This window comes from Burkholderia sp. Bp8992 (assembly GCF_003853705.1).
GTDB lineage: Bacteria > Pseudomonadota > Gammaproteobacteria > Burkholderiales > Burkholderiaceae > Burkholderia.
On record NZ_QTQI01000019.1, the window covers coordinates 1 to 163,780 of the forward strand.

Genomic DNA, 163,780 nt, shown 5'->3' on the forward strand with positions numbered 1-163,780 from the left:
CGGCCGTCGCGATGCGGCTATGCTCGCCCAACAGTTGCAAATGATTCTCCATTCGGTGTGCTGAATTTACCGCTTACACTCGTCTCTTCGATGCCATCAGTTGCCGCAACGCGTGCCCACCCGACTATCCGAGAACGGCACGCCGAACACTGGCAATCTGGCGAACAGTGATGCAATCCCGCGAGGTGGCATCGGTGAACAATGGCCGACGTTGTATCAGCCGATTTTGACAACCCGCTCGTCTCCGGTGACCCCGCCCTCGGAATTCGAAGTTTCACGCAACTTGTCCAGCACTTCCTGATAACTCTCATGCAGTGCCGGCCAGTCCACGCCAGGCTCAAGTGCCGCTGGATCAAGCCGACCAGAAGTCACAGCAAGGCGCACTGCCGGATGGCAGTGTCCGACTTTGGCCAACCAGCCAGCACATGCGAATTCCTCCCCTTGCCGTGATTGATGACACGCAAACATACTAGCGCCAAAATCCGGTCCCATGCCCCGGTGATCAGGGCACGTATCAGCCAGCTTTTCGGCTAGGTCGAGATCGAAGTTTGGAATATCTGCCGCGCCCGCGGCACGACGCCAGGGGCACGATGCACATGGTTTGCCAGGTGTTTTCATAATCCGGCGGCTTCGTCATAAACGACCGCTACATCGATGGCATACGCCGACACCACGCGTGGGCACTTCACCAGAACCAATTCCTGAGCCTTTGCTTCTTGCTCGCGCCTCGGTCGGCTACAGTCGTTCCACATGTCTTGCCCTAGTTTTGCACTCGCGGAAATCATCGCTCGCCCTCCTATCGCACTGTGCCGTTCTGGCAGTGCCCACACCACATGCCTTTGCTCGCATTGCACAATGCTGGGCGGCCACAATACTGGCAACGGATCGAGATTGCTCCGAGATACATAGATAGCATTTCCTCGCTCAAAACCGGATCGTGTCAACCGGTACGTCAATCCCATGATGCATCAGGACTGCTTCACGGAAGGCACGCCATTCCTCAGTACCAGCCGCCTCGTGCGTGCAATGCAGGCACTGGTCCGCGCCGGCCAACTGCTCGGTTACGGTCCGATGTACGTCTACGCCAAAACGCTTGCTGAATCGCCCGACACATGACCCATCATGACCTGTCACCCATACGGTGTCGCCAGCCGTCGAGACGTCAATGGTGTAAATCTGTTCCATCAGTTCCGCTTCCTTAAGCGAGTTCGTACTTATCGAGCAGTTCGAGTTTTCGCATCTCTTTGCGACGTCGCTCTTGCCGCGACTCCTCGGTCGGAATGATGTCGCGCTTGGCAGCCAGCGTCGCGTCGTAGCGTTCGATTTCCGCCACGAGAGTTACGAGTTCCCTAAGTTCCGCTCGAGCTCTGGTGAACATATCATTTCCTTTCTCAGTGTATTGGCCGTCGGCACGATTATTTGATCAACTGCATCCCCGCGACCTTCGAGGCCGACACGTCGAAAGTAGCCGTGTACTCGCACTCGGCTACATGCCCCGAACGCTCGATCAAGCAGTCCGCGAAATCCGCCTTTGAAGATGCTAAAACTCGAAGTGCCTTACGTACCGTGTCAGCACTTTCGACGACCAGTTCTCTGGTCCCGATCATTGATTCGACGATGTCCTTCATCTGCTCTCGTTCGACACCGTAGCAGCGCCCAAGTACCCAGACGACCTCGATTAATGCGACTTGCGAAACATATCCCGGCCGCTCGGGCGACAGGGACTCCATCAGTGCCGTCGCCTTCTTCGACTGAATCTCGTCGTCTTGCGCGAAGTAGCGGACTAGCACGTTTGTATCCAGTCCGATCATCGCGCTGATGCCCCCTGCTCGGCGATGGCCTGATTCATGTCGTCAATCGACACCGGTTTCGCGGGCTTCTTCACAATGCCCTTAAGGGCCTCGAGCGAGCGCGTGGCCGGATAGATCTCGTACCGGCCTGTCGCCTCGTTGAAGCTGAATTCGATCCGGTCGCCGGCCTCCAAACCAAGCTGATTGCGCACGGCCACTGGAATCGTGATCTGGCCCTTTGAAGTAATAGTTGCGGCTGTCATGGTGACACCTCCCCATTCCTTACTTTATGGTAAGGAAAAGCAAAAAGCAAGAGTAGCCTCCAGCCGCATCGCACCACCAATGTACCTCCCGCTGCTCGCCAAGCTCACAGCTTTGACTCCAGTGCTGCATTGGGGCCGTTGACAAAGGCGGCTTTCGGATTGCCGCCGTCTTGAGTCATTGTGCGGGCGAGGGTCGGCTACAACGAACCGGTTGGACGGTCTGACGTTCATCGTGGATAAGCGTCAGATTGTCAGTACGGTGTGACGGCGGCGTCCGACGCACCCGACCGCCTACCTCGCCGGATTCGGCGTGTCTCGTTCGAAGGTAATGATGGACCGCGTGGTGGCGGGCCAGTTCGGCATCTGCCGCCATGGAGTCAGCACCTCCAGACGGTCGCCGGAGACGCGGAGCTCCCGGCACCGCATCGTGCCGATCCATTTGGGATTCCAGGCGGCCTCGACCTTGGTACACCATTGGCTGCCTTCGATTCGCTCCATTCCCTTAAGAGTTGAAGTCTCCACAAAATCCGGGGCGGTTCAGGTCAGGGGTATTCAGGCTCATGATCGTGGCTATTGAGCCGCCCGGCGGGGCGGCGCCTTACTGGCGATCGAGCATCATCGCCCGATGGGCCCCGCTGGAGTTGGCGATTTAGTTACTTCGCCAACGGTACTGCACCCGGGCCGGCCAAAAATCCGAAATTCATCGTTCAATGGCAATGGCCGGATACGCTGTTTGACTACCCCTTTAAAGCAGCAGCCGTGATACCCCCAACGGTAGATGACCACCAATCAAAGCCTTTACCTGAGAAAGCCAAGAACGAACCTCCAAGAAATACAGCAAAGACCACGACCATACGGGCCGGCCTGAAATTGAATGTGAGACCAACCAGCCTGACGGCCATCACGCTTCCAGTAATCCGAGCCATACTTTCCGCGCACTGGAAAACTGCCATCAACGCATTCGAAAGCAAGACACCCACAATCGCGGCCGTTCCAACGATGTTCTCGAACACTACGCGATGTCCGTATTCCGATAGGCCGTTCCAAAAGTCACGCGCCTGCATATGAGTTGCCATCTGAATAACGTGCCCGTCCAATCGCCCATAACCGAAGTTGAGCAAGCTCAAAACGATGATCGTAACAACAGGGTTGATAAACAATTTGACCATATCCCCCATGTTCCCTCTTCAGTGCGAAGTCGCCAGAGAAATCCGATGACAAGAGGCAGGATGGGCAAACTCGACAGAAGCGCAGCCTTCGTAAGGACGTCATAGATTCCATCGATGTGTCGCACGTACAGCCAGCACATGATGACCGATACCACGGCTGCGAGGACGGCAATCTCTCCACCCGCGCCCCCGCCACCGCCACTACCACCCGATCCGCCAGACCCTCCATTATTGTTAATCCGCGTGTTATTAGTAACGCTGATAGTGCGGTTACCATTTCCGACAACATTCCCATTTCCCACGATGTCAACATTTACGTGTTTCATACGTTATCCTTATTAATATGTCGATTTAAGTTCACAAAATTCAGAGTGTCGTCTCGCCCACGGCCATGAGAAGCCTGCGTGCCGTTAAGGCATCGGCAGCCCGGCACCGAGCCGTACCGAATCAGGCCGCGTATGCCCGAATATCGAGCACGTCGTACCGAATGTCGAAACCGGCTATGCAATCGCTGACGTACCGATGCACTCGCCAATCCCAACCTTCGGGCCCGCCGCCGCCGATGAGCATCAATGGGCGTGCAAGCTCTGCCTCTCGATGTCGGGCGATGCCGCGTAGTGTTCGCCTGTCGAGCCAACTCATATGTGGCCTTCCATCAGGGTGCGTATGCCAGTCTCCCAGATAAACCGCGCGTCCCGATGATGCCTCGAAAATATCGTCGAGCCGATGGCACTGCCAGTCATGATCGGGGTGAAATCGCTGGCGCTTGTGCCGGGCGGCCGGTCCTGGTCCGATAATGTGCTGAACAACCGGCTCATTGTTACTGGCGACATATCCAACTAGGATGCCCCCCGTTTCGAGCGGATACGCGCGGCGAGCCTCATCAAGCATCTCGTCGAGCGCGGGCGCGTCAATCCAAAGCTGGCTCATACCCGCGAGCTGCAGACCAGACAGTCCTGTCTCGCAGCCAAAACATAAGTCGTCCAATCAGGCGCAATTGACATCCCTTCTCTCTGGATATCGGCAACCGCGACGTCCCACGAAAAGTCTGGATATCCGTCATGCGCTCCCGAACATAGAGTCGCGACCGCCAAACGGCTGGCGAGGTTGGCGATCGCATCACTATCGATCCCTGCACCAATGAACGTGGGTTGGGAGCACCCGCCGGGCTGGATTTCATCTGTACCGGCATCTGCCGGCAGTCGGATCGTCTTATCCTCGAGACCGCGAAGAAAACAATGCCAACAGCCGTTCGAACTGCCCGCCCTGATTCGACCGACGATGCCGCCTGCAGCGCCGTGCGTCGTCGTCAGCCAAACATACGGCTTCCCGAGCTCACGAGCGAGATCTGCCAGGAAGTGACTTACCCGGTGATTCGCGGCTGCGTCAATGACGATATCTGCCTCGGTCGCCAGCTGCCGGAGGATCGCATATTCAGAAACGCGATTGTCTCCGGAGGGCACTCCGATGCGAAGATTACAGCCACGCACGGTCGTGTATGGATACTCATTGCCGATGTGCAACGCCAGAGCGGTCGTCTTCTGGAGCCCTGCGTACTGCCATCCCAACGCCCACCGCACCGTATTTCCGACCTGCAAGTTATCGCAATCGACGAGTTCAAGCCGGCCGATTCCTGCCCTTGCCAGTTGGAGACAGACGGGCGATCCCAAGCTGCCTAGCCCAACAATCAACGCGGCCTTGTCGCGCATCGGTGTCAAAAATGGCGCGCGCCGCAGCCAAGCTTGCTGGCCTCCCCAATCCGCTCGCACAAAGTCCACGCGAAAGACAGCCGGACGCGATCGCTTTGCTTCTCGCGTCACACGTACGGACAAGAATATCCAGTCATCCGCGGAGTGCCGCCAGGACACTTCGTCGGGATAAACCACACCGACTACGATGACGTCGCCCCGCTTCGCAGACGAAAGCATTTTCCCCAGTTCAGGAAGCTTAGCTTCTATCTGGCGGAATACATCTTGCGCGGCGGTCTCGAAGGAACTGACCTCCGGCCTTTTCTCCAGCCTCAGCCAAAAACCGTTCGAACGGACTGCGAAGGCCGGTATCTTCGCCGCGAAAGTCACGAGTGGCTTGTTGTGCATGTCGCTTATCGACGCAACGACGCCATTGACGAAACACCGATCTGACCATCCGGGCGGCGCAGCACGAAGCAGTAGGTTAAGCCGCCCTGCTGACACCTCCGCCGGCGGGGTTTCGTCCGGAACGACGACCGCACATTCCACCGCATACGGCAAGAACGACGACAAAGGCTCGCCAACATGATCCTCTGCTTTCGCGATGGCCTCAGCAGCTGCGCTACTGTTGTTAACTTCCAAAATCGCTGGCAACTGCTCCTGAATCAGCGTCGCCAGCGAATCGTGCCCGGGACGCCACTCCTCTCCCTCTCGCGCCAAAAGGCAGAGATTTTGCCCAAGAGGGTGCTGGTGGCGCTGAAACTGACCGGGATCCGTCGTCACCGCTGGCACGAAGTATGGATACATATCCGGGTAACTGGCCGTGAGTGCCAGCACCCCATCTCCGTGCGGCACGTCAACATGTACCACCAGCTGCCCCGCCTCCATCGCAGCGGCGTCAATCGACCAACGATATCCCAGTCGCTCCAGCGCCTCCTTCTCCCTGGAGAACGCAGCCGGATAGCGGTCCCACCAGGCTTTCATGATTAACCCACCGGCCGATGACCAGGAGGCTTCGGCGCACCGGATCCCGGGTCCGGCCGCCCCGGCGGGTTCGGCGGTGGTTGGTGGCCATGATCATGATGGCCGGGATGCGCGTGGTCACCATGGTGGCCATGCTTGGAACCGTCTTCATGGCCGCGCTGTTCGTGCGCGCCCTTCTGGTCATGCTCGCTCATAGTCGCTTTTCCTGATAGATCGCCGGCAGCATCTGTCGATGCTGATCGGCCGCCATCCACGGCCGATGGAACTATTCTATCGGCGCGCGCAGAAAATACAACTACTTTTTATGACCACATATTTTAAGCGATGACATAAAATCAATCTTGGCCTACAATGTGGTGCGGAGGACTACCTTATATGAACCTGCCCCGAGACACCCAGCGCGAGCGGCTGTACTACATCGAATTTCTGGCCCTATTTTCTGGACAAGTGAGCAGGAAGGACCTGACTTTCCGGTTCGGGATTAGCGAACCTGCTGCAACCAAGGACCTATCGCTCTACGCAGAGTTAGCCCCTTCGGTGCTGAGATACGACCTGCGCCGGAAATGCTACGTTTTTGACGGCGGACAGCCATACTTCGAACACAACGTCGAGCAGGCCCTGCATGCGTTAGCGGGCGACGGCGCTGTCGATTTCGATCCTTCGAGAACAAAGCGAATCCCTGGTTGGGTAAGCACAAGCATCAAGCGTCAGGTTCCGCTGGAAATCGCTGCGACTCTCACCCGCGCTATCGATCAGCAACAGTTTGTTATTGCTGAGTACACCTCACTAACGACTGGATCTCACTCCCGAAAACTCTCACCGTTGGCTCTCGTGAATGACGGCCTACGCTGGCACATTCGGTGTTTCGACCACGAAAAGGAAGAGTTTCGGGATTTCGGGCTCACTCGATTCACGAGTGTCGAGGAACGTGGCAGTTCCGATGTCGACTTGTCAAAAGATCGTGACTGGAACACCGAAATAATGTTGCGTCTTACCCCACATCCCCAGGCCCTTCACCCGGAAACGACATATGCTGACTATGACATGAAAGACGGCGCCAAGACTGTCACGCTCCGTGCTTGCCTAGTGGGATATTTTTTGCGTCATTGGCATGTTGACTACTCCCCAAACGCATCCGGCAACCCGCGCGCGCAACAGCTCTATCTCGCGAATCGGAGTGAAGTGATTGACGCCGGTACTCCGGCATGGGCGCTGCAACCTTAGGTGACTAGGTCGGAGCAGTTGTGAAGAATGACGCGACGTCTTCATCACCGGTAACGTAATCGCCCTTTCGGAGGCACGATGCGCTCTTGATACAATGATGTGATCAGCTCGATCTTGCTGGCTCGCCGTCGGTCCAGCAGGGAACATGCGGACGTCCCGGTACGCCGAGAAAGCACGAGATCATCGTCTACCCAGACGCTAACGAACACTAGCCAATCAAAGATGCAAGATATCGAATTCTATCGCGCAAACGAAAAACCATACGGCGTTTTCAGTAACCTGTATAAACGCGCAATCGTATTTGAAGGCATCGAGTATCCCACGTCAGAACACGCCTATCAGGCGGGCAAAGCCAGAAAGGACTCAGTTCGCGATTGGCTCATGGCTGCGCCCTCACCCTCGCTGCTTGCGATGGCGGCGCATGGACTGTATGTGTGGGACGTTCACCCTGACTGGTCCAAAACCAAATTCGCCAGGATGAAACAGGTACTGCATGCCAAATTCACCCAGCACCAGGACTTGCAGGAGATTCTGCTTTCGACAGGCGACGCAAGACTGGTAGAAACCGCAACGGTTGACAATGCGGTCAATCGGCTTTGGGGACAGGTGAACGGTGTCGGGAAAAATATGCTGGGGGTCTTGCTGATGGAGGTCCGCTCAGAAATCAGGGCATCGCTTGTCAAACCGTCCCGGGCAAAGACAAAGCCCGCCCTCTCCCGCCGGAAATCAAACCGGGAAAAGCTCACAGCATAACTTCGCGGGCTTTCGCGGCGGGATATGCAGTCCAACGCCGGAGTACGATGACCTGCCGACCGCCTGCGCGGATTCATAAGCATCGCGCCAATCTCCGGCTTCCCAGATTGCATCTGGGTCACGGGCTTCCATCAGATCAGCCAAGGCCAGCAACTTGTCTCTTACCTCATATCGGGCCAACCCACGTGCCCCTGAATGCATGCAGTTCAGGGCGGCCAGTGCCTGACCGAACCGAAGAGACGCTGCAAGCGTTGGTGTGTTCAATTCTCGCGATGAACGGCCCCCGTATAACGCGTAAAGCAAACCGGCAGTACACCAGTCACCCGCTCCGGCCGTGTCAGCCACACGCGGGACACTGAACGCCGTCAGCGTCCGCCAACTCCCCTGCGGCATGTCGGACGCCACCCTGAAGCGAAGTCCCTGTGCGCCCAGTGTCTGAATAACCACCTCAACATCCGAGCAGTCAAACGCCGCCAGTTCCGTGATTCGTTCGTCCGCGTACTTCAGGATGTGACACGCATCGATCGCCCGCTGAAAATCCGCCGTTCTGACAGCAACGGCGGATGGCTCGAACACGACTAACGCCCCCCGACTACGGTAGTTCTCCGCCAGATTAAGCGACCAGTCAGTGACGCGATCAAAGTAGAAAACATCCGGCCGTTCGATCTGCCGCAGCACCGTATGGCAGTACGCGTCCCCAGCCTCGGACGCAAACCCCCGCTTCTGTCCACAAAAGGGGCACGAGAAACTGAATCTGTGGGTACATTCGTGATCGCCGGGCCACTGGTAGACAACCGGCGTATGTGCATGGTCTTCGTGCCTGATGAACCGGGTATCCGCCCGAAGAACCTCGAACTCACGGCGGATGCGCCTGCCGGCAACATCATCCCCGAGCCTCGCGACCGGGGCGCTCGACCAGCCAAGGAATGCGAGAATAGCCAGGACATTCCCTGCCGAGCCGCCCAATTCGGCCCGCACGCTGGTCCTATCCTCGCCCAGGAGGACATCCAGCGCCAGCAGACCTGTCCCCACGACGTGTGGTCGCGTGTCAGACCTTTCCGGCAAGCTCAATCGAATCGTCATAGGGAACCCCAGCAAGCCAAACGTGCCACAAGTGGTTGGGCTTTTGAACAGTCAGCCCTGCGGGAGGTGCTGAGGCAGTAGTATACCCGATCGTCTCTACATACAGCATCGGGAGGTCCAGGTCGATCGCAGCCAGCAGCATTCCCAAACTGCCCATGCGCCAGCCGTTCGGCGAAAGCACCGTGATCGCTGTCTGCTTGGTCGCCTGAAATACCTCCTTGCGCGCGGAGTCCATCCTCGAAATCGACTGAAAGACATCCATCGGGTCCGATTCGTGCGCGTAGATGATGTTCAGATGACTGCTCTCCCAGTCGCCAAGGAGGAGATCTCCAAACTCGAAGAGCAGATCGTCTCCGCGCCGGGGACGCGCCGACGGAAAAGGTACAATCGGACAGACTTCCGCCACCGGAGCGTTTGCCGATAGTGCCTGAAACATGATGCTCATCTGAGGTAGTGAGCTCTCTGCCAGTTGCGGCACCCACAGCTTCAGGTTGTCAGCGCTGACATCAAGCCCCATAGTTCCCTGAAATCCGTGCATCCACTCGGCACGGTCATTGGATTCCGACTCCAGCCTGATCTCACGATGATCGTTTGTCGCCATCAGAACGTGAACGTTTGCTCCAGACTGCATGCTGCGCTCAATGGCCTGCTTGACGAGGGGAAAGCATATCCCGCGCGACATTCCTGTCGCGTCGATGACGACGTCAGCGTAATCGCCTTCGTACCAGTTGTCCGCTGCACGGGCAGCGACGCGCCCGCCGACCGTCGCACCGTCGTCGGCCACGATGCGCACGTCCTCGAACCGGAGCTGCTCCCGCGGTATTGTTCGCTCGAGGTACGCAACATGGCTGGCGCCAATGTCATTCAACGTCTTCGAGCTATCGCGCCGTCTTTCCACCATAAAGCGGAAATCAACGCATTTTGCCGCGGCCAGCTCAGTCGCAAAATAGAGGCTGCTCGTCTCAATCCCGACGGTCCCGATAAATAGCACGCGCCTTGAGTTCATCAGGTGTTCCGACAGAAAGGGAAGCACGTCGGCGTCGCTCTGGGCGTAGCACCTGTCGCGGGAAAAACGATTCATTCACTGATACTCGCAATAAGCTCCGACAAGTGGCCCTCACAAAAGCCACCACGCCCAAACGTCAGTCCGTGCTTCAGGATCGGAAGTCCACCCAGTTGAAACAGGCACCATGTCCGTCGTTTGCATTCATAGTTCTCAGTGAGAGAAAGCGCGTTATAGGCAAGCGCGTAGTGCAAAACAACCACTAGATTGCCCCCATCCTTCTGGAAACGATCCATTTCGGACTGAGGTATCCCGAACGCATTGGCACCGTCATCCAGCGGTGCGTTCGGTTCAAGAGTGCGGCCCCTGCAGCGGGACGCGATGAATTCGACAAGCCGGCGTACTGCATCACTGTGCGGGAAATTCCAGCGTTCGATCGTCGAAGCCGCCTGCCGGACCAGGATTTCATTTTGAACCTTCGCCTCCAGTCGAGGCTCTCGCCCGCGCACAATTCTAGTTTCCACGTTGTCCACCAATGCACCCGCCAGCTGGATAAATTGCTCGATATTCTCGCTACTCGCATCGACCAAACGATCAAACCCGTAGTAGAAAGGCTTACCATAGTCATGGAGTAACTGGAGGTTGGCACCAGCAATCAACGAGGCGTTCACTGAACGTGACGCTACCGGCTCATCCGGTCGCAACTCAAGCTCCTCGGGTTCCGAAGAAAATAGCTCTGTCTGAGGGGTACGACGAGACTCGCGGTGTATCAAGATCCGGAGCAGCGCCTGCCGGGTATCATCCGGTAGTTCAGCAGGAATCCATGACCGGATGAGATCAACACGATTTGCGGCAAACCCACTCTCATCGATCACCCTCTTGACCGCAGCAGTCAGTTGCCGCATGTCCGCGGACTGCAATACAGGATCCTTCGTCGACAGACAGTCCTCAAGACGGATCGACTGCCTGCGCAACGTGGGCATCTGTTCGATATACCGCTTTGATATGTCCTTGACCGTCGCCTTAAACGCGCGCTTGTCCGATGCACCTTTCTGCATGAGCTTGAGCACCCAGTCGCGGTCCCGTGTACTACCCGCGGCACTGACAGACGCCCCCTCAGGATCCGACGTCAACGCACGCCGGAAGACATCGTGGCCAATCGCATCGACGCGCGTGACCAGCCATCTGGCAACCTTCAGCTCCCGCCCCTGCAGCCACTGCTCAACATCCGCGAACTGTTCAGGATGCAATTCATGTGCATCATCGACAATTGACAGCGGCCTCATGGTGATTTCGCCGCCGTCAACCCCCGCGATGGCCGGTATGCGAATCGCTTCGATGATCGAAAAGGCCTCATAGGAACTTTGCGGGCCGATCTCGGCCAATTGGTGCTCCGCGGGTGGCACCAGGGCAGTGACGATCCGAAATATCCGTGCCTCGACTGACCGCGCGTAGTCTCGAAAGGCAAGCGTATCTTCGGCGCGAATAAGCCTCGCCTGAACCTCAAATTGCTCACGCGCAACTATCTTGACCTGCGAAAGATCCGCACCGGCCCCCTCAATCTTTCTCAACCATCCAAGTACTGAGCGAACCTGGATCAAGGACCGCAGAAGAGCGGACTTCACCTTGGCCGAATACGGCAACTCCCAGATATCCCGCATATCGGGCGTTGTTGCGAGTCGAAAAGCCAGTATTCGCGGCCGAAGATCCTCAATGACCAGACACTCAGTCAAGGCACGTGTTACGTCCTTGTGGTCTGTACTGGGCAACGACCTCAACAAGGCGACAACGGTGTCGAGTTCGATCAGTCGCGCAATCGTGGTCTTGCCGCTACCCGGTGTTCCGACCACAATGACGAGTCTGTCAAAGAACGATGCGGCGTTGCTTTCAAAGAACCGTCTGAGCGGCTCCGGGCTGAGAATAGATAGTAGCGCGCCTGGCGCATCAAAATATTCCGTGGCGCGTTTCTTGAACGGATTATCCATGGTCAGCGTGTCGCTTTTTTCGGGAGAACAGTGGTCTCATCTGATGCGAGGGCGGTACGCGGTCAGGTCCGGATGTCGCCCATAGAATCGCGACCGAGTTGTTGGGCGCATTGTGATAAAGCACGACAGGAAGTCCGCACTGTCGATATCCGTACCAGACATTCTTCCCGAGATGCACGTCCTGAATCGAAGGGTCATAGCAGTCTTTAAGCAACTTGACCAGATCCGCGGGGCCGTCATCGTCAATCACAATGTCGTTGCTAAGCACGGCAGAAAACGTCGATTCAAACCGGAATGCTCCGGTTAGCGCCCGGAACCGTCCAATGGCATCGTCCACAGTTCCCGTCGCACGGCTGGAGCCCAGGTAGTGGTGAACGTGGATACAGCAATCCACGGTAAGCGATGTACCGAGCCGCCCCTTGTTCTGTTCGCAGAAGACAGGGATCTTCCCCTTCCATTCACCCTTATCGTTCTGCCGGATCAGCGTGGCACCCGACGCGGTGAAATCATCGATCAGACAGACGCGTTCAAATAATGCGTCCTCGTCGCAGAAGCCCAGTTTGTCCAGACGCTCACGCAATGCCTCGTTCAACTTCTTCCACTTCTCGTTTGATATCTCGCTGGCAGCGACAACCTGCTCCGTGGAAACACGCCCTTCGTTATCCCGGCGGAAAATATCGATTTTTGCTCCGTCGCTCAACCCGACGTAAAGCGTCCGGATTCCGATCAATTCGAGGCGACGTTCAGCCGACTTGTTGCCCCATGTTCTATACAGGGGTACACCCAAATGAGTTGCCACTTCGGTGCGCATGCAACGCAGAAGCACCGGCATTGTCAGATTCACCAGATGGTGCATCTCGCCCTGACTGATAAATACAAGCCGCCGTCGAAGAAAGGAATAGGCCGTCGTGCGATCCTTGCTAGTGAACTGCCCAAGCCAGGCAAGAAGGTTGACATAGAAACGCGCTCCAGGACTATAGCCCTGGTAGTGGTCATATTTAGCGCCGACCATCAGCCGCAACCATGCAAATTCTTCCGTTGCCCGGGTCTCGTCCCACTCCATCAGGTCTGCCAGGAGGCGCATGGCAAGTTGTGCCTTCATTTTGCAAACCCCGGCACTGTCAAAATTGCACGAACATGTTCGATAAACTCCGGCGCGAACCGCAACGCCCCTCCGTCGACCACAAGCGCTTTGAGGTAAAATCGCGTGCCCTGTGCGCCAATAAGGCCTTGAGGCAGAAAATTCCAGCAGGCATCCCTTGCAATTGAGACGCCACCTACACTGAGACCCAGGCCCGCATTGAGAAATTCGTAATCGTTACCCTCGATGTCACCCGAATCTCCAAGCCTGAGAATTTCGTCCTCGCGATCACAACCAACGGTCGCGGCAATGGACGAAACGACCTTGTCCTTACCTGCAGATTCGGTGACCACGTCTATCGAGTGACCTGAATAAAAAATTCGCCACCCGTCATACCCTTTGGCGTGGAGCCATTGGCGCACGTATGCCCCAACGCGGCACTTCGCCGAATGATCACGAATGCGGAGGCTCAACTGCCCTTCACCGATTTTCGGCGACGACTTCAACGCACCGAGCAGGGTTGACTCAGTCAACCACTCAGTCAACTCGACGAACCTCGGGTCAGGCTTACCCTGCACCGGCGGTGCCTCGGCGAGACCCGATACAACCGACCCACTATAAAAACCGATCGTGATCCACTTCCACAGCTCTTCACCAAGCTTGGTCCGCAGATCGCCATGCAGCGAATCGCCTCGACCTGTTGCAAAGCCGATCGGAAATCCGGCACCTGCGATACGCCCTATTTCCGATAGCAGGCAGGCATCAAGCCCATCAAACCGGAGGTCCGTATTGCAGAACGTTCCATCGAAATCACATACCAGTGCACGGAATCTCGCCCGCTCAAGCCGGTCGGCGAACGCAACGCCTGCCTGCCTGAATGTTTCGTAGGTCGCGCGGGGCGCATCCACGTTTCGTACTTTACGGACCAGAGCTGGGGGCCACCCAGCTCGTCCACGAACGGCCTCACGTACATCCGACGCGTGCAATGCCCGCCCGAACTCCGGAACATCGGGTTGCCCTGGATCAATCCCGCGGCGTTGGGAAAGGATATCGGTTAGCAGGATTGCATCAATCACGCTCACTATTTCCGCGAGTGCGTGTTCTCCTGGCAGGTCGAGCCGAACGACAGGCACATCTGCGGGAAACGTCCCTATCGTCGCCCGCGCCAGTATCCGGTCTCGAGGTGACTCGAATGACACAAAGCACGGCGCGAGTTCCCGATTGGCCAGTTGCAGGTGACGACCGTGTGCGAACTGCCGGTAATCAACTTTCTGGACCACACCGATCGCCGATTCGGCAATTTTTGATTCGATATCGATCGCGCCAGCTATGCCATCCCTGCCATAAAGCACGCAAATTTGACGGCCGCCAGTGACCGCGTCCTCGAGTCCCTGTTCCGCAATCTGGCGGCGACGCCGCTGAAGCCACTGCTCGTCGATTTGCTCAAGGTATCGATCCAAGCCATCAATCGCGTATCCGCGAGCGATCAGGATCATGGTCGCGATCAGGGAATTGGTCGCAAGATATCCATCTTTTCCCCACGGAGCGGCGAAAGCGGCAACCGTCGCGCCCGACGCCCGAAGCCTGTCCGCCAGCGGGCTTTCCGGTGCCAAGGTCAGAGCAAACCCAGGAATCTCCAGCGTCAGCATGTGCCGGCCGGCAGCGAGAACATCCTTGTTCTTGCCTTCGGCCGACACCAGAACGACTGCGCAGTCCTCTGGCCTGGTCTCATGCGCGAAAAGGTCGACCGGGGTTGACTGACGCGAGATCCGACCGAACTCCGATTCATGAAGTTGGGCAAGAAAAGCCGCCGACGTCGACGACCCCCCCGAACCGACCGCAAGCAGACTTCGCCCCGAATTGCCAGCGATAACGCGAGCCAAAAGGACAACGTTTTGCTCAAGCGCCCAACGTATTGCGCTCGGCAGGTATGCAATTTCCTCGGCGAACTGCTTTCCCATCCCCGGTAGTCTCTCGGATTCTCGTTTATCTGCTGTCTTTGAACCGCTTACGTAGGGCCACTACATTAACATTAAATCGCGGTCTCAACATGGAAGTAAAACGATCCTTGCGCCTGCTTCCAGCGGCGGACCAACAGTGGAAGCGAGATTGGTTATCCTTTTGCGTTCGGCTAAGGCAGCCGCGATGGAACATCGCTCCGCGCTTTGCAACTTGCTGCGCAGTGCTCCAAGCGCGGGAACAACCGATAGGACTGTACGCCCTTTCGCCGCAAATGTGAGCCGTACCTGAAAAGATCGCACACGAACCTATGGGACGCCTCCCGGCGCTAACGCACCGGGACCGGGCTTTCGCGCTGCGCGCCGAGCTGCGTTCCGCGTCTCACCCCTGTCGGGCATCAATCCCTAGCGCAACCGTCAACCCCATTCATCTTCGAGTTCAGCGTGGCCTGTACGGCTACGCTGCTGCGCGGCGCCCGTGCCTGGTCAACCCGAGGCACGGCATGCACCCGACTCCCAGGTTCCCGCCCTTGACCCGCGACCGTAGCCGATCGCGGGCAGGCATCAAGGGGCGCGGGACCGTGTTGCCCGCACCCCTCCCTCGCCTTTTTCCTTGACACCTGCCCGCGATCGGCTCCTCCAGTCGCACGGGCGGGAACCCGGGAGCCTGGCGGCAGCAAAGCCAACCCCGAGTTCCACCGGAAGGTGTCCAGCCACAACGGCAAGGCACGCCTTCTCGCCCGGTTCAGGTCCTCAACCTTGACCGGAGAAAATCATGCAACTCGCTTCCTCATTCCACTACAGCGCCCCGATGCTGCGCGCGGATTCGCCGCTTTCGGATGATCAGATTCGCCTCGTTGCCCCCTCAATCTTCGCGGACGGCAAGCACGAAAGCCGTTCCGAGCGCTATACCTACATTCCCACCATCGATGTGCTGCGCGGCCTGCGCAACGAAGGCTTTCAACCATTCATGATCTGTCAGACCCGCGTACGTGACACTGGCAAGCGCGAATTCACCAAGCACATGCTCCGGCTGCGCCATGCCGACCAAATCACCGGCGAGGAAGCCGACGAAATCGTGCTGCTGAACTCTCATGACGGCACCAGCAGTTACCAGATGCTCGCCGGCACATTCCGCTTTGTCTGCCAGAACGGCATGGTTGCAGGCGAGAACATCGCCGATATCCGCGTACCCCACAAAGGCAACGTGGTGCAGAACGTGATCAACGGTGCGTTCGACGTGCTCGACGGGTTCGAGCTGATCCGAGAACAGAAAGACGGCATGCGCTCGGTAACGCTCGACCGCGACGAACAGCACGCATTCGCCCGCTCCGCGCTCGCGCTGCGGTATGACCGGACCGACGCCGAAGCCCCGGCTCCCATCTGCGAAAGCCAGCTACTCGCCCCGCGCCGTTTCGAGGATCGCCGCGACGATCTCTGGACTGTCTTTAACCGGGTGCAGGAGAACCTGACCAAGGGTGGCCTGCATGGCCGCTCCCGCTCGGGCCGCGCGATGTCTACACGCCCCATTACCGGTATCGACCAGAACGTGAAGCTCAACCGCGCGCTGTGGATGCTCGCGGACGCGATGCGGCAGATGAAGGCGTAACGACTGCTACGGGCGGCGCATCCGCGTCGCCCTGCTGTTCGGTTTTGCGCCATGACGCCAGTCGGGTCACGTCCTGACGCATCCGCACCTTACTGGCCCGGCATCTTCCTTCCTACTATCAGGAGTCGATCATGCAAGCCCAATCTGTTGAAACCGTCACATCTGACGCCGCCGAATCCTCCGCCGTGCTCGAAACCGACTTCGGCAACGAGCAGCCGGTCGTGACGGTGCCGTATTCCAGCCTGCAACGTTCACCGTTGAACGTGCGCACGAAACTACCATCCGGCATCGCTGGACTGGCAACCAACATCCGCGCCAAAGGACTACTGCAAGACCTCGTAGTCCATGAAATCAAAAGGACACGCGGAAAGCACCGCAAATATGGCGTGTGCGCAGGTCAGCGACGCGAAGCCGCTCTCGATCTGCTGTTCGAACAGAAGCACATCGCCGCCGACTATCCGGTACCGGTGCGCATCGTCAGCGAAGGCGAAGCGCTCGCCATATCGCTGATCGAGAACAGCGAGCGGGAAGGACTCGACCCGTTCGACGTGCTGCGCGCGTATCGAATGCTGGCCGACGAAGGTCGCAGCGTCGATTACATCGCCGCGCTCTTTTCAGCGTCGCCTATTACCGTCAAACGGCGCATGAAGCTCGCCAACGTGTCGCCCAAGCTACTGGCGCTGCTGCGCGAGGACGCAATCACGCTCGACCAGCTTGCCGCACTCGCGCTCGCAGACGATCACGACACGCAGGAGCATCTGTGGTTCGATGCCAACGAGTGGCAACGTCAACCGCACTATCTGCGGCAGGCAATCACCCGAGCTGAGATCGATGCGAGCCGAAGTCGCCTCGTGCGCTTCGTCGGCCTCGACGCCTACGAGGCAGCAGGCGGCTATGTGCGCCGGGACCTCTTCAGCGACGACGAGCACGCGGGCTATATTGCCGATGCCGACCTGCTGCAGAACCTTGCCGCACAAAAACTCGACGCGGCAGCCGAGACGATCCGCGCGGAAGGCTGGGGTTGGACGGAAACGCGTGCCGAACGGGACGTGTTGGAGCTGAACCGTTACGGCAGACTGCACCCGGCCCAGCGCCCCTACACCGACGAAGAACAACGCGAACTAGACGCACTCATCGCGCAGCGGACCGAACTGGGCAACAAGCTCGATGCACTGGCCGATGACGACGAGGACGCCTATGACGAAGCCGAACGCCTCGACGCCGAAAGCGATCAGGTGGAAGCCGCAATCGGCGCGCTCGAAACCCGTGCCATCGTATGGGACGCAGCGCAGATAGCAGAAGCCGGTGCGTTTGTGATCGTCGGCCCGCAGGGTGAACTGGTGATCGAGCGCGGTCTCGTGCGGCGCGAGGACAGCGCGGCACTCGATGCGGCAGGCGCGACCATAACTGGCACGCCCGAGGCAAATGCGCCGGACACGGCAGACGCACCGGCCAAGATCAAGTGCGGTGGACTAGACTAAATCTGACAGTGGTTGGTTTTTCATGCTGGCGCGCATTGGCGCGAAGGGCGTAGCCCGTAGCGGCAATGCGCGCCGCGAACAGCAAGGAGTCCACCATGACTCAGGAGCAGAAGGTAATTCGTGCCAAGGTCGGCATACTCGAGTTGGCCCGGCAGCTCGGCAACGTCAGCCAGGCCTGTCGCGTGATGGGTTACTCGCGCGACAGCTTCTACCGATTTAAGGAACTGTACGATCGAGGCGGTGAAGCTGCGCTGCAGGAGATTTCCCACCACCGGCCGCTGCTCAAGAACCGCGTGGATCCGCAGGTCGAGGCCGCCGTTGTCGAACTGGCCCTCGAATTGCCAGCCTACGGTCAGGTGCGAATCGCCAACGAGGTCCTCAAACGGCATGCTCTGTCCGTCTCGCCCCAAGGCGTCCGTAGCATCTGGTTGCGCCACGATCTGGAGACCATGCCGAAGCGCCTGAAGGCCTTAGAAGCCAAGTCCGCCCAGGAGGGGTTGGTGCTGACCGAGGCGCAGCTCGTCGCGCTCGAACGCGCCAAGCATGAGAAGGAAGTGCATGGCGAATTCGAATCCGAATGTCCGGGCTACTGCGGCGCGCAGGATACGTTCTATGTCGGCAGCCTCAAGGGCGTCGGCCGTGTCTACCAGCAAACTTTCGTCGATACCTACTCGAAGGTGGCGTTCGCCAAGCTCTACGATCGCAAGACACCCTTGCCGGCGGCGGACCTGCTCAACGATCGCGTTGTCCCGTTCTTCGACGGCTTCGGCATTCCGCTGCTACGCGTGCTGACAGACCGCGGCACCGAATACTGCGGCAACCCCGAGCATCACGAATACGAGCTGTATCTGGCCTTGGAAGACATCGACCACACCCGAACAAAGGCCAAGTCGCCGCAAACCAACGGGATCGTCGAACGGCTGCACAAGACCATGCTCAACGAGTTCTATCGCATCGTCTTCCGCAAGAAGATTTACGACTCGATCGCCACCTTGCAGACGGACCTTGATGCGTGGCTCGACCAGTACAACAATGAACGAGAGCATCAGGGGCGCTGGTGTTACGGCAAGACGCCGATGCGCACTTTCCTCGATTCGCTCGATCTCGCCAAGGAGAAACTCATCCCCCATTGATGACTCGTTCTTTGTCGGCCCGACTACCTGTCAGATCAAGTCCCGGCTAATACAGATCAAGCCAGTCCACAGCGCGACGCTCTGCCAACGGCTCACAGCCCATCGCACCGCCGCCCTCCATGCGGAACTCGTCGTGCAGCCCGCCGTGGCACTCGCGGCCCTGTTGCAGCATCTGGTTCCGCAGGCGCTTCCGGAGCACTACGGCCACGGCTTCACGCCGCACTATCTGGCACTGTCCGGCAACAACAATCACGATGACCTGCTGCGCGCGGCGGACGACCTCCCCGTCAGCCCGGCCTGGAACTCTATCGAGACGCAGCGCACACGCTGGATCGCAGAACTGCCAGCAAGCCAAGCCGATCTGCTGCCATGGTTGCTCAGGCAGGACGCGTACACGACCTTGCTCGACCTACTCGCGTTTTGCACAGGAACCGTGCTCGATGGTATTGCAACCTCCGAAGCGCCACACGCGATCAACGCACTGGCCGATGCACTGAATCTTGATATGGCCCGGTACTGGACACCAACGCGCACCGCGTACTTCGACCATGTCAGTAAGGCGCGCATCGCGGAAGTCGTGTCCGGTGCGGTTTCTCCCAAGGTCGCGGCGGACCTCGCGAAGATGAAAAAGAGCGACGCTGCAGCGGCGGCGGAACTGCGCCTCGCGAAGGTCGCATGGCTCCCGGAAATCCTCACCGATCGCGAGATTCCGGCATCGCCCTCATGGGCTGTCCACGGCGACGACGCGGATGACAACGACGGCGAGGACGTCGATGCAGATGAGAACGGCGGAAATGACCACAACCCCGTCAACCACACGCCTCACGACGCCGAGCCGTCTACCGGAACCGCCGAACAGCCGCCGTGGCCTTTCCCGACCACCGAATCGGTAACCGCTGCGCAAACTGACCCGGACGTCGCGTAACTGTTGATCCTCATCCAGTGACGCGATCCAGCAGACGGCAGCTCACTTCAGGGCCTGCCGTCTGCTGACCTGCTCTGCGCCGCTTGGCTAACCGTACCCGACGGGTGGTGCCCTGACCGCCCGTCCACCCAACCACTCGCGACCAGCACCATCAAGCAGAGGACCGTTGCACTTGCCAACCATAGACACCGCATCGCACGTACAAAACGTCGTTCCATAGCCGTCGTCATCGTGTCCATCCGCGCCGCCGCCGTGTCCACCACTTTCTCGAACCGCCCGGTCGTCTCATCCAGCCGCTCACGCTGTTCGCGCCCCGAAATTGCCGCCGCACCGATCATTCGATTGCCGGTCGAGCGCACAATCTGACTGGTCAGCCGTGCGCTGAACGCCGTCAGTGCGGCCTCATTGAGATTTGCCAACGCTTCCCGGTACCGCGCCTCATGTTCCTGAATCAGGTTCTCCGCCACCGTGATCGTCGCCTTGCACCGTTCAAGCGCGCTGCGGTGTTGTTGCATCAAAGCCTCGTTCGCGCCACCAATTTCCCGCCGAGCCGCTTCGAGACTGCCCTCGCTCGCCCATCGAATACGCTCCGGCATTGCCTCATACAGGCGCGCGTAGTATTCGAGCACCGCGATGATGGACCAGAGCGCGTCGTTGTCCTGGAGATTCAGGATGCCCGATACCCGGCGCATCCGGGCCAGACTCGTGTCGTCCGGGACCTCGCCGGATATCTCCTGAAACAGGCGAATCAGTGGCTCGACTGGCCGCCTACGGCTCATCATTGGTCCCGGCGTTATCAATCACGGTCGAGAAGGTCATGTCGCACAGCACTCGCCAGCGCAGCAGTTCTGCCCGCTCGCCGATGTGCATCGTCTCCGACGCAACGCGAATCGACATCCGCTGACTACGCAGTTCGTCCGCGACACGATCCGCCAGATCCGGGAAGTCGAGTGTGCGTCCCCGTGCTTCGATCGTTTTGCGTAATTGCGACGCCTGATACAGCGTGAACTTGTCCGGCGTGCCGAAATGACCGTTGCGCACGACATGGATCGTCGCCTGGGGAAATGTCGGACTGAACGCGCGCAGTAATTCCAAACTATCGCGCTGCCGGTTGATTACCCACAGCACGGTGAGTTCGCGCCGCAGTTCGCTGAGCGTACTGGCAAGTGTCGCGCCAAAACGGGTAATGCCCGTTTGGCTGCGCGCCGCCGTGTTGACAACAATGGCTGCGTCCCGGCGTTCATCACAGAAATTGACCAGGCCGATCCAGCCTTCGGCTTCGTCCAAACTGTAGGCGACGCACGGTACCTCGTCCTGAATCGCTTTCATCACGTCGGGATTGGACGTATCGGTTTCGACCAGTGCGACAGGAAAATCACGGCGCTGGAGGTAGTCGACCAGCGCGAGCGAGACAAAGCTCTTGCCCACACCGCCCTTGCTGCCGCCCACCAGATAGATTGGATAAGTCGTCGCCATATGCACCCTCTACAGGTTCTCGGTGTCCGGCGCTATCTCGAACGAGAACGCGTCCTGAATCACCATGCCCCCCGAATTGGTCGTCGCCCTTCGACTATCCTTTCGGTCTCGATTCTCTTTTTGATCGAGAGTCAGCGGTCTCGTTTGCCTCGACTTCTTGATTCGTGGTGACGCTGCAGCCTGACCCGGCGGCGCGGCTCTTTCCACATGCCCGACCTTGTGATCTTTCGCTACGCGCCGCATCGCGTAGCGCAAAGTGCTGGCGCTGATGTCGACGCCCTCTTCCGCCAGTTCCTGAACGATTTCTTCGAATGTGTAGCCCTTCTGTTGCGCGCCGCTTATCTGCGGCCGCATTGCGTTCACTGCCTCACGCACCGTGACGTGATGCTCGTGCGCAGGCTTTGGGGGCAGCGCGTCGAGACGGCGAGCTCCCGCGTCCCATTGCGCTTGGGTAAAGTGCTTTACGACCGGCATGATCCGCCTCGACACACTGCCTGGATGCCATCTTGCTGATGGCAAGGACGACCGTCAATGCCCGAAAACAAGCCGACCTTCGCGCATCGGACCGCATGGGAACGGGCCGGAATTGAACGGCATCACAAAATATTTTTCGTCGGCGCGCTAAGGCAACACCAACTCGCTATCGACCATGCCTTAAGTAGCAAACGACGATTGGATCCGGATGAATCCGATCATGTGAGCAATGCTCGAGGAGCAAACCTCCGTATTCGACCGATGCGACTTACTCCGCATCCGCGTGGCCACTTACTGGCTGAGTTCGCGCTCGCACTGATCCGACCACGCTTTCCATCAATCGTTTTTGTTGCACTGTGCATGACGGCCCCGATCGCTCATGTCGCTCACAACACTCGTTTTTCGCACGTCACCTGGCCAAAGGATTGACATTACGCAACCCGTTCCTTCCGCTTTTTTTGATTACATGCGGATCGTCTTGTTGCGCGAGGCGCGCCCCTTCCTTCGCGCTGTGATCGCGTCTTTTTGCTGCCACGGCTCCATCTTTCTGCATGACCACACCACATCGTGCGTGGTAATTGACGAACGGCAAGATGAAAGAACAAAAGACAAGGGACGGCAGGATAGGCTTGCGCCGGTTTTTGGCACCATTGCAATGCTCCTCGGAAAATCAAGTCCGATCTCACGTCCAAAGTGTTTTCTAGATCAACGACTGCAGCGTGCACTACCAAGCACTCCGATGTTGTCCACATTCGTCCATTTCTTCGTTCATCGCGAGAACCTTAGCTCTCAAGCACGCGGAGATTTGCTGAACAACGACCTTCTGAAATTTACGAAGTCGAGATTGTTCATCCACGGTCTAGCCGTCTATATTGGAAGGAAGGGCAGTCGACACATCACATTTCGCTGTAGAGCTGTTCATTTCGACAAAGGAGGCGGCCTGATCGGGCGCCACATTCTGGAGGAATGTTCCGTGGGATTTCTTAAAATTGCGGTCGTCTTTGGCACAGTCATCGCGATTGCAAAGAGCATCCAGCTTTTTAGTCGTCACTCGCGATGCCAGTACGGTTACAGTTTCTTCACGGCACGTGGATTTTGGCTTGCCGCAGTCGGTATTAATCTCACATGGTGGGGATACATCGGATGGGGAACCGCACTACTGCATCACGAACCGACTTGGGCCGGTCTCGTCCTCATCGCAATGGGACTTGCGGTAGTTATCCGGTTGATCTACGAAAACGTCAAGAACACGGCACCCATATACGGTGTTCCCGGGTCGATTCTGCAGCTAGTGCTGTTTTTCCCGGTGGCAGTCTACGGCATTCCGCTTCTCGCGATCACGTTCCTGTTTCTGCTTGTCGTGACATTCAAGGCTGGACCAGCGTGGTTTTCCGATCGGGAATGAACCCAACGCTGTGACCATCAACGCTCCACATCCTGCCCGGCGCCGTCCGAACGCTCTACGGTACCTGGCACCTGACGATCCGGCATCTCGCGCCTGTCATCCGGCGCACGCCCTACCATTGGTCGATCTCGTTGCACGGGCATGGACCCAACGAAGTACGCCATTTCAACGGCCATCGCGCGATCCTCACGCACACTCGACCTCGCCATTGCGTAGGCAATTTCTCGCCAGGCGGTAAATATGCCACCTTGCGCGACCCATACTGCATCGCGCTGAGCATCGGTCGGCATTGATTTCCAGTACCTCGGCGTTTCTCCACGCGCGACCACATGGACGACAGACTGCTTCGGATAGCGCTGCGTCACGCCGCGCACACGCCGAGGCGTCGCATTCGCCTCGACACCGTGCTCACGCAGTTTTTCCGCAAAACGCTCACGCCATCGCTGAAGATCCTTATGACGCGGATTCAGGCGATGTCCATCCGGACCACGTACCTGCACGCTCAGATGCACATGCGGATGCGCTTCGTCATCGTGCGCGGCGAAAACGTATGCCCTGCCGTCGCCGAACTCAAGTGCCGCGAAATCTCGCGCCGCATCGCGCACCGCTTTCCGATCCGTTCCTGGTGGCATCGACAGCAGGATGTTAAAAGTCTCCCGGCGCGTGCTGGTCTCGGGGATACCCCACCCACCGAGTTGCCAGGTCTTCGCGAGATCATTCAGCGCATCCTTGCCTTCAATACGGTCACCGTTCTGATCTTCCAGTTCGATCCTGCCGTTACGAGAGATATAGCGCAGATGTCGACGTACGGCTCCCATGCCCTGCGCACTCGCCGCCTTGTTGGTGATCTTGACCATGACTTCCGGCGTGCGCCTGAGCGTGCGAGCGACCTGCGCACGCATGCGAGCGGCAGCGTTGCGAATATCCACATGTGAGAGTCGCGACGCTTGCGCATGTCGTAGCGGATCCTGAAACAGGCGATCGCCCCAGTTCACGAGCATCGCGTCGATGTAGATTTTCGGGTATGGCATGTCAGCGGCTCCAGCGATCGAGGTTCGCGCGCATAATCGCGGCCACCGTACGCAGGTGTTCGTCAACGCGCTTTCGCAATTCCGCCCATTCAGACATCAAATCTCGACGCACAAGCTCGGTTTCGTCGGCACGTGCAAGTTGTCCCAACAAACGGCCAATCTCAGCAAGTCGCTGGTTTGATACGGACAGCGCACTCAATTCTGGCTCGCCCAATTGCGGTTCCCGGCTCAATTGCGCCCGAACCAGCGAGACTATCCAGCGATTACTGCGCAGACCCATTGCTGCAGCGCACCGCTCGACCGCGTTCAGCTCCGCGCTGGTCAGTCGGATTTCGATGCGATGACGCGGCTCCCCAACGATCGGTAGAGGTAAGCGACATATGGTCGTGCCGGATTCGCCGTCCGCATCGCCGCCGATAGCCGTTGCGATCAACTGACGCACGCCCTCGCCCGCCGTCAAACCTCGGCGAGCGCACCAGTCGTCCCAACGCAACCTGATTGCCCCAAGTTCGACGCACAAACGCTCGCGCACGACCACGATTCACCTCAGCGAGAGGGTGATGATCGCGACGGCTCAGCTGGCGTGAGCTCGAGTTCGCGGGCAGGCGTGCGTTCGGGAGCCTGCTGCTTGCGACGATTCCGGCCCGATGGCGCGCTCGGATCGAATACCTTCGGCGTCGGGACCGGAATGCTCTCGTGCTGGAACGCCGCCAGCATGCGTTCAGCGTGCTGCCGCACGCGGGTAACGGAGCGCTCGCTGAAACCCTGTTCGCGCATGGCGGCCGTCAGCACGGCTACATGCAATGCCCGTTCGCTACTTAAATGGCGCGCATCGTGACTGCCGTGCGGCACTGTTTCGTCGACTGGAGCACCGAATGAATCTGTAGATCGGGCTTGGTCATCCCGTGAATAGTTCGGCTTCTGCGAGACTGCAACGTCATGGCCCCGCTGCACAATCTCTACCTGCCAGGTATTGCGATGCACGACCTTCTCGTCTTCTCCGATCACCCTTCCTTCGTCATCCAGGATCGGCATTCGCACGGTGACGAGACGTTTGCCGAGATTTTCGAGTATCACCTGCTGTCCGATCTCGGCATTCGCCTCGCGCACCGCACGCTCGAGATCCACACCCCACACGACTTGATCAACGCCCGCCACATCGCGAAACACGACGTAGTACGAGTCGCTGCGCGCTGGATTGTGCTGATACGGGGCGCCACCATGCTCACGCAGTTCTCCAACGTATCGCCGCGGGATATCGGCTTCGTCGTTTGCCGCACTCTGGCTGCCTTCATGAATAGACGGTTCCGATGCCGACACACGGACCGATGTGGATGATGAGTTAGGGTCGCCATTCGTGCCTACGTCGACTCGGGGCGCGCTTGAAACCATAGCCGGATTATCTGCGCGAGCCGGCCCACTCTCGGCAGTTGCCACCCCGACTTGCGCAACCACTTCGATGCGATTGTCCAGCCGCGCCTGCCGCGCATCTGTCAGACGCGCCAGATCTGCTGCTTTCGGCTCGTAGCCGCTCACTTCAATGCCACGCAGCGTGCCCTGCAACCACGCCTCGCTACGAAACACCTCATGGCCCGACACACGAATGCGCCGCCACGATTTCGCGTGCACCATGTCAATCATCGATTCGACCACATCCGGCCGGTTGTGCTCGGTGACGAGGTATGGCCCTAAATCTTCGAACGCGAGTTGATACGGCGCGTCCTTCAGGAAATACTGATTGCCCGCGCGCAAGTAACGCTTGCGTATGCGTTCGGGCGGTTGGTCGAGCGGCACACCGAACAGATCCATGTCGGCCGGCGTCCCGCTCGGTGACCGAGTCCCGGCCTTCTGCGGCGTGGTCGCATCATCACGGATGGCCCGCTCCCGCAATTTCGCCCGAGCGGCATCGAACTCACGTCGGCGCCGAGCCGATACGGCAGCTATTGCAGCCGATTCCAGCCTGCCCCGGCGTTCGTCCGACGCAGCCGGCCCGTCACTGTTGGCCGGCAAATCCTGTTCGATCACGTTGATAACCGGCTCGGCTTCGTCCGCGGATGTTCTCAGAGCCATGTGGCACCTCGCATTCCAGAGATCGGCGTGGTATGTCGGCGCGATGCCGGTATGCCTTATCGGTCAGGCATTAAACCGGCTTCGCGAGACGCTTCCTGTTCCCGCGACTTTTCCAGTGCGGCCGCACGCGCTTCACGGATGCGCGTCCAGGACCTCGCCTGCAACTGATCGAGCATCGCCTCCAGATTGGGGCTGTAATTCAACTCGCGTGCCGACTTCTTCAGCGAACCCACCATACGTTCCAGCAGATCGCGCGCCCGGTCCCACGGATAAACCTTCGCCTGGTCGCCGTCATAACCCACTTGCAACTCGGATCCGTTCAACCGGGCGTTTTCATCCATCCATTTCAGACGGTCGGACACAAACGTCATCCGATCTTTGCGATGGAACACGACACTGCGCGTCGCGACCTGCTGGATCAGATAGTGTTCCGTGTTGAACACCTCACCCCGATAGGGGCCGCCGTTTTCGCGTGGCGTGCCCAGTCTCAGGGGTGAGCCAAACCGATGCTCGGCCAGCGCCCTGACCTCGTTCGGAACGTCACCGACGCCAAACAGCGGCTCGCCGATTGGCGGACGCGTCGACGCAAATCGAGGCGGATCGGCAGCCGATGGCGCCGCAACGGGCAGCGTGTCAGGCAGAGCATCCACCGAGCGTGATGCCGAGCCGGATGCACGGTCCGTTGCCGGCACATCCGGCGTCGCCTGTTTCGGTGCACCGCGCTTTGAGGACCGGCGACGCGACGTACCGTCATCATCTGCCAACAGCTTTTCCTTGACGTTGCTCATCTTCCCGCCCTCCTCATACTCATTGACATCAACCAAGGTGAAACCGGATTCGGTGCATATTTCCGATCGACCATCTGCCCTTACAACAGAGCGGACCATGGCGCGCAGGTATTCGCCGACCGCTTCAGATCCGCTCAGCACCACCATGTCGCTGAAGTCGTTCGGCACCATGCCGTGGATGCGCGCATCTGCGGCGAATCGTGGCCAAACCAGATGCGCCCTCGCATCTTCCGCCGCACACCGAGCCTGCGCCTCGCCACTACCCAGTTCACCTAGCACGATCAGGTCCGCGGCGGGATACTGTTCACGCAACCTCTGCGCCACCAGCCCGAGGTTCCCGCTGGACAGTGCCGCCGTTGCGAACCAGCCTGTGGCTCTCGAAGCCGCCAATGCCGTCGCCATACCCTCCGCGATCAGAACCTGCGACGGAGCGCTGGCCGGAACCCATCTCGGCTCCGTCGTCCAATAACCTCCTCGCTTCGCGCCGCCAGCCAGGGACGATTTGCGCCCGTGTTCGTCGATCAGTTCGAGCGTCGAGATCGATCCGTTCCAGACAGGCACGATCAAAACACGTCCACTCAGCGGCACGTCCTCGCTGGCCGGCAGGTAGCCAAGCAGCGCACGCAGTTCAAGTGCATCGAGCTCGCGCAACGTGTATGCAGGGTCAAGGTGCTTACGTACAAGATAGGGATGCGCCGGGCCGACTGGCCTCGCCCACTGCCAGATCGATGCGGCCTCGTGAGCAACCGCTGCGTGACGTGCTTGCCGTTGAGCCTCCTCCCGTGCGCGCTGAGCCAATACCTCGGGCGACGCCGCCAGTACGGCGGTCACGCGATCCGGATAATTCGCCCGCTTCAGATCGAAGCCGTGCTGACGCGCCTGCCAGAAAAGCGTCGCGAGCGTCTTGCCACCTGATGCACTGGCCGAGCGCCATGTGGTCCGGGCCGCTTGCGCGTTGTAGTTGGCTGCCGTGCGGCTCCATGCGTCCCAGATTTCAAAGCCTTCGTCACCGAAGCCCTGCTTGAGCGCAAACGCCATATCGACCCAGGTCTCGTAGTCGTCGGCCGGAATCACGGCAAGCGCTGCACGTGCGCGGTCTGCGTCATTCACATAGGGTGTCGTCATTGCCGGGCTCCCGCAACTGGCGGACCGCTCGCGGTTGCCTGGCGCGCAGGTTCAACAAAGTCGAGCTCAGCCACATCAAGATCATTCACGCTCAGGCAACGTCGCGCCTGCTCAACCTTACTGACTGGCATGCCCAGCAGCATGAAATGCCGCTCCACGTAGGCCACAGCCTCCTCCTCGCTGATGTCTGCGAGGTTCGGCGGCAGATCACGCGGATTCCACGCCTGCAATACTTCCAGGTACTCGTGCGGAAGATGGATGAGCCCCGCACCCTCCGGGTCGAGCTCATCAGGATGCAGGTCACGCAACCGGCGCTCGACCACCGCAGAGAAATGCGCCATGTTCAGGGCGGGCACGGACGGCGCGGGCACGACGCGGGAGGCGAACTCGGGATCGCGCCAATAGCAAATCTTGTCGGCCAAAATCGGCTTGGTGTTTTCGAGCAAGATGATTTCCTTATCTCGCTCCAGTTCCTTCAACTCCTGCGGCAACAGCAACGGCCGGCGCTGTTCGGATACGCTTTCGCTTGAACCACCCCGCCCGCCGAAGAATGCGTTGGGGCGGCTCACGCTGCGCGACTGGTCGGTGAACGTACCGAGCATTTCCGAGTATTCGTTCGCGTCCTTCTGCTCGCGCGGTGCATAGAGGATCTGCATCGCGTGGTTCGTGATGATGGTACGCGCATCGGATCGCCCGTAAACGGATTCGAATTGCGCGATCGATTGCACGATCGACAGCACGCGCAGGTTGAAGCCTGGCAAATAGGCAATCGCGCGCGGAAGAATGTGGATCTTTCCGATTGCTGTCATCTCATCGAACAAAAGCAGGCACTGGAACTTGAGTGTCGGATCGGCTTCGGGCAGTTGCTTCGTGTTCAGGTTGATAATCTGCGAAAAGAGCAGGTTCACGATCAAGGCCGCTTCCGACAGATGGTCGGGCGTGACACCGATATAGATGGAAATACGTCGGCGCCGCAGATCCCGCGGATCAAAATCGCTCACGCTCGTTGCTGCGTCGACAATCGGGTTGGCCCAGATCGTCAGCGGCGCATTGAAGGTCGCCAACACGCTCGCCAGCACCTTGTCGTCATTGGACAGGAAGCGATTCAGTGCATCCACGCATTGTTGCGAGAGCAAGCCACGATGCCGGACCAGCGCTCGCTGCAAATAGGTTTTGACCGGCATGCCATTGCCCGACGATTGCCGCAGCACTTCGCCCATCGTGACGGGAAAATCGGGAGTCGACGCATCCTTGCCAGCCCGGTGCGCATCGCGCCATTCGCACAGCAGAAGCACGATGCCGAGGAACAAGTTTCGCGCCTGATCTTTCCAGAAATCGTCGTTGCCGCCTGGTGGATACAGTGCATAGCCGATCGCGAGAATGTCGCCCACCCGGAACAAGCCATCGGAGATTGCCGACAGCGGGTTGTAGCGATGTGTCCGGCCATCTTCGGCAAACGGATTGAACAGATACACCTCCTGCCCATTCGCGCGGCGGAAGCCGGCTGTGGCCGCATAGTTTTCCTGCTTGATGTCGAGCACTACCACCGAATCTGGAAAGGTGAGCAGATTCGGGATCACTACGCCGACACCCTTGCCTGAGCGGGCAGGAGCAGCAAGCAGCACAAACTGCTGACCTGCAAACCGCAGATAGCGGCCGCGCCATACCCCCACGACAATCGCAGGGGACGGATTGAGGTGGGCGTGCGTCGTCATAGCAGCCCCGCCTGCCGGATTTCCGATTCATTCGCAAAGCGCGCACTGCCATACAAGCGGCGTCGACGCGAGCTCGCCCATAGCGCATGAACGCCTAATGCCGGACCACCCAAGGACCCGAGCACAGCAAACAGCGCCGATCCCACCAGCTTGCGCCCGACGTTCGGCATCATTCCGTCTCGCCACATCAGCACCGCATCGAGCCAACCCCACAGTCCCGCGTGCAGCGGATTAATGCGCAGGCTGGCATAGAAGAGGAATGACGCGAGCCAGAGCGACGCTGCCAGTCCAGCCACCAAGCAAGCTAGCGTGGCCAACGTCACTACAGCTATCCGAATATGCTGGCGCAAAGGAGAAGACGGATGATCCATGGCCGCCGCCTATACAAACGCGGTGCGTGCCTTACGCACCGGATCGAACCAGACTTCGGTTATGCCCCAGCGCCGCCCGGTCTGTTTACCCTCTACGTCGAACACCGGGCGTGATTCCATATGCGCGACGACATCGACTGTCAGGAACAGCAACCTCTTGAGTGCGGCATCGTCCCAGGCGACGGCCTCCGGATGTTCCTTTGCCATCAGCGCGAATCGCTCGATCGCGACGGTCACATTGGGCGCGTGATAGCTCGTGATCGACCCTGCATGTCCTGTCGTCAGAAGCTTCAGGAAGTCGTAAGCTTCAGCACCACGCAGTTCGGCCAACAGCACGCGATCCGGACGCATACGCATCGCGCTTGCAATCAGGTCCGCTGGTGTCACCTGCGCGTGACCATGCCCGCCCTTGCTGTATAGAAGATGCACGCAGTTCTCGATGTGCCGGATGAATAGCTCCCGGACGTCCTCGATCGTCACGATCCGCTCGGTCGCAGGAATCGAGCGGCACAGGGTCTTCATGAAGCTGGTCTTGCCTGACCCCGTATTGCCAACCACTGCGATGTTGAGCCTGCCCGTGACAGTGCGCTCGAAGAATGCGCCCCAATCATGCTCTTCCAGGCACTGGACGAGCTTCCGGTCTTCGGCGCGCAAGGACGGCAGCGCTGAATCGAGTCCGTCCGGCCTGCGCCATACCGTATCGTCGAACAATCCCTCGTCGCGACATGCGTCGAGCGTCTTTTCGTCTGGGGACGGACGGCGAATCGTGACCGACACCGTCCGCGCCGGCACGACCGGCGGAACCACGATCTGGATACGCGCGTCGTCCGGCAACAGCGCCGACAGAATCGGATACTGCGACGATACTTCCTGATTGGTCAGGGTGGCTACCGACACCGCGAATGACATCAGCCGGTCGAAATCGAGATCCGCGTAGTCGTGGCCGTGCCAACCGACCGAGTTCTCGGTCAAAACGCGCTGCGGCCGATTGATCACCAGTTCAGTCACGTCGGGATCGTCGAGCAGCGGCGCGAACGGTCGCATCAGTTCGCGCACGGATGCGTCGTCGGGTAACCGAGCGAGCACCGAGTCGCGCGACGCATCTAACTGGGGCGAGTGAATCATCATTGCGTGCCCTCCGGCTGCAGGACATACACCGACCCGAAGTCGAGATCGCGCGCAATCACGATCGTGAACTCCGCGCCCTGGTTCTGGGTGAGCGTCGGTGGGATACCGATCGTGCTGTCGAGCACGCGCGTGGCCATGTCGTTGCCCTGCTGTTGCGTGCTCTGGAACACCACCGATCCGTTGGCGTTGCCGCCGCGCGTCGACAGATAGCCGATCGCGTCCTGGGTAACGCCCAACAGCATTGCGGCACCAATGCGTTGGCTCCAATGGTTGTCCACGTCGCCGTCGATGCCCATGCGGCCGAGTGCGTCGGCCGCCGGCGAATCGATCTCGACCGTGACACCGTTGGGTGTCTTGATACGGGCCGACAGCACGAATACCCGCTTCTGTCCCGGAGACATGTTCGAGCGATACTGGCTGTTGATCTGCGAACCCCGTTCAATCAGCACGACGTGGCCGTCGTCGGAATACACGTTCTTGGTCACCGTGCAGGTCGACACGCCAGCCTCGGTTGAATCAAACGCCGTATCGCCCGCGCAGTCGATTTTGGCGCCCTGCGCAAGCATCAGACTCCGATTGCCGAGCGTCCCGGCCTGAACACGCGGTGTCACGGTCGGCATCAGCGCCTGGGCGAGCCCGCCCCCCATCTGCCCCGGATCTCGCGCTGACGCGCCTGCGCCGCCGCTTACGCCGGCGGCAAGCGGGAAAGGTGCACTACCCGACCCCGGCACGCCTGGCGCCACGCCCGCGAGTTCCTGCCCACCGCCCGTTGCCAGCAGCGGCGCATCGTAGTAGCTGCGGGGTGTCGCAGCGTGTGCAATACGAGCAGGTGTGACCACGCCCGCACTCGATGCGGGGCGCACGGCAACTGCGCTTGCTGGTACCGTGGCCGAGGCTGCGCTACCGACCGACGACGCGGGCAGATCGTTGAACATGCGCCCCTGGGAAGACGTACCCGCCATCGAATCGCGCCGCGCCTTCGCCTCGGCATCGTGCCGCGCGAGAAATCCGTGCACGGTCCAAACGGCACCCACACCGACGATCAGCACGATTACCACGGGCGTCAGCCACCAAGCGCGCGGACGTGCACCTCGGTATTGCCCCAACGCTGGCATACCGCGATCAGCGGAAGCATTAGATGCGCCCGCGTTCTGGCCACCTTCAGACCGACGGTCAGAGCCATCGTCGGGTTCAATCACGTTGTGCGGGGTATCGTCATTCATCTCGATGGCTCCGCAGAATGCGCGTCACCCCGTTGACCGTCGTGCCGTCATGAGCCGGCACGCCGTCGATGTCGTAAGCGTCATTCCAAATTCCAACGACCTCCCGGGCGAGCCGCAGCACGAATCGCTTCGCCACTTCGTGCACGACTATCGTGTCACCGTCGATGTGCTTGTCGACCACGCTTTCCGTACCGTCGTCAGCCACCCGGAAAATCGCCGGCATGCGTCGGTTGTTCGGGATACGCAGATACGTAAAACGTCCGTCGTCCCATGCGGCAGTCGGCGCGATGTCGTCGGAGTTCGGCATCACCTGCATCGAATACCGTGAGTTGCGCACGGCCGCCGGCTGTGCCAGGCGCTCCGCAACCAACTCGACATCTGATTCCCCTGACGCCCGCTTCGCCAACTCGTCCGGATAGACGAAAGTCACGCGATACATCACGCGGTCATTGCCGAACTTCGACTTCAGCGGAAGCACCACGAGATCAAAGCTGTAGCTGTGCCGGTCGGTGCGAATTTCGAGATTCGAATCGTGGGCGGCAAGCTGCGGTTTCAGGTACACATCGTGATCGCCCTTGTTCGCCACCACCTGCCAGCCGTCTCGATCTCCAGGCGCGACCACCTGAATGTGCTCGTGGGAACCCAGCGCGATGTGCGTCGCAAAGCCGCGTTGAGCCTCCACACGCACCACCTCATCGGCTCGATAGATCACCTGGCGAACGCGCGAGTCGCCGTTCCAACCGGGCAGATCAACCGCCCTCGCGCCCCCCACGAGTAACAGACTCGCCAGCGCGATGCCGAACGGACGCACTCTCATGGTGTGCCTCCTACTGCCGACGCCGACGGCGTATATTCCGCATCCCGGCTATAGGCTGTGACCTTGAAGCCGAACGGGTTGGCGATTGCCACGCTCTCACGCGTGAACACGGGCGGCCGGTAGGTATAAGCCAGCGTGATCACGAAACGCTGGGTTGGCTCGGCATGGGCCTCGCCATTCTTGAACGACGTCCGTTCGACGTGCACGACTGCACGACCGGGTTCGTCGGGCGGCAGCGTGACCGAGAGAATCCGGATGCGCCGCTCGACACCAGCCCCCAACTGCCGATCCAGTGCATCGGGACCGCTGTAGATGCCACGGTAATCGCGAGCAACGACGTCATCGCTCATCGTGAGCACGCTGTCGTAGTCCATCTGCAGCAGTCCCCAGTCATAGCGCTCGCGTGCGCGCACATAAGTCTCGACCCAGTGCTTGTCCTGGATTTCCTTCGTATGCACGTGGCGGGCGTCGAGCACGTCGATCACCTGGGATTCGCCCGTCAGGCGATCGACCTCGATGGGCAAAGGCACTACGCGATAGAACGGCACCATCACTGCGAGTGCTACCGTGCTCAGCACGGCAATACCAACTGCAGCGTAAGCGACGTGCCATGCACGACGCTCGGAGCACTCCTGCAGGTGTGTCAGCGACGCCTCGATGTCAAGCACGCGGCCATAACTGTGCGAGCTCATGAGCGATCTCCAGCATCCGGCAACGCAGGCTGGTCCGGAGCAGCCGGCACGGTCGTTGGCACGTCAGGCACGTCTGGGACACGATTGACCGGCACGCGGTGCAGGCCGTCCGGCAATACGGGCTTGGGTGGCCCACTGCTGCAGGCGGCAAGACTCCAGGCGAGGCACCCGGCGAACGTCAGCGAGCTCAGTGTGGACATGGTGTCGCCTCAGTTTCCGAATGACGCGGGCACCATCTGGTCCTGGAGCCGGTTGGTCTTACCCGCTCGGCTCAGCACCAGTTCACTTTGCTGCTCGGCTACGAGCTTGTCCTCCGTCTCGGCCAGCATGCGAAAGAGCTGCAGTTTGGTCATCTCGTTGCCGACCGCGGTGGATTCGGCCTGAATGCGAGCCTGCAACTCCGCAACGCCCTTCGGGTCCTGCGTCGCGTTGATCTGTTGCGCGAGACTCTGGATCTGGTCCAGCTCCTGCAGCTCGGTCTGGTATGCCTGCAGACCGAACGCCTTGTCCTGGTAGGGCTTGTTGAGCGTGCGCCGACACACCTGCTGATCCACCCCGGTCTGGTCCTCGCAGTCGTAGATCCGGTTGGCCGAGCGCAATGCCTGCGCACTGCCCGTCAGGCCCGCGTAGCCGCCGTTCTGGATCGCGGTATAGACGCTCTGCCAGTTCGACGGCAACGAGTTGGCGACGACCGGATTGCTCAGAAGCGCGCCGAAACCGCGCGTGCCGATCGTCGATTGGTAGATGTGCATTTCTTGCTGCACTTGCTGCTTGAGTTGGCCCACGGTGGCAATGGCCTGCACGACGCTCTGCGCGTCGTAAACCGGGATCCCTTGCGCGTGAGCGCCGATGCACCGCACCGCACACACGAATGCGACAGTGATCCATTTGCTTCGTCCGTTCATGGTCATTCCCTCCTGGTCAGCTGTCCTGCTGGCCCAAATTCGCGCGTGCAGCGCGCTGGTAAGCTGGGGTCCCGCCGCCGCTTGACCCAGATCTCCCGCCCGAACCCGTCCGATCACGAATTTCGCCACCGGAGGGCGGGCCTCGTCCGTTACGGCTGAACGCCCGCCCAATCGCCGTGACGAGGCTTCGCGATGCCATGCCGGCCACAAACGCGCCGAAACCCGACAGAGTGGCGCCGCCAGACAAACCCGCTGCAACCGAAGGCAACTGCCAACCGACCATCGCGAGGAACATCCCGGTCGCAAAGAGCCCAATCGCGGCCGCCGCTGCAGCGGCATCGTCTAGGGAGGCGGAAACGGCTTGCATCAGGGCTGACGAATCGGCACCGGGTGAACCGTCCGTCACGTGGAACGAAGTGAGATCGGCCGAAAACGCCGTGAGCGCCATACCAAGGAAGGCAGCAACCAGAACCTGTAGCAACGCGTAATTGGCAACCTTCGCGGTCCACGCTTCGAAAAATCGCGCTGTGGGCGCAAACGCGGCGCACGCGATGAAGATCGGGCCCAGTCCGAGCACGAGATCGAGCAGCATCCTTGCCATCACGACCTCGAAGGCCAGCACGATCAAAAAGATGGACCCGCCGAGCGCAGCAATGAGGCCGCAGAGGAAATCCCCAATCGCGGCGGCCAGACCGCTCGGACTGATTCCCTCATGCGTCGCCTTGTTGAAGTAGGCGTCCATCACGAGGTCGACCTGTTGGTCGTAGCAGTCGAGTGTCTGGTAAATGCTGGTCGCGGCGCCCTGTCCCGTCACGGTGCTGCCGTTGGCCGACCCGCATCCCGGGTTGCCCCCGCCCGTCGTGTTCGCCGCGTTCTGGATGGTCTGGGCCAGCCCAGCCGTCGCGCCGTTGACGGCTGTGACAACCTGCTGCTGGTAGATCCCGGCGCTCAGCGCGAACGCCAGCGTGATCGACACTTTCAGCCCTCGCCAGGCAAAGGCCGGCACCGCCTCGTGGGCTTCGCCGCGCACCACCGCGAGACCATAGGCCAGCACCCAGATCGTGACGCCCGTGGTCACGACCGGCACGAGCGCTCCGGAAAGCGCCGACGATACGGTCGTCACGTAGGTCGACATGCCGTTTTCGAGGGTGCCCCCCACGGCAGTAAAGAGGCCGCTCATCCCGCACCTCCCGGCCCGGGCGTCGGGGACAAGCGCGAGCTCGCCTGAGCCGCCCGGCGCGTCGCTAGTCGCTCATGAAAAACGGGCAGCCAGTCTTTGGGCATATCTCCGACTTCGGCACGGATCGCATCGAGCAGCTCGACGTTATCGGTCGTGCCGGACAGGACATCGAGCACATCACCAAGCCCTGCGAGATCGAGTCGGCCGATCGCGGAGCGATGGCCCTGCTTGACGAGGAACAAGCGGCTGCTCTCGCCCAGGTTGCGCACGATATTGAATTCGGCTTCGGTCAGCTTGAAGCCATGCACGTAGTCGTCGTAGTCGGCACGCGGATTCGGCAGGAAGAAAAACGTCGCGCTCTGCTCGATCAGCGCACTGGCGATTTCGCTTCGCAATACGTCGGCCGGCGACTGGGTATCAAAAATCCCCAGCCCGTTCTGCTTGCGGATCGTTTTCTGCTTGTTCTTCGCAAAATCCGTGAAGACTGGGTCCCCGAGCCGCTTCCAGAACTCGGTCATCACATAGATGAAGCGTCGGCCGTCGATCAGGTTTTCGGTCCGATGCAGCAGGTACATCGTCACGGGTGTCGACACCTCGGGATCGTCCAGCAGCTCGGTGTCGTCGAAACCAAACAGTTTCGCGTGCGCCAGATCGATACGGTCCGCCGGATTATCGAGTACCCACCCCAGACGTCCGCCCGCACACCATTTGGCCAGCCGCGCATGCAAGCTGTTTTCGCCCACGTTCGGTAGGAGCTGCCGTACCATCGACAAACGGCGCAGGGACTTGTCCATACGCGTGACCTCTCGCACAGCACGTGAGATGTCGAGTTCGTCCTTTGCAGACAATGGCTCGCCGACGTCAACGAGTTTGCGCACGAGGCGCTCCCAGAAATCGATCACCGGCTCATCCGGTGCCATCTGGAACGGATTAAGCCCGGTGGGCTCGCCGCGGCGGAACACGGTATAGGTGCCGCCCATCGCACGGATCGCGATCTCCGTGCCGCGATCCTTGTCGAACAGCACCGCCGTAAGGTCATACTTGGTCGCCATCGCGAGCAAGAACAGCTCAAGTACCGTCTTGCCCGCTCCTGCCCGGCCTATGATCTGCGTGTTGGCGAGTGCCTTCTCGTCGAGTGAGTCCTGCTTATCCGGTGTCGCGTGGAAGTTCAGATAAAGCGGCTGGCCGCTGGGTGTCTTGACGATCGTGATTGCCTCGCCCCACGGATTGCCTTCGCGCTTGCCGGTCGCGAAGTTGTGCAGGCTTGCCAAACCGCAAAAATTGCGCGATGTGAGCTTCGCTTCGCGCGGCCGGTAGCGCCAGTTGGCCGGTAGTTGCGCAAACCAGGCCGCATCGGCCACGAGATCGATCAATGCCGTCTGGAACCCGGCGTCGGCCAGCTGCGTTCGTGCCTTCGCGATGCTGCGAGACACGTCATTCAGCGAGTCACCGAGCACCGCCAGCGAATAGTGATACTCGCCAAGAACGAAATTCCCGTTGATCAGATCATCGAGCGCGCGGTCGATCGCGTCGACCTGGGACAGGGCAACGTCCTCACCGGCAATAAGCTGATTGCGCTGCCGCTCCAACGCCTCCTTCGCCGTGGGTTTATCCAGAATCGTGAAGCTCTGCGTCTCGATATATTCGAAGTCGCCGTACAGCAGGCCATTGAGCATGCCCGGTTCGGTGTCTTCCGGATAATCCTTGAGGTCCAGCATCGCCGCGAACCGCGTTGCCGTCGGCATGCGAATCTCGATTTTCTCGGCCCCAACAAAGAGCCGCGAAATCGGCAGCGCCTCGCGAATCGTGCCGGCTGGCACGGGCTCAGGTTCCCAGACTCCGTTGACCAGATAGCCGAGCAGTTCCAGCGCTGACGAATAGCGGCGCGAAGTGGCCACGATGGGACTCGGCCGGCGATAGACACCGAGCGCGACCGGTTCGTAGGGTTTCAGGCTCGATTCGACCTGGGCCGCGAGCTCCGACATCATCTTCAGTGCGTCGAGTTGATCGCGCCGGATATCGTCGCGCGTGCGACGTGCCGCACGGCTGAAGACACGTCCGAGGCGGGTGCGGTTTGGCCGATAGACCACCGTCAGATACAACTCGTTGGCCATCATCCGGTATCCCGCAAAACTCGCGTAGTAGCGTGTCGCCAGTTCCTCGCAGAAGCGGTTGTCGTACTGCGTCGAGAATCGGTCCGACACCCGTCGGCGCAGACGATGCGACCACAGCGCCACATGGCCGCCCGCCAGTCCGCGCACAAATTGGTTGAATCCTTCGTGTCGCGCAAGGATGTCGGCGGGATCGGCTGCCTCGAACGCAATGCCGGCGATCTTCCAGATTTGCAGGTAGTCGCCTTCTCGCGTCTTGATGACGTGGTCGGTCACATGCGTCGAGTACGGGATATAGCCGGCAAGCGGCACTTCCCGGCTCGCGACGGATCCGACGTGCGATTGGCGCGCCATGTCATGCCCTCCTCTTCAGGCGCACCGGCACATAGGCGTGTGCGCCCCAGAAGCGGCGATTGACCTGACGCAACGCCACGCGGGCGCGTCGCGCGTGCTGCGCAAGCCGTTGATCGTCGTGGCGCGTCGTCACCCGCATCGCGACGAACACCGGAATCATCAAAACGAGGATCGCGACACCCAGCACAGGGCTGGCCAGCAGTGCCCAGATTGCGGGGATCAGCATGCCGCCGCCGACCATCAGGAAGGGCACCAGCGGCACCCCCCAAAGCATCGCGGGACGCGTGCAGCCTTTGAAGACGGGATCCTTGAGAGAATGCATGGTTAGTTGCCCCCGGATCAGCTCGAAGGAATCAACATGCCGGCGATGACGGTCGCGCAACCGACGAATAGACCGCCGATAAACACGTTCGCGATATCACCGAACCGGGCGTGCTGGAACATCATCCGAAAGCCAGCCCAGATAATCGAAATCGAACAAATCACGCCCCCGACACTCAGCAACGTCGTCTGAATCGTGTTGAGCAGCGTATTGACCTGTGATAGTTGCGCGCGGGCCGGGGCCGTGAACATCAGGGCCGAAGTGGCAAGAATGATTGCCAGTTCCGCCTTTCGGTCAGACAGAAATCGCATCGTCCGTTCGACGAATATCGATGATTTATATCGTATTCCTAAGCACATGATCGACTCCCTTCCGATACATCTCAATCTAATTCGTCAATGTCGAGTTAGAACACCACTGCACTACTGTCCGGTTTAAGAGGCTCCTCGGTAACGGGCGAAGCGGCGTTTATCACATCACGATCCCGCCGCAATAGCTGCCGAACCGCAGGTTCTGAGCGACGGGCACGAATCGACACTGCAGAACCGATCGGTACGACCGGAATGGGTGCAATCGCCGGAACAGACGAATTCGAGGAAGCTAGCGCCGCTGCGCTCTCCACGACACGCTGGACGTAGCCCGTCTGGTAGCCGGTCGAGAAATTGCCGCTCGCATAGCAGGACAGGCTCGCGCGTAATGCGGCCTGTACATCAGCCTGATAATCGGTCCCTGCGTGGAGCTTTCGGGTCGCCACCGCCGCTGTAAAACAGCGCTGCAGAATGGCTGCACCAGCAGCTAGGTTGCGACATGGCTCGAATGCGTTCTCGGCGGTCAGGCCATAGGCCAGCCAGTTCGCGCGATTCACCTGCGCGAGCCCGACACTGAAATTCCAGCCGCCTGCCTCCAGCGCGCGTACCGTCGCGACCGCTTCGGCCAAATTCGATGGCTGTCGACGCAGCCGCCCGTGAACGACGCCGATCGCGTAGGGATTGAATCCTGATTCGGTGCGCACGATCGCCGCCATCGTGGCCGGGGCGATCTGCGGCGCGCAGTCGTGCACGAGCGACAGAAAATCGAATGGCATTATCGATCCCCCTCTCCTGGGCGAACGACCTGCTGCAGGAGATGCACTGCCGACGTCGCGGAATAATGGGCGGAATGTATATTGTTACGTGCCGCTCCGTTCAGCGTGCCAGCCGTAGCAAGATCACAGGTTGGAAAAGGATCGCCGTCTCGCAGAGCGGCCCACAATCTCTCGATTGGCGGTACGCATTCGGCGTACTGCTCCGGGCCACCGGGGTTAGACAGACACAACATCACCTGACAACCCCAATCGTCCGCTCGTGCGACATCGGGCCACGCCATCGACGTTCCAAGCACGACCGCAAGCGACACCACACCACGCCACACGTTTTGTCGCACATCCGGAATCAACGCGGAATTATGCATGGCATGCCTCGGCCATTTCCGAAGGCAATGCCGCATCATTTGCAGAATCGAGTCGCCGTGCGAGCACGTCGAAACACGCGCTCATGGCCTGCCATTCGCGATTGGCCGCCAGACCGACTGGAATGAGATCCAGGACCGAGGTCCCATTCGCCTGCGCCTGCGAAATGGCGTCAATCCGGGGGAGCAATAGATGGCCGCTTGGGCTCTGATCATGTGGAACCAGCCAGGTGGCCACGCACGCCTCGAACGGCTTGAATCGGGCTTGCTGCCGCGGAGTCATCTCGACGCAGTTGGGCACGATACCGATAAAGCACAGCGACGGATTGAGCCGGGCTCGGACATTGCGCACGCCATTGCTGCCATTGACGAAATCGGCGACCTGCTCAAGCGTGTCCGGCGACAACAGAACGGGACTAATCAGCGCGTCGGCGAGCGCAGCCGCACAAATGGCACGCGCGTCAGGCCACGGCGGGCTATCGATCAAACAGACGTCAAACAACGGAGCGACCCGGGTCAACAGGTGTCGCAAGTTGGCGTAGAAATGCACGCCAGCCGGATCGGCTCGATACGCAATGCCGGCAACGGCGTCCGCCGCAAGCACGCAAATGCACGGTTCTGCCACATCAGATAGTCGGTCGGACCGAATATCGAGCGCCGCACGCTTCATCGAGCGTGCACGGGCGCCACGTGTAAGCGAAATGGCACTACACGCCGGCTCGGCCAGATCAAGCACCAACACCCGATATCCGCGTACAAGACGAAGATAATGGGCAAACTGACACACCACTGTCGTTCTGCCTGTACCACCATGGCCCGAAGCCACAAGAAGCGATTTCATGGTCGTCACTCTTCGGATGGGGCTCCGAGCAGCGACGTGCTTTGATGAAAGTGAGAGAATCCCGGCACGAGGAAGGATCCCGACGAGTTCAACGTGCATTCTTGAGAGCACGCCAGAAAACAGAAAAGCCTGCGATTACAGGCTTTCTCACGAACGCTACGGCACACTACGCCATCACACAGACGTCAATGCTGCGGGGCCGCTAACGCGTACTCGGTCGTGCTGTGCACGTTGACCGGATCAGATTGTTGGCTTCACTGTAGGTCAGCTGCCACGTCGATTCAAGGGCCGACATGCGTCGACGAGATGAGACGATATCTCTATCGTGCCGTGAAGCTCCTCGCTGTTCCTATATTTATTTCGTGTTCGGGGTGAACTCGATATTGTCCGCGGCGGACCTACACGAGGCGAGTGCGACTCACGCCGCACGAGCGGCCGTACTATGGAAGTCACCGAACATTCATTCCTCGAATGTCACTGTTTGGTCTCGCCTTCTGCAAGGGCGCGGGCAAGCGCGGACCGTGCCGCATGGAGTTCCAGATCAAAATGCTGACGTGGATGGCGGGCAATCTTCAGCCGTCGACACACGACTTCTCGACTCGCATGCCAGAGATAGACCATGCGCAGAATATCCCGATTTCGGGGCGGCAGTGTTCGCCATGCTCGGGTCACATATTCGGCATCAACGGGATCATGGGCACCACGATTCGACTGCCCCCAGTTGCGAAGACGCTCATCGAGCGACGGCGGCGGCTTATCGTTTTTCACCGCTGCCGTCCTGCTCTTCAGGTTCGCGCGCCTGCGAAGCGCGATATCGCGCAGGATCTGCCAAGAACTGTTCGATATCGGCCGCCCGCCACCCTACCATTCGTCCGCCAAGCGCAATGGCACGAGGAAACGTTCCGTCTTGCATGCGCTTGTAGATCGTCGACCTCGATAGACCGGTGCACTGCTCGACCTGTCGTCGGCGCAAGATTGTCCGCGTTCCGTCACCATTCCAAGACATGATTCGCCCTCCATACCCGGCACGAACGTGGCCGGACGTGAAGAGCATTCAAGCAGCGAAAATGACGATGGACCAAACCCGTCGTATCGACGGGACATCCCGTCGGTTCAGCGCGGCATCTCGGTGGAATTCGCGGATGGTATGAAGGAGGCCCGCGCGCCCAAAGCGCAGTGCGAGGTCATCGCGAGTAGATGCAGCCCTCGCGGCGGCCGACTTCGTAACTTCGCCATAGGCAGGGAAGGTGATCTCTGGGTGCTTTACGGGAGACTGGTCGGTTTCACGACGCCACGTTTAGCGTTGCAATGGGTGACGCGAGCTGTCCCGCCATCAATCGTTGGAGGTTTTCCCAGGCTGCGCAGTACCGGTGCATCGGCACGGCCGCCAACTGATCGTCATGAACGACCAGGATCTGCTCGATCATGGACTGCTCGCGACCAAGCAACAGCCAAGCCGCGCCCTGCTCCGCGCGTGCAATGCATGCTTCCAAAGCGGCTTCGGCTTGCCGGTACATACTCAAATCCGCGCCTGTGTCGGTCTCGCTGCGCATATAGAACGCGAGGTAGACGACTCGTAACAGACAACTGATTTGCTCTTCTCCCCCATGACCGGCCCGCACAGCGGCCAGCGCCATATGATTTTCGAGGGACAGCGCACGGACCTTCGCGGTCGGCAATGGCAAGAGGTCACCTTTCGTAAGCGGCTTGCGACCCGGGCGTCGGACTTTCTGCAAAACCATGAGGCATGAAGTACCCGTGATGATGTTGAGACATGATACCGCGCGCCTCACATCCAGCCGAATGCATCCTGGTCTCCACCCCAAGCAATCGCTGCACTGAAGGCCGGACACCCGATCCGGCCGTGTTCTACCCTAACGAGGTCGTACTCTCAGAATTTGACCCGCATCCCGGCACCCGCGCTATTGCCCGTCGACACACCTGTGATCGTGTCATAACGCCAAGCTGCATACACATCGGTTCGCTTCGACAGCGGGTAGTCGTAACCCAACGCGACCGTCGACCAACGGATATGATCGCCTACCGACGGTCGTCGCCGTGTTCCCGCCCACGACAGCAGTACGCTTCCTAACCCTATCCGAGCACTTGCCCCGAGCTGTACCGTATCGTCCGTGACGTGATTGTTGTTGTCCACACGTTCGTACTGTGCGAACAACTTAACCGCACGCAACCGATACGCGCCACCGGCCATCCAGGCGGTCTGCGCGGTTGCGCCGTTGAGAAACAGCGATGCCGTGTGTAGACTCTGCACGGCGGCCGTCGCGGAAAACGGGCCCGCGAAGTACAACACGTTCGCGCTATAGTTGGCCTGCCCTGCATGGCCGGCGACGCCGGCGTTGCTGTAAAGCAGACTTCCCGACAGACCGGCCACCTCGGGTGTCTGATAAAGGAGCGAATTGTCGATCGCAGTATCGCTCTGGAGTGACGCAGCACCCATGGCCGAGCCAAGGAAACTATGCACGACGATCGGCGAGAAGACAAACGAATTGCCGAACGGATTGAACAGCAGCGTCGACACGAACAGCGGCGCGGTATTGCGCCCCAGCGTCAACTCCCCGAAATGGCCGCTCAGACCAACGAAGGCATTTCGCCCGAAAAATGACTGTCCGGGAAACGAACCGGCCTGACCGCCGTTGATACGATAAAAGCTCTCGAGCGTGAAGACGGCCTTCATGCCACCGCCCAGATCCTCCGTACCGGACATCCCCCAATACGAAGTCGTCATCCCGCCAGAACCGACTTGCCACGCGTTGCCGGCTGCACCGGCAGGATGAACTTCGCCAACGAATGCGTCGGCCAGCCCATAGAGCGAGACCGATGATTGCGCATGTGCGATCCCCGCACAGGTTGACATGCCTAACACCACAACCCACTTCCCTGCGTTACCCCCAAATTTCCTTAACTGCATGATGTCTCCTTCGTCCTTGTGATTGTCTGTGCGTGTCGTGGTGTCTTGACGTCGCCCTTGTTCAAACCGGACGTACCCGCGCGAGCGGCCGACCGCTGTCGGCCAGCGCGATTGCCACCACGATCTCGTTCGACGCTGGCGCATCGGCGAGCGTGAGCGATACCGCGTCGAAGTGGTCGAAGCTCCACATGTCGGTGGTGCAGTGCAACGGAATGTCCAGGCATGTGCCTGGCGCACCGCGCTTGGTCACCGACGGGATCAACGACGTGGCGCCAGGCAAGCTCTCACGCATGGCCTTGCCCATGCGGGGATGCAAAAGCGCCGCGGCACACTCGAGCGGTACCGCGCTGCCTACGAGCGCGGCCTTGCCATAGGCCTGAATTGCCGACGGCGCGACATCCAGCGCCCATCGCGCCCGTCCGGTCAGCAACGTGCCCAGCTCAGCGCCGAACTCATAGAGCGGCTCGAGCGCCGCGCGTGTCGGGTCCGCGCGCCAGTCGTCGAATTGGAGCACTGCCGCCACCACGACCTGCCGATGCGGCGGGTCGACCGGCACTTGCAGTTCGGCGCGCCGTTCAAGGAGTTGGACGACGATTTTGGTAATGGGAGGATTCATGTCCGCACCTCCGCGCCCTCCGTCTGGCCCTGCATTGCTTCTGTCGGAACCGGAAACGGACCGCGTGCGGATTCGTACGCACGTGCCACACGCAACACCAGCGCATCGCCGCCCGGTGGCCCGACGATCTGTAGGCCCGTCGGCAATCCACCTGGCAAACCACACGGCACACTCGCCGCCGGCAACCCAGTCTGGTTGCACCACGACGTCAACGGCGGTGCCATGCGCGAGCGCTCGGGCCGCCCCTCCGCGAGCGGTGGGGCGCAGTGGAATGTCGGCGTGACCAGCAGGTCGTAGTCTTCAAAGAACGCAGCCATCGCGACCGTGAGTGCGTGGCGCGCCTGAAGCGCATCGACAAAGGTCGATGTGAGGACGCTATCGCCCGCCTCGGCCAGCGCACACACATCCGGATCGAGCTTCGGCCGCGCAGCGGGATGAAGCTGCCGGACCCTTTGTGCAAAGAACACGGCCCACTGAATGGCGTGTATGCGGCTCTCCAGATAGCCGTCAAGCGGCTTCACGTCCGTTTCCTCGACCTGTGCCCCGAGTGCCTCGAACAGGCCCACCGCATGACGGATGCTCAGGGCGATGTCGGGCTCAACCTGTACGCCCGCAGGTGCCGGACAGTAGGCGATGCGCAAACCGGCGATGCCATCATCCAGACCGATGCGCAGATCGGGACAAGCAGAAACCAGTCTTCGCGCATCGCTCTGGCGGGCCATCACGGTCAGCATCAGCGTCGCGTCGCTTACGCAGCGCGCGATCGGCCCAAGCGTCGATAGGTGCGTCCAACTCACCGCCGCGCCGGCTGGCACCAGGTTGAACGACGGTTTCATTCCGACCACCCCGCTCCAGCAAGCTGGGACGCGGATTGAGCCGCCGCCGTCGGTGGCCAGCGACAACGGTCCCATGCCGAGCGCAACCGCAACAGCTGATCCACCGCTGCTCCCGCCGGACGTGAGACGCCGGTCCCACGGGTTACGGGTAATGCCGGTGATCGGGCTGTCCGTGACGATCTTGTTGCCAAACTCCGAGGTCGTGGTCTTGCCGAACAGCAGCGCGCCGCCTTGTCGCAGTCGCGCGACCGCGGGTGCGTCATCGGCCTCCGGCGCACTGGGTGACGTGAGCGATCCGTATCGGGTAGGCAGTCCGCGCACGGCGATGAGGTCCTTGACCGAGACCGGCACGCCATCCAACAATCCACACGGCTCCCCCCGCATCCAGCGTCGCTCCGACTCGCGCGCGGCGGCCAGCGCGCTGTCCTCGTCGAGGCTGCACACCCCGTTGACAAAGGGATTGAAGTGCGCAACCCGGTCCAGCACCGCGCAGATAACTTCGACGGGCGAGAACGTGCGACGCCGGTAGCCGGCCATTAGCTGCTCGGCATTCATTCCCAGTACGTCATTCATATGCAATCCTTAGCAATTGAGATAAATTAGAACGCGCTCGATTCCCTCATGCCTATCCCTCACACTGCGGTGGAATCGGTCCGGCCGAGTCCAACACCGCGAAACTATTGTCCGCCAGTGCCCTGCCGATAAGGGTTTGGCACAACACATGGTCACCGTCCTGGCTCACGCCCGCCTTACCACGCGGCAGGTTCAACGAAACACCCGGCATCGCGACTTTCACGCGGGCCACGTCGACGCTGCCGGCCGCCTTGACAGCCGCGGCAAACAGGCGAAGTCCCGCATACGTGCACTCACCGTGCGGTAGCACCACGGCCAACTGCCCTAATCGAGGGTCGTGTGGCCCTGCTTCATGCGCCGTGTAGCGCGCGAGAAAATCCCGGTTCTCTGGGTTGTCGACGCTCATGAAATACGAGGACACGCCGATGATCCCGGTCGACGCGCCGGTGGTTGCAATCGACAGCGACTCGTGTGCAATGTCAGTCACCAGTTGCGGTTTCATGCCGAACGAGCGGTACTGTTTGACGAAGGTGACCGGGTCGTCGCCGATGCTGTGCCAGACGATCTGTGGGCGCTGGCTGGCGATCTGCTGCAGCACCGCACCATAATCGCGCGTGCCGAACGGCAACCAATACACGTTGAGAAACTGCCCGCCGTAACGCTTCACCGCTGCCTGCAGTCTGGGGACCAGCACCTTGCGGTTGCTGCCGATGTCCGAGACTACCGCGCACACCGTGCGACCACCCTGACGCATCAGCCAATCGATCAGTGGGTCGATGCGTTGGTTGACAGTCAGGCCCGTAGTGAACAGATTCGGATCGCAGCGCCCCTCGTCGAAGTTCGGGTAGATCACGAGCCGGCCAGCGGACTTGGCGGCCTGCAACGCTGCTTCGCGCTCTGACGGTAGCACCATGCCAGTCAGGACCGCGACCTCATCGCGCATCAACAGTTGCCTGGCCTTCTGCAGCGTCACAGCGGTGGACATCTGGGTATCCTCGACGCTCAGTTGCAACGGGCGTCCCAGCAATCCACCGGCGGCGTTGATTTCGTCGACGGCCAACTGCGCGCAGTTGCGGTTGGTCTCACCCACGCGGGTGAGCGGACCGCTCAGCGGTGCAAGCAAGCCAATCTTGAGCGGCGTGGTGGCCCGTACCAACGATGGCATAGCGGACGTGGTGAGTGCGCCGACGGCACTGAATAGCGCGGTTCGGGTAAAGGCACGGCGGTTCATCATGTTCTTCATTGGGTGGAGCTCAGGTTGGAATGCGTCGAATGTGGTGAAGAGATTGAAGACGTGTCAGACTCGGCGGCCGGCGACAGGTATTGCGCCAACGGATGAGCCCCTGCGGCACCGCTTCGCGGCTCGATGCGGCCGGCATGGGCAAGTCGCCCGTTCTTGAGCACGATGCAGCGCTGTGCGCTGCGCAGCACGAGATCGAGGTTCTGCTCGACCAGGAGCACGGCGAGCTGCGATCGGCGGCACAACGTTGGGATGACCTCGCCGATCAGTTCGACCAGATTCGGCTGCACACCGTCGGACGGTTCGTCCAGCACCAGCAGTTTCGGCCGACCGCACAGCGCGCGGGCAATCGCGAGCACCTGTTGCTCACCGCCGGACAGCGTGCCTCCGTGCTGCGAGAGTCTGGACTTGAGAATAGGGAAATATTCGAACACCTCGTCGAGAATCGCCCCACCACCCGCAGCCTGCGTGCCCATCATGAGGTTCTCGCGCACGGTCAGCTTGGGAAAAATCCAGCGCCCCTGAGGTACCAATCCGATGCCGCGTCGGGCAATCACATGGGTGCGCAAGCCGTTGATAGATTGCCCCTGAAACCGCACGTCGCCCGTCACGCGTGGCAGCAAGCCCATGATCGCTTTGACCAGGGTCGTCTTGCCCGCACCATTACAGCCGAGCACGCCAACAACTTCGTTTGGCCCGACGTCGAGGTCGAGTTGATGCAGCACCGCGACGTCGCCATATCCGGCAGACAGATTCTCAATGTGTAGCATGACCCGCTCCCTGACCGAGATAGATGCGCCGGATTTCTTCATCGCGCGCGATGTCCGCATAGGAGCCTCGCCGAACGATCTGGCCGCGATGCATGACCCATGTCTCGCACTGCAGCGCCTCGACAAAGCTCAGGTCGTGCTCGATCGCGAGTACCGCGCAGCGCTCGCGCAGCCGGTGAATCAGGCGCACGAGCCGTTGCGCATCGGCGGCCGACAGGCCGGCGGCCGGTTCATCGAGCAAGAGCAACGCGGGTTGGCACATCATCGCCATACCGATTTCCAGCCATTGGCGTTCACCATGCGGCAGGGTCATCGCACATAAGTTGGCCTGGTCCGACAGTCCTATCTCGTCCAGAATGGCGTCCGGGTTCGGCATCGGCATGTCCCGGTACGACGCAACACCGAGGCCTGCGACGACGAGGTTCTCGCGCACGCTCATTGAAAGAAATGTGTTCGTGCCTTGGAACTTGCGAACCACGCCGCGTCGGCAGAATTGGTGCATCGGCCGCCCCGTCATGCGCACACCGGCGAGATACAACTCTCCGGCCCCCGGCGCGATCGCACCGGACAACAGCCCGACCAAAGTGCTCTTGCCAGCGCCGTTCGGGCCAATCACGCACAGCAGGTCGCGCGAGTCAATCGACACATCGACGTTGTCGACCGCATGAATGCCGCCGAACGCGCGCTGCAACCCTTCACCCTTTATCAGCGGCGTATCCATTACCGGCCTCCTTCCACGCGTTCGGCACGATGTAAGGGGCTACGTCCCCGTCGAATTCGCTCGATCCGACGTGCCCCGGCGATCAAGCCCCCGAGTCGTACGCCGTTGGGCAGGAACAGCACGCAGCAGAGGAACAATGCGCCGAGCAGAAGCGGCCATCCGTCAGTGGTTGCGCTCGATACCGTTTGTTTGAGCAGCGTCAACCCGACGGCGGCGAGCACCGGACCACCGAGCGTGCCTTTACCGCCGATCGCCACCCATAGAATGACTTCGGTGGCCAGCACCGGCGAAAACACATCGGGCGCCACTACCCCCGAACAGGCGGCCATCAACGATCCTGCGATAGCGGCAAGTCCGGCCGATGCAACGAACACCAGCAAAAGGTGCCCGGACGTGTGATAGCCGCACGCCTTTGCGCGCCATTCGTTCGTCGCGATCGCGGTCAGGACTTTGCCGTACCGGCTGCGGCATACGAACCAGGTCGCGACGAGCAGCACGGCAAGCACCGTCACGACCGTGTACCAGGACCCGCGCGGTCCGCTCAAATCGAGCGTCTGCCCGACCGGTGAGAAGGACAATCCCGGAATGCCGAGGAGGCCCGTATCACCGCCCGTGACCGACTGCCAGCTTGTCGCCAATTGCTGGACGACAATCAGCACGGCCATGCTGATAATGGCGAAAAAGTGCAACCGCACACCGGCGAACAACAGGAAATAGCCCAACACGGCTGCGACGACCACGGCACAGACCAGTCCAACGATCACTCCGACGGCGGACGTCTGTCCATATTGCATGGTAGCGATTGCGAAACCGTACGCGCCGAGCCCGAAGAAAGTCGTGTGTCCGAGCGTGAGCACACCGGCCCTGCCCCACAACAGGTCGTAGCTCAGTGCCAGCAGTCCCATGATCAGCGCATCCCGCACGGTCAAAAGCAAATAGCTCCCTAGGCAAAACGGCAAGACCAATGCGGCCGCAACAATCGCGGCGCCGATTGCCATCGGAGAGATGTCTTCGATACCGATCGCTGGCTGAAACAGCCAGCGGCGCGCACTCGCAAGAAGTTGTCGGAGCATGATTCAACCTTTACCGTGGAGCTGATGGGCGGCGCTGAAACCGGGCAACAGGCCTTGTGGCCGAAAACGGATCAGAACGATGGACAGGACCAGCACGATCGCCGAGGCGAGTGACGGATCCACGCGATAGCTGAGCAGCGTTTCAGCCGTGCCGACGAAGGCGCTGCCTAGCAGACTGCCGGCGATCGAACCGATACCGCCCAACACGATCACGAAGAACGCCTTGGCCAGATAAGCGACGCCAAGGTGGGACTCCACCGATATCATCGGTGCGACAAGTACGCCGGCCAGCGATGCGAGTGCGGCACCGCCACAGAACGCCAGCCGGTTCAGCCGTCGCGTGTCGATACCGACCGCCTCTGCCATCGCTGGGTGCTGGATCACAGCACGCAACTGAGTTCCGAAGCGCGTACAGGCGAATAGCAGCCAGCAACCGGTCGTCACCGTCGCTGCAACGCCAATCACGAACAGCCGATACGCCGGATAGCTGCCCCCCGGCACGGGAATCGCCCCATCTATAGGCGCGTACACCAACATCGGATGTGTGCCGAAAATCAGTTCAAGGGCTTTCTGGACGATCAAGCTGATCGCGTACGTCGCCAGCAATGTGTCGAGCGGACGGTCGTAGAGCAGTCGGATCACGAGGCGCTCAAGGAACCACCCGAGCACCGCACCAACCACCGGCGCCACAAACAACGCGAGCCAGAACGCATGCGGCCCGCCCAACGATTGCGCCACTGCTAACGTGTAGGCCCCGATCGTCACCCATTCCGCGTGTGCGAGGTTCACGATGTCCATCAAACCGAAGATGATCGCGAGACCCAGCGCGACTAGCGCGAGGATGCTCACGTAGCTGAGGATGTTCAAGATTGTCGCCATCGTCAAAAGTCCGTCATGTCATGTCCGCCATGCCAATCCCGTCCAACTCGAGAAACTGCGGAGTCTCGTTTCACCAAGCGGAGAAGTCATCACTTCGCCGCCATCAGGCTAAGCAATTCTTAGTTTTTAGGCTAAGAGATACTTAGTAAAAATCCTGCAATAACTAAAGAAACTCTTAGGATGCCTCGGCCCTCATCGACATCCTCTGCTTTCCCCAAGCGCCTGAAACAGGCCCGTCTGCACTCGCGCCTCACCCAGGAGCAACTTGGGATCGCAGCGGGTATCGACGAATTCTCCGCAAGCGCGCGCGTGAACCAATACGAAAGCGGAAAGCACACACCGAAGCTGCAGATCGGCCAACGGCTGGCCAGTGCACTGCAGGTTCCGACCAGTTACCTTTACGAAGAAGACGACCTGCTCGCTAGCCTTCTCGCAACTGCTGCAAGGTTGCCTCGCGAAAAGAGAAAGGCCCTCCTCAAGAGCGCTGAAGCGTTGACGCAGACTATCGGCCTGACCTCCAAGACCAAGTAATTTTTAGCCTGCAGACTAAGAGTTACTTAGTAAAAACGGCACGCCTTTCCCGGACACTCCGTGAATGTCCAGCGATGCCACCTCTCCCTCCGTGTTTCCCAAGCGCCTGAAACAGGCTCGATTACGCTCGGGCCTTACACAGGAACAGCTCGGCATTCAGGCGGGCATCGACGAATTTTCCGCCAGCGCCCGCGTCAACCAGTACGAAAAGGGCAAACATACGCCCACGCTTCAAACCAGCCAACGTCTGGCGCGCGCGATGCTCGTTCCCACCAGTTTCCTCTATGAGGAAGACGACCTGCTCGCAAACCTTCTTGCCATCGCCGGCCGACTGAGCAAGGAAAAGAAGAGAGCACTCATTGCGAGTGCGGAAGCACTCGCGCAGGAATAGCGCTCAAAGTCGCTCCTCACCGGGCGCATCGCAGCACCCTCGGTGTCGGCAACGACACCACATACCCTCCCAATACGCCCCCAGTTCTCTCGAGCAAACGACGCGTCGCCGATTTCGGTGACTGGACACCTTGCGCCCCGAAATACGCGGCATGTCACGAATTCTGCGTCTCCGCTGCGGATAACGCTTGGCGCATCACCTATTTATTATCATTAAATCTACGCTCGTCACGGTCACTCGTCAACGTGCCTCATCCAAGCGTTTACCCGGCAAATCTCCCTCTAACATGATGCCCCGCAGCTTGACAAACGCGGCCGGTCACGCCTACCGTTGATTTATTATAATTAATTGGAGGATGGCATGGAAATCGACCTGTGTGAACTGACTGCGTGGGAACTTAGCGGGCTGTATGCGAACGGACGGACGTCGCCCGTCGATGTGATGAAGACCATCTTGGAACGGATCCAGTCATTGGATCCGACGGTCAACGCATTCTGCCAAGTCGCCGATGAGGCTCTCGAATTGGCGCGGGCGTCCGAGGCGCGCTGGCAACGTGGCGCGCCCCTCAGCCAACTCGACGGCGTCCCGGTCAGCATCAAGGACAATATCGCCGTTGCCGGACTCCCCACGCGATACGGGTCGCGGGCAACGATGCCTGAAGCCGCCGCATCGGACAGTCCCAGCGTGGCGCGCCTACGTGAGGCGGGGGCAATCTGCTTTGGCAAAACGACCATGCCGGATTTCGCACACAAGATCGTCACCGACAGTCCCCTCACCGGCACCACGCGCAATCCATGGGACCGCTCGCGTACGCCGGGTGGCAGCAGCGGAGGTGCGGCCGTCGCCGTTGCGCTCGGAATGGGCCCGGTGGCCATCGGCACGGACGGCGGCGGATCCATTCGCATCCCAGCCTCCTTCACCGGCGTCTTCGGATTCAAGCCCAGTTTTGGGCGAGTACCCCACGCACCTCGCGGTCCCTTCGGTCTGCTCAGTCATGTCGGCCCGATGACACGTTGCGTCGAGGATGCCGCGCAGATCCTAACGATCATCACCCGCCCGGACAGCCGCGACTGGTACGCTTTACCGTTCGAGGGAGCAGACTATGCGCGCGGGCTGTCATGCCTTCCCGTTCCGGGCGGCATTCGTATTGCGTGCAGTCCCACGCTCGGATTGCCTGTCATCGCCGAGGCTGAAATCCACGATGCCGTGGTACGAACTGCAGCGATGTTTCGCGAACTTGGAGCACTCGTTCACGTCGCCGATCCGCCTGGCGTCGCGCAGTGCAATGCGGTCCACACAACACTTTGGCGTGCATGCTGCCGTCAGCTCACGGACGGCATGACCGACAGGTGGGCCGAACTCGACCCGTCGCTGCAGGCATACGCGCAATCCGGCAACGGCATCTCGCGGGGGGAGCTATTGGGCGCGCTGATCGAACGTGGAGAGTTGGGCGCCGCCGTCAATGCGTTTTTCGAGCGGCACGATCTCCTCATCTGCCCGGTATATCCCGACGTGGCCCCGTCACTTGCCGAAGTGAGTTCAAGCACAGCCTTGTTTCCGCATTTCACGGCATGGTGCAATCAGCTGGGACTGCCGGCGGCAAGCCTCTATGCCGGGATGACTGCCACGCGCCTGCCCGTCGGCATCCAGATTGTAGGCAGTCGCCATGCCGATGCGTTGGTGTTGTGGGCGAGTCATATGCTCGAACGCGCATTTGGGCGCGCCCCGTTCGCCGAGCTGACACGCGAGCTCTTCGCCTCCGCGGCCGGCGCAACCCCTGCCTAATGAGCTAAGAGCAGAAGTCGACCGGATCCGGTCTGAATGCTTTAGCCGGCATCACGATCGGAATCCAGGTCCAACTCTGAATCCAGCACCAGCTTCTGCTGCAGCGCAGCGTGCACTGTGCGCAGCTGCGAATGTGCTTCGTCCATGTGCGCCGTCATGAGCTGCGCGACCGCGTCGGCATCCCGACGTCGCGCGGCGTCCAGTATCGCGCGGTGCGCGGCAACCGTGTGCCGCCCGAATGCCTGATAGTCCTGCTGCGTCACGTTCCCCGCCACGATCACGAGCGTGTGCAGCATCTGGTTGATGATCTGGCATAGGCTACGCAGAAACGCATTCGGATGTGCTGCAGCCAGTACATCGTGGAAATGGATATCCTCGTGTCGCTGGTCGAGCGCCTCGGCGTGACGTGCTTCGAACGGCTCGCAGACGGACACACTGCGCTCGAGCGCATCGAAGTCCGCGTCGCTCAGATGGGGAACCGCACCCGCCGCCACCATGGGTTCCAGCGTGCGGCGTACCGCATAAATGTCCTCAAGCGTGATGCTCTCGAAAAACAGATAGTTCTGCAGCGACTGGAATGCTCGGGCCAGTGGTACGCGCGTAATCGTCGCGCCGCCATCCGGCCCGGTACTCAGTCTCACGAGCCCTTGCATCTCCAGCGCCTTGAGCGCATCGCGCATCGAACCCCGGCTGACGTTGAACATCTGCTGAAGCTCGGCCTCCTTGTTCAAGCGCTTTCCTGGCCGTGCCTGCCCGTCGTTAATCCAACGCTTGATCTGCTCGGCCACTTGGTCGCCGCGCTTGATTGCGCGCGAACCTCGTTTATCCGGCTGCGCCGGCGACATCTTCTTTTCGGTTGTCGGTTTTCGCCCTGCCATATCGGTCACGTCCGTCGTTGGCCATTCACTGCTGTATCCCGGCGCCATTATCAGGCATCCGCGCCCGACACGGCCAGATTTCCAACTCCATACAAGGCTCCCTCCCAACGTTAGGAGTAGCCGGGATGGTGACCAGGACCTACGCTGCAATCCGAACACCATACGCCGAGTACCCATCAATTCCCTGCATGTCGGTCACTCGATGTCGGTTGCCATCAGGAGAAATCCCTCATGTCACAGTCGGTGAAGTCGTCTCAGATGCAATCCACGCTTGCGACCATCCGGGCCAAGCTCTCGGCCGACGGGCTGGAACTGGATCAGCTTGCTGCGCGCATGCGTTTGCACGGCCCCGAAGCCGACCGGACACGGCAGATTCCGGATGCAGTTTGTGCACCCTCGGACGTAACTGCGCTGAACTTGAATCTCGTTCCGGCCGCGTACGGCGGTTGCATAGACGTGCAATCACTGATGTCGCGCACCACACTCATGGAATATCTCGGGTACGCCGACGCGGCGCTAGCGCTCGCGCTGCCCGGCCCTGGCCTTGCAATGCCGCCCGTCCTCGCACTCGGCAGCGGCGAGCAACAGATCCGCTTCTTCAAACGATTTCGCAGCGACATACCGCGCTGGGGTGCGTTTGCCATTACGGAGCCCGACTGCGGCTCGGATGCGACCGCGATGCGGACCACCGCTCGCAAGACGGCACGCGGCTGGGTGCTGAACGGTACCAAGTGCTTCATCACCAACGGCGCACGCGCGGACGACGTGATCACGTTCGCCACCATCAATCGGCACGCTGGTCGTTTCGGCGTTCGAGCGTTCCACGTCGATCGCAATATCCCGGGCTTCTCTGTCGATCGCATCGAGAAAATGGTCGGCCTGCGCGCGAGTCAGCTTGCGGTCCTCTCTTACACCGATTGCGAAGTACCTGACGACGCGCTTCTCAGACGCAGTGACGAAAAGCCCCTCAACGACGCGTTTTCGGGCGCACAACACGCATGGGACTACTTCCGCCCCCTACTTTCCGCGGTCATGGTCGGCGCATGTCGACGAGTACGCGACGATCTCGCGGCCTACTTCGAAGCCGGCGGGCATCCTGTGAATCAACGCCAGCGCACTGCCGATGTGAACAACGCCTTGCTCGATATCGATCGGCAAATCACTACAGCGCAGTTGCTCTGCCGGCACGCCGCGTGGAAAACCGATCAAGGCATCGCAACTTCCACGGATTCGTCAATGGCCAAGGCGTATGCGTCACAAGTAGCCGCCCGCGTCACCCGAGCGGCGATCGATCTCGTCGGTCTCGATGGTATCGCTGCCTTTCCCTCGCTTGACCAAAGCTATCGCGATGCGAAGGCTTTCGACATCATGGAAGGCACCGGGGACCTGCAGCGGCTCATGATCGCTCGCTCCGCACTCCGCTCGACCTCACTTCCCTGGGAGGCCATCTCTCCCGCGTCGCACCGCTGCTCAGAAGCGCATCCATCCTGAACCCGTCCGAAATTCGCACTGGAGATCGTTCATGGCACCCAACCCCGCTTCCCCCAGCTCCGCTAGCGTGTCCGAGACAGTCAAAACCTGCTTGCTATCGGTACTTGGCAGCACCCTGAGCACCGATCTCATCGTAGACGACACCAACCTCTTCGATGTCGGCGTGGATTCAATGAATATGACGGACTTGCTGCTGCAACTCGAACAGCGCTTCGGCTTCACGCTGGCCCCCGAGGATCTGTCCGCCGATCTGTTCCTGCGTTTCGGCAATCTCGTCTCGTTCGTCGAATCCCATGCGTCCTTCGACTAACTTCACTGGCGCCGAGCCGCGCATTGTCGCCACGGCACGATATATCCCGCGGCACGATGTCCCGGCCGATGCAGATATCGAACCATTCATGGTTTCGGGTGGGTCCGCACGAGAGGACGTGATGCAAGCCGTGTATGCCGATACGCTCCGGTGGCGCGACAGTGGTGCCCCATTCGGCGTGGCCGGTATTCCGTTGCCGCAAGCATCACGGGCTACTGATAACCGTGTCGCTGTGGAATCCAACCAGACATTGTCCGACATGGCACTTGCCACAGTGCGAACGCTGCTTGACTCGTCGCCTCAGGTCGACGCATCCACACCCGATCAAATCATCGTATGCACAACGAGCTTTGAGCATGATCTGGCATTGTCGTGTGCTTGCCGTCTCCACAGCGAACTTGGATCAAGCCGAGCACCGCTGGCGGTCGGCCAACTGCAAGGCGTGTCGTTCCTGATGGCGCTGGAGATTGCCGTGGCGATGATGGCCGCTGACATTCGACTGAAGACCGTCGTGATTGTCGCCGCGGAACGCTGGCGCCGGCCGTTCTCTCGTCGGATCGGCGCAATGATCGACATGGGTGACGGGGCCGCGGCCGTACTGATCGCGAGAAACCCCGGCCCGGGATGGCGCGTGAGCGGGCTCACCGTACGGACGCCCGGAATCCCACCGCTCGCAAGTGAGCGCGAACCCGTCTACACATTGACGCTCACGGACGTCATTAGCGAGACTTGCTCAGGCGCGGATTTGCAACCTGCGAATGTCGACTGGGTCCTTCCAGCGCCAATCGACACTCGACTGGCTCGCGAAATCAATACGCGTTGCGGACTGCGGCCCGAACGGGTCTGCCACATACGTATGGACGCGCCTGGCCATTTCTGCGCCGCCGACACGCCTGCACGGCTCGACGCGCTGCTGCGGTCGATCAACCCTAGCAAGGGACAACATGCCCTCGTTTGGTCCGCCGGCTTCCAAGGACAGGCCGGTTGCGCTCTCCTTGAATATCGTGGAGGTGGATCATGATCGTGTCGCAACGGCCTAGCTCGCTTGCACTGGCTGGCATCGCATTCAGTCTGCCGGATCGAACTGTGGATGCACATCGCTGGGCGGAGCGATGTGGTCAGCCGTCGATTCGCGCGCGCGCACTGATCGAAAACGGCGTAACGCAGTTCCACGACGCGGCTGGCGAATCGCCCGTGACGCTCGCCGTTGACGCCATATCGTCCCTGCTACGCGACACCCGAATAGCGCATGAAACGATCGATGCGCTCGTGTACACACACACGATTCAGAGCAGCGTTATCGCACCGCCTGCCAGTACTACGCAACAGATCCAGTTCCAACTGAATCTGAACCGCGCGCTCGCATTTTCAGTCACGCAGCAGCACTGCGTCTCGCCAATGGCCGCGATCCGTGTGTTGCAGGCGCTCGCCATGCGACGGCCCTCCATCCGGCGCGCAATTGTGGTCTGCGCCGATGTGATCGGATCCCACTGCGACCGACTGCGAGCAATTCGGGATCTTGCCCTCCATAGTGACGGTGCTTGTGCGCTATTGCTCGAACGAGACGGTCATCGAAACGCCATTGCGGGCCTGCACGTGTACGCAGACGGACGATCCTTCCGCGGCACCGACGAGGATCTGCAGCCGGTTCCCGACGACCGGTACTACTGGTCTGCATTCACGACCATGCGGGCCGCCATTCAACAAGCAGGCATCACGACACGCGAGATTACGCACGTACTGCCTCATCACGCCAATCTTCCGGGTTGGTTCAGGCTGATGACAATGCTTTCCATTCCTCGTGAGCGGCTCTTCACGGCGAACTTCGCGTCAATCGGTCACGTCTTTGGCGCGGACCCCTTCATTAACTTCCAGACATGTTCGAACCGGGAACCGGGCGGCTGGTCGCTGCTGTTCTCGTGTGGCCTCGCTGGCTGCTTCGGTGCCATGGTGGTCCGCCACTGATCACCTGAACGATTTCCTTTCAACGCTCGACATTCGATCCGGATACCATCATGAGAAACGTCCTCGACCTCGTGCAAGCCGCTGCAAACCGCACACCTGACGCGGAAGCTCTCGTCTGCGGTTCCGCCCGAGTAACCTATCAGGACCTGACTCACCGCTCGCGAAGCATGGGCAATGCGCTCTCCGCGCTTGGATTCACGGCCGGCGCGCGCATTGCGATCTATCTGGACAAACGTATCGAAACCGTCGTGTCGATGCTTGGTGCAGCTGCCGCGCAATGCGTGTTCGTTCCTATCAATCCGCTCCTCAAACCCCAGCAGGTTGCTCACATCCTGCTCGACTCCGGTGCCGATTGCCTGATTACCAGCGCGCTGCGCGCGCGGGTCCTTGACGAACATGGTCTTACCGGCGTTTCCAACACTATCATTGTGGACGATGCAGGCTCCGCAAGCCGACATCTCCGATCAACAACGCACGTTCAAAGCTGGCCCGAGTCCGCAAGCGGAAATCGCACGGAACGGGATAGTGAAAATCCACCACGATCACCAGCGCCAGCCAATGTCGACACGGATCTGGCCGCCATCCTGTACACCTCAGGCTCGACCGGACTGCCAAAAGGCGTCATGCTAAGCCACCGCAACCTGCTCGAGGGTGCCTGGAGCGTTGCCCATTATCTGAACCACGCCTCATCCGATCGAATCCTCGCGGCCCTGCCGCTCAGTTTCGATGCTGGCCTGAGCCAGCTCACATCCACATGGGCCGTGGGGGCCACGGCCGTGCTCATCAACTATCTTGCACCGCAAGACGTCATTGATGCGTGCGCGAGCGAACGTATTACAGCAATCACGGGTGTGCCGCCCTTATGGATGCAACTGGCCCGTGCGGCTTGGCCCGAAACGGCACGCCGAAAGCTGCGCTACTTTGCGAATACCGGCGGCAAGCTGCCGGCGCCCGTCTTGCAGCAACTCCGAGCATTGTTTCCACAGGCCAAACCCTATCTAATGTATGGCCTGACCGAGGCATTTCGCTCCACGTTTCTCGACCCCTCAGAGGTCGATCGTCGCCCCGACTCCATCGGGAAAGCCGTCCCTAACGCCCGAATTCTGGTCGTTCGCGATGATGGCTCGCCTTGTGGACCAGACGAAACCGGAGAACTCGTCCATGTTGGAGCCTGCGTCACGCTCGGTTATTGGAATGACGCGACGCGCACAGCCCAGCGCTATCGCCCTTCGCCCGAGCTGAAACCCGGTGGCGCGCCGCGAGATCGTGCTGTCTGGTCAGGTGATCTGGTACGGCGAGATGCAGAAGGATTCCTGTACTTCGTCGCGCGCAACGACGCCCAAATCAAGAGTTCTGGTTATCGCATCAGCCCGGAAGAGATCGAAGAAGTCGTTCACGACAGCGGTCTTGTCACGGAAGCGCTTGCCCTAGGCATCCCTGACGATGAACTTGGTGAAGCGATCGTCCTGTTGGTCGTGCCGGTCGCCAATGGCTTCGATGCTCAAGTGCTTCAGGCCTGGTGTGTGGAACATCTGCCGCGCTACATGGTGCCGCAGCGCATCGTGGTTCGCGACACAGTTTCGCGCAACCCCAACGGGAAATTCGATCGAGCCGCATTGCGCGCCGCCTTCTCCAATCCGGACGCCGCCGCCGAAGTGAGCCAATCATGAACGGACTGTTTGGCGAGCGCGATGGCATCCTCACCGTCGGCGGCGTTGAAATCAATCGCCTGGCCGATCGCGCAGGGCGCACACCGTTCTTCGCCTATGATCGCGCAATGCTCGACGCGCGTGTATGCACGCTGCGCGATACGCTGCCAGCCGGTATCGACCTCCATTACTCGATCAAGGCCAACCCAATGCCCGCGGTCGTCCATCACCTCGCGCCACAGATGGATGGGTTCGACGTGGCATCGGCCAACGAGATGGCACTTGCGCTGAATGCGGGCATGCCCGCAGAACTGATCGGCTTCGCAGGCCCAGGCAAGAGCCGCGACGACTTGCGTCGCGCCGTCGCGAGCGGTGTCAACATACACCTCGAATCGATCACCCAGTTGCACCTCGTGACAGCACTCGGCTGGGAGCTCGGCGTGCAGCCGAAGGTCGCCATTCGAGTCAACCCGGACTTTCACGTCAATCACAGCGGCATGCGCATGGGCGGCGGCGCCACCCCTTTTGGGCTCGACGCGGAGCGGGTACCCGCGTTATTGCGCGAGCTCGATGCGAGAGAAGTGAAGCTGGCCGGTTTTCATATTTTCTGGGGGTCCCAGTGCCTGCACGCCCCGACCGTCATCGAGGCTCAACGGAAAAGCGCGGATCTCGTCGTGAGATTGGCCGCAGGCCTCTCGCCCATACCGCAATACGTGAACTTCGGAGGTGGTTTCGGCATCCCCTATTTCGCAGGGGAAATGCCAATCGACCTCGCTGCGGTCACCGATGCCATGGATGATTGGCTCGGCCTGTTCCGCAGCCGTTTGCCGGACACGCGCGCGGTCCTGGAATTTGGACGCTATTTGGTCGGGGAAGCCGGCATCTATGTCTGCCGCGTCATCGATCGCAAGGTATCCCGCGATCGAACATTCCTGATCACCGATGGCGGACTGCATCACCATCTGGCTGCATCCGGTAACTTCGGGCAGGTCCTGCGTCGCAATTTTCCGGTGGCCATCGCGAATCGCCAGACACAAGCCCCAACGGAGCGCTGCGACATTGTCGGATGCCTGTGCACGCCACTTGATCGGATCGCCGACGACGTGCTGCTTCCCGAGGCTCGCATTGGAGACTTTGTGGTCGTCTTCCAATCGGGTGCGTATGGACGCTCGGCCAGCCCTAGGGACTTTCTCGGCCACCCTGATGCGATCGAGATGCTCGTCTGACCACCCTCGTTCTTTGTGGAGGATTGTGATGTTCTCCCCTGATTCCTTCCCGCCGGGGCCAGCTCCGGCGCCTTGGACACTGACCGATGATCAACGCAACCTCTATATCGCGAGCCAACGCTTCGCGCGCGACCGACTGGAGCCCTTGCTAGCCAGTTCACCCAGCGTAGCAGCGTGGCAAGAAACCGTCAGACTCGCAGCCGCAACACTTGATCTTGGAGCAATGGTTTTACCCGAGGAATCCGGCGGCCTGGGAATCGACCGTCACGGCCTGGCACTTGTTGTCGAAGCGCTCGCCGCCGGACCGCTTGAGCGTGCGTTGGAGTTGACGCTGACAGCACCCGCGCTCATGGTGCTCCGGACACACAATGCGCTCGGTTCGGTTCTGGCTCGGCCTGTTCAAGCGTATTTCGATGGCACAGCAGCGATCGCATTGTCCGTGCCCGGCATAGATAACGCAACGATATGGCAACTCGGTCCACTGGGCCGCACGGCGCCCCTCACCATGCGGTTAGATGACAAGCGTCGCCTCCTCCTCACCGAGCGCCCACGTGATCACCGATCCTCGAGATCGACAGGCATCGCCACGCTCGGCGCCCTCGTGTTGGAGCAATTGCATTCCGACGAAGCCGCGGCCGAAACGCTGCTCGCCGTGATTACGCGAGCCGACAGCGATGGCGCTCCTCCCGCGCAAACGTACCTGACGGAAATCGGCCTCTATCTCGCTGTGCTCCTGACGGGTGCCATGCAACATAGCATCCGGTTCGCGTTCGATTACGCGGCGACTCGGCAAGCGTTCCGAAAGCCGTTGTCAAACCATCAACTCGTCGCGGCGCGATTGTCCGACATGCTGATCGCCACCCATGGCAGCCACCTGTTTTTGCAGGCTGTCAGTACGGCTCGCCCGTCGGCGCCGGTCTCGCTGGTCCGTCAGTTACTGCGACACGTCGCGGCGGAGTCTGTCAGCGTCAGTCGCGAATTCGTGCAGCTTTGCGGCGGCCATGGTTATGTCGAAGGTCTCCCGCCGGCAGCCCGCTTCCAGACGGGCCACTGGCTTGCCTTCCTGCTGCAGCGCATCGACACAGCACTCGGCTGGCTCGCGGAGCCGCGGGTCGCGAATGAGGAGGTCGACGGATGAGTGGTTGCGCCCCTACGGATGGCACGCTTCAGCCCTCGGTGGACAATGCTGCAACGCATGTAACGTCCGCCACGTGCTGGTTACGCGAACCAGGGCCGAATGACATCGACGACATCGTCGCGTGGCTCGCGCAGCCGACCATCAGTCGGTGGTTCGACTTCGGGCTCGGCCGCCAAGCCCTGCCCGCATTGGCGGTACAAGCGATGGTCTATAGCAGACAGCATCGAATACGCGTGTTCGGTTCGGCTGGCTATCCGGTGCCGAGCGGTGTGGTCGCCGTTAGTGATGTCACGCATCGCTTCGCGACGGGCTCATTCTGGATCCTTCGCGACCGGTTGCGGCCCGCCTGCGTCAATATGGCTTACAACGCCGCCACGCACCTCCTTCATGAAGCGTTCGTCCGTGACCGGCTGCGGTGCATCACTGCATGGGCTGTCGACTGCAATGTTCCGTCGCAACGTCTGCTCGCGCGGTTGGGTTTTCGTCTGATCGGACTGCAACGAGACTGTCATCTCGTCGATGGCACGCGCGTCGGGCGGCTCCTTTACGACCTGCTGCCCGAGGACCTCGCACTACCACGCGCACCATGAATACACCCGTGATCACGGCACTTGCCAGCTATGTGCCGCGCACAGTCGCGGTACATCGTGAGTGCGGAATCGAGCCGACGCTCGGTGCTCCGATTCGGTCCGGTTGGCACGCCTGGGTCGCGTCGTGGAAAGCAGATTACGCCCCCCACCCCACAAAGAAAGCGGCTGCAGCCAGAAGCGCTGCAGTCAACGCACCGCCGGACGAATTTCATTGTGTGCCAGTTGAGCGCGATACCGATCTATCCGGGCTCGCCGCGAAAGTGGCGCAGACAATATGTGCGGGGCGGCCAGTCGACGCAGCGCCGATCGATATTGCAATGTTCTGTCACAGTAGCCTCAACGAGCATGTGTCCACAACGACCGCTGGACGCTTGCGCGCAGTAATCGGCACGCCCTGCTTCCCGTTCTCCGTCTCCCAACAGCAGGGGGCCTCCACGTTCACGGCGCTGCAGCTGGCGAGTGATCTGCTGATTGCGGAACCCGAAATCCACACCATCTTGATCGTCGCTGCAGAAAAGTGGTGTCCGCCGTTCTCGCGATGGACGGATCAGGGAATCGTGCAGGGCGACGCAGCCGGTGCCATCCTGGTGGAACGCACCAGACCCACGTCTTGCGGACTGGTGGTGATCGACGCACGCGCCAGCCGCCTCCACCGGTTCGCGACACCCGCCCCACTCTCAAGCCTAGATATCCGCACAGATTGGGTTCCGGCGCTGCAATCGACGATCGACGCGATACTGCGCCGGCACGAGCTTCAACCGAACGACATTGGCACCGTCGTAGGAGCACGAATAGATCGGCAACTTGATGAAGCTATTTGCCGACATCTCAGTCGCCGCGTCATTGAATTTTCCGACCGCCACCGCGCCCATCTAGGCGCAGCCGAACCTATCGTGCGGCTCGCCGATGCACTCCAATCTCACGGCCTGTCAGTGTGCGATCGAATCCTGATGTGGGGCATCGGCCTGGGCGGCTTCGCCGGTTGCGCACTGTTCGAATCGCATGGCAGGCCGCTCTTATATCTCAATCCGCCATGAGCGCCTCTATCGGGATCGTCCATACCGCTTACTATCTGCCTGAGCCAGCCGTGGACGTCCGCAGCTGGGCGCAACAAACGAAGCAGTCCGCCGAGACCGTCAAATCCCTCGAAAATGCTGGGGTGCGCTTGTTCTATGACGCGCGGGGACAGACCGCGCTTTCGCTCGCCGCGAACGCCATCCAATCGCTCGTTCGTGCGACCCAACTTGCTCCCGACACGATCGACTTTCTCGTCTACGTTCATACGCTTCAGGGGAGCGTCGCCCCACCACCGCTATCCTTGCCGCACCTGCTATGCGAACACTTTGGTTTCGAGCAGGCGGATGCATTCTCGTTTGCACAACAGCACTGCGCCTCATCACTGGGCGCGCTACGGATCATTCGCGCGATGTTTATCGCCCGTCCGGCCATCAACCGCGGTCTGCTGGTCGGCGCGGACGTCATGCCCCTCGCAAGCGACCGGTTGATAGCCGGGGCCGGATTGCTCAGCGACGGCGCGTGTGCCGTGCTCGTCGAACGCAATGCCTCGATCAATCGATTGGTCTCGTTGGCCTTTCACGCGAGTGGAGAAGGTTGGCGCGGCACACTGGGAGAAGATGAATCGCGTTTCGCAGCTCAGTACTTCTTGGCGGCCCGTCGACTCGCGACGCAAACGAGCGCTGTGGCGAATGTGCCCCTAGCCGAGATTCGGCGCATCTTGCCTTCCCACCTTGATCTGCCAACCTGGCGTCGAACTGTCGCATCGCTTGGTCTTCCACCACGATGCCTGTTTACTGACAACTTTGCTCGCGTCGCACATGTGACGGTCAGCGATCCATTCATCAATCTCGTCGACTGCGATGATCTGGTTTCCGGTAAGCCTTTCCTGCTATGCGCCCGCGGAGTGGGAGGATTTTCCGCGGCGGCACTCTTCGTTCGCTAATACGATCGTTGAATTCCGGAAATTTTGCCGATGGCGCGGCACACGATCGCCAAATATGTCGCAATATCGCTCCTGTTCCGGACAGCGGTCTTTAAAAATTAAACCCTGCATTAAATTATTACAATCTATTGGACGTTCCGATCCCAACCATTAGACTTTAAATTTGCTATGCGCCCACCGTCTATCTCGACGTAACCTCCGACGCCCGCCCACCGCATAGCGGGTGCACGGGCAATCAGCGCCCCACTACCATACCAATTTCCGGAGTCGCTGACCCTGTGCTGGCGCCCTGATCCAGCACTCCTCTTGAATGCCACTAGGCAATAAGCGAGGTAGAAGTCATGAGAACGCGATTTCGGCATCGTACAAGCAAAAAAACGTCCAAGCCACCACCATGGAATGTCACATTAGCCACGCGAATGGCACCAATCCTGTCTCTCTTTACCGATGCAACGGATATTTCTTCGCTTTCCGACTTGCTTGGCAATGCGGTGCTTCCATTGGGGTTTCCATGTTACGCCGTCACGCGGATCGCCCTAACATGCATCCGCTCCAGACCCAGCATCTCAATGGAGGCAATTTGCTCACATTATCCCAACAATTGGGTGCAGCACTATCTACAGCACAACTATGGCGTCGTCGATCCGGTACATCGAGCGGCTTTTACCTCCTCCGGACCTTATCGCTGGGGTGACATTGCCGATCTGAACCAAAATGAGCGGCATGTACTTGTGGAAGCATGCGACGCCGGACTCAAAAACGGGCTGAGCATTCCAATTCGTGAGGTCGGGGGCAGTGTTTTGCTCATCAATCTGTCAGGACCGTCATCCCGTATCAATGCAGGGACGAGCCGGCAGCTCGCGAGCGTAATCAGCAATCTATTTCGCTTGGAGCTGGATCGGTTCGCTCCTCCCCATCCAAAGGCATTGGTTGAGCTTTCTCCACGCCAGCGCCAATGTCTTTCGTGGGTCGCGCAAGGTAAAACATCGTCGGATATCTGCATGATTCTCGAAATATCCCGCCATACCGTCGAATATCATATCGCTGAAGCAATGAAGGTTCTGAACGTGAATAGCAGAATAGCAGCCGCCGTCATTGCCTCCAATTACGGCCTACTTGATTAGATCTCTTATTTTCATTCAAAGCTTTCCGTGTGTAAGCGCGCCGCCGGCGTGTTTTAACCATACCCCACGCCTCTCGAATCCCATATATTGATAATTCCTGACTAGCCAGAGATCTTCAATCTCGAACGGATAATGCGCGGCCAATATTCATTTTCGCCACCCTCCCTACCTAACTAGTTCCGGTTGTTGCTTCCACTTGATACGGTGGCGCCCATCGATAAACGATGGAGAACGCAAATGCCACTCATTATCGCGGGTAGGTTGTGCGACTTGCCGCTTGAACTTCGTGATGGACTCGGTGCGTTCCGGTACGACGTGTTCGTGCGCCGCCTCGGCTGGACGCTCCCCGATGTTAAGGAAAATGAAACCATGGAATGGGATCACTTCGATGGCGAAAACACCATTCAGGTTGTTGAACTCACTTCCGAAGGACAGATATGTGGTTGCGCACGTCTGATGCCAACTACCGCCCCGTACCTGCTCCGAGAACTACTTCTTCGTTCGTCGGAACTCGATTTTCCCTCCTCACCGACCGTATGGGAGCTATCGCGGTTCGCCGGTTCGGGCATGCAACTGTTTCCCTATGTCATGGCCGTCGCGGCGTCCCTCGGCGCGATCCGCATCATTGGTGTCGTCACCCAGGCAATCGCACGACTGTATCGCCGCTTTGGCCTCGATCTTCAGTACGTGGGACCTCATCCGGAGACTGCTACCTCTCCGTTCGTGGCCTGTGCCATTGATCTCACGGCCGTCGCGTTCGCCAACCTTGGAACCGACCTCGAGAGCCTCCGATCATCAATCACGTGGCATCGATCGCTCACGTCGAACGTTCCTGGCTCGCCGAGGACCGTGCCACGCGTTGCTCATTGCACGGCAGACGTGCAATAGATCCCGCCCCGGCCGGGACCGTCGCGCTCCGCGGGAATTGGTGCGCTCGACTTCCAAGACCACAATTAGGATGGGGATCGCCGGCGGTGATGCCGGTTATCCGCGTCCTTTACCCAATCCGGCCGGATGGCGGACGCATAGGCCTGACCTGTGCGCGAACCTTCGCCGCTTGCCTGTGCGCGCAGTCCGAGACGTTCGTCAATTGCATGGGCGATAGTCGAAGATTTTGGCAGGCGACCGTCATCGCAGTCGGCCCAAAACACATGCATTGCATCAAACAACACCGACAGGATCGCGGTCAGGTAAGGCAGCCGAACGATCACACCGCCTCCAATTGAACCGCCGTCAACTGGACCGTGGGGCTCGCTTGACACGTCGGCCGGCATATCGATCCGTAGCGCATCGAGTTCACGCTGCAATCGCTCTTCAACGCAATAGTGCGCGGTCGCCGAGTTCGCCAGAGCCTTGCCAAGCTCACTCAGCTTCTCGTCCTTCAGTTGAATACATCTTGTGAGACGACGAATCTGCGCTTCGGCGCGTTGCAAACGAATCTTCAAAGCCTCGCAATCGCAGGCCGGCGCCAAGCATGCGTTTGAATCAATAGATCGCCAAACACTATCGCGTTGCTCCATAGCAGACCTCGCCTCGAACGTGGCGATATGTAATCCACACACCACGAGAAATCGGACCACCGATGCACCGATCTGACCGGACCGGCCGAAATCGGTGCGTCTTTTTTCGTTCCTTCAGGCAGCAGTGTCAACTGCGAAGATTGGGGGGACACCAATCAGCAATCAGCGCGTCTGCCTAGTTTGAGCTCTATCAAAAACACGAAACATCGAACCACAACATCGGCGCAGACTTGGTCTGTCAGTTGCACGAGATCACGCGCATCCTCAAAAAAATAACGCGGCTTGTCTGAAGTTTTGCGCTTTGGTTTACCTTCTCGATCACAAAATAGATATCCTCATTGTGCCGCCAACGCAATCCAATATCGAAGCCCCGTGCCCTGGCGGATCAGAGCGGTTGACTGTACGTGGTGCTCGACGTGCAACCACCCGCCAATTCGCTGATGATCGACGGCAATTTGCATACCCAAACGCCATAGTCCGATGTACGGCTTCGATTCACAACCAAATTCGCGGCCTCGGAGGTGATAAATGATCGACTCCTGGTCCAAACGATGAGAGAATTGTGCAATCGTTCTGATTGGACTGCCAACAATGGCATGCCGCAGACATGATGCGTCGCGCCGAATTGGACGCCTCGAAGCGACCATTTCAATACTGTTTCTTTTAACCACGTGGAGTGAAGAATGGCCACCTATCAAGAGTTGAAAGCCAAGGCTGATGCACTGCTCGTGCAGGCGGAAGAAGCTCGGCAGGCCGAACTAGAGACCGTGCTCGAAGAAGTTCGCGCCCGTATTCAAGAGTATGGTCTCACGCCGGAACAGGTCTTCGGCCGTAAGCGCACACGTAGCGCGAATGGTAGCCAGCCCGCGACGCCGAAGTATCAGGATCCGAAAACCGGCAAGACGTGGAGCGGGCGTGGCCGCGAACCGTCATGGATCAAGGGTAAGAAACGTGATCGCTTCTTGATCGCTGAATGATCACCGCAGCGTAGCGATCGGTAGCCCTACGGACACTCTCTGGGCTTGCAGTTTCACGCTGCAGGCCCATTGAATCTGTATCAAGCCACGCCGGCCCAAGCGATTCAGATCCGCCTTAGCTGCCCCGATCTTGGAGACACTCCGCGCTCCTTTGGAATCCGTGCCGTTCGTCTCCGCGGCGACTAAATTTCACACATAGCGGTGATACCGCCAGATGTCGATGAATTCGGCCTGCATTGCATCAGGATCAAACGACATACCGACGACACAGCCTGTAGTGGTCTAATGAATCCGGACACTGATTTAGGCGAGAATGGTCGCCATGAAGAGGTGTCTGATGAGCAAGCAACGACGTACGTTTTCCCCGGAGTTCAAACAGCAAGCCGCCTGTCTGGTGCTCGACCAGGGTTATAGCCATATGGAAGCAAGCCGCTCGGTCGGCGTCGGCGAGACGGTGCTGCGCCGCTGCGTGCAGCAACTTCAGATGGAACGCCAGGGCGTCACGCCGCAGGGCAAGGCAATCACGCCGGATCAACAGCGTATTCAGGAACTCGAGGCGCGTATCGAACGCCTCGAGCGTGAGAAGGCCATTTTAAAAAAGGCTACCGCGCTCTTGATGTCGGAAGGCATCGAACGTACGAAGTAATTGATCAGATTGGCGCAAGCGAATCGGTCGAGCTGATCTGCGCGGTATTCGACGTGTCGCGGTCCTGCCTGTATGCACACCGAGGGCGAGCCCGACGCGTTGATGCCGAGCGCATGGCACTGCGTAGCCGGGTACACGAGCTGTTCATCGAGAGTCGAAGCTCTGCTGGCAGTCGCAGCATCATGGGCATGATACGCGAGGAAGGTACGGCGATTGGCCGCTTCAAGGTCAGCCGCTTGATGGAAGAACTCGGGTTGATCTGCAAGCAGCCGGGCGGCCATGCCTACAAGCAGGCCACGGTCGAGCGGATCGATATCCCGAACCATCTCAATCGCGAATTCGAGGTTGGTACGCCGAATCAGGTGTGGTGTGGTGACATCACGTATGTCTGGGCGCAGGGCCGTTGGCATTATCTGGCCGTAGTACTCGACCTGTTCACGCGTCGGGTTGTTGGCTGGGCATTCTCGACACGCCCTGATGCCGATCTGGTCGTGCAGGCGTTGGAGATGGCCTATGAGCAACGTGGTCGACCACAAGGCTTGCTGTTTCACTCGGATCAAGGCGGCCAATATGCAAGCCGGAAATTCCGTCAGCGCCTCTGGCGTTATCGGATACGGCAGAGCATGAGCCGTCGAGGAAATTGTTGGGATAACTCCCCGATGGAGAGGCTGTTCCGCAGCTTCAAGATCGAATGGCTACCGTCAGTGGGCTACATGTCGGCGCAGGAGGCACACCGGGACATCAGCCACTACCTGATGCACCGGTACAACTGGATACGGCCGCATCAGTTCAATGACGGACTGGCGCCGGCAGTTGCGGAAGAAAAACTTAACGCAGTGTCCGGGATTAGTTGACCACTACAAGAAGACGCCAATCGCTCGAGCTGGGTGGCGGTGGGCTCCTGGTGACGTGCTATCGCATCAACCAGAAAGAAAAAGCGACGGGACAGATCGGATGTCGAGGGGCGGCGAAATCGCGCCGTCAGCGGATCGGGAATTGCACTAGGACCGGCCATCTTTTCTCCGTTTGCTTAAAAAGAGCCGGCACCCAAACGAAATACTAGATATAGTGTCGACCAGGCTGATTCACCCCAAGTGTAGTGCCATTTTTACGTAACACCAATCCAACTAGACACGAGCATCAGTCTTTTTTGTAACAAGTCCACACGCAATCGTTTGCGCGTGGTAGCAAGTGTTTTTTTGTGCGGAGCAGCACCGGAAGCTTCCATGTCCTGATTGATCTTTGCTTCACCGAGCGAACAAAAATCCAGTCCATTTGCGGAACAGGGGCTAAACGTCAGTGAGGCGAATAAGCTGGGATCGGAATAAAAATGAGGCCGCTGACGATGTCCGACAAGCTGAACAGGATGGCACCGAGCATAGCGGTAGATCCCAAGACATTCCCGGCGCGAAGATAGCGATCTCGCCATCCGAACTAGCCGACCTCTCGCGCCATGGCGCAGCTATCGTGCTGTGCATATTGGAGCACGTGCCGGCGTCGCATACGCTGCCCTGCGTAACGGTCGACTTCGCGGCGGCCGGTGCGGCTGCGCGGCTTCGTCGATGCGCTCGCGGCGCGCGGCCATGCCGAACGTGCGGTCACGACGGTGTCGACGCACGATTCGATCGAGGGCGGCTACGACGCCACTATGGCACTGCTGCACGCGCATCCGAATCTCACTGCACTGTTCGCGACCAACGACCTGATGGCGATCGGCGCGCTGCAGGCGGCGGCCGACCTGGGCCGGCGCGTGCCTGACGACCTCTCGGTCATCGGCATGACGGATATCCAGCTCGCGCACCAGTTCCGTCCCGCGCTGACGACGGTCCGGTTCCCGACGCCGCTGATCGCCGCGCATGCGATTGCCATGGCGCTCGAGATGATCGAGGGAGAACCGCCAAGCGAAAGCACGCGTGTGTGCGGCACACCGGAACTCGTGGTCAGGGAATCAACGGCCGTCGCACCGACGCGCCGCAAGGCGACATCGGCGCGACGCTCGAATTGAAGCTGTCGCGCCGGGCCCGTTCAGACTCTTCAGCCCATCGAGCGGTAGCCCGAGCAATCGGCGCTCACGTCGCGACCACCGCTGCTACAACCTGCCAGCGATCGATCCGGGCAGCTATGCCCGAAGCGCAATGAACCGAGGCACGGAAATCACGGTCGGGTGACGCCTTTCCCGGATCGCCCGATTCGACTCGTGATCATGCTCTTTTGACAGGCGGCTTACGGCGTTCGCGCACCAGTACCGTTCCCTGTCGCGCACCTCGAGTCGTCTCTTTAATATACGACATCATATTTCTAAGGCGTAATTTTCACCTCTGCCCCTCGTGTTCAGCGCCAGTCTCGTTCTCTACAAGACAAGCCCGGAAATTCTTCAAGTTTCAACTATACGTCAGTTATACAAGAAGATTACGGAATCCTTTTCATAGGGTAGTCACGTACGCGAAATTCGCATGTTCCGCGTATCATCATGACGACATATGACAATAGATGTCATACCACCATTGCCGTATCGACATCATCTAACAACCAGGATGGAGACAGCCGTGACCGCACCCGACTGCAACGGAAAACCCGACGACCTCAAGCAGAACACGGCGCACCGGGTTACCAGACGACATTTCCTCGGGTACTACGGTGTCATGATGGGCAGCGCCCTGCTCGGTGCGTGCGGTGGCGGCATCGACACGCCAGCCCCGACCGACACCCGCTCGCCGGGCGGCACCACCACGCCGACCGATCCGATCTGGGGGCCCAACGGCTCGGCAACCAACATCATCTCCTCGCTGAACGGAATCACGCAGTCGGCCTTCCGGGCCACGGATTTCCAGGTCGAGGCCTATGGCGCACAGCCCTGCTCCGTCATCGCCCAGACGAGCCCCTACACCGACGCGACCAAGTCGCCGCTGAGCCCCGGCGCGGGCGCGACCCAAGGTGCTGGCGCGTTCGATTCGCGTCCCGCCTTCCTGGCGGCGATCAGCGCATGCGCGGCGGCCGGCGGCGGCCGTGTCGTGGTACCAGCGGGAGCCTGGTATTGCGCCGGGCCGATCGTACTGCAGAGTAACGTCAACTTTCACCTTAGCGCGAACTGCACGATCTTCTTCAGCCCCAACCCGGCCGACTACGCCAAGGACGGCCCAATCAATTGCGGCGCGAACGGCAACCTCTTCTACAGTCGCTGGCAGGCCAACGACTGCCTGAATTTCGGTGCGCCCGTCTATGCGCGCAATGCCAGCAACATCGCGCTGACTGGCGAGGGCGCCACGTCGATCCTCAACGGCCAGGCAATGACACCGTTCGCCGGCTCCGGCAACACAGCCACCTGCTGGTGGACCTACAAGGGCACCACCGGCGCCTATGGCTGCGCGAGTTCCTCAACCCCTTCGCAGGCCTACGCCAACCCGAATAACGTAGACCTGAAGACGGCGGTGCCGGGCATCTCCGCATCGCTATATGCGCTGCTGACCAATCCTGCGACGCCCTGGCAGCAGGATCAGAACTATCTGCCTGCGCTGTCGGAAGCCGGCGTGCCGGTCGCACAGCGGATCTTCGGACTGGGCCATTACCTGCGCCCCTGTATGGTCGAATTCATCGGCTGCACCAATGTGCTGATGGAGAACTACCACACGCAAAACACGCCGTTCTGGCAGCACCATCCGACTGCTTGTACCAATGTGGTGATCCGCGGCGTGATGGCCGATAGTATCGGCCCGAACAACGATGGTTTCGATCCCGATGCCTGCAACAACGTGCTGTGCGACGGCATGGTCTTCAACACCGGAGACGATTGCATCGCCATCAAGTCGGGCAAGGATCTCGATACCGAATACGGCTCGGCGCGCAACCACGTGGTGCAGAACTGCACGATGAACAGCGGCCACGGCGGCATCACGCTCGGCAGCGAGATGGGTGGCGGCGTCGAGAACATCTACGCACGCAACCTGACGATGCTGAACCAGTTCTGGGCGACCAACTCGCTGAATATCGCGATCCGCATCAAGACCAACATGAACCGGGGCGGTTTCGTCCGCAACTTCTACGTCAACGGCGTCACCCTTCCAAACGGCGTGAGCCTGACGGGCGGCGGATACGGCAGCAAGCTGCTGGCCGGCAGCCCGATCAACGGCACGGTGCCGCTCGGTGTAGCGACTGCGGCGGCAGGCAATCCTTCCGCGTCGCAGGGCGGGCTGATCACCTTCGACTGCGACTACCAGCCGGCCGGCGACGCGATCCGGACGCGCCCAGCTCAGGTGCAGAACGTCAACATCGCCAATGTAACGGCCAGCAACGTCACGCTCGGCGGCAAGACCGGCTCGTGCTTCCAGGCGATCGTTGCGCAGGGCCCTGTCGTCTTCGACTACAACGGCCCCGCGCCCACCCCGACGATTCCCGCGATCACCGGCGTGACGATCTCGAACTGCAACTTCGGCTCGCCGACCGCCGCCGGGCCAGCCAGCGCCACCGTGCCCGGCCCGATCTACGCCTGGAACGTCAACGGCATCACTCTGCAGAACGTCACGATCGCGGGCCAGCTCTACAACACCACCATCACCGACCTGCGCTGATCCGCACGGATTCCCGCACGTCGGCAGTCCCGAGCAGCACCCGGGGTCCGTGCCGGACCCTGATCGATGTCGGCCGCCGACCGGCAGCAGTTCACTGTCCGCTTGCTGCCGCACTCCGTCCGAACTAGGTTTCCCCCCCTCCTCCATTCGAAGACAAGGAAAAACCTGATGAAAGGGAAAATCAGCATCCGCGCGGCACTCATCCTGTCCACCTTATCAGCGCTCGCCGTGCCAGCAGCTGCCCAGGCCGAGACCTGCACGCCGCCATGGAGTAGCGTGCCGAGCACGAATACAACCAACCTGCAGAACGCCATCAAGCAGTGTTCCGGTAGCGGCACCAGCAGCAGCCCAGGCTTGGTCGACCTGACCAGCAACAACGGCATATCGACGGCAGTTATCACAAGCGTGAACCTTTCCAGCAACATCGTACTGAAGCTCGAGAAGGGCTTCACGCTGAAAGGTTCGCCGTCGCAACCCTCGAGCAGTGCGATGTTGGCAGGCAGCAATCTCAGCAACGTCACGATCACCGGCACCGGTGCGATCGATGGCGACGGACAGGACTATTGGCCGGCAGCAGTCGGTCAAAACAACACACCCCGGCCGAAGCTGATTGCCATCACCGGCTCGAATCTGCAGATCGGCTCGAACTTCACCGATGCCGGGAAATCGCAGTCGATCATCAGCCTTCCGAGTTCGACCAACGCCACCGACAACGCGCTGATCATTCGAAATTCGCCGAAAGAGCAACTGGTGATCGAATCGGGCTCGAAGAACGTCACGATCGACGGCGTGTGGATCTACGCGAACCCGAAACGCAATTCCAGCGGCAACGATCTCGCACCGAACACCGACGCGATCGACATCATCGGCACCCAGACCGCCACGATCAAGAACTGCTTGCTCGATACCGGCGATGACGATATCGCCATTAAATCCAACGCGGGCGGTGCGGCCACCTCGAACGTCAACATCAATCACTGCGTGGTCGGCGGCGGCCACGGCATCTCGATCGGCGGACAGGAAGCGGCAGGCACCACGCTCGCAAGCCCCGGTGTATCGCAGGTGACGGTCGACACCGTTCAATTCAGCGGCACCGACTATGGCTACCGGATCAAGACCGACCAGACTGCCAAGGATAGTGGCGCGACCACGGGCGTGACCTACCGGAACACTTGCATGCGCAACGTCCAGCAGCCGTTCCTGTTCACCTATACCTATGCGTCCGGTACCGGCGGCGCCCTGCCGATCATCGCGAATGTGAGCATCGACAACGTGATCGCTACCGCCACCAAGACCCAGGGCGCCATTGTCGGGCTCTCGAACAACCTGATGGGTGTGCCGAAATCGGGTGACACCGGGATCCGCATCACCAATAGCCAGATCAGTGGCGGCGGGGCCTTCTCGGTTACGGATGGCGAACTTCAGGTAGGCAACCATAGCAGCGTGACGACCTCGACCAGTTCGAACGGCACGGTGGTACCAATTACGGACAACGGTCCGACCTTGTCTTGCCCAAGCAGCATCACCATTCCGACGCAGATCTAAGAACCCTAACAAAATGAACTGCGAGGGGCTGCTACCCCGTCGCTTACTCCGTGAACCTCTTCGTTGTTTCTCCGATGAGGAGGCCACGGCCAAACCTATACTCAATGTCGAACTGTGGCTACTCATCCAACCACTATTGCCACTACCGAAGCCGCGCCGGACGCGATACCCCGTCAGCAAGCCGCTCGACGATCGCGCCTTGCTGACGGACCTCCTATTCGTGTTGCAGTCCGCTGCTCCCAGGGAAATGCTTCCTCAGGAAATGAGCCGTGGCTCGGGCATGAGTTGATAGCGCAGGCTGCGCGATCCGAAACGTGTCGATCGGCGAGACCACGAAGATGGCGTGACAGCACTACCTTGCGTCTTCAGTGCGATCAAAATCGTCACCTACATGCGTGGTTGCCGAGTCAGCTCAACGGACGTGCGGTATTCAGATTCTCCGATTGCGCGCCTCTCCCGACGCTGTGCCGGACGACCGAAGTTGTCCGGCTCCGTAGCCGCATCCACCGCTTCCTTTACTTCACCTAGAGCCCCATGAACACGAAAACACTCATGCGTGCCGTTGCGGCGGCTGCGTTCGCGCTGGCCTCCTCGCTCGCGCACGCCGCGACGTATGCGTACGTATCGAACAGCGACAGCCGCGACATCTCGGTGTTCGGCGTCGACACGTCGACCGGCGCGCTGCGCGCGATCGAAACCGTGCCGGTCGACGGCACCGTGATGCCGATGGCGTTGTCGCCCGATCATCACCGGCTGTACGCGGCGCTGCGCTCGACGCCCTATCGCGTCGTCAGCTTCGCGATCAATCCGCTCGACGGGCGGTTGATCGAACTCGGCCGCTCGCCGCTCGCGGACAGCATGGCGTATGTGTCGACCGATGCGTCGGGCCGCTACCTGTTCTCCGCGTCGTACGGCGGCAACCTGCTCGCGGTCAACCGGATCGGCGAGAACGGTGTCGCCGGCGACGTGCAGCAGACGATCAGGACCGGCCCGATGGCGCATGCGATCCGCCAGTCGCCGGACGGTCGCTACGCGTTCGCGTCCGTGCTCGGCGCCGATGCGTGGCTGCGCTTGCCGTTCGATGCGTCGAACGGCAAGCTGACCGATGCTGCCGAACCCGCGTACCGGCTGCCGGCGAAGTCGGGCCCGCGCCATTTCGTGTTTTCGTCGAACGGGCGCTTCGCATACCTGATCGACGAGCTCGATGGCAAGCTGCACGTGATTGCGCTGTCGCAAGGCGGCGCCGATGCGCGGCCGGTCCAGACCGTATCGATCCTGCCGCCGGATTTTCATGGCGACAAGCCGTGGGGCGCCGATCTGCATCTGACGCCGGACGGGACATTCCTCTACGCGTCGGAACGCACGTCGAGCACGCTCGCGGCGTACCGTGTCGATTCGGCGTCGGGCAAGCTCGCGCGGATCGGCACGTTCGCGACCGAGCAGCAGCCGCGCGGCTTCGCGATCGATCCATCGGGCGCGTATCTGCTCGCGGCCGGGCAACTGTCGCCGACGCTCGCGGTGTACCGGATCGACCGGCACACGGGCCACCTCGACGCGATCGGCAAGTATCCAGTCGGCAAGGGCGCGAACTGGGTCGAGATCGTCACGTACGACGGGACGAACTGATCCGCTTGCGACGGAGCGGGCGGCATGGCACGCGTGCCGCCCGTTTCGCGAGGTTTGCCTACATGCGATGCCGGGTCGCGCATCGAAACCGCACTCGATCGACTCAAGTTGAAAAATCCGCTGTCGTTAACCGACAAGGGATAACTTCGAGAGTCGATTCACCATGCGCGATCTGAAGGTAAAAAACAGTTTGCTCGCCGTGCTGGCCGCGTTCGCTGCGATGATCATCGTCGGCGGCATCGTCGGCGTCGTTGCGCTCGGCAGCGCGAACACGAACGCGAAACGTCTGCACGCCATCGCGACGCAGACCTCGCTCGTCAACGATGCGTACAAGGACAGCACCCGCACCCGCTCGGCGCTCGTGCGTGCGTATTCGGCACTGAAGGAACACAACGACCCGGCGCAGCGCGATTCGGCATTGCAAAGCGCGCAGCGCACGTTCGACCTGTCCGCCAAGGAAACGCAGGCGTTCAAGGACGCCGCGCCGATCGGCAGCCTCGGTGCCGACCTGAAGCAGGCGCTGGTCGAATCGTCGACGCATCTCGCGAACGTGCTCGCCCGCGCGACCGACGCGCTGCGCAACGGCGATACCACCGCGTATGCCGAGATCAACGACAAGGAAATCACGCTCGCCGGCCAGGTGTATTCGGCGAACGTCGAGAAATTCCAGCGCACGGCCAACCAGCTGGCGGAAGACACGATCGACGACGACAACGCCGCATACGCCCGCATCATCGCGATGGTCGGCCTCGGCGTCGCGCTGGCGCTTGCACTGATCGCCGCGACGCACTTCGCGCTGCGCGCGATCGTGTCCCGGCCGCTCGCGAACGCGGCCGCGCTGCTCGACCGGATTGCATCGAACGATTTGACCGTGACGGTGCCCGATGCCGGCCGCAACGAAATCGGCCAGCTGTTCGCGGCGATGAAGCGGATGCAGGCCGGGCTCGCCGCGACCGTCACCGGCATGCGCGACAGCAGCGACGCGATCCATACGGCCGCGCGCGAGATCGCCGCGGGCAATCTCGACCTGTCGAGCCGCACCGAGCAGCAGTCCGCGTCGCTCGAGGAAACGGCCGCGAGCATGGAGCAGCTGACGTCGACGGTGCGCCAGAACGCGGACAACGCGCAGCAGGCGAGCACGCTCGCGGCGAGCGCGGCGGACCTCGCGCAGCACGGCGGCGAACTGGTCGGCCGCGCCGTCGACATGATGGGCGTGATCAACACGAGTTCGCAGAAGATCGCGGAGATCACCGGGATGATCGACGGCATCGCGTTCCAGACCAATATCCTCGCGCTCAACGCGGCGGTCGAGTCGGCGCGTGCGGGCGAGCACGGGCGCGGCTTCGCGGTCGTCGCGGGCGAGGTGCGCACGCTGGCCCAGCGCAGCGCGAGCGCCGCGCGCGAGATTCGGCAACTGATCGGCGCGTCGATCGACGATGTACGCGACGGCAATGCGCTCGTGACGCAGGCCGGACAAGCAATGAACGAGATCGTGGCGTCGGTGCGGCGCGTGGCGACGATCATGAGCGAGATCACGACGGCCACCGTCGAGCAGAGTGCAGGCATTGACCAGGTCGGCCAGGCGGTCACGCAGATGGACCAGATGACGCAGCAGAACGCGGCGCTCGTCGAACAGGCGAGTGCCGCCGCGACCGCGCTCGAGCAGCAGGCCGGTTCCATGCAGGCCGCGATGGCGGTTTTCCGGATTGCGCGGGAGGGGTGAACGGGATGACACACCGTGCATATCAACGAAATCGGCAGGTATTCGTCCCGCGAAGCAAAGTCTAGCCTTCCTAGGCCAATGAAAACCCCTTGATGAGGCCTGATTCGAATTAACCGATATGAGCCTTTACTATCAAGCCGATGAGCTTTTGTCGCTGAGTAATGGCCCCCATAGTTGCCCCAACACTCGATCCTGCGGCTGTTGAAGCTCCGTTCGTGTTCTTGGGAGCGCCCGACATTCGGCCGTCAAACTATCCCTGGAGGCCTTCCGCCGAGCGAGCTGCCACCTTTTGAGCCTCGCTCATGTGGGGGACGACGTTACCATCAGGTCGTTCGAAATTGATACGGCTAACGTCGTTCTTCACGCCGAACGTCTTTTCGTATCGCGCCACGAATTCCAGGCCATCCTTCAGCGTCGCCAGCGGCGCGCCGCCCTCCGCACAGAAGCCGCGACTGTCCAGCGCGCCCGCGGCGAGCTTCGGCATGTCGACCGAGCAGATGCCGTCGCCGCCGAGGACGGGCACGCTCAGGCCCAGTTGCTTCGACTGCCGGCCGATCGACGCCGCCTGCGAATAGTAGCCACCGTAGAAGATCGCATCGGGACCCGTCGCCTTGATGTGCGTGAGGATCGCGTTGAAATCGGTCACCTTGTCGTTCGAATACTCACGCGCCACGACGTTCGTGCCGTTCTTCTTGGCCGTTTCCACGAATACGTCGGCCACTCCCGAACCGTACACGGTGCGATCGTCGATTACCGCTACCCTCTTCGCATGCAGCAGATTTGCGGCAAAGTCCGCGATGCGTGCGCCGATCACGTTGTCGTTAGCCGCAAGACGGACGATGTATGGGAAGTTCTGCTGCGTGATCGCCGGGTTGGACGCCGCTCCCGTGATCATCGGAACATTCGCGCTGTGATAGATGCGCGATGCCGGGATCGTCACGCCCGAGTTGTAGTGGCCGAGCACCGCCTTGACGCCGCTGTCGACAAGCTTCTGCGCGACCGACACACCCGTCTTCGGATCGGCCGCGTCATCTTCGGAGACCACCTGGAACGTCACCGGCTGACCGTTCACGACGATTGGGTTCTTGTTCAGGTGCTCGACCGCGAGCCGGACGCCGCGCTCGTCGTCCTTGCCGAAGCTGCGACTTTGGTGAGTGAGCCTGGATGTCATCACGTCGATGTGCTCCAGCGATTGACGACCAGCTTGCGCTGTGTTCGCCCATCGTCCGCCAATGCGATTGAATCTGCACTTCGCCTGAGCGTAAGACTGCGTGAGTAGCGCACATGTCACGGGCCGGTTGCCGATGCCAATTCACCCCGAACGTTGGCTCGGTCCGAATCGATCGAGCCGGCGTATGATTCACCGCCGCGACCTAGTGCCCCATCGCTACCGCAAGTTGCCGCTCCAATGCCCCGCTCGCGCGTCGGGCAGCCTGTCCGTCTACGCGGTCGGCCAATATCCCACAGAGCTGCTTTAACTGACCAGCAGCAAGCCCAACGTTCATGCTTATGCGCATATGCGCTTGCAGCTGCGAATCGACCCCTGTCATCGCGGCGAGCATGCTTACCGTCGCCAGTTCGCGGCTCTGCCAATCGAGATTGTCGCGCTCGAAAATATCGCCAAACAAGTGAGTCTTCAGAAATTGGTCAATCGCCGGCGCAAAATCGAACAATGCGCCTTTCACCGGACCGCCGGACAGCTTCGTCTGGTTTGCCGTACCGGCTACAAGCAATGCGTCACCGGTTGGCGCACGGCGGCTCGGCGCATGACCTTCCGTATCCTGGCGCCCCGCCTGCTTGCGGGTCTCCATCACCTTCATAAGCGATCCGAGCGCATTGAGGCTGCGCGGAAAACCTGCGTAAGCATAAAGCTGCACCAGGATCTCTCGAATCTCGCTGATTGTCAGACCGGTGTCCAGCCCCTCATTCAGCGCAGCGGTGAGATTGTCGATGTCCCCTGCGGCAGCAAAGGCCGCGATGGGCACGATCGCCTGCTGTCGCGCGGTCAGCGTTTCAGCAACGTTTGGAAGAGACGTTCCCGTGTTTGCCATGTCGTTCGATTCCTCATGTGAAGTTGCCTGCGTCGGTACCGCCGGAAAGCCGACGGCTAAAACGAGTACCGCTGCCCGCAGAAGTGTCCGAACGGCCCCGTCGCGCCAGACAGCACGTCTGCCCCGCGAGACCGACGGCGTAACCATGTCGAATGAAGTAAGCCGCATTTGCTCTGTGTCCGAGATATCAAACCGTTGCCGGCAAGCGATCGAGAAACTTCTCCAGCGTGATCGGATATTGGCGCACACGAACGCCGGTCGCGTTGTAGACGGCATTCGCCACCGCGGGCGCGACACCGGTGAGACCGAGTTCGCCGACGCCCTTCGCCTTGACCGGTGAAATTGTCGGATCGACCTCGTCGATGAACGCGACGTCGAGATGCGGTACGTCGGCATGAACCGGTACCTCGTAGCCGGCCAGGTCATGGTTGATGAAGAGCCCGAATCGCTTGTCGACCGCCATCTCCTCCATCAACGCCGCGCCGATTCCCATCGTCATTCCGCCGATCACCTGGCTGCGCGCCGTCTTGGGATTCAGTATGCGGCCGGCCGCACAAACGGCCAGCATTCGGCGCACGCGGATTTCGCCGGTGAAGGCGTTCACGCCGACTTCGGCAAAGTGGGCGCCGAACGTCTGGATCGCGAACCGCTTCGACAAGTCGCCGAACTCCATGCTTTCCTCCACGACGAGCGGTCCGTTGTCTGCCGCGCGCGCGAGCGGAACGCTTCTGCTGCCGGAGCGAATTTCGCCCGCGGCGAACTCGGCCCCGGCAATGTCGAAGCCGAGGCGCCGAGCGACCATCTCGCGCAGCTTCGTGCACGCGGCGTAGACGCCTGCGGTAACGGAGGCCGCGCCCTGCTGCCCCCCCGAACCCGGCGTCTCCGGAAAGCTCGAATCGCCCAATCGGACGACGACCCGATCGATCGGCACACCCATCATTTCGGCCGCCGTCTGTTGAACAACCGTATAGCTTCCGGTCCCGATGTCGGTCATGTCGGTTTCGATCGTGACGATCCCGCTGCTGTCGAGCCGTACGCGCGCACCGGCTTTGGCAATGGGCGCACCGCGGATCGCCGCGGCCATGCCAAGACCGACGAGCCAATGACCGTCGCGGACCTGTCCGGGCCGCGCTTGTCGTGCGTTCCAGCCGAAGCGTTCTGCGCCGGTGCGCAGGCACTCGACGAAAGGACGCGACGAGAAAGGCCGTTGCGGAAGCTCGGGATCAAACTGTGTGTCGTTCCGGACACGAAACTCGACAGGGTCCATACCGAGCTTCTCGGCCATCTCGTCCATCGCGATTTCGAGCGCCATCAGCCCCGGCGCTTCGCCAGGCGCCCTCATCGCGTTGCCTTCGGCCAGATCGAGTGTCGCAAGCCGGACGCACGTCATCCGGTTCGGGCCGCCATAGAGCATCCGCGTCGACAACGTCGTGGGTTCGGTACGCCCGCCAGCGAGATTGCCCGACCAGCTCTCGTGACCGATCGCGATCAGCCTTCCGTCGCGCGTGGCACCGAGCCGGATCCGCTGAATGGTCTTCGGTCGGTGAATCGTGTTGTTGAACATGATTGGACGCTGGAGCGCGATCTTGACCGGGCGTCGCACCATTCGCGCTGCCACTGCGGCGAGCGCGAGATCCGACTGCACGGTCCCCTTGCCGCCGAAGCCACCGCCGACGAACGACGAAATCAAGCGGACGTTTTCGCGCGGTATGCCAAGAATTGCGCCAAGATCGCGCGTACCCCAGTTCATCTGCTGGATGGACGTCCAGCACGTCACGCGGTCGCCGTCCCATTTCGCAATGGTCGCGTGCGGTTCCATCATCGCGTGCGCTTGATCGGGAACCGTGTATGTCTCGTCCACCTTGACGTGCGCCTGTGCGAAACCCTGCTCGAAGTCTCCAACGCGCGTGTCGGTCGGCCCGCCGAACGCCATCTGGCGCGCGACCGGCGCAGTCTGCATCTGCGTCTCGAGGTCGAACTGCCCGTTGCTGCGCACATATTGCACGCGAATCAGCGCGGCTGCCGCGCACGCCTGCTCGAACGTCTCCGCGACGACGACGGCCACCGGCTGATGGTAATGGTCGACGTCCGGCGCCGCGAGCATGCGCTGTACATAGAACTTGCCGACACCGAGCCGGCCGACATTTCGATACGTGACAACGGCAAGCACGCCCGGCGCTGCCTGCGCACGCCGCGTGTCGATGGACAAGATCCTCCCCTTGGCTACGCCCGCGCCCAGGATGTAGCCATAGGCAACGTCCGGGCCAACGTCGTGATATTCGTACGCATAGGTTGCAGTCCCGGTCGTCTTCAGCCCGGCCTCGTAGCGATCATATGGCTGACCGACGACCGTCATCCGGTCGATGGGATTCTGTCCTGCAGGCGTGTCGAACTTCATGGATCAACCTCTCGCTTGTTCCATTACATAGGCGAGCGTGCGCTCCACCAGTGGAATCTTGAACGCATTCTGCTGCGTGGGCTGCGCCTCTTTCATCAACGCATTCGCGACGGCTGCAGCCCCGTGCCGCATCGCTGCGTCTGCGGATGCGACCCGCCACGGCTTCGGTGCGACACCGCCCAGCGCGACGCGGCCGCTGCCGTCCTCATGAACGATCGCAGCGACCGACACGAGCGCAAACGCATAGGAGGCCCGATCACGGACTTTCTGGTAGAAGTGACGGCCGCCGATCGGGCGCGGAAGCGTCACTGCCGTGATCAGCTCGCCGGGCACGAGCGCAGTCTCGACATGCGGCGTCGTGTCCGGCAATCGATGGAAATCGGCGATGGGGATCGTCCTCGTCTGTCCGTCGCCGCGAACCGTTTCCACCGATGCATCGAGTGCACGCAATGCAACGGCCATATCGCCCGGATACGTCGCAATGCAACTGGCGCTCGCGCCGACGACAGCAAGCTGCCGCGTGAATCCGCCGATCGCGGCGCAGCCGGAGCCGGGCATACGCTTGTTGCACGGCAGATTCGGATCGTAGAAATACGGGCAACGCGTGCGCTGGAGCAGGTTTCCGCCGGTCGTGGCCTTGTTGCGTAGCTGACCGGATGCGCCCGCAACGATCGCACGTACCAGGACCCCGTAATCGCGTCGCACTCGAGGATGCGACGCAAGCGCCGTATTGGTCACGAGCGTGCCGATTCGCAGTCCGCCTTCCGGTGTGTCGTCGATATGATCGAGCCCGATGTCCTGAATATCAACGAGGTGAGTCGGCGTCTCGATCTCCAGTTTCATCAGGTCCAGCAGGTTCGTGCCGCCAGCGATGAATTTTGCTCCCTGGCGCTGTGCGACGATGCTTGCCGCGTCCGCAGCACTTTTCGCCCTCTCGTAGGTAAACGCCTTCATGCACGGCTCCCCGCGACTTCGGCCATCGCATCGGAGATGTTCGAATACGCACCGCAACGGCAGAGGTTGCCGCTCATCCGTTCGCGCATCTCGACGCGTGTCGCCTCGGCGGGCGCCATCAGGTCGTCCGTGACATGACTGGGCACCCCGGCCTTGATTTCGTCCAGCACGGCAACGGCCGAACATATCTGACCCGGCGTGCAGTAGCCGCACTGATATCCGTCGTGCCTGATGAACGCAGCCTGCATCCGATGAAGTTCGGACGGCGTGCCCAACCCCTCAATCGTGGTGATCGCGTCGCCGTCGTGCATCACCGCGAGGCTCAGGCACCCATTGATCCGGATACCGTTCACGTGAACCGTGCATGCGCCACACTGTCCGTGATCGCAGCCCTTTTTCGTACCGGTCAAAAGGAGGTGTTCCCGCAACGCATCGAGCAACGTGGTCCGAGGATCGACGTCGAGGTGTCGATCGTTTCCGTTGACATTGAAGACGACGCGCATCGTGCTCGTCATCGGCGACGACTCGCTTGGCCCGGCCTCCCCGGCCGGCGACATGGCGTTGGCGGTATCGGGCAGAAAAGGGGTGACAGCGGAGACGGCGCCGGCGATCAGAAGGTGACGTCTCCTCGCATTCAGTTGTTCCGAATCGTCCATATGTCTGCACTCCTCTCGTTGCAGCGGGCGCGTGCCGGTCGACCGGCTGCGAACGCTCTTTCGATGGCCCGGTTCACCAGGCATAAGCTTCAGGCGCGGCGCCCCCTGGTCCTGGCCAGATTTCGTCGAGGCAGCGAAGCGTGTCGTCGGACAGTGCAATATCCAGCGCCCGCAATGCGGATCTCGTCTGCTCCACGGTTCTCGGCCCCACGATGGGCGCGGTCACCGCCGGATGATGGAGCAGCCAGGCCAATGCGACGTCCGCGGGGCGCTCGCCGAGGTCCTCGCACAGCGATTCCCATGCCTCCAGCTGTTGCCGGTGGCACGCGATCTTGCGCGCCATGTCGGGCGTGGCGCGCCGCCCCTCGAGCGTCCCGCGCAATACGCCCCCCAGCAGCCCGCCCCCCAACGGACTCCACGGAATCAAGCCCAGCCCATGATGACGACACGACGGGATCAGTTCGAGTTCAACGGTTCGCGCGGAAAGGTTGTAGAGACTCTGTTCGGCGATCAGTCCCATGAACTGACGCGAACGGGCCGCGGCTTGCGCGGTCGCGACGTCCCAGCCGGCGAAATTGCAGCTGCCGATATAGAGCACCTTACCCTGCTGCACCAACAGTTCCATCGCCTGCCAGACTTCCTCCCAGGGCGTCGACCGGTCGACGTGGTGCATCTGGTAGAGGTCGATATGATCGACCTTCAGCCGCTTCAGGCTGTCCTCGCAGGCACGGCGGATATGGTAGGCCGACAGGCGCCGGTCGTTCGGGCCGGTACCCATCGGCTGATAGACCTTGGTGGCAAGGACGATGCGCTCGCGACGGCCGCCTTGAGCGATCCAGCGTCCGATGATCTCCTCGGAGATGCCGAAACCCTTTTCAAGGTCGGGTGACTGCGGGCCACCGTACACGTCGGCCGTATCGATGAAGTTGATGCCCGAATCCAGCGCGGTGTCGAGGATCCCGAAGCTGGTGGATTCGTCCGCCCTATCACCGAAATTCATGGTGCCAAGACAGAGACGACTGACTTTCAGACCCGAGCGTCCGAGGTGTACGTATTGCATGCCGATGCCGCCGATGTAGGTTGTCGGATTCCGGTTTGGTGGCCTCACATCGGCAACTGCGGCGGTTCTCGCTCCCGCAGGCTCGCACGACGATGCGCCTCGACAGGACTTTAGCGGGAACGATGGTTGTCGAAAGCCCCCGTTCATTTGATGGCGCTGTGAATGACGCTCAACAACGGGCGGCGACGCCGCACGAATCGATGATGCATCCGTCGCAGTCACCGTCGCATTTGTGAATACAACTCATTGGTGCGTCAACCGAACGCCGGCTAAACAAACAGGCACCGTTACGCTAAATTCGACGCCAAGTAGCCCGCACGATACGCCGATCCGACGCTGAACCGATCGACGCTGACGCGTTCACCACTCGATGGAAATACCCGTGACACCACCGCAATACCATTCGGCAGCGGCAGACCGCTCTTTGCTTCCGCTGATGAGCTGCGTATTCACCGTGTTCCTGGTCACGGGCGCGGCGCTGTCCGCTTTGCCGCTGCACATTCACCACGACCTAGGCTTCGGAACATTCACCGTCGGTCTGGTCTCCGGCGCCCAGTTCGCATCGTCGCTGGTCTCTCGCCTGTGGTCCGGTGCGATTGCAGACCGGCGCGGACCGAAGTTCGCCGTTTCCACCGGTCTTGGACTGTCCGCGACGGCCGGACTCCTGTACCTGTTGTCGCTGACGTTCTCCGGCAACCCGTCACTGTCCATCGCGATCCTGCTCATGGGCCGCACGCTGCTCGGTGCCGCCGAGAGTTTCATCATGACCGGCTCGCAAAGCTGGTGCCTCGCTCTCGCCGGTCCGGGCCATGCCGGCAAAACGATCGCGTGGATCGGAACGTCGATGTTCGTCGCACTGGCGGCCGGCGCACCGCTCGGCAGCTTTCTGTTCGACGCATTCGGATTTGCTTCGATCGGGCTCGCCACTTCCGCCGGCGCGGTCGTGACGATGCTGCTGGTCAGCCCGGTTTCGGATGCCAGAACCCAGTCCAGCAATGCAGAAGCCGTCGGGAAAGTACTGAAAGCCGTCTGGCTGCCAGGACTCGGCATGGCATTTCCCGGCCTCGGCTACGGCATCATGACCGCGTTCTCCGTGCTGCTGTTCGTTCAACGCGGCTGGCAACCCGCATGGCTCTCCTTTACAGCATTCGCCGCTGCGCTGATGGTTGCGCGGGTTTTTTTCGGTGCATTGCCCGATCGCCTCGGCGGAGCCCGTACTGCGGTCATCTTCGTCGCCCTCTACAGCTTCGGCATGGCGCTCGTCTGGGCCGCCCCGGTTGCATGGCTGGCGTTTGCGGGAACGACGCTTGCGGGATTCGGCTACGCGCTCATCTATCCCGGTTTCGGCATGGAGGCTGTAGCAAGGGCGCCAACGGACGCCAGAGGGCTGGCCATGGGCATCTACACTGCGTTCATCGATCTCGCGCTCGGCGTCTTTGCGCCTCTGCTCGGCCTCGTTGCCAATGTAACGGGCCTCGGCGCCATCTTTCTCATCAGCGCGATTCTCGCCCTGTTCGCCCTGCCCATCGCGATGAGACTTCGTTCATCTACTGAAGCCGCTTGAGACGCGCATCTCACATGACAGGCGAGCGCGGCGTTACCTCTCGACAAGTGCGTCTGGCCGGTTTCCTATCCGGGTCGCCATCACGGTTTCGTAATCGCGCATCGTCGCTGTTCAAAATCTCGCTCATTCGGAGAAGCACATGCAATACGTCAATCTTGGCCGCACCGGCCTCAAGGTCTCGCGCCTTTGTCTGGGCTGCATGAGTTACGGGGAACCCGCCCGACTGCCCCAACCGTGGTCGTTGGATGAAGAGGCGTCTCGCCCGTTTTTTCGTCAGGCACTCGAGGCAGGAATCAACTTCTTCGATACGGCGAACATCTATTCCGGCGGCGGTTCCGAGGAAATTGTCGGGCGCGCACTTCGCGACATGGCGCGACGCGAAGAAATCGTCGTCGCAACGAAGGCATTCTTTCCGTGGAGAAATTCGCCCAATACCGGTTTCCTTTCGCGCAAGGCGCTGTTCCAGTCGATTGACGACAGCCTGAAGCGACTCGGCATGGACTACGTCGATCTGTACCAGATTCATCGCTTCGATCCCGGCACGCCGGTCGAAGAGACGATGGAGGCGCTGCACGACATCGTCAAAGCCGGAAAAGCGCGCTACCTCGGCGCCTCGTCAATGGAAGCATGGCGTTTCGCCAAGATGCAGCACGTTGCGGAGCGCAACGGCTGGACACGTTTCATCTCCATGCAACCGCAGTACAACCTGCTCTATCGCGAGGAGGAGCGCGAGATGCTGCCGCTTTGCATGGACCAGGGCGTCGGCGTCATTCCATGGAGCCCGATGGCGCGAGGCAGGCTGACGCGCGACTGGAGCGAAAGCACACATCGAACGAAGAACGATGCGTTCGCGATCCAGATGTATCTGAATACGGAGGCGCAGGACCGGAAGGTGATCGACGTGGTCGCCAGGCTTGCCGACGATCATGGCGTTCCACGGGCGCACGTCGCGCTCGCGTGGCTGCTGGCGAAGCCCGGTGTGACCGCTCCGATCATCGGAGCGACGAAGCCTGAGCATCTTGCAACGGCGATCCGCGCGCTCGACTTCTCGTTGACCGGCGATGAAATCAACGCGCTGGAGGCGCCCTATATCCCTCATCCAGTCGATGGGATCGTTCCGCCGCTTCCTGATGGTCCACCGACCCTTACTTTGCCACGTAACTGAAAGCGAAATACATCGACTTCGACGGTCTTCCATCAGGGAAATGGAACATGAATCCGATCTATGACTTCAAAGGTCAGGTGGCCTTCGTAACCGGGGCTGCGATGGGCATGGGTCTCGCTGCAGCCCGTGCATTTGCGCAAAGCGGGGCCTCCGTGGTCCTGGCCGATCGTGACGGGAACCTCGCCTTGCGGGAAGCGCAAAATATCGTCGACGAAGGCGGCATCGCAACAGGTATCGCGTGCGACGTCACCGACGAAGCCCAGGTCGCTGCTGCAGTCGACCACGCGGTCGCCGAGTATGGCCGGCTCGACATGGCATTCAACAACGCCGGCATCCAGGTGCCGCCCAGCGATGCGGCGGACGAGCCGGCCGAGCATTTCCAGCGCGTGGTAGCAGTCAACCAGTTCGGCGTCTGGGCAAGCATGAAGCACGAACTGCGCATAATGCGCGCCCAGGGATCCGGCGCGATCGTCAACAACTCGTCGCTCGGCGGGCTGGTCGGCCTGCCTGAGCGTGCCGCCTATCACGGCACGAAGCATGCCGTGCTGGGGATGACGAAGAGCGCTGGTGTCGAATACGCGTCCCGCGGCATACGCATCAACGCCGTTTGTCCCGGCACCATCGATACGCCGATGGTGCAGGACATGCTGACGGGGCAAGCCGATGCCATGAAAGTGATACTGAAGGACCAGTCCATCGGTCGCCTCGGACGAGCAGATGAAGTGGCCGCCGCCGTACTATGGCTGTGCAGTCCCGGTGCGAGCTTCGTCGTGGGCGTCGGCTTGCCGATCGATGGGGGCTTCACGGCCCACTAAGCACGTCCCCCGACTTCGCGTCATCATTCCGGGCTGCGCGGTGTCGCTCCCTGGCACAACCGTTCCCAATTCCGGTGAGCAAATTTGGCCTTGTCGCCACCATCAAGAGCGAGCCCGTTTACGAAATTCCTGGCGTCGCCGCCCGCACGGTACTGGTATGGATAATCAGTGGAGAAAAGAATGCGATCCGGACCGACTGCTTCAATCGCCCGTCGCAGATAGCTTTCGCTGAACATGCCGCTCGACGTCAGATAGAGATTGCCTCGCACGTATTCAACAAGCGGCTTTTGCAAATTCGACACCCGATCCAGCATGGCAAGCCGCTCGAGATAGAAGATCACAACCTCCCCCCAGTGTCCGAGAATCACCTGCAGATCGGGATAACGGTCGAAAACGCCAGCGAGAACCATGCGCAGGAATTCGATTCCGGCCTCGTAATGCCAACCGAGACCGAATGTCGAAAAAGCCAGATCGATCGATGGCGAAAAGCCGCCGTAGTATGCATCTCGCACGACGGCCTGCGGAATCTGCGGATGAATCAGCAACGGGACACGAAGCTCGGCCGCACACGCATAGGTAGGTTCAAACAGCGAGTCATCGAGATGCCTGCTCCCCACGCGGCCGTAGAGAATAGCGCCCTTGGCGCCCAGCTCCGTCACGGCTCGACGCAGTTCGTTGGCCGCAGCATGCGGACTGGCAAACGGTAGCGCGGCGAGTGCCTGGAAGCGCGCCGGATTGCGGTGCACGGTTTCAGCCAACAGGTCGTTCACGCGTCGAGCCAGGCCAGTGCCGTGGTTCCCGAGATTGTTCAACCCGGGTGTGGTCAACGACAGAACCTGCTGCTCAACGCCAGTTTCGTCCATCAGAGCCAGTCGTTTCTCGCCGAGGTCGGCGAGGCGCTCGTCGAGGACCGCCGTGTTGAGGTCCAGGCTACCGTCGTCTGCGCCGGGGATGGTCAGCCACGCGTCCTTGATATCGGCCGGCAGGACATGTTCTTCGATTCCCACGATCTTCATTGCCGCACCCCTCTACTGCAGTTGAAATGTCTGCCACGGGCTGGACCCGCACGACCGACGCAAACCGGCCGATCTCCTGCAATCCCGGAGCGCATGCCGGCATCGCACATCGTCCGCCAATACACGCCGTTGTGGCGATCACGTCCGGTCTATTGCCCGGAAAAGCGCAGCATGGCCTCCGGGTACCGAGCCCCCTTGACGCAGATGTTCGCCTGCCGGATCACGTCGAGGTCGTCCTGATCCAGCGTCACGCTCAGCGCACCGATGTTCTCCTCGAAGCGTTCGAGCTTGCGCGTGCCGAACAGCGGCACGATCCACGGCTTCTGTGACAGCAACCACGCGAGCGCTATCTGGGCGGGTGTCGCGCCGTGTTTTTGTCCGATTCGTCGGATGAGATCCACCAGCTTCTGGTTCGCGACGCGAGCCTCTTCGGCAAACCGCGGCGTTTGCGCACGGATGTCGGAGCTGTCGAACGTGGTGTCGACGTCGATCCTGCCTGTCAGAAAACCCTTGCCAAGCGGGCTATACGGCACCAGCCCGATACCCAGCTCTTCGAGCGTCGGGATGATCTCCGCCTCGGGCTCGCGGGTCCACAGCGAATACTCGCTCTGCAGCGCCGCGAGCGGCTGCACCGCATGCGCGCGGCGAATCGATTGCGCACTTGCCTCGGACATGCCGAACCACAGCACCTTGCCCTCGGCTATCAAATCTTTCACCGTGCCTGCGACGTCTTCCATCGGCACTTCGGGGTCAACCCTGTGCTGATAGTACAAATCGATATGATCAGTACGCAGGCGCCGCAAGCTGCCCTCGATGGACCGGCGGATCTGAGCCGGTTTGCTGTTGACTCCGCCCCGGTGTTCGCCCGTGTCCTGATCGATGTCCCAGCCGAACTTGGTCGCGATCCTGACCTTGTTACGCATTGGTGCGAGGGCTTCGCCCACCATCTCTTCATTGGTCCACGGGCCATAGACTTCTGCGGTGTCGAAGAAATCCATGCCACGCTCGACGGCCGCGCGAATGAGGGCGATCATCTCTGCGCGGTCGGGCAATTCACGCGCCTTGCCGTAGCCCATCGCCCCGAGAGATAAAGCCGATACTTCAAGCCCTTGGCCAAGTTTTCGCTTGATCATGCCGCATCTCCTGTTTCGTCGTGCGGTGTGACGCAAACCGTTGCAGCGCATGTCTGCTCTCGAGCATTGGCTCAAGGCGGCTGGATGACCAGGCGCCCGGTCTACAATTACCCGCCGACAATGCCGACAATCAAACACGACCGAATTCACTACCGATTCCGCGATCCGCAGCCTGGATCAGGACGTGGCAATCGCCAGTCCAACGATTGGCTCCGTCTTCAGGCCGTCTGGCCGACGTTGAGCTGGTTGACGACTGCGTGCCCCACGGCATGCGCGGACGCCGGATTCTGGCCGGTCACGAGGCGCCCGTCGATGACGACATTCTCGCTCCAGTTCGGCGCAGGACGGTGCATCGCACCGCGCTGCTTCAGCGTGCTCGCCAGCAGATAGGGCACGACCTTCGTGTAGTTGACCTCGGCTTCCTCTTCGTCGGTGAAACACGCAAGATTCTTGCCGGCTACAAGGTAGCTGCCGTCGGAGAGCGTCGCGTTAACCAGCGCAGCCGGTCCGTGACAGACCGCCGACACGATGCCGCCGGCTTCCCAGATCTCGCGAACGACTTTCTGCACAGCCGGGCTGTCGGCGAAGTCCCACATCGTGCCGTGACCACCGGCAAAGAAAACGGCCGAATAGTGTGATGGTTCGAGATCGCCGAGCACGCGTGAATGGGCGAGCTCGTCGCGAAAATGCTTGTCCTGCCAGTAGCGATCATTGATGGGATCCGTCAGATCGAAGAAGTCGATTGGCGGATGACCGCCACGAATCGAGGCGATTTCCACCGGGATGCCGGCTTCTTCGAACACGGCAAGCGGATGCGTCAACTCGACCATCGCAAAACCGGTCGGCTCGCCCGAATCGCCGCGGATCGGGTGACTGGTGACCACGCACAGGATAGGTTTGATGCGGGTGCTGTTCATGCTTGCTGTCCTGAGGTTTCGAGTGAAGTCATGTCAATGACGAAACGATATTTCACGTCGCTTTTCAACATGCGCTCATAGGCTTCGTTGATCTTCTGGATAGGGATGATCTCGACGTCCGAGACGATGCCGTGCTCGCCGCAGAAATCGAGCATTTGCTGGGTATCGCGCAGGCCACCGATGAACGACCCCGAGATCGCCTTGCGGCCACGCACCACCGATCCGGCATTCACCGGGGTGCTGAGTGGCCCCATGTAGCCGACTAGTACCAGCACGCCTTCCAACGCAAGGGTCGGCATATAAGGATTGACGTCGTGATCATAAGGGACCGTGTCAATGACCACGTCGAATCGGCCGGTAACGGCCTTCATCTGTTCGGGGTCGTTCGACAGCACCACATGATCGGCACCGAGGCGGACCGCATCGTCTTCCTTGCCCGCCGAACGGGTGAACAGCGTGACATCGGCACCAAGCGCCTTGGCCAGTTTCAAGGCCATGTGACCGAGCCCGCCGAGCCCAATGACCGCGACCTTGCTCTCCGCCCCAACATTCCAATGGAGCAGCGGCGACCATGTTGTGATGCCGGCGCAAAGGAGCGGTGCCGCGCCTGCTGGATCAAGGCCGTCGGGGAGAGACAGTACGAACTTGTCGCGCACGACAATCACGTCCGAGTAGCCGCCATACGTGATGCTGCCGTCCTGCCGATCGACGCTGTTGTAACTGAACGTGGAACCCTCGACGCAGTCTTGCTCCCATCCCTTCAGACAAGGTTGGCAGTGCTGACAGGAATCGACCATGCAACCGACGCCGACCATCTCGCCCACCTTGAAGCGAGTCACGTTCTCGCCGACCTGGCGCACGCGTCCTATGATCTCGTGGCCAGGCACGATCGGATAGGTGGTAAAGCCGCCGTGGTTGCGTGCCATGTGCAGATCGGTATGACAGACGCCGCAAAAGAGGATATCGATCACCACATCGTCTGACCGCGGAGCTCGCCGCTTGAAGTCGAGATGCTGGAGCGGATCGTTGGCCGAATAAGCTGCGAATCCTGTTGCGTTCATGAAGTGTGGTCCTCGTCGCGCGTCGCGCGACCACGGTAGAAAGATGGCTCGATCAGGTCATACGCGGTGACATGACCAGTCGTGATACACCCGACGTCCCAGACTCAGGCAATGCCGGGAGCGAACAGGGCCTCCCAGTTCGTGAAGGGGCCAAGGGGGATGACGTCCCAGCCGATCAGACCGGCCTTGGCCAGCGGAAACTCAGCAAGCGCAATTCTTGCGGCCTCGACAGACTCGGCTTCCGCGATGATGGCGACACCGGGACGGTCCTGTCGAAAATAGATGTCGCGGATGATGCCCCCTTTGTACATCTGCCACGCATGGCGGGCTTCGTCCTGCATGTGTGGCTGGTATTTCTCGAGGCTGGCGCCCGGCTGGGGGACATCGAGGCAAAGCAGTTTCATCGTTGGTTTTCCTTAAGCGATGCAGAACGGTTCAGGCGGGTTGGAGGCGGCCGGCTATCGTCGCCACGCGGCGACCGAGGTACTGGGCTGTCATGAGGTCGCTTGCCGGCGGCGCTACATCGGGTGCCTGATCCACGTTCGCATGGGTCATGACACCCAGCCAGCTGCCCAGCCGGTTCAGATCGTCAGCGCTGGCGGTGCTGCTGTTGTTGCCGGGCATGAGGTCGAGGCCAACCCAGATCATCCCGTGCTGTGCGGCGAACAGCGCCATCGATACCAGCGAGTTCAGCTTGTCGCCGTGCTGCGCACCGGAGTTCGTGAACCCTGCGGCGATCTTGTTGCGCCATTTCAGTGCGGTCCATGCAGCCTTCGTGGAATCCTCGAAGAACTGCTTGAGCCGGGCGCTGATCATGCCGTTGTAGGTCGGCGAACCGAAGATAATCGCGTGGCTCGCTTCGAGCGTTGCCCAATCGACGCCATCAGCGACTGCAAACAGCTTCACCTCGGCCCCATGGATCTGCCGAACTCCTTCCGCGACGGCCTCTGCCACGCGCGCGGTGTGGCCGTAGCCACTGTCATGCACGATTGAAATCAACACCGGTGTTTGTCCTTGCCTTGAAGGTTTGCGCGTCTCGAGAGTCGGTTGAATGGGCAGCGCGTCACAAGCGCACCCGAAAATCTCGTTGCTGGTTGAACACTTTAAAGTAGAATTTTGAGAAGCATGGGTGGAAATAATTCCCATCTGTGCTTCCTTAATTTCTACAATCGCGGAGCAGATCTGTGCGTGACCGATTCGATGGCGTGCAATTGTTTGTGGAGGTCGTCGAAGCAGGCGGCTTTGCGAAAGCCGGTGAACGGCTTTCGCTGACGCGCTCGGCGGTCGGAAAGGCTATCGCGCGTCTCGAGGAGCGGCTCGGGGTGCAGTTGTTTCAGCGCACAACCAGGAATCAGTGTCTGACCGAGGACGGACAGCAATATTACGAGCGCTGCCTTCGAGCAATCGAAGAGATGCGCGCTGCGGAAACCATGCTGGAAAACGGCCGCCGGGAAGTGGTCGGGAAGTTGCGCGTCACGCTCCCCACGCTGTTCGGCCGCTACTGTGTCGCCCCGATCCTGCGATCGTACGCGCGAGCGCATCCGAAGCTCGAACTGGAATTGAACTTCAGCGATCGTCAAGTCGACGTGATCGCCGAGGGTTTCGATCTCGCGGTGCGCAACGGCGTGGCGGGTACCGGCACCACGCTGCGAGCACGCCTGCTGGTCAACCAGCGCAAGGTACTGTGTGCATCGCCTGCCTATCTCGCAACGAGAGGCGAGCCGCACACGCTGGCCGATCTTGCGAAACACGACCTGCTCCCCTACTGGCGCAACGAGCACGGTTTGCTCTGGCAGCTTCCTGACGCGACCGATACGCTTGTCGATTTTCAGCCCACTTCGCGCTTGCGTTTCGACGATCTCGAGGCAATCGCCGATGCCGCTGTCGACGGCATGGGCCTGGCCTGGATTCCCTACTGGCTGATTCGCGACCGGATGCGACGTGGCGAACTGGTCGAGATCTGGGGACATCGGCCGACGGCCGTCGTCGAGGGCTACGCCGTTTGGCCGGCAGCGCAGTATCTTCCGCTGCGCTGCCGTCTGGCTATCGATGTCCTCGCCTCGGAACTGCCGAAACGCGTCGAGGCGTGATCGCACAGTCCCGCTCGAACACGCCATCCGAAAACTTCGCCCTCCATCAACCAAACCAGCGAGACCTCATATGCCTGAACGTCGCATTCGGTTGAGAACATGGCTGCTTGCCGCAGCCACGCTCTGCAGCCCCGGAACGAACGTGCTGCATGCCCAGGAACCGGACAAGACCGTAGTGCGCATCGCCGAACTAGTGATCGATCCGGCACAACTGGAGACCTACAAAGCGATCGTCAAGGAAGAGATGGACGACTCCGTCCGGCTCGAACCCGGCGTGCTCGCCATCTACTCGGTCGCCGTCAAGGACAAGCCGAACCATCTGCGTTTCTTCGAGATCTATGCCAGCGACGAAGCCTATCGGGCGCATATCGAAGCTCCGCACTTCAAGAAATATGTCGCACTCACACAGCGGATGATCCAGTCGCGCACGCTGATCGAGACGACGCCCGTACAGCTCAGCGCCAAAGCGCGGCAACCGAAGGCGGTTGATTGACCCTGCTCACGACGGAGTTCCCTGCATGAAACGGAAACACACCTTGCTTGCCGCAATCGGCGCGACCGCTACATTGACCATGAGTGTGTTGGCCGCGCATGCTCAAACGCCAACTTCCGAATCCCCACTCACGCATGGCAAAACGCCGGCGTACTACATCGCCGACTTCGAACTCACCGATCCGGAAGGCATTAAGCCATACCGCGATCAGGTGGATGCAACATTCAAACGCTACAGCGGACGTTACATCGTGCGTGCGGGCCATGTGGATGGGCTGGAGGGCAATCCGCCGAACCATCGTCTGATCATCATCGAGTTCGACAGCCTCGACCTGGCCCGCGCGTGGTACAACTCGCCCGAGTACGCCCGAATCCGCCCGTTCCGCCAGCGCTCCGGCCACACGAATGCGTACATCGTCGAAGGACTGCCGCAGTAGCTGATGATGTGTCGGGCATTCGCTCGTTCAAACCCTGGTTCGAAACGATGCTATGCAACAAGCGCGTTCGAATGGTGCCAGAAACTGGCACCACCCCTGCATAGAATGGCTCCGCGAACAAAGGGCAGCGAACCGCGCTCCCCTATTACCGCGAAGGATCTGCGCCATGCCTCGATTCGAACCGCCCAACCCCATTTATCCGGTAGCCCGCCAGGCAGATATCGACACCGGCCCCATCGCTATGGACAATCCCCTGACGATGGGGCCGGAAGACGAGGCCGCGTTGCTTGCGGCATGGGCCGCCGATTCGCTGTCCATGAAGCGCCAACCGGACTTCATCTTGACGCAGTTGCATCACGCGATCGGCGAGAACCCGACCTACCTCAACCGTGCCGTCCTTGATCGCGTGGCCGCACGGCGCAATGCCTTCAGAACGCCCGAGTTCCAGGACGGGCTCAAGGCACACCCGGCATCCGTCGTGGCCCGGCCACCCTGCTTCGCCAAGGTCGCGGTTCCGGACCTGTGCACGGCTTGACGCTGAGGTAGCAACACACATGAAACGCATTCAATACAGCCGCTATGGCGGCCCGGAGTTCATGCGCGTGGAGGATTTCCAATTGGCTGCGCCGGGCAAAGGCGAAGTGGCCGTGCAGGTCAAGTTTGCCGCCATCAATCCGATCGACTGGAAGTTACGCAATGGACAGATGAAGATTGTTACCGGCGAGGCTTTTCCCCGCGCGATGGGCATGGATTTTTCGGGGACGGTCATCGGCGTCGGTGCCGGTGTGACGCGCCACAAAGCAGGCGACGCGGTATTCGGTCTCGCCCGCTTCAAGGAAAGCGGCGCGCTTGGGGAAGCAGTCGTGACGAAGGATGACTTTCTAGCGACGAAGCCCGAGAACATTTCGTTCGAGGCCGCGGCGTGCCTCGGCACCCCCGGTGTCACGGCATGGAACGGGCTGATCGACAAAGCGAAACTGCGAACCGGCCAGCACGTCTTCATCAATGGCTGTGCCGGAGCGGTCGGTGAAGCGGCCGTGCAGATCGCCCAACTTTTCGGTGCCGTCGTCTCCGGCAGCTGTAGTGCCCGAGACATGGAGCGAGCAACATCACTGGGTGTACAGCACATCTACGATTACCGGACGAGCGATCTATCGAAAATCACTACACGCTTCGATGTGGTTTACGATACCGCGACCACCATGACGGTATCGGACGGCCTGGCCATGCTGTGCCGCGGCGGCGTGTTCCTGGATCTTGACCCAGGCCCGGCCAAGCTTATTCGGGCGATTTTCGATCGACGGCTCAAGCCCATCATCGGTTCGCCGCGGGCGGAGCTTCTGGAAAAGCTGGCGAGCGCCGCTCGGGAAAACAGATTCAAAATTCCCATTGGAGAAATCGTTTCCCTGAACGGTGCCATCCAGCTGATTACCGAGCTGGAAAGAGGCCGTAAGCTCGGCGGCAAAGGCGTCGTGGCGATGGAGTAAGCATGGCCAGAAGTCATCGACTGTTCGATCTGATGCAAGCGCTTCGACGACACCGAAGAACAGTGTCGGGAAAAGCGCTTGCGCTGGAACTCGGCGTGTCGCTACGCACCATCCGTCGCGACGTCGCAACGCTGCAAGACATGGGCGCCGATATCGATGGAGAGCCGGGTGTCGGCTACATCTTGCGACCAGGATTCCTTCTGCCACCACTCTCGTTCACTGCGGATGAAATCCAGGCGCTAGTCATCGGAGCGCAGTGGGTCAGCCACCAAACGGACGACGCACTTGCCCTTGCCGTGACGAATGCATTGGCCAAGATCGACGCTGTTTTGCCCCCTGACATGCGAACGGCACTCCAGGACGATACGGTCTACGTGGGTCACCCGCTGAAGACCCAAGCGGCACTCGACTTGAGCGACATCCGCCGGGCGCTTCGCGAACAGCGCAAGTTGCGTATCACCCTGTCGATCGAACATGCACCCACTGACGAACAAGTTGTCTGGCCGATCATGTTGGGTTTGATCGACGGCAAGCGGTTTATCGCCGCCTGGTGCGAGCTGGATAGCCGATTCCGAGTGATCGGTATGGATGACATTGCTACCGCGGACGTTCTCGCCGAACGCTACACTCGCAACCGCCGGCAGCTAGTCAAGGAATGGCGCACCCAGGAGATGTGTCCATGCAATAGCCAAGGCACCGTTTGCTAACGAGTTGGATTGGGTCCAGTCGGACTGCCGGAACCGGTGAGATACGCCTGCAATATCGTTAGGGATGCAGATACTTGTCGAAGAACGCGCTCAGATCCGCAAAGTGCGCCTTGGTCTCCGGTGCATCGGGAGAAAGGAGATACTGATAGTGAGACAAGCCTTCGAAAACGATCAGATCTGCCGTCACGCCGGAATCTCGCATCTTGCGATGAACTCTCAAGGTGTTGCTTAGAAACAGATCACGAGACCCAGTCGTGAGTATCGCAGGAGGGAAACCGTGAAAATCACCATAAACGGGGGAAAGCATCGGATCCTTTGGATCGTGCCCGTTCGCATACAGCGTCGCCGCATCACCAAGCCATCCGCTGTAACTGACAAGCACATTGTCGATACCTCTATTAGTAAAGTACGTGTCGCCAGTCTCGGTGAGATCGGACCACGGCGTGCCCGGTGCGATGGCCCCGGGAACAGGCAGTCCTTCCGCTTTGGCGCGGAGGACCAAAGCCAGCGTCAAGGCGCCGCCGGCTGAATCGCCAAATACCGCGATTCTGTTGGGATCCGTGCCTTTTATGACTTCCTTATAAACCGCAACCGCATCGTCCAAGGCTGCCGGATAGGGATGGTCAGGTGGCATGCGGTAATCGATCGCCAACACTCTGGCGTGTACGAAGCCAGCCATCAGAATGGCCTCGTACAGCCCTGCTCTACCGGGATTCAATACGTAGCCGCCTCCGTGGAGATTGAGAAAAAGTCTGTTCTCATTGCGTTCCGACACAATGTTTGGCAAGACTTTAAAAACGTTGACCCCTGCGATCTTTTCCGGCTGAACTGTCACACCCATCTTCAAGATTAGATCAGCCAGGCGTTTGTCAGTTGCGTCTGCCAACCTGCCAACCCAGCGTTTCCATTCCGCCCGTGTCTTCGGATGATCGTCCCAAAATGGAGGTGGCCCCGCCGCGATTATCGTTTGAATTTCCGGGCTGACCGTAGTCGGAACAGGGATCACGCGATTAGCTCGATTCAGCCCACTCTCGTAGGCGTTCGCGGAACCCAGCATCAACAAGGTCAGGGCAAACAGGAGCAGAAAGCGACCACCTTGCGCCACGGGTTTTCTCCTTTCAACCTGCTGAATCAGGGAACTGAAGCTCGCCACCGATGCATTCTCCTGGAATCCGAGAACCGCGCTTCATCAGCTCGCGCCCCGTTTTTTGCAACACATTGCACCGCTAAGGCGCCGCTTGCCCTGGCTGTCGGCAGCCCCCGACAGCGATAGCCACGGCGCCGCGACAGACAATCAGGCGAAACCGATCATGGCCTTCGTTTCGAGATATTCCTCCATCCCGAACACGCCCATTTCACGACCGTTACCCGATTTCCGATACCCTCCCATCGGAGCGACTGTGTTCGCGGGCGCACCGTTGAAGAAAACGCGACCAGCGTTCAATTTGCGACAGACGTTCAGTCCTTTTTCGCGATCCTTGGTGAAGACGTATGCACCAAGTCCATATTCGGTATCGTTTGCGATCTCGATCGCTTGTTCTACCGTGCTGTACGTCAGGACCGAAGTGACCATCCCGAAGATTTCCTCACGAGCAATCGTCATATCAGGAGTGACATCGGCAAAAATCGTAGGACGAACGAAGAATCCGCGGTCCAACCCGTCCGGACGGCCTGGGCCCCCGCAAACCAGACGCGCGCCTTCCTCGAGGCCCACATTGATGTAGTGCTGAATCCGATCGAACTGTGCGCGATTAACCACCGGGCCGTGTGTCGTTGCGGGGTTTTTCGGGTCGCCGATACACATGTCGGCGACGGCTTCGCGAAGATAGCCGAGCACTTCTTCGAGTTGATCCTGATGCACGAGAAGGCGCGTCGGAGAATGGCAAGACTGCCCGCTGTTCGAAAAACCACGTGTCGCGTTATATACCGCGGCCGCCCGCAAATCGGCGTCCGGCAGGACAATGTTCGCCGACTTGCCGCCGAGTTCCTGCGCGACACGCTTTACCGACGACGCAGCCGCCTCGGCCACGAGAATCCCGGCACGGGTCGAGCCGGTAAACGACACGATGCCAATATCCTCGTGCGCGCTGATCGCGTTGCCGACGGTTGGACCGTCGCCGTTCACAAGATTGAATACCCCGTTGGGCACCCCTGCCTCGTGAAGAATTTCGGCCAGGATCAACGCGCTCACGGGCGTGAATTCAGACGGTTTCAGCACGACTGGGCAGCCTGCTGCGAAGGCCGACGCGAGCTTGTTGCAAATGAGCTGGTTTGGCCAGTTCCAGGGGGTAATGAGCCCGGCCACGCCAATCGCTTCACGACGAATGATGCTGACGCCCAGCCAACTCTCGAATTCGTAACCCTTGAGCGTCTCGATTGCCTGCCGAAGCGCGGCAAGGCCGGACGCCGTATGTTGTTTCAACGAACACGGCGTACCCATCTCCTCGGTGAGTGCCGCCATGATGTCGTCTTCGCGGCGCAGGTAGACCGCGACGATGTTATCGAGGAGTTCGATCCGCTCCTGCTTGGACGCGGCACTAAAGGCCGGGAACGCACGCTTGGCTGCCTGCACCGCTCGGTCCACGTCCGCGGCACTTCCCAACGCCACGACGCCGAAGGTCTCCTCCGTCGCGGGGTTGACGAGGTCAAACGGCCGCGACTCGACGGGATCGACCCACTCGCCATCAATGTAGAACTGCTCGAATTTTCGCATTGTCTCGGTTTTAACGGTTGAGGTATGCAAACCACCTCGCAAGAGATGTGCCATCAGATCTATTCGTGGCACTCAACCGATCTCTCAGGCCGACCATTGAACGATTTCGAATCGATTGTCCGCACGGTAAGCACGATTGTCTTCTACACGAGCACGAGGCTCGACGATCGTATCTGGCGTCTGAATCACGTCACCCGCTGCGCTCGCGAATCAGGTTCGCAGCTTTGTCGGGCTCGGCGATCCGGTGTGCACGGCATCGCCTGATATTTTCGCGATCGCTGACGTCGTAAAAGCCATTCCGTCAGCAATCCCACAAACAATATGCCATCGAGCAAACGAGAGACGCGCTTGCATCGTCACAATCATGTGACTCCGCTATCCGGCCTCACACGGTCTGTCAAGACGTGGTCATCCCCATTTGGGCAAGCCGTTTATATAGATATGACCGCGAGATTCCGAGGCTCGAAGCCACTCGCTTCTTGTTTCCGCCGAATTGCGTCATCGCCTTCCGGATGAGTTGCTCCTCGACCTGCTCCACTGCGCTACTCACGCGCATCGTGTCCGACTGGCCCAGTGAAGGCGGATGCGACGACTGATTCGAGAACGTCGGAGCCATCACGGCCGCCTGAGGACCTGCATCCGACAGATCGATGATGCCGAAGTCGGTTGCATCAATGATGTCCGTGTCGCTGAATATGGCGGCCCGCTCGACCGTATGCATCAGCTGTCGCACGTTACCCGGCCATGAATGTGCTTGGAGATAGGCAAGCGCATGGTCCGACAGCCGCTTCGGCCGCTGCCCGTGCCGTTCCGCAAACTGGTCAAGCGCCAGATCCGCAAGCAGCGGGATATCGTCGAGTCGCTCGCGAAGCGCCGGTAGTCGAATGACGACCGCTCCGATTCGATAGAACAAATCGAGCCGAAACGTCCCGTCGGCAATCATCGCTTCGAAGTTGCGGTTGCTCGCGCTGATCAAACGGAAATTGGAGTTTCGTGCTTCGGTTCCGCCGACACGCTGGAACGACCCGTCCTGCAACACGCGCAGCAACTTCACCTGCACGTCGGCCGGCATGTCTCCGACCTCGTCGAAAAACAGGCTCCCGGCATCTGCCTGCTCTATCTTGCCGCGCCGGCCTTTGCGTTCAGCACCGGTGAATGACCCGCCCTCATAACCGAACAGCTCACTCTCGACCAGCGTCGACGGTAATGCCGCCGCGTTCACCATCACCAGATTGCCATCCCGCCGGGCGCTTAACTTATGAATCGCGTGCGCCGCCAATTCCTTGCCCGTTCCGCTTTCCCCTGTCAGCAGAACCGGTACATCGAGCGGCGCAACCTTCACGATTTGCTGCTTCAAGCGCTGCATCGCCTGACTGTCCCCGACAATCTGATCCAGACCGTAGCTCCGATTTTTCAGATCCTTCAGCTCGCGCCTGTAGTACGCCACCTCCGACTTCAATTTCGTCAACTCCGTCGAGAACGACTGCAATTGCTCAGGTCCCTTGAACATGACTTGACCAATCGCGCCGACGGTCTCCCCACGAGCGTTCTTGATCGGATGTCGCGTGACAACCCGCGTCACGCCTCGCATCTCCTGAATTGCGCCAATCTCCGCCTTACCGGACGACGCGACCTGATCGAGCCGTGTATTTTCGATTACCTCGGATACGTGACGGCCAACCGAGCTGCCAGGTTTCATTCCGAAAAAGCGCTCATGGACGGGGCTGATATACCGCAGCACCCCGTCGCGATCGACGACGGTCAGCGCCTCGAATGGATTCGTCAGAAAATGACTGAGGATGTCGCTCGCGAAATCAACGGAACCGACGAATTCGAACAGCGCATCGCGTCCATCTCGAAGCAGCGCAACGAGTATCGTCGCGTCCGTGGCCGGTAACACGATTACCACAACCGACGAAGAATCGGGACCTTCAACCGAGAAAAGGTGTTGCTGGCGACGCCGTGCTTCGTGCCAACCCGCGATGATTCTCGTCGCCATTTCGCGTTGCTCGACGATACCGGTCGCCATCATCTCCTTTCCGTCTGACGACAGAATCAAAACGCCACGCAGCGACGCCGCCGTCACACCAGGCCTTGCCAAATCGAGTGTCTCCATGGTGTTATCCCTATGTCTCCGTGGCGATCATTGAATCGCTTTTTTTGGATGTGTCTTCACCGCGGACATAGCCTATCACCACGATACCCAATGATTAGTGAGCCGAATCGACAGTACCTGTCTATCGGACTCATCAATCTTTCGACGTCACCGTGGCGACCGCCCGCACTGCCGCTTCGTCGCTGACGAAACCGTACCTACGATGAGGATCGCCCATTCATCATACGTATCATTCCACTTTTCCCTATCCACTCGCATATCGCCGGACGAACCGCTCGATTCATCACTGGGGCAACTGCAGAAGACGAAGCAACTCTGTTGTAGAGTCGGCACGTTCGAGCGCGCACACAGCGGCCTCCAGGCGGCCCACCTGATCCACAGGCAGCGCTTTCGATGCGAGGCGGCGAAACTTGGCCGCCATCAGTTCATCGCTCATCGGACGCTGGTAACTTCCGAGAAAGTTGTCGACGGTCTTGCTCAATTTCTTTCCGCTGGTCAGCAGAATCTCGACATCAGCACCTCGCGCAAACGCCCTGCCCTTTTGCTCGCGCGCTTCGCTTCGCACCACATCGACGCGCTTCGCGAATTCAACGAGATCCGGTCGGCCGACGTTTTCGTCGATCATCTGATCGACGAACACCTCACCGTCGATGAGCTTCATGCCGATGCAGAAGCCGAGATGCATCTGGGCCGCCGTCAGACCGTTGGGGATGTAGGGTGTCCAGAATGAATGGCGCACCGCATCCTCGGTCATTCGCACGGTAATTCGCTCGACGTCGGTCGCGGTCAGGCCCGTTTCCTCCATGAGCTCCTCAATCGCGTCCAGTGCGGACAGATTCGTGCCGACTGCCGCGTGCCGCTTGATCGAAATCCGCATCGTTTCCCAGCGCGTGCCGAGCTCGCTGGTCAGCGCCGACAAGTCGAACTGGTCGGCGGTCTGCGTGAAGGTGGTGCAATATCCGCCATAGGTTTCCTCGAACACGTCCTCGATGCCGGTAAATCCGTCCGCAGCGAGTAGTGCCGAATACAGCCCGCTTTGCGCCGCCTTCGCCGACAGCATCCGCTTCACCATCGAGCCGAACTGGGCGGCCATGATGCCGGACGCCTGGGCACCCGCAATACCAAACGCATGGTAGATCTGCTCGCCGTCGAGACCGAGAACGATGCCGGCCGCCACCGCCGCCGGAAATGGTCCGAAGATGCCGGGCGTATGCCAGCCCCGCACCAGCATCTTGTTGCCGTTCATGCACAGGCCCACGCGAGGGCCGACTTCGAAGCCTGCGATGATGGCGGTCAGGAGAGTTTCGCCATCTACGTTTTCGGTGCCGACCAATTCGGCCGCCGCGAGCGCCGCCGGCAGCACGGCGGCGCAGCTGTGAATGGAAGCCGGATTCGCGTCGTCCAGCTCATAACCTTGAATCATCGTGCCGTTGAGTAGCGCCGCATTCACCGCAGATGCCGTTTCGCCCCGCCCCCACACCGATGCTCGGCCGCCATCTGGTTCGAGCTTGCCGACGACGCCAGCCAGGATTCGGGTCCACTCGAGATTTGCGCCGAACAACCCGCATCCGAGACCATCGAGCATGATCAGCTTCGCGCGATTGCGCACATCCTCCGGAACGTCGGCCAGTTTGAGTCCTGCTGCAAAATCTGCCAATTGACGCGTATATGACGTCATGAATCAACTCCTCCAAATTTCATTGTGCAAATCACTGCTTCGGCATGCCCACATAGGCGGCCAGCTTTGTTTTCTCGGCTTCATTTTTCAACAGGAGATCCGTGAACTCTCGTGGTGACATGGTCACCGGCTCGAGTCCATAGCTCCGAAGGCGGTCTGCCAGCGCCTTGTCCGACAGCGCCGCCTGCAACGCCGCCGACAGGCGTTGAACGACGGCCGGCGGCGTTCCGGCCGGCGCCATCAGCCCTTGATACAGAACGTAGCTGTAGTTGGGATAACCGGCCTCGGCGACCGTCGGCACGTCCGGAAGGGCAGTGACGCGCTTCGGGGATGTCACCGCCAGCGCCCTCATCTTTCCTGCCTTCAGATACGGAGAACTGCTGATCAGCGCGTCGAAGATGACGGAGATGCGACCACTCATTACTTCAGGCAGCGCCTCCCCGTTGCCTTTGAACGGAACGTGCATCATCTTCAAGGCGCTCTGCTGGAGGAACGCAGCTGTCGCAAGGTGAGTCGTACTGCCCACGCCCGCGGATCCGTATGACAGCTTGTCCGGGTTCGCCTTCGCGTACGCGGCCAGTTCGCCGAACGTCTTGAAGGGCTGGCTGGCGCCGACTTCGATCAAAAGCGGTGCCGCGACCGACGGCCCCACGCCCGTGAAGTCCTTGCGGAGAACGAAGCCCGGATCACGCTTGACTGCTGACTGGAGGCCGAGCGTATCCGCCGAAGTGGCCAGCAGCGTATATCCATCCGGCGCCGCATCCTTCACATAGCGGATGCCAACCAGGCCACCTCCGCCGCCGCGATTCTCGATAATCACCGGCTGCCCCAGGCTCTGCCCCAGCTTTGGCGCCAGCAAGCGGGTGACGGTGTCTGCCAGGCCACCCGGCGCCGTCGCAACCACAATATGCACCGGCTTGGTGGGGAATGGGTCCGACGCCGAAGCGGCCGCCGCGCTGAACAGGACGAATGTGCCCGCCGCCAGTCTGCGGCAAAACAATGCTTTCTTCATAAGAGAATCCTTTCTCCAAGACCTTGATTTCCTGCTACGCCGCGTCGAGGATGCCTCGCATGTCGACGGCGTTCGTCACCTGCTTGCCGATCCCGCCGGCTACTGCTTCGGCATGCCGACATAGGCGGCCAGCTTTGCCTTCCCGGCTTCGTTTTTCAAAAGAAGATTCGTAAACGCCGTGGGCGACATGGCCACCGGCTCGAGCCCGTAGCTTCGAAGGCGGTCCGCCAGCACCTTGTCCGACAGGGCCGCCTGCAACGCCGCCGACAGGCGTTGAACGACGGCCGGCGGCGTTCCGGCCGGCGCCATCAGCCCTTGATACAGAACGTAGCTGTAGTCGGGATAACCGGCCTCGGCGACCGTCGGCACGTCCGGAAGGGCAGCGAGGCGCTTCGGGGATGTCACTGCCAGGGCTCTCAGCTTCCCTGCCTTCAGATAGGGAGCACTGCTGACTGGCGCGTCGAAGATGACGGAGATGCGTCCACTCATTACTTCAGGCAGCGCCTCCCCGTTGCCTTTGAACGGAACGTGCATCATCTTCAGAGCGGTCCGCTGCAGGAATGCGGCCGTCGCAAAGTGAGTCGCACTGCCCACGCCGCCCGATCCGTAGGTCAGCTTGTCCGGATTCGCCTTCGCGTACGCGGCCAGTTCGCCGAATGTCTTGAAGGGCTGGCCGGCGCCAACGTCGAGCAAAAGCGGCGATTCGACCATCGGCCCCACTCCCGCAAAGTCCCTGCGGAGAACAAAGCCCGGATCCTGGCGGACTGCCGACTGGAGGCCGAGCGTATCCGCCGAAGTGGCCAGCAGCGTATATCCATCCGGCGCCGCATCCTTCACATAGCGGATGCCGACCAGGCCGCCTCCGCCGCCGCGATTCTCGATAATCACCGGCTGCCCCAGGCTCTGCCCCAGCTTTGGCGCCAGCAAACGCGTGACCGTATCGACCATGCCGCCAGGCGCCATCGCCACCACGATATGCACGGGCTTGACCGGAAACTGGTCGGATGCCGAAGCCGTCGTTGCCCTGACCACCACGAAGGCGCACGCCGCGAATCGACAGTCAAAAGAAGCGTGCTTCACGAGAAGCCTCCGTCTCCGAGATTGTTATTGCCTACCACGCTGCGTCGAGGATCGCCCGCACATCGGCGACGTTCGTCACCTCACGGGGGCTACGCTTGATGAACCAGTCCTGCATCGCCGCTTCCGCGATCGGATCGAGAGCCTCCCGGGCCACGCCGATGTCGCGAAGCCTCCGGGGAATGTCCACTTTCGCGAGCAGGCGCTCAAGGATCTCGACGGCCGACATCGCGTACCGCTGGTCCGAATCGGCAGTCAGCGGAAGCCATAGGCTTTCGGCAATGCGCCCGACCGTATAGTGCGTCGCCGGGCTATTGAAACCCATCGTGTGCGGCAGCACGATTGCGTTGATGATCCCGTTCGATACGTCGCTTCGATGACCGATTGCGTGTGCGAGTACCGACGAAAGCCCGCCGCCCGACTGCTCGGTACCCCGGCCGCAAAGAACGGCGGCGATCGCCAAACGTTCCCGAGCCGCGACGTCTTCGGGCGACATGCGGTCGATGTTGCGCGCGACAAGTCGTAGCGCTTGCGTCAACATCGCCTCCGACACGAGGTCGCAGCGCGGCGACTCCAGCGCCTCGACTGCAGTGGAAAGCGTGTTGAGCGTCGCACCCTCGACGAGCGCCGCCGGTGCGGTGCCGAGAAACCCCGAGTGAAGGAAGATTGCCTTGGCCCGCGTCTTCGGATCGAACAAGGCAAGCCGCTGTCCCGTCTCCTCGTCATGCACGGCGCTTCCCGCCTTGACGAACGCCGTACTGGGTGTGGTCGGCACAACGAATTGCGCGAGCTTGGGAGCGGCAAGCCGAGGACTATCGAACGCGCCGTCCGGGAGCCTGCGGGTGCAAAGCTCGTGCGCAGGCCGCTTCTCCGCGAGCAGGATGCTTGCCGCACGCGCCGTGACGGCGGCCGACCCACCGCCCACCGCGATCACGGCGTCTGCGTCCAGTGCGCTCAGCGCACGCGCCGCTTCCTCCACGGCGCGCACGGGACTATTCGGCCGAACCGTAGGAGATTCGCCGACCAGCACGGGGCCGAGCACATCGCGCAACTGCTGCATCGCATTGGACGAGCCGACTGACCGACCGCTGACGATCACTGCACGCTGACACCCACTGCGCTTGATCTCCCTCGCCAAGGCAGCGAGACTTTCCTCACCGCAGTACAGTCGCAATTCCGGGGCAATGTGTTGAAAGGAGATCGATCGAAAGGTCTGGTTCATTGTCTGTATGCGCGAACGCGTGGAACGAGGTTGCCCATCAACTTGCAATTGACGTGCCATGCTTGCCGCAGGAACGTCGCAGTCTACGGGTGCCGACAAACTGTCCACGCCGGCGACGGCCTGCCCGATTCGTGTCCACCGCGGCGACACGTGCCGCTCGCCGCGCCTTCATCGCTGCCGCACCGGTGCGTGCAGAATGGCCCGCTCATGCAGCGGCAAACGTGATCCCCGCCCGCGCTTCGAACAGCCTGGCCAGTTCGTCGATATTGGCGTCTCCCCCAAGCTCGTTCGCTCCGGCCTCGACCGCATTACGGACCGCATTCGCAATCAACATCGGCGCCCCGCAATTCATGGCGGTCTCACATGCAAGCCGAAGGTCCTTCACCATGAGTTCCAGCCGCAGGCTCGCCGACCGGCCGCCCGCCGCGAGAACAGGAACGACACGCTCGAACGTAGCGCTCCACCCTGAACCGCTGTTGATCACTTTCTCCATGTCCCGGAGTTTCAGGCCGTTTTTGATACCCATCGCCACGGCTTCATACGCGATCAGCCGATTGCACGCACCCAATGCGTTCTTGACTAGCTTGGCGATATGCCCATATCCGGTTTCGCCGCAATACACCACGTTCGGGCTGATGGATTCGAGAAGCGGCCGCACGCGTGCGCACACGTCCTGCGCCCCGCTGCACATAATCGCCACGGTACCTGCCTGCGCGCCGCTCGGACCGCCTGAAACGGGCGCGTCCACTAGCGCCACGCCCAGCGCCCTGAGTTCCTCTGCCGTCTGTCGCGTGACGGACGGATCGCCCGTCGTCTGATCGATGACGACCTTGCCTGCGGCGAGGCCTTCCCTTAACCCCCCCTTTCCGAACACAACCTCTCGGACGACTGTCGAGTCGGGCACGCAAATCATGATGACGTCGCAGTCGCGTGCCAGCGAGGGCAAGTCCGACGCCGCGACCGCGCCGTCGGCTTCGAGATCGCGGACGATATCGGGCCGCACATCGAACACCTGCACCTTTCGAAACTTCATCAGACGCCGCACCAGCGCCGCGCCCATGGCGCCAAGCCCGACATAGCCGACCGTCAGCTCGTCCCGCCCCGCCGTTGCTGCCGTCGACGTCGACATCGACATCGACATCGACATCGCATCATCACGCAGCCGCGTGCCCGCCATCGACTCGATCAGCTTGACGACATCCTCGAGCCGGGCATCCTGCCCCAACGTATTGACGCCGGTCTGCAGCAAGCCGAGCGCGATGCTCGACACAGGCATCGGCGCACCGGCATTCATGCCGAGTTCGATCGCTTGACGAACGTCCTTCACCATCAGGGGAAGCGCGAAGTTGGTCGCGGCCCTGCCTTCGACAATGGCCGGCAACATGGTCTCCGTGATGCGGTTCCGAGCCGTGCTTTTGTTGAGCAAGTCAGTCAAGGTCGCGAGCGGCAGTCCCGACTTTCTTCCCATCGCGACGATTTCCAGCGTCGCCAGGCGGCATGCCGCGTTCATCACGTTGTTGACGAGCTTGATTGCCTGCCCGTCGCCGACCCGTTCCCCGCATCGGAAGACGTTCGAACTGATTGCATGCAGGATCGGCGATACTGTCTGATAGGCACTATCGGGACCGGAAACCATGATGGTCACCTTGCCCGCGCGAGCGGCCGCCACACCGCCCGCCACCGGCGCGTCGATCATCGCGACGCCCTTTGCCTCCAATTGGCGTGCGATGTCCCGGGTTTGCTCCGGCACACCGCTCGTCTGATCGATGATGATCTTTCCCGGCGTCAGCCCTTGCGCCAGCCCTTGTGCGCCGAAGATCACCTGCCGCACGTTCTCCGTGCGCGGCAGACACAGCATCAGGACGTCGCAGCGATACGCCAGCTCAGCCGCGGATGATGCGACGCCCGCACCGAGCTTCTCGAACTCGGCGACAGCCGCAGTATTGATATCCCAGACGCACAGGTCGTATGTGCCGATGAGCCTTTGTGCCAACGGCGCCCCCATCGCGCCCAAACCGATATACCCGACTTTCATGTACAGCCCCTTTTCCAAAATATGCCGCGTCGCGGTTTCATTCCGCTCAGGCGCGAATCGATTGCAGGTTCCGTACCAGCTTCGTTGGGCGCCACCCCATACGCCGCCACGGCGATCGCGCGATCGCCGGAACGTCGCTATTGCTCGTGCATGTCGTCGGGAAACACAGTTGTCCGTATCAGCGACGGTCGAATCACACCGGGCGCGCCCGCGTGCGACGCTTCTCCTTAGATCGGCAGCACATCCGGCGTCCGTTGGCATCGCAATTGCTTCATTACTGCCAGATCGGTTATCGCCGGGCCGAAAAACGGCTATCCGTTTTCGGTCGAATCGCGAAGCCAATCTTTTTCGCGCCCAGCGCTAGGTATTTCGGGCCGATTCGGGTGTTCGGATGAGGTAGCGCCCTTTCCGGACTTGCACCCATAGATAACTACCAGAAGGAGACTTTGATGGCGAAACATTGGAACACGGCCAAAGCGGCGGCCTGCGCAGCGACGCTCGCCGCATCCTGGGCGGTTTGCACGCCGGCGGCAGCACAATCGTGCGAAGTCAAGATCGGCGTGCTCGGCCCGATGAGCGGCGGTGGATCGTCGCAGGGCCTCGCCGAGAAAGCCGCCGTCGAGTTCGAGGCCGCCTATACCAATGCCAATGGCGGCCTGCAAGTCGGCAACCGCAAGTGCAAGGTGGTGCCGACGAGTTATGACTCGCAAGCGACCGCTGCCGGTGGAGCGGCCGCCGCCAACTATTTCGCGAGCCAGGGGGTTCATGCGGCTGTGGGCCCGGTTCCGTCGGTCGAACTGGCGGGATTCAAGCCCATCGCGAAGCGGTACGGCATCGTGAATTTCGCGCACTCGTACGCGAAGGATGTCATCAACACGCAATATCCGCTCGCCTTCGCGGTATCACTCACGCCGCAGGTCTGGGGTGCCTATGTCGTGAAAGCCGCAAGGGACGAGTTCAAATTCAACAAGGTGATCGTTGTTGCACCGAACGACCAGGGCGGCACCGATGCAGGCAAAGCACTGGTCCAGGAGTACGAAAAGGCCGGTGCCAAGGCGACGCTCGAATTCTATCAACGCGGCACCACGAACTTCGCGCCCATCGTGGCCCGCCTGATGAGCATGGGCCCCGAATCGGTGGAGTTCGGACCGATGCCGCCGGGTGAAGCCGGCGTCCTAGTCAAGCAAATGCTAGGCGCCGGATACACGGGCGCGTTCGGTGACCTCGGCAGCGGCGCAGAGGTGGTGCTGAACACCGTGGGAGACATTTCAACCCAGAAGGCGTTCTACTGGCTCGAACTCGCTCCGCTGGACGACCCCGGCATCCAGCGTCTGAATGCCGACTACGAGCGCGTGATGAAGTCGAAGGTGCCGGACAACACGCTGTTCTATCCGTCCGCACTCGCCGCGGAGCATCTTCTGCGTGCGATCTCGCGAGCCGGAACCGATCAGGATGGCCAAAAGATCGCGGCCGCGTTGCGAGAGACGACGCCGGAATCCCGCTACCTCGGCAAAGGCGGATGGCGCGGCAAGGCGCAATACGGAATCAATCAGCAGCTCGCCTTCCCGATCGGGATGGGCGTGATCGCGAACGGTAAAAGGCAAAAGGATCGACGCATCGCCATTGCGTCGGAACCCGCGACGCCGTGAACCTCGGATAGTGCGGTTAATCGCCGAAGGCCGTATGGGGCGTCCGCGCTACCGCGCGACTTTCGGCGAATCTCTCGATCGCCACGGCATCGCGGAGCAACGAGACCACATCCGGAATCCGTGCGTCTCGACCGCGTTGCCCGACCGCACGTGGTGGCTTCGACATGAAAAGGAAAAGGTGACATGAAGCGTTTTGAAGGGAAAACGATCCTCGTAACGGGAGCCGGCAGCGGGATTGGCGCGGCGTGTGTTCGACGTCTGTTCGACGAGGGTGCATTGGTCGTCGCAGCAGACGTACGCAAGGGCGATGTTGACAAGGTCGCCTCGGAATTCGGCCCGACTAACCGTATCCACGCCGTCGCGATGGACGTGTCGAATCGCGACGACGTCAACGCCATCGTGGCCGACGCCGCTCGACGATTCGGCCCGCTTCACGGGCTCGTGAACTCCGCCGGCATCCGCGGCGTGGGCAACGTGCTGGATTTCGATCCGGAGGCGTGGCATCGCGTCCTGTCAGTGAATCTCGATGGAACGTTCAACGTCTGCCAGGCATTTGCACGCGTCGCGACGGAAGCGAAAACACCCGCGGCAATCGTCAACGTTTCGTCGGGGGCGGGAATCCGCGGCGTACCGAACCGCCTCGCATACTCCGCGTCGAAGTTCGGCGTCTCGGGCATCACGCATACCATGGCGCTCGAACTTGCCTCTTACGGTATCCGCGTGAACGCCGTAGCGCCGGGGATGATTCGCACCCCGATGACAGCCGTGATGTTCGAGGATCCGGAAAACGAAAAGCGCATTCGCGCGGCGCATCCGATCGGCCGCGAGGGAGAGCCTGAAGAGGTTGCCGCCGCCATCGCGTTTCTGCTGTCGGATGATGCCAGCTTCGTCACGGGCATCGTCATGCCCGTGGACGGCGGCTCCACGGCGGGCATTCCATCTCACTGAGACATCGCGCCTGCCGTCCACGATGCGCGGACGGCAGGCTGAACCGTGGATCTTCTCGCCGGGTTGGTGCGGCGCGTCGAGCAATCTGCTCGCGCGCCCACGGCGCACGACGCCCGGTTCAGGAAAGGTCGATGCGGTAAACGCGGGCTGCGGTATCGTGAAAAAGCGCTGCCTTTTCTCGAGCCGATGCGCCCCGGACGATATGCTTCAGCGCGTTCCACATCGGCACGAATCCGCACGATCGACCATCGGGCGGATAATTGCTTTCCATCATGCAGCGCTCGACGCCGAAAGCATCAATGACGGTCTCGACATAGGGCCTCCACGCATCCGCGAGTTCCAGATAGCCGACCGGCTCCGCGCGTTTCTCGAAACCGAACCCCCAAAACGGCAATCCCAGGCCGCCGATCTTGCACAGCACGTTTTGGCGGCGCGCCACCTCGCGCACTGCCGATCGCCACTGCGCGAACACGCCGGCACGGCCGTCGGCGTCCATGTCCATGCCCATCGCCTGGCCCAGGTGGTTGAGGACGATGGACGTATCGGGAAACATATCGGCAAGCTCGCAAACGTCGGCCATCTGGTGATGGAACACTGCCGCATCGAACGTCAGGCCGCGTGCTGCCACCTCCTGGAAGCCGGCACGAAATCCCGGGGATTTCATGATTCCGGGCGCCGGCCGGTTCGTGACATAGCGGAAAGGCGCATCGCTCGGATCCTCGATCGTGATCTGCCGAACGCCCCGGAATCGCTCTGGCGCGGCTTCAAGCGACCGGTCGAGCAATTCGGCCACTGCCGACCCGAATCGCAGGTCCGCGTTCCCGACGATCGCCGCGCAGACGCGGCAATCGCCATAGGCGCCGGTGGCGCTCATCGCCGCAACCCCGTTCGCGAACTCAACCTCGCCAAGCGGCCGCAGCACCTCCGGGCCATCCTTGCGTGCGAAGGCAAGCGTTTCCACGTAGATGGACGCGACGATTCGATGTCCCGCGTTCACGTCCGCCAGGTAATCCTCGAACATGTAGCGCAATGCCGGTCTGTCAAAGAGATGGTGAGCTGAGTCGATGATCGGCAGGTCGGGATCGATGATAGGCTCATCGCGACCGGCCTTCAGTTGCGGGTACGGAAACATGTTCGTCATTGCATCACCTTGTCTTGATGTGAATTCGAATTCAAAGATATTCCTCCGCGAGCGCGACATCCCGAATCTCGTCGACCGTGCCGCTTCGCCGGACCTCGCCGCCACGCATGACGTACGCGCGGTCGACAAGCTTAAGCGCGGGGCGGGCCATTTGTTCAGTCATCAGGATCGTGGTGCCGCGACGCTGCAGCTCCCGAATCGACTCGCTGATGCGCTCGATCCAGACGGGTGCCAGTCCGAGGAACGGTTCGTCCAAAAGCAGCAGTTTGGGCAGCGTGCTTGCCGCTCGAGCCAGCGCGACGACCTGCTGCTGCCCGCCGCTCAGTTGGTTGGCCGGTTGGTCTGCGCGCTCAGCGAGCAACGGAAAAGTCCGCTCCATCCACTCGAGGTTCGCTTGCGCCTGCATCTTCGAAATACCGAGCGTGCCCGCCAGGACGTTTTCCCTCACGCTCAGCGAGCGGAATATCCGGCGCCCCTCCGGCGAATAGCCGATGCCCAGACGGGCTCGGCCCGGGCACGAGACACCAACCAGGTCCTTCCCGGCAAAACGGATCTGACCGGATATCGCGGGAACCAGACCGACTACGGCATTGATCAGGCTCGACTTGCCCGCGCCATTCGCGCCGACCAACAGGACCGTTTCGCCCTCCTTCACGTCGATCGACACTTCCCGTAGGGCCACGATGCCGCCATAACGAACGACCAGCTTCTCGATGCTCAGCATTTTCATTCCTCACTCACGCCCAGATAGGCCTCGATGACATCACGGCGGGAAAGCACATCGCCCGGCGCTCCCTCAGCGAGAAGCCGCCCCGCCTCGAGCACGACAATGCGCGGGCACAGTCGCTTGACCATATCCATGTCGTGCTCCACGATCAGGACGCCGCAGCCCAGCACGCTGCGCGCATGCTCGATGAAGCGGTCCACCTGCGGCCGCTCCCGGGCCTCCAGCCCTGCGGCCGGCTCGTCCAGAAGCAAAAATCGGGGTCTCGAAGCGAGCACCATCACCAGGCCAAGCATTTTCTGGAGTCCATACGGCAACTTGTCGCTCGGGTCGTAAAGGTGCTGTGCAAGACCGAACTCGTCCAGCAACCCTTCGATGCCGAGATCCGCATTCGAATGGATCGTGCTGAAGCGCTGCGCACGAAACAGGTTCTCTTCGACCGTCGCGCTCTTGAACGTGTTGGTCTGCTGGAAGCTGCGAGCGACACCAAGACGTGCCACGTTGTAGAACCGCATCCCGGAGATGACCTGCCCGCCCAGCAAAATGCGTCCCGACGTCGGCGGCAGCATGCCGCTCATGACATTGATCAGCGTAGTCTTGCCCGCGCCGTTCGGGCCGATCACGCCAAGCACGTCGCCCGCCGACACTTCGAATGAAATGCCTTCGAATACGCGCAGGCCGCCGAATCGCTTGGTGATCGCTTCGACTTGCAATGTCGCCGGCACGGGCGCTCGGTTGCTCTGTTTTGAAATACCAATAGGCGAACTCATGCTCGACGATCCTCGATACGCGGTTGAAGTACGCCGCGATGGCGTACCCTCATCTTGTCAAACACGTTCGTCAGTGTTCCCACGATGCCGCCGGGTGCAATCATCATCACGATGACGAGCAGCAGCCCGAACAATCCGGACGACAATTGAGCGTAGCTGCTGAAAACATCGTTCATCGTGATGAGCAGAAGGCTGCCCACCACGACACCCAGCAACGATCCGCGGCCCCCGACGAAGACGTACGCGATGTAGCTGTTCACCGACCACGTGGTGAACGAGCTCGGATGGGCGGTCGAGAGCATGTTGACAAGTGCGAAACCCGCCAGTCCGGATACGGCGGCCGAGGTAACGAAGCCGATGGTGCGATATTTCCACGGCGCAACGCCCAGGCTTTCCGCGAGCGTCTCGTTCTCCTCGATCGACGAGAACTCGGGCCGGAGAACGTGCGTCATGCCAAGCGTAAACAACGCGGAGACGATGCAAATGGCAACAGTGACGACGACGACCGTCGCCGGCGACGTGGCACCCATCCCGAACAGCAATGCTGGCGGGACACCGGTGATCCCGTTGGCACCGCCTGTCAATGTCGGCGTTTGGAAGATGACGATCTGAAGTATTTCGTTGAAGACGAACGTAATGAAAATGAAGTACACGCCTTTGAGTCGGAGCACCAACGCCCCGAGCGGCAGCGCCACGAGCGCCGGCACGATCGCACTGATCAGCATGAGCAGAACGAGGTTCGTCGTACCGGCATTCGCCGCGATGGCGGCGGCATAGCCACCGAGCGCCATGAAAGACGGCGCGGAGAACGACAGGAGCCCAAGCCGCAGCATGATGTAGATGCCCAGCGCGGCACACACGCCGATGGCGGACTGACCGGCCAGCGAATACATGAACGGGTCCGTTGACGCGAAGGGTACGATAAGAAGCAGTAGCAGTACGATCACGCCCGATATGTCGAGCATGAAGTCACGGCGACGATAGGTCATTTTCATAATTCAGGCCTTGCGTGTAACGGTACCGAACAGCCCCTGCGGGCGAACCAAGAGGATCAGCATCACGATCACGAACAGCACGAGCGCGCCTTGGGAACCGCCGAGATAGACACTCGCATAAGCCTCCACGAGGCCGACGACGAATGCGGAGATCGTGGCACCGCCGACACTGCCCAGTCCGCCCATGACGACGACGATGAACGCCCTGCCGAGCACGGCATCTCCGCTGGAAGGCTCCAACGCAAGAATCGGCGTGACGAGTGCGCCGGTGAGCCCCGCCAGCGCCGTTGCAATGGCAAACGCCAGCGGGAACATACGCGCGGGCCGAATTCCCTGTGCGCGCGCAACCGGGCTGTCGTCTGCCATCGCACGCAGCGCAATACCGTATCGGGTCCTGAAGACGAGGTAATAGACGCTGCCGATCGCGAGCGCGCACACGCCGAAGACGATCAGGTTTGCGTAAGGGATATAGAAACCCGGACCGCGCAGCGAGCCGGTCACCGGGAACGGGAAATTCATCGGCTCGGCCCCATAGACGGCCGTCATGCCGGTCGTGATGATCTGATAGATGCCCAACGTCATCAGCATCGTCGCCAAATGGTCGGAGACGTTCCGCTCCACAACCACGACTTCCACCAGATAGCCGACCACGCCCGTGGCCAACGCGGCGATCAGCACCGCTGCCGCAAACGGCACGCCCAGGGACTGGGACAGTGAATAGGCGATGTAACCGCCGAGGATGTAGAAACCGCCATGAGCGAAGTTCACCACGCCCATGATGCCGAATATGAGCGTGAACCCGATGCTGATCAACGCATACTGGGTGCCCAGGCTCAGGCCGATGACGCCAGCCGAAATCAAGCCTTCCATGACTTTGATACCTCTCTTTCGATCGTAGGGATAGAGGACGCGCCGAACGAACGGCTGTCAACGTTCGGGACGGCGTTCAGTCAATCGAAAGGCGGATCACCGATGGCCGCGCATGGGAAGCGTCGTCTGTCCCGCGCCGCGCGTCGCGGTGTGCGGTTTCGAAAAATGGAAGGTTGTGCATCGATTGTCTCCTGTTTTTTGCTGCTATCGCTCGACCTCGAATGCCGCCGGCTGTCTGTGCGAAACGACGAACCGTCCGCGACCTCGGGGGCATCGGCCCTGTGCTTGAATCCGCCGTCCTCCGGCGGCACGTCAAGTAGCACGGATAATGCAATGCCCATGCCAGCATCGGGCCGATGTTCCAGGCGACCCGCACGGCACCCACGCCGGGCAAACGTGATCTTGAAGCGAAAGAACCGGGGCCCCGTATCCATGCGGCTCCGATCGGAGGGCGTCTGGCAAGACGCGACTTCATCGATCATCGAAGTCGACGGAGATGCGAAAGGGACAAGTGCACACAACGCGGCAGATGTGTCCTTGCAAAAGACAGGTGTCCATTCCGGCGACTCCCGCCAGGCAAGGCCCCGGGCATCGGGAATACCCTCGAAAGTAACCTGTGCCGTCCACTTCGGACGCCGTATCGAACTGGCGTGGATCGCCGATTTCGCGTCACGGCCGCTCTCGTTTCGATGGTGCGCTACAGGGCCGGGTAATTCGGCCCGCCGCCGCCTTCCGGCGTGACCCACACGATGTTCTGCGTCGGATCCTTGATGTCGCAGGTCTTGCAGTGCACGCAGTTCTGCGCGTTGATCACCAGGCGATCGCTGCCGTCGTCGTTCTTCACGAATTCGTACACGGCTGCCGGGCAGAAGCGCCCCTCCGGCCCCGCGTACGTGCGCAGGTTCACGTTCACCGGCACGCTCGCGTCCTTCAGCGTCAGGTGCGCCGGCTGGTTCTCCTCGTGGTTCGTGTTCGAGATGAACACCGACGACAGCCGGTCGAACGTCAGCTTGCCGTCCGGCTTCGGGTATTCGATCGGCTCGCACTGCGACGCCGGCTTCAGCATCTCGTGGTCCGCATGCTGGTGATGCAGCGTCCACGGCACGTTGCCGCCCATCACCTTCTGCTCGAGCCCGACCATCAGCGTGCCGAGGTACAGGCCCTTCGCCATCCACTGCTTGAAGTTGCGCGCGCGGTACAGCTCCGTGTACAGCCACGATTGCTTGAACGCGTCCGGGTACGCATTGAGCTCGTCCGACTGGCGGCCTGCCTGCACCGCGTCGAACGCGGCGTCGGCGGCCAGCATGCCGGTCTTGATCGCCGCGTGGCTGCCCTTGATCCGCGATGCGTTCAGGAAACCCGCGTCGTCACCGATCAGCGCGCCGCCCGGGAACACCGTCTTCGGCAGCGACAGCAGGCCGCCGGCCGTGATCGCGCGCGCGCCGTACGACACGCGCTTGCCGCCTTCGAGGAACGCGCGGATCGACGGATGCGTCTTGTAGCGCTGGAATTCCTCGAACGGCGACAGGTACGGGTTCGTGTAGCCCAGGCCCACCACGAAGCCGACCACCACCTGGTTGTTGTCCATGTGATACAGGAACGAGCCGCCGTACGTGTCGGACTTCAGCGGCCAGCCGGCCGTGTGGATCACGAGGCCCGGCTTGTGCTTGGCCGGGTCGATTTCCCACAGTTCCTTGATGCCGATCCCGTAGGCCTGCGGATCGGCGTTCGCGTCGAGCTTGAACTTGGAGATCAGCTGGCGGCCGAGGTGGCCACGGCAGCCTTCGGCGAACAGCGTGTACTTCGCGTGCAGCTCCATGCCGAGCTGGAAGTTCTCGGTCGGCTCGCCGTCCTTGCCCACGCCCATGTTGCCGGTCGCGACGCCCTTCACCGAGCCGTCGTCGTTATAGAGAATCTCCGCGGCCGGGAAGCCCGGGAAGATCTCGACGCCGAGCGCTTCGGCCTGCGCGCCGAGCCAGCGCGTGACGTTGCCCAGCGAAATCACGTAGTTGCCGTGGTTCTTGAAGTTCGCGGGCAGCGCCCAGTTCGGCGTGGTGACCGCGCTCTTCTCGGACAGGAACAGGAAGCGGTCTTCCGTCACCTCGACGGTGAGCGGCGCGCCTTGTTCCTTCCAGTCGGGGAACAGTTCGTTGATCGCGCGCGGGTCCATCACCGCGCCCGACAGGATGTGCGCGCCGATCTCGGAACCCTTCTCGAGCACGCACACGCCGATCTCGGTGCCTTTCTCGGCGGCCAGCTGCTTGAGCCGGATCGCCGCCGACAGCCCGGCGGGGCCGCCGCCGACGATCACGACGTCGTATTCCATGGATTCGCGCTGTTGCGCTGCGTCACTATGCACGACAGCTGAATTTGTCATCGATCTCTCTGAATAAACGGACGAACTGCGCGATGGCGAGACGGCGCCCCATGCAACGCGTAACCCGGAATCGCAGACCGCCGTCTCGCGTCATCCGTCGAACTGCTCGAGGACATGCAGAAGGTCTGTCTTGCTCGGGCGCGTGCCCCAATTGCTTACACCGGCGCTCGTGGCCACGATCATCCATGACTGGGGCGGAAAGAATTCGTGCGACAGCACGCCGTTCGACGATATGCGAAGTCGTCCCGAGCCTTCGTGAAATTCGGCCGTCAGCGACGTGTTGCCGACATGCCTTTGTACCAGCGTCGAACCAAACATTTTCCCCTCCTGATCACTCGGACACGGATGCGGACCGGAGCGAGTCCGTGTCAGTCGGCCCGTTTAGTCGATGGCCTTCACCATGTCCTCGACAACCTTCTTCGCATCGCCGAAAACCATCATCGTCTTGTCCATATAGAACAACTCGTTGTCGAGCCCCGCATATCCGGCAGCCATCGAACGTTTATTGACGATGACCGTCCGCGCCTTGTATGCGTCGAGGATCGGCATACCGTAGATCGGACTGCCCTTTTCCAGCGCGACCGGGTTCACCACGTCGTTGGCACCGAGCACGATCGCGACATCGGCCTGCGAGAATTCGCCGTTGATCTCCTCCATCTCGAACACCTGGTCATACGGCACCTCGGCTTCCGCGAGCAGCACGTTCATGTGACCGGGCATGCGCCCCGCGACCGGATGAATTGCATACTTCACCGTCACACCCTTTTCCGTGAGTTTCTGAGACAGCTCGTTGATCGCGTGTTGCGCACGCGCGACCGCCAGGCCATATCCCGGAACGATGATCACGGATTCCGCGTTCGACAGCATGTACGCGGCGTCGTCCGCGCTGCCGCTCTTGACCGGACGCTGTTCCTTGGCCCCGCCGGCAGCGGCATTGGCCTCGCCGCCGAACCCGCCCAGAATCACGTTGAAGAACGATCGGTTCATCGCCTTGCACATGATGTAGGACAGAATCGCACCGGAGCTGCCCACCAACGAGCCGGCAATGATCAGCATCGGATTGCCGAGCGAAAAGCCGATGCCCGCAGCCGCCCAGCCGGAGTAGCTGTTCAGCATCGACACCACCACCGGCATGTCTGCGCCGCCGATCGGGATGATGATCAACACGCCCATCACGAACGCGAATGCCAGCATCAACAGAAACACGGACCAGCTTTCGGTCGCCATGAACGTCAGGCCGAGCCCGATCGTGGTCAGTCCCAGCACGAGGTTCAGAAAATGCTGCCCCTTGAACTGGACCGGCGCGCCCTGAAATACGCGCAGCGTGTACTTACCGCTGAGCTTGCCGAACGCGATCACTGATCCGCTGAACGTGATCGCGCCAATCGCCGCTCCGAGGAAAAGCTCGAGCCGGTTGCCGGTCGGGATCGACGGGTGCGCGAGACCGTCCAGGCCCGCGCCCGCAGCCAACGGTGCAGGCGTAATGCCGAACGCCCAAGGCTCCGTCACCGCGGCCACCGCGATGAAGACGGCTGCCAAGCCGATCATGCTGTGCATGAACGCCACCAGCTCCGGCATCTTGGTCATTTCCACGCGATACGCCATCACGGCGCCGACGGTTCCCCCCAGGAGCAGACCGAGCAGCACGAGCCCGATCCCGGTCGGCGTGGCGGCGAGCTTCACGATCAGAGCCGCGGTGGTCAGTACTGCGATTGCCATGCCCGTCATGCCGAATGCGTTTCCGCGAATGGCCGTCGTCGGGTGAGACAGCCCCTTCAGCGCCTGAATGAAACAGATGCTGGCCAGCAAATACAACAAGGTAACGAGGTTCATGCTCATGATCGTTACGCCCCCGCCTTTTCAGTCGTCTTTCTTTCTTTCTTCCTGAACATTTCCAGCATCCGTCGCGTGACGAGGAAGCCCCCGAACACGTTGACCGCGGCGAGCGCAACCGCGAGCACGCCAGCGGTTCTGCCGAGACCGCTCGATGTCAGTCCCGCCGCGAGCATCGCGCCGACGATGACGATCGCCGAGATCGCGTTGGTCACGGCCATCAAGGGCGTATGCAGTGCGGGCGTCACATTCCAGACGACGTGATAGCCGACATAGATGGCCAGGGCAAAGATGATCAGGTTGGTGATGATGTGGCTGACAGCTTCCATGGCGATTCTCAGTTCGTGGTCGAAGCTTCCGCCGTTGACCGGACGGGAGCAGGTTGATCGCGCATGACCATTCCGTCCCGGGCAACCAGGCAGGCGGCAACGATGTCATCCTCGAGATCGATCGTCACGCCGCCGCCCTTCGGCAGAATCAGTTTCAGGAAATCGAGTACGTTGCGCGCATACAGGTTGCTGGCGTCGGTGGCAACCAGCGCAGGCAGGTTCGTTTCGCCGACGATCGTCACCCCGTGCCGAATCGCAGTGCTGCCCGGCTCGGTCAGCGGGCAATTGCCACCCTGGGCCGCCGCGAGATCCACGATGACGGAACCCGGCTTCATCGATTCCACCATCGCCTCGGTCACCAGCACCGGCGCGGGCCGCCCGGGAATCAGCGCCGTGGTGATGACGATATCGGCGGCCGCGACACGCCTGGCCACTTCAACCTGCTGACGCTGCAGCCACGAGGCCGGCATCGGCCTCGCGTATCCGCCGACACCCTCCGCGGCCTCTTTTTCTTCCGCCGTTTCGTAGGGCACGTCGATGAACTTCGCCCCCAGAGACTCCACCTGCTCCTTGACGCTCGGACGCACGTCGCTCGCTTCGATGACAGCGCCCAGGCGTTTTGCCGTCGCGATGGCCTGCAACCCGGCAACCCCGACACCGAGAATCACGACGCGCGCCGCCTTCACGGTCCCCGCCGCCGTCATCAACATCGGGAAGATGCGCCGATATCGATCGGCGGCGATCATGACAGCCTTGTAGCCTGCGATATTCGCCTGGCTCGACAGCACATCCAGGCTTTGCGCGCGCGTCGTTCGCGGCGCGGCCTCGAGCGCGAACGCCGTGATGCCAGCTTTGGCGAGCCGTTGGAGACCAGTTGCATCGAACGGATTGAGCATCCCGACCAGCACGGCCCCCACGCGGAAAGCGGCGAGTTCGCTGTCGAGAGGCGACCTGACTTTCAGCACGACCTCGCAGCCGAGCGCAGCCGCTTGATCCACGATCTCGGCGCCGGCGGCCCGATAAACGTCGTCGGTATAGCTGGCCCCCTGCCCCGCACCGGAAGCCACGCGCACCGTGTGTCCCTGATCCTGCAGTTTCCTGGCCGTCTCCGGGGTAACGGCGACGCGGGCTTCGCCCGGCGTTGTTTCGACGGGCACACCTATCAGCATGACTTCTGCTCCTTGAGAAAAATGATCGTTCGTTGCCGCGCAGCGGATACGCGGACCAACGCTCGATGTCGCGCCGGCGATGAACCAACGATGAGCGGCACGTGTGTTACATGAACGCCACGCGGCCGGCGCGCGAAATGAACTCGCCGGTTTCAGCCGAATTCGTTACGCGTATCCGATCGCACTCAGACGCGCTCCAGGATCAATGCGATGCCCTGGCCCACTCCGATGCACATCGTGCACAATGCGTAGCGACCGCTCGTGGCGTGCAACTGATTGATTGCCGTCGTCACGAGACGCGCGCCCGACGCGCCGAGCGGATGACCGAGTGCAATCGCCCCGCCGTTGGGGTTGACCCGGGGATCATCGTCCTTCAGGCCCAGCAGGCGCAACACGGCCAGCCCCTGTGCGGCGAACGCCTCGTTGAGTTCGATCACGTCGATCTCGTCGAGCCGCAATCCGGCCAGTGCCAGAACCTTCTCCGTCGCCGGCGCCGGACCGATACCCATCACGCGCGGCGGCACACCCGCGGTTGCCATCGCGACCACCCGAGCACGGGGCGTGAGACTGTGTTGGGCGATCGCGCGCTCGTCGGACAGCAGCAACGCACAGGCTCCGTCGTTGACGCCGCTCGCGTTTCCGGCCGTCACGCTGCCGTCAGGCCGCACGACACCCTTGAGCTTCGCAAGGGCTTCGAACGACGTCTCGCGAGGATGCTCGTCCTGCTTCACGACCAGCGGCTCGCCTTTTTTCTGCGGGATGTAGACAGGCGTGATCTCGCTATCGAAGAACCCGCGCTTTTGCGCGGCCAGCGCCTTCGTCTGCGAAGCCAGCGCCATCCGATCCTGAGCGTCACGCCCGATCTTGTAGTCGACCGCAACGTTCTCCGCCGTTTCCGGCATCGCATCGGCGCCGTACTGCTCCTTCATCAGCTTGTTGACGAATCGCCAGCCGATCGTCGTGTCGTAGACCGCGTTCGCACGGCTGAAAGCCGACTCCGCCTTCGGCATGACAAAGGGCGCGCGACTCATGCTTTCCACGCCGCCCGCAACCATCAACGCTGTTTCGCCGGACTTGATCGCGCGCGCTGCGCTGCCCACCGCATCGAGGCCCGAGCCGCACAGTCGATTGATCGTGGCGCCCGGTACGCCGAGCGGCAGGCCGGCGAGCAAGCTCGCCATGCGCGCGACGTTGCGGTTGTCCTCACCGGCCTGATTCGCGCAGCCGAGCAGCACGTCGCCGACCGCCTCCCAGTCGACGCCAGGATTGCGCGCCATCAGCGCCCTGATCGGAATCGCGGCCAAATCGTCGGCGCGCACGGAAGAAAGCGAGCCGCCATAGCGGCCGAACGGCGTACGGATTGCATCGCAGATAAAGGCTTGTGTACTCATGACGTGGCGTCGCATCGAGAAGTTGAAATCACACTCTTAATGCAATGAACATGCCAGTCACGCCCGGATTCGGCTTTCGGGCTCCAATGCGGTCGGCATGGACATGCGCAACGGGCTTTCACCGACGTGCGACGCCCGCTCTTCGCGCCACGACATGATCACGTTCACGCGACAGCGATGCATCGTTGTCTGCGGTCTCTACATCAGATGTCGTTTCGACGGACATGTGCCGAGTCGAGTCCGACATGATGTGCAGTGCTGCTTCCTGAACGGCATACCGCGCACGCGCCTGCAACGTACGCTCGCTCAGTGTGCGGTAATGCTGGAGCGTCTGGAACGCCGTTTCCTTCGGGATCACCGATCGAATCTTCAGCAGGTCCCACTCGCCCTTCGATTCCGACGGTTTCTTCGCCTCGGCCAGATACATGTCGTGCACCATCAGGCCGTTTGCCAGAATACGGCCGTCCCGGGCAAAGAAATCATTGATCGGCATCGCCTTCATTTTCGCTATGACCGCATCGCTGTCCACCGTTCCCGCTGCCTGAACGGCCTGGAGATAGTGAGTTACGGCGGAGTACATGCCCGCCTGGACCATCGTAGGCATCTTGCCGGTCTCGGCGTTGAATGCCTTCGCGAACGCGCGCGTCCGATCGTTGTAGTCCCAGTAGAACGCGGTGGTGAACTGAACACCCTGAGCCGTCTTCAGGCCGATGCCCTTCAGATCGCCATCGAAGATCAGCAGCGGTGCAACGATCTGCTTGCCGGTCATCATGCCGAACTCGGCAGCCTGACGAATCGCATTTTGCGTGTCGCGCCCCGCGTTCGCGAGCCCGATGACCTGGGCCTTCGACGACTGGGCCTGCATCAGGAAGGACGCGAAGTCCGATGTCGCCAGAGGATGGTCGATACTTCCCACGACCTGTCCGCCCATCGACGTGACAACCTGCGTGGCCTGCGACTGCAACGAATGACCGAATGCGTAGTCGGCCGTGATGAAGAACCAGCGTTTCCCACCTTCCGATACCACCGCCCGGGCCGTCCCGTTCGCGAGCGCATAGGTGTCGTACACATAGTGCACGCCGTACGGGGAACACTGCTTGCCGGTCAGATCCGTCGTTGCCGAGCCAGCAAAGATCGTCACCTTGCGCTTTTCCATGCCTAGCTTCTGCAGCGCGAGTGCCGAGGCCGAATCGGTCGATTCGATCACCATCGACACGTTATCCCTGTCGTACCATTGCCGCGCGCGCGTCGCCGTAATATCGACCTTGTTCTGGTAGTCTGCAGACAGCACTTCGATCGGTCTGCCGAGCACCTTGCCACCGAAATCGCGCACGGCCATCTTGACCGCCGCCACCCCGCCCGTTCCGCCGATGCCCGAGTAGACGCCGGACATATCGACAATCACGCCGACCTTCAGCGGCTCTCCCGACGAAGCCGCAAAGGCGCCCGGCATCGCCACGGCGACGGCGAGCGTCCATGTAAGCGCAAATCGCAGTTTCATCATCAGTCTCCTCCCGTTTAATTTCCGGCTGCGCGACGCACAGTACGCGGAACGGCCGGAGCAGTCCGTCGTCCGTCGATCGATGTTCGTCAGGCAGCGGCCCGCTCCGGTGACGTCAACGGCAGACCGAGACGTGCACGCCGAACGAGCCACGGCGACGGTCGGTATCGCTGATCCCCGAAGGTCTCGTAAAGTCCCCTGAGGATGTCGAGCACCCGATGCGCGCCGAGCGCATCGCCCCACTCGAATGGCCCCGTCGGATAACCGAGGCCGAGACGCACCGATACATCGATATCCTCCGGTGACGCGATGCCCTGCTGGGCCATTTCGCAAGCGAGATTGACAATGCACGCCACCACTCGGGGCGCAACGAATCCAGGGGAATCCGAAATGACAAACGCGGGAATCGATTGCGCTGCGAATATCGCCTGCGCGCGATCTACCGTCGACTTCACTGTTCCCGGGCAGGTCATCAACGTCACGCCCGAAGTCCCGCAGAACACGGGATCGATCCCGACGACCTTGCTCGGATCGAGCCGGAAATTCGCAATCGCAGTTGAAAGGTCCGTGTCCAGTGGCGCGATCAGGACCACATCGGCGGCATGCAAGTCGGCCGCACGCGTCACCTGCGACAGCAACGGCACAACCGTTTCGGGCAACGCCGCCGCCCCCTCCGTCGGCCACCACACCGCGAAGTCGACCACCGGTACCGCCTGCTGCGCCGGCGCATGTGCCGCCGCCGGCTTGCCGTCGTAGCTGTAAAAACCTTGTCCCGCCTTGCGACCCAACAGGCCGGCGTGGAGGCGCGTGCGTGCGAGCATCACCGGTCGGTAGCGATCGTCGCCGTAGTACTGCGCATGAATCGATTCCATCACGGGAACAGACACGTCGAGCCCAGTCAGATCCAGCAGCTCGAACGGACCCATGCGGAACCCTGCGCACTGGCGCAGGATCGCATCCAGCACCGAGTGCTCAGCGTTTTTTTCCGCGAGCAGCTTCAACCCTTCGGTGACAAAGGCACGGCCCGCATGGTTGACCACGAAACCCGGCGAATCCGGCACAACGATCGGCCGATGTCCGATGCGCCGCGACAGCTCGGCCAGCGCATCGATCGCTTCCGTTGCCGTTCGGGGCGCCTGCACGATCTCGACCAGTCTCATCCGCGTGACGGGATTGAAGAAGTGCCACCCGGCCACGCGAGATGGCTGTACACAACCGGATGCGATCGACGTCACGCTCAACGACGACGTGTTGGTCACCAGAATGCACGACGGCGACACGATCGACTCCAGATCCCGCAACAGCCGCTGCTTGAACTCGAGGTTCTCGACGATCGCTTCCACGACCAGATCGCACCCGGCCATTTCTGTCAGACTGGTCGCCGCGGTGATCCGGTGCAGCGCAGCGTCCGCGTCGCACTGCTCGATCCGCCCATTTTCAACCGACCGCATCAGATCGTTGCGTATCGCTGAAATGGCCCGTGTCACTGCGCCGTCATTCACATCGAACAATGTCACGTCGCAACCGGCCATCGCGCAAACTTGTGCGATACCGCGCCCCATCGCGCCCGCGCCTACCACGCCGACGCTATTCAGAGATTGTCCCAATCTCGATCTCCCATTCAATTTGCGCTTCATTCAATCGACAAACGTCAGTCACCGGCAGTCGTGCGCGCACCGCCGACGCGCTAAACACGTGCAAGATTTTTTCTCGGTTCGTGTACGTCGAAGAGAAACTGGCCGGCATAGCGCGATCCGCCGATCGCCGCCCGCCTTCTGCCGGGGGGAAAAACGTGCCACGCCCCGTCGTCGTGACGAAAGAACACGAGCGATAAGGTTCCGGACGGGCAATCGACGTCGATTCGCACACAACGCCACCGGCTTTCATCCGATCGACCGATACGCGAGAGACGAAAACACCCGGCAACACCGCTGCCCAACCATTTCCCGATTGCCGCTCGCAGAGAACGTTTCGGTGCAGTCATCTCAGCTCCTCCGCCCGGTGAGTCACGCGACCGCATCTCGCGGCATTGCGTGGGCTCGTGATCGGGGCGTCGGCCTGAACGATCCCCGGTGGCGTCGCCGCCTGTTCATGAAGCAAGGCCGCGTTGCGTCACCTAAAATCGTCGTCACGATATCGCGCGCGTCAGCCCAGTTCGCCGACGAGTTCCGGCACGACCGTGAACAAATCGCCGACGAGGCCGTAATCGGCCACGCTGAAGATCGGCGCTTCCGGATCCTTGTTGATCGCGACGATCACCTTCGAATCCTTCATGCCGGCCAGATGCTGGATCGCACCCGAGATGCCGACCGCGATGTACAGCTGCGCGGCGACGATCTTGCCGGTCTGGCCAACCTGATAGTCGTTCGGTACGTAGCCCGCATCGACTGCCGCGCGCGATGCGCCCAGCGCTGCCGACAGCTTGTCCGCCAGCGGCTCCAGCACCTTCGTGTAGTTCTCGCCGCTACCCAGACCGCGGCCGCCCGACACGATGATCTTCGCGCTGGTGAGTTCCGGACGGTCCAGCTTCGTCACTTCACGGCTCACGAATTGCGACTTGCCTGTATCGGCCGCGGCTTCGATCTTCTCGACCGACGCGCTGCCGCCTGCCGCTGCGACCGGATCGAAGCCCGTCGCACGCACCGTGATGACCTTGATCGGGTCGCCCGACTGCACCGTCGCGATCGCATTGCCTGCGTAGATCGGACGCTCGAACGTATCGGCCGAGTCCACTGCCGTGATGTCCGAGATCTGCGCGACGTCCAGCTTCGCGGCGATGCGCGGCGCGATGTTCTTGCCGTAGGCCGTTGCCGGCGCGAGGATGTGCGAGTAGTCCTTCGCGATGTTCAGCGCCGTCGCTTCGACGTTTTCCGCCAGGCCTGCGGCCAGTTGCGGTGCGTCGGCCAGCAGCACCTTCGACACGCCTGCAATCTTCGCTGCCGCATCGGCTGCGCCCTGTGCGTTGTGGCCTGCCACCAGCACGTGAATGTCACCGCCAATCTTCGCCGCCGCTGCCACCGTGTTCAACGTCGCGGCCTTGAGCGACGCATTGTCGTGTTCTGCAATCACCAGAATCGTCTCGTGCTCTGCCATCACCAGAACCGTCATTTCTTTCCGCTCCCTCTTACATCACCTTGGCTTCGGTCTTCAGCTTCTCGACCAGCGTCTTCACGTCCGGCACCTTCACGCCGGCTGCGCGCTTCGGCGGCTCGACCACCTTCAGCGTCTTCAGACGCGGCGTAACGTCGACGCCCAGGTCTTCCGGCTTCACGGTTTCGAGCGGCTTCTTCTTCGCCTTCATGATGTTCGGCAGCGTCACGTAGCGCGGCTCGTTCAGGCGCAGGTCGGTCGTGACCACGGCCGGCAGCGTCAGCGACAGCGTTTCCGCGCCGCCGTCGACTTCGCGTGCAACCGTTGCCTTACCGGCGGCGACCGTCACCTTCGATGCAAACGTCGCTTGCGGCAGGCCAGCCAGCGCAGCCAGCATCTGGCCCGTCTGGTTCGAATCGTCGTCGATCGCCTGCTTGCCGAGGATCACCAGTTGCGGCTGTTCCTTGTCGACCAGCGCCTTCAGGATCTTCGCGACGCCCAGCGGCTCGACACTGTCGTTCGACTCGACGAGGATCGCGCGATCCGCGCCGATCGCCAGCGCCGTACGCAGCGTTTCCTGCGCTTGCGCAACGCCCACCGACACGGCGATCACTTCAGTCGCCACGCCCGCTTCCTTCAGGCGCACGGCTTCTTCCACCGCGATTTCGTCGAACGGGTTCATCGACATCTTCACATTCGTAATGTCGACACCCGTGTTGCCCGGCTTCACGCGGACCTTCACGTTGTAATCGACCACTCTTTTCACTGGCACCAGGATTTTCATTCTTTAACCCGAACATCAAGAACCGAAGCAGCCGAACGCGCTGTCCCCAGCGCGTCCGGCATTCTTTCACTGCACCGTCACCAGCGCATCGACGGCACCCAGTCCCCGGCCACGAGACTTCACGATCACCGGGTTGATCTCGAACTCCTGGATCGCCGGGCTCGCGAGGAACATGTCGCCAAACCGCACTGCAGCCGCCACCAGCGCGTCCAGGTCCGCCGCAGGCTTTCCACGGAAACCTTCCAGAAGCGTCCATAGCTTCAGCTTCCGAAGCGCCTGACGAACCTGATCGGCAGTCACCGGCAGCGCCAGGTGCGACATGTCGCGGTACAGTTCCACCGCGACGCCACCGGAGCCGATCGAGATGATCGGTCCGAAGTCCGTCTGCCTCATGCACGACACGACGATCTCTACGCCATCACTGATCATTTCCTGAACCAGCACACCCATATCAGGTCTGCCTACCCGCTCGCGAAACTCGCGCGCACACGCATCGACCTCCTCCGCGGTTTGAACGCGCAACTTCACCAGGCCAAGCTCGGTCTTGTGCTCGCATTCCGATGGCAGTACTTTCACGACCAGCGGGTAGGCCATTCCGGCACATGCGTCCGACGCGCGGTCCTCCGGCCCAAGCACCGCCCACTTCGCGGGCGTCATCCCGCTCTCAGCGCAAAACCGCATCGTCTGCGTCCAATCCTGCGGCGCCGCCCGGCTCGCCAATGGCGTCCGAATCTCTGATCTTGGCAATGACAGCATCCGAGTACGCTTGTACAGCAACGACAGCGCTTTCATCGCATGGGACGGATCCGCGACCAGCAGCACGCCCGCCTCCCTGAACGACCGGCGCGCCTCGTGATCCGGCAACTCCCCGATGAAACTCAGCACCACCGGCATGGACTGCGCCACTTTCTTGAACACTTCGGCGTTCGGCTCGAGGTACCGACGACCGCTACTGGCAAACTGCACGATCAGTGCCTCCGCCCTCGGCTCCGCCTCGATAGCGAAACACGTGTCACGGAACAGCGTCGGCACGCTCTGAATCTGCCCCGTTAAATCCACCGGATTGGCTGTCCGTGCGAACGCCGGCAGAACCCGCTCCAGTTCTGCTGCGGTTTGCAGGCCGAATTCCGCCATCGAGATCCCATATTCACTGCTGTGGTCGGCGAGCAGCGCGCCTGCCCCGCCCGACGAACTCAACACGGCCAGCCCCCCCTGCCTATCGCCGCTCAAGCGCGGTGACGGCAGATACGCCAGCACCTCGACCGCCGACATTGCATCGATCAGGCTGTCGACCGTGATCACCCCTGCCTGCTCTAGCACATCCGCATAGACCGCGTGCGCCGAAGCAATTTTCCCGGTGTGCGACGCCGTCGCCTGCTGGCCGATCGTCGATCGGCCAGCCTTCAATGCGACGATTTGCACACCGCGTTCTCGCGCACGCTCGGCGATCCTCACGATCCGGCTCGCTTCATCGAGTCCTTCGATGTAGAGCGCGACCACGCGCACATCGTCCTGCTCGACGATGTGTTCGAGTACGTCGAGCGCATCGGCGCATGTCTCATTGCCGACGCTGACGATGTACGAGCATCCGATCCCGTTGCTCTGCAGGAAATTGCCGATTGCCCCGGCAAGCGCGCCACTCTGGCTGACGACCGCGATCGGCGCGTGCTTGAGCGCCGGAAGACTCATTGCTGCCGATCCGAACGTCATCATGACGCGCCGACGAACCGACCACACGCCCTGACAGTTGGCGCCGATTACCGCCACACCGTGCTCCCGCGCCGCTTCGGCCAGGCGCTGCGCATGTTCCTTTCCGGCTTCCGTCTCTTCGAATCCGGAACTGAAGACAATCGCGCTGCGTATCCCCTTCTCACCGCACTCCGCAATGACGCCCGGCACTGTGTGAGCCGGCGTGATCACCAGCGCAACGTCCGGCACTTCCGGCAATTCCGCCACCGACGGATACGCCTTCAGCCCTTCTACCTCGGCGTGGTTCGGGCTCACCGGATACACGGTGCCGTCAAATCCATGCTTCAACAGCACACGCACCAGCGAATTGCGCGGACTACCCGGCTGCGGTGATGCGCCGACGATCGCGACGCTGCGCGGTTCAATAAACTTCTCGAATGCCTGTCTGTCCATATTCCGTTTCTTCTCGAGTCGACAGCGCTGTCAGCGCCCAATGAATTTAGGTGTGCGCTTCTCCTTGAACGCATTCACCGCTTCCTGATGGTCCTCGCTCGCGCGTACGATCGGCAGATTCGCAGCCACCAGTTCGTGAGCCGTCTGAAGGTCTTTGTCCAGACCAAACCGCATCACTCGCTTGATCAACTGCACGGCAAGCGGCGGCCCGTCCGCGATCCGGCGTGCGAACGCATACGTCTCGTCCATCAACTCCGCGTCGGGAAATACCCTGTTCACCAGACCGATTCGTTCCGCATCGCACGCCTCCACCCAGTCCGCTGTCCAGAACATCTCGAGCGCCTTCGACATCCCGACGATGCGCGGCAGCAGATACGCCCCGCCGACGCCGGGAATCAGTCCCATGCGCACGTAGGTCTCGGCAAAGCGCGCACTCTGCGCTGCGAAACGGATGTCGCATGCGAGGGCGATATCCAGACCACCGCCTGTCGCCAGACCGTTCAACGCTGCGATTACCGGCTTGTCGAGCTCGGTGATCTTGCGTGGCAGACGCTGTACGCCATCGGCTACTCGCGCCTTGATATTCGCCGGCGTCTGCGCTGCCGACTCGGAAAAGGTCTCGATGTCACCACCCGTCGTGAATGCGCGCCCGGTACCAGTCATCACGACGACGCGAATCTCCGGATTCGCACGGCACTCCTCAAGCGCCTCGAGCCATACGTCCTGCATCGCCTCGGTAAAGGCGTTCAGCTTGTCCGGACGATTGAGCGTAATCGTCGCAATGCCACGATCGATTTCGAATTTCAGTTGATCCACCATATCGTCATCCTCACTACTCCGCTTGTTCTAAATGCTTCAGCACGTCGTGTATCGCATCGATTTCCTCTGATGTCGCCTGATCCACTCGCCTCCTCCTTCACGGGTCTTTCGGTCGAGGCTTCGGTTGGGGCGCGCCGAACGGTATCCTCGTCAGCCCACCTCGCGTGCTTTTCGACACGTCATCTCAGCAACATGCATGCCATCGATCACCATGAGTCGTTTTGCAACCGCTATCGGCCGTCGGAGCCCGCGCTGCCGGCGGCGACCGCACACACACGTTCTCGATCATGTACATCAGGCGGACGGGCGCATTGCAAAGTGTCCGCGACGCGGACACGAGTGAAATGCCGCGCGCGATCCAGAGACATGCCGCGCGGGCTGGTGGCCGATCCAGCCTGCGGCGAAGATGGCACGCGCATTGCAAGCGATACACGCGGCCCAGCGAACTCACCCGGCATAGCTGGAAGCACTCGGCCATATCGAAAAAAAGCGGAGGAACATCAATGCGCGCGGTTCGGATCAAGACGCTCGGCCTGGCTGAAACTCATACGCTTGAGGAGCTTCCCGATCTCGAACCGGGGCATCACGAGGTCGTCATCGACGTCAAGAGCGCTGCGATCAATTATCCGGATCTGCTCGTGATTTCCGGTCAATATCAAACGCGCCCGCCATTGCCGTTCACCGCGGGGAAGGAAGCGGCGGGTGTCGTACGCATCGTCGGAGCGGGCGTCACGCGGGTCAAACCTGGAGATCACGTGCTGATCCATGTGGAATGGGGCGCTTTCGCAACGCAGGCGCTCGCGCACGAAGATCAATGCCTGCCGCTGCCCGACGGTATGGCGTTCACGGAGGCGGCCGTCCTCGGCCTTCCGGCGCAAACGGCATGGTTCGCACTGATGGAACGCGGCCGCTGGCCCGGCGACACCGTCCTCGTCAATGGCGCCACAGGCGCAGTCGGGTATGCCGCCGTGCAGATTGCACGAGCGATGGGCGCGACAGTCCTCGCAGGCGTGAATTCACCGGAGCGTGCGAGAACCCTGCTGAGCGACGTACCTTGCAGCATCATCGACCTGAGTGCACCCGATCTGCGCAACAGCCTTCGCACCCAGGTCCACACTGCGACTGAGAGCCGAGGCGCGGACATCGTGATCGATATGCTCGGTGGCGAAATCTTCGATGCGTCGCTGCGTGCGCTTGCATGGGATGGCCGAATCGTCACTGTCGGTTTCGCCGCCGGACGAATTCCCGAAGTCAAGGCCGGCCACCTGCTCGTAAAGAACGCTACGGTCAGCGGATTGCAATGGACAGACTATCGCGATCGGCAGCCATGGAAGGTCGCACAAGCGCACACGGTCATGGCATCCATGTGGGCCAAGGGGACGCTGAGCGCCAATATCATGCAAACGATTGCGCTGAGCCACTTTTCCGAAGCCCTCCGGCTGATCGCCACGCGTCGCGCGACGGGGCGCGTCGTACTGACGATGGACTGAACGCGGAGTTGAATCGGGCCGTGTTCTCTGGCGTGTCCGATGCGCGACGAGCGCGTAAGAGCTCGATTGCGCGACCTCCATGCCGGCGCTCGTTGCTCGATACGTCGACGTTCGTACGTGTATCGCGTGTCTGCCGCCCGGGCACATCCGTGTTCTGCAAAAACGCATTCCCCGGGCGCTGAGTGCCCACCACGCGAACCAGGCGGATTGGCATGGCGATTGCATGCATCCGCAATCACTCGTCAAAGCAGCGTCCAGGAGACATCGCATGACCCAACAGTTGGTGAACACCTCGGTCGAAGGTTCCGTACTCGTCATCCGGCTCTGTAGCCCTGCCGACCGCAATGCGTTGACGACGGAACTGCGGGAACAGCTCGGCGATGCGATCGAACGCGCGCAGAACAGTCGCGCGGTGCGCGCGGTTTATCTCACGGGCGAAGGTCCGACGTTCTGCTCCGGGGGAAATCTGAACATGTTGAAAAATGCGTCCGCACCCTGGGCCGTCCATCGGCGCTTTCGCGGTCTCAGCACATGGCTGACCCCGCTCATCACGCTCGACAAGCCGGTCGTCGTGGGCGTACGAGGCCAGGCAGTGGGAGGAGGATTCGGCCTCGCGCTGACAGGCGACCTGCTGATCGCCGGCGAGGGGGCGAAGTTCATCCCCGGATTCTTCCGTATCGGCGTGGTCCCCGACATTGGAACGATGTACCACCTTCCGCGGCTCATCGGTATGGCGGCTGCGAAGCGGCTGCTGTACAGCGGCGCGACGCTGTCCGCGCAGGACGCGCTCGAGCTGGGGCTCGTTGCACAGGTGGTGCCCGACGAGAAGGTCGATGAAGCCGGACTCGCGGAAGCCACGCGTCTCGCGAATGGTCCCGCCGAGGTCATGGGGCTTGCCAAGAACCTGATGGCGCGCAGTTTCGAAACAAGCCTTCAGGACATGCTCGCGTTCGAAGGATTCGGGCAGATTCTGGCCATGTCCAGTCCCGAGTTTCAGGAAGGACTCGGCGCCGCCCTGGACGGCCGCCCTGCGGACTTCAGCCGAGCCGCATCGGACCAATAAGCCGCGGCAAGTACTCGCTCCCGACGCGACCATGAGGCGGCCGCTTGGCCTCACGCTTGCCGTCGACGGCGTTACCGCGAATATCGCCCGCCCTCTAGGCGGGCATCTTTTTTATCCGGGGTCGCAGCGCGACGCCAGCATCGCGCAGTCTCATCCCGGTATGCCAGTACATCGGCGGTCGGCACTGTGCACTGCAATGTGACCGGTGGTGTCTGCACGGAAATCACCTGAGCACGGCCAACCACTGTCGTCGCCGCGGACACTTGCCGGCGGTTCGACCAGATCCGGGTACCGCGTTTTCCGGACGCAATCGAGATCGCCCGCCACACCCCCGTTTGGCACGAAGCTTGCAGATCAGACGCCGTGACGACATTCGCGGCGCTCGCGCCAGCTGCCATCGGTTTGAGCACAAGGCCCCAATTGCGCTGTCGCGGTCCATCGCGATCGTCCGGAATTCGTCAACTTCGCGCACTGCGCATCGCTCTGAAAGGACAGTCCATGCAATTCGAAGAAATCATTTATCAGGAAGACGGCCCGATCGGCACCATCACGCTCAATCGCCCGCAAGACGGCAACATGTTCACGCCGCGCATGTGCCACGAGATTCGCGATTGCATCAACGAAATCCGTCGCGAGACGCGCACGCGCGTCGTCGTGATTACCGGAGCCGGCGACAAGTTCTTTTGTACGGGAGGCCGCAAGGAGGGCATGGAGGACTCGCTGCTGTATGCAGGCGTCCTGCCAACCCTGGAAATGTACGAGAGCATCGACCGGCTGCAAAAACCGGTGATCGCATCGGTCAACGGCTACGCCGTAGGTGGCGGCAACGTGCTGCAGGTCGTGTGCGATATCACCATCGCGAAGGAAAGCGCGGTGTTCCGACAAGTCGGACCGATGGTCGGCAGTTTCGATGGCGGCTACGGCACCTGGTATCTCGAAGATCTCGTCGGCAAAAAGCGCGCGAAAGAGATGTGGTATCGCAACCCCAAGTTGACTGCACGAGAAGCGCTCGACTGGGGCCTCGTCAATCACGTGGTTCCCGACGCGGAACTCCAGGAGGCGACGCGCAAGTTGGCGCTCGAAATCGCCGACCGCGGCGCATTCGCACTCGCATCGATCAAGGCCGCATTCAACGCGCGCCACGGCGGTGTGTCCGGCCTGTCACGCATGGCGCACGATCTGCTGCTGCGCGCATACCTCGACTCCGGCGAGCACGCGGAACTGGCCGATGCATTCGCCGACCGCAGGGCGCCGGATGCAACGCGATTCGGCCATTAACGCGCACGACTCCTGGAGCTCCCGACCATGTCGCATCTCCTTACCTTGCATGATCCGGCAACGGCCCGAAAACACTATCTGACCGGAATCTGGCAAACCGACACGCTTTACTCGCTCGCGAGACGCCATGCAACCGAGCGAGGCACCGCTTTCGCCGTGAGAGACAGCACCAGGCGCCTGACCTGGAGCGCGCTCGTCGCATGGGCGGACGCCGTCGCCGCCGATCTCCATGACAGCGGACTGTGCAGCGGCGATCGCGTGTCCGTATGGCTCCCAAACCGCGTCGAAATGACGGTCATTCAACTGGCGTGCTCGCGCAATGGATACGTCTGCAACCCGTCGTTGCATCAGAACTATACGGTTGCCGAGATTCTGTCGATGCTCGGCCGCATCGAATGCCGGGCGTTGTTTGCCCAGCCCGGCTGGGGCGCGGATGCCGATCGGGCCGATGTATTCTCGGCCGCCAGCGCTTTGAGTCACGTCAAGCGCGTCTATGCGCTGCCTTCATTGCGTGCAGCCGATCCCGACACGCCGCCCGGAACCCACCCGTTCCCGATTCCGGGACACATGTCGCAAATTCCTCTTCCGCCGCCGAGCCAGAATCCCGATCAAGTCGTCTACCTGGCATTCACGAGCGGCACGACCGGCGCGCCGAAAGGCGTGATGCACAGCGACAACACGCTGCTCGCAAACGGGCGCGCATTGGTATCCGACTGGAAACAAACCAGCGACACCGTACTGCTCACTTTGAGTCCTCTGAGTCATCATGTCGGCACAGTGGCCTTCGAACAAGCGCTCGTCGCAGGCTGCGAGCTGGTCATTTACGATCCCACCGCCGCCATCGCGCCGCTCGATTGGATCGTATCCACCGAGGCCACCTACGTGATGGGTGTCCCCACGCACGCAATCGACCTGCTGCAGGAAATCGAGCGACGCGGCGTCACCCAGCTCGGCTCCGTCAAGGTTTTCTACATGGCCGGAAGCTTGATTCCGAGCGAAACCGCCCGCAAGCTCCTCGCGCTTGGCGCAACGCCGCAGAACGTGTACGGGATGACGGAAAACGGCTCGCATCAATACACCAGCCCCACCGATTTGATGGACGTCATTACCGCGACATGCGGAAAGGCATGTAACGGATACGAGGTGCGCCTCTGGCAACCCGACAACCCCGATCTGGAGGCCGTTCCCGGCGAAGTCGGCGAAATCGGCGGCCGCGGCGGCGTGCTGATGCTTGGCTACTTCGACAATCAGTCTGCCACCGAATCGTCCTTCAACAGCAGCGGCTGGTTCATGAGCGGCGACCTGGGGCGCTTCGATGGCGACGGCAACCTCGAAATCGTCGGGCGCAAAAAGGATCTGATCATACGCGGCGGCCACAACATTCATCCGTCGCACATCGAGGAGTTCGCTCATCGTCATCCTGCCGTCAAGAAAGCGGCGGCATTCGGTGTACCAGACGAGCGCCTCGGGGAAAAGGTGTGCCTTGCGATTATCGGCGACGGCGCGCCACCCGCCGCCGAAGAGTTGCTTGCGCATCTGGCCCGAGAAGGGCTATCGAAGTTCGACATGCCCGAGTACTTCGTCGTGCTGCCAGCGTTTCCGCTGACCGCCAGCGGCAAGATCCTGAAGCGCGAGTTGGTCCAGTGGGTACGAGACGGCCGTATCGCGCCCGCTCCTGTACGGTTTCGCGCCGCCTGACATATTTCCGATCCGCAATTCTGCATGTGTTGCGAGGGCTGAAAGTCGAACCGCGCGTCGATGGCCGCGTACGACTGTCGACTCGCTCTCCAACACCGCAATCGTTTCCCTGGAGTAGTCTTCATGACCCGTGATTGCATAGTCGTAACCGGCGCGAGCCGTGGCATTGGCGCCGGCATCGCGCTAGCGCTGGCCCAGCAGGGCCTCCATGTGGCGTGTCTGTCACGTTCGGGCGCGCTGCCGCCATTTTCCGACGTCAGTCCCGACGTGTCCGCGCGCTGGCTGCCGCGCACCGCGGACGTCATGCGTCCGGACGACCTCAAGACAGTACTGGGAGCGCTCGCCCAAGAAGGATGGCGTATCGTCGGCCTCGTCAATAACGCGGGATTGCACATCGACGCCCCGTCAGCGGAGCTTTCTCTCGATGAGTGGCATCAGGTGATGGACATGAACGCGACGTCTGTCATCGCTGCATGTCAGGCCGCCTACCCCCATCTCGTATCGGCAGGTAATGCGCTGATCGTCAATATCGGCTCCTTCTTCGACAAGCTCGGCGTCAAACGCAACCTCGCGTACTGTGCGAGCAAGGCAGCCGTCGGAGCCATCACCCGCTGTCTGGCCGTCGAGTGGGCCAGCAAGGGAATTCGCGTCATCAACATCGCGCCCGGTTACATTCACACTGACCTGAACGCCGACATGATCGCGTCAGGTTCCCTGTCTGCGTATCTCGAAAAGCGGATTCCGCGGGGTCGTCCCGGTAGTGCTGAGGAAATCGGCACGCTTGTGGCGACGCTGTTTGCGCATGGAACGACGTTCCTGACCGGGGAAACGATTTACGTTGACGGCGGGCAAGGAATCGCACACTGACGGTTCAGCAGTCGCGCAAGGTCGCGGTGGCGCGGCCTTGCCGAGCGGTACACGTGTCCCGCTGACGCACGACCCTTCTCGCCATGCGAGACACCCAGGATCGTGATCTGTTGTCCCCAAGTACATCACTGTCGAAATCAAAAACACGCTCGAACACGATGACACGGACGCACAACGCAATAGCGCGCCGCGCGCCGTCACGGCTGGCGCGCGACACATGACATCAGCCTGACACAGCGCTGTCTCACTGGCACGGACGTTGCGTTATCGATAACAGCTGCCACGTATGACCGAATCGTTCGGTGACGCCAGCAAATAAAAGAACGCATCAATTGGAGACTTCCGTGACGATCAGCCCTCCTTCGTAATCGCACGTCGACCCGCATCGACGCCTGGCGAGCATCCGCTGCCCGCACTCGATCATTCTCATCCGAACGCACCGTAACCGACAAGGCGTGCGTGACCTGCCACGCGTTGTCCTCGACCCGAAGGAGATGTTCGCAGAAGCACGTCAATTCAATTTCTCGCCATTCAGACATCGCGCTGCACACCCGCATTCAGCCTGCGCCTACCGATATATCGTCCGCATTCAGCGGACTTTCGAGCCCCTGCGGCCGAGTAGGCGCGACGGCCATGTCGGATAAATATCGGCTCAGCGGTGCCAATATTCATACAATACTTCGTATACCTAATCATGAACAAGACTTTCACACGGAAAATTCTTTGCGCTTCCCTCGCCGGCGCATTCGCAGCAGCAGCACATGCTCAAAGCAACATCACCCTCTACGGGGTCATCGACGAAGGCATCATGTTCCAGAACAACAACGAAGGTGGTCGGAGAGTCTTTCTTGATTCACTGAGCGGCATCTTTGGCAGCCGGTGGGGGATGATCGGCAGCGAGGACCTTGGCGGCGGGATGAAAGCGATCTTCACGATCGAATCCGGCGTCAACCTGAACAACGGCGCGTTCGGCCAAGGGGGCACCGCGTTTGGCCGTCAGGCTTTCGTCGGTCTGAGCAGCGACCGTCTCGGTACCATCACCCTCGGCCGCCAGTACGACATGATCTACTACTATCCTCTGCCGCTGACCGCAGCCAGCTTAATCGGCGGCCCTGCCGCGGTGCACCCGGGGGATATCGACAACGGCGCGAATACGGTGCGCGTCAACAATGCCATTCGCTACATGAGTCCGAATTTCAACGGCCTGAAGTTCGGCGGTGAATATAGTGTGGGCGGCGTTGCGGGGAATCTCACCGCCAACAGCGGGTATTCATTGGGAACGTCCTATCAATATGGCCCGCTGCAGATCGGCGCCGGTTTCGAATACTTCAAGAATCCGACCGCTGCGACCGCCGGATCCGGATTCTTCACCGATAACGTGAGCGGCGCCTCCCCACTGGCTCTTTCCCTCAACAAGGGGTACAAGAGCGCGCAAGCGTATCAAACGGCCCTGGTCGCCGCCAACTACAGAATCGGCGCATTGACGCTCGCGGCATCCTACTCGAACGTTCAATACGGGCAATTGGGCGCCGGGTTTGCGAGCGGCTCCGCGCGTTTCAACAACTTCGACGTGGGCGCGCAGTATCAATTCGCGCCGACCTTTTTCGCCGGCATCGCCTACGACTATCTGAACGGCCGAGCCGTGCATACGGCGACCGGCACGACAGTGGGTGGCCAACACTACAATCAAGTCGCCATTCTGGCGGACTACCTGTTTTCCAAACGAACCGATATTTACGGAACGGTGGGCTGGCAGCGCGCGTCCGGGACCTCGTCGGTGGGCACGCCCGCCGTTGCCGACATCGACAACCTTGGCGATTCTTCAAACAATCACCAGTTCCTGATCCGCGTATCGCTGCGGCATCGATTCTAATTACGCGCCGGATTACACGCGGCCGCCTCGAGACGAGGCGGCCGCGTGTGATTTTTCGAATATTCCCGCTTGTCGTCGCTTCCGTCAACGGAAGATTATTTTCCATTCGAGACTGGCCGACTGCCGCTACCCGTTCAGCTTTGCACGACTGCCAGCGACCCTCCTCCGAAGCGTTCCGACGTCCGAATCCCCCGCAAGCAGCGCTTTCTCTCTCTATGGCACCAAACTCCCAAAAATGTCCTTACCGAAATCAATCTCAATTTTTCGTGTACTCATCGACGACACAAATAAATTCCATCCACAAGCCTTCATCATCGAATAACAAATAAATGTTTTTGAAATAAAAACTACATTCCATTTTTTTCTTGACTACATCGTCACCCCTATATAACGTCGCAAACGTTACAACCGCAACATAAATATCGATTTAAAAAAATCCATTGGGAGACATTTCCTTGAAGAACTCGATACGGTATCTGGCCGTCGCCAGTGTGTCGCCGCTCGTCGTCGCGCTTGCGTCGTGCGGCTCCGACACCACCTCCGACTCGTCGACCGGCAATACGAATGTCGATTCCCGAGCCGCTGCATACGTCGCTCAAATGACTACGGAGGAGAAGATCCAGCTTGTACATGGAAACGGGATGCCTGGCGCCGGTCTCGGCGGCCCGTTCCCGTCATGGGCGAAAGGCGCGGGCTATATACCGGGAATCCCCAGGCTCGGTATTCCTCCGATCGCGAGCGCCGACTCTGCGGGCGGAGTGAACGTGGCCAATTCCGGCGCGACGGCGTTGCCCGCCCCCATCGCACTCGCGGCAACCTGGGATCCTCAGCTCGCGACCGCGTACGGCGCGCGCATCGCGACCGAGCTTCGTGCGCTCGGTTACGCCGAAGGTCTGGGCGGTGGCGTCAACCTCGCGCGCGAACCGCGTAATGGCCGAACATTCGAGTACATGGGGGAAGACCCGGTGCTCGCGGGAACGATGAGCGCCGCGCGCACTTCCGGCACGCAGTCAAAGAACGTGATCGCGACGATCAAGCACTTCGCAATGAACGGCCAGGAAACGAATCGGATGACGAGCAATTCCGTCGTTGACGAGCGCACAATGCGCGAAACCGAACTGCTGGCGTTCGAGATCGGCGTCAAGGAAGGCAAACCGGGCAACGTGATGTGCTCGTACAACCTCGTCAATGGAATCTATGCGTGCGAGAACCCGTACTTGTTGACCACCGTCCTGAAGAATGAGTGGGGCTTCCAGGGTATGGTGCAGTCCGATTGGACCGGCACGCACAGCACGGTCGCAGCGGCAATGGCCGGCCTCGACGAAGAGCAACCCGGTGATGCGGGCGCCGATTGGAACAAGGTCCCAGGGTTCACGATCATTTCGTACTTCAGCACGAAGCTGAAGGCCGCGATCGCGGCGGGCACCGTTCCGATGTCGCGGCTGAACGATATGGTCTTGCGCAAGGTTCGAACGCTTATCGCGACTGGCGTGATGGACAATCCACCCAGCCCCGGCGGTACGATCGATCAAGCGGCCGGCAATGCCGATGCGCTGTCGATTGCGCGTCAGTCATTCGTGTTGCTGAAAAACGGCACGCCGCCCGGTGGCAATCAACCAGTCCTTCCACTCCTCGGATCCGCACTTTCCTCGATCGTCGTGATCGGAGGACACGCGAACATTGGGGTCATTTCGGGTGGCGGCTCGGGCGCGGTGCCCGCAGTGAACGGCAATGCGATAACCAGCTGTCAATCGACCAGCTTCTTCCCACCCGATTGCGCGATCTGGTACGAATCGTCACCGCTCGCCGCAATCAAGGCAAAAGCACCAAATGCCACCATGACCTATCTCGATGGCGCGGACGCGACCGCTGCCGCCAACGCGGCTGCGCAGGCCGACGTGGCAATCGTTTTCGCGACGCAGTTCGAAACGGAGGGACGCGACCTCCCGACTCTCGCACTGCCCGATGCGAATGCCGATCCATTCAATCAGCACTACGATCAGAACGCGCTGATCACTGCAGTCGCGTCGAAAGCGAAGCGCGTCATAGTCGTGCTCGAAAACGGCAGTCCCGTCCTGATGCCATGGCTGGCGAGCGTACATGGCGTACTCGAGACCTGGTACCCGGGCGTGGAAGGTGGCCAGGCTATTGCCGACGTGCTGTTTGGCGATGCAAATCCGTCAGGCAAGCTGCCGATCACGTTTGCGCAGCAAGATTCGGATCTCCCGCAGCCGTCGATCGATCCGAGCAACCTGAACGTCAATTATGGCGAAGGCCTTCTCGTTGGCTACCACTGGTACGACGCAAAAAATATCCAGCCGTTGTTCCCATTCGGGTTCGGATTGTCGTACACGACGTTCGCCTACTCCGGGATGACTGCTCAGCGCGACGGTTCGGACAACGTGACCGTCACGCTGACCATCACGAACACCGGTGCGCGCGTAGGCGCTGAAGTCGCGCAAATCTATGCGTCGCTGCCGGCCGGCCTCAACGAACCGCCACAACGCCTCGTCGGATGGAACAAGGTGATGCTGCAGCCTGGCCAATCTCGGCAGATCAGCGTCACCATTCCCGCTCGACGGTTCGCGACGTGGAATGCCGACGCGCATGCATGGCAGGTCAACCCGGGACGTTACACACTGACCGCTGCCGGATCGTCCCACGACCCGAACGCCCAGCAGCAGGCGCTCGACCTGACCGCAACGCAACCGCTATAACGGCGACTGACCGTGTGCCCGAGGGTATCGCCATGCTCGCTCTCGGGCACACGGTTACGGTATCGACCGGATGGTGCGCGAGCCGTGGAGCGCGTCAGCCCATCGCGTTCGCGAGGATGACGGTGCAATGGGACGACAGTATCCCCCCTTCGTTATGCACCAGCGCGACTTCCGCACCCTCCACCTGGCGCGGCCCGAGACCTCCCCTCAATTGGCGCACCGCCTCGACGATCCCGAAAAGACCGCCCGCCGCGCCTGCGTGGGCGTGGGAGAGCATGCCACCGTGAGTGTTGATCGGCAGCTTGCCACCGATGCGCGCATGTCCGTCGGCAAAGAAGGCACCGCCCTCACCACGCTTGCACAGGCCGAGTTCTTCCATTTCGATGATCGGGACGATCGTGAAGCAGTCGTACAATTGAGCCACATCGATATCACCGGGACCCAGGGCCGCCATTTCGTATGCGAGGCGCCCCGATTCCGTGGCACCGAACTCGGTCAGACTCGGCGCGCACATCAGGTGCTCGTGAGTGTGATATTCACCGATCCCTTGCAGATAGATTGGCGTGGCTTTCAAATCGGCCGCGCGCTCCGCCGACGTGACGATGAACGCTCCGCCGGCATCCGATATCAGACAGCAATCGAGCATGCCAAGCGGGTCCGCAATCGGCTTGGCTGTCAGAACCTGCTCGATCGTCAACGGCGTCTTCATATGTGCGTTCGGATGCAGCAGCGCATGCTCGCGGGTGTTGACCGCAACGTGTGCCAATTGCTCGCGGGTGGTGCCCAACTCATGCATGTACCGCTGCGCGATCATCGCGTAGAAGCCGGGAATGGACGCGCCGTACGGTTGCTCGAAATACGGATGCCCCACCGCCATCAACGATGCGACTGCCGCGTCGCGCGTGAGACCTGTTGCGCGATTCTCCCCGGCGCAGATCAGGATGGTTTCAGCCTGCCCTGAGGCGATCGCTTCGGCCGCATGCTTGAGCATCACGGCAGGACTGGCCCCGCCCGTCACGAGCGACGCATTGAATCGAGGCTTGACTCCCAGATATTCGCAAAGCACCGAACCCAGCATGAAGTATGGCTCGGTAAAGGAATAGGCAGTCAGTACGCCGTCAATGTCCGACACCTTGAGACCCGCGTCATCCAACGCGCGCTTTGCGGCCTGAGCGTTCAGACCCAAGCCCGTCATACTGGGCACCCGCCCGATTTCGGATTCACCCACACCGACGATGGCTACTTTGTTCTTCAGCGATTCAGCTTTCTTCATATCGTCGATCTCAAGCGTTGACACGATGGAATTGCGGAAGCATCGCGCCACCGCCACGATCCTCGAACGTGACGCCGACCCGATCGCCGATTCGTACGGATAACGCCTCATCGCCGACGATATTGGTCAGCATTCGGGGGCCCTCGTCGAGATCGATCAGTGCCACGACATACGGCGCGTGCGCACCGAACGAGGCAAGCGGCGCACGCCGAATGATCGTGAAGCTATGCACGTGACCAGCCCCACTGCTCTCAACCCATTCGAGCTGGTCGGACCAACAACTCGGGCACAGATACCGAGGCATGAAGTGAGTCGTGCCACAAGCTTTGCATTTTCGAATCAGCAGGCGTCGCTCTCGCGCTGCGTCCCAGTATGGCTGCGAATCGGCATTCGCAACCGGAATGGGTAGTGGGGTTGCTTCCATAGTCAGTCTCCCTCTTGTTTCGTCCTCAACCGGCGCAGTCAAACGCGCGCTATCTTCTGCAATACCGCCTTGCTTACCATGTACGCGTCGAGCGATTCCGCGCCACCTTCGCGCCCGACGCCGCTGTCCTTGACGCCCCCGAACGGCATGTCTGCGCCCGGAACGCCGAAATGGTTGATCGACAACACGCCGCACTCCAGCTCACGTGTAAAGCGCTCGGCATCATCGATCGAGTTCGTGAACGCGTATGCAGCCAAGCCGACCGACAGGCTGTTCGCGATGGCCAGACCGTCACACATGTTCTTCACGGAAACGCATGTCCCGAGTGGACCAAATGGTTCGGCACGCATCGCCTTTGTGTGCACAGGCGCGTCAGCGAGTACTGTCGGCGCGTAAAAGTAGCCGCGTTCGCCAATGCGATGTCCGCCGGCCGCTACGCGCGCCCCCGCGGCCCGGGCGTCGGCCACAAGCGATTCCATCGCTGCCAGCCGGCGCGCATTGATCACCGGTCCCATCTGCACATCCGGCTCGAATCCATCGCCGACGCGAATTTCATTGGCCGCATGTGCGAATGCGTCCACGAAGTCGGCGTACACGCGCTCATGCACGATGAAGCGTGACGGCGATGCACAGATCTGGCCGGCCATGCGCATCTTCGCCGCCACCGCGAGACGCGCGATCCTGGCGACGTCGACGCCGTCGCAGACGAGAACCGGCGCATGCCCGCCCAGCTCCATCAGCACCGGCTTCATCGCGGCGCCGGCAAGCTGGGAAAGATGCATGCCGACCTGCACTGAACCGGTCAGCGTAATCATCCGGATCGCCGGCGACGCGATCAGGTCCGCCGAAATTTCCGCCGGATCGCCGAACACGAGGTTGAGTACGCCGGACGGCAAACCCGCATCGACGAAGCATTGAACGAATGCGCATGCGGCGCCTGGCGTTTCTTCGGCCGCCTTGATAACAATGGAGCAGCCCGCCGCCAACGCCCCGCTGATCTTCCGTGACGGAGAGCTGATCGGCACGTTCCACGGCGTGAATGCCGCCACCGGACCAATGGGCTGCTTGATGACCATCCGCAGCATGCCCGGCTCGGAAGGCGCGACGACTCCATACGAACGATGCAGTTGTGCCGCATCCCACTCGAGGAACGTGCGGGCGCGCTCGACTTCCGCTCGGGCGTCTGCGACGGGTTTGCCCTGCTCCAGCGTAATGATCGACGCGATCGCATCGACGCGTTCACGTAGCAAACCGGCGACGCGAAGCAACAACGCCGCGCGCTCGTCGGGTGCCGTATCCCGCCAGGTCCTGAACGCGCGGTACGCTGCGCCCGATGCACGTTCGAGATCCTCCCGCGTCGCGCGCGGGACCGGACCCAGCACACTTTCATCGCCGGGATTTTCGACTGCGTGACAAGCGGCACGATCATAAATCCAGTCACCGTCGATATACAGCCCGATGCGAGGATATGCTCGACGAGCCATTGTGCGATCCACGTTCGACCTGAGGTCCGACATCTCACCTTCCTTCGTATGGTCTGCCACTGTTCAGTGGCGTGCGCTGCCACCCCGTGTTGCCGAGTGCTCCCGAGCCGGGTGCTCCAGGAGTGCGTCAGGTCGCGCTCGATGCAGATTCACTGTCTCCGGTCGGTCGCCGGCGATAAAGCAACGTCACTTCCATCTGCTGTACGACCGTCCCGTCGTGTCGCACGAAGCGACGATTCATCTTGACGGTCCCTCGGTCCGGTTTGCTGGATTCCTTGCGCTCGACAACCGTCATTTCCGCATGCAGCGTGTCGCCATGCTTGACGGGCGCAAGCATGCGCCACTGGTCGACCTGAAGCAGCGCGAGCAACGTGCCGTCATTGACGCCGCTCGCATATTGCAGCCCCCCCATGATCCCGTAGATCAACGGACCATGCGCGATCGGCTCGCCGAACGGCGTCGTCTTGCAGTACTCCCAATTCGTGTGGACTTCGTTGAAATCGCCGGTCAGGCAGGCGAAATTCACGATGTCGGTCGACGTGATCGTGCGAGCCGGTGTTTGAATGACCTTGCCTATTTCGAAATCCTCCCAGTACAACCCTCGCCTGGTCGACATTGCCGATCTCCTTTGTGTGAATGAGTATCGCTGGCAATCAAGCAATCATCGTGCCTTCCCGATATCGTCAAAGGGCACGCGGGTCCGGCGCGGCCGGCGGCACACCATGTCGCGACGGGCAACACTGTGTCGCCGTCGCCGACACGCGGCACGCCACCCGCAAATGGATAGCTGCGCGCCGCGCCGTCCGAAGTGAAGAAGCGCTTGTGGCACGACGATTGCTGAAGCTGCGGGTGACAAGCCCGGTCCAGCCATGCGGGCCGTTATCGTTCACTTCCGGGAGAATTCTCCGTGCCTTTATCCGAGCCGAGCGGCCGTCGCGAACTCCATCACCGCGTGATCGATATGCGCACGTATGCGCGCGATGATGGTCTCTACGATGTCGAAGCACATCTCGTCGATACCAAACCGTTCGATTTCCAGCATTCGGGCCGAGCGGATCCGCTGCCGGCTGGCGCGCCGCTGCATGACCTCCGGGTCCGCGTCACCGTCGACGATCAATACGTGATTCATCGCATAGAGGCAGCATCGGACGCGACGCCGTTCGCGTTGTGCAAGGAAGCCGAAACGACTTTGAACGTGCTCGTCGGGCAGCGTATCGGCAAGGGGTGGTCGTCCGTCGTCAAAGACAACCTGCGGGGACCGGCGAGCTGCACGCATCTGAGGGAAGTACTGATTCCGCTCGCGACGACCATGATGCAGGGGGTTCGCGGGGTGACCGGCGCGCCGAGCCAGTTCGTCGACGCGAACGGCAAACCGACCATCCTGAACAGTTGCTATGCGTATGCGGATCATCGCGATGTCGTAAAGCAGCGGTGGCCTCAGCACTTCCGATCGACGACGCGGTCCACCGCCGACTGATGCATACCGTGGTCCCGCCGGAGACCGCGCCGACCGTCCCTCACGTCCCCTTCATCAGCACCGTAACCATCATGGGCTGCACTCCGCATCTGCCACAACGCAACCGCACGACAAGCGGCACGCATGACCGCAGGCTGACAATCACGCTCTGGCTGGTCGCGGCCGGGTTCTTCATGCAGACGCTCGATACCACGATCGTCAATACGGCACTACCGGGGATGGCGCGCAGCCTCGGCGAAGCGCCACTCCATATGCAATCGGTGGTCGTCGCCTACTCGCTCACGATGGCGCTGATGATTCCGGTTTCCGGATTTCTGGCTGATCGACTCGGCACGCGCCGGGTATTTCTTTCCGCCATCGTCGTCTTCACGCTCGGATCGCTGTTATGCGCGAATGCGCAAGCGCTTGGGCAACTGGTCCTGTTCCGTGTCGTGCAGGGTATAGGTGGGGCGATGCTGTTGCCGATCGGTCGGCTCGCCGTTATTCGATCGTTTCCGCCCGAGCGCTACCTGCCGGCCCTCACGTTCGTTGCGATTCCTGGCCTGGTCGGACCGCTGATTGGTCCGATGCTCGGAGGCTGGCTCACCGAATCCGCATCATGGCACTGGGTATTTCTGATCAACGTGCCGATCGGCGCGCTCGGGTGCGCGGCGACGGCGATCTACATGCCCGGAGAACCGTTGCCTGGGTCCGCTCGATTCGACTTCCTCGGTTATCTGATGCTCGCGATCCCGATGCTGTCGATCACGCTTGCGCTCGACGGAATTGCGGAATTCGGGCTGACCCGTCGCGCAGTGATCGGCCTCGTCGCGCTGACATTCGCCGGCATCGTCATGTACTGCGTCCATGCGACCCGCGTCCCGGACCCTCTGTTTTCGCTGAAATTGTTTGACATCCGCACGTTCAGGATCGGTTTGCTGGGCAATCTGCTCACGAGACTTGGCGGTGGAGCCATGCCGTATCTGCTGCCGTTGCTGCTCCAGGTAAGCCTCGGCTACTCTCCTTTTCACGCCGGCATGATGATGCTACCCGTTGCGGCCGCCGGAATGGCGGTGAGGCCTCTGGCCGTTCGTTTGATCACGGCTTGCGGCTATCGCACGGTTCTACTGGTCAATACGCTCGCAATCGGTTTGACGATCTCGAGCTTCGCGTTGATATCGCCGCCGCAGCCGCCGTGGCTCCAGGTCACGCAGTTTGCGTTGTTCGGCGCCGTCAATGCGTTGCAGTTCACCGCGATGAATGCGATCACGCTGAGGGACCTCGGAACGGCAGGCGCGAGCAGCGGCAACAGTCTCTTCTCTCTCGCGCAGATGCTATCGATGAGTCTCGGCGTGACGATTGCCGGTACGTTGCTCGACCAGTTCATGGAGACGTTTGGCCGCCACACGCATTCCCAGACGCTGACGGCCTTTCACGCGACGTTTGCGTGCATCGGCATCATCACCGCGTCGTCGGCACTGGTCTTCGCACGGTTGACGCCTGAAGCAGGTGTGATGACCGTTCGCAGCAGCCCTGCCAAGGAGGGGTGACCGAACACGAAGATTTGGAGCGCCCCCCCGGATCGCGCGGCCTTTGACAAAAAAGGGGGCTCGTGGCCCCCGAAAGTGAAACGGGACATCGCCGTCGTTGCTTAGCCGTCGCGTCCGACACCGCCGCCGCCCGCGTCGAGCGCCGGGGCGTCACCGATTGAAGCGTCGCCGCGAAACGCGTCGGCAATCGGCACCGGCAGCGCGTCGATGACCTGCCCGCCCGGCATCCGGACTTTGCGATCGAACAGTCGTCGGCCGGTGAAATGCGGATCCGTGACCGCCTGCTCGAGTGGGACAACACGCACGGTACATGTGTCGGTCCCCGCGAAACGTTCGAGCCATGTCTCGGCAGTCTGGCCGGCGATCAGCTCCGCCACCCGCTGTGTGACGCCAGGTTCGTCACCATTCTTCGTCGCCAGTTCCGACGCGCCAATCACTTCGGTGAAGTTTTTCCAGAATTTCTCTTCCAGCGGTGCGGCGGCAAGATACTGGCCGTCGAGCGTTCTGTAAATCTGATACCGTGCGGTGCCGCCCGTCACCAGCTCGCCACCCGGCGTGGGCCAACCGTTGCCCGTCGTGCCGTTGCCCAGCGCCCAATACATGAACGTGAACAGGTTGTCGGCCATCGAGATGTCCAGCCGGCAGCCCTTTCCGGTCGCGTCACGCTGCTTCAGCGCCAGCAGGATATTGATGACCGCGGGGTACGCACCGCCGCCGATGTCGGCAATCAATGCCGGCGGCAACACAGGCGCACCGTCCGGACCACAGGACAGCGCAAGCATCCCGGTTTCCGCGAGATAGTTGAGGTCATGAGCAGCGACGCCTGCCTTCGGTCCGCTTTGGCCGTAGCCGGTGATCGAGCAGTAGACGACGCGCGGATTTCGCTCCGCCACTTCCTGGTAACCGAGACCGAGACGCGCCATGACGCCCGGTCGAAACTGCTCGACCAGCACATCCGCATCGTCGATCAGTGCGAGGACCGCGTCTCGACCGGCGGGGCTCTTCAGATCGAGCGCCACCGACCGCTTGCCACGGTTCAGCATACCGAAGTTGACGCTGTCGGTCCCCGCCTTCGGCACGTACGAACGCATTTCGTCGCCGCCGGCGGGCCTTTCGACCTTGACGACGTCCGCCCCCGCTTCGGCCAGCAGCAACGTGCATAGCGGGCCGGGCAACAGCGTGCTCAAATCGACGACCTTGACACCCTGCAGAGGCTGATTCATCGCTCGCCGCCTTCCATTCGCCGATATGCGACCTGGGCCCGCCGTGCGGGCGCATATGCACTGTCGCCCAGTGCTTCATAAAGCGCCTGCGTCACACGATAGTGATGACTCAGACCGGTACGCTCGAGCAGCGCGATCGGCCCCTCCGGATACCCGAGCCCGAGACGCAGCGTCGTGTCGAGATCGGACGCGGTGGCCAGCTTCTCGTCGAGACGGCGCAGCGCAGCGTTGTAATACGGCCGCACGAGCCGATCGACGATTCGGCCCGGAAAGTCGCCGCAAACAGCGACGACGAAGCCGGCGTCCTCGAACACCTGCTTCGCCTGCGCGAGCGCCGATTCGTCGGTTTGAGCCGGCTTGACGAGCTCGATCAGCCGGCTCGGCTCGGCATCGCCCAGTCGAAAGCGCGCGAAGCCGAACACGTTCGGTGCTGCGTTGCCGCGCTGATCGGCCGACGCAGAATCACCGGTATGAACCGCGAGGCACTCGTGACCCAGCTCCACCAGAACGAAAGGCGCATCTGCGGGGTTCCAGCCGCCCCCTATGTCGCGCACGAATGCCGTCCCGGCCCTCGAGTCGATGTAAACGCGCGCCGCCGCGTCATCGCGCGCCGCTTCGACGAATGCGTGGCCGCCCTGAAATGAACGGCTCTCGCCGTTCTGGATAATGCGATAGCTCATCGTCATGCTCCGAACATCTTCGTGTCGTTGTACGTGTGGAAGCCTTGCCCCGTCTTCTTGCCGAGGCGGCCCGCCGCGATCATCCGTCTGACGAGCGGCGGACATGCGGCGCGCGCTTCGTGCGTGAGCCCGTACATCGCTTCGCAAAGCAGGCGCTGCGTATCCAGGCCGACCAGGTCGAGCAACTCGAGCGGGCCCATCGGATAGCCGAGCGCGGTCTTGATTGCCTTGTCGATGTCGGCCGGCTCCGCCACGCCCTGCTCGACGAGCCGGATCGCGTCGTTGTTGAACGGTATCAGGAAGTAGTTGAGGATGAAGCCGGGCGTGTCCTGAGTCCGGACCGGACGCTGACCCAGCGCTTCCGCAAACGCCCATGCGCGCTCGAACGACTCGTCACTCGTGTTCAGCCCGGGCGACATTTCGATCAGTTTCATCAGTTGGGCCGGCAAGCAGAAATGCATGCCCACGAAGCGATCGGGCCGGCCCGATCCGCCCGCGATCTCGGTGATCGAGATCGTCGATGTATTCGATGCGAACAGCGTATGTGCCGGGCACACCTTGTCCAGCGCACTGAATAGCTGATGCTTGACGGCCAGATCCTCGAACACGGCCTCGATCACGACGTCGCAATCGGCGAGGTCGTCGAGTTTCGTCGTCCCGTGCCAGCGAGACATGATCTCCGGCACCGCGTCGGCGGGAAGCTTGCCGCGCTCCGCCGACTTCCTTAGAAAGCCTTCGGTCTGGCCGCGTGCGCGCTCCAGCGCCTCCTGCCGCGCGTCATACACGCGCGTCACGAAGCCCGCCCGGGCCGCGACGATCGCGATACCCGTGCCCATCGTTCCGCCACCCGCGATTCCGACTGTCTTGATTTGCGCCATGCGCGTCTCCTATTTGAGAATGAAGCTGCGGCCGATCAGCTGACGGTGAACCTGATTGGTTCCCTCCCAGATCTGCGTGATCTTCGCGTCGCGCATCAGCCGTTCGACGCGATAATCCGAGCAATATCCGTAGCCGCCGAGCAGTTGGACTGCATCCGTCGTGATACGCATCGCTGCATCCGATGCACGCATCTTCAGCATCGATGCTTCGATCCCGAAATCCGTTTCGCCGGCGTCGATCATCCCGGCAACCTGCCAAAGCCACGATTCACACAGCGCGAGTTCCGACGCGAGGTCCGCCAGCATGAATTGAACGCCCTGGAACTCGATCACTTTGCGGCCGGATTGCTTGCGCTCGTTGATATACGCGGCGGCATCCTCGAATGCACCGCGCGCAATACCGAGCGCGTGCGCAGCCACGCTGGGCCGGGATCGGTTCAACGAACCCAGCAGAATTCGCAATCCGTCTCCGGGTTCTCCAATCAGATTCGCCCGGGGTACACGGCAGTTGTCGAACGACAGCGTCGCCGTCCCCGACGCGCGCGTGCCCATCTTGTCTTCCAGGCCGATCACGCTGAGGCCAGGCGTCCCCTTCTCGAGAATCAGCACCGAGATCGCGCGCTTCGGATCGTCGATGCCGTCCCACTTGCCGAACAGCAGATACAGGTCCGCAACATCCCCGTTTGTAATGAACGTCTTGCCGCCATTGATCACGATCTCGCCGCCATCCTCGCGGAACGTCGTCCGCATGCCGGTCGCGTCGGAGCCGGCACCCGGCTCGGTAATCGCCAACGATGCGAGCGCGCCGCCCGCAACTGCCGGCAGAAAGCGCTGCTTTTGCGCTTCGCTGCCATACTCGATCAGCGGCTTGATCGCGTGGAAATTCGTTGCCCAGATAATGCCGGTCGCTGCACACGCCTTCGCGATCTCGCGCACGCAGAGCGCATAGCATGTGAACGACAACTGCGCACCGCCGTACGCTTCCGGGATGAACATGGCATTCAGGCCCAGTTCATTGATCGCGTCGATGTTCTGCTGCGGAAACGTCCCGGTACGGTCGTACTCGGCCGCGTGAGGCGCAATCCGATCTCGAGCGAGCGCGCGCACGCTGTCCACGATCATGCGCTCGTCGTCGCTCAGGCGAATGTGAGAATCGATTCTCTCCAGTATGTTCATTCCATGTTCCGATTCGATTGATAACCATCGACGCACCGATATCGGCGACGGCAGTCCACCAGCCGTGGGCGCGCCCTCGTTTATATCCGCGTCAAGCGTCCTTGAATACCGGTGAGCGCTTTTCGATGAAGGCGCGCATGCCTTCGGCCGCGTCTTGCGTGCGGTATGCGAGCGTCGACAAATCCGCTTCGATACGCAGCCCTTCGCCGAGATCGACGTCAGCGGCACGGCACACGGCTTCGCGCGCCAACAGCGACGCACACGTGCTGAAGCCGATATAGCGCTGCGCATACTCGGCCCCGAGCGCCCGCGGATCGCCGTCCTCGACGATGCAGTTCACGAGACCGATACGCTCCGCCTCCTCTGCACCGACGGTTCTCCCGGACATGACGATGTCGAGCGCCCGCGCGTGGCCCACGAGGCGAGGGAGGCGTTGCGTGCCGCCGTAACCGGGAATCAGGCCGAGTTTGATTTCCGGCAAGCCGACCTTCGCCTTTGCCGTGGCAATGCGGAACGTACACGCCATTGCAAGCTCCAGACCACCGCCGAACGCATAGCCATGAATGACGGCGATCGACGGAATGCGCAAACGGTCGAGCTTCGCGAACGTCGCCTGGCCGAACAATGCGCCGTCCCGCTCCGCGACAAGATCCCGGCCCATCAATTCGCGAATGTCCGCGCCCGCGCAAAATGCCTTGTCGCCGTGGCCGGTGATCACCAGCGCGCGCGCATCCGACGCGGACACTCGATCGAGCGCATCGGAAAATTCCTGCAGGACTTCGAAACTCAGTGCGTTGAGTGCCTCCGGCCGGTTCAGCGTGATATACGCAATCGGACCTTCGACACTGGTTTGAATCGGCATGCCATTCTCCTGACTACATTCGGAAGGCGACATTTCGCCCGTCCACCATGAATAAGCAAACATCGCGCCAACACCGGAATCTCCCTATATCGACACTTGCAGCGCAGCGAGTGTCCGCACAAAAGACAGTGTGTTGCCCGCCGCGACAACTGCAGGCCGACCGGTATGACTGCCGGCATGCAGCCACGATGCAGCGGCGGCATGACCGTTCCCACCTACTCAGCCCCAGCGCCCTCGATCGAGCGAAGATCGTCCGATGATTTGGCTTGTCTCCGGCTTCTGGTCGCGCGCCACGCGAAGAACAATTGCGCCACCAGCAACACGACGCAGATGCCCATGAACCCCGCGCTGATCGGACGTTCGAAAAACACGAGCGCGTCACCGCGGGACAGCAGTAGCGATCGCCGAAAATTCTCTTCCACCATCGGGCCCAGCACGTATCCAAGCAGAATGGTCGAGACGGGAAACTCCAGTGCCAGCAGCACGGCGCCTATCAGGCCGAATACCAAAACCTCGCCCACTTCGAACAGGCTGTTGTTCGTGCTGTAGACGCCCACGGCGATAAAGAACAGCGCCGCCGGATACATGTACCGATACGGCACCTGAAGCACCTTCACCCAGATGCCAATCATCGGCACGTTCAGAATCAGCAACAGAACGTTGCCGATCCAGAAACTCGCGATCAAACCCCAGAACAGATCGGCATGCTCCGTGATCAATTGCGGTCCCGGCTGATATCCCTGGATCAACAACGCACCTAGCAGCAGTGCCATCACCGCATCTCCCGGGATACCGAGGCTCATCGTCGGAATGAAATCGACCTGGGTCTTCGAATGCGTCGACGCTTCGGGGCTCGCCACGCCCTCGATCGCGCCATGGCCGAACCGGCCCGGCGTTTTTGACACCTTGCGTTCGAGCGCGTACGCGATGAACGTCGTAATTGTCGGGCCGGTACCCGGGATCGCACCGAACAGTGTGCCCACGAGCGTGCCGCGCACCATCGGCATGAACGAACGCTTCAGTTCCGCCCGCGATGGCCGCATGTCGCGCAGACGTACTTTCGCGTTCGTGCCGACGAAATGCACGCGGTTGACGTTACGGAGAAAATCCGCCACGCCGAACAGCCCCATTGCCAGTGCAACGAGTTCGAGATGGTTGGACAGGTCGACCAGACCGAACGTGAATCGTTCGACCCCGGTGTTGACATCCGTTCCGACGATGCCGAACAAGAGGCCGAGCGTCGTCATCGCGATCCCCTTGAGCGCGGAGCCGCGAGCCATCGTCGATCCGGCGATCAACCCGAGCAGCATGATCGAGAATATCTCGGCCGGCCCGAATTCGAACGCGACTTTCACCAGCAGCGGAGACGCGACGATCATCACGACGATGCCGACCGAGGCGGCGAAAAATGACGAGATCATCGTTATGCCGAGCGCAGTGCCGCCCTTTCCCTGCTGCGTCAGCGGATAGCCGTCGATGCACGTCACCGCGTGCGGAGGATGAGACGGCAGATTCAGCAGAATCGCGCCGATTGCGCCGCCGTACTGGGATCCGTAAAAGATGCCGGCCAGCATCAGCAATGCCGGCACGGCATGCATCGTGTAGGTCAACGGCAACAGCATCGCGATCGTCGATAGCGCGCCCATGCCGGGGAGCACGCCGATCAGATTTCCGACCAGCACTCCGAAGAACGACCACATCAGGTTTTGCGGCAGCATCGCGACCGAAAAGCCGTACCAGAGATCATGAAGCGTTTGCCAGATCATGCGCCACCCCACGTGAATAGCGGAAGTTGTACATTGAGCGCCCATCCGAATACGACGACGCCGACGACAACCATCGCAAGTGCAAGCACGGTCGCAGAACGCCACGAATTGTTCCGGTCACCGAGCGCTGAAATGAAAACAGTCGAGAAAGTCGCCGCAACCAGCCCCAGATATTTGGCGAATACAACGAACGCGACGAGGCCTGCGCAAATGAGCACCCATGCTTTCCACTCCAGCCGGCGTCCCCTGCGTCGTTCATCGGGACCGCCCTTCATCCCCTTGATACCGATCGCAATACCGGTCAGCGCGAGAACCACACCGAGCACCAGCGGAAAATAACCGGGCCCCATGCGCGTCAATGTACCGACGCTGTAGGAAATGGAATCGACGGCAACCCATAGCCCGAGACACGTCATCAGCAAGCCGCCCCAAACGTCCTTGTTCAAGCCACGTGCGTGCGCCATGCCGCCCCCCTGTCTGCCTCGTGACCGATTCGGCGAACTTCTCCGTGTCGCCCGGGATACTGTTCGCATGCGCGGGCTGTATCCGCGACGCATGAGCGGTGAAATGAAGATGTCGATGTCATGTCTCCTCCATCGGATGTATATGAATGGTTCCGAGGCTCGATCGCAGTCACGCAAATCGCGCGCCACCGTGTCAATGACACGGACTGCCGATAGGGATTACACGATGCCATCCTCTTTCAGTTGTCGAAGTGTGTCAGCTTCAATGTCGAGCCACGCACGCAGCACGTCCTGGCTGTCCTCGCCGAGCCGAGGTGGCGGCTTGCGAAACGTATGTGAGTTCCCGTCGACATGGATGCCCAGTCCCACCTGCGGAATCTGCGCGTCACCGCGGGGAACCGCATAGAAGAATCCGCGGCGACGCAGTTCGGGATCTGCTGCCACTTCGTCGATCCGATTGATCGGACCAGCCGGGATACGGGCATCTCGGAAGATGTCGAGCCAGTGATCGCGACGCTTCGTGCCGATGATGGACTGGATCTTTTCGACGATCTCGTCACGCAAACGACGCCGGTCGCTGTTGCTCGTGTAGCTGGCAGCCTGTCCGAATTCGGGCTCACCTACCGCGCGCCAGAATCGCGTCCAGATCCCATCATTGCCCAGACCGATCGTGAGCGGCGCGTCGGCAGCCTGAAAAACCTGGTAGACGGCGATGACGCTGTCTCGCCCCCCCGAACGGCGCGGCACCTCCCCGGAGCCGAGATAAGGCACGATTCGCGGCGTCATGAAGCGGGTCATGCTCTCGATCATCGAGATGTCAATACAATGTCCGTGTCCGGTACGATTGCGATCGACGAGCGCTGCGAGCACCGCGAGTGCCGCATCGCTGCCGGCCAGCAGGTCCGCAGCGGGCGTACCGATTTTTTGTGGGCCTTCATCCGCCTCGCCGGTCAGATCCATCACACCGCTATAGCCTTCGGCGATCAGGTCGTAGCACGGCATGTCGCTGCGTTCGCCATCGAGACCGAAACCCGACACCGAAGCATGGATAAGCCGCGAGTTGACCTGTCGGAGACTCGCGTAGTCGATACCCAGCTTGCGTTGAATTGGCGAGGTCCTGTTGACAACCACGACATCGGCGCTTGCAACCATCCGTTTGAGCAACTCGAGTCCCTGGGGTTTGCTGTAATCCAGCGTGAGGCTGTGCTTGTTGCGGTTCACGCTGAGATACCAGAGCGACTCGCCATCAAGAAACGGGGGTCCCCAAGCGCGCACGTCGTCACCTTTGCCAGGCGGCTCGATCTTGACGACCGTCGCCCCGAAATCCGCGAGCAGCAGCGTGGCGTACGGTCCTGCAACGGACGAAGTGAGGTCCAGCACGCGCACCCCGTCAAGTAGTTTCAAAGGGGTTTTCTCGCAGAGAGTGGGCAATGGGTCGAATGCGTTCATGTTTTTTGTCAGGAAATTGGTAGCAGCAGCATTCGCACGGCAAGTCCCGTGCCATACGGGCGCTGATCGTCTTCCCAAACACGTTTGCCAGATAACCGCCCCGTGCGGCTAGCAAGCGCACACCTCGACTCGCATGCGTGTCGTTGGCATGGTCAGCATGTCGACGAAACGCATGGACATGTCGTCGGGGCAGACACCGCCGCCGATGCTCGCTGAAAATCTCGTTGAGCCGCGACGTCGACAACGGCATCACGCGAGCTTTTTTATCGAATAAAACGCGTTCTACCGTGCAGATGGTTCGGAACACCTGACATGCGGCGGCGAAATGGAGTTTCGCCGTCGGTATGGGTGCGATGGCGAACAGCGCGAAATACACGCCAGTTCATGCGGCGGCGGGCATCGTTGGCTTCGCGGATTGACGATCAGTGGAAGGGGCGCGGAAACGCTACTTGTGCATTGCGAATCCGCCAACTGCTGGCTCAAGGGTATCCGTCTGCGGCGAAATGTGATACCGATCCGGTCGTGCGATCTTGCCGTGCACATGGTTCAGACGCGCGCTCGCTGCGAAACGATTTCGACCGTGCATAGCTTTGCACGCAGCCGGAGCGGACCACATCACCACAAACGTGCGTGGCATGGAATCTGCGTCGCCGAACGTCCCTCCAGCGCTTGGCGTGCCGGTCGCGGATTCGCGAAGCCGTCGAGTGTCGAGATATGTGACATCCAACTAAAACCCGCCATGAACACATTCGATCGCAAACCGTCGTCTCAACGCCTTGTTGAAGCCAATCCCGACGCCATGTCGCACTACAGAAAGATGCGCGGCCAACTGTTTCCGCCTGAGAATGTCGACGAAGCAACCTGCGAAATCATGCTCGCGATGCAATTGGCGGTATTGGGCCGCGAGATCCCTTTCAAGGTTCATGCATTGCGCGCGTTGTCGCGCGGCGTGACCAAAGTGCAGCTCGAAGGTTTGCTGCTGTGCGGAATGGGGGTGTCGCTGGTTGCATTCGAAGCGGCCCAGGCCCTGATCTGGCTGGACGAGGCCTGCGCCGAAGCTGATACTCCCCAGCCCGCTCAGACCTGACGAACGCGCGGTCCCTTCTCGGTACGAGATGCTCATATGCCATCGGGGTCGACCGCAGAACGGCCGCGGCGGCTTCCGTGAACGCGCCCGCTATGAAGCGACCGTCCATGCCGAAAAGACTTCCGGTGACGTAGCACGTACGGATGGAGTGAAATGGTCGTTGCGGCGCCGCCAGATCACATGCGCGTGAACAGGCTCCCTATCTGCCGCATGCTTTCTGCCTCTTCGAGCTTCATGATCAGGTATGGTCAGGTCCGACAACGACTCGGCAATCTCGTCGCCAAACGTACTCCCCACCAGATCACGATACTTGTTTTCGATATCGGCATGGGCCCCGTCGCGCCGGTATGGACAAGCGTCAGCGACTCAGAGCCAAGAATCATGTGTTCGTCACCGGCACCGGTTACAATCCAAGCGGTTGAAGTTCGCGGACAAGATCGATCAATAAGCGCAGGCCAGTCGGCATCTGACGTCTGCTCGAATAGTAAATGTAGAAACCCGGTTCCGAAGGCGCCCAGTCGTTCAGCACGAGACGCAGCCGCCCCTCCCTGACATACGTCGCGACGAACGGTTCGGGAAAATACATCAGCCCAGCTCCGCCGAGTACTGCGACGAGTCCGGTTTCAGCATGATCGACCGTCAACGACGACGGTACCGCCACTTCGAGCTTCTCATCGCCGCGTTTGAATTCCCATCGGTAAATTCGATCGTCGCCAAGGCGATTGCTAATGCAACGATGCTCGAGCAGATCATTGGGGTGATTTGGGATACCGAAGCGGCCAAGATAATCGGGTGCCCCTGCAACGACCCAACGTATATTGGCCGAAAGGCGCTGCGCGATCATGTCCTCCGGAACCGTTCCGCCGTAGCGAATACCCGCGTCAAAGCCCCCCTCCGTCACGTCGACCAAACGGTTGCTCGCGACGATATCCAGTTCCACGTCAGGATAGCGCTCGACAAATGTCGGCAGCACCGGTGCCAACAGCAACGTCGAAGCCTCGACGGCCGCATTGACCCGAATGCGGCCTGTAGGCGCATCCCGGAAGCGATTCAGGGTCTCCAGAGCCGTGTCGATCGCCTCGAAAGGCATGCCGATCGACGCCGCCAACGCATCTCCCGCAGCGGTCAGCGTGACGCTCTTCGTCGTACGGTTTAGTAGACGGACGCCCAGTCTAGCTTCGAGCCCCTTCAGGGCATGACTCAGTGTCGAGGCGCTTACTCCGAGCTCTATCGCCGCACGACTAAAGCTCCTTTGTCGAGCAATAGCCAGGAAATAGATCAGATCAGCCATATCAGATCGATTTATTTGCATGTCAAGAATTCCGGTTAAATATCTCTCTGATTTCGCGAGCATTTCGCTCAATGAACCGCACCACGCAAGAACCCCTTCGACCTCGCCCTACTGTCGCTTGCCGCAGCGTAGCCTAGGCTCGCCATGGTCTCGTAGTTTACGCGGTGAATTCTGGCGGCGCTGCCGACAAATCGCGCGTTAGCGGTACTGCTGTCACGGTTCACGGAAACGCCGAACGCCAACAGCCGAATCCTAAATGACTCCAGCCGCGTCATCGAAGCGTTGAGGACCGGGAAGCAATCTGGACTGCAAGTGGCGTTCGACGACGAGGTGCCGCCTAATCCGCTGACGCACGCGCGTCAGCGGTCGCGCCAGCGCGAATGCCGGCGGAAATGAAAGTCACCAGATGCTCGGCCTTGCGCTTCAGGGCGCCGGCCTTGACCTTGCCGCCCGAGATACGCTCGATGCGGCTGTCAAACGCACTCATCACCAACGCGCCCACTGCGAACAAGTAGGCCCAGTGCGCATAGTTGGCGCTATGGCCCGGCAGCGTCTTCCTGATTGCGCTGATGAATTCCGCCGCGAAAGGATCGAAATATTCAGCAACGATGCCGCGCTCGGCCTCGCGCGGATCGGAAGCTTCGCGCGCAACAAGTTTGGCATACGCAAGTCCGGACTCGGTATTCTGGATCTGCATCACCGGGAGCACGAATGCGCGCACGATATGCTCGAGGGGGTCTTCCCCCGCGGCGACCGGTTCACGAAGCAAAGCCAACCGGGTGTCGAGCACCGTCTTGCGGCGCTCGAACAGCGCGCGGTACAGGCCCATCTTGGTCTCAAAGTGATACACGATCAACGGCAGGCCAACGTCTGCCGCCGACGCAATATCCCGCATCGAAACGCCATCGAAACCGCCTTCGGCAAACAGCCGCTCCGCCACGTCGAGCACCCGCTCGCGCTTGCTCGTCTCGACCGTCTGTTGCGCTCCCTTCCCCCCCCGTACACCGGTCGCCTTTCCCGTGACTTCCTTCGCCTGCATGGTGTCTCCGCTGTCCTGTGGCTCGATTGCCGCGAATGCCAATCCGTTCATTACGCGACGTCAGTTTACACCAACACGATACTGACTGTACGATCGTACAGTCCACATAACGTGAACGCTGCCATGCGGCGTCGGTGGTAAGTCCCCCAAACCAGGAGCAACCGCACATGACACGACGCTTCGTCGATCTTTCGATCTATCTGGAAAACGACGTCATTTCCGATCCACCGGGTTACGGCCCCACGATCCAGTATCTGACGCACCGGAATACGGCCAAAGCCGTGACGGCCTTCTTTCCCGGACTGCAGGAAACCGACCTGCCGGACAAGAAAGGCTGGGCCATTGAACACATCCAGTTGAGCACACACAACGGGACGCATCTGGATGCGCCCTATCACTTCCACAGCACGATGAACGATTCGAAGGGCGAGCGGGAGCGTTCGACAACCATCGACGAAGTCCCGCTCGACTGGTGTTTCCAGCCCGGCGTGAAGCTCGATTTCACCGGTTTCGACGATGGCTACGTCGTGACCGCTACCGACGTCGAAGCCGAGCTTGTGCGCATCGGGCACGAACTCAAGCCGCTTGAAATCGTCGTCGTCAACACGCGTGCAGGCAAGCGCTACGGACAACCCGACTATGTTTCCTCGGGTTGCGGCATGGGCTTCGACGCGACCATGTACCTGCTCGAGCGAGGGGTTCGCCTGACGGGCACCGACGCGTGGAGCTGGGACGCGCCGTTCGTCCATACCGCGAAAAAATATGCCGAAACGCGTGATGCATCGCTGATCTGGGAAGGACACAAGGCCGGCCGCAAGATCGGCTATTGCCACCTGGAGAAACTCCACAATCTCGAGGTGCTGCCACCTCACGGCTTCTTCATCTCGTGCTTCCCGCACAAAATCCGGGGCGGCTCCGCCGGCTGGACTCGCGCAGTCGCGATCTTCGACGACGCCCTCAATGCAACAGCTTGCGACCCGCATCGAACCGCATAGGCAAGGAGCCTCGATGGAACTGAATCACACACACGACGTCACTCAACGCAGTTGGCTGGAAACGGCCAACGTGGCGGGGACCGACTTTCCGTTGCAGAATTTGCCACTCAGCGTGTTTCGCCGCAGGGGCGTCGGCGAAACCTGGCGCGGCGGGATCGCGATCGGCGACCAGATCGTCGACCTCGCTGCGTTACAGCAGGCGGGCTGCATGGACGGCCTGGCACTCGAGGCCGTGCGAGCGGCCACGGCAACCACACTGAATGCACTGCTCGATATGGGGCCGCCTGCGTGGCAGGCACTGCGCCACGCACTCTTCGAACTGCTTCGGGCCGGCAGTCCGCATGAGCCGAACGTACGGAAGACGCTGGTATCACAAGCGGAAGCCGAGTATGCCGTCCCCGTGCGTATCGGCGACTACACCGACTTCTA

At 61.0% G+C, this 163,780-nt stretch carries 146 protein-coding genes and 4 pseudogenes; 54 read left to right on the forward strand and 96 right to left on the reverse strand.

From position 1 onward, the window contains the following. Positions 1–216 precede the first annotated feature (216 nt). On the reverse strand, positions 217–618 hold the full coding sequence (locus tag DIE03_RS39075) for a DUF6283 family protein (RefSeq protein ID WP_124455045.1): 402 nt from the start codon (positions 616–618) through the stop codon (positions 217–219). Positions 619–960: 342 nt separating this feature from the next. Here DIE03_RS39075 and DIE03_RS38405 point away from each other — a divergent pair, with 342 nt between their 5' ends. Next, complete coding sequence (locus tag DIE03_RS38405) at positions 961–1,116, forward strand: hypothetical protein (protein WP_166677950.1); 156 nt, start codon at positions 961–963, stop codon at positions 1,114–1,116. Positions 1,117–1,198: 82 nt separating this feature from the next. Here the strand turns inward: DIE03_RS38405 and DIE03_RS25130 are convergent, their stop codons facing one another. The 6 genes from DIE03_RS25130 to DIE03_RS25160 all read right to left on the reverse strand — a co-directional run bounded on the left by DIE03_RS25130 (position 1,199) and on the right by DIE03_RS25160 (position 5,894). Beyond that, complete coding sequence (locus tag DIE03_RS25130) at positions 1,199–1,378, reverse strand: hypothetical protein (protein ID WP_111442670.1); 180 nt, start codon at positions 1,376–1,378, stop codon at positions 1,199–1,201. Positions 1,379–1,415: 37 nt separating this feature from the next. After that, the gene (locus DIE03_RS25135) at positions 1,416–1,811 is read right to left on the reverse strand and encodes a PIN domain-containing protein (RefSeq protein WP_111442669.1); all 396 of its coding nucleotides are present in this window, start codon (positions 1,809–1,811) and stop codon (positions 1,416–1,418) included. Continuing rightward, a complete protein-coding gene (locus DIE03_RS25140) occupies positions 1,808–2,053 on the reverse strand; it encodes an AbrB/MazE/SpoVT family DNA-binding domain-containing protein (RefSeq protein WP_111442668.1) in 246 nt (81 codons plus the stop codon). The genes DIE03_RS25135 and DIE03_RS25140 overlap by 4 nt, the downstream gene beginning before the upstream one ends. Before the next feature lie 737 nt (positions 2,054–2,790). Then, positions 2,791–3,231, reverse strand: a complete 441-nt coding sequence (locus DIE03_RS25150; RefSeq protein ID WP_124455049.1) for a hypothetical protein — start codon at positions 3,229–3,231, stop codon at positions 2,791–2,793. 438 nt (positions 3,232–3,669) lie between these two features. Then, positions 3,670–4,152, reverse strand: a complete 483-nt coding sequence (locus tag DIE03_RS25155; protein WP_111442665.1) for a Mov34/MPN/PAD-1 family protein — start codon at positions 4,150–4,152, stop codon at positions 3,670–3,672. Next, positions 4,149–5,894 (reverse strand): ThiF family adenylyltransferase, encoded by a 1,746-nt coding sequence (locus tag DIE03_RS25160; RefSeq protein WP_124455051.1) that lies wholly within the window; start codon positions 5,892–5,894, stop codon positions 4,149–4,151. The genes DIE03_RS25155 and DIE03_RS25160 overlap by 4 nt, the downstream gene beginning before the upstream one ends. 375 nt (positions 5,895–6,269) lie before the next feature. Here DIE03_RS25160 and DIE03_RS25165 point away from each other — a divergent pair, with 375 nt between their 5' ends. Continuing rightward, positions 6,270–7,118, forward strand: coding sequence for a WYL domain-containing protein (locus DIE03_RS25165; protein WP_185658219.1), 849 nt, complete (start codon positions 6,270–6,272; stop codon positions 7,116–7,118). Between the two features lie 222 nt (positions 7,119–7,340). Next, the gene (locus DIE03_RS25170; RefSeq protein ID WP_124455055.1) at positions 7,341–7,871 is read left to right on the forward strand and encodes an NADAR family protein; all 531 of its coding nucleotides are present in this window, start codon (positions 7,341–7,343) and stop codon (positions 7,869–7,871) included. Here DIE03_RS25170 and DIE03_RS25175 read toward each other — a convergent pair. Genes DIE03_RS25175 through DIE03_RS25195 form a run of 5 tightly spaced genes read right to left on the reverse strand, consistent with a single transcriptional unit; the run spans position 7,845 to position 14,984 of the window. Then, entirely contained in the window at positions 7,845–8,954 is a 1,110-nt protein-coding gene (locus DIE03_RS25175; RefSeq protein WP_124455057.1) for a PfkB family carbohydrate kinase, read from the reverse strand. The genes DIE03_RS25170 and DIE03_RS25175 overlap by 27 nt on opposite strands. Then, positions 8,920–10,035 (reverse strand): hypothetical protein, encoded by a 1,116-nt coding sequence (locus tag DIE03_RS25180; RefSeq protein ID WP_124455059.1) that lies wholly within the window; start codon positions 10,033–10,035, stop codon positions 8,920–8,922. The genes DIE03_RS25175 and DIE03_RS25180 overlap by 35 nt, the downstream gene beginning before the upstream one ends. Next, positions 10,032–11,942, reverse strand: a complete 1,911-nt coding sequence (locus DIE03_RS25185) for a hypothetical protein (protein ID WP_124455061.1) — start codon at positions 11,940–11,942, stop codon at positions 10,032–10,034. Before DIE03_RS25185 ends, DIE03_RS25180 begins: the two co-directional genes overlap by 4 nt. Next, a complete protein-coding gene (locus DIE03_RS25190; RefSeq protein WP_124455064.1) occupies positions 11,935–13,044 on the reverse strand; it encodes a hypothetical protein in 1,110 nt (369 codons plus the stop codon). Before DIE03_RS25190 ends, DIE03_RS25185 begins: the two co-directional genes overlap by 8 nt. Next, entirely contained in the window at positions 13,041–14,984 is a 1,944-nt protein-coding gene (locus DIE03_RS25195; RefSeq protein ID WP_124455066.1) for a hypothetical protein, read from the reverse strand. The genes DIE03_RS25190 and DIE03_RS25195 overlap by 4 nt, the downstream gene beginning before the upstream one ends. A 772-nt stretch (positions 14,985–15,756) precedes the next feature. Between DIE03_RS25195 and DIE03_RS25200 the strand changes: the two genes are divergently transcribed. The 4 genes and pseudogenes from DIE03_RS25200 (at position 15,757) to DIE03_RS25215 (ending at position 20,129) form a co-directional block, all read left to right on the forward strand. Beyond that, positions 15,757–16,590, forward strand: coding sequence for a DUF932 domain-containing protein (locus DIE03_RS25200; protein ID WP_124455068.1), 834 nt, complete (start codon positions 15,757–15,759; stop codon positions 16,588–16,590). A 131-nt stretch (positions 16,591–16,721) separates the two neighbouring features. Beyond that, positions 16,722–18,044, forward strand: a pseudogene (locus DIE03_RS25205) (ParB/RepB/Spo0J family partition protein); the annotation flags it as partial. Between the two features lie 122 nt (positions 18,045–18,166). Further along, positions 18,167–19,204, forward strand: coding sequence for an IS481 family transposase (locus tag DIE03_RS25210; RefSeq protein WP_059452523.1), 1,038 nt, complete (start codon positions 18,167–18,169; stop codon positions 19,202–19,204). 133 nt (positions 19,205–19,337) lie between these two features. After that, a complete protein-coding gene (locus DIE03_RS25215) occupies positions 19,338–20,129 on the forward strand; it encodes a hypothetical protein (RefSeq protein ID WP_311767307.1) in 792 nt (263 codons plus the stop codon). A 47-nt stretch (positions 20,130–20,176) separates the two neighbouring features. Here the strand turns inward: DIE03_RS25215 and DIE03_RS25220 are convergent, their stop codons facing one another. From DIE03_RS25220 to DIE03_RS25230, 3 genes are all read right to left on the reverse strand, one after another. Continuing rightward, positions 20,177–20,821, reverse strand: coding sequence for a hypothetical protein (locus tag DIE03_RS25220; RefSeq protein WP_311767308.1), 645 nt, complete (start codon positions 20,819–20,821; stop codon positions 20,177–20,179). 76 nt (positions 20,822–20,897) lie between these two features. Beyond that, entirely contained in the window at positions 20,898–21,605 is a 708-nt protein-coding gene (locus DIE03_RS25225) for a protein mobD (protein WP_124455072.1), read from the reverse strand. Positions 21,606–21,614: 9 nt separating this feature from the next. Further along, positions 21,615–22,079, reverse strand: a complete 465-nt coding sequence (locus DIE03_RS25230; protein WP_124455074.1) for a hypothetical protein — start codon at positions 22,077–22,079, stop codon at positions 21,615–21,617. A 379-nt stretch (positions 22,080–22,458) separates the two neighbouring features. Here DIE03_RS25230 and DIE03_RS39010 point away from each other — a divergent pair, with 379 nt between their 5' ends. Beyond that, the gene (locus DIE03_RS39010) at positions 22,459–23,484 is read left to right on the forward strand and encodes a hypothetical protein (RefSeq protein WP_311767309.1); all 1,026 of its coding nucleotides are present in this window, start codon (positions 22,459–22,461) and stop codon (positions 23,482–23,484) included. Positions 23,485–23,501: 17 nt separating this feature from the next. Here the strand turns inward: DIE03_RS39010 and DIE03_RS25240 are convergent, their stop codons facing one another. The 28 genes from DIE03_RS25240 to DIE03_RS25385 all read right to left on the reverse strand — a co-directional run bounded on the left by DIE03_RS25240 (position 23,502) and on the right by DIE03_RS25385 (position 51,240). Next, positions 23,502–24,515: a relaxase/mobilization nuclease domain-containing protein gene (locus tag DIE03_RS25240; RefSeq protein ID WP_124455075.1), complete on the reverse strand. Its 1,014-nt coding sequence runs from the start codon at positions 24,513–24,515 to the stop codon at positions 23,502–23,504. A gap of 1 nt (position 24,516) precedes the next feature. Next, positions 24,517–24,957 carry a plasmid stabilization protein gene (locus tag DIE03_RS25245; RefSeq protein WP_311767310.1) on the reverse strand — a complete coding sequence of 147 codons (441 nt, stop codon included), beginning with the start codon at positions 24,955–24,957 and terminating at the stop codon, positions 24,517–24,519. A gap of 104 nt (positions 24,958–25,061) precedes the next feature. Then, positions 25,062–26,585 carry an LPD7 domain-containing protein gene (locus DIE03_RS25250; protein ID WP_124455079.1) on the reverse strand — a complete coding sequence of 508 codons (1,524 nt, stop codon included), beginning with the start codon at positions 26,583–26,585 and terminating at the stop codon, positions 25,062–25,064. Between the two features lie 56 nt (positions 26,586–26,641). Further along, complete coding sequence (locus DIE03_RS25255; protein ID WP_124455081.1) at positions 26,642–28,498, reverse strand: PriCT-2 domain-containing protein; 1,857 nt, start codon at positions 28,496–28,498, stop codon at positions 26,642–26,644. Further along, entirely contained in the window at positions 28,495–30,213 is a 1,719-nt protein-coding gene (locus DIE03_RS25260) for a type IV secretory system conjugative DNA transfer family protein (protein WP_124455083.1), read from the reverse strand. The genes DIE03_RS25255 and DIE03_RS25260 overlap by 4 nt, the downstream gene beginning before the upstream one ends. Then, a complete protein-coding gene (locus tag DIE03_RS25265) occupies positions 30,210–30,584 on the reverse strand; it encodes a hypothetical protein (RefSeq protein WP_111442663.1) in 375 nt (124 codons plus the stop codon). The genes DIE03_RS25260 and DIE03_RS25265 overlap by 4 nt, the downstream gene beginning before the upstream one ends. Positions 30,585–30,593: 9 nt before the next feature. Beyond that, complete coding sequence (virB11, locus tag DIE03_RS25270) at positions 30,594–31,712, reverse strand: P-type DNA transfer ATPase VirB11 (protein ID WP_111442662.1); 1,119 nt, start codon at positions 31,710–31,712, stop codon at positions 30,594–30,596. Further along, positions 31,709–32,935: a type IV secretion system protein VirB10 gene (virB10, locus tag DIE03_RS25275; protein ID WP_124455085.1), complete on the reverse strand. Its 1,227-nt coding sequence runs from the start codon at positions 32,933–32,935 to the stop codon at positions 31,709–31,711. The genes virB11 and virB10 overlap by 4 nt, the downstream gene beginning before the upstream one ends. Further along, positions 32,928–33,752 (reverse strand): TrbG/VirB9 family P-type conjugative transfer protein, encoded by an 825-nt coding sequence (locus DIE03_RS25280; RefSeq protein ID WP_124455086.1) that lies wholly within the window; start codon positions 33,750–33,752, stop codon positions 32,928–32,930. The genes virB10 and DIE03_RS25280 overlap by 8 nt, the downstream gene beginning before the upstream one ends. After that, on the reverse strand, positions 33,749–34,444 hold the full coding sequence (locus DIE03_RS25285) for a virB8 family protein (protein WP_124455087.1): 696 nt from the start codon (positions 34,442–34,444) through the stop codon (positions 33,749–33,751). Before DIE03_RS25285 ends, DIE03_RS25280 begins: the two co-directional genes overlap by 4 nt. Positions 34,445–34,653: 209 nt before the next feature. Then, the gene (gene virB5 / locus DIE03_RS25295) at positions 34,654–35,349 is read right to left on the reverse strand and encodes a P-type DNA transfer protein VirB5 (protein WP_124455091.1); all 696 of its coding nucleotides are present in this window, start codon (positions 35,347–35,349) and stop codon (positions 34,654–34,656) included. Positions 35,350–35,365: 16 nt separating this feature from the next. Next, complete coding sequence (locus DIE03_RS25300) at positions 35,366–36,529, reverse strand: type IV secretion system protein (protein WP_124455093.1); 1,164 nt, start codon at positions 36,527–36,529, stop codon at positions 35,366–35,368. Next, positions 36,526–38,994, reverse strand: a complete 2,469-nt coding sequence (locus DIE03_RS25305) for a VirB4 family type IV secretion/conjugal transfer ATPase (protein WP_124455095.1) — start codon at positions 38,992–38,994, stop codon at positions 36,526–36,528. Before DIE03_RS25305 ends, DIE03_RS25300 begins: the two co-directional genes overlap by 4 nt. Before the next feature lies 1 nt (position 38,995). Beyond that, complete coding sequence (locus tag DIE03_RS25310; RefSeq protein ID WP_124455097.1) at positions 38,996–39,316, reverse strand: type IV secretion system protein VirB3; 321 nt, start codon at positions 39,314–39,316, stop codon at positions 38,996–38,998. Between the two features lie 17 nt (positions 39,317–39,333). Continuing rightward, complete coding sequence (locus tag DIE03_RS25315; protein WP_260434947.1) at positions 39,334–39,627, reverse strand: TrbC/VirB2 family protein; 294 nt, start codon at positions 39,625–39,627, stop codon at positions 39,334–39,336. 95 nt (positions 39,628–39,722) lie between these two features. Then, the gene (locus DIE03_RS25320; protein WP_124455101.1) at positions 39,723–40,400 is read right to left on the reverse strand and encodes a lytic transglycosylase domain-containing protein; all 678 of its coding nucleotides are present in this window, start codon (positions 40,398–40,400) and stop codon (positions 39,723–39,725) included. A gap of 357 nt (positions 40,401–40,757) precedes the next feature. Further along, positions 40,758–41,603 carry a ParA family protein gene (locus tag DIE03_RS25330; protein WP_185658220.1) on the reverse strand — a complete coding sequence of 282 codons (846 nt, stop codon included), beginning with the start codon at positions 41,601–41,603 and terminating at the stop codon, positions 40,758–40,760. A gap of 474 nt (positions 41,604–42,077) precedes the next feature. Then, the gene (locus tag DIE03_RS25335) at positions 42,078–42,371 is read right to left on the reverse strand and encodes a hypothetical protein (RefSeq protein ID WP_124455108.1); all 294 of its coding nucleotides are present in this window, start codon (positions 42,369–42,371) and stop codon (positions 42,078–42,080) included. After that, positions 42,358–42,609 (reverse strand): AlpA family transcriptional regulator, encoded by a 252-nt coding sequence (locus tag DIE03_RS25340; RefSeq protein ID WP_124455110.1) that lies wholly within the window; start codon positions 42,607–42,609, stop codon positions 42,358–42,360. The genes DIE03_RS25335 and DIE03_RS25340 overlap by 14 nt, the downstream gene beginning before the upstream one ends. A 277-nt stretch (positions 42,610–42,886) precedes the next feature. Further along, positions 42,887–43,345: a hypothetical protein gene (locus DIE03_RS25345; RefSeq protein ID WP_124455112.1), complete on the reverse strand. Its 459-nt coding sequence runs from the start codon at positions 43,343–43,345 to the stop codon at positions 42,887–42,889. Positions 43,346–43,494: 149 nt separating this feature from the next. Next, a complete protein-coding gene (locus tag DIE03_RS25350; RefSeq protein WP_260434953.1) occupies positions 43,495–44,478 on the reverse strand; it encodes a porin in 984 nt (327 codons plus the stop codon). A 115-nt stretch (positions 44,479–44,593) separates the two neighbouring features. Then, positions 44,594–45,148: an amino acid synthesis family protein gene (locus DIE03_RS25355; RefSeq protein ID WP_124455116.1), complete on the reverse strand. Its 555-nt coding sequence runs from the start codon at positions 45,146–45,148 to the stop codon at positions 44,594–44,596. Continuing rightward, positions 45,145–46,557 carry an amidase family protein gene (locus tag DIE03_RS25360; RefSeq protein WP_124455118.1) on the reverse strand — a complete coding sequence of 471 codons (1,413 nt, stop codon included), beginning with the start codon at positions 46,555–46,557 and terminating at the stop codon, positions 45,145–45,147. Before DIE03_RS25360 ends, DIE03_RS25355 begins: the two co-directional genes overlap by 4 nt. Positions 46,558–46,609: 52 nt before the next feature. Beyond that, on the reverse strand, positions 46,610–47,788 hold the full coding sequence (locus DIE03_RS25365; RefSeq protein ID WP_124455159.1) for an ABC transporter substrate-binding protein: 1,179 nt from the start codon (positions 47,786–47,788) through the stop codon (positions 46,610–46,612). Positions 47,789–47,796: 8 nt separating this feature from the next. After that, the gene (locus DIE03_RS25370; RefSeq protein ID WP_124455120.1) at positions 47,797–48,567 is read right to left on the reverse strand and encodes an ABC transporter ATP-binding protein; all 771 of its coding nucleotides are present in this window, start codon (positions 48,565–48,567) and stop codon (positions 47,797–47,799) included. Then, complete coding sequence (locus DIE03_RS25375; protein ID WP_124455122.1) at positions 48,554–49,288, reverse strand: ABC transporter ATP-binding protein; 735 nt, start codon at positions 49,286–49,288, stop codon at positions 48,554–48,556. The genes DIE03_RS25370 and DIE03_RS25375 overlap by 14 nt, the downstream gene beginning before the upstream one ends. Continuing rightward, positions 49,288–50,361 carry a branched-chain amino acid ABC transporter permease gene (locus tag DIE03_RS25380; RefSeq protein WP_124455124.1) on the reverse strand — a complete coding sequence of 358 codons (1,074 nt, stop codon included), beginning with the start codon at positions 50,359–50,361 and terminating at the stop codon, positions 49,288–49,290. Before DIE03_RS25380 ends, DIE03_RS25375 begins: the two co-directional genes overlap by 1 nt. 3 nt (positions 50,362–50,364) lie before the next feature. Next, a complete protein-coding gene (locus DIE03_RS25385; protein ID WP_124455126.1) occupies positions 50,365–51,240 on the reverse strand; it encodes a branched-chain amino acid ABC transporter permease in 876 nt (291 codons plus the stop codon). A 180-nt stretch (positions 51,241–51,420) separates the two neighbouring features. Between DIE03_RS25385 and DIE03_RS25390 the strand changes: the two genes are divergently transcribed. From DIE03_RS25390 to DIE03_RS25400, 3 genes are all read left to right on the forward strand, one after another. Then, positions 51,421–51,771, forward strand: coding sequence for a helix-turn-helix domain-containing protein (locus DIE03_RS25390; RefSeq protein ID WP_124455128.1), 351 nt, complete (start codon positions 51,421–51,423; stop codon positions 51,769–51,771). 64 nt (positions 51,772–51,835) lie between these two features. Continuing rightward, entirely contained in the window at positions 51,836–52,162 is a 327-nt protein-coding gene (locus tag DIE03_RS25395; RefSeq protein WP_124455130.1) for a helix-turn-helix transcriptional regulator, read from the forward strand. A 360-nt stretch (positions 52,163–52,522) separates the two neighbouring features. Beyond that, positions 52,523–53,947: an amidase family protein gene (locus DIE03_RS25400; RefSeq protein ID WP_124455132.1), complete on the forward strand. Its 1,425-nt coding sequence runs from the start codon at positions 52,523–52,525 to the stop codon at positions 53,945–53,947. A 41-nt stretch (positions 53,948–53,988) separates the two neighbouring features. Here the strand turns inward: DIE03_RS25400 and DIE03_RS25405 are convergent, their stop codons facing one another. Beyond that, the gene (locus tag DIE03_RS25405; protein WP_124455160.1) at positions 53,989–54,825 is read right to left on the reverse strand and encodes a FadR/GntR family transcriptional regulator; all 837 of its coding nucleotides are present in this window, start codon (positions 54,823–54,825) and stop codon (positions 53,989–53,991) included. A 231-nt stretch (positions 54,826–55,056) separates the two neighbouring features. Between DIE03_RS25405 and DIE03_RS25410 the strand changes: the two genes are divergently transcribed. The 12 genes from DIE03_RS25410 to DIE03_RS25465 all read left to right on the forward strand — a co-directional run bounded on the left by DIE03_RS25410 (position 55,057) and on the right by DIE03_RS25465 (position 67,166). Beyond that, the gene (locus DIE03_RS25410) at positions 55,057–56,316 is read left to right on the forward strand and encodes an acyl-CoA dehydrogenase family protein (protein WP_124455134.1); all 1,260 of its coding nucleotides are present in this window, start codon (positions 55,057–55,059) and stop codon (positions 56,314–56,316) included. Positions 56,317–56,347: 31 nt separating this feature from the next. After that, on the forward strand, positions 56,348–56,626 hold the full coding sequence (locus tag DIE03_RS25415) for an acyl carrier protein (RefSeq protein ID WP_124455136.1): 279 nt from the start codon (positions 56,348–56,350) through the stop codon (positions 56,624–56,626). Positions 56,627–56,747: 121 nt separating this feature from the next. Further along, a complete protein-coding gene (locus DIE03_RS25420; protein WP_260434948.1) occupies positions 56,748–57,647 on the forward strand; it encodes a 3-oxoacyl-[acyl-carrier-protein] synthase III C-terminal domain-containing protein in 900 nt (299 codons plus the stop codon). Then, positions 57,644–58,591 (forward strand): 3-oxoacyl-[acyl-carrier-protein] synthase III C-terminal domain-containing protein, encoded by a 948-nt coding sequence (locus tag DIE03_RS25425; protein WP_111442660.1) that lies wholly within the window; start codon positions 57,644–57,646, stop codon positions 58,589–58,591. Before DIE03_RS25420 ends, DIE03_RS25425 begins: the two co-directional genes overlap by 4 nt. Before the next feature lie 50 nt (positions 58,592–58,641). Next, entirely contained in the window at positions 58,642–60,261 is a 1,620-nt protein-coding gene (locus DIE03_RS25430; protein ID WP_124455140.1) for an acyl-CoA ligase (AMP-forming), exosortase A system-associated, read from the forward strand. Next, positions 60,258–61,466, forward strand: a complete 1,209-nt coding sequence (locus DIE03_RS25435) for a pyridoxal-dependent decarboxylase, exosortase A system-associated (protein ID WP_124455142.1) — start codon at positions 60,258–60,260, stop codon at positions 61,464–61,466. The genes DIE03_RS25430 and DIE03_RS25435 overlap by 4 nt, the downstream gene beginning before the upstream one ends. 28 nt (positions 61,467–61,494) lie before the next feature. Further along, a complete protein-coding gene (locus DIE03_RS25440) occupies positions 61,495–62,604 on the forward strand; it encodes an acyl-CoA dehydrogenase family protein (RefSeq protein ID WP_124455143.1) in 1,110 nt (369 codons plus the stop codon). Further along, a complete protein-coding gene (locus DIE03_RS25445; protein WP_124455144.1) occupies positions 62,601–63,194 on the forward strand; it encodes a GNAT family N-acetyltransferase in 594 nt (197 codons plus the stop codon). Before DIE03_RS25440 ends, DIE03_RS25445 begins: the two co-directional genes overlap by 4 nt. Then, positions 63,191–64,231: a 3-oxoacyl-ACP synthase gene (locus DIE03_RS25450; RefSeq protein WP_124455145.1), complete on the forward strand. Its 1,041-nt coding sequence runs from the start codon at positions 63,191–63,193 to the stop codon at positions 64,229–64,231. Before DIE03_RS25445 ends, DIE03_RS25450 begins: the two co-directional genes overlap by 4 nt. Beyond that, a complete protein-coding gene (locus DIE03_RS25455; protein ID WP_124455146.1) occupies positions 64,228–65,154 on the forward strand; it encodes a 3-oxoacyl-ACP synthase in 927 nt (308 codons plus the stop codon). Before DIE03_RS25450 ends, DIE03_RS25455 begins: the two co-directional genes overlap by 4 nt. Before the next feature lie 419 nt (positions 65,155–65,573). Then, entirely contained in the window at positions 65,574–66,278 is a 705-nt protein-coding gene (locus DIE03_RS25460; protein WP_260434949.1) for an autoinducer binding domain-containing protein, read from the forward strand. Between the two features lie 237 nt (positions 66,279–66,515). Beyond that, complete coding sequence (locus tag DIE03_RS25465; RefSeq protein ID WP_185658221.1) at positions 66,516–67,166, forward strand: acyl-homoserine-lactone synthase; 651 nt, start codon at positions 66,516–66,518, stop codon at positions 67,164–67,166. 65 nt (positions 67,167–67,231) lie between these two features. Here DIE03_RS25465 and DIE03_RS25470 read toward each other — a convergent pair whose 3' ends face one another. Next, positions 67,232–67,798, reverse strand: coding sequence for a hypothetical protein (locus DIE03_RS25470; RefSeq protein WP_185658222.1), 567 nt, complete (start codon positions 67,796–67,798; stop codon positions 67,232–67,234). A gap of 683 nt (positions 67,799–68,481) precedes the next feature. On the opposite strand from DIE03_RS25470, the gene DIE03_RS25475 reads away from it, so the two are divergent. From DIE03_RS25475 to DIE03_RS25515, 8 genes and pseudogenes are all read left to right on the forward strand, one after another. Then, the gene (locus DIE03_RS25475; protein ID WP_059620058.1) at positions 68,482–68,775 is read left to right on the forward strand and encodes an H-NS family nucleoid-associated regulatory protein; all 294 of its coding nucleotides are present in this window, start codon (positions 68,482–68,484) and stop codon (positions 68,773–68,775) included. Between the two features lie 337 nt (positions 68,776–69,112). Then, a protein-coding gene (locus tag DIE03_RS25485; protein ID WP_124455148.1) for an IS3 family transposase occupies positions 69,113–70,275 on the forward strand; the annotation gives its coding sequence in 2 pieces (ribosomal slippage) (positions 69,113–69,368 and positions 69,368–70,275; 1,164 coding nt in all). Between the two features lie 565 nt (positions 70,276–70,840). Next, positions 70,841–71,426: pseudogene (locus DIE03_RS25490) on the forward strand (LacI family DNA-binding transcriptional regulator); the annotation flags it as partial. Between the two features lie 637 nt (positions 71,427–72,063). Beyond that, positions 72,064–73,986, forward strand: coding sequence for a glycoside hydrolase family 28 protein (locus DIE03_RS25495; protein ID WP_241308703.1), 1,923 nt, complete (start codon positions 72,064–72,066; stop codon positions 73,984–73,986). A 168-nt stretch (positions 73,987–74,154) separates the two neighbouring features. After that, positions 74,155–75,531: a glycoside hydrolase family 28 protein gene (locus DIE03_RS25500; RefSeq protein WP_111442649.1), complete on the forward strand. Its 1,377-nt coding sequence runs from the start codon at positions 74,155–74,157 to the stop codon at positions 75,529–75,531. Between the two features lie 28 nt (positions 75,532–75,559). Beyond that, positions 75,560–75,817 (forward strand): annotated as a pseudogene (locus DIE03_RS39080) (hypothetical protein); the annotation flags it as partial. Between the two features lie 248 nt (positions 75,818–76,065). After that, positions 76,066–77,157 carry a beta-propeller fold lactonase family protein gene (locus DIE03_RS25510; RefSeq protein WP_111442647.1) on the forward strand — a complete coding sequence of 364 codons (1,092 nt, stop codon included), beginning with the start codon at positions 76,066–76,068 and terminating at the stop codon, positions 77,155–77,157. 163 nt (positions 77,158–77,320) lie between these two features. Beyond that, positions 77,321–78,880 carry a methyl-accepting chemotaxis protein gene (locus DIE03_RS25515; RefSeq protein ID WP_111442646.1) on the forward strand — a complete coding sequence of 520 codons (1,560 nt, stop codon included), beginning with the start codon at positions 77,321–77,323 and terminating at the stop codon, positions 78,878–78,880. A gap of 250 nt (positions 78,881–79,130) precedes the next feature. On the opposite strand, the gene DIE03_RS25520 is transcribed toward DIE03_RS25515, so the two are convergent. The 6 genes from DIE03_RS25520 to DIE03_RS25545 form a co-directional block, all read right to left on the reverse strand. Further along, positions 79,131–80,171: a branched-chain amino acid ABC transporter substrate-binding protein gene (locus tag DIE03_RS25520; protein WP_258400022.1), complete on the reverse strand. Its 1,041-nt coding sequence runs from the start codon at positions 80,169–80,171 to the stop codon at positions 79,131–79,133. Positions 80,172–80,253: 82 nt separating this feature from the next. Further along, positions 80,254–80,931: a carboxymuconolactone decarboxylase family protein gene (locus tag DIE03_RS25525; protein WP_059620084.1), complete on the reverse strand. Its 678-nt coding sequence runs from the start codon at positions 80,929–80,931 to the stop codon at positions 80,254–80,256. A 187-nt stretch (positions 80,932–81,118) separates the two neighbouring features. Continuing rightward, positions 81,119–83,329: an aldehyde oxidoreductase molybdenum-binding subunit PaoC gene (gene paoC, locus DIE03_RS25530; RefSeq protein WP_111442644.1), complete on the reverse strand. Its 2,211-nt coding sequence runs from the start codon at positions 83,327–83,329 to the stop codon at positions 81,119–81,121. 3 nt (positions 83,330–83,332) lie between these two features. Further along, the gene (locus tag DIE03_RS25535) at positions 83,333–84,283 is read right to left on the reverse strand and encodes a xanthine dehydrogenase family protein subunit M (RefSeq protein WP_111442643.1); all 951 of its coding nucleotides are present in this window, start codon (positions 84,281–84,283) and stop codon (positions 83,333–83,335) included. Next, positions 84,280–84,939 carry an aldehyde dehydrogenase iron-sulfur subunit PaoA gene (gene paoA, locus DIE03_RS25540; protein WP_059620090.1) on the reverse strand — a complete coding sequence of 220 codons (660 nt, stop codon included), beginning with the start codon at positions 84,937–84,939 and terminating at the stop codon, positions 84,280–84,282. Before paoA ends, DIE03_RS25535 begins: the two co-directional genes overlap by 4 nt. 73 nt (positions 84,940–85,012) lie before the next feature. Then, on the reverse strand, positions 85,013–85,999 hold the full coding sequence (locus DIE03_RS25545; protein ID WP_059620092.1) for an aldo/keto reductase: 987 nt from the start codon (positions 85,997–85,999) through the stop codon (positions 85,013–85,015). 370 nt (positions 86,000–86,369) lie between these two features. Here DIE03_RS25545 and DIE03_RS25550 point away from each other — a divergent pair, with 370 nt between their 5' ends. From DIE03_RS25550 to DIE03_RS25560, 3 genes are all read left to right on the forward strand, one after another. Beyond that, a complete protein-coding gene (locus DIE03_RS25550; RefSeq protein WP_111442642.1) occupies positions 86,370–87,563 on the forward strand; it encodes an arabinose transporter in 1,194 nt (397 codons plus the stop codon). Between the two features lie 139 nt (positions 87,564–87,702). After that, on the forward strand, positions 87,703–88,728 hold the full coding sequence (locus DIE03_RS25555) for an aldo/keto reductase (RefSeq protein WP_111442641.1): 1,026 nt from the start codon (positions 87,703–87,705) through the stop codon (positions 88,726–88,728). 47 nt (positions 88,729–88,775) lie between these two features. After that, complete coding sequence (locus tag DIE03_RS25560) at positions 88,776–89,543, forward strand: glucose 1-dehydrogenase (RefSeq protein ID WP_111442640.1); 768 nt, start codon at positions 88,776–88,778, stop codon at positions 89,541–89,543. A 23-nt stretch (positions 89,544–89,566) separates the two neighbouring features. On the opposite strand, the gene DIE03_RS25565 is transcribed toward DIE03_RS25560, so the two are convergent. The 6 genes from DIE03_RS25565 to DIE03_RS25590 form a co-directional block, all read right to left on the reverse strand. Then, the gene (locus tag DIE03_RS25565) at positions 89,567–90,559 is read right to left on the reverse strand and encodes an amidohydrolase family protein (protein WP_059620100.1); all 993 of its coding nucleotides are present in this window, start codon (positions 90,557–90,559) and stop codon (positions 89,567–89,569) included. 149 nt (positions 90,560–90,708) lie between these two features. Further along, positions 90,709–91,692 carry an aldo/keto reductase gene (locus DIE03_RS25570; RefSeq protein WP_059620102.1) on the reverse strand — a complete coding sequence of 328 codons (984 nt, stop codon included), beginning with the start codon at positions 91,690–91,692 and terminating at the stop codon, positions 90,709–90,711. Between the two features lie 218 nt (positions 91,693–91,910). After that, entirely contained in the window at positions 91,911–92,609 is a 699-nt protein-coding gene (locus tag DIE03_RS25575) for a type 1 glutamine amidotransferase domain-containing protein (RefSeq protein WP_111442639.1), read from the reverse strand. Beyond that, positions 92,606–93,670, reverse strand: a complete 1,065-nt coding sequence (locus tag DIE03_RS25580) for an NAD(P)-dependent alcohol dehydrogenase (protein WP_059620105.1) — start codon at positions 93,668–93,670, stop codon at positions 92,606–92,608. The genes DIE03_RS25575 and DIE03_RS25580 overlap by 4 nt, the downstream gene beginning before the upstream one ends. Positions 93,671–93,774: 104 nt before the next feature. Beyond that, positions 93,775–94,074 (reverse strand): hypothetical protein, encoded by a 300-nt coding sequence (locus DIE03_RS25585; RefSeq protein ID WP_059620107.1) that lies wholly within the window; start codon positions 94,072–94,074, stop codon positions 93,775–93,777. Positions 94,075–94,105: 31 nt separating this feature from the next. Then, on the reverse strand, positions 94,106–94,672 hold the full coding sequence (locus DIE03_RS25590) for a flavodoxin family protein (RefSeq protein WP_059620109.1): 567 nt from the start codon (positions 94,670–94,672) through the stop codon (positions 94,106–94,108). A 182-nt stretch (positions 94,673–94,854) separates the two neighbouring features. On the opposite strand from DIE03_RS25590, the gene DIE03_RS25595 reads away from it, so the two are divergent. The 6 genes from DIE03_RS25595 (at position 94,855) to DIE03_RS25620 (ending at position 98,883) form a co-directional block, all read left to right on the forward strand. Continuing rightward, positions 94,855–95,760, forward strand: a complete 906-nt coding sequence (locus DIE03_RS25595; protein WP_059620110.1) for a LysR family transcriptional regulator — start codon at positions 94,855–94,857, stop codon at positions 95,758–95,760. Positions 95,761–95,830: 70 nt separating this feature from the next. Further along, positions 95,831–96,253, forward strand: coding sequence for a putative quinol monooxygenase (locus DIE03_RS25600; RefSeq protein WP_111442638.1), 423 nt, complete (start codon positions 95,831–95,833; stop codon positions 96,251–96,253). 25 nt (positions 96,254–96,278) lie between these two features. Next, on the forward strand, positions 96,279–96,689 hold the full coding sequence (locus tag DIE03_RS25605) for a DUF1330 domain-containing protein (RefSeq protein WP_059620112.1): 411 nt from the start codon (positions 96,279–96,281) through the stop codon (positions 96,687–96,689). Positions 96,690–96,855: 166 nt separating this feature from the next. Further along, complete coding sequence (locus DIE03_RS25610) at positions 96,856–97,224, forward strand: antibiotic biosynthesis monooxygenase (RefSeq protein WP_111442637.1); 369 nt, start codon at positions 96,856–96,858, stop codon at positions 97,222–97,224. A 19-nt stretch (positions 97,225–97,243) separates the two neighbouring features. Continuing rightward, the gene (locus tag DIE03_RS25615; protein WP_111442636.1) at positions 97,244–98,176 is read left to right on the forward strand and encodes an NAD(P)-dependent alcohol dehydrogenase; all 933 of its coding nucleotides are present in this window, start codon (positions 97,244–97,246) and stop codon (positions 98,174–98,176) included. A gap of 2 nt (positions 98,177–98,178) precedes the next feature. Beyond that, positions 98,179–98,883 (forward strand): YafY family protein, encoded by a 705-nt coding sequence (locus DIE03_RS25620; RefSeq protein WP_111442635.1) that lies wholly within the window; start codon positions 98,179–98,181, stop codon positions 98,881–98,883. Between the two features lie 58 nt (positions 98,884–98,941). Here DIE03_RS25620 and DIE03_RS25625 read toward each other — a convergent pair whose 3' ends face one another. From DIE03_RS25625 to DIE03_RS25660, 8 genes are all read right to left on the reverse strand, one after another. Further along, positions 98,942–100,036 carry an alpha/beta hydrolase gene (locus DIE03_RS25625; RefSeq protein WP_241308702.1) on the reverse strand — a complete coding sequence of 365 codons (1,095 nt, stop codon included), beginning with the start codon at positions 100,034–100,036 and terminating at the stop codon, positions 98,942–98,944. Positions 100,037–100,177: 141 nt separating this feature from the next. Then, complete coding sequence (locus DIE03_RS25630) at positions 100,178–101,596, reverse strand: aldehyde dehydrogenase family protein (protein WP_059620116.1); 1,419 nt, start codon at positions 101,594–101,596, stop codon at positions 100,178–100,180. Between the two features lie 397 nt (positions 101,597–101,993). Then, a complete protein-coding gene (locus tag DIE03_RS25635; RefSeq protein ID WP_059620118.1) occupies positions 101,994–103,712 on the reverse strand; it encodes a sigma-54-dependent Fis family transcriptional regulator in 1,719 nt (572 codons plus the stop codon). A gap of 283 nt (positions 103,713–103,995) precedes the next feature. After that, a complete protein-coding gene (locus DIE03_RS25640) occupies positions 103,996–105,390 on the reverse strand; it encodes an MmgE/PrpD family protein (RefSeq protein WP_063808274.1) in 1,395 nt (464 codons plus the stop codon). A gap of 31 nt (positions 105,391–105,421) precedes the next feature. Continuing rightward, on the reverse strand, positions 105,422–106,402 hold the full coding sequence (locus DIE03_RS25645) for a tripartite tricarboxylate transporter substrate binding protein (RefSeq protein ID WP_111442634.1): 981 nt from the start codon (positions 106,400–106,402) through the stop codon (positions 105,422–105,424). Positions 106,403–106,501: 99 nt separating this feature from the next. Then, a complete protein-coding gene (locus DIE03_RS25650; protein WP_111442633.1) occupies positions 106,502–107,482 on the reverse strand; it encodes a tripartite tricarboxylate transporter substrate binding protein in 981 nt (326 codons plus the stop codon). A gap of 31 nt (positions 107,483–107,513) precedes the next feature. Continuing rightward, on the reverse strand, positions 107,514–108,701 hold the full coding sequence (locus DIE03_RS25655) for an iron-containing alcohol dehydrogenase family protein (RefSeq protein ID WP_166677943.1): 1,188 nt from the start codon (positions 108,699–108,701) through the stop codon (positions 107,514–107,516). A 205-nt stretch (positions 108,702–108,906) separates the two neighbouring features. Next, positions 108,907–110,736: an NAD(P)-dependent oxidoreductase gene (locus DIE03_RS25660; protein WP_124455149.1), complete on the reverse strand. Its 1,830-nt coding sequence runs from the start codon at positions 110,734–110,736 to the stop codon at positions 108,907–108,909. A gap of 449 nt (positions 110,737–111,185) precedes the next feature. Between DIE03_RS25660 and DIE03_RS25665 the strand changes: the two genes are divergently transcribed. Beyond that, positions 111,186–112,385 (forward strand): ABC transporter substrate-binding protein, encoded by a 1,200-nt coding sequence (locus DIE03_RS25665; RefSeq protein WP_059623748.1) that lies wholly within the window; start codon positions 111,186–111,188, stop codon positions 112,383–112,385. A 183-nt stretch (positions 112,386–112,568) separates the two neighbouring features. Next, positions 112,569–113,333: an SDR family NAD(P)-dependent oxidoreductase gene (locus DIE03_RS25670; protein ID WP_059623746.1), complete on the forward strand. Its 765-nt coding sequence runs from the start codon at positions 112,569–112,571 to the stop codon at positions 113,331–113,333. A gap of 118 nt (positions 113,334–113,451) precedes the next feature. Here the strand turns inward: DIE03_RS25670 and DIE03_RS25675 are convergent, their stop codons facing one another. From DIE03_RS25675 to DIE03_RS25760, 17 genes are all read right to left on the reverse strand, one after another. Beyond that, positions 113,452–114,474 (reverse strand): amidohydrolase, encoded by a 1,023-nt coding sequence (locus DIE03_RS25675; protein WP_241308701.1) that lies wholly within the window; start codon positions 114,472–114,474, stop codon positions 113,452–113,454. A gap of 31 nt (positions 114,475–114,505) precedes the next feature. Next, positions 114,506–115,198 carry an ABC transporter ATP-binding protein gene (locus tag DIE03_RS25680; RefSeq protein ID WP_059623744.1) on the reverse strand — a complete coding sequence of 231 codons (693 nt, stop codon included), beginning with the start codon at positions 115,196–115,198 and terminating at the stop codon, positions 114,506–114,508. Positions 115,199–115,200: 2 nt separating this feature from the next. Then, positions 115,201–115,968: an ABC transporter ATP-binding protein gene (locus tag DIE03_RS25685; RefSeq protein ID WP_059623742.1), complete on the reverse strand. Its 768-nt coding sequence runs from the start codon at positions 115,966–115,968 to the stop codon at positions 115,201–115,203. Beyond that, on the reverse strand, positions 115,965–116,957 hold the full coding sequence (locus tag DIE03_RS25690) for a branched-chain amino acid ABC transporter permease (protein WP_166677942.1): 993 nt from the start codon (positions 116,955–116,957) through the stop codon (positions 115,965–115,967). Before DIE03_RS25690 ends, DIE03_RS25685 begins: the two co-directional genes overlap by 4 nt. Positions 116,958–116,966: 9 nt before the next feature. Then, positions 116,967–117,833: a branched-chain amino acid ABC transporter permease gene (locus DIE03_RS25695; protein WP_111442627.1), complete on the reverse strand. Its 867-nt coding sequence runs from the start codon at positions 117,831–117,833 to the stop codon at positions 116,967–116,969. 697 nt (positions 117,834–118,530) lie between these two features. Next, a complete protein-coding gene (locus DIE03_RS25700; protein WP_124455150.1) occupies positions 118,531–120,210 on the reverse strand; it encodes an electron transfer flavoprotein-ubiquinone oxidoreductase in 1,680 nt (559 codons plus the stop codon). Positions 120,211–120,300: 90 nt separating this feature from the next. Further along, positions 120,301–120,528: a hypothetical protein gene (locus DIE03_RS25705; protein ID WP_111442765.1), complete on the reverse strand. Its 228-nt coding sequence runs from the start codon at positions 120,526–120,528 to the stop codon at positions 120,301–120,303. A 63-nt stretch (positions 120,529–120,591) separates the two neighbouring features. After that, on the reverse strand, positions 120,592–122,049 hold the full coding sequence (locus tag DIE03_RS25710; protein ID WP_059623735.1) for an NAD(P)(+) transhydrogenase (Re/Si-specific) subunit beta: 1,458 nt from the start codon (positions 122,047–122,049) through the stop codon (positions 120,592–120,594). Between the two features lie 5 nt (positions 122,050–122,054). After that, positions 122,055–122,372 carry an NAD(P) transhydrogenase subunit alpha gene (locus tag DIE03_RS25715; protein WP_059623733.1) on the reverse strand — a complete coding sequence of 106 codons (318 nt, stop codon included), beginning with the start codon at positions 122,370–122,372 and terminating at the stop codon, positions 122,055–122,057. Positions 122,373–122,380: 8 nt separating this feature from the next. Beyond that, entirely contained in the window at positions 122,381–123,541 is a 1,161-nt protein-coding gene (locus DIE03_RS25720) for a Re/Si-specific NAD(P)(+) transhydrogenase subunit alpha (protein ID WP_059623731.1), read from the reverse strand. Positions 123,542–123,726: 185 nt separating this feature from the next. Next, positions 123,727–124,932: a 3-oxoadipyl-CoA thiolase gene (pcaF, locus tag DIE03_RS25725; protein ID WP_059623729.1), complete on the reverse strand. Its 1,206-nt coding sequence runs from the start codon at positions 124,930–124,932 to the stop codon at positions 123,727–123,729. Between the two features lie 118 nt (positions 124,933–125,050). Further along, positions 125,051–126,433 (reverse strand): ABC transporter substrate-binding protein, encoded by a 1,383-nt coding sequence (locus tag DIE03_RS25730; RefSeq protein ID WP_221623699.1) that lies wholly within the window; start codon positions 126,431–126,433, stop codon positions 125,051–125,053. Positions 126,434–126,522: 89 nt separating this feature from the next. Beyond that, the gene (locus DIE03_RS25735) at positions 126,523–128,040 is read right to left on the reverse strand and encodes a 3-hydroxyacyl-CoA dehydrogenase (protein ID WP_258399111.1); all 1,518 of its coding nucleotides are present in this window, start codon (positions 128,038–128,040) and stop codon (positions 126,523–126,525) included. A gap of 538 nt (positions 128,041–128,578) precedes the next feature. Further along, positions 128,579–129,526 (reverse strand): electron transfer flavoprotein subunit alpha/FixB family protein, encoded by a 948-nt coding sequence (locus tag DIE03_RS25745; protein ID WP_111442769.1) that lies wholly within the window; start codon positions 129,524–129,526, stop codon positions 128,579–128,581. Positions 129,527–129,557: 31 nt separating this feature from the next. Continuing rightward, complete coding sequence (locus tag DIE03_RS25750; protein ID WP_124455152.1) at positions 129,558–130,307, reverse strand: electron transfer flavoprotein subunit beta/FixA family protein; 750 nt, start codon at positions 130,305–130,307, stop codon at positions 129,558–129,560. A gap of 66 nt (positions 130,308–130,373) precedes the next feature. Further along, positions 130,374–132,449 carry an acetate--CoA ligase family protein gene (locus tag DIE03_RS25755; protein ID WP_111442762.1) on the reverse strand — a complete coding sequence of 692 codons (2,076 nt, stop codon included), beginning with the start codon at positions 132,447–132,449 and terminating at the stop codon, positions 130,374–130,376. Positions 132,450–132,479: 30 nt separating this feature from the next. Further along, complete coding sequence (locus tag DIE03_RS25760) at positions 132,480–133,268, reverse strand: enoyl-CoA hydratase/isomerase family protein (RefSeq protein ID WP_059623724.1); 789 nt, start codon at positions 133,266–133,268, stop codon at positions 132,480–132,482. A gap of 503 nt (positions 133,269–133,771) precedes the next feature. Between DIE03_RS25760 and DIE03_RS25765 the strand changes: the two genes are divergently transcribed. The 7 genes from DIE03_RS25765 to DIE03_RS25795 all read left to right on the forward strand — a co-directional run bounded on the left by DIE03_RS25765 (position 133,772) and on the right by DIE03_RS25795 (position 144,254). Then, the gene (locus DIE03_RS25765) at positions 133,772–134,758 is read left to right on the forward strand and encodes an NADPH:quinone oxidoreductase family protein (RefSeq protein WP_111999161.1); all 987 of its coding nucleotides are present in this window, start codon (positions 133,772–133,774) and stop codon (positions 134,756–134,758) included. Positions 134,759–135,026: 268 nt separating this feature from the next. Further along, on the forward strand, positions 135,027–135,821 hold the full coding sequence (locus DIE03_RS25770) for an enoyl-CoA hydratase/isomerase family protein (RefSeq protein ID WP_059623717.1): 795 nt from the start codon (positions 135,027–135,029) through the stop codon (positions 135,819–135,821). A gap of 498 nt (positions 135,822–136,319) precedes the next feature. Continuing rightward, positions 136,320–137,099 (forward strand): enoyl-CoA hydratase-related protein, encoded by a 780-nt coding sequence (locus tag DIE03_RS25775; protein WP_059623715.1) that lies wholly within the window; start codon positions 136,320–136,322, stop codon positions 137,097–137,099. A 27-nt stretch (positions 137,100–137,126) separates the two neighbouring features. Beyond that, entirely contained in the window at positions 137,127–138,797 is a 1,671-nt protein-coding gene (locus DIE03_RS25780; protein WP_059623714.1) for a class I adenylate-forming enzyme family protein, read from the forward strand. A gap of 123 nt (positions 138,798–138,920) precedes the next feature. Further along, complete coding sequence (locus DIE03_RS25785; protein ID WP_059623713.1) at positions 138,921–139,664, forward strand: SDR family NAD(P)-dependent oxidoreductase; 744 nt, start codon at positions 138,921–138,923, stop codon at positions 139,662–139,664. Between the two features lie 694 nt (positions 139,665–140,358). After that, a complete protein-coding gene (locus DIE03_RS25790) occupies positions 140,359–141,537 on the forward strand; it encodes a porin (protein ID WP_059623711.1) in 1,179 nt (392 codons plus the stop codon). Between the two features lie 455 nt (positions 141,538–141,992). Next, positions 141,993–144,254, forward strand: coding sequence for a glycoside hydrolase family 3 protein (locus DIE03_RS25795; protein ID WP_059623709.1), 2,262 nt, complete (start codon positions 141,993–141,995; stop codon positions 144,252–144,254). 94 nt (positions 144,255–144,348) lie between these two features. Here DIE03_RS25795 and DIE03_RS25800 read toward each other — a convergent pair whose 3' ends face one another. The 4 genes from DIE03_RS25800 to DIE03_RS25815 form a co-directional block, all read right to left on the reverse strand. Next, the gene (locus tag DIE03_RS25800) at positions 144,349–145,527 is read right to left on the reverse strand and encodes a thiolase C-terminal domain-containing protein (protein WP_059623707.1); all 1,179 of its coding nucleotides are present in this window, start codon (positions 145,525–145,527) and stop codon (positions 144,349–144,351) included. 10 nt (positions 145,528–145,537) lie between these two features. Beyond that, on the reverse strand, positions 145,538–145,951 hold the full coding sequence (locus DIE03_RS25805) for a Zn-ribbon domain-containing OB-fold protein (RefSeq protein WP_059623705.1): 414 nt from the start codon (positions 145,949–145,951) through the stop codon (positions 145,538–145,540). Positions 145,952–145,989: 38 nt separating this feature from the next. Then, the gene (locus DIE03_RS25810; RefSeq protein WP_059623703.1) at positions 145,990–147,468 is read right to left on the reverse strand and encodes an NAD-dependent succinate-semialdehyde dehydrogenase; all 1,479 of its coding nucleotides are present in this window, start codon (positions 147,466–147,468) and stop codon (positions 145,990–145,992) included. A 94-nt stretch (positions 147,469–147,562) separates the two neighbouring features. Next, a complete protein-coding gene (locus DIE03_RS25815; RefSeq protein ID WP_230948499.1) occupies positions 147,563–148,033 on the reverse strand; it encodes a MaoC/PaaZ C-terminal domain-containing protein in 471 nt (156 codons plus the stop codon). A gap of 309 nt (positions 148,034–148,342) precedes the next feature. On the opposite strand from DIE03_RS25815, the gene DIE03_RS25820 reads away from it, so the two are divergent. Together DIE03_RS25820 and mdtD are read left to right on the forward strand one after the other, a co-directional pair. Continuing rightward, positions 148,343–148,912, forward strand: a complete 570-nt coding sequence (locus DIE03_RS25820) for a DUF2889 domain-containing protein (protein WP_124455153.1) — start codon at positions 148,343–148,345, stop codon at positions 148,910–148,912. A 71-nt stretch (positions 148,913–148,983) separates the two neighbouring features. After that, positions 148,984–150,441 carry a multidrug transporter subunit MdtD gene (mdtD, locus tag DIE03_RS25825; protein WP_111442768.1) on the forward strand — a complete coding sequence of 486 codons (1,458 nt, stop codon included), beginning with the start codon at positions 148,984–148,986 and terminating at the stop codon, positions 150,439–150,441. A 101-nt stretch (positions 150,442–150,542) separates the two neighbouring features. Here the strand turns inward: mdtD and DIE03_RS25830 are convergent, their stop codons facing one another. The 8 genes from DIE03_RS25830 to DIE03_RS25865 form a co-directional block, all read right to left on the reverse strand. Then, the gene (locus tag DIE03_RS25830; RefSeq protein WP_059623698.1) at positions 150,543–151,664 is read right to left on the reverse strand and encodes a CaiB/BaiF CoA-transferase family protein; all 1,122 of its coding nucleotides are present in this window, start codon (positions 151,662–151,664) and stop codon (positions 150,543–150,545) included. Next, the gene (locus DIE03_RS25835; RefSeq protein ID WP_244113375.1) at positions 151,661–152,449 is read right to left on the reverse strand and encodes a 3-hydroxyacyl-CoA dehydrogenase family protein; all 789 of its coding nucleotides are present in this window, start codon (positions 152,447–152,449) and stop codon (positions 151,661–151,663) included. Before DIE03_RS25835 ends, DIE03_RS25830 begins: the two co-directional genes overlap by 4 nt. Then, on the reverse strand, positions 152,347–153,222 hold the full coding sequence (locus tag DIE03_RS25840) for a 3-hydroxyacyl-CoA dehydrogenase family protein (protein ID WP_059623696.1): 876 nt from the start codon (positions 153,220–153,222) through the stop codon (positions 152,347–152,349). Before DIE03_RS25840 ends, DIE03_RS25835 begins: the two co-directional genes overlap by 103 nt. A 9-nt stretch (positions 153,223–153,231) precedes the next feature. Then, positions 153,232–154,434: an acyl-CoA dehydrogenase family protein gene (locus DIE03_RS25845; protein WP_260434951.1), complete on the reverse strand. Its 1,203-nt coding sequence runs from the start codon at positions 154,432–154,434 to the stop codon at positions 153,232–153,234. 55 nt (positions 154,435–154,489) lie between these two features. Then, positions 154,490–155,260 (reverse strand): enoyl-CoA hydratase/isomerase family protein, encoded by a 771-nt coding sequence (locus tag DIE03_RS25850; protein WP_111442758.1) that lies wholly within the window; start codon positions 155,258–155,260, stop codon positions 154,490–154,492. A gap of 215 nt (positions 155,261–155,475) precedes the next feature. After that, the gene (locus DIE03_RS25855; protein WP_111442767.1) at positions 155,476–157,026 is read right to left on the reverse strand and encodes a tripartite tricarboxylate transporter permease; all 1,551 of its coding nucleotides are present in this window, start codon (positions 157,024–157,026) and stop codon (positions 155,476–155,478) included. Next, positions 157,023–157,472: a tripartite tricarboxylate transporter TctB family protein gene (locus tag DIE03_RS25860; RefSeq protein ID WP_260434952.1), complete on the reverse strand. Its 450-nt coding sequence runs from the start codon at positions 157,470–157,472 to the stop codon at positions 157,023–157,025. Before DIE03_RS25860 ends, DIE03_RS25855 begins: the two co-directional genes overlap by 4 nt. A gap of 237 nt (positions 157,473–157,709) precedes the next feature. Continuing rightward, complete coding sequence (locus tag DIE03_RS25865) at positions 157,710–158,939, reverse strand: CaiB/BaiF CoA-transferase family protein (RefSeq protein ID WP_059623686.1); 1,230 nt, start codon at positions 158,937–158,939, stop codon at positions 157,710–157,712. Positions 158,940–159,678: 739 nt separating this feature from the next. On the opposite strand from DIE03_RS25865, the gene DIE03_RS25870 reads away from it, so the two are divergent. Beyond that, positions 159,679–160,026, forward strand: coding sequence for a carboxymuconolactone decarboxylase family protein (locus DIE03_RS25870; protein ID WP_124455155.1), 348 nt, complete (start codon positions 159,679–159,681; stop codon positions 160,024–160,026). 403 nt (positions 160,027–160,429) lie between these two features. Here DIE03_RS25870 and DIE03_RS25875 read toward each other — a convergent pair whose 3' ends face one another. Both DIE03_RS25875 and DIE03_RS25880 read right to left on the reverse strand, forming a co-directional pair. Then, on the reverse strand, positions 160,430–161,317 hold the full coding sequence (locus DIE03_RS25875; RefSeq protein WP_230948493.1) for a LysR family transcriptional regulator: 888 nt from the start codon (positions 161,315–161,317) through the stop codon (positions 160,430–160,432). Positions 161,318–161,654: 337 nt separating this feature from the next. After that, the gene (locus DIE03_RS25880) at positions 161,655–162,356 is read right to left on the reverse strand and encodes a TetR/AcrR family transcriptional regulator (RefSeq protein WP_059623764.1); all 702 of its coding nucleotides are present in this window, start codon (positions 162,354–162,356) and stop codon (positions 161,655–161,657) included. 167 nt (positions 162,357–162,523) lie between these two features. Between DIE03_RS25880 and DIE03_RS25885 the strand changes: the two genes are divergently transcribed. Both DIE03_RS25885 and DIE03_RS25890 read left to right on the forward strand, forming a co-directional pair. Continuing rightward, positions 162,524–163,351 (forward strand): cyclase family protein, encoded by an 828-nt coding sequence (locus DIE03_RS25885; protein WP_124455156.1) that lies wholly within the window; start codon positions 162,524–162,526, stop codon positions 163,349–163,351. Between the two features lie 13 nt (positions 163,352–163,364). Further along, positions 163,365–163,780 (forward strand): annotated as a pseudogene (locus DIE03_RS25890) (fumarylacetoacetase); the annotation flags it as partial.

Coding starts and splice junctions, on each gene's coding strand:
- DIE03_RS25585 (WP_059620107.1), bottom strand. CDS start 94,074: ATGAAACTGCTTTGCCTCGATGTCCCCCAGCCGGGCGCCAGCCTCGAG.
- DIE03_RS25310 (WP_124455097.1), bottom strand. CDS start 39,316: ATGCATTCTCTCAAGGATCCCGTCTTCAAAGGCTGCACGCGTCCCGCG.
- DIE03_RS25885 (WP_124455156.1), top strand. CDS start 162,524: ATGACACGACGCTTCGTCGATCTTTCGATCTATCTGGAAAACGACGTC.
- DIE03_RS25365 (WP_124455159.1), bottom strand. CDS start 47,788: ATGAACCGCCGTGCCTTTACCCGAACCGCGCTATTCAGTGCCGTCGGC.
- DIE03_RS25695 (WP_111442627.1), bottom strand. CDS start 117,833: ATGGAAGGCTTGATTTCGGCTGGCGTCATCGGCCTGAGCCTGGGCACC.
- DIE03_RS25760 (WP_059623724.1), bottom strand. CDS start 133,268: ATGGTGGATCAACTGAAATTCGAAATCGATCGTGGCATTGCGACGATT.
- DIE03_RS25835 (WP_244113375.1), bottom strand. CDS start 152,449: ATGTCCGCCGCTCGTCAGACGGATGATCGCGGCGGGCCGCCTCGGCAA.
- DIE03_RS25415 (WP_124455136.1), top strand. CDS start 56,348: ATGGCACCCAACCCCGCTTCCCCCAGCTCCGCTAGCGTGTCCGAGACA.
- DIE03_RS25355 (WP_124455116.1), bottom strand. CDS start 45,148: ATGAATCCTCCCATTACCAAAATCGTCGTCCAACTCCTTGAACGGCGC.
- DIE03_RS25190 (WP_124455064.1), bottom strand. CDS start 13,044: ATGAAGGCACAACTTGCCATGCGCCTCCTGGCAGACCTGATGGAGTGG.
- DIE03_RS25460 (WP_260434949.1), top strand. CDS start 65,574: ATGGCACCAATCCTGTCTCTCTTTACCGATGCAACGGATATTTCTTCG.
- DIE03_RS25775 (WP_059623715.1), top strand. CDS start 136,320: ATGCAATTCGAAGAAATCATTTATCAGGAAGACGGCCCGATCGGCACC.
- DIE03_RS25150 (WP_124455049.1), bottom strand. CDS start 3,231: ATGGGGGATATGGTCAAATTGTTTATCAACCCTGTTGTTACGATCATC.
- DIE03_RS25315 (WP_260434947.1), bottom strand. CDS start 39,627: ATGCGATTTCTGTCTGACCGAAAGGCGGAACTGGCAATCATTCTTGCC.
- DIE03_RS25220 (WP_311767308.1), bottom strand. CDS start 20,821: ATGCGCCGGGTATCGGGCATCCTGAATCTCCAGGACAACGACGCGCTC.
- DIE03_RS25575 (WP_111442639.1), bottom strand. CDS start 92,609: ATGAACAGCACCCGCATCAAACCTATCCTGTGCGTGGTCACCAGTCAC.
- DIE03_RS25400 (WP_124455132.1), top strand. CDS start 52,523: ATGGAAATCGACCTGTGTGAACTGACTGCGTGGGAACTTAGCGGGCTG.
- DIE03_RS25790 (WP_059623711.1), top strand. CDS start 140,359: ATGAACAAGACTTTCACACGGAAAATTCTTTGCGCTTCCCTCGCCGGC.
- DIE03_RS25545 (WP_059620092.1), bottom strand. CDS start 85,999: ATGCAATACGTACACCTCGGACGCTCGGGTCTGAAAGTCAGTCGTCTC.
- DIE03_RS25405 (WP_124455160.1), bottom strand. CDS start 54,825: ATGGCAGGGCGAAAACCGACAACCGAAAAGAAGATGTCGCCGGCGCAG.
- DIE03_RS25285 (WP_124455087.1), bottom strand. CDS start 34,444: ATGAGCTCGCACAGTTATGGCCGCGTGCTTGACATCGAGGCGTCGCTG.
- DIE03_RS39075 (WP_124455045.1), bottom strand. CDS start 618: ATGAAAACACCTGGCAAACCATGTGCATCGTGCCCCTGGCGTCGTGCC.
- DIE03_RS25320 (WP_124455101.1), bottom strand. CDS start 40,400: ATGCCATTCGATTTTCTGTCGCTCGTGCACGACTGCGCGCCGCAGATC.
- DIE03_RS25350 (WP_260434953.1), bottom strand. CDS start 44,478: ATGTCAACCTGTGCGGGGATCGCACATGCGCAATCATCGGTCTCGCTC.
- DIE03_RS25455 (WP_124455146.1), top strand. CDS start 64,228: ATGAGCGCCTCTATCGGGATCGTCCATACCGCTTACTATCTGCCTGAG.
- DIE03_RS25345 (WP_124455112.1), bottom strand. CDS start 43,345: ATGGTTTTGCAGAAAGTCCGACGCCCGGGTCGCAAGCCGCTTACGAAA.
- DIE03_RS25880 (WP_059623764.1), bottom strand. CDS start 162,356: ATGCAGGCGAAGGAAGTCACGGGAAAGGCGACCGGTGTACGGGGGGGG.
- DIE03_RS25675 (WP_241308701.1), bottom strand. CDS start 114,474: ATGACGAACATGTTTCCGTACCCGCAACTGAAGGCCGGTCGCGATGAG.
- DIE03_RS25380 (WP_124455124.1), bottom strand. CDS start 50,361: ATGCTCCGACAACTTCTTGCGAGTGCGCGCCGCTGGCTGTTTCAGCCA.
- DIE03_RS25250 (WP_124455079.1), bottom strand. CDS start 26,585: ATGGCTCTGAGAACATCCGCGGACGAAGCCGAGCCGGTTATCAACGTG.
- DIE03_RS39010 (WP_311767309.1), top strand. CDS start 22,459: ATGTCGCTCACAACACTCGTTTTTCGCACGTCACCTGGCCAAAGGATT.
- DIE03_RS25385 (WP_124455126.1), bottom strand. CDS start 51,240: ATGGCGACAATCTTGAACATCCTCAGCTACGTGAGCATCCTCGCGCTA.
- DIE03_RS25840 (WP_059623696.1), bottom strand. CDS start 153,222: ATGGCGCAAATCAAGACAGTCGGAATCGCGGGTGGCGGAACGATGGGC.
- DIE03_RS25570 (WP_059620102.1), bottom strand. CDS start 91,692: ATGATCAAGCGAAAACTTGGCCAAGGGCTTGAAGTATCGGCTTTATCT.
- DIE03_RS25640 (WP_063808274.1), bottom strand. CDS start 105,390: ATGACGTCATATACGCGTCAATTGGCAGATTTTGCAGCAGGACTCAAA.
- DIE03_RS25375 (WP_124455122.1), bottom strand. CDS start 49,288: ATGGATACGCCGCTGATAAAGGGTGAAGGGTTGCAGCGCGCGTTCGGC.
- DIE03_RS25635 (WP_059620118.1), bottom strand. CDS start 103,712: ATGGAGACACTCGATTTGGCAAGGCCTGGTGTGACGGCGGCGTCGCTG.
- DIE03_RS25645 (WP_111442634.1), bottom strand. CDS start 106,402: ATGAAGAAAGCATTGTTTTGCCGCAGACTGGCGGCGGGCACATTCGTC.
- DIE03_RS25715 (WP_059623733.1), bottom strand. CDS start 122,372: ATGGAAGCTGTCAGCCACATCATCACCAACCTGATCATCTTTGCCCTG.
- DIE03_RS25425 (WP_111442660.1), top strand. CDS start 57,644: ATGATCGTGTCGCAACGGCCTAGCTCGCTTGCACTGGCTGGCATCGCA.
- DIE03_RS25185 (WP_124455061.1), bottom strand. CDS start 11,942: ATGGATAATCCGTTCAAGAAACGCGCCACGGAATATTTTGATGCGCCA.
- DIE03_RS25630 (WP_059620116.1), bottom strand. CDS start 101,596: ATGCGAAAATTCGAGCAGTTCTACATTGATGGCGAGTGGGTCGATCCC.
- DIE03_RS25535 (WP_111442643.1), bottom strand. CDS start 84,283: ATGAAGGCGTTTACCTACGAGAGGGCGAAAAGTGCTGCGGACGCGGCA.
- DIE03_RS25240 (WP_124455075.1), bottom strand. CDS start 24,515: ATGCCATACCCGAAAATCTACATCGACGCGATGCTCGTGAACTGGGGC.
- DIE03_RS25265 (WP_111442663.1), bottom strand. CDS start 30,584: ATGGATCATCCGTCTTCTCCTTTGCGCCAGCATATTCGGATAGCTGTA.
- DIE03_RS38405 (WP_166677950.1), top strand. CDS start 961: ATGATGCATCAGGACTGCTTCACGGAAGGCACGCCATTCCTCAGTACC.
- DIE03_RS25670 (WP_059623746.1), top strand. CDS start 112,569: ATGAAGCGTTTTGAAGGGAAAACGATCCTCGTAACGGGAGCCGGCAGC.
- DIE03_RS25330 (WP_185658220.1), bottom strand. CDS start 41,603: ATGAAATCGCTTCTTGTGGCTTCGGGCCATGGTGGTACAGGCAGAACG.
- DIE03_RS25730 (WP_221623699.1), bottom strand. CDS start 126,433: ATGAAACTGCGATTTGCGCTTACATGGACGCTCGCCGTCGCCGTGGCG.
- DIE03_RS25810 (WP_059623703.1), bottom strand. CDS start 147,468: ATGTCGGACCTCAGGTCGAACGTGGATCGCACAATGGCTCGTCGAGCA.
- DIE03_RS25465 (WP_185658221.1), top strand. CDS start 66,516: ATGCCACTCATTATCGCGGGTAGGTTGTGCGACTTGCCGCTTGAACTT.
- DIE03_RS25580 (WP_059620105.1), bottom strand. CDS start 93,670: ATGAACGCAACAGGATTCGCAGCTTATTCGGCCAACGATCCGCTCCAG.
- DIE03_RS25500 (WP_111442649.1), top strand. CDS start 74,155: ATGAAAGGGAAAATCAGCATCCGCGCGGCACTCATCCTGTCCACCTTA.
- DIE03_RS25200 (WP_124455068.1), top strand. CDS start 15,757: ATGCAACTCGCTTCCTCATTCCACTACAGCGCCCCGATGCTGCGCGCG.
- DIE03_RS25685 (WP_059623742.1), bottom strand. CDS start 115,968: ATGAGTTCGCCTATTGGTATTTCAAAACAGAGCAACCGAGCGCCCGTG.
- DIE03_RS25300 (WP_124455093.1), bottom strand. CDS start 36,529: ATGAGCGGCCTCTTTACTGCCGTGGGGGGCACCCTCGAAAACGGCATG.
- DIE03_RS25560 (WP_111442640.1), top strand. CDS start 88,776: ATGAATCCGATCTATGACTTCAAAGGTCAGGTGGCCTTCGTAACCGGG.
- DIE03_RS25255 (WP_124455081.1), bottom strand. CDS start 28,498: ATGACGACACCCTATGTGAATGACGCAGACCGCGCACGTGCAGCGCTT.
- DIE03_RS25195 (WP_124455066.1), bottom strand. CDS start 14,984: ATGGGAAAGCAGTTCGCCGAGGAAATTGCATACCTGCCGAGCGCAATA.
- DIE03_RS25395 (WP_124455130.1), top strand. CDS start 51,836: ATGTCCAGCGATGCCACCTCTCCCTCCGTGTTTCCCAAGCGCCTGAAA.
- DIE03_RS25555 (WP_111442641.1), top strand. CDS start 87,703: ATGCAATACGTCAATCTTGGCCGCACCGGCCTCAAGGTCTCGCGCCTT.
- DIE03_RS25450 (WP_124455145.1), top strand. CDS start 63,191: ATGAATACACCCGTGATCACGGCACTTGCCAGCTATGTGCCGCGCACA.
- DIE03_RS25440 (WP_124455143.1), top strand. CDS start 61,495: ATGTTCTCCCCTGATTCCTTCCCGCCGGGGCCAGCTCCGGCGCCTTGG.
- DIE03_RS25755 (WP_111442762.1), bottom strand. CDS start 132,449: ATGGACAGACAGGCATTCGAGAAGTTTATTGAACCGCGCAGCGTCGCG.
- DIE03_RS25435 (WP_124455142.1), top strand. CDS start 60,258: ATGAACGGACTGTTTGGCGAGCGCGATGGCATCCTCACCGTCGGCGGC.
- DIE03_RS25805 (WP_059623705.1), bottom strand. CDS start 145,951: ATGGAAGCAACCCCACTACCCATTCCGGTTGCGAATGCCGATTCGCAG.
- DIE03_RS25420 (WP_260434948.1), top strand. CDS start 56,748: ATGCAAGCCGTGTATGCCGATACGCTCCGGTGGCGCGACAGTGGTGCC.
- DIE03_RS25655 (WP_166677943.1), bottom strand. CDS start 108,701: ATGAACCAGACCTTTCGATCGATCTCCTTTCAACACATTGCCCCGGAA.
- DIE03_RS25780 (WP_059623714.1), top strand. CDS start 137,127: ATGTCGCATCTCCTTACCTTGCATGATCCGGCAACGGCCCGAAAACAC.
- DIE03_RS25690 (WP_166677942.1), bottom strand. CDS start 116,957: ATGACCTATCGTCGCCGTGACTTCATGCTCGACATATCGGGCGTGATC.
- DIE03_RS25865 (WP_059623686.1), bottom strand. CDS start 158,939: ATGAACGCATTCGACCCATTGCCCACTCTCTGCGAGAAAACCCCTTTG.
- DIE03_RS25340 (WP_124455110.1), bottom strand. CDS start 42,609: ATGTCTTGGAATGGTGACGGAACGCGGACAATCTTGCGCCGACGACAG.
- DIE03_RS25390 (WP_124455128.1), top strand. CDS start 51,421: ATGCCTCGGCCCTCATCGACATCCTCTGCTTTCCCCAAGCGCCTGAAA.
- DIE03_RS25610 (WP_111442637.1), top strand. CDS start 96,856: ATGCCTCGATTCGAACCGCCCAACCCCATTTATCCGGTAGCCCGCCAG.
- DIE03_RS25705 (WP_111442765.1), bottom strand. CDS start 120,528: ATGTTTGGTTCGACGCTGGTACAAAGGCATGTCGGCAACACGTCGCTG.
- virB11 (WP_111442662.1), bottom strand. CDS start 31,712: ATGATGATTCACTCGCCCCAGTTAGATGCGTCGCGCGACTCGGTGCTC.
- DIE03_RS25305 (WP_124455095.1), bottom strand. CDS start 38,994: ATGGCGCGCCAATCGCACGTCGGATCCGTCGCGAGCCGGGAAGTGCCG.
- DIE03_RS25720 (WP_059623731.1), bottom strand. CDS start 123,541: ATGCTGATAGGTGTGCCCGTCGAAACAACGCCGGGCGAAGCCCGCGTC.
- DIE03_RS25680 (WP_059623744.1), bottom strand. CDS start 115,198: ATGCTGAGCATCGAGAAGCTGGTCGTTCGTTATGGCGGCATCGTGGCC.
- virB10 (WP_124455085.1), bottom strand. CDS start 32,935: ATGAATGACGATACCCCGCACAACGTGATTGAACCCGACGATGGCTCT.
- DIE03_RS25170 (WP_124455055.1), top strand. CDS start 7,341: ATGCAAGATATCGAATTCTATCGCGCAAACGAAAAACCATACGGCGTT.
- DIE03_RS25605 (WP_059620112.1), top strand. CDS start 96,279: ATGAAACGGAAACACACCTTGCTTGCCGCAATCGGCGCGACCGCTACA.
- DIE03_RS25745 (WP_111442769.1), bottom strand. CDS start 129,526: ATGGCAGAGCACGAGACGATTCTGGTGATTGCAGAACACGACAATGCG.
- DIE03_RS25710 (WP_059623735.1), bottom strand. CDS start 122,049: ATGAGCATGAACCTCGTTACCTTGTTGTATTTGCTGGCCAGCATCTGT.
- DIE03_RS25620 (WP_111442635.1), top strand. CDS start 98,179: ATGGCCAGAAGTCATCGACTGTTCGATCTGATGCAAGCGCTTCGACGA.
- DIE03_RS25875 (WP_230948493.1), bottom strand. CDS start 161,317: ATGGCTGATCTGATCTATTTCCTGGCTATTGCTCGACAAAGGAGCTTT.
- DIE03_RS25525 (WP_059620084.1), bottom strand. CDS start 80,931: ATGGCAAACACGGGAACGTCTCTTCCAAACGTTGCTGAAACGCTGACC.
- DIE03_RS25765 (WP_111999161.1), top strand. CDS start 133,772: ATGCGCGCGGTTCGGATCAAGACGCTCGGCCTGGCTGAAACTCATACG.
- DIE03_RS25550 (WP_111442642.1), top strand. CDS start 86,370: ATGGAAATACCCGTGACACCACCGCAATACCATTCGGCAGCGGCAGAC.
- DIE03_RS25750 (WP_124455152.1), bottom strand. CDS start 130,307: ATGAAAATCCTGGTGCCAGTGAAAAGAGTGGTCGATTACAACGTGAAG.
- DIE03_RS25870 (WP_124455155.1), top strand. CDS start 159,679: ATGAACACATTCGATCGCAAACCGTCGTCTCAACGCCTTGTTGAAGCC.
- DIE03_RS25130 (WP_111442670.1), bottom strand. CDS start 1,378: ATGTTCACCAGAGCTCGAGCGGAACTTAGGGAACTCGTAACTCTCGTG.
- DIE03_RS25430 (WP_124455140.1), top strand. CDS start 58,642: ATGAGAAACGTCCTCGACCTCGTGCAAGCCGCTGCAAACCGCACACCT.
- DIE03_RS25600 (WP_111442638.1), top strand. CDS start 95,831: ATGCCTGAACGTCGCATTCGGTTGAGAACATGGCTGCTTGCCGCAGCC.
- paoA (WP_059620090.1), bottom strand. CDS start 84,939: ATGGACGATTCGGAACAACTGAATGCGAGGAGACGTCACCTTCTGATC.
- DIE03_RS25165 (WP_185658219.1), top strand. CDS start 6,270: ATGAACCTGCCCCGAGACACCCAGCGCGAGCGGCTGTACTACATCGAA.
- DIE03_RS25850 (WP_111442758.1), bottom strand. CDS start 155,260: ATGCCGATTCAAACCAGTGTCGAAGGTCCGATTGCGTATATCACGCTG.
- DIE03_RS25855 (WP_111442767.1), bottom strand. CDS start 157,026: ATGATCTGGCAAACGCTTCATGATCTCTGGTACGGCTTTTCGGTCGCG.
- DIE03_RS25180 (WP_124455059.1), bottom strand. CDS start 10,035: ATGAATCGTTTTTCCCGCGACAGGTGCTACGCCCAGAGCGACGCCGAC.
- DIE03_RS25515 (WP_111442646.1), top strand. CDS start 77,321: ATGCGCGATCTGAAGGTAAAAAACAGTTTGCTCGCCGTGCTGGCCGCG.
- DIE03_RS25160 (WP_124455051.1), bottom strand. CDS start 5,894: ATGAAAGCCTGGTGGGACCGCTATCCGGCTGCGTTCTCCAGGGAGAAG.
- virB5 (WP_124455091.1), bottom strand. CDS start 35,349: ATGAACGGACGAAGCAAATGGATCACTGTCGCATTCGTGTGTGCGGTG.
- DIE03_RS25800 (WP_059623707.1), bottom strand. CDS start 145,527: ATGAAGAAAGCTGAATCGCTGAAGAACAAAGTAGCCATCGTCGGTGTG.
- DIE03_RS25155 (WP_111442665.1), bottom strand. CDS start 4,152: ATGAGCCAGCTTTGGATTGACGCGCCCGCGCTCGACGAGATGCTTGAT.
- paoC (WP_111442644.1), bottom strand. CDS start 83,329: ATGAAGTTCGACACGCCTGCAGGACAGAATCCCATCGACCGGATGACG.
- DIE03_RS25445 (WP_124455144.1), top strand. CDS start 62,601: ATGAGTGGTTGCGCCCCTACGGATGGCACGCTTCAGCCCTCGGTGGAC.
- DIE03_RS25230 (WP_124455074.1), bottom strand. CDS start 22,079: ATGCCGGTCGTAAAGCACTTTACCCAAGCGCAATGGGACGCGGGAGCT.
- DIE03_RS25475 (WP_059620058.1), top strand. CDS start 68,482: ATGGCCACCTATCAAGAGTTGAAAGCCAAGGCTGATGCACTGCTCGTG.
- pcaF (WP_059623729.1), bottom strand. CDS start 124,932: ATGAGTACACAAGCCTTTATCTGCGATGCAATCCGTACGCCGTTCGGC.
- DIE03_RS25260 (WP_124455083.1), bottom strand. CDS start 30,213: ATGACGACGCACGCCCACCTCAATCCGTCCCCTGCGATTGTCGTGGGG.
- DIE03_RS25210 (WP_059452523.1), top strand. CDS start 18,167: ATGACTCAGGAGCAGAAGGTAATTCGTGCCAAGGTCGGCATACTCGAG.
- DIE03_RS25140 (WP_111442668.1), bottom strand. CDS start 2,053: ATGACAGCCGCAACTATTACTTCAAAGGGCCAGATCACGATTCCAGTG.
- DIE03_RS25660 (WP_124455149.1), bottom strand. CDS start 110,736: ATGAAAGTCGGGTATATCGGTTTGGGCGCGATGGGGGCGCCGTTGGCA.
- DIE03_RS25360 (WP_124455118.1), bottom strand. CDS start 46,557: ATGAATGACGTACTGGGAATGAATGCCGAGCAGCTAATGGCCGGCTAC.
- DIE03_RS25225 (WP_124455072.1), bottom strand. CDS start 21,605: ATGGCGACGACTTATCCAATCTATCTGGTGGGCGGCAGCAAGGGCGGT.
- DIE03_RS25510 (WP_111442647.1), top strand. CDS start 76,066: ATGAACACGAAAACACTCATGCGTGCCGTTGCGGCGGCTGCGTTCGCG.
- DIE03_RS25280 (WP_124455086.1), bottom strand. CDS start 33,752: ATGAGAGTGCGTCCGTTCGGCATCGCGCTGGCGAGTCTGTTACTCGTG.
- DIE03_RS25565 (WP_059620100.1), bottom strand. CDS start 90,559: ATGAAGATCGTGGGAATCGAAGAACATGTCCTGCCGGCCGATATCAAG.
- mdtD (WP_111442768.1), top strand. CDS start 148,984: ATGGGCTGCACTCCGCATCTGCCACAACGCAACCGCACGACAAGCGGC.
- DIE03_RS25665 (WP_059623748.1), top strand. CDS start 111,186: ATGGCGAAACATTGGAACACGGCCAAAGCGGCGGCCTGCGCAGCGACG.
- DIE03_RS25470 (WP_185658222.1), bottom strand. CDS start 67,798: ATGGAGCAACGCGATAGTGTTTGGCGATCTATTGATTCAAACGCATGC.
- DIE03_RS25135 (WP_111442669.1), bottom strand. CDS start 1,811: ATGATCGGACTGGATACAAACGTGCTAGTCCGCTACTTCGCGCAAGAC.
- DIE03_RS25175 (WP_124455057.1), bottom strand. CDS start 8,954: ATGACGATTCGATTGAGCTTGCCGGAAAGGTCTGACACGCGACCACAC.
- DIE03_RS25615 (WP_111442636.1), top strand. CDS start 97,244: ATGAAACGCATTCAATACAGCCGCTATGGCGGCCCGGAGTTCATGCGC.
- DIE03_RS25495 (WP_241308703.1), top strand. CDS start 72,064: ATGATGGGCAGCGCCCTGCTCGGTGCGTGCGGTGGCGGCATCGACACG.
- DIE03_RS25770 (WP_059623717.1), top strand. CDS start 135,027: ATGACCCAACAGTTGGTGAACACCTCGGTCGAAGGTTCCGTACTCGTC.
- DIE03_RS25410 (WP_124455134.1), top strand. CDS start 55,057: ATGTCACAGTCGGTGAAGTCGTCTCAGATGCAATCCACGCTTGCGACC.
- DIE03_RS25700 (WP_124455150.1), bottom strand. CDS start 120,210: ATGACAAATTCAGCTGTCGTGCATAGTGACGCAGCGCAACAGCGCGAA.
- DIE03_RS25830 (WP_059623698.1), bottom strand. CDS start 151,664: ATGAATCAGCCTCTGCAGGGTGTCAAGGTCGTCGATTTGAGCACGCTG.
- DIE03_RS25785 (WP_059623713.1), top strand. CDS start 138,921: ATGACCCGTGATTGCATAGTCGTAACCGGCGCGAGCCGTGGCATTGGC.
- DIE03_RS25370 (WP_124455120.1), bottom strand. CDS start 48,567: ATGCTACACATTGAGAATCTGTCTGCCGGATATGGCGACGTCGCGGTG.